Raw genomic sequence first — 220,096 nt, forward strand, 5'->3', positions numbered from 1 at the left:
AGCACCGGGGACACCGGGCCGAAGCTCGCGTCGCGCCCGCCGTAGCAGCCCAGGTCGGCAAAGCCCAGGTCGTCGGCCACGATGAAGATGAAGTTCGGACCTTGCATGGTGTCGATCAGGGCTGGTAGCCGGACTTGCGCACCACCGGCGCCCACTGCTCGCGGAAGGCCTTGAGCATCGCCACGGTCTGGGCCTGGGTGGCGGCCACCGGCGTCATCAGCGAATCGTTGAAGGTCTTGACCGTGGCCGGATCCTTCATCACCTCGTAGATGGCCTTGGACAGCAACTGCACCTTCTGCGGCGGCATGCTGGTGGGCGCGAAGAAGGCGTTCCAGCCGGTGGCGGCGAGGTCCAGCCCGCTCTCCTTGAAGGTGGGGATCTTGGGCGCGAATGGCGAGCGCCTGGCGCCCGACATCGCCAGGATGCGGATCTTGCCGGCCTCGTGCTGCGGCAGCGCCACGTCGAAGGTGTCGAAGGCGATGGGGATCTGCCCGCCGATCAGGTCGGTGAGCAGCGGCGCCGAGCCCCGGTAGCCCACCACCTGGCCCTGCACGCCGGCCTTTTCGGCCGTCATCAGCGCGAAGAAGTGCGGCAGGCTGCCGGTGGCCGGCACGCCGAAGTTGGCCTTCTCGGGGTTGGCGCGCATCCAGGCCAGCAGGTGATTGAGTTCCTTCACAGGCACCGCGGTGGACACCGAAAGGGCGAACTCGTAGTCGTTGACATGCGAGACCGGCACGAAGTCCTTCTCGCCGTCGTAGCCGTTGTCCTTGAAGACCAGGGGCGCCACCAGCATCACCGCCGGGTTGGCCAGCATCAGCACGTTCTGGCCGGCCGGCGTCAGCTTCACCTGCTGCGCGGCCAGGCGGCCGCCGGCGCCGGTCTTGTTGTCCACCACCACCGGCACGCCCAGCTTGGGCCCGAGCTTGTCGGCCACGATGCGCGCCACCTTGTCGGAGGCGCCGCCGGGCGCGAAGCCCACCACGATGCGAAGCGGCCCGTCCAGCGTCTGTGCCTGCAGGCCGGTGCCGGCGGTGGCGAGGGTGGCCAGGCCGAGGCCGGCGATTAGGCTGCGAAAGGTCTTGCGCAGGTACACGGTGCGTCTCCTTGTTGTGGCGTTTCGCTGCGCGCGCCGCGGCGCGCAGCCCGCCACTGTAGGACCGCGACAATCGATTGTTCAAATCAACTGCTTTGCGGAGTTACCCCGATGGCCGAGAAGCCCGGCGCAGGCCCCCTGCTCGACGACCTGCTGCTCTACCGCCTCAGCCGCCTGCTGGCAGTGGGCGGCAGCCCGGTGATACGGCTGTGCGAGGGGCGATTTGGCATCACCCGGCGCGAATGGCGGGTGCTGGCCACGCTGGCGGAGCATGGCGGCGACGGCCTGGGCTCCTCGCAACTGGCCGAGGTGGCGCAGCTGGACCGGGCCCGCACCTCCCGCGCGATCGGCTCGCTGGCGGCCAAGGGGCTGATCTCGCGCAGCCAGCCCGGCGGCGACCGGCGCCAGGTGATGCTGCGGCTGACGGACGCGGGGCGCGCCATCCACGACCAGCTCTTCCCGCTGGTGCAGGAAATCAATTCGCAGCTGATGTCGGTGCTCACGCCGCAGGCGGCGCGGCAATTCGACGAATCGCTCGCACGGCTGCAGGCGCAGGCCGAGGCGCTGCTCCCGGCAGCGGCCGACCTGCCGAAGGCCGACCGGCGCCGGCGCGCCGCTTCTGGCGTGTGAGCGCGGCGGCGCTCAGCCGGCGCTGGCGCTGCGCCCCGCAGGCGCCGCCTGCACGCCTTGTACGGACGCGTCCTGCTGCAAGGCGGCCTGCGGCAGCAGCGCGTCCTTGCCGATGCGCAGCTGCGGCAGGTGCTGCGGGTATTCGCGCTGCATGAAGTCGATCAGCCCTTCGCGGATGCGGCAGCGCAGATCGAAGGCCCTGCCCGAGCTGGAGGCAGTGGCCAGCGCCCGCAGCTGCATGGTGCGCTCGGTGGTGTCGGTCACCTGCAGCACGAAGGTGCGGCCGTCCCACTCGGGCGCGGCGCGCACGATGCGTTCGAGCTCGGTGCGCAGCGGCGCGATGGGCATGCCGAAGTCCACGAAGAAGAACACCGAGCCCAGCAGCTGCGAGCTGCTGCGCGTCCAGTTCTGGAAAGGCTTCTCGATGAAGTAGGACAGCGGCAGGATCAGGCAGCGCTCGTCCCAGATGCGCAGCACGACGAAGGTTCCGGTGATCTCCTCCACCCGGCCCCACTCGCCCTCGACCACCAGCACGTCGTCGATGCGGATGGGCTGTGCCAGCGCCAGTTGCAGCCCGGCGATCAGGTTGCTGAACACCGGCTTGGCCGCCAGGCCGGCGACGATGCCGATCACCCCCGCCGATGCCAGCAGGCTCGCGCCCACCTGCCGCGCGCCCGGGAAGGTCATCAGCATCATCGAGGCGGCGGCCACCAGCATCACGCTGATGGCCGTGCGCGCCAGCACCCGGCCCTGCGTGTGCAGGCGCCGCGCCTGCAGGTTGTCCGCGACGTTGGACGGGTAGCGCGAGAGGAAGCCGTCGGTGAAGCCGTTGATGGCCCGCGTGAGCAGCCAGGCCACCGCCGCGATCAGCAGCAGGCCGTTGAGATGGCGCACGCTGCCGATGCCGCGCAACTCGTCGGGCGCGGCCTGCCAGACCATCTGCAGCCCGATCAGCGGCAGCACCCAGCGTGCCGGCGAGCGGCTCTTGCCCACCATGGCGTACAGGCCCGGAAGATCGCGCGTGACGCGCAGCAGGAGCAGCCCGCCGATGCGGTGGACGATGAGCGCCACCACCACGGTGACCAATGCCGCCGTCAGGCTGGGGAACCAGGGGTGCGAAACGATCGCCTGTCCGTTCATGTCGCTTGTTCTTCCTCCGCGGTGGATTGCAGGACGCGGGTCGCGTCCTCGCGCAGCTGCAGCGCGATGCGGGTGGCAAAGTCCAGCCGGCGCAGCAGCCAGGGGCTGATGTCGTTCTCGAAGGGGTCGGGCAGCGAGATAGGCCCGCCGGCGCTGGGCGTCACCGGCGCGCCGGCCTCCATGGGCGCGAGCGCCGTCTCGTCGAAGGGCGCAGTCAGCGCCTTCTCGATGCGGTCGGCGGTGCGCTCCAGCGGGCCCTCGACCTCGGCCGGCGTGAGGCGGTCGCGGCGCAGCACCAGCATCGATTTCACCGCGCTCAGCTGGGCCAGCAGCTGGTAGCTGTGCGCCTGCAGGTATTCCAGCGGTGCCAGTGGCGGGCGCACCGCGCGCGGCTCGGAGATGGAGCGCTGCGTGGCTTGCACCAGGGCCGACAGGCTGTCGTAGGCTTCGCGTCGCGCGAGGCGCCAGGAAAGCTCGGGCGCGTCGTCGGCGGCCTTCAGCTGCCCTAGCCCCAGTGCCAGCTTGGCGTGACGCGCCTGCGCGCGCATGGAGCGGGCGACCAGTGCCGGCAGCTGGTGGCGCTCCCACGAGGGCAGCACGTAGCAGAAGGCCCAGGCCAGGCCGGCGCCGATCAGCGTGTCGGCCAGGCGCTCGAACAGCGCGAAGGTGGGTGCCATGCCGGCGTTCAGCAGGTGCGCCTGCACCAGGCCAAGCACGGTAGCCGCCACCGAGGTGATGAGGTAGCGCCGCACGGCGAAGCCATGCGCCACCGCCTGCGCCACGCTCACGCTCACCAGCAGTGCGACGGCCGACGGATGTGCCGACAGCAGCGCCGTGGCCAGCACGCAGCCCAGCAGGGTGCCGGCGACGCGGTGGTTGCGCCGCTCCAGCGTCTGCGAGAGGCTGCCGCGCAGCACCACCACGATGGTCAGCAGGATCCAGTAGTCGTGCGAGCCCCAGGGCAAAGCCACCGCGATCCCGTAGCCGGCGGCGATGGCCAGCGCGGCGCGGATGGCATGGCGCAGCGGTGGTGCGTCCCAGCGCCAGACGTTGAGGAAGGGCGCGATCGACCAGTCGGTGGGACTGACGAACATCTTCCAGCCGGCGCGCACCACGGTCAGGTCGGGCGGCGTGTCGCCGCGGGCGATGGAAGTCAGGCGCAGCACGTCGTCGTTGAGGTGGCCGATGCGGTTGGCCATGCCGCGCGCCAGCAGCGCCGGCGTGGGGCCCATGCGGCCGTCGGCCGCCGGTCCCTGGTCGAGCGGAATCCGGATCTCGGCCAGGTGCGGGCGGCGGTCCAGCGGCGCGTCGGGCTGGCGGCCCAGCAGCAGCGCGTCGGCCAGGGCTGCCGTCTCGCCGGCCAGCTCCTGCAGCACGAAGCGCATCTCCCGCAGCACCTGGGCGCCGTGGGGGTGGGCGACGAGCGCCTCCAGGTCCAGCTCGGTGGCCACCAGGTGGTCGCGCATCTCCAGCGCGATCATCAGCATCGCCGCCAGCTGCTGGCGCCGGGGCGTGCGCGGCGACTCCAGTACGATGTCGCGCGCCGCCTGCAGCTGGTCGGCCAGCTGCGCCTGGTCGCGCAGCAACTGCCCCAGGATGGGCGCACCGACCTCGCGCACGTCGTCGGCTTCGTCGGGGGCGCAGAACTGCCGGGCCTGCGTGCGCATGAGCGCGGCCAGCGAAAAGAGCACGTCGGCGGTGAACTGCACGCGGTAGCGCGCATTGAGGGCCGAGTTGGCCAGCACCGCCCACACCACGTACAGCCCCGCGCCCAGGCCGAAGTGCTGGGTGTTCGTCCAGGCCACGTGCCAGTCCGGCGGCGCCGGCGTGGCCATGGAGAAGATCATGGAGAACATCACCGCGATGGCGATCGGGATGCCGCGTTTGCCCCAGGCCATGGCCAGGAAGGCGAAGAAGGTGGCCGGCACCAGCAGCAGGCCCAGCTCCAGCGGCTTGCCATGCAGCATCTGCACCGCGAAGAACAGCGGCAGGCCCAGCAGGGGCGCCGGCAGCATCTGGTAGAACTTGCCGCGCCTCGGCGCGGCAAGGTCGGGCGGTGCGGTGACCAGCACGCCCACCGAGGCGGTGGCGCCGGCCACCGGGCCCAGGAAGTAGTGCACCGCGGCCGAGATCAGCGCCAGGCCGAACGCGACCGAGATGCCGTTGGTGACGTAGTAGCTCAGGGCGACGCGCACCGCCGCGCGTACTCGCCGCGCCGCGGCGCTTGGCGCCTGCATCACTTGCCGGAGTTGGGGTCCGTGGGGGTCGCGCTGCGCGAGCGGATCAGCTTGCGTGGCGCGGGCGCTGCAGCGGCCTGGGCGGGCTCGCCTTGCCCGGCCGCACCCTCGGCGTCCTCGGGCTGCTGCAGCGACACGGTGCTGCGGGCGTAGATGTCGGCGTCGGCGTCCTCGGCGCGGCCGGACTGGCGGGCCGCGCCTGCGCTGACCTCGCGCATGCGGTCGGAGGCGTTGAGCTTGTCGTCGACACCGGCGAACTTCGAGTATTTGGCCAAGAGCGGCACCAGCTGGCCGTAGATGCGCGGTGCACCGGCCAGGCATTCGCGCTGGTCGAGGAAGTCGGGTTCGCCGGTGAAGTTGCCGATCAGGCCGCCGGCCTCGGTCACCAGCAGCGAGCCGGCCGCCACGTCCCAGATGTTCAGGCCGGTCTCGAAGAAGGCGTCGGAGAAGCCCGCCGCCACGTAGGCCAGGTCCAGCGCGGCGGCGCCGGGGCGGCGCAGGCCGGCGGCGCGCGGCATCAGGTCGGCCATGATGGCCAGGTACTGCTTGAAGTTGTCGCCGGTGCGGAAGGGAAAGCCGGTGGAGATCAGGCACTCGTTCAGGCGGGTGCGCTTGCTCACGCGGATGCGGCGCTCGTTCACGTAGGCGCCGCGGCCCTTGGTTGCGGTGAACAGGTCGTTGCGGGTCGGGTCGTAGATGACGGCCTGCTCGATCTTGCCCTTCACCGCCAGGGCGATGGAGACGCAATAGACCGGGAAGCCGTGAATGAAGTTGGTGGTGCCGTCCAGCGGATCGATGATCCACACATAGTCGGAATCCTGCGCGCCATGCTCGCGGCCCGATTCCTCGGCCAGGATGCCGTGGCCGGGGTAGGCGGTCAGCAGTGTCTCGATGATCACGGCCTCGCTGGCATGGTCGACTTCGGTGACGAAGTCATTGACCTGCTTTTGCGAGATGCGCACGGCTTCGACGTCGAGCGCGGCGCGATTGATGATGGCGCCGGCGGCGCGGGCGGCCTTGATGGCCACGTTGAGCATGGGGTGCAGGTTGGACGACATGAATTTTGTGAAGAGCGGGGCCAGGAAGCCGGGAGCGGCCCGGCGATGCGGGCGGCGACAATGGGCCCAGATTTTACCCGGAGCCCCCTTTTGGCGGCAGTTCCCCTGATTTGTTCCCCATGCGCACCCGTTTCATCCTGATCCAGACCAGCCACGCCGGCAACGTGGGCGCGGCCGCCCGCGCCCTTCGCACCATGGGGTTCGACGACCTGGTGCTGGTCGCGCCGCGCTGGCCCAACGTGCTCAGGCGCGAGGAAACCATCCAGCGCGCCAGCGGCGCCCTGGACGTGCTGGCCAAGGCCCGCATCGTGCAGACGCTGGACGAGGCGCTGGACGGCGTCACCCACCTGTGCGCCACCGCCATGATCCCGCGCGACTTCGGCCCGCCCACCCGCAGCCCGCGCGAGCACCTGGGCCCGCTGGGCGTGCAGAAGGACCAGCACGTGGCCTTCCTGTTCGGCTCCGAGCGTTTCGGCATGCGCAACGAGGATGTCTACCGCTGCAACGTGGCGCTGCGCATTCCCACCGACCCCAGCTTCGGCTCGCTCAACCTGGGCGCGGCGATCCAGGTGGTGGCCTACGAATGGCGGATGGCGCTGGGCGGCTTCGAGGCCGAACCCGACGCCGCCACCGGAACGCCGGACCCGGTCGCCGCCGATGCCAAGGCCGTGGCCGGCATGCTGGAGCATTGGGAGCGCTCGCTGGTGAGCATCGGCTTCCTGGACCCCAAGGCGCCCAAGAAGCTGATGCCGCGGCTGCAGCAGCTGTTCAACCGGGCCCAGCCCACGCAGGAGGAGATCCACATCCTGCGCGGCATCGCCAAGCTGATGGCCGAGCCCCAGCGGCCGGCAGCGCCTGCCACCGACGTGGAGCCCCCACCGCCTGCAAGCGATTGAAGCCGGCGATAGACTCGCGGCCCCATAACGATATAGCCCCAAGATGTTTGATCGCCTGCGCTCCGACATTCGTTGCATCCTGGAGCGGGACCCGGCGGCCCATTCGGCCTTCGAGGTCCTGACGCTCTATCCCGGCCTGCACGCCGTGATGCTTCATCGTCCGGCGCACTGGTGTTGGAACCACGGGGCGAAGTGGCTGGGCAACTTCATCGCGCACCTGGGGCGCTGGCTCACCGGCATCGAGATCCACCCCGGCGCGAAGATCGGCAACCGCGTCTTCTTCGACCATGCGATGGGCGTGGTGGTGGGCGAGACCGCCGAGATCGGCGACGGCTGCACCATCTACCAGGGCGTGACCCTCGGCGGCACCTCGCTCTACAAGGGCACCAAGCGGCACCCCACGCTGGGCCGCGACGTGGTGGTGGGCGCGGGCGCCAAGGTGCTGGGCGGCTTCACCGTGGGCGACGGCGCGCGCATCGGCTCCAACGCGGTGGTCACGCGGCCCGTGCCGGCGGGCGCCACGGCGGTGGGCATTCCGGCGCGCATCATCCCGGCCGGCGAGGCGCAGCTGCGCGACAAGGTGGAAGGGCGCGAGGGCGCCTTCGCCGCCTACGGCGTGACGCAGGGCGACGACCCGCTGTCGCTGGCCATGCGCGGGCTCATCGACAGTGCCTCCACGCAGGACAGGCAGATCGCCCTCCTGTGGCAGGCCATCGAGAAGCTCTCGCAGCAGCAGCGCGACTGCGTGCCCGACGAGGCGGCGCGCAAGGAATGCTTCGAGGCCCAGAAGCTCACGGAGCTGGTGGGCAAGTAGGCTAGCCGCCCACGATCGCCGACACGTCCAGCACGTACATCTGCCGCATCGACTCGTGGACCGAGTCGATGCACACGGCCTGGCCGTCGTGCCGCCAGCGGGGATGCAGGTCGCAGCGGTTCTCCTTGCCCAGCTCGGGCGTGGCGAAGAAGCTGCCCAGGTCGTGGCGCCGGCCGGTCTGCATGTCGTAGAGGAATAGCACCCGCTCGTGCGTGTTCGCATCGGGGTAGGTGTCGCTCAGCAGCCAGCGCTTGTCCGTGGGCGAGAAGCTCATGTGGCCGTTCTCGACCAGCACGCCTTCGCCCAGCACCTGCACCTCGCCGCCTTCGCTGTCCGTGTAGAGGTGATAGTGGATGCGCCCCGCATGCGGTCCCCACACGACGATGGTCCGGTCGTCGCGCCACAGCGGGTGAGAGATCTGATATTCGGACTTCTCGTAGTCGAAGGTGCCGACCGCGTCGGCGTCGAAGTGGTGGCCCAGCTGCGGCAGCGGATGGTCGGAGCATTCGAGCAGCCGCATGTCCGAGCCGTCGGGGTTCATCGTGATGAGGCGGTGCAGGAAGCAAGTCTCGTCTTCCACTCGCTCGGTCCAGCGGTGCAGCAGCAGCACGCGCGACGACGACGGGTGGATCTCGATGTGGCTGACCCAGTGGATGGCGCGTTCCATCGAGGTGCGCGGATGGAAGTTGCGCAAGGCCGCGTAGCTCGCCACCAGCTGCGTCTCGCCCGTGGCGAGGTCCATGTGATGGATGCCGTCCCCGGCCGGCGCCAGCGGAATGTCGAAGGGTCCGCCGTCCTCGCTGTAGCCGATAGTCTCGTGCGTGCGGTACAGGCGATGGTAGTCCACGCATAGCGCGTAGCGGCTGTCCGGCGCGACCACATAGATGGGCATGGGGAGCTGCCGCGCGCTGCCACGGTCCACGTCGAAGATGGTGGCGCCGAAGCCGGGGTAGATGGCATTGGCGTCGCTGGTGCGCTGGTTGTAGATGACCTGCCGCCCCGGCGCGCCGTCCAGCCATTGCAGCTGGCTGCCCATCTGCCAGTTCCAGGCGCCGGTGGTGTCCAGCAGGTGGAAGCGGTCGCCGTCCTCCAGGTCGAAATAGCCGATGCCGGCGCGAAGCCCGGGCGTGAGCTGCTCGGTCATCCAAGGCACCTGCTGCGCCAACAGGTAGCGGCCGCTGCGGTCCCAGGGGCTCTTGTCGTAGTAGCCGAAGAAGTGATGCGCGCCGCTGGCGGAGCCGATTCGGCGGCAGGGGACGGGAGAAGAAGGATTCATCGATTGCGTGCGTGTCATTCCACCGTGACGTGGCCGTCGCGGATCACTTTGTCCCAGCGCGCCTTTTCTGCGGTGATGAAGCGCGCCGCCTCGTCGCGGGTGTTGGCCACCGGGGTCATGCCCTGGTCCTCCAGGCTCTTCCTGAAGTCCGGCGACTGCTCGATCTTGCGGATGTCCGCGTTGAGCTTGTCCAGGATGGCGTCGGGCACCTTGGCGCCGGCAGCCACCGTGGTCCAGGAGGTGGCGACGAAGGCCGGGTAGCCGGACTCCGCCGCGGTGGGCACGTTGGGCAGCACCGGCAGGCGCGTCTTACCCGTGACCGCCAGCGCCTTGAGCTTGCCGCTTTGCAGGTAGCTCAGCAGCGTGGGCGGGTTCTCGAACATGAGCTGGATCTGCCCGGCCACCAGGTCGCTCAGCGCCGCCGCGCTGCCCTTGTAAGGCACGTGCGTGATCGGCGCATCGGCCACCTGCTTGTACAGCTCGCCCATCATGTGCACGGACGAGCCCACGCCGGCTGAGCCGAAGTTCAGCGTGTTGGGCTTGCTTCGCGCGAGGGCCGTGAGCTCGCGCAGGTTGCTGGCCGGTACGGCGGGGTTGGCCACCACCACGTGCGGCATCTCGGCCAGCACGGTGATCACCTTCAGGTCGGTGGCTGGGTTGTAGTTGAGCTTGGGAAACACGCCGTAGGTCGCATGCAGTCCGATGGAGCCCAGCAGCAGCGTGTAGCCGTCGGCCGGCGCATCGGCCACCGACTTGCCGCCGATGTGGCCGCCGGCACCGGGCCGGTTGTCGACCACCACCGGCTGCCCGTAGAGCTTGCCGAGCCGGTCGGCCAGCAGGCGCGCCTGCAGGTCGGAGCTGCCGCCTGCGGTGAAGGGCACCACCAGCTTGATGGTGCGGTTGGGGTAGTCGGACTGCGCGGCTGCGAAAGGCGCCGCCGACAACAGGCTTACCGCCAGCCCCAGACCGAGTGCCTGGCGGCGCTGCAGAATTTTCACGACGTTTCTCATGCGTTCTCCCTTTGCGAAGCGGCTCCTGCCCCTGGTTCCGAGGAACAAGACTCGGCGGCAGTTTAGGAAGACGGCATCATTCTGGAAAATTCAAATTCGTTGCCGACCTATGCAAAATGGATATAGCTTCGGCGTCGAAGACAACACCGGAGGCCTGCCATGACCCGCCCCTTGAACTTCCGCCAGATCGAGGCCTTCCAGGCCGTGATGCAAAGCGGCACCACCACCGCCGCGGCCGCGCTGCTGCACACCACGCAGCCCTCGGTGAGCCGGCTGATCGCGCAGGTGCAGGGCGCCACCGGCCTGAAGCTCTTCGACAACCACAAGGGGCGCCTGCGGCCCACGCGCGAGGCGCAGGCCCTGTTCGACACGGTGCGGCAGCACTTCCTGGGGCTGGACCGCATCGAGCGCAGCGTCGTGGCGCTGCGCAAGTTCGGTGCCGGCACCCTGCGCCTGGCCTGCACGCCGGCCCTGGCCCTGAGCCTGATGCCCAAGGCGGTCCATGCCTTTTCCCAGCAGCATCCGGACGTGCACATCAACCTGCAGACGGTGGGCACGCACGCGCTTCGCGAAGGGCTGGTGCATGGCCAGTTCGACCTGGGCCTGACCACCTCGGCACTGGAGCACGACCAGATCGACATCGAGGTGCTGCACCGCGCGCAGGTGGTGTGCGTGATGCATCCCAAGCATCCGCTGGCGAGCAAGAAGGATGTGCACGTGCGCGACATGCGTGGCCAGATGCTGCTCACGCTCAATGCCGACGACGAGATCCAGCAGCCCTTCGTCCGCACGCTGCAGGAGTTCGGTGTGGAGCCCGCCGGCACTGTGGAGACCACCTACTCGGGCACCATCTGCATGATGGCCGCGCAGGGCACGGGCATCGGCGTGGTCAATCCCTACGTGGCCTCGGTGTTCGCGCACGAGCTGCGCATCCTGCCGCTGCAGCCGCGCTTCGGCGTGTCGGTGTCCATGGCCTTCGCGCCGCAGGCGGCGCCTTCGGCCATGGCCGACCGCTTCGCGAGCCTGCTGCGCGAGCGGCTGCGCGACTTCGCCGGCGCGAAGAACGCGGCCTGAGCGGCCGTCCGGCTCAGGCTTCGAAAGTGCGGATCGCGGCCTTGGGCCGCCAGACCTTGCACACCTCGGGATTGCCTTCGAGGTAAGGCCCGCCGATCAGGTCGATGCAGTAGGGCACCGCGGCGAAGATGCCCGCAACGACCTGCTCGCCGTTCTCGTCCTTGAGGCCTTCCAGCGTCTCGGCGATGGACTTGGGCTGGCCCGGCAGGTTGATGATCAGGCTCTGGCCGCGGATCACGGCCACCTGGCGCGAGAGGATGGCCGTGGGCACGAAGTGCAGGCTGATCTGGCGCATCTGCTCGCCGAAGCCTGGCATTTCCTTGTCGGCCACCGCCAGCGTGGCTTCGGGCGTGACGTCGCGCAGGGCCGGGCCTGTGCCGCCGGTGGTCAGCACCAGCGCGCAGCCGGCGTCCACCAGCTCGACCAGGGCCTGGCTGATCTGCGCCTGGTCGTCGGGGATGAGGCGCGGCTCGAAGCTCAGAGGGTTCTTCAGTGCACGCGAGAGCCAGTCGCGCAGCGCGGGCAGGCCCTTGTCCTCGTAGACGCCGCTGGAGGCGCGGTCGCTGATGGAGACGATGCCGATCTTGACGGGGTCGTAGTTCATGTCTTTGCTGGCTGCCTGCTTCAGGCGTCTTCTTCTCGGGATTGCTCGGCGCCCTGCGCAGCGTGGTCTTCGCCGCCATGCACTGCCAGTTGCTCGCGCACCAGCTGGAAGATGTCGCGGTAGGCGCGGCCTTGGCGCGGCGCTTCGCCGGGGGCGCCGGTCTTGTGGTCCTTGCGGGCCTGGCGCACGAGGGCGCGCAGTTGCTGGGCATCGGTGGCGGGATGGGTCTCGATCCAGGCGCCCAGCGCATCGTCGTCGGCAACGAGGCGGTCGCGCCAGGCTTCGGCTTCGTGCAGGGCGGCGGTGGCCTGCGCATTGGGGCGGTCCTGCGCATCGAGCGCCGCACGCACGGCGTCCAGCACCTCGGAGGTCTGCTTGCGCATCAGCTTGCCGATGAACTGCATCTGGCGGCGCTTGCCCTCGAAGTTGGTAATGCGGCGCGCTTCCACGATGGCGTCGCGCAGACGGTCTTCCAGCGCGAGCTCCTCGAAGGCGCGGCCGCGCAGGTTCAGCAGGGCTTCGCCGAGGGCCTGCAGCTCGGTGCTCTCGCGCTTGAGGTCGGTGCGGCTGACGTCGTTGCCCTTGAGTTCGCGCTTGAGCTCGAGGTCGAGTTCGCTGCCTTCGGCAACGAATTCACCGCGCACGAAATAGCCTTTTTTGGGTTTGCGGGGCATGGTGGTCTGATTCTTCTCTGGAGGGCCCGTGGGTGGCACGCGCTCGGCGCGGCCGGGTGGGCCCAAGTATCATTGTCCTCCACATGCCTTCTACCTCTACCTCGCGCGCCGAGGGTGGCTTCGCCTACAGCCGCTCCCACTTCGAAAACCTGGTCGACACCGCCCTGGCCCACGCCAAGAAATTGGGCGCCACCGACGCCGGCGCGGAGGCCTCCGAGGGCTGCGGCCTGAGCGTCTCGGTGCGCAAGGGCGAATTGGAGAACGTCGAGCGCAACCGCGACAAGTCGCTGGGCGTAACGGTGTACGTCGGCCAGCGCCGCGGCAATGCCAGCACCTCCGACTTCTCCGAGGCCGCCATCCACCAGACGGTGCAGGCGGCCTACGACATTGCCCGCTTCACCGCAGAAGACCCGGTAGGCGGCCTGCCGGACGAGGAAGACATCGTGCGCGAGCAGCCCGAGCTGGACCTGTTCCACCCCTGGGCCGTCACCAGCGAGGAAGCCGCGAAGTTGGCGCTGGAGTGCGAGGCCGCGGCCCTGTCCACCGACAAGCGCATCACCAACAGCGAAGGCGCCGGCGTCTCGGCCCAGCAGAGCCATTTCTTCAGCGCCCACACGCATGGCTTCCGGGGCGGCTACGCCAGCTCGCGCCATTCGATCTCGGTGGCGCCCATTGCCGGGCGCGGCAACGACATGCAGCGCGACGCCTGGTACAGCTCCATGCGCTCGGCCGACGATCTGGCCAGCCCGCAGGCCGTGGGCCGCTACGCCGCCGAGCGGGCGCTCAGCCGCCTGAAGTCGCGCAAGATCAAGACCACCGAATGCCCGGTGCTGTTCGAGTCGCCCCTGGCGGCCGGCCTGCTGGGCTCGCTGGTGCAGGCCACCAGCGGCGGCGCCCTGTACCGCAAGAGCACCTTCCTGCTCGATTCGCTGGGCAAGAAGGTGCTGCCCGACCACATCAGCGTGGACGAAGACCCGCACGTGCGCGGCGGCAAGGGCAGCGCGCCCTTCGACGACGAAGGCGTGGCCACCAGGGCGCGCAAGATCGTGGACGCCGGCCGTCTGGAAGGCTACTTCCTGTCGACCTACTCGGCCCGCAAGCTGGGCATGAAGACCACCGGCAACGCCGGCGGCTCGCACAACCTGACCCTGCGCTCGTCCCTCACCAAGCCCGGGGACGACCTGGATGCCATGCTCGAGAAGCTGGGCACGGGCCTGTTCGTCATCGAGCTGATGGGGCAGGGCGTGAACTACGTGACGGGTGACTACTCGCGCGGTTGCAGCGGGTTCTGGGTGGAGAAGGGCCGCATCGCCTTCCCGGTGCAGGAGATCACCATCGCCGGCAACCTCAAGGACATGCTGCTGGGCATCCAGGCGGTGGGCGCCGACGCCTACACCTACGGTGCCAAGACCACCGGCTCCATCCTGCTCGACCGGCTGAAGGTGGCGGGCAGCTGAAGCTGCCCCACTCCGGGGCGCTCGTCAGGCCGATGGCTTGCCGGCGGCCGTCAGCACCGTCCAGGCCTCGCGCACGCGGGCGATGGTCTGCAGGTAGGGGGTGATGAAGCCCTGCGGCTCCTCCCCGGGCGCCAGCCAGGAGAAGTCGAACACCAGGCCGTCTTCCTCGGGGCTGCCCGTGGCCACGTGCTCGAAGCGTTCGGGCAGCGGCCCCTCGGCGCGCATCAGGTACAGGTGCCACAGCTGGGGGTGGCGGTGCTTGTTGCCCTCCACGCCGGCGGGGCATTCACGGTCCAGCGTGCCCAAGGGATGCAGGGGGCCGGTAAAGCGGATGCCCGATTCCTCCAGCAGCTCGCGCCGCACCGCGTCTTCCGGCGCCTCGCCCGGCTCCACGGTGCCCTTGGGCAGCTGCATGTTGCGGTCGCCCGGGTGGTGGAACACCAGCAGGCGGCCCGCCTCGTCCACCAGGCAGGCGCAGGCCTTGTGGACGACGGGGCGGGTCTGGCTCATGGCCCGGCTCAGGCGCCCGTGAGGGCCGCCTTGACCGCCGCGCTGACCTGGCCCATGTCGGCCTTGCCCGCCAGGCGGGTCTTCACCGCGCCCATCACCTTGCCCATGTCGCCCGGGCCGCTGGCACCCAGCTCGGCCACGATGGCCTTCACCTCGGCGGTGATCTCGTCGGCGCCCATGCGCTGGGGCAGGTAGGCGTCCAGCACCTTGATCTCGGCGGATTCCTTGTCGGCCAGGTCCTGGCGGCCACCCTGGGTAAAGGCGGCGACCGAGTCCTTGCGCTGCTTCACCATCTTGTCGATCACGGCCACGACCTGGGCGTCGTCCAGCTCGATGCGCTCGTCCACTTCCTTCTGCTTGAGCGCAGCCATCAGGAGGCGGATGGTGGCCAGGCGTTCCGAGTCCTTGGCGCGCATGGCGGTCTTCATGTCTTCGGTGATCTGGTCCTTGAGGCTCATGGCGGGATTCCTTGGTTGTTCTGTTGTGTTTGCGAAGGCAGAAATGACAAGAGCCGCGGCAGGATCTCCCTGGCGCGGCTCGAAACCGGCGGCGGCACGGGGCCGTCGCAGGATGCCAGCTTTTAGTACAGCTTCTTGGGCAGCTGCATGCTGCGCACGCGCTTGTAGTGGCGCTTGACGGCCGCAGCCTTCTTGCGCTTGCGCTCGGCGGTCGGCTTTTCGTAGAACTCGCGGGCACGCAGGTCGGTCAGCAGGCCCAGCTTCTCGATGGTGCGCTTGAAGCGGCGCAGTGCAACGTCGAAGGGCTCGTTTTCTTTAACGCGGATGGTGGTCATTTAGCTCGGGTTTTGAAACATTGGCCCAGTCAAGATCGTGACCCGGGCGGGGGTTCCTCAACTGAAAACGGATGTGGCCGTTGAGGTGGGGCCAAAAAGTGTTAGCCGGCAATTATAGCCCGGTTTGTGAAGCTGCGGCCATGCCTTGCGCACAAGCCGCCGCGCTGGCCCAGGCCCACTGGAAGTTGTAGCCGCCCAGCCAGCCGGTCACGTCCACCACTTCCCCAATGAAATACAGGCCCGGCTGCTTCGATTCCAGGGTCTGGGAGGACAGGTCCCGCGTGTCCACCCCGCCAGCGGTCACTTCCGCCTTCTTGTAGCCCTCGGTGCCGCTGGGCGTGATCTGCCAGCGGCCGATGCGCTCGGCCAGCTGGGCCAGCGCCTTGTCGGCCGCCTCGTTGACGGGGCGGGACAGCGCCGGGTCCTGGCCCACCCAGGCGTCCGCCAGGCGGGAAGGCACCCATTGGGCCAGCTCGTTGGCGATGCGCTTCTTCGAGCGCAGCTTGGCCTCGCGCAGCTCGGTGTCGATCTGCACGCCCGGCGCGAAATCCAGGGTGAGCGGGGCGCCGGGCTTCCAGTAGCTGGAGATCTGCAGCACCGCCGGGCCCGAGAGCCCGCGGTGGGTGAAGAGCAGGTCTTCCAGGAAGCTCATGCGTTCCTTCTTGGCACCGGTCTCGATCTGAACCGGCAGGGCCAGCCCGGCCAGGTCGGCGTAGGGCGCCCACGCGTCGCCGCCGAAGGTCAGTGGCACCAGCGCCGGGCGCGGCTCCACCACCCGCAGGCCGAACTGCGTGGCGATGCGGTAGCCGAAGTCACTGGCGCCGATCTGCGGGATCGACAGGCCGCCCGTGGCCACCACCAGTTGCGGCGCCCGCACCTCGCCGCGCGAGGTCTGCAGCGTGTAGCCCTCGCCGGCGGCATAGGCGACCGCGTCCACCTTGCAGGGCTGCCAGTGCGTGACGCCGCCCTGGGCGCACTCGGCCAGCAGCATGTCGATGATCTGCTGCGAGGGGCCGTCGCAAAAGAGCTGGCCCTTGTGCTTCTCGTGATAGGCGATGCCGTGCTTTTCCACCAGCTCGATGAAGTGCTGCGGCGTGTAGCGCGACAGCGCCGAGCGGCAGAAGTGCGAGTTCTCGCCCACGAAGTGGCGCTGCGGCGCGCGCACGTCCAGCTCCCGGTTGGTGAAATTGGCGCGGCCACCGCCCGAGATGCGGATCTTCTCGGCAATGCGCTCGGCGTGGTCCAGCAGCAGCACCTTCAGGCCGCGCTGGCCGGCCTGCGCCGCGCAGAAAAGGCCGGCGGCGCCGGCGCCGATGACGATGGCGTCGAAGGAAGACGGGGAACTCATGGGCCGTATTCGAACACGACGGCCAAGCGCGGCCGCCCGAGCCGCTGTGCCCTCGGCCCCTCAGCCCTTCCAGACGAAGGGAAACTTCAGCTGCTTGAAGAAGCCGTTGGGCACGTAGTCTCCCACCACGCCGTAGTGCTCGGGCCAGAGCCGGTCGCTCTTGACCGCGGTGCCGAAGAGGTAGTCGAGGAAGGCGTAGTGCGCGGCGTAGTTCTTGTCGATCGCCTCGTCGTCCTGGCTGTGGTGCCAGTGGTGGAAGTTGGGCGTGACGATGATGTAGCGCAGCGGCCCCAGCCGCACGCTCACGTTGCAGTGGTTGAACACCGCCTGGAAGCCCACCACCACGATGTAGGCGTCGATCACTTCCTTGCTGAAGCCCAGCACGTAGATGGGCGCCAGCACCAGCGTGCGGGTGATGAGCAGCTCCAGGATGTGCTGGCGCGAGCCCGCGAGCCAGTCCATGCTCTTGACGCTGTGGTGCACCGCATGCAGGCGCCACAGCAGCGGCACCTCGTGGTAGCCGCGGTGCGTCCAGTACTGCACCAGGTCGGCCACCAGGATGATCAGCAGCAGCCCGGCCCAGAAGGGCAGCCCGGCGATCCAGCCGCGCACGCCGTCGTTGGCGGCCCAACCGAAGAAGCGGTGCACCATGAGGTTGGTGGCCAGCAGCACGAAGCCCACGATCATGTGGTTGACCACGAAGTGGTGGAAGTCGGTCTGCCACTCGGCTCGGAACACCGGCTGGTCCTTGCGGTGCGCGAACAGCTTCTCGATGAAGATGAAGATCAGCGAGGAGCCCAGCAGGTCGAGGATGAACCAGTCCAGGCCGATGTAGGGCGTGCCGTCGGCGAAGTCGTTCACCGGGACCTTGTGGCCGCCCAGCAGGGCCGAGAGCACCACCAGCAGGAAGGCGATCGACGACAGCCAGCGCGTGCGGTTGAAGATGATGTTGACCAGCGAGAGCCCGCCCGAGATGACCATGGCCGTGAGCAGCACGTAGCGCATCACGTCCACGTTGTAGCCCTTGCGCAGTTCGGGCGTGCTCAGGTACTGCGGGAAATGGAACACCAGCACGCCCAGGAAGCACAGCGCCGCCAGGATGATCGCGATGGTGCCGGTGACCATGCCATGGCCGCGCCGCAGCTCGCCGTGGCTCTCGGCGAGTTCGTTCAGTTTCTCGAGTTCGAGCATTGTTGTTTTCTCCTCGCTCCGTCTGCGCCTCGGATGGATGGGCGCGACGGATTATCGGCCGTGGCGCACGGCAGGGGGAGGGGAATAGTTACGCTGGCACGGGTGAAAGCCGCAACGGCTGCGCGCCGCTGGCTCTTCGATTGGAAGGGGCCTCTCCGGCCCTCGTACCCGGTCCTCAGTCGCCGTTGGCCAGGCGGCGGGGCAGTTCCGCATCCACCGCTGCAGCGCCGCGCACCACGTCGCCCACCACGATGACGGCCGGGCTGCCGAAGCCTTCCTGCGCCAGGTCGTTGGCCAGCCGGCCCAGGGTGGTGGTCAGCTGGCGCTGGTGCGCCAGGCTTGCATGCTGGACCACGAGGACGGGGGTATCCGCGGCCAGGCCATGCAGCAGTTCCTGCTGGATGTGGTGCGCGCCGGTGATGCCCATGTAGATCACGAGCGTCAGCCGCGCGTCGCGCGCGGTGGCGGCCAGGGCGCGCCAGTCGGTGGGGTGCTCGGTGGCCGCGTGGCCGGTCTTGGCATGGCCGGTGACGAACACCACGCCCTGCGCGTGGTCGCGATGCGTCAGCGGTACGCCCAGCGCAGTGACGGCAGCCAGGCCGGCGGTGATGCCGTTGACCACGGCGCATTCGATGCCTTCCTCGCGCAGGTGCTCGACCTCTTCGCCGCCGCGGCCGAAGATGAAGGGGTCTCCGCCCTTGAGGCGCACCACGTGCTCGCCCTCGCGCACCGCCGTGATCATCAGCTTCTCGATGAAGGACTGGGGCGTGCTCTTGCAGCCGCCGCGCTTGCCCACGTGGACGATGCGCGCGTCCGGCCGCGCGTAGGCGCTGACGATCTCGTCGTTCACCAGGTCGTCGACCAGCAGCACCGTGGCGGCCTGGATGGCCTTCACGGCCTTGAGCGTCAGCAGTTCCGGATCGCCGGGGCCGGCGCCCACCAGCGTGCAGCTGCCTTGGAGGGGGGAAGAGGCAAGGTGGTTCATCGCGTCAGGCGGCCTGTGTGGCGCTTGTCTTGTCGTGGGAAGAAATCGGGCTCGAAGGGAATCGCATCAGCCGTGCCAGCTCCAGCACATGGCCAACCTGGCGCGAGATCGCTTCGGGCACCGGCAGCGCGCCCTCCAGCACGCGGCGCGTGTAGTCGACGGTGCTGTCCAGGTCGATGGCTTCCGGCAGGCCGGGCACGTCGGACTGGGTGCCGGCCTGCTGGGCCTGCAGCTCGATGCGTCGGCCCTCGATGAAACCGTCCACCTGCGCGGTGCGGCGCGGGTCGGCCACGCTCTCGCCTTCGAGGCCGCGTGAGAGCAGGGCGTTCATCTGCATGAGCGCGAAGGTCTCGGCCATCGATTCGGCGTAGGCGGGATGGGTGTAGCTGCTGATCAGCAACTGGTTGGTGCCCTGGGCCGGCAGCATCAGCTTGACGACGCTGTGGCCGGGGTTGCGCAGGCCCACCACCTGGCGGACGTCCAGCAGGCGCTTCAGGCCTGGCAGCAGCAGTTCGGTGCTGACATGTGCGACTTCGCCCTCGGCGACTGCGCGCACGGAAGTCAGCGGTGCCACACCCAGGGCTTCGAGCACCGAGGCGGCGGTGACGCGGCGTGCCTCCGTCTGGCTGCCATGAAGCAGCACTGGCAGCCCTTCGCGCCCCAGCAACTGGGCCAGCAGCGGGGTGAGCACCGGCAGCTTGCGCGCGCCGTTGTAGCTGGGGATCACGACCAGGGGCTGGCCCTGCGCCGCGGGCAAGCGCGCCAGCCGCTCGTGCGTGGCATCCAGGAAACCGCCCAGCTCCTCGGGCGTCTCGCCCTTGATCCGCATGGCCAGGCAGAAGGCGCCCACTTCCAGGTCGGTGACGGTGCCGTCCAGCACCTGGCCGAACAGGTCGCGGGCGTGTTCACGCGCGAGCGGCTTCGCGCCGCGCGCGCCGCGCCCGATTTCCTTGATGTAGTGGCTGATTCCCATGGTGGCTGGCGTCGATTGTCCCGCAAGGCTTATGCCAAATCCGCAGGGTGCTTATGCCCCCACGGCTTCACGGGATGCCACGAGCACGCGCACCTTGCGCTTGAGCTCGGGCACGCAGGAGCCGCAGTTGGTGCCGCAGCGCAGCGCGCCCTGCAGGGCAGACAGGCGCTCGGCCTCGCTCCCACTGCCGCATTGCAGGGCCTGGTCGATGGCGGTTTCGCTCACGCCGAAGCAGCTGCAGACGGTCTTGCCGCTGGAACGCACGCCCGCCGGCGCCTTCGGTCCGGGGCGCAGCAGCTGGCGGCCCAGAGACTGGGCGGGCAGGCGCTGCTGCAGCAGGGCCTTGATCCAGGATTCGGCGCGGATGTCGCCGCCCAGCAGGAAGGCCTCCAGGTAGGCCTCGCCGCCCGCGCGCACCAGGCGCGCCGCGCGGCGCTGGCCCGAGCGCGCATCGGCATAGCGGATCACATCGGTGCCCGCCAGGCCCAGTAGCGACTCGACCTGCGCCAGCAAGGCCGGTGACGCCGGATCGTGGCCCGCGGCGCGGAACAGCACGCCGCTGCGCTCGCTGTCGCCGTCGAGGGCGCCGGCGGCACCGAAGGGCACGCAGCTGGCGAAAGGGAATTCCTTCATCAGCTCGCGCAGCGACCGCAGCGTCTGCAAGGCGCTGTCGTCAGGCAACCAGGCCGCCGCCAGCAGCGACCAGGGCAACTCGGCCTTGAGCACCTTCACCGCCGTGTGCTTGAGCTCCGGCTGCTTGGAGTCGGGGCAATAGGCGGGCGTGGTCAGGGCATTGATGCCCGCCAGCGTCTCGCCGGCGGAGGCGCGTCCGCCGAGGAACTCCGAGCCCCAGTGCATGGCGACGAAGGCCTGGCTGGCGCCCAGCTCGCTGCTGCCCTGCGCCGGCAGCACGATGCTGCCGCGGCGCGAAGTGAGGTAGACCAGGTCGCCGTCCTGGAGCTTGCGCTGCGCCATGTCCTGCGGATGCAGCTGCACCACCGGTTCGGGCACGTGGCCGAACAGGCGCCCCAGCGTGCCGGTGCGGCTCATGCCGTGCCACTGGTCACGCAGGCGTCCGGTGTTCAGCGCGATCGGGTAGCGCGCCTCGCACTGCTCGGCGACGGGCTGGTAGGCCGTCGCGACGAAGCGGGCGCGGCCGTCGGGCGTGGGGAAGACGCCGTCCTTGTACAGGCGCTGGCGGCCGACAGGCTGGCCGGCCGGCATGGGCCACTGCTGCGGGCCCTGGCTGTCGAGCACGGACCACGACAGGCCGGTGATGTCCAGGTCGCGCCCGCGCGTCGACTCGCGGTGCTCGTTCCAGATCGCCACGGCGCCGGTTTCGCTGTCCAACTCGTAGGGGAAGAGGGCGATGCTCGTTTTGCGGGCAGGCAGCAGGGCTTCGAGGCGGCGGGCGAAGTCCGTGGCGGCCGACCAATCGTGGCGCGCTTCTCCCGGCGCCGGAACTGCGGGGCGCACGCGCGAGATGCGGCGCTCGCTGTTGGTCACGGTGCCCACCTTCTCGCCCCAGGTGGTGGCCGGCAGCAGCAGGTCGGCATAGGCGCAGGTGGCGGTGGAAGCGAAAGCCTCCTGCACCACCACCAGCTCGCAGCGCTCCAGCGCGCGGCGCACGGTGCGCTGGTCGGGCATGGACTGGGCCGGGTTGGTGCAGGCGATCCACAGCGCGCGGATCTCGCCGTCGGCCGCGGCCTGGAACATCTCGACGGCCGTCTTGCCGGGCGTGGCCGGCACGTCGGGCACGCCCCACAGTGCCGCGACTTCGGCGCGATGTGCGGGGTTGCCCAGGTCGCGGTGCGCCGACAGCAGGTTGGCCAGGCCGCCCACTTCGCGTCCGCCCATGGCATTGGGCTGGCCGGTGAGCGAGAAGGGGCCGGCGCCCGGCTTGCCGATCTGCGCCGTCGCCAGGTGCAGGTTGATGAGCGCCGCGTTCTTCGCGGTGCCGCTGGAGGACTGGTTCAGGCCCTGGCAATACAGGCTCAGCGTGGCGGCCGAGGTGGCGAAGAGGCGCGCCGCCTCCCGCAGGTCTTCCACTGCAATGCCGCACACCTGCGCCGCCTTCTCCGGCGTGCAGTCGCGCACCACGGCTTCGAGCGCGTCGAAGCCGCTGGTGTGGGCAGCGATGTACCCGGGCTGCGTCCAGCCCTCGCGCAGCATGAGGTGCAGCATGCCGTGGAAGAGCATCACGTCGGTGCCCGGCTGGATCGGCAGGAAGAGGTCGGCGATCTCGGCGGTGTCGGTGCGGCGCGGGTCCGCCACCACGATCTTCATCGCCGGGTTGGCGCGCTTCGCGTCCTCGATGCGCCGAAACAGGATGGGATGCGCCCACGCCGTGTTGCTGCCCACGATGAACAGGCATTGCGCGTGGTCGAAGTCCTCGTAGCAGGCCGGCGGCGCATCGGCGCCCAGCGTCTTCTTGTAGCCGGCCACCGCGCTGCTCATGCACAGGCGCGAGTTGGTGTCGATGTTGTTGGTGCCGATGAGGCCCTTGGCCAGCTTGTTGAAGACGTAGTAGTCCTCGGTGAGCAACTGGCCCGAGACGTAGAAGCCCACCGCGTCGGGGCCATGCTCGCGGATCACGTTCGAGAACTTCAGCGCCGCGGTGTCGAGTGCGTGGTCCCAGCTCACGGGCTGCGGCTCGGTGCCGCGCTGCAGGCGCTGCATGGGCTGAAGCAGACGCGTCTGCCGCGTGATCTCAGCGCTGGCCGTGAGGTGCAGGGTCGAGCCCTTGGTGCACAGGCGGCCGAAGTTGGCGGGGTGCTGCGGGTCGCCGCGCACGCCGGTGATCTGCGTTCCGTCCGATTCGATGATCACACCGCAGCCCACGCCGCAGTAGGGGCAGGTCGAGCGCGTCTCAGTCATGCGGGCCACCGAACATCAGCTCGTCGCGAATGCCGCTCACGTCGCTGCGCTCGCGCAGCAGCTTGAAGTACCAGCTTCCATCCGCCGTGTCGCCGTACAGGCAGGCGCCCACCAGCTTGCCGTCCTTGATGACCAGCTTCTTGTAGACGCCTTCGACCGGATCGCTCATCACGATTTCCTCGCAACCCTCGCCGCCCATGAACTCGCCGGCGGAGAAGAGGTCGATGCCGGTCACCTTGAGCTTGGTGGACGTTTGCGAGCCCGCGTAACGGCCGATGCCCATCTGCGCCAAATGGTTGGCCGCCACCTGCGCCTGCTCGAACAGCGGCGCCACCAGGCCGTAGGCCACGCCGCGGTGCTGGGCGCATTCGCCCACCGAGTAGATGCGCGCGTCGGTCACCGTCTGCATGGTGTCGTCCACCACGATGCCGCGCTCGCAGTGCAGGTGGATCTGCTGGGCCAGGCCGATGTTCGGACGGATGCCCACGGCCATCACCACCAGGTCGGCGGGCAGCTCGGTGCCGTCCTTGAAGCGGATCGCGCCCACCTGGCCTTCGCCGTTGTCCACCAGTTCCTGGGTCTGCGCGCCGATCATGAAGTTCAGGCCGCGCTCTTCCAGCGAGCCCTGCAGCAGCTTGCCGGCCACGTCGTCGAGCTGGCGCTCCATCAGCCAGGGCATGACGTGCACGACGGTGACCTTCATGCCGCGCAGCATCAGTCCGTTGGCAGCTTCCAGGCCCAGCAGGCCGCCGCCGATGACCACCGCATGCCGGTGCGTGCGGGCCGCCTCGATCATGTAGTCGGTGTCGGCGATGTCGCGGTAGGCGATCACGCCCTTCAGGTCCTTGCCGGGCACCGGCAGCATGAAGGGCGTGGAGCCGGTGCACATCAGCAGGCGGTCGTAGGCGGCCTCGGTGCCATCCTCGGCGCGCACGATGCGGCGCACGCGGTCCACGTCCACCACCTTCTTGCCGGCGTGCAGGGTGATGCCGTTCTCTTCGTACCACTCCCAGCTGTTGAGCACGATGTCCTGCACCGTCTGCTCGCCCGCCAGCACCGGCGACAGCAGGATGCGGTTGTAGTTGGGATGCGCCTCGGCGCCGAACACGGTGATGTCGTACAGGCCGGGCGCGATCTTCAGCAGCTCCTCGATGGTGCGCACGCCGGCCATGCCGTTGCCGATCATCACGAGCTTGAGTTTGTTCACGACACTCTCCCTTGCAGAACCATCAGGTGCCCTGCACGCGCATGGACAATCGCGCGTCATGAGCTTTGAAGTGGATATCGGCTACCACAGCCAGCGCGGGCCGCGCGAGGCGAACGAAGACTTCGCCGGCTGCGTGCATGCGCCGCCGGGCGAGGAGGCGCGCGGCCTGATCGCGGCCATTGCCGATGGCGTGTCCGGCGGCGGCCATGGCCTGGAGGCGGCGCAGGCCACGGTGATGGGCCTGCTGGCCGACTACTTCGCCACGCCCGACACCTGGGAGCCCACGGCCGCACTCGACCGGCTGATCGGCGCACAGAACGCCTGGCTGGCCGAGCACAACCGGCGCCGCCAGAGGGGCGCCGCGCTCACCACGCTCACCGCGCTGGTGCTGCACGGCCAGAGCTACACCCTGGCCCACGTGGGCGACACCCGCGCCTGGCGCGTGCGTGCCGGCGACGGCGCCGCGCAGCTGCTGACGCAGGACCATGCCTTCGACCATCCCGACATGCGCAGCCGCCTGACCCGCGCCATCGGCCTGGACGACCAGGTGCGCGTGGACTATGCCCAGGGCGACGCGCGCGTGGGCGACTGCTTCGTGCTCAGCAGCGATGGGGTGCATGGCGTGCTCAAGCCGGTGCAGCTTGGCGCGCTGGCGTTGAAGGGCAGTGCGGCCGAGGCGAGCCAGGCTTTGGTGGCAGCTGCCTTGGAGGCCGGCTCCCGCGACAACGTCACCGCGCTGGTCATCCGCGTGCAGGGTTTGGACGCGCGCCAGCTGCTCGACGAACTGGGCGACGTCCGCCGGCTCGATCCACCGCCGGCACTCAAAGTGGGCGACACCCTCGACGGGTACCTCGTCACCGCGCTGGTGGCCGACACCGGCGTGCACCGCATCTACCAGGCCCGCGAGCCGCGAAGCCGCAGCCTGGTGGCGCTGAAGACCCTGCATCCGTCGCGCGCCGGCGACCCGCAGGAGCGCGCCATGCTCGCGCACGAGGCCTGGCTGGGTCTGCGCGTGGGCGCGCGCGAGAACAGCGGGCTGGTGCGCGTGCACGAGCGAGCGGCGAGCGCAACCGCCCTCTACCTTGTGTTCGACTGGCATGGGGGCCACACCCTGGAGCAGATCCGGAAGAACACGCCGCGCGGCAGCGTCGACGAGGTGATCGCCGCGGCCATCGAGATCGGCAAGACCCTGGGCCGTCTGCACCGCCAGGGCGTGGTGCACCGGGACATCAAGCCCGGCAACCTCCACCGGGGCGACGACGGCCGGTGGCGCATCCTCGACCTGGGCGTGGCGCTGTCCGGCCGCGAGGGCGCGGCGCAGCGCGAGCTGCATGCCGGCACGCCCAGCTACATCAACCCCGAGCAGTGGGAGGGTGCGGCGCCGGATGCCGGCAGCGATCTCTTCGCCCTCGGCGTGACGCTCTACCAGTGGCTGGCCGCACGCCTGCCCTACGGCGAGATCGAGCCCTACCAGTCCGCCCGCTACCGGCATGACCCGGCCTCGCTCGCCCGCATCCGTCCCGACGTGCCCGTGTGGCTGGACCACCTGGTGCGCAAGGCCGTCGCGCGCGATCCGCGTCATCGCTTCGAGACTGCCGAGGAACTGCTTCTCGCGCTGGAGCGCGGCGCCTCGCGGCCCGTCGGTGCCCCCATGGCCACGCCGCTGCTGCAGCGCGATCCGGCCGCGCTGCTCAAGCTCGGGCTGGGCCTGTCGGTGCTGCTGAACCTGCTGCTCATCGTGTGGCTCTTGTTGCTGCCACGCTGAGCGCAAGAGGGTGAAGCGCCCGGTCATGGACGGGCCGTGTTGCGCAGCTTCGCGCGCTCGTTCGCGGCCGGCGCGGCGTGGGCCGCATGCGTGCGTGCACGGCCGCCCTTCTCGGCCCAGGTGCGGGTCCAGCGGATCTGCATGACTCGCATCACGCCCAGCATCACCAGCGCTAGCACGGCGAAGAAGACGAAGCCCCACAGGTAGCTGCCCAGGTACTGCTTGGACAGGCCCATCGCGTTGGGCACCAGGCCGCCGCCCAGCGCGCCGATCTCTCCGATCATCGAGCCGGCCACCGCGGTGCTGGCCGGCCAGCGCAGCGGCACCAGTTGGAACAGCGCGCCGTTGCCCGCGCCCAGCGCCGCGAAGCAGACGATGAGCAGCAGCGTTGTCAAGACCAGCGACGAAGAGGCCAGGCCCACCAGCGCCAGCGCCACGGTGACCACCACCAGCACCAGCGTCAGCGTGTTGACGCCGCCCCACCGGTCGGAGATCCAGCCGCCGAAGACCCGCACCATGGCGCCCATGAAGGCCGCCAGCATGGTGAGTTGGCCCGCCTGCACCTTGCTCACGCCGAACTGGTCGTAGTAGTAGGAAGGCAGGAAGGTCGTCAGGCCGATGAAGCCGCCGAAGGTCACGCCGTAGATCAGGCTGAAGACCCAGCCGTCCTTCTCGAACAGGCAGGCGACGTGGGCGCGGAAGCTCGCATGGCTGTCCACGTCCGGCGGCTCCTTGGCGAACACCACCATCACCGCCATCGGCAGCAGGATGGCGCAGGCAGCCACCGCGTAGACGCTCTGCCAGCCCAGCCACTGCGCCAGCGGCGGCGCCACCAGCACCGACACGGCAGTGCCCACGTTGCCCGCGCCCACCAGGCCCATGGCCAAGCCCTTGTGCTGCGGCGGGAACCAGCCCGCGCCCAGCGACAGCGCCACGCCGAAGCTGGCGCCCGCGATGCCCAGCAGCACGCCCATGGCCAGCAGGTCGTTGAAGGTCTGGACCATGAAGAAGCCGTAGAGCATGGCGACCGCGATCAGGCCCATCTCCACCAGCGTGGCGTTCTTGCGGCCGATGTATTGCGAGAGCACGCCCAGCGGAAAGCGCATGAGGGCGCCGGCGATGATGGGCACCGAGAGCATCAGGCCCTTCTGCGCCGGCGAGAGCTGGAACGACTCGCCGATGAAGGGCGCCATCGCGCCGTTGAGCACCCAGATGCAGCACGAGAACGCGAAGTAGAGGAAGGACGCGAACAGCGTGGGTCCGTGGCCGGATTGAATGAAGGACTTGAAGCGGGTCATGGCTTTTCAGTGCGACGAATGGCCGTGGCTGCAGCCTGTGGCGGGCCGCGACCTCGGATGGAGCAGGGGGTGGATGCCGCTGGCGGACGCCGACGGCTGGAGGCTGGTTCCCGGTGCTGCTGACCAGGACAGGGCGCTGCGTGACGCGCCTTCTTCACCAATGCGGTGCTTCGTTACACCACGCCCACTCTCACGCAAGAGCCATGCCTGAATGCAGGTGCCGGCGTGGCCTATGCTCGCGGCCTTGCCATGGCATCCCTTCTTCTTGCTTTTTCCAATGAATCCGCGGCACGGGACGTGGCCGACAGGCTGCGTGCGCTGCTGGCCGGCACCGGGTTTGCCGACCCGGGTCAAACCGACTGCCGCGCTCTGGTGCAGGACTTTGCGGCGCATGCACCGCGACAGGTCTTGTTGTGCGCCACGCGAAGCGAGGACGAGCCCGCGCTGCTCGACGCGCTGAAGCCGTGGCAAGGCTCGCCGCCTTGCGCCCTGAGCTTCATCGGCAGCTGCGCGCCGGAGGCGCCTGCGACCTGGGTCGAGCGCGGCGTGCAGGGCTGGACCACGCTCGACGGACTCGACGCAGCGCGGCTGACCTCCTTGCTGGCGGAGGCGGAGGCACGCTGGCAGCGAGAACTGGCCCTGCGCACCGAGATGGATGCGCTGCGCACGCGGCTGGACGACCGCAAGTGGATCGACCGTGCGAAGGGCATGCTGATGTCCGCACGCGCCATTGGCGAGGACGAGGCCTTCGGGCTGCTGCGCAATGCCGCCATGCATGCCAACCTGCGCTTGGGCGAGGTGTCGCGGTCGGTGCTCGAGGCGGCGCAATGGGCCGAGGCCATCAACCGCGCCGGCCAACTGCGCATGCTCTCGCAGCGCCTGGCACGCCTGGCGGCGCAGGACCTGGCCGGCATCGATGCGCGGCGTGCGCGCGTGCTGCGCAAGGAATCGGTGCAGCGCGTGCAGTCCAACCTCGACTACCTGGACGGTCTTTCGCTCGATGCCAGTGCGGCGCAAGGCCTGGGCAATGTGCGCAGTGCCTGGCAGGGGCTGTCCACCGCGCTCGGCGAGCGCCTGGCGTCCGATGGCCTGGCCGATCTCGACCAGCGGGCCGATGCCCTCCTGCGCAGCGCCGAGTTGCTCGCTGATGCACTCGAAGCCAGCGGCGCACGGCGCGCGCTGCGCATCGTGAACATCTGCGGGCGCCAGCGCATGCGTGCGCAGCGCGTGGCCAAGGATGCGCTGCTCGCCTCGGTGCTGGGGCAGGGCGCCGCACAGGCGCGGCTCGCGCCGACCATGGACGAATTCGAGGCAGCGCTGCTCGAACTGGAGCAGGCGCCGCTGAGCACCAGCGAGATCCGCGCGACCCTGGCGCAGGCGCGCGACGAGTGGCTGCTGCTGTTGGGCGGCATTCGCAATGCCGACAGCAGTGAAGGCCGCATGGCGCTGGTGCGCGCCAGCGAAGCGCTGCTGCTGCGCTTCGACCGGCTCACCGACGCCTACGAGCACAGCCTGCAGGTCATCATGTCCTGAACCACGCAGGGCACGCAGTGTTCGCATGGCTTGGTCGCCGCCAGTCCGGAGAGGCTCAGGCCGCGGCCTTTTCCACGTGCGCCTGCCGTGTGTAGAGGAAGTCGATGACCGCCTTGCGCGCATGCACGTAGGCCGGGTCTTCGGCCAGCTCGACGCGGTTGCGCGGGCGCGGCAGGTCCACGTCCAGCACCTCGCCGATGGTGGCGCCGGGGCCGTTGGTGAGCATCACGATCTTGTCCGAGAGCAGCACGGCCTCGTCCACGTCGTGCGTCACCATCACCACCGTGCTGTGCGTGTTGGCGACGATGGCCAGCAACTCGTCCTGCAGCTTGGCGCGGGTGAGGGCGTCGAGCGCGCCGAAGGGCTCGTCCATCAGCAGCACCTTGGGCTCCATCGACAGCGCACGTGCGATGCCCACGCGCTGCTTCATGCCGCCGGAGATCTCGCCGGGCCGCTTTTGCGCCGCGGCCGTGAGGCCTACCAGCGCCAGCGCTGCATCGGTGCGCGAGCGCAACTGGGCCTTGCCTTCGCTCGCAGCGAACACGCGTTCCACCGCCAGGTAGACATTCTCGAAGCAGGTGAGCCAGGGCAGCAGCGAATGGTTCTGGAACACCACCGCGCGCTCCGGGCCCGGGCCGCGGATCTCGCGGTTGGCGCACAGGAGCGTGCCCTGCGTGGGCGAGGCGAGCCCGGCGATCAGGTTCAGCAGCGTGGACTTGCCGCAGCCAGAGTGGCCGATAAGCGTCACGAACTCGCCCTTGGCCACGTTCAGATTGATGCCCTGCAAGGCGAGGAAGCTGCCCTTGGCCGTCTTGAAGCGCTGCTCGACGCCGCGGATTTCGATGTACTTCAGGTCGTTGTTCATGCCTTGACCTCCTCGAAGGTGAATGCGGTGGCGATGCGGATCAGCGCAAATTCGAGCAGCAGGCCCACGATGCCGATCACGAAGATCGCGATGATGATGTTCTTGACGTTGAGGTTGTTCCACTCGTCCCACACCCAGAAGCCGATGCCCACGCCGCCCGTCAGCATCTCGGCCGCGACGATCACCAGCCAGGCAGTGCCCACCGCGAGCCGCACGCCGGTGAGCATGTAGGGCAGCACGGCAGGAAAGAGGATCTTCGTGAGCACTTTCCATTCGGACAGCTGCAGCACCTTGGCCACGTTCATGTAGTCCTGCGGCACGCGCTGCACGCCCACCGCGGTGTTGATGACCATGGGCCAGATCGAGCAGATGAAGATGGTCCAGATGGCCGCCGGGTTGGCGCCCTTGAAGACCAGCAGCCCGATGGGCAGCCAGGCCAGCGGGGACACCGGGCGCAGCAGGCTGATCAGCGGGTTGAACATGCGCGAGAGGAACTCGAAGCGGCCAATCGCAAAGCCCGCCGGAATGCCGACGGCCGCCGCCAGGCCGAAGCCCAGCGCCACGCGCTGCAGCGAGGAGAGCACGTTCCAGCCCACGCCCTGGTCGTTGGGGCCCTTGCTGTAGAAGGGATCGCTGAAGACCTGCAGCGCCTGCTGCCAGGTTTCTGCCGGCGAAGGGAAGCCGCTGGTGCTGCGCAGCGCGACCAGCTCCCACACCAGCAGCAGCAGCACGATCCCCAGCACGGGTGGCAGCAGGCGCAGCCAGATCCAGCTCCAGTCGCGCGGCGCGCGCGCCGAGGGTGGCTCGGAAAAAGCGGGCGCGAAGGGCTGCGGTGCCAGTGGTACGGGCTTGGGCGCGGCCACCGGAACCGCCGCGGATGCAGGCAGGGCGCGGGCAGCCTCGAGGGGCGAATGGAAGACGGCGCTGACCATGGAATGTGCTCCGGTTGGGTTGCGGCTCAGGCGCCGTAGACCTTGAAGGAATCGGCGTACTTCTTCGGGTCCTTGCCGTCCCACACCACGCCGTCGAAGAGCTTGCTGGTGCGCAGCACGTCCTTGGGCACCGGGGTGCCGGTGGCGGCCGCGGCCTGCTTGTAGATGTCGATCCGGTTGATCTCGGTGGCCACCTTCAGGTAGTCGGGGTGGTCCTTGAGCAGGCCCCAGCGCTTGTGCTGCGTGAGGAACCACATGCCGTCCGACAGGTAGGGGAAGTTCACCGCGCCATCGCCGTAGAACTTCATGTGGTTGGGGTCGTCCCAGTTCCTGCCCAGGCCGTTGGTGTAGCGGCCCAGGATGCGCTGGTTGATCGCGTCGACGCTGGTGTTGACGTAGCTCTTGTCGGCAATGGTCTCGGCCATCTTGTTCTTGTTCTGCAGGCCGGCGTCGATCCACTTGCCCGCCTCGATGATGGCCGCGGTCACCGCACGCGCCGTGTTGGGGTACTTCTTGACGAAGTCGCCGGTGGTGCCCAGCACCTTCTCCGGGTGGTCCTTCCAGATGTCCTGCGTGGTGACGGCGGTGATGCCGATGCCGTCCATGATGGCGCGCTGGCCCCAGGGTTCGCCCACGCAGTAGCCGTCCATGTTGCCCACGCGCATGTTCGCAACCATCTGCGGCGGCGGCACGGTGATGACCTTGGCGTCCTTCATCGGGTTGATGCCGTTGGCCGCCATCCAGTAGTACAGCCACATGGCGTGCGTGCCGGTGGGGAAGGTCTGGGCGAAGGTGTAGTCGCCCTTCTGCGAGGCCATCAGCTTGGCGAGCGAGGCGCCGTCCACCGCGCCCTTGTCGGCCAGCTTCTTCGACAGCGTGATGGCCTGGCCGTTGTTGTTGAGGGTCATCAGCACGGCCATGTCCTTCTTCGCCCCGCCGACGCCCAGGTGCACGCCGTAGATCAGGCCGTAGAGCACGTGGGCGAAGTCCAGTTCGCCGTTGACCAGCTTGTCGCGAACACCCGCCCAGCTGGCTTCCTTGCTGGGCACGATCTTCACGCCGTACTTCTTGTCGATGCCAAGGACGGAGGCCATCACGACGCTCGCGCAATCGGTGAGCGGGATGAAGCCGATCTTCACTTCCTCCTTCTCCGGCTTGTCCGAGCCTTGAGCCCAGACGGCCGCGCGCAGCGCCGGGTCGATGCCCAGGGCGCCGATGGCGGCGCCCTGCAGGATGCGCCGGCGGCTCAGGCCAGGTTTGCTCTTCGGAAGTTGCTGCTGCGAATCGTTCATGGGACGAACTCCAAGGCTGATGACGAAAACAAGAAAGGCGTCCGCATCACGGCAAGCGCGCTCGCGAACGAGCCCTTGCGGGATGGGGACGCCTTTGTCCTTTTGCCCAGGCGACACCCTTCGTCGGATGTCTCCTGGTCTTTCGATCAAGGCCACCGTTGGCCTTTGCGAGGGGAGTGTGCAAACGCCGTGCCAGCGGCGCGTTGCTCTCAAAATGAGAGCGGAAGATGCTGGATTCGCCGGGGCTGCGGCGGAATCGGACCGCTCGATGTCGGACGGCGCATCATCTTGTGCAGCGCACCAATCCGGTTCGGCCGCGCTTCACGGCGCTGCATCCTTGGGCAGGAAGTCGGCCATGGCCAGCACCGACTCGGCCACCTCCACCAATCGGCGCTTCTGGTTCATCGCGGTCTGGCGCAGCATCTTGTGCGCGTCGTCCTCCGACAGGCGCCGGTGCGCCATCAAGAGGCCCTTGGCGCGTTCGACCAGCTTGCGTTCGTTGAGGGCGACGCGCACGGTCTCCAACTCGTCGCCCATGGACTGCAGGCGGTGCGCCTGCTCCTGCACCAGCTGCAGGATCGAGCGTTCCAGGTGCCGGCCATAGGCTGGCGTCGCGGTGTCGCCGGTGGCCAGGGGCGCGCTGCGGTCGGCGCTGCCGAAGAAGAAATCGGCGCTGGCGGTGGGAGGCTGCTGAGCCCAGCGGGCCAGCAGCCGCTCGTGTGCTTCCAGCTCGGCGCGGGCCTGCGCGATGCGGGCTTGGGAGAGCAGGCGCAGCTCGGCGGCAAGCTCGGCCTCGATGGCCTGCATGGCGTCGATGCGCTGCGAGCAGCCGTCGAACCAGCTTGCGCTCAGTCCGGTGTCAAGTAGCGCGCCTGCGGGGGCGCTGCAGGCGACGCGGCGCAGGCGCTCCAGCTCGGCCAACTGCGCCGGCGACTGGCTGGCCCGCCAACGCGCGGCCAGGGTGGCGCTGGCGAATTCTGCAAAGGTGTGGAAGCTGGCTTCCTGCGAGGCGATCAGCTGCAGCCACTGCTGCTGGCGGGCCAACTCGCTGCGGCCGGCGCCGAAAGCGGCGGCGCCACAGGCGCGCTCCTGGCCGGCGAACTCCTTGCCCTGCATGAAGTTGAACAGCGCCACCAGCCGGCGCGAGATGTCCGGATCGGTTGCGCCGTCGGCGGCTTCGAACACCACCGCGAGCAGGCCTGCGACCAGCTTGATGAAGGCGGCGGTGGCCTGCGCCGGGTCCAGTTGCAGCCCGCCGATCCGCAGGCGCAGGGCCGGCAGCGCGTCCAGCCCCGGCAGCACCCAGGCGATGCGGGAAAAGAGCCGGCTGCCGTTGGCCGTGTGCCGCCGGCGGTCAACCGCCAGCGCGTCGAAGCCCGCACGCACCGCCTGCTCGCAGGCCAGGCATTCGAGCACCTGCTCCTCGCGCCGTCCGGCGAACTGGTGGCCACCGGAGGCCAGCACGCCGTTGGAAAGTCCGCGCTCTCGCTGCAGTGCGTGGACGAGCCGGCCGATGTCGCCCACCAGGTCGCTGGTGCGCGCCAGCTCCTCCAGCGCGTCGATCTCGCAGCGCAAGGCGGCAACAAGGAAATTCAGGCCGGTGCTCATTCGTCGTCGTCGTGGCTATTTCTGGGGCTATCGAGCAACATTCGTGCCCCAAAACGATGCGGCGCCTAAACTCCCCGCATGCTCGTTCTGGGAATCGAATCCTCCTGCGATGAAACCGGCGTGGCGCTGGTCGAAACGCATGGCGCCGCCGTGCCGCGCCTGCTCTCTCATGCGCTCCACAGCCAGATCTCGATGCACCAGGCCTACGGCGGCGTGGTGCCGGAATTGGCCAGCCGCGACCACATCCGCCGCGTACTGCCCCTGGCGCAGACGGTGCTGGCCGAAAGCGGGCGTGCGCTCGGCGACGTGGACGTGGTGGCCTATACCCGCGGTCCCGGCCTGGCGGGCGCACTGCTGGTGGGCGCCGGCGTGGCCTGCGCGCTGGGCGCGGCGCTGGACCGGCCGGTGCTGGGCGTGCATCACCTCGAAGGCCACCTGCTCTCGCCCTTCCTGAGCGCCGATCCGCCCGAATTTCCCTTCGTGGCGCTGCTGGTTTCTGGCGGCCACACCCAGCTCATGGAAGTGGACGGTGTCGGCCAGTACAAGGTGCTGGGCGAAACCATCGACGACGCCGCCGGCGAGGCCTTCGACAAGAGCGCCAAGCTGCTGGGCTTGCCCTACCCGGGCGGCCCCTGGCTGGCCAAGCTGGCCGAGGATGGTAGCGAAACGGCCTTCAAGCTGCCGCGCCCCCTGCTGCACAGCGGCGACATGGACTTTTCCTTCGCCGGGCTCAAGACCGCCGTGCTGACCCAGGTGCGCAAGCTGGGCGACGAGTTGGAGGCGCACAAGAGCGACCTGGCTGCCTCGACGCAGGCAGCCATCGTCGAGGTGCTGTTGAAGAAATCACTGATGGCGCTGGACCGCACCGGCCTCAAGCGCCTGGTGGTGGCCGGTGGCGTGGGCGCGAACAAGCGCCTTCGCGAGCAGCTCGATGCGGCCTGCGCGAAACGGGGAGTGAGGGTGCACTATCCGGAATTGCACCTGTGCACCGACAACGGCGCCATGATCGCCATGGCCGGCGCGATGCGCATGCAGGCGGGGCGGGAGCAGCCCTCGGCCCGCTATGCCTTCGACGTCAAGCCGCGATGGCCATTGGACGCGCTGCCGGTCGCGGCATAGCCTGCGCGCGCGAGGGCACCGGCAGGACGTCCACGATCTTCTTCCACAACTTGGACCACTGGGGCCAGTCGTGGCCGCCCTCGGTGGTGAAGACCTGGCCGGAGGGCAGGGCGTCGGCCAGCAGCTTGTGGTTGTTCACGAAGCGGTCGGCCAAGCCGAAACCCAGGTAGAGCGGCGGCAGGTTGTTCTGCTTGGCATGCTTGGAGTCGGCGTACTGTTGCAACCAGGGCCACAGCTTGCGATCCACTTCCTCGTCGGGCAGCGGGCCGGTGGGCGCCTTCCAGGCGCGCAGGCCGCCGGCCTTGTGGATCTCGGCGCCCAACGGGCGTCGGCCCAGGTAGGGGGCCAGCGCGACGATGCCGTCGACACAACCCGGGCGGGCCAGTTCATGCACCAGGGCCCCGAAGCCGCCAATGGAAATGCCCACCAGCCAGACCTTCTTGTAGCCCTTGGCCCGCTGGGGCTTGAGCACGTCGGCGTCCAGGCGCTCGATGAAGGTCTGGTCGTAGTAGTAGGAGACGTCGGCATGCACCAGCAGCACGTCGGCCGCCAGGTCGCGCTCGCGCACCGCACTCACGAAGCCTTCCCGCTCGAACTCGTCCGGATGAAGGAAAGCGCCCGGCAGGAACACCATCAATGTGTCCGAGCGTGAGCTTTGGCTCGCAGGCATGAGTTGCGTATCCATCGGTTTCCTTGCGTCAAGCGGAGGTCAATGATGTCTCGTGACCTTTGTTGATTAATTCACCGAACTGAGGCCTAAGAACGGCTCTGTTCGGGATTTAAGCCACAGGATTGACGGGATTATTGTGATTGCGTCACAAAAAGGAACGGCAACTAAAGGTTACATCCGACGGATCGGCGCAACAATGAAAAAGCCCGCCAGAGGCGGGCTCGAGGGATTAGCCCCGGATGATTCGGGGCTATTCAGGGAATTTTCTTAGTTGATCGCGAGCTGGGCGACGTTGCTCACGGGCACCTTTTTGCCAAGCTTGAGCGTAAGGACGCCGTTTTCCAGCTTGGCTTCGCTGGCGGCCGCGTCGATTTCCAGCGGCAGCTCGTAGCTGGCCTTGTACTGGCGCTTGGCTTCAGCCTTGCTTTCGATGCGAACGACAGCGCCTTCGATGCCGATGCTCAGCTCTTCACGCGACAAACCGGGCACGTCCAGCGAGAGAGTCCAGCTCTTGTCGTCCTGCTCCAGTTTCAGCGAGCGGGCCGGCGCGGCGACGAAGGCGTCGTTGACGAAGCGCTCAAAGCTGCGATCGAAGGCGCGGGGCGAGTAGGCGCGGGTGCGGACGGCGGGGGTGAAAAACATCGAGGTACTCCTTGAGTGACATGCACATCGGGACAAGAAGGTGTGTCCCTTACACTGCGCGGCCTTTCAACCATGAGTGCCGCATGCCTCGAAATCTGGGAGCGGGCGGGGCAGTTTCAAGTCCATGATTTCCAACGTTTTTTTGCGCCGCGACGCCTTGAAATTCGGTGCCGCGTCGCTACTTGCCGGCGCCTTCGCAACCTCCGGCAGCGCCTGGGCGCAGTCCCAGGGCCCCATCCGGCTGGCGCTCATCGAGAGTCTGAGCGGCCCCTTCGCCAACGCCGGCGAAGCTGTCTACCGCAACCTGCTGTGGGCGGTGGAGCGCGTCAACCAGCGCGGCGGTGTGAAGCTGCAAGGCGGCACGCGCCTGCTGCAACTCGAGCGCTACGACAGCAAGGGCCTGAACGAGGAAGCGCTGTCGGCGCTGCGCTCGGCCATCGACGACGGCGCGCGCGTCGTGCTGCAGGGGAACTCCTCGGCCATGGCGGCGGCGCTGCTGGATGGCGTGGAGAAGAACAACGAGCGCGACCCGTCCAGGCGCGTGCTCTTCCTGAACTACTCGGCGGTCGATCCGATCCTCACCAACGAACGCTGCAGCTTCTGGCACTTCCGTTTCGACGCGCATGCCGACATGCGGGTGACCGCGCTGATGCAGGTGATCGCCGAGGATAAGTCGGTGCAGAAGGCCTATCTCATCGGCCAGGACTACAGCTTCGGCCAGGCCGTGCTGCGCGAGTCGCGCAGGCAGCTGACGGCCCTGCGGCCGGACGTGCAGATCGTCGGCGACGAACTGCATCCCATGGGGCGGGTGAAGGATTTCTCGCCCTACGCCACCAAGATCATGACCAGTGGTGCCCAGGCGGTGATCACCGGCAACTGGGGCAACGACCTCACGCTGCTGGTGAAGGCGGCGCGGGAAGCCGGCTACCAGGGCAAGTTCTACACCTTCTACGGCAACGCGCTGGGCGCGCCGGCGGCCATCGGCGATGCGGGCATCGGCCGCGTGGTCGCGGTGGCCGACTGGCTGCCCAACGTGCAGACGCCCGAGTCCGAAGCCTTCTACAAGTCCTTCCGCGCGCGCTTCCCCAAGGCCGCGGACGACTACGTCCACATGCGCATGCAGTTGCTGATCGAGGCGCTGGCGCAGTCGCTGGAAAAAGCTGGCAGCACCGACACCGTGGCCGTCGCCCGCGCCATGGAAACTGCCGATGTGCAGTTGTCCGGCCAGCGCGGCCGCATGCGCGCAGCCGACCACCAGTTCCAGCAATCGCTGGTCGTGGGCGTGATGGACAAGCAGGGTTCGCCCGGCGTGAAATTCGACGTGGAAGGCTCGGGCTACGGCTTTCGCGTGATCAAGACCATCGCGCCCGAGCGCGCCGAGATGCCCACCACCTGCCGCATGCAGCGGCCCTGAGGCGAGAAGAGACATGAGACAAGCCATCCAAGACCTCGAAGCTTCCCGCATCCGTGAGGTGGCCAATGCCGGCCTCGGCCGCGACGACGTGCTGGCTTTCTGGTTCGGCGAGAGCGACGAGGTCACGCCCGACTTCATCCGCCAGGCCGCCATCGACTCGCTGCAGCAGGGCGAGACCTTCTACGCCCACAACCTGGGCCTGCCCGAACTTCGCGAGGCGGTGGCCGGCTACATGAGCCGGCTGCATCCGCGCATCGACGCCGGGCGCATCGCCATCACATCGGGGGGCGTGAGTGCGCTCATGCTGGCCGTGCAGGCGCTGGTGGATGCCGGCGACGAGGTGGTCGCGGTCACGCCCGTGTGGCCCAACCTGACGGCGCAGCCGGCCATCATGGGCGCGAAGGTGCATTGCGTTCCGCTGGTGCCGCGGCAGGGCGAATGGACGCTGGACCTGGACGCGGTGCGCGCGGCCGTCACTTCGAAGACGAAGCTGCTGATCGTCAATGCGCCCAACAACCCCACCGGCTGGACGCTGACCCGCGCCGAGCAGGAGGCGCTGCTGGCGCACTGCCGCCAGACCGGCACCTGGATCCTGGCCGACGAGGTCTACGAGCGCCTGTACTACGAGCCCACGCCAAACGGCTGCGCCCCCAGCTTCCTGGACATCTCGACCGCCGAAGACAGCCTGGTGGTGGTGTACAGCTTCAGCAAGAGCTTCCTCATGACCGGCTGGCGCCTGGGCTGGCTGGTGCTGCCGCCGGCCCTGGTGGATGCCCTGGGCAAGCTGATCGAGTTCAACACCTCCTGCGCGAGCGTGTTCACCCAGCGCGCCGGCATCGTTGCCCTGGCGCGCACCGACGAGGTCACGCCCCGGGTGGTCGCCCATCTCAAGCAGTGCCGCGACACCCTGGTGCCGCTGCTGGCCCAGGTGCCGGGCGTGAAGGTGGCGCCGGCGCGCGGAGGCATGTACGCCTTCTTCCGGCTGGAAGGCTTCGACGACTCGCTGGCCCTGGCCAAGCGGCTGGTGGTGGAGGCCGGCCTGGGCCTGGCGCCCGGCGCTGCCTTCGGCGGCGAGGCCGAGGGCTGGCTGCGCTGGTGCTTCGCCTCGCGGGACCTGGGACGGCTGGAGGAAGGCGTGCGGCGCCTGCGCAGCTGGCTGGACAAGGAATCGGCCAAGTAGGGGCTACCGGGACGGGTGGCTGGGCCGGGGTATAATCCCGTGGTTTTGCATCTCGCAAAGCGCACGTTGGGGGCAGTTCCAGCCCCCATCGCAAGTCAAACATCCCGGAACAAGAAGGAAACCATCCAATGATCGCTGCCTCCTCCAAGGCCGAAATCGTCAAGGACAACGCCCGCGCCGCCAACGACACTGGCAGCCCGGAAGTGCAAGTTGCGCTGCTCACGGCCCGCATCAACGAGCTGACCCCCCACTTCAAGCAGCACGCCAAGGACCACCACGGTCGCCGCGGCCTGCTGCGCATGGTGAGCCGCCGCCGCAAGCTGCTGGACTACCTCAAGTCCAAGGACGCCGACCGCTACACCGCGCTGATCGCCAAGCTGGGTCTGCGCAAGTAAGCACCATCGCATGCGAAAAACGCCTGAGTTAGCCCGCTAGCTCAGGCGTTTTTTCACTTCGGAGCCGCCCAACAGAGCGAAGCTGTGTCATTCCAATGAGGTCCGAGAGGGGTTTCACTGGAATGGCATCGTGTTCTGAGAAGCGCCCCGAGCCCCGCAGGCCCGCCAGGGTTTGCTATCAAAACAGGAGCAATAAATGAGTCTCTTCAACAAAGTCACCAAGTCCTTCCAGTGGGGCGACAAGACCGTCGTCATGGAAACGGGCGAGATCGCCCGCCAGGCTTCCGGCGCCGTGCTGGTCGACATCGACGGCACCGTGATCCTGGCCACCGTGGTGGCCTCCAAGTCCGCCAAGCCGGGCCAGGACTTCTTCCCGCTGACGGTCGATTACATCGAGAAGACCTACGCCGCCGGCAAGATCCCCGGCAGCTTCTTCAAGCGCGAAGCCAAGCCCAGCGAACACGAAACGCTGACCAGCCGCCTGATCGACCGCCCGATCCGCCCGCTGTTCCCCGAAGGCTTCCTGAACGAAGTGCACGTGGTGATCCACACCGTGTCGCTCAACCCCGAGGTCGACGCCGACATCGCCGCCATGATCGGCGTGAGCGCGGCCCTGTCGATTTCCGGCATTCCTTTCAGCGGCCCGATCGGTGCTGCCCGCGTGGGCTACATCAATGGCCAGTACGTGCTCAACCCCGGCCAGACCGCCCGCAAGGACTCGCAGATGGACCTGGTGGTGGCCGGCACCGAAGCCGCCGTGCTGATGGTCGAGTCCGAAGCCCTGCAGCTGTCGGAAGAAGTGATGCTGGGTGGCGTGGTGTTCGGCCACGACCAGGCCCGCGTCGCCATCAACGCCATCCATGAACTGGTTCGCGACGCCGGCAAGCCGGTGTGGGACTGGAAGGCACCGGCCGAGGACGAGGCCCTGGTCGCCAAGGTCAATGGCCTGGCCGAGGAAAAGCTGCGCGCGGTCTACCAGATCCGCAGCAAGCAGGCCCGCACCCAGGCCCTGCGCGAAGCCAACGCCAGCGTGATCGAGGCCCTGAAGGCCGAAGGCGTCGCCTTCGATGCCGGCAAGGTCAGCGACCTCCTGTTCGCGATCGAATCCAAGATCGTGCGCAGCCAGATCCTGGAAGGCGAGCCCCGCATCGACGGCCGCGACACCCGCACGGTGCGCCCCATCGAGATCCGCAACAGCGTGCTGCCCCGCACCCACGGCTCGGCCCTGTTCACCCGCGGCGAGACCCAGGCGCTGGTCGTGACCACGCTGGGCACCGAGCGCGACGCGCAGCGCATCGATGCGCTGGCCGGCGAGTTCGAAGACCGCTTCCTGTTCCACTACAACATGCCTCCCTTCGCCACCGGCGAAGTGGGCCGCATGGGCTCGACCAAGCGCCGCGAGGTCGGCCACGGCCGCCTGGCCAAGCGCGCCCTGGTGGCCTGCCTGCCGAGCAAGGAAGAGTTCCCCTACACGGTGCGCGTGGTCTCGGAAATCACCGAGTCCAACGGCTCCTCGTCGATGGCCTCGGTGTGCGGCGGCTGCCTGTCCATGATGGACGCCGGCGTGCCCATGAAGGCACACGTGGCCGGCATCGCCATGGGCCTGATCAAGGAAGGCAACCGCTTCGCGGTGCTGACCGACATCCTGGGCGATGAAGATCACCTGGGCGACATGGACTTCAAGGTGGCCGGTACCACCAACGGCATCACCGCCCTGCAGATGGACATCAAGATCCAGGGCATCACCAAGGAAATCATGCAGGTGGCACTGGCGCAAGCCAAGGAAGCGCGCATGCACATCCTGGGCAAGATGCAGGAAGCCATGGGCGAGGCCAAGACCGAAGTCTCCAGCTTCGCGCCCAAGCTCTACACGATGAAGATCAACCCCGAGAAGATCCGCGACGTGATCGGCAAGGGCGGTGCGGTCATCCGCGCGCTGACCGAAGAAACCGGCACGCAGATCAACATCGAGGAAGACGGCACCATCACCATCGCCGCCACCGACGCCGCCAAGGCCGACGAGGCCAAGCGCCGCATCGAGCAGATCACCGCCGAAGTCGAAATCGGCAAGGTGTACGAAGGCCCGATCACCAAGATCCTGGACTTCGGCGCGCTGGTGAACCTGCTGCCCGGCAAGGACGGCCTGCTGCACATCAGCCAGATCGCCCACGAGCGCGTGGAACGCGTGACCGACTACCTGAGCGAAGGCCAGATCGTGAAGGTCAAGGTCCTCGAGACGGACGACAAGGGCCGCGTCAAGCTGTCGATGAAGGCCCTGGCCGAGCGTCCGGCCGGCATGCCCGAAGAGCGCGAGTTCCGCGGCGACCGCGGCGACCGTGGTGACCGTGGTGACCGTGGTGACCGTGGTGACCGTGGCGACCGTGGCGACCGTGGCGACCGCCGCGATCGTCCGCCGCGCGAAGACCGCCAGCCGCGCGCCAGCGCCGAGGCGGCCGACGCGTCGGCCGAGCAGCAGCAACAGCAAGCGCTGCCGGGCACCGAGCAGCAAGGCTGATCGGACCCCGGCGGCCGGCCAGCCCTCGGGCAGGCCGGCCGCATTGCCATCCATCTGCAACGAAGCTGTCCCCTGGTGGGCAGCCCAACGAGCACAGAGCACATGAAAGCCATCGAGATTGCGTCCTACGGAGCACCCGAGATGCTGCGCGAGACCGAGCGTCCCGCGCCGGTCGCGGGTGCCGGCGAGTTGTTGATCCGGGTCGCCGCCAGCGGCGTGAACCGGCCCGATGTCCTTCAGCGCATGGGTCATTACCCGGTGCCGCCGGGTGCCTCCGACCTGCCGGGCCTGGAAGTGGCCGGCGAGATCGTGTCGGGCGACGAGGCGGCGCTGCGCGAGGCCGGCTTCAAGGTGGGCGATCGCGTCTGCGCGCTGGTTGCGGGCGGCGGCTACGCCGAACTCTGCGTGGCGCCGGTGGCCCAGTGCCTGCCGGTGCCCAAGGGCTGGAGCGACACCGAGGCAGCCTCGCTGCCCGAGACCTTCTTCACCGTGTGGAGCAACGTCTTCGACCGCGGCCGGCTGCAGAAGGGCGAGACCCTGCTCATCCAGGGCGGCACCAGCGGCATCGGCGTGACCGCCATCCAGCTGGGCAAGGCCCTGGGCGCCACGGTGATCGCCACCGCGGGCAGCGACGAGAAGTGCGAGGCCTGCCGCAAGCTGGGCGCCGACCACGCCATCAACTACAAGAGCACCGACTTCGTCGAAGAGGTCAAGCGCCTCACCGGCGGCAAGGGTGTGGACGTGATCCTGGACATGGTCGCCGGCGACTACGTGGCGCGCGAGATCGACTGCCTGGCCGACGATGGCCGGCTGGTCATCATCGCGGTGCAGGGCGGCGTCAAGAGCGGCTTCAACGCCGGCCAGGTGCTGCGCCGGCGACTGACCATCACCGGTTCCACGCTGCGTCCGCGTCCCGTCGCCTTCAAGGGCGCGATCGCGAAGTCGCTGCGGGAGAAAGTCTGGCCGCTTCTGGAAAGCGGCGCGGTGCGCCCGGTGATCCACAGCACCTTCGCGGCTGGCGGCGAGCCCAGCGGCGCAAGCCAGGCGCATGCGCTGATGGAATCGAACCAGCACATCGGCAAGATCGTGCTGACCTGGTGAGCGAGACGGACATGAACAAGAAGAAGCTCATTGCCGGCAACTGGAAGATGAACGGCAGCCTGGCCGCCAACGAGGGCCTGGTGAAGGCCCTGGCGCAAGGCGTGGGCACGCCGGCCTGCGACGTGGCGCTGTGCGTGCCGGCGCCCTACCTGGCGCAGGTGCAGGCGCTGGTCGCGGGCACGCCCATCGCGCTGGGCGCGCAGGACGTATCGCAGCACGAGCAGGGCGCCTACACCGGCGAGCAGTCGGCCGCCATGCTGCGCGAGTTCGGCGTGCGCTATGCCATCGTGGGCCATTCCGAGCGACGCCAGTACCACGGCGAGACCGACGACCTCGTGTCCGCCAAGACGGCTGCAGCGCTCAAGGGCGGCGTGACGCCCATCGTGTGTGTCGGCGAGACGCTGGCCGAGCGCGAGGGCGGCCACACCGAGGAAGTCGTCAAGCGCCAGCTGGCGGCAGTGATCCACGTCAACGGCCATTGCATCAGCGAGATCGTGGTGGCCTACGAGCCGGTGTGGGCTATTGGCACCGGCAAGACCGCCACGCCCGAACAGGCGCAAGCTGTGCACGCGTTGCTGCGCGCCCAGCTGCACCATGCGGCTTCCGACCATGCGGCCGGCATCCGCATCCTCTATGGCGGCAGCATGAACGCCGCCAACGCGGCGCAGCTGCTCGCACAACCCGACATCGATGGCGGTCTGATCGGTGGCGCTTCGCTGAAGGCGCCCGACTTTCTGCAGATCATCGCGGCCGCGCGCTGAGCGCGCGCGCTGCAAGTCAAGAATCTAGGAGTCCAGAAGAAATGAACGTGTTTTTGAACCTGCTGGTCGGCATCCAGATGCTGTCCGCCCTGGCCATGATCGGCCTCATCCTCGTGCAGCACGGCAAGGGTGCCGACATGGGTGCCGCCTTCGGCAGCGGCAGCGCCGGCAGCCTGTTCGGCGCCAGTGGCAGTGCCAATTTCCTCTCGCGCACGACGGCCGTGCTGGCGGCCGTGTTCTTCTGCTGCACGCTGGGCCTGGCCTACCTGAGCCACTCGCGCCCGGCCGCCAGCGGCGGCAACAGCCTGCTCGAGCGTGCTGCCACGCAACCCGCGCCCGCCGCTCCCGCGTCGGAGATTCCCGCTGCGCCGGGATCGGCTCCAGCCGCCGGCTCGACGGCACCCGCCGCGCCCGCGCCTGCCCAGGGCGGCGCCGGGCAAATCCCGAGCAAATAAAGCTGTCAACTTGTATGCAGTCGTTATCGGTTTCGACTGCATTTCAGGGTAAACTCTAAAGCTGCCCGGAAAGCCAAAGCCCGAAGCCGAAGTCGCCGAGGGTTCCTCATGCCATCCGGGCACGCAGAAAAAGCCGCCGTCGTGGTGAAATTGGTAGACACGCTATCTTGAGGGGGTAGTGGCGAAAGCTGTGCGAGTTCGAGTCTCGCCGACGGCACCAAATATCACCGGCAGGGAGCCATTTCCTGTCGGTGGCAAGCGGTAAAGAAATCCCCGATGAGCCTCGATTCCTATCTCCCCGTCCTCTTGTTCATCCTGGTCGGCGTCGGTGTAGGAGTTGCGCCACAGGTTCTGGGCTATCTCCTGGGCCCCAATCGCCCGGACGAGAAGAAAAACTCCCCTTACGAGTGCGGCTTCGAAGCCTTCGAAGATGCTCGCATGAAGTTCGATGTGCGCTACTACCTGGTGGCCATCCTCTTCATCCTCTTCGACCTCGAAATCGCATTTCTCTTCCCTTGGGCCATTGCGCTCAAGGAAATCGGCGCCGTCGGCTTCTGGGCCATGATGATCTTCCTGGCCATCCTCGTCGTGGGCTTCGCCTACGAGTGGAAAAAGGGCGCGCTCGATTGGGAATGACAAGGAAAGCGAACCATGGCCATTGATGGCGTCCTGAAAGAAGGCTTTGTCACCACCACCTATGACACGGTGGTGAACTGGGCCAAGACCGGCTCCCTGTGGCCGATGACATTCGGCCTCGCATGCTGCGCCGTCGAGATGATGCACGCGGGCGCTGCCCGCTACGACATCGACCGCTTCGGCATGCTGTTCAGGCCCAGCCCCCGGCAGTCCGACCTGATGATCGTGGCTGGCACGCTGTGCAACAAGATGGCGCCGGCGCTGCGCAAGGTCTACGACCAGATGCCCGAGCCGCGCTGGGTGCTGTCGATGGGCTCGTGCGCCAACGGCGGCGGCTACTACCACTACAGCTACTCGGTCGTGCGCGGCTGCGACCGCATCGTGCCTGTCGATGTCTACGTTCCCGGCTGCCCGCCCACCGCGGAAGCGCTGCTGTACGGAATCATCCAGCTGCAGCAGAAGATCCGCCGCACCAACACCATTGCGCGCGCCTGAGGACGGACGACAGACGATGACCGATATCGCCATTTCTCCCGAAGCCCTGCTGGCCACCGTCACCGAAGCGCTGGGTGCCCGCGCCCGGAGCGTGACCCTTGCCCTGGGCGAAGTCACCGCGGTGGTGGGCGCTGCCGACTACCTCGAGGCTGCGCGCCTGCTGCGCGATGCCCCCGGCTGCCGCTTCGAGCAACTGCTGGACCTGTGCGGCGTCGACTATGCCGACTACCGTGAGGGCGAGTGGGAAGGCGATCGCTTCTGCGTCGTCAGCCACCTCCTGTCCGTAAGCCTGAACCAGCGCCTGCGCCTGAAGGTGTTTGCGCCCAGCGAAGACCTGCCGGTGGTGGACTCCGTCACCCCGGTGTGGAGCGCTGCAGCGTGGTTCGAGCGCGAAGCCTTCGACCTGTACGGCATCGTGTTCGAGGGTCATGACGACCTGCGCCGCCTGCTGACCGACTACGGCTTCATCGGCCACCCCTTCCGCAAGGACTTCCCGGTGTCCGGCCACGTCGAGATGCGCTACGACCCCGAGGCCAAGCGCGTGATCTACCAGCCCGTGACGATCGAGCCGCGCGAGATCATCCCGCGCGTGATCCGCGAGGACAACTACGGCGGCGGCCTCCGCCACTGAACTGCTGCTCCCATGGCTGAAATCAAGAACTACACCCTCAACTTCGGTCCGCAGCACCCGGCAGCACACGGCGTGCTGCGCCTGGTGCTCGAGCTCGACGGCGAAGTCATCCAGCGCGCCGACCCGCACATCGGCCTGCTGCATCGCGCCACCGAGAAGCTGGCCGAGACGCGTACCTACATCCAGTCGCTGCCCTACATGGACCGTCTCGACTACGTGTCGATGATGAGCAACGAGCACGCCTACTGCCTGGCCATCGAGAAGATGATGGGCCTGGAAGTGCCGATCCGCGCGCAGTACATCCGCGTCATGTTCGCCGAGATCACCCGGCTGCTGAACCACCTGCTGTGGCTCGGCGCGCACGGCCTGGACTGCGGCGCGATGAACATGCTGATCTACTGCTTCCGCGAGCGGGAAGACCTGTTCGACCTGTACGAGGCAGTGTCCGGCGCGCGCATGCACGCGGCCTACTTCCGTCCGGGCGGCGTCTACCGCGACCTGCCGGACAGCATGCCGCAGTACAAGGTCAGCAAGATCAAGAACGCCAAGGCGATCGAGAAGCTGAACGAGGACCGCCAGGGCTCGATGCTCGATTTCGTCGACGCCTTCTGCAAGCGCTTCCCCAAGTTCGTCGACGAGTACGAAACGCTGCTCACCGACAACCGCATCTGGAAGCAGCGCACCGTGGGCATCGGCGTCGTGTCTCCCGAGCGCGCGCTCAACCTGGGCTTCACCGGCCCGATGCTGCGCGGCTCCGGCATCGCGTGGGACCTTCGCAAGAAGCAGCCCTACGACGTGTACGACCGCATGGAATTCGACATTCCCGTGGGCAAGACCGGCGACTGTTATGACCGCTACCTGGTGCGCGTGGAAGAAATGCGCCAGGCCAACCGGATCATCCAGCAGTGCTCGGCGTGGCTGCGCGCCAACCCCGGCCCGGTCATCACCGACAACCACAAGGTGGCGGCGCCCGCGCGCGAGTCGATGAAGTCGAACATGGAGGAGCTGATCCACCACTTCAAGCTCTTCACCGAAGGCTTCCACGTACCCGAGGGCGAGGCCTATGCCGGCGTCGAGCACCCGAAGGGCGAGTTCGGCATCTACCTGGTGAGCGATGGCGCCAACAAGCCCTATCGCCTGAAGATTCGTGCCCCTGGCTTCGCCCACCTGGCAGCCCTGGACGAAATGGCCACCGGCCACATGATCGCCGACGCCGTGGCCGTGATCGGCACCATGGACATCGTGTTCGGCGAGATCGATCGATGAGTGATCACATGACTACCGACAACCAACAGGGCGCCTCTGCGCCCTTGTCTGCTGCGACGCTGGAGCGCTTTGCCCGCGAAGTGGCCAAGTACCCCGAGGCCGGCAAGCAGTCGGCCGTGATGGCCTGCCTGGCCATCGTGCAGCAGGACGAAGGCTTCGTCAGCCTGCAGCGCGAGCGCGAGATCGGCGCCTACCTGGGCATGGCGCCCATCGCGGTGCACGAGGTCACGACCTTCTACAACATGTACAACCAGCGGCCGGTGGGCAAGTTCAAGCTCAACGTCTGCACCAACCTGCCGTGCCAGCTGCGCGACGGCCAGCGTGCGCTGCACCATCTCGAGAAGAAGCTGGGCATCCACATGGGCGAGACCACGGCCGACGGCCTGTTCACGCTGCAGCAGAGCGAATGCCTGGGCGCCTGCGCCGATTCGCCGGTGATGCTGGTCAACGACCGCACCATGTGCAGCTTCATGAGCGACGAGAAGCTCGACCAGCTGGTCGACGGCCTGCGCGCCAGCACGGAAGGGAAGGCGTGAGCACCATGAACGCATCCCAAGTCCTCGCCCAGTTCCAGGCGACCGGTGTCCAGACCTGCTTCCATGACCGCCACATCGATCCGCAGATCTATGCGGGCCTGGACGGCACCAACTGGCGCCTGGCCGACTACGAGGCGCGCGGCGGCTACAAGGCCCTGCGCAAGATCCTCACCGAGGGTCTCACGCCCGACCAGGTGATCGCCGAGGTCAAGAGCTCCGGCCTGCGAGGCCGCGGCGGCGCAGGCTTCCCCACGGGCCTGAAGTGGAGCTTCATGCCCCGCCAGTTCCCGGGGCAGAAGTACCTGGTGTGCAACTCGGACGAGGGCGAGCCGGGCACCTGCAAGGACCGCGACATCCTGCAGTTCAACCCGCACATCGTCATCGAGGGCATGGCCATCGCCGCCTACGCGATGGGCATCAGCGTGGGCTACAACTACATCCACGGCGAGATCTTCCAGACCTACGACCGCTTCGAGGAGGCGCTGGAAGAAGCCCGTGCCGCCGGCTACCTCGGCGACAAGATCATGGGCAGCGGCTACAACTTCCAGCTGCATGCGGCCCACGGCTTCGGTGCCTACATCTGCGGCGAGGAAACTGCGCTGCTCGAATCGCTGGAAGGCAAGAAGGGCCAGCCGCGCTTCAAGCCGCCGTTCCCGGCCAGCTTCGGCCTGTACGGCAAGCCCACCACGATCAACAACACCGAGACCTTCGCGGCGGTGCCCTGGATCATCAACAACGGCGGCCAGGCCTACCTCGAGTGCGGCAAGCCGAACAACGGCGGCACCAAGATCTACTCGGTGAGCGGCGACGTCGAGCTGCCGGGCAACTACGAAGTGCCCATGGGCACGCCCTTCTCGAAGCTGCTGGAGCTCGCCGGCGGCGTGCGCAAGGGCCGCACGCTGAAGGCCGTGATCCCCGGCGGCTCGTCCGCGCCGGTGCTGCCGGCCGACATCATGATGTCCTGCACCATGGACTACGACTCGATCGCCAAGGCCGGCTCGATGCTGGGCTCGGGCGCCGTGATCGTCATGGACGACAGCCGTTCCATGGTGGAGTCGCTCAAGCGCCTCTCGTACTTCTACATGCACGAGTCCTGCGGCCAGTGCACGCCCTGCCGCGAAGGCACGGGCTGGCTGTGGCGCCTGGTCGACCGCATCGACCGCGGCGTGGGCAAGGCCTCCGACATGGACCTGCTCAATTCCGTCGCCGACAACATCCAGGGCCGCACCATCTGCGCGCTGGGCGATGCCGCCGCGATGCCGGTGCGCGCCATGATCAAGCACTTCCGCCACGAGTTCGAGGCGAAGATTCCTGGCTACGTGCCCAAGGCACCGGCCAAGGCCTGAGAACGAAGAACATATGGTTGAAATCGAACTCGACGGCAAGAAGGTGGAGATCGCCGAAGGCAGCATGGTGATGCATGCAGCCGACAAGGCGGGCACCTACATTCCGCATTTCTGCTACCACAAGAAGCTTTCCATCGCGGCCAACTGCCGCATGTGCCTGGTCGACATCGAGAAGGCGCCCAAGCCCATGCCGGCCTGCGCCACGCCCGTGACGCAGGGCATGATCGTGCGCACCAAGAGCGACAAGGCGATCAAGGCGCAGCAGTCGGTGATGGAGTTCCTGCTCATCAATCACCCGCTGGACTGCCCCATCTGCGACCAGGGCGGCGAATGCCAGCTGCAGGACCTCGCGGTGGGCTACGGCGGCTCCAGCTCGCGCTACGACGAAGAAAAGCGCGTGGTCTTCCACAAGGACGTCGGTCCGCTCATCAGCATGGAAGAGATGAGCCGCTGCATCCACTGCACCCGCTGCGTGCGCTTCGGCCAGGAAGTGGCCGGCGTGATGGAGCTGGGCATGTCCAATCGCGGCGAGCACGCCGAGATCGAGACCTTCGTGGGCGAGTCGGTCGATTCAGAGCTGTCGGGCAACATGATCGACATCTGCCCGGTGGGCGCGCTCACCAGCAAGCCCTTCCGCTACAGCGCCCGCACCTGGGAGCTGTCGCGCCGCAAGTCGGTCAGCCCCCATGATTCCACCGGTGCAAACCTGATCGTCCAGGTCAAGAGCGGCCAGGTGATGCGCGTCGTGCCCTTCGAGAACGAAGAGGTCAACGAGTGCTGGATTGCCGACCGCGACCGCTTCTCGTACGAGGCGCTCAACGGTCCCGAGCGCCTGACGCAGCCCATGCTCAAGCAGGGCGGCCAGTGGCAGCAGGTCGACTGGCAGACCGCACTCGAGTACGTGGCCAACGGCCTCAAGCAGATCAAGAACGACCACGGCGCCGACAAGATCGGCACGCTGGCCAGCCCGCACAGCACCCTGGAAGAGCTCTTCCTGGCCGCGCAGCTGACCCGCGCCCTGGGCAGCGACAACATCGACCACCGCCTGCGCCGTGCCGCCTTCGACTCCGCACCGGGCGTGCGCTGGCTGGGCACCTCGATCGCCTCGCTGTCGTCGCTGCAGCGCGTGCTGGTCGTGGGTTCCAACCTGCGCAAGGACCATCCGCTCTTCGCCCAGCGCATCCGCCAGTCGGTGCGCAAGGGTGGGGTGCTGAGCGCCATCACCTCGCAGGCCTCCTTCGCCGACGCCGATGCGTGGGCGATCCCGGTCGCCAACGCCGTCGTGGCGCAGGCCGACCAGTGGGTCTCGCTGTTGGCCGGCGTGGCCGGTGCCATCGCGCAGGAGAAGGGCGTTGCCGCGCCCGGCAACAGCGCGCAGGCCGACGACACCGCCAAGGCCATCGCCGCCTCGCTCGCCACCGGCGAGCGCAAGGCGATCCTGCTGGGCAACGCGGCCGCGCACCACGCGCAGGCCGAAGAGCTGCTGCAACTGGCCAACTGGATCGGCGCCCAGACCGGCGCCACCGTGGGCTACCTCACCGAAGCCGCCAACACCGTGGGCGCGCAATGGGTGGGCGCGCAGCCGCAGAAGGGCGGCGCCAACGCCGCGCAGATGCTGGCCGGCGGCCTGAAGGCCGTGCTGCTGCTGAACAACGAGCCGGTGTTCGACTCCGCCGCAGGCGCTGCCGCCGCGCAGGCGCTGGGCCAGGCCGAGATGGTCGTGACCCTGAGCCCCTTCAAGGCCAACCTGGAATTCAGCGACGTGCTGCTGCCGATCTCGCCCTTCAGCGAGACCCCCGGCACCTTCGTGAATGCCGAAGGCCGCGTGCAGAGCTTCCATGCCGTGGTCAAGCCGCTGGGCGAGACGCGTCCGGCCTGGAAGGTGCTGCGCGTGCTGGCCAACCTGCTGGGCGTGCAAGGCTTCACCTACGAGTCGACCGCCGACGTGCTGGCCGCCGCCGGCGTGTCCGGCAACGTGCCGGCCGACAGGCTGAGCAACGAGGCCGTGGCCAATGCCGCGCCTGCCGCGCAAGGCGAACCGGTCGTGGCGAGCATCTACCAGCTCGACTCCCTGGTGCGCCGCGCGCCCTCGCTGCAGCTCACGGCCGATGCGCGCCGCGCGTCGCCTGAAGCCGCCACCCGCGAGGAGGCCCTGGCATGATCGATTCGATCTACGGCTTCGGCCTCGGCCTGGCTTCGGCCGGCTGGTGGACCGGCTTGGCCTGGCCCGTCATCTGGACGCTCATCAAGATCGTCATCGTCGTCATTCCGCTGATGCTGGCCGTGGCCTACCTCACGCTGTGGGAACGCAAGGCGATCGGCTTCACGCAGATCCGCCTGGGCCCCAACCGCATCGGCCCGCTGGGCCTGCTGCAGCCCATTGCCGACGCGCTGAAGTTGCTCACCAAGGAAATCATCATTCCGACGGTGGCCAACAAGGGCCTGTTCCTGCTGGGCCCGATCATGACCATCATGCCGGCCCTGGCCGCATGGGCGGTGATTCCCTTCGGCCCCGACGTGGCGCTGGCCAACATCAACGCCGGCCTGCTGTTCGTGATGGCCATCACCTCGCTGGAGGTGTACGGCGTGATCATCGCCGGCTGGGCCTCGAACTCGAAGTACGCCTTCCTGGGCGCGCTGCGCGCCTCGGCCCAGATGGTGAGCTATGAAATCGCGATGGGCTTCTGCTTCGTCGTGGTGCTCATGGTCTCGGCCAGCCTGAACATGAGCGACATCGTCATGAGCCAGGGCAAGGGCATCTTCGCCGGAATGGGCGTGGGCTTCCTGTCGTGGAACTGGCTGTCGCTGCTGCCCATCTTCGTCGTCTACTTCATCTCCGGCCTGGCCGAGACGAACCGCCACCCCTTCGACGTGGTGGAAGGCGAATCGGAAATCGTCGCGGGCCACATGATCGAGTACTCGGGCATGAGCTTCGCCATGTTCTTCCTGGCCGAGTACGCCAACATGTGGCTGGTCTCGATCCTGTGCGTGATCCTGTTCCTCGGCGGCTGGCTGCCTCCCTTCGAGTTCCTGTCTTTCATCCCGGGCTGGATCTGGCTGGGCGCCAAGACCTTCTGCGTGGTCACCATGTTCCTGTGGGTGCGCTCGACCTTCCCGCGCTTCCGCTACGACCAGATCATGCGTCTGGGCTGGAAGATCTTCATCCCCGTCACCCTCGTGTGGCTGGTGGTGGTCGGCGCCTGGATGCAGACGCCTTTCAACATCTGGAAATAACTGGAATCGCCATGCCTGCGAACTCCACGCTCGCCCCCGCTCCGTTCTCGCTGAAGGACTTCCTGTCCAGCTTCATGCTGGTGGAACTCTTCAAGGGCCTTGCCGTCACCGGCAAGTACGCCTTCTCGCGCAAGATCACGGTGCAGTTCCCCGAAGAAAAGACGCCGCAGTCGCCGCGCTTCCGCGGCCTGCACGCGCTTCGCCGCTACGAGAACGGCGAAGAGCGCTGCATCGCCTGCAAGCTGTGCGAAGCGGTGTGCCCGGCGCTGGCCATCACCATCGAGTCGGATGTGCGTGACGACGGCTCGCGCCGCACCACGCGCTACGACATCGACCTGACCAAGTGCATCTTCTGCGGCTTCTGCGAAGAAAGCTGCCCGGTCGACTCGATCGTCGAGACGCACATCTTCGAATACCACGGTGAGAAGCGGGGCGACCTGTACTTCACCAAGGACATGCTGCTCGCCGTGGGCGACCGCTACGAAAAAGAAATCGCCGCCAACAAGGCAGCCGACGCCAAGTACCGCTGACGCGGCCTGGCTCGACCCACCAAGAAGCGAATCCGACCCATGGACGTCAAGACCGGTCTGTTCTACCTATTTTCCGCGGTGCTGCTGTTCGCAGCCTTCCGCGTGATCACCGCGCGCAACCCGGTCTACTCGGCCTTGTACCTGGTGCTGACCTTCTTCCAGGCCTCGGCCATCTGGCTGCTGCTGCGCGCCGAGTTTCTCGCCATCACGCTGGTGCTGGTGTACGTGGGCGCGGTGATGGTGCTGTTCCTCTTCGTCGTGATGATGCTGGACATCAACGTCGACAGCCTGCGCCAGGGCTTCTGGAAGCACTTCCCGCTGGCCGCCGGCGTGGGCGCGCTCATCGCGCTGGAGATGGCCGCCGTGCTGATGGGCGGCTTCCGGATGGAAGGCGCGCCACGCGGTGCCGCGCTTGCCGCCGTGCCCGGCACCTCCAACACCATGGAACTGGGCAAGCTGCTCTACTCCGAATACCTCTATCCGGTGCAGATCGCCGCGGTGATCCTGCTGGTGGCCATCATTGCCGCCATCGCGCTCACGCTGCGCGAGCGCAAGGACAGCAAGTACGTCAACCCGGCCGACGCCGTGCGCGTGAAGGCGCGCGACCGCGTGCGCATCGTCACGATGCCGGCCACGCGCGCCGCCGAGCCGGTGGCGGCCGACGCGGCTGCTGCTGCTGAAGCACAACCGGGAGCCAAGGCATGACCCTCTCGCTCGGACACTTCCTGACCCTGGGCGCGATCCTGTTCGCGCTGTCGGTGATCGGCATCTTCCTGAACCGCAAGAACCTGATCATCCTGCTGATGGCCATCGAGTTGATGCTCCTGGCCGTCAACATGAACTTCGTCGCCTTCTCCTACTACCTGGGAGACATGCACGGCCAGATCTTCGTGTTCTTCATCCTGACGGTGGCGGCGGCCGAGTCGGCCATCGGCCTGGCGCTGCTGGTGCTGCTGTTCCGCAACAAGTCGAACATCAACGTCGACGAGCTGAACGCGCTCAAGGGCTGAGGACAACAACAAATGAGCGCATCCCTTTCCGCATCCACGCTGCTGGCGGTTCCGCTGGCGCCCCTGGTCGGCTCGATCATCGTCGGCATCTTCGGCACCAAGTTCGGTGGCAACCTGATCGGGCGCAAGGCCTCCCACTCGATCACCATCCTGGGCGTGTTCATCGCCTTCGTCATCTCGGCGATGACGCTCAAGAGCGTGGCGCTGGACGGTGCCCGCTTCGAGGGCACCATCTACGAATGGATGGTCGTCGGCGGCCTGAAGATGGAAGTCGGCTTCCTCGTCGACGGCCTGACCGCCATGATGATGTGCGTCGTCACCTTCGTGTCGCTCATGGTGCACATCTACACCATCGGCTACATGGAAGAGGACGAAGGCTACAACCGCTTCTTCTCCTACATCTCGCTGTTCACCTTCTCCATGCTGATGCTCGTGATGAGCAACAACATGCTGCAGCTGTTCTTCGGTTGGGAGGCGGTGGGCCTGGTGTCCTACCTGCTGATCGGCTTCTGGTACAACAAGCCGACCGCCATCTTCGCCAACATGAAGGCCTTCCTGGTCAACCGCGTGGGCGACTTCGGCTTCATCCTGGGCATCGGCCTGATCGTCGCCTATGCAGGCACGCTCAACTACGGCGAAGTCTTCGGCAAGGCCGGCGAACTCGGCCAGATGGGCTTCCCCGGCACCGAGTGGATGCTGGTCACCGTGATCTGCATCTGCCTGTTCATCGGCGCCATGGGCAAGAGCGCGCAGTTCCCGCTGCACGTGTGGCTGCCCGACTCGATGGAAGGCCCGACCCCCATTTCCGCGCTGATCCACGCCGCCACCATGGTGACGGCCGGCATCTTCATGGTGGCGCGCATGTCGCCGCTGTTCGAGTTGTCGGACACCGCACTGTCCTTCGTGATGGTGATCGGTGCGATCACGGCGCTGTTCATGGGCTTCCTGGGCATCATCCAGAACGACATCAAGCGCGTGGTGGCCTACTCCACGCTCTCGCAGCTGGGCTACATGACCGTGGCGCTGGGCGCCTCGGCCTACTCGGTGGCGGTGTTCCACCTGATGACCCACGCATTCTTCAAGGCGCTGCTGTTCCTGGGCGCGGGCTCGGTGATCATCGGCATGCACCACAACCAGGACATCCGCTGGATGGGTGGCGTGCGCAAGTACATGCCCATCACCTGGATCACCTCGCTGGTGGGTTCGCTGGCGCTGATCGGCACGCCCTGGTTCGCGGGCTTCTACTCGAAGGACAGCATCATCGAGGCGGTGCACGAGAGCCACCTGTGGGGCTCGGGCTTTGCCTACTTCGCGGTGCTGGCCGGCGTGTTCGTGACCGCCTTCTACTCGTTCCGCATGTACTTCCTCGTCTTCCATGGCAAGGAGCGCTACGACCAGAATCCGGACGCGCATCACGACGACCACCATGCGGACGACGACCATGGCCACGGCCACGGCCATGACCACGACGCCAAGCCGCACGAGTCGCCCTGGGTGGTGTGGCTGCCGCTGGTGCTGCTGGCCATCCCCTCGGTGGTGATCGGCTACTTCGCCATCGACGCCATGCTGTACGGCGAATTCTTCAAGGATTCGATCTTCGTGGATGCCACGCGCCACCACGCCATGAAGGAAATGGAAGAGCTCTTCCACGGCCCCATGGCGATGGCCCTGCACGGCTTCACTGCCTGGCCGTTCTGGCTGGCGCTCGCCGGCGTGGTCCTGTCCTGGTACATGTACCTGGTCAACCCGGCCGTTCCGGCGGCCATAAAGCGCGCCTGCGGCCCGATCTACAACCTGCTCGAGAACAAGTACTACATGGACTGGTTCAACGAGAACGTGATCGCCCGCGCCACCCGCGCCCTCGGCACCGGTCTCTGGAAGGGCGGCGACCAGGGCCTGATCGACGGCGCTATCGTCAACGGTTCGTGGAAGCTCATCGGCCACGTCGCCGGCGTGGTGCGCCGGGTTCAGTCGGGCTACATCTATCACTACGCCTTCGCCATGCTGCTTGGCGTGTTCGTGCTGTTGTCCTACTTCGTGTGGTTCCAGCGATAAGCGGCGGGCAGGAGAAAAACAAAAATGGGTTTGCTGAGTCTTGCCATCTGGCTGCCGATCGCCATCGGCGCCTTGCTGCTGCTGTTTAGCCGCGACGAACAGGCGCGCATGGTGCGCTGGATCGCCCTCATCGGGTCGATCCTGAGCTTCGTCGTCACCATCCCGCTGTACACCGGCTTCCAGCTGGGCACCGCGGCCATGCAGTTCGTCGAGAAGGCGCCGTGGATCGAGCGCTTCAGCATCAACTACCACGTGGGCGTCGACGGCCTGTCGCTGTGGTTCGTGATGCTGACCGCCTTCATCACCGTGGTGGTGGTCATTTCCGCATGGGAAGTGATCACCGAGCGCGTGAACCAGTACATGGGCGCGTTCCTGATCCTGTCGGGCCTGATGATCGGCGTGTTCGCCGCGCTCGACGGCATCCTGTTCTACGTCTTCTTCGAAGCCACGCTGATCCCGATGTACCTGATCATCGGCATCTGGGGCGGACCGAACAAGATCTATGCAGCGTTCAAGTTCTTCCTATATACGCTCCTGGGCTCGCTGCTCCTGCTGGTGGCCCTGGTCTACCTGTACAACGCCGCTGGCCAAAGCTTCGACATCCTGACCTGGCACCAGGTCAAGCTGAGCAGCCATGCGCAGACGCTGATCTTCTTTGCCTTGTTCGCGGCCTTCGCGGTGAAGGTGCCGATGTGGCCGGTGCACACCTGGCTGCCGGACGTGCACGTGGAAGCGCCTACCGGCGGCTCCGCAGTGCTGGCGGCGATCATGCTGAAGCTGGGTGCCTACGGCTTCCTGCGCTTCTCGATGCCCATCGCCCCCGACGCCTCGCGCGAGTGGGCCTGGTTCATGATCGCGCTCTCGCTCATCGCCGTGATCTACGTCGGCCTGGTGGCGCTGGTGCAGAAGGACATGAAGAAGCTGGTGGCCTACTCCTCGGTGGCGCACATGGGCTTCGTCACGCTGGGCTTCTTCATCTTCAACGAGCTGGGCGTTGCCGGCGGCATCGTGCAGATGATTGCGCACGGCTTCGTCTCGGGCGCCATGTTCCTTTGCATCGGCGTCCTGTACGACCGCGTGCACTCGCGCCAGATCGCCGACTACGGCGGCGTGGTCAACACCATGCCCAAGTTCGCCGCCTTCGCGCTGCTGTTTGCCATGGCCAACTGCGGCCTGCCGGCCACCGCCGGTTTCGTGGGCGAATGGATGGTGATCCTGGGCGCCGTCAAGGCCAACTTCTGGCTGGGCCTGGGTGCAGCCACCGCGCTCATCTTCGGCGCTGCCTACACGCTGTGGATGTACAAGCGCGTCTACCTGGGCGACCCGGGCAACGACCATGTGAAGGAACTGACGGACATCAACGGCCGTGAATTCCTCATGCTGGCGCTGCTGGCGATTCCCGTGTTGTGGATGGGCATCGACCCGAAGCCCTTCACCGACGTGATGGACGCTTCGGTGACCGAGCTTCTTCGCCACGTCGCGATCTCCAAGCTTCCCTGACGCCACGCTGAACAAGAGAACGAGATGATTGACAAACTCAGCTGGATCGCCATCTACCCGGAGATCGTGCTCCTGGTCATGGCCTGCATCATTGCGCTGGTCGACCTGTCCTCCAACGACCCGCGCCGCACCCGCACCTACATCCTGACGCTGCTGACCCTGGCGGTGGTGGCCTATCTCACCGGCGCCAACGCTGTGAGCGGCCACACCATCTACGGCTTCGGCAACATGGTGGTGAACGACCCCATGGGCAACTGGCTCAAGTGCTTCGCCTGCATCGCGCTGATGGTGACGCTTGTCTACGGCCGCCCCTACTCGGCCGACCGCGAGATGCTGCGCGGCGGCGAGATGTTCACCCTGAGCATGCTGGCCCTGCTGGGCATGTTCGTGATGATCTCGGGCAGCAACTTCCTCTTGATCTACCTGGGCCTGGAACTGCTCACGCTGTCCAGCTACGCCCTGGTGGCGCTGCGCCGCGACAACGCGGTGGCCAGCGAAGCCGCCATGAAGTACTTCGTGCTGGGCGCGCTGGCCAGCGGCTTCCTGCTCTACGGCCTGTCGATGATCTACGGCGCCACCGGCTCGCTGGACGTCAACGAGGTCTTCAAGATCATCGCCAGCCGCACGGTGAAGCATCAGGTGCTGGTGTTCGGCCTGGTGTTCATCGTGGCCGGCCTGGCCTTCAAGGTCGGTGCCGCCCCCTTCCACATGTGGGTGCCCGACGTCTACCAGGGCGCGCCCACGGCCGTCACGCTGCTGATCGGCGCCGCGCCCGAACTGGCCGCTTTCGCCATCATCATCCGCCTGCTGGTGGAGGGCCTGCTGCCGCTGGCCATCGACTGGCAGCAGATGCTCGCCGTGCTGGCGATCGCATCGCTGATCATCGGCAACCTGGCAGCCATCGCGCAGACCAACCTCAAGCGCATGCTGGCCTACTCGACCATCTCGCAGATGGGCTTCATGCTGCTGGGCATGGTGGCCGGCGTGGTCAACGACAACACCTACAACGCGCAGTACGCCTACAGCGCCGCCATGTTCTACGTCATCACCTACGTGCTGACCACGCTGGCGAGCTTCGGCATCATCCTGCTGCTGGCGCGCGAAGGCTTCGAGAGCGAGGAGATCACCGACTTCGCAGGCCTGAACCAGCGCAGCCCGCTGTATGCGGGCGTCATGGCCATCGCCATGTTCTCGCTGGCCGGTCTGCCGCCGCTGGTGGGCTTCTACGCCAAGCTGGTGGTGCTGCAGTCGCTGATCGCCTCGGGCCAGGCGCTGTACATCGGCCTGGCCGTGTTCGCCGTCATGGCCTCGCTGGTGGGCGCCTTCTACTACCTGCGCGTGGTGAAGGTCATGTACTTCGACGAGCCGGTCACGGCCAGCACCGTGTCGGCACCGGTCGACGTGCGTGCCGTGCTGACGGTCAACGGCGCCATGATCCTGATCCTGGGCGTCCTGCCCGGCGGCCTGATGGCGCTGTGCGGCAAGGCCATCGTGGCGACCCTCGCCGGCTGAGCCCGCCGCGCGCGTGTCGCAGAGTGCTTCTGTCTGGCTGGTGCTCGTGGTCGCCCTGGTGGCGGCCAACCTGCCTTTCCTGAACGAGCGCCTGTTCGGATGCATTCCCCTGCGCACGGCCCGTAAATTGCTGGCCGTGCGGTTGGCCGAACTGGTCGTGCTGTACTTCATCGTGGGTGCGCTGGGCCTGCTGTTCGAACGGCGCGTCGGCCAGATCTCTCCCCAAGGCTGGGAGTTTTTCGCAGTGTCGGGTTCGCTGTTCCTGGTGCTGGCCTTTCCGGGCTTCACCTGGCGCTACCTGATCAAGCATCACCGGAGCTGAAGGCATGGATGACGGTCACCTGAAGGAAGAGCGCGTCGACGGCATGCTGCTCTTCAAGGGCAACTTCCTCGAGGCGCATCGCGACACGGTGCGCATGCCCGACGGCCACACGGCAACGCGTGAATTCGTGATCCACCCCGGCGCCGTGGTGGTCGTGCCCCTGCTGGACGACGGCCGCGTGGTGCTGGAGCGCCAGTACCGCTACCCGGTGGGCCACGTGATGACCGAGTTTCCGGCCGGCAAGCTGGACGCTGGGGAGGATCCGCTTCTGTGCGGCCAGCGCGAACTGCTGGAGGAAACCGGCTACACCGCCCGCGAATGGGCCCGGGCCGGCGCCATGCACCTGGCGGTGGCCTATTCCACCGAGATCATCCATGTCTACTTCGCTCGCGGCCTGACGCTGGGCGAGCGCCAGTTGGACCACGGCGAGTTCCTGGACGTGTTCACCGCCAGCGTGGACGAGCTGATGCAATGGTGCCGCGATGGCACCGTCACCGACGCCAAGACGCTCACCTGCACGCTGTGGCTGGCCAACGTCGTGTCGGGCGCATGGGCACTGGACTGGCAGCCGGCGGAAGGCGCCACCCAAGCGGGATAATCGGGGCATGAAGGTTCTCAACCTCCAGTGCTCCCACGGCCATGGTTTCGAAGGCTGGTTCGCGTCGAACGATGAGTTCGAGACGCAGCTGGCCGGCGGCCTGGTGGAATGTCCCCTGTGCGGCGCCAAGGAGATCACCAAGATGCTGGCCGCGCCCCGCCTGAACCTGGGCGCCGGCAAGGAAGCACCCGCTTCGCAAAGCCAGCCCCAGGACGCCGGGCAGCAGCATGGCCGCTGGCTGCGCGCCGTGCGCGAGCTGATCGCCTCGACCGAGGACGTGGGCGAGCGCTTTGCCGACGAGGCACGCAAGATCCACTACGGCGAGGTCAAGGAGCGCGGGATCCGCGGCAAGGCCACGCGCGAAGAAAGTGAAGCGCTCGCAGAAGAGGGCATCGCCGTGATGCAGATCGCCGTGCCGGCGTCGCTCAAGGAACCCCTGCAGTAAGGCACTTGCTGCCGGCCGAGTCGTGAAGGCACGGCGCGCACTTCGGTATCGCAACGGGCTACTTCCAGTAGCCGGCCCGACAACCGGGCCATAAATCTTCTCCTTGTTGCTGCATGGCGAACGAGCATCCGTTCGCCCTGGGCAACTGCCGATCGACTCGGCAACCACCTGGGCGCATTCCTCAACAACCGGAAGAGTCGCCATGAAGAAAACCCTTTCCACCTGTTCCCTGGCGCTTGCGCTGTGCTTTGGCGCGTCCGCGCTGCCATTGGCAGCGCATGCGCAGAGCGAGGCCTCGCTGGCCGTGTCGATGCTGCCCGTGGCCTCGGTCGTGCTCAGCGCTGCGGCTGCCGGTACCGCGGCGAGCGCGGCGGTGGTGCTGCCTGCCGCGCTTTCGGTCGCGGGCAGCCAGCTCGTCGTCAAGAGCGTGCAGGTGACCGGTGATGCGGTGGTCTACCTGCTCGAGCGCGTGGCGGACGGTGCGCAAGCCAGCGTCCGGGTGTCGCTCAATGCGGGCAGCTACTCGATCCGGCAGGTGGACACGGCGGTGAGCGTGGTCGTCATCGCTGCCGGCGTGATGCTGGTCGCGACCGGCGAGGTGCTGGCCTTCATTCCCAACCAGATGGGCCAGGCGCTGCTGCACAGCGCGAAGCTGTCGGGCTGAGGCGATGCGCGCGTTCAAGCTCACACCGCTGCTGGGCGCCTGCTGCCTGGCCCTGGCCATGGCGGCGCATCACGCACCGGCAGAAGCTGGCCGTTCCTGCGAGCGCAAGCCGCTGGATGCGCAAAGCTTCGGCCTGGGCATGCAACTGGCCGAGCGCACCGCCCAGGCGCTCGATGCCAGCGGCGCCCAGGTGGTGTTCCTGGCGCGCGCCGGCCAGGACCTGAGCAAGTACCGGCTTCACTATTCGCACCTGGGCATCGCCTACAAGCGCGAGGACGGCGCCTGGCGCGTGGTGCACAAGCTCAACCAGTGCGGCTCGGCGCGCGCCAGCATCTACAGCCAGGGCTTGGGCGATTTCTTCCTCGACGACCTGTGGCACTACGAAGCGGCCTTTGCAGTGCCGGACCCTGCCGTACAAGCCAGGCTGCTGGGCCTGGTGAAAGGGCCGCGCACGCAGTTGCTGCAGCTCAACGAGCCGGCCTACAGTGTCGTGTCGTACGCATGGGGGCAGAAGTACCAGCAGTCCAACCAGTGGGCGATCGAGACCCTGGCGATGGCGATGGAGCCCTCGGCAGCCACCACCCGTGCACGCGCGCAGGCCTGGCTGCAGTTCAAGGGCTACGAGCCGGGCACGATCACCCTCGGCCCGCTGACGCGGCTGGGCGGGCGCATCTCCTCGGCCAATGTGGCCTTCGACGACCATCCCAACGAGAAGCGCTTCTCGGACCGCATCGAGACCGTCACGGCCGACTCGGTCTTCGCCTGGCTCAAGCGCAGCCGCATGGCGGCGGCGCCGGTGGAGCTGTCCTTGTGATTGCGCCTAGGCGCTGAACTGCAGCGCCGCCAGGCGAGCGTACACGCCGCCCTGCGCCACCAGCGAAGCGTGCGTGCCTTGCTCGACAATGCCGCCGTGGTCGAGCACCACGATGCGGTCGGCCTTCTGCACGGTGGCCAGGCGGTGCGCGATGACCAGCGTGGTGCGGTTCTCCATGGCACTGTCCAGGGCCGCCTGCACCATGCGTTCGCTCTGTGCGTCCAGGGCGCTGGTGGCTTCGTCCAGCAGCAGCAGCGGCGCGTTCTTCAGGATCGCACGAGCAATGGCGATGCGCTGGCGCTGCCCACCCGAGAGGCGCACGCCGCGCTCGCCCAGGAAGGTGCCGTAGCCCTCGGGCAGGGCGCTGAGGAAGTCGTCGGCAAAGGCGGCGCGCGCGGCTTCGCGCACGGCTTCCTCGCTGGCGCCGGGGCAACCGTAGCGGATGTTCTCCAGCGCGCTGGCCGAGAAGATCACCGCGTCCTGCGGCACCAGGCCGATGTGGGCGCGCAGGTCGTCCAGCGCCAGCTCGCCGATGGGCACGCCGTCGATCAGGATGCGGCCCTGCTGCGGGTCGTAGTAGCGCAGCAGCAGTTGCAGTACGGTGCTCTTGCCGGCGCCGCTGGAGCCGACCAGGGCCACCGTCTCACCCGGCCGCACTTCCAGGTCGATGTCGCGCAGGGCGGGCGTGTCGGGCCGCGAGGGGTAATGAAAGCGCACCGACTCGAAGCGGATCGAGCTGCCGTCCTTGACCGCCGGCAGCTGCCGCGGCGCGGCGGGCGAGCGGATGTCCGACTCGGCGCCGAGCAGTTCCATCAGCCGCTCGGTGGCGCCAGCCGCGCGCAGCAGGTCGCCATAGACCTCGCCCAGCACGGCCGCCGCGCTGGCCAGGATGATCACGTAGACGACCGTCTGCCCCAGGTGCCCGGCGCTGATGTCCCCGCGCAACACCGCCTGCGTGCCTTCATACAGGCCCCACAGCAGCGCGGCCGAGGTGGCGATGATGATGAAGGCCACCAGCACCGAGCGCGCCTTCGTGCGGCGCACGGCAGTGCGGAAGGCGCTGTCGGTCGACGCATTGAAGCGCTGCGACTCGCGCGCTTCCGCGGTGTAGCTCTGCACCACCGGGATCGCGTTCAGCACCTCTGCCGCGATCGCGCTGGAATCGGCCACGCGGTCCTGGCTGGCCCGCGACAAGCGGCGCACGCGGCGCCCGAAGGCCATGCTGGGCAGCACGATCAGCACCAGGATCAGCAGCACCTGGCCCATCACGTAGGGGTTGGTCCACACCAGCATGGCCAGGGCGCCCAGGCCCATCACCGCGTTGCGCAATCCCATGCTGAGCGAGGAGCCCACCACCGTCTGCACCAGCATGGTGTCGCCGGTGATGCGCGACAGCACCTCGCCAGTCTGGGTGGTCTCGAAGAAGCGCGGGCTCTGCCGCAGCACGTGCGAATAGACGGCGTTGCGCAGGTCGGCGGTGACGCGCTCGCCCAGCCAGCTCACCGTGTAGAAGCGCGCGGCTGAAAACAGGCCCAGCGCCACCGCCACCCCGAACAGCGCCAGGAAATGCTCGCGCAGGCCCATAGCCTGCTGGCCCGGATCGGCACTGACCAGGCCGCCGTCGATCAACTTGCGCAGCGCCAGCGGGAAGAGCAGGGTGGTCAGGGCCGCCAGCACCAGGAACACCCCGGCGAGGACGATCTGAAGGCGATAGGGGCGCAGGAAGGGCGCCAGGCCGGAGAGCGAACGGGGCGCCCCTTTGCCGGGCATGCGGGAATCGTCAGAAGCCATATCGGCGGAGATTTTAACTAACAGTTGTCCATACAAAGTCAGCCTTGACAATAACTGCTATGACAGCTAAATTCAGGGTCATGACTGATGGGAACAATCCTGACTCTGCACCGAAGCCGGTGAAGTTCTACCGCGGCGAGGGCTATCACGCGGAAGAAAGCATCGGCTTCATGATGAAGCGCATCCTGTCGTCCATCAGCCAGACGGTGGAAGGCAGGTTGTGCGAGCCGGGCAGCCCGACATTCCCGCAGTGGATCCCCCTGGCCAAGCTGAGCCAGGGCCACGTCACCACGGTGGCCGAACTGGCACGCGAGTGCCAACTCGACACCGGTGCCATGACCCGGCTTCTCGACCGCCTCGAGGCCAAGGACCTGGTGCGCCGCGTGCGCTCGCAGGCCGACCGCCGGGTGGTGAACATCGAGCTCACCGACGAAGGCCGCGCGGCTGCGAAGGATGTTCCTTTCTACCTGGCCGCTGTCCAGAACGAATACCTGGCCGGCTTCACACAAGAGGAATGGGAGCAGCTCAAGGGCTACCTGCGCCGCATCCTCGACAACGCCCAAACCATCTCTGCCCGTGGAGAAACTAAGAATGACGATCCCGGCACGCCTTGAACACCCGCGCGTCGCGCGAAGTGGGCTGGCATTGGCCGCCTCGCTGGCACTGGCCGTCCTCGCTGGCTGCGCCGACATGTCCGGCATCCACGCCGGCGACTCGAAGATGCGCGACGCGCAGTCGCTGGGCCTGTCGGCCCAGGCGGCCGCTCCGCGCGTGAGCGACGTCGACCACAACGGAATCGACGCCACCTGGTGGCTCGGCTTCGGCGATGCGCAGCTCAATGCGCTGATCGAACAGGCCCTCAAGGGCAACCCCAACCTGGCCGCAGCGCAGGCGCGCGTGGCAAAGGCGCAGTCCTCGGTGCTGATCGCCAGGTCGGCGGACCTGCCGCAGGTGGGCGCCGGCCTGGACCTGACGCGCCAGCGCTTCAGCGAGAACTTCATCTATCCCGCACCGCTGGGCGGTGCCAGCGTCAACACCGGCACGCTCCAGCTCAGCGCCAGCTGGGAGCTGGACTTCTTCGGCAAGAACAAGGCTGCGATCGAGACAGCCGTCGGCGGCGCCAATGCCGCCGTTGCCGACGCCGATGCCGCACGTGTGCTGCTGACCACCCGCGTGGCCAGCGGCTACATCCAGTGGGCGCGTCTCGAAAGCCTGCAGGCGGTGGCCAAGCGCACGCTGGAGCAGCGCCAGGAAACGCTCAAGCTGGTGCGCGACCGCGTCTCCGCCGGCCTGGATACGCGCCTTGAATTGCGCCAGAGCGAATCGGGCATTCCCGAGGCGCGCCAGCGCATGGAGTCGCTGGCCGAGCAGATCGCGCTGAACAAGCACGCGCTCGACGCCCTCGTGGGCCAGCCGGGCGCCACCGACAAGTTCACGCCGCCGGCACTCGCCAGCTTCAAGCCGATGCAACTGCCCGCGCACATCCCGGCCGACCTGCTGGGCCAGCGGCCCGACGTGGTGGCCGCGCGCTGGCGCGTGGAGGCGGCCACGAAGGACGTGGCCTATGCCAAGACGCTCTTCTATCCCAACATCGACCTGGTCGCGAGCGCGGGCTACCAGAGCCTGGGTTTCGACAACCTGCTCAAGCCCGGCAGCCGCCTATGGAGTCTCGGCCCGGCGGTGCGCCTGCCGATCTTCGAAGGCGGCCAGCTGCGCGCCAACCTGCGCGGCAAGAACGCCGACATGGACGCGGCCATCGAGAGCTACAACACCACCGTGCTCGACGCCGTTCGCGACGTCTCCGACCAGGTGAGCTCCATCCAATCGGTCGCACGCCAGCAGGTGCAGCAGCGCGAAGGCCAGGAAGCGGCCGAGGGCGCCTACGACATCGCCGTGCAGCGCTACAGCGCCGGCCTGGGCACCTACCTGAACGTGCTCACCGCAGAAAACAACGTGCTGCTGCAGCGCCGCGACGCGGTCGACCTGGCCTCGCGCGCACTCGATACCCAAGTCGGCCTCGCCCATGCCCTGGGCGGCGGCTACCAGGCGTCCGCCGACACGGCGGCGCTTTCGGGCAAGGAAAGAACCACACCATGAGCGAGCAAAACACTCCGGCGCAAGGCGCCGCCCCTGCCACTTCCGAGCAACCGGCCGGCAACGGCAAGCGCCGCAAGGCCCTCACCACGCTGGCGGCCGTCGTCGTCGTGGCGGGCGCGGGCTGGGGCGCCTACGAATGGCTGGTGGCCAGCCATTACGAGTCCACCGACAACGCCTACGTGCAGGGCAACGTGATCCAGATCACGCCGCAGATCGCCGGCACGGTGATGGGCATCGGCGCGGACGACACCGACTTCGTGAAGACCGGCCAGTCGCTGGTCAAGCTCGACCCGGCCGATGCCAAGGTCGCGCTGGAGCAGTCCGAGGCCGCGCTCGCGCAATCGGTGCGCCAGGTTCGCACGCTCTATCTCAACAACGGCTCGCTGGCGGCCCAGGTGGCGCTGCGCGAATCGGACATCGTCAAGGCCAAGGCCGACATCGCCCGCGCCGCCGACGACCTGCAGCGCCGCAAGGCCCTGTCGGGCAACGGCGCGGTGTCGAAGGAAGAGCTCAACCACGCCGAGACGGCCCTGTCGAACGCGCAGAGCGCGCTCGCTGCCGCACAGGCCGGCGTCACCGCGGCCAAGGAGCAACTGGCCAGCAACCAGTCGCTGACCGAAGGCACCAGCGTGCAGGAGCACCCGAGCGTGAAGGCCGCCGCCGCCAAGGTGCGCGAGGCCTACCTGGCCACCCAGCGCGTCGACATTCCCGCGCCGGTGGACGGCTACGTGGCCAGGCGCACCGTGCAGCTGGGCCAGCGCGTGGCGGCCGGCACGCCGATGATGTCGGTGGTGCCGCTCAGCCAGGTGTGGGTGGATGCCAACTTCAAGGAAGTGCAGCTGCGCAAGATCCGCCTGGGCCAGCCCGTCAAGCTGACGGCCGACGTCTATGGCACCAAGGTCGAGTACACCGGCAAGGTGGAAGGCATGGGCGTGGGCACCGGCGCCGCCTTCGCGCTGCTGCCGGCGCAGAACGCCACCGGCAACTGGATCAAGGTGGTGCAGCGCGTGCCGGTGCGCATCGCGCTGGACGCCGAGCAGCTCAAGACGAACCCGCTGCGCGTGGGCCTGTCGATGGACGCCGTGGTCGACGTGTCGAACCAGGACGGCAAGATGCTGGCCGATGCGCCGCGCGGCAATGCCCTGTCGCAGACGCATGTCTACAGCTCGCTCGACTCGGGCGCCGACGCCGAGGTGCAGCGCATCATCGCCGCCAACCTCGGCAGTGCGGCCAATGGTGCCAAGGCCACGTCTGCGCCTGCCGCGCGCAACGGCGGCCATGCGCCAGCCACGCACGCCAATCCGTCCTGATCGCGTTTTCCTTTTCGGCGCAGTCCTGAATGTCGTCCGCAACCGCGTACACGCCGCCGCCGCCGCTGGAAGGCTCGGCGCGCATCTGGGGCACGGTGGCCTTGTCCGCCGCGACCTTCATGAACGTGCTCGATTCGTCGATCGCCAACGTGTCGCTGCCGGCGATCGCGGGCGACCTCGGCGTGAGCGCCACCCAGGGCACCTGGGTCATCACCAGCTTCGCGGTGGCCAACGCCATCGCGGTGCCACTCACCGGTTTCCTGACGCAGCGCTTCGGGCAGGTGCGCCTGTTCACGACCAGCGTGCTGCTGTTCGTGATCACGTCCTGGCTGTGCGGCCTGGCGCCCAACATGAGCACCCTGATCGCCTTCCGCGCACTGCAGGGTTTCGTGGCCGGTCCGATGATCCCGCTGTCGCAGACGCTGCTGCTGTCGAGCTACCCGCGCGCCAAGGCGGGGCTGGCGATGGCGCTGTGGTCCATGACCACGCTGGTCGCGCCGGTGATGGGGCCGCTCCTGGGCGGCTGGATCACCGACAACATCTCCTGGCCCTGGATCTTCTACATCAACATCCCGGTGGGCATCCTGGCGGCGCTCATCACCTGGGGCATCTACCGCGAGCGTGAGAGCGTGGTGCGCAAGGTGCCGATCGACGCCATCGGCCTGGCGCTTCTGGTGCTGTGGGTGGGCTCGCTGCAACTGATGCTCGACAAGGGCAAGGAGCTGGACTGGTTCCACTCGGCCGAGATCGTGATCCTGGGCGTGACCGCCGTGGTGGGCTTTGCCTTCTTCCTGGTGTGGGAACTCACCGAGAAGCACCCGGTGGTGGACCTGTCGCTGTTCAAGCGGCGCAACTTCTGGACCGCCGCGGTGGCGACCGCCGTCGCCTACGGCCTGTTCTTCGGCAACATCGTGCTGCTGCCGCTGTGGCTGCAGCAGTACATGGGCTACACCGCCACCCAGGCGGGCATGGCGATGGCGCCGGTGGGCCTGCTGGCCATCGTGCTGTCGCCGATCGTGGGGCTCACGGTGGGCAAGGTGGATCCGCGCCGCTACGCGACCTTCTCCTTCATCGTGTTCGCGGTGGTCCTGTTGATGCGCTCGCATTTCAACACCCAGGCCGACTTCACCACGATCATGATCCCGACGGTGATCCAGGGCATCGCGATGGCCTTCTTCTTCATTCCGCTGGTGACCATCACGCTGTCCGGGCTCACGCCCGACCGCATCCCGGCGGCGTCGGGCCTGTCGAACTTCCTGCGCATCACCGGCGGTGCCATCGGCACCTCGGTGACCACCACCCTGTGGGAGAACCGTGCCACGTTGCACCATGCGCAACTGGTCGAATCGGTGCATCAGGGCAGCAGTGCGGCGACCAGCGCCATCTCCGGCCTGGGCGCAAGCGGCTTCAGCGCCGACCAGGTGCTGGCGCAGATCAACCGCATGGTCGACCAGCAGGCCTTCATGCTGGCCACCTCCGACATCTTCTACGCGTCGGCGGTGCTGTTCATCATGCTGATCCCGCTGGTGTGGCTGTCCAAGCCGCAGCGCGGCGGCTCCGGCGCGGACGCCGCAGCAGGCGCGCACTGACGCCTGCATCGGGCAGGGCGCGCCCATGGCGGCGCGCGCCCTGCACCGTCCCCGGGCAGGGCGGCGGCTGCGGTTGCACTGCAGCATAGGCATTTGCCCCAGTAGGAAATTCAGGAGCGGCTGCCAAGAATGAGCGGGCGCCTGTTGTTTGGCGCGTCCGACACCAGCCGCATGATTCAACCTCCGCCAATGCTTCCGGGTGGTCGCTCCAGATGAGCGACGCCATCCTCGAGACGCGCCAGCTCACCAAGGAATTCAAGGGCTTCACAGCGGTCAGCAACGTGAATCTGTCGGTGCAGCGCGGCTCCATCCACGCGCTCATCGGGCCCAATGGCGCAGGCAAGACGACCTGCTTCAACCTGTTGACCAAGTTCCTGGAGCCCACGGCGGGCACCATCCTCTTCAACGGCCAGGACATCACCCGCGAGCGCCCGGCGCAGATTGCGCGGCGCGGCATCATCCGCTCCTTCCAGATCTCGGCCGTGTTCCCGCACCTCACGCTGCTGGAGAACGTGCGCCTGGGCCTGCAGCGCAGCCTGGGTACCAGCTACCACTTCTGGAAGAGCGAGAAGTCGCTCAAGCCGCTCGACGAACGCGCCCGCGCGCTGCTGGCCGAGGTGGGCCTGCAGGAGCTGGCCGACGAGCTGACCGTGAACCTGCCCTACGGCCGCAAGCGCGCGCTGGAGATCGCCACCACCCTGGCCATGGAGCCCGAGCTGATGCTGCTGGACGAGCCCACCCAGGGCATGGGTCACGAGGACGTGCATCGCGTGGCGCAGCTCATCAAGCGCGTGTCGGCCGGCCGCACCATCCTCATGGTGGAGCACAACATGGGCGTGGTCTCCACCATCGCCGACACCATCACCGTGCTGCAGCGCGGCGCGGTGCTGGCAGAGGGGCCCTACAGCGAAGTCTCGAAGAACCCGCAGGTGATGGAGGCCTACATGGGCACCACCGACGGCCAACTCCAAGGGGCGCACTGACATGGCGGTCCCCGCGCTGGAAATCAAGAACCTGCACGCCTGGTACGGCGAATCGCACGTGCTTCACGGCGTCGACCTGGTGGTGCAACCCGGCGAGGTGGTCACGCTGCTGGGCCGCAACGGCGCCGGCCGCACGACCACCATGCGCGCCATCCTGGGCCTGACCGGCACGCGCAAGGGCAGCATCAAGGTCGACGGCCACGAGACCATCGGCCTGCCCACGCACCGCATCGCGCACTTCGGCATCGGCTACTGCCCGGAAGAGCGCGGCATCTTCGCTAGCCTCTCGGCCGAGGAGAACCTGATGCTGCCGCCGCCCATCAAGGGCGCCGGGCCGGGCATGAGCGTGGAAGAGATCTACGCCATGTTTCCGAACCTGGCCGAGCGCCGCCACAGCCAGGGCACGCGCCTGTCGGGCGGTGAGCAGCAGATGCTGGCCGTGGCCCGCATCCTGCGCACCGGCGCCAAGCTGCTGCTGCTGGACGAGATTTCCGAAGGCCTGGCGCCGGTCATCGTGCAGGCGCTGGCCCGCATGATCACCATGCTGCGCGCCAAGGGCTACACGGTGCTGATGGTGGAGCAGAACTTCCGCTTCGCCGCGCCGCTGGCCGACCGTTTCTACGTCATGGAGCACGGCCGCGTGGTCGAGGCCTTCGCGGCCTCCGAACTGCAGGCCAAGATGTCCGTGCTCAACGAGTTGCTAGGGGTTTAGGGCCGGACAACAGGCCCCGGAGTTCGTCAACCTTGAAGGAGACTTTTCAAATGAATACCCGACTCACTTCCATTGCGCTGGCCGCCATGGCACTCACCCTGGCTGCGGGCGCGCAGGCGCAGGAAAAGGTCAAGATCGGCCTGATCACCGACATGTCCAGCCTGTACTCGGACGTCGAGGGCAAGAACGGCGCCCTGGCCATCCAGATGGCCATCGACGACTTCGGCGGCAAGGCGCTGGGCCAGCCGATCGAGCTGATGTCGGCCGACCACCAGAACAAGGCCGACATCGCTGCCTCCAAGGCGCGCGAGTGGATCGACACCGCGGGCCTGACCATGGTGTTCGGCGGCACCAACTCCGGCACCGCGCTGGCCATGGCCAAGGTCGCGCAGGAGAAGAAGCGCGTCTACTTCAACAACGGCGCCGCGTCCTCGGCACTGACCAACGAGCAGTGCAGCCCCTACACCGTCCACTACGCCTACGACACGGTGGCCCTGGCCAAGGGCACCGGCGCCGCGGTGGTCGACCAGGGCGGCAAGAGCTGGTTCTTCCTGACCGCCGACTATGCCTTCGGCCACGCGCTGGAAGCCGACACCACCAAGGTGATCAAGGAGAAGGGCGGCACGGTGGTGGGCGCAGTGCGCACGCCGCTCAATGCCTCCGACTTCTCGTCCTTCCTGCTGCAGGCGCAGAACTCCAAGGCGCAGATCCTGGGCCTGGCCAACGCGGGTGGCGACACCATCAACTCGATCAAGGCCGCCAAGGAATTCGGCATCGACAAGACGATGAAGACCGCCGGCCTGCTGGTGTTCCTCTCGGACATCCACAGCCTGGGCCTGAAGAACACCGAAGGCCTGCTGCACACCACCAGCTGGTACTGGGACCTGAACGACGACACCCGCAAGTGGTCCGCACGCTTCTTCGACAAGACCAAGCGCATGCCCACCGACGTGCAGGCCGCCGACTACTCGGCCACCATGACGTACCTCAAGGCGGTGGCGGCGGCCAAGACCACCGACGCCGACAAGGTAATGGAGCAGATCAAGAAGACCCCGATCAGCGATTTCTACGCCAAGGGCAGCGTGCGTGCCGACGGCCGATTCGTGCACGACATGTACCTGGTCGAGGTGAAGAAGCCCGCCGAATCCAAGAAGCCCTGGGACTACCTGAAGGTGGTCAAGACCCTGCCGGGCGAACAGGTCTACACGGCCAAGGCCGACAGCAAGTGCGCGCTCTGGAAGTGATCGCGACCCTCCACTAGAACCTGAACCGCGCTGCCACCACCCTATGTCCATCTCCATGCCCGCCTTGCTCAGCCAGCTCCTCCTGGGGCTGGTCAACGGCTCGTTCTACGCGATCCTGAGCCTGGGGCTGGCGGTGATCTTCGGCCTGCTCAACGTCATCAACTTCGCACACGGGGCGCTGTTCATGTTCGGCGCCGTGCTGACGTGGATGGGGATGAACTACTTCGAGGTGAACTACTGGGTGATGCTGGTGGTGGCGCCAGTGATCGTGGGTGTGTTCGGCATGCTGATCGAGCGGCTGCTGCTGCGCTGGATCTACAAGCTGGACCACCTCTACGGCCTCCTGCTCACGCTGGGCCTCACATTGCTGATCGAGGGCGTGCTGCGCTCGATCTACGGCGTCTCGGGCCTCGCCTATGACACGCCCGAGCCGCTCAACAGCGCCACCAACCTGGGCTTCATGGTGCTGCCCAACTACCGCGCCTGGGTGGTGGTGGCTTCGCTGGTGGTGTGCTTCGCCACCTGGTTCCTGATCGAGAAGACGCGCATCGGTGCCTACCTGCGCGCCGGCACCGAGAACCCGCGCCTGGTCGAGGCCTTCGGCGTCAACGTGCCGCTGATGATCACGCTGACCTACGGCTTCGGCGTGGCGCTGGCTGCCTTCGCGGGCGTGCTGGCGGCGCCGGTGATCCAGATCTCGCCGCTCATGGGGCAGAACCTGATCATCGTGGTGTTCGCGGTGGTGGTGATCGGCGGCATGGGCTCGATCCTGGGCGCCATCCTCACCGGCCTCGGGCTGGGCGTCATCGAGGGCTTCACCAAGGTGTTCTACCCCGAGGCATCTTCCACCGTGGTGTTCGTGATCATGGTCATCGTGCTGCTGATCCGGCCGGCCGGTCTGTTCGGCAAAGAAAAATAAGGCCGGCACGATGAACAACCGCTACGCCATCCCGCTTTACCTGCTTCTTCTTCTCGCCCTGGTGCTGGCGCCCTTCGCCGGCGCCTACCCGGTGTTCGTGATGAAGCTGTTGTGCTTCGCGCTCTTCGCCTGCGCCTTCAACCTGCTGCTGGGCTTCACCGGCCTGCTGTCCTTCGGCCATGCGGCCTTCCTGGGCGGCTCGGCCTACGTGGCCGGCCACGCGATGAAGATCTGGGGCCTCACGCCCGAGCTGGGCCTGCTGCTGGGCACCGCCACCGGTGCGCTGCTGGGCTGGCTGTTCGGCGTGCTGGCCATCCGCCGCCAGGGCATCTACTTCGCCATGATCACCCTGGCGCTGGCGCAGATGGTCTTCTTCGTCGCGCTGCAGGCCAAGTTCACCGGTGGCGAGGACGGCCTGCAGGCCGTGCCGCGCGGCAAGCTCTTCGGCGTGATCGACCTCGCCAACGACCTCACGATGTACTACGTGACGCTGGTGGTCGTGGTCGCGGCCTTCCTGGTCATCGCTCGCACCATCCACTCGCCCTTCGGCCAGGTGCTCAAGGGCATCAAGGAGAACGAGCCGCGCGCCCTTTCGCTCGGCTACGACGTCTCGCGCTTCAAGCTGCTGGCCTTCGTGATCTCGGCCGCGCTCTCGGGGCTGGCAGGTTCGCTCAAGACCCTGGTGCTGGGCTTTGCGACGCTGACCGACGTGCACTGGTCCTCGTCGGGATCGGTGATCCTGATGACATTGCTGGGCGGCCTGGGCACGCTGTCGGGGCCCATCGTCGGCGCCGCCATCGTGGTGGCGCTGGAGAACAAGATCGGCGAACTCGGCCATCTGCTGGCGCGCATCACCACCGTGGACTGGTTCAACACGCTGGGCGAGTCGGTGACCATGGTCACGGGCCTGATCTTCGTCATCTGCGTGCTGGCCTTCAGGCGCGGCGTGATGGGCGAGGTGATCGCATTCGTCGACCGGCATCGCGGCCGCCGTTGAGCTTCTGCAGCTCATTGCCCCGGGCGCGGCCAGCGTCTACAGTGCGCCCTTTCCTTCGTGGAGTGGGCGCATGACGACTGTGGTGGCAGAGGGCAGCTTCAACGCGGAGATCAAGCCGCAAGCCGATCCGGCAGCGGCCGATGGCGTCAGTCTGGGGCGCCTGTCGCTGGACAAGCGCTTCGAGGGCGACCTGGTGGCCACCGGCCAGGGGCAAATGCTCACGGCCATGACGCCGGTGCAGGGTTCGGCCGGCTACGTGGCCATCGAGCGCATCACCGGCACGCTGCACGGCAAGCAGGGCAGTTTCGTGTTCCAGCACACCGGCACCATGACGCGTGGGGCGCAACAGTTGTCGATCACGGTCGTTCCCGACTCAGGCACCGGCGAGCTGGCCGGCTTGTCGGGCAGCTTCAGGCTGCAGATCGTGGACGGCCGGCATCTCTACACGTTCGAGTACCAGTTGCCCTGAAGCTCCGGCCATGTTCTGGCAGGCGCTCCTCGCCTTCCTGGCCATGCCGGCGCTGGTGGCCTTCGCGATTCCAGCCGGCTGGCTGTGGCTTCACCAGGAATGGCAGCTGGCGCATCCCTGGGGCTTGCCGGTCTGCCTGACGGGCGTCGTCGGCCTGCTGTGGTGCGTGCGGGACTTCTACGTGCTGGGCAAGGGCACGCTGGCGCCCTGGGCACCGCCGCAGAAGCTGGTGGTGCGGGGGCTGTACCGCTTCAGCCGCAATCCCATGTATGTCTCGGTCGTGCTGGTGCTGCTGGGCTGGGCGATCAGCTTTGGCGCGCGCGCGCTCTTCGGCTATGCGCTCATCGTGGCTACGGCCTTCCACTTTCGTGTCGTGTGGGGCGAGGAGCCGTGGCTGGCAAGCACGCACGGCGAGCAGTGGGCGGCGTACGCAAGGCGGGTACCGCGCTGGTTCGGCCGCACGCGAGCCTCGCGCCGAGGCTAGAGCTTCAGCGCCGACGCGTAGCCCGTCATCTCCAGGTAGCCGCGGCCCAAGGGCTGCCCGCGCTCGTCGAGCAGGTCGCTCACGCCTTCCCAGTAGATGGTGCCGGTGGAGCCCCGGCTGTCCAGTTCCTGGTCGTCGAGCAGTGAACGCACCGTGAACTTTCCGGCGGGCGTCGCCAGCGTCCATTCGACCGGGTAGGTAGCGCGCGATGACGGGCTGGTCCAGCGGCGCACGGGCTCGAAGCGCACATCGTCCTGCGAGAACACGCGCAGCTCGCCGCCCTTGCTGCGCCAGGAGCCGCCGGCCCACAGCGCCTGCCCGCTGCGGTCGCGCAGGCGGAAGGCGGTGAGGGCACTGCCGTCGTGCAAATTCATGCCGATCCAGTCCCAGCCCACCGCCTGCGCCGACATGATGGTCTCGCTCCATTCGTGGTCCAGCCAAGCGCGGCCCTGCCTGACGGTGATTTCCTGACCCTGGAATCCGACACGGCCCTGCACCTGCAACTGCGGTTCGCTGTAGTAGTAGCTGGCCTCGCGGGGATCGGCGCCCTTGCGTGACAGGCCCGCGTCGCCCTGCAGCAGCACGGCCTGCGAGGGCGTGATATCCAGCGAGAGCGAGAAGTCGGCGGCGCCGACGCGGGCCGCATAGCTGCCCCCGGGCTGGCGCTTGAGCGACCAGTCGCGCAAGCGGACGTCGGTGTCGCCTTCCGATGCAAAGGCCACGCCCATGCCGGCGCGCGCGATGCGCTGGTCGTGCCACAGGTGGCGCCCCTTCAGGTCGGTCAGCGCCGCATGTGCGAAGACGACCTGGCGGGCGGCGAAGGCCGAGCGCAGGTCCTTCGCCGCGTCGATGCGCGAGCGGAAGAAGGTCACCTGGAAGCCGAAGCTGCGCGTGCCGCCGCCCGCATCGGGCGCCTCGGCGTGGCCGGTGATGTACCACCACTCGGTACGCCAGTCCGGGTGGCTGCCGAAGTCGCGGGGAAAGCGCAGCGGGCGCAGGTCCGGCATCGAGGTGTCGGCGAGCGCGCGGCCTGCCGGCGCGGCCAGTGCGGCCAGCAGGAGGGCGCGTCTTTGGATCGCGCTCATCTCACCAGTCCTCCTTCACCGCCATCACCGCGTCGCGCCCCGCGGCCGCGCGCCCGGCCAGCCAGGCGGTGAGCGTGCCGGCCACCAGCACCGCAGCGCACAGCAGCGACAGGCGCAGCCAGGGGATCATCAGGTCCATGGTCCAGTGAAAGCTCTGCGGGTTGACCACGTGCACCAGGATCAGCGCCACCCCCAGCCCCAGAGACAGGCCCGCAAGCGCGCCGATGGCAGTCCACGCCATGCCTTCGCCCGCCACCACGCGCAGGATCTGGCCACGGGTGAAGCCCAGGTGCGCGAGCAGGCCGAACTCCTTGCGCCGCGCCAGCACCTGCGCGCTGAAACTGGCCGCGATGCCGAACAGGCCGATGGCGATGGCCACCGCCTGCAGCCAGTAAGTCACGGCAAAGCTGCGGTCGAAGATGCGCAGCGAGTTGGCGCGGATGGCACCTACCGAGGCGAACTCCACCAACTCGCCGCTGCCCAGGCGCTGCTGCGCCAGCGCCCGGATCGCCGTCTGCACCTCGCCTTCCTGCGTGCCCGGCGCAAGCTGCAGCGAGATGTCGCTCACGCCCCGCTCGCCAGTGAGGCGCTCGAAGTCGCGCGAATCCATGGTGATGGCGCCGAACTGCCGCACGTAGTCGCGCCACACGCCGGCCACGAAGAAGCGCGGCGCCGTCGTGCCCTCGGCCGCGAAGGCGCGCGTCAGCGGCTCGAAGGTCTGGCCGGGCTTGGCGCCATACAGGTCCACGACGGCCTCGCTCACATAGATGCCGATGTCCCCCGGCGGCACCGCAACCGCCTCGCCCACCAGCGGCAGGCTGCGCGCCGGATCGCCGTTGTCGAAGCTGCGCGAGATGAGCGTGAGCGCGGGTCGGCTGCTGTCGAGCAGCAGCGCCCGCGTGCGCAGCGTGCCCACGCTCTTCACGCCAGGCACCTGCGCGACGGCCTGCACGAAGTCGGGCTCGAAGGAGGCTGAATCCAGGGCGCCTGCCGCGCTGTTGCCGCTGCCGGCGGTACGCGCGTAGAGTTGCGCGGGCAGCACCGCGTCCAGCCAGCGCGATACAGATTCGCGAAAGCTCGCCACCATCACCGTGAGCGCCACCGCCAGGCTGAGTGCGGCCACCACGCCGCTCACTGCAACGGCTGCGTTGCCGCGCATGCGGCGTGCGCGCTCCACCGCCAGCATGGGCAGCACGCTGCGCGAGGCCGCGCGCGCGAGCCGGTCGTAGAGCGCGCCGATCAGCACCGGCAAGGTGGTGATGCCGCCCACCAGCAGCAGTCCCACCGCGAGGTAGGCCGCGATGGGCACGCCGAAGATCGGCGGCGCCAGGGCCAGCAGCGCGCCCGCCACCATCAGCGCCAGCCCCATCCAGCGGGTGAGGGCCGTGCCGGGCGCCGTGCCGGTGGCGCCCAGTCCCTTGAGCGTGCTCGCCTCGGGCATGGCCTGCGCCGCGCGTGCCGGCCACAAGCCGCCGACCAGCGCTGCCGCGAGGCCCAGCGCGGCGTAGAGCAAGGCGGCCCCATGGCTCCAGTGCAGCGAAGGCGCCACGCCCGGGAAGTACCCGCCACCCAGGTCACCGCTGAGCAGGCGCAGTGCCAGCGAGGCCAGGGCCGTGCCCAGCGCGATGCCGGCCAGGCTGCCCGCCAGCCCCAGCACACCCGATTCCAGCAGGATGAGTTGCAGGCGCTGGCGCGGTGTGAGGCCCAGCACGCCCAGCAGCGCGAACTGCTGCGCCCGCTTGGCCACGCCCAGCGAGAGCACCGAGAACACCAGGAAGGCGCCCGTGAACAGCGCGACCAGCGCCAGCACCGTGAGGTTGACGCGGTAGGCACGCGAAAGATTGCTGACCCGTTGCGCCGCGTCGCCCGGCTCGACCAGGCGCAAGCCGCTGGGCCAGCCGGCCGACTGGTCCAGCGAGCGCGCGAAGGCCGCGCGGTCCACCCCGGGCTGCAGGCGGATGTCGATGCGGCTGAGCTGCCCGATGCGGCCGAACAGGTCCTGCGCCGCGCCGATGTCCATCACCGCGAGCGCGCCGCCACCGGCCGCCACGCTGCCGGCCACGGCGAGGCTGTGCGTCTGTGTGCCGGCCTGGATGCGGACGTCGCGCGCATCGGTGCCTGCTGCAGAGCGGGCTGCGGCGTTGAGAAAGACCTGGCCCGGCGAGAACAGCGCCAGGCGGTCCACACCCTCGGCCGCCTGCGGCATCAGCGCGGGCGCGATCTCCGGCAGCACCAGGCTGTCCACGCCAAGCACCCGAAGCGGCACGCGCTGCGTGGTGCCGGCGAGCAGCTGCACCTGCGTCTCTAGCACGGGGCTGGCCAGCTTCACCTGCGGATGCGTGGCGATGCGGGCGAAAAGCTGCTCGTCGAAGCCGCCCTGCGCGGCGCGCAGCTCCAGGTCGGGCTGGCCGTTGACCGAGCGCACCGCGCTGGCAAATTCGTCGAGTGCGGAAGCATTGGTGAGCTGCACCGAGAAGGCCAGTGCCACGCCCAGCATCACCGCCACCACGGCCGCGGCATTGCGCCAGGGGTGGTGGCGCAGTTCACGCCAGGAGAAGCTTCGGAGCAGGGCCAGCATGCGTTCGATGATGCGCCGATTCAGCGCAGCCGCCGTGCAGCGGCTTCGAGGTAGGCACGCACCGCCGGCTGTGCAGTGAGGCCACCCGCGCGCGCATAGGCAGAGCGCGCCTCGTCAATGCGGCCGCAGGCGCCCAGCAGGTGCGCGCGTGCCGCCCAGCAAGGCTGGTAGCTCGCCACCTGGGCGGCGTCGATCGCATCCAGCGCCTGCAGTCCCGCGGCCGGGCCATCCGCCGTGGCCAGGGCACAGGCGCGGCTCACCTGGGCTCCGATGCTGGGGCGCAGTGCCAGCAGGCCGTCGTAGAGCGCCACCAGCGCCGCGGGCGGCACGGGCATGCCCAGGCGGCGCTGCGTATGGGCCGACTGGATCGCGGCCTCGAGCTGGTAGGCGCCCAGCGCGCCGAAGGCGGCCGCCTGCGCCAGCTGCGCCTCGGCCTCGATGCGCATGCCGTCGTTCCAGTGCGCCGGGTCCTGCGCATCGAGCGGCACGTAGGCACCTTGCGCGTCGCGCCGGGCCTGCGCCCGGCTCTCGCAGAAGAGCATCAGCGCCAGCAGGCCGCGCGGCTCGGGTTCGCCGGGCATCAGCGCACAAAGGATGCGGCCCAGCTCGATGGCTTCCAGCGTGAGCCCGCGATGGCTGGCGTCGGCGCCGTCCACGTCGTCCCAGCCGGTGCCGTAGGCGGCATAGATGCCGTCCAGCACGTCCTGCAGGCGCTGGGGCAGGTCCTCGGCGCGCGGGTATTCGAAGCCGATGCCCGCGGCGCGGATGCGCGACTTGGCGCGCACCAGGCGCTGGCCCAGCGTGGCGGGCGCGACCAGGAAGGCGTTGGCGATGCGGGCCGCGTCCAGACCCAGCACGGTCTGCAGCATCAGCGGCGCACGTGCCGCGCCGTCGATGGCCGGATGCGCACAGACGAAGAGCAGGCGCAGGCGCTCGTCGGGAACGGCGGCGCCGCCCTCGGCCTCGCCCTCCACGGCCTGTGCCAGCACCTGCAGGCTGTGCACCGCGGCGTCCTGCACCTGGGCATGGCGCCAGGCATCCAGGCGTCGATGGCGCGCCACCTGCAGCAGCCAGGCCTCGGGGCGATCGGGGATGCCTTCGCGCGGCCAGCGTTCGAGTGCGCGCTCGAAGGCATCGTGCAGCGCGTCTTCCGAGGCCGCGATGTCGTGCGTGCGCGCCGACAGGATGGCCAGCAGCCGACCGTAGGACTGCCGCGCCGCCTGCTCGGCGCTGCGGTGCGCGGCTTCGCGGCCGTCTTGCGTCACATCTTCGACGGGTTGAACAGGGGCCGCAGCTCCACGCCGCCGGTGGCCGCGCAGGGGGCGCGCGCCGCCCATTCCAGCGCGGCGTCCAGGTTGGCCACGTCGAGCAGCACGTAGCCGCCCAACTGCTCCTTGGTGTCGGCGAAGGGACCGTCCTGCACCTGGCGCTTGTCGCCGCGGATGCGCAGCGAGGTGCCGGTCAGCGGGCCTTGCAGGCCGTTGCCGCCGCGCATGACGCCTGCTTCCTGCATGGCGCCGATGTAGGACAGCCAACTGCCGAACTGCGCCTGGGCCTGCGGGGTTTCGCGGCGGGCGAAGTCTTCCTGCGTTTCGTAGAACATCATGAGGTATTCCATGACGGGACTCCTTGTTTCCTCGTGCTTCGAGGGATGCCGAGCAAGATCGCTCGACCCAATGACGGCTGGCGGCGCGCCATTTCGACAATTTTCCTGTGCGTGACCTTCAACCCTGCGCGATGCCGTCGGCGCGCAGGTGCAGCACGCGGTCGGCGCGCGCCGCCGCTGCCTCGGAATGGGTGACCAGCACCAGCGATGCGCCATGTTCGCGCGTTTGCAGCGTGAGCAGTTCCATCACCTTGGCGGCCGTGGCCGGATCGAGGTTGCCGGTGGGCTCGTCGGCCAGCAGCAGGGCGGGCCGGTGCACCAGCGCCCGCGCGATGGCCACGCGCTGCAGCTGCCCGCCGCTGAGCTGCTGCGGCAGGCGTTCGCCGGTTCCGGCCAGGCCCACGGCCGCCAGCATCCGTGCCACGCGCGCATCGTCGCGCTTGCCCTGCAGCATGAGCGGCAGGGCGATGTTCTGCGCCACGTCCAGGTGCGGCAGTACGTGGAAGGCCTGGAACACGAAGCCCACCTTCAGTCGACGCCAGATGGCGCGCTGCTCGCCGTCCAGGGCGCCGAGTTCGACGCCTTCGTGGGTGATGGTGCCGTCGTCCCAGTGGTCCAGGGCCGCCATGCAGTTGAGCAGCGTGGACTTGCCCACGCCGGATTCGCCCACGATGGCGATGAATTCGCCGGGCGCGACGTCGAGGGACACATTGCTGAACACCGCCGTCTCGCCATAGTGCTTGGCCAGGGAGCGGACCGAGAGGCCTTGCCTTGTCGGTGCGCTGCTCATGCGGCCCACTTAACCTGGCCGGCGTCGAGCCATGCGCGCACCTGCCCAAGCACCTGCTGCGCGGCGTCCGGCGCAGCGGCCTCGACCACGGTGCGCTGCGGCATGCTGCGCAGCCAGGTGACCTGGCGCTTGGCCAATTGGCGGGTGGCGGCGATGCCGCGCTCGCGCAGCTCGTCCATGGGCCAGAGCCGGTCCAGCGCTTCCCAGGCCTGCCGGTAGCCCACGCAGCGCATGGACGGCAATTCGGGCTTGAGGTCGCCGCGCGCGCGCAGGGCGCGCACCTCGTCGACGAAGCCCGCGGCCAGCATCGCATCGAAACGCTGCGCGATGCGCTCGTGCAGCCAGGGGCGCTCCTGTGGCTCGAGCGAGATCAGGGCCAGGGGCTCCGCAGCCGCGGTGGCGGTGCGCTCCGCATGGAAGCTGGACAGCGGCCGGCCGCTCGCGTGCCAGACCTCGAGCGCGCGCTGGATGCGCTGGCTGTCGTTGGGCGCGAGGCGCGCGGCGGTCACGGGGTCGACCAGCGTCAATTGCGCGTGCATGGCCGGCCATCCCCGCTCGGCGGCTTCGCGTTCGATGCGCTCGCGCAGTTCGGGCGCAGCGCTGGGCATGTCGTCGATGCCGTGGACCAGCGCATTGAAATACAGCATGGTGCCGCCCGCCAGCACCGGCAAACGGCCGCGCGCCCGGATCTCGTCGATGAGCCTCGTGGCGTCGCGCACGAAGGCGCCGGCGTTGTAGCTTTCGGTGGGATCGCGGATGTCGATCAGGTGGTGCGGCACCTGCGCCTGCTCCTGCACGCTGGGCTTGGCGGTGCCGATGTCCATGCTGCGGTAGACCAGGGCCGAGTCGACGCTGATGATCTCGATCGGCAGGGCCTGCGCCAGTGCCAGGGCCGCGGCCGTCTTGCCGCTCGCGGTGGGACCCGCCAGGCCGATCCAGGTCGCGGCGGAAGGGGGGGAGGGCGGCATGCGCCCGAGGTTAACAGGCGCCGATGGCTGCGCTGCGCGTGAGCAGCCTGGCTCAGCTGGGCGCGCGTTCGCTGGCGCGCGCGTGCACCCTGCCGTCGTCCGGTTGCGGCGGCGGCGCGGCTTCCAGGGGCGGCGGGTGCATGCGGAACAGCTGGTTGAGCGCCGCACGGTACTGCACCTCGCCCACCGTGTTGGTGCTGTGGTGCGAGCCGCCTTGCACCAGCACGAACATCTTGGGCACCGTGGCCGCCTCGTAGAGCTTGCGGCCCAACTCGGGACGGATGAGGTTGTCGAGCGAACCGTGCACCACCAGCAGCGGGGCGCCGATGTCCTTCACCCGCGCCAGCGCGTCGAAGCGCTGCGTAATGAAGGGCTGGAAGGGCAGCCAGCCCCACTTGAAGCTGCTCACCACATCAGAGATGGAGGTGAAGGTGCCTTCGACGATGGTGCCGCTCTCGTCGTTGACGCGCGAGGCCAGGTCGATGCCGATGGCGCCGCCCAGCGAGTGGCCGAAGATGTAGCGGCGTTGCTGCGGATGCTGCCTGGCCAGCCACTTCCAGGCGGCCATGGCGTCTTCGCGGGCCGTGTCTTCGGAGGGCAGTTCCTTGGTGCTCTTGCCGAAGCCGCGATAGTCCACCGCCAGCACCGAGAATCCCAGTTCATGCATGCGCTGGATGCGCGGCGCCGAGCCTGCCACGTTGAAGCGCGCCCCGTGCAGGTACAGCAGCACCGGCGTGTCCTTGGATTCGGGCTTGTTGCCCAGCCACAACCCGTGCAGTCGCACCGGCTCGCCGCTGACGCTGGAATTGAAGTCGATCCAGACGTCGTCCATGCCGGCCGCCAGGGCGGCCGTGTTGCCCCAACTGCGGTCGCTGGGCTGGAAGATCCATTCGCGCTGCTGGGTGTCGAGTGTGGAACAGCCGCCGGCGAGGACGCCGACCAGCACGGTACTCAATGCGAACAGGGACCAGCGTTTCATTCGAAGGGCAACTAGACGATCGACAGACGGACGGCAGGCAAAGTTCCTCACGCCCTGTCAGGGGGCGCAGGCACAAGTTCATGCAACGGCCATGCCACCACCGGGGATGACAGGGCAGTTAGTCATAAAGTGTCAAATTGTCTGCTTCAGCCGGCTGAAGCGCGGCTTTTGCGGGTAAAACCCGGGAAAATCCCTAGGCTGCTAGGGTTTACGCGGACCCGGTTCAGCGGCCGCGCAAAAAGAGCGCGTCCAGGTCGCGCACGGTTACCTGCCGCCAGGTCGGACGGCCATGGTTGCATTGGTCCGAGCGCTCGGTGGCTTCCATCTGCCGCAGCAGCCCGTTCATCTCGTCGATGGTCAGCTTGCGGTTGGCGCGCACCGCCCCGTGGCAGGCCATGGTGCCCAGCAGTTCGTTCTGGGCGCGCTGCACCACGGTGCTGGCGTCGTGCTGCGCCAGTTCGGCCAGCACGCTGCGGGCCAGTTCGACCGGGTCGCCGTCGGCCAGCGTGCTTGGCACGGCACGCACAGCCAGCGTCTTGGGCGAAAAAGGCGTGATCTCCAGGCCCAGCGCCGGCAGCACCGCGGCACAGGCTTCGGCGGTGGCCACTTCCTGCGGCGTGGCGGCAAAGGTGGCCGGGATCAGCAGCGGCTGGCTGCCGATGGCGGCGCCTTCGAGTTGCACCTTCAGGCGCTCGTAGACGATGCGCTCGTGCGCCGCATGCATGTCGACGATGACCAGGCCCTGGGCGTTCTCGGCCAGGATGTAGATGCCCTGCAGCTGTGCCAGGGCGCGGCCCAGTGGCCAGGTCTCGCCCTGCGCCGGCGCAGGCTGGACCAGCGTCGAAACAAAAGCGGCGGGAGCACCCGGAAGCGCTGCCGCGAAGCCGCCGGCCGGCAAGTCCTGCGCCGGTCGCTCGTAGGCGCGGGTCGGCCACATCGCCGCACTGTCGCCCGGGCCCTGGCGCTCGCTGGCGACTAACTGCATCGCGGGTTGCGACCAGGGGCGCATCGGGTTTGGGGCGGGGGAGTCGAAGGCAGGCAGCGGCGTGGCCGCATCGGCCAGCGGCGCGGCTGCGCCCTGGCCCGCGCGCGGCACGGCCAGCGCGTTCTCGATGGCATGGCGCACAGCCTGGTGCACCTCGCGCCCGTCGCGAAAGCGCACCTCGATCTTGGTGGGATGCACGTTCACATCCACGCGGGCCGGGTCGATCTCCAGGTACAGGGCATACACCGGCTGGCGCTGGCCGTGCAGCACATCCTCGTAGGCGCTTCGGGCCGCGTGCGCAAGCACCTTGTCGCGCACGAAGCGGCCGTTGACGTAGAAGAACTGCTGGTCTCCACGCGAGCGTGCCGCATCCGGAATGCCGGCCCGGCCAGTCACGCGCACCGGGCCCATGGCATGGTCTACCGGCACGCTGCGCGAGACGAAGTCCTCGCTCAGCGCGTCGGCCAGCCGTGCCGCCTGCGATGCCGCCGGGCGCCACTGCTCGACCAGCTTGCCTTCGTGCCACACGGCGAAGCCCACGTCGGGCCGCGCCAGTGCATGGCGGCGCACTGCTTCCAGGCAATGCGCCAACTCGGTGGCGTCGGTCTTGAGAAACTTGCGGCGGGCGGGCGTGGCGAAAAAGAGCTCGCGCACTTCCACCGTGGTGCCCACAGCGCGCGCGACGGGCCTGAGTTCGCCCGATTGGCCGTCGAGCGACCAGGCACCGGTATCACCGCCCTGCGTGTCCGCCGTGCGCGAATGCAGCGAAAGTCCGGCGATCGAGTTGATGGCCGCCAGCGCCTCGCCGCGAAAACCCATGGTGCCCACGGTTTCCAAATCGCGCAGGTTCGCGATCTTGCTGGTGGCATGGCGGCGCAGGGCGACGGGAAGTTCCGATGCCGGGATGCCCTGCCCATCGTCCTCCACGGAGATCAGGCGCACCCCGCCGGCCAGCAGCCGCACCACGATCTGGCGCGCGCCCGCATCCAGTGCGTTGTCCACCAGCTCGCGCACGACGGAGGCGGGACGCTCGACCACCTCGCCCGCGGCGATCTGGCTGATGAGCTCGTCGGGGAGCTCGCGGATCGGACGGCGTGCAGGGGAGGCGGCGAATTCGGCGGGAGAAGGTAGGACGGCGCTCACCCGGCCATTCTAGGAAATCGTAATCGCCGGTGCGCCGGCCCGGTATTCGGCTTTCGTTCACGCAGGCTCGTGATAATGAGCCCATGGAAATCATCGCCTTTCTCGTCGACTTCATCCTGCACGTCGACAAGCACCTGGAAGCCTTCGTCGCCGCCTACGGCACGTGGGTCTACGTGCTGCTGTTCGTCATCGTGTTCGTCGAGACGGGGCTGGTCGTGATGCCCTTCCTGCCTGGCGACTCGCTTCTGTTCATCGTCGGGGCGCTGTGCGGGGTGGGGATGATGAACTTCCCGCTGGCCTGCGGCATCCTGCTGGCCGCGGCCATCCTGGGCGACCAGACCAACTTCGCGATCGGCCGTTATTTCGGCCCGAAGGTCTTCCAGTGGGAGAACTCGCGCTTCTTCAACAAGCGGGCCTTCAACCAGGCCCACGAGTTCTACGAGCGTTACGGTGGCATCACGATCATCCTTGCGCGCTTCATGCCCTTCATCCGCACCTTCGCGCCCTTCGTGGCGGGTGTGGCCAGCATGAGCCGCCCAAAGTTCACCGCATACAACGTGACGGGTGCGCTGCTCTGGGTACTCGGCATCGCGACGGCGGGTTATTTCTTCGGCAACTTGCCTTTCGTGCGCCAGCACTTGGACAAGATCATCTGGGCGCTGATCCTGGTGCCGGGCCTCATCGCCATCTACGGCGCCTGGCGCGCAGGACGCAAGTCCAGTCGGGCACCAGTGCCCGACGGCTCGCTCAACAAGCTTCAGTAGCGTTCAATTGCGCGGCCCGTTGTTCGGGTAGTAGTTGTTGCGGTTGTCGTAGTAGTTGCGGTTGTCGCTGCGGCGGCCCACTTCGTTGCCGATCAGCGCGCCGGCGGCGGCGCCACCCACGGTGCCCAGGGCACTCCCGTTGCCCACGGCATTGCCTACCGCGCCCCCCACAACGGCACCGCCTACGGTACCGAGTTGCTGGTTGCTCGGGCCGCTGGCGCAGCCGCCCAGGAAAGCGGTGGCCGACAGCGTGATCGCGCAAACCCAATAGCGTGTCTTCAACATGATTCTTCACCTAGGAGTGGTCATGAGAAGACTGTAGGAAGCGGGACGCGCCGCGGCTGTAGGAGCCAGCCGCGCGGCCTTGCACGCGGAGGAGGCCGCGCGTTGACGGACCACGGCGCCGCGGGCGTCGGTCAGAGCTGACGGCTGCGGGCCAGCGGTGGGTTCTGCGCGAAGTAGCGCTGGATGCCACGCATCAACGCATCGGCCAGGTCTTCCTGGTAGCCGGTCGTGCGCAGCTTGGCTTCTTCGTCCGGGTTGCTGATGAAGGCGGTCTCCACCAAAACGCTGGGAATGTCGGGCGCCTTGAGCACCGCGAATCCGGCCTGCTCCACCTGGCCCTTGTGCAGCTTGCCGACGTTGCGAATCTCGCCGAGCATGGCAGTGCCCAGCTTGAGGCTGTCGTTGATCTGCGCGGTGGTGCTCATGTCGAGCAGTGCGCGCTGCACGTGCAGGTCTTCTGCGCGGATGTTGATGCCGCCCACCTTGTCGGCATCGTTCTCCTTGTTGGCCAACCAGCGCGCGGCGCTGCTCGAGGCGCCGCGCTGGCTCAGCGCGAACACGCTGGCCCCGCGCGCGTCGGGGTTGGTGAAGGCGTCGGCATGGATGCTCACGAACAGGTCGGCCTGCACGCGGCGTGCCTTCTGAACCCGCACATGCAACGGCACGAAGAAGTCGGCGTCGCGCGTGAGGAAGGCGCGCATCGGGTTGCCATTGACGTTGGCGCTGTTGATGCGGTCGCGCAGGCGGTGCGCCACCTGCAGCACGATGTCCTTCTCGCGCGTGCCGTTGGGGCCCATGGCGCCCGGGTCCTCGCCGCCGTGCCCCGGGTCCAGCGCCACGATGATGATGCGGTCGGTGCGGGTGGAGGTGGCGGCACTCGCCACCTGCGCGGCCGGCGGCGCGGGCGCCACGCTGGGCGGCGCCGACGGGCGCGGCGTGGCAATAGCCACCGAAGGCGGCAGGGGCGTGGGCGCGACTGGCGTGGACGGCAAGGGGCGTGCGGACTGCTGCGCCATCAGGTCGCCCAGGGGATCGGAGGCGGAAGGCTTCGGTTGCGCGTAGGCCGGCGCGGGTGCGGAGGCCGGCGCGTCGCGCATGCGCTCGGCGATCAGGGCCTCCATCGGGTCCACCGGCTGCTCGGGATACAGGTCGAGCACCAGGCGATGCTTGTAGGCTGCCACCGGTGCAAGCGAGAACACCTGGGGCAGCACCGGCTTCTTCAGGTCGAACACGATGCGCACCACCTCGGGTGCGAACTGGCCCACGCGCAGGCCGTTGATGTAGGGGTCGTCGGGGCGGATCTTGCCGACCAGTTCGCGCAGCGCGGGGTTGAGGTCGATGCCCTCGATGTCGACCGCCAGGCGAGGCGGGTTGCCGACGACGAGTTGCCGCGATTGCACCCGCGCGTCGGATTCGATGGTGACTCGGGTGTAGTCGTTGGCCGGCCAGACCCGCACCGCGACGATGCTCGCGCCCCAGGCGATCTGCTGGCCGCTGAGGAGCAGCGCCAGGCTGCCGCCCTTGAGCAGGGCTCGCCGTTGCATCAGCAGCTTGGGTTGTTCCTGGCCCAGGTCGCCGCCGCTCATGCGAGCGCCTCACGGAGAAGCCGGGCGCCGCGCGGGGTGCCGGCCTGCAGGATCACGGTTCGCGTCTCGTCGCTCATTGCTTCGATTTTAATAGCAAGATCCTCAAGTGGAATGCGGCCCGCGGCCTTCTCTGGCCATTCCGCCAACTTGAGCCCCGGACCCGCGAAAATGTCACGGAAGCCGGCGTCTTCCCATTCGCGCGGATCGCTGAAGCGATAGAAGTCGAAGTGATGCACCGCCAGGCCCGAAGGCGTGGCATGCGGTTCGACCACCGCATAGGTGGGACTCTTGATGCGGCCGCGGACCCCCAGCGCATGCAGCAGGTGCCGCACGAAGGTGGTCTTGCCGGCGCCCAGGTCGCCATGCAAGGCGATGAAGCTGTCGGCCAGGTCGGGCTGCGAGCCCATGGCCTGCGCCAGGCGGGCGGCGAAGGACAGCGTGTCTTCTTCATTGCGCCATTGGCGCGTTTCTACAATCGGCAGGTGATCGGCAGCAGGCAACTCGTATCCCGTATTCAAACGCTGGCGCGGGAGCTCGGATTCTCCCAAATCGGTGTGGCAGGCGTCGACCTGTCCGCGGCGGAGCCTGGATTGATGCAGTGGCTCGAAAAAGGTTTCCATGGCGAGATGGCCTACATGGCCGCGCACGGCCTGCGCCGCGCCCGGCCGGCCGAGCTGGTGCCGGGCACGGTGAGCGTGATCACCGTTCGAATGGACTACCTGCCGCGCGGCACGCCCGATGACTGGCAGCGCATCGAGTTCGCCAGGCTCGATCGTCCTGGCGAGGCGATCGTGTCGATGTATGCGAGGGGCCGGGACTATCACAAGGTGCTGCGCTCTCGGCTGCAGAAGCTGGCCGATGGCATCGCGGCGGAGGTCGGGCCCTTCGGCCACCGTGCCTTCACCGACTCGGCGCCGGTGTTGGAGGCCGAGCTCGCATCGCGCAGCGGCCAGGGCTGGCGCGGCAAGCACACGCTGGTGCTGGACCGCGAGGCGGGCTCCATGTTCTTCCTGGGCGAGATCTACGTCGACCTGGCGCTGCCGCCCAGCGAGCCGGTGAGCCCGCACTGCGGCTCGTGCAGCGCCTGCATCGACATCTGCCCCACGCAGGCCATCGTCGCACCGCAGCGGCTGGACGCGCGGCGCTGCATCTCCTACCTCACCATCGAGCATCCGGGCCCCATCCCCGAGGAACTGCGGCCGCTGATGGCCAACCGCATCTATGGCTGCGACGACTGCCAGCTCGCCTGCCCCTGGAACAAGTTCGCCAAGAAGAGCGCCTTGCCCGACTTCGATCCGCGCGAAGGGCTCGCCGGCAGCACCCTGGCCGCGTTGTTCGCGTGGAGCGAAGAAGAATTCCTCTCGCGCACCGAGGGCAGCCCGATCCGCCGCATCGGCCACGAGCGCTGGCTGCGCAACATCGCGGTGGCGCTGGGCAATGCGTTGAGAAGCGGAGATACGTCGGCGCGCGCGGCGCTCGAATCACGGCGGGAACATCCCAGCGAACTGGTGCGCGAGCACGTGCTGTGGGCGCTGGAGCAGCAGATCGCCTAGCGCGGATAGCGCCGCCGCATCCACCACTGCAGCGCCTCGAACAGCGCCTCGCTCGCCAGGGCCAGGGCTGCCGCAGGGATTGCGCCAGCCAGCAACAGGGCCCGGTCGTTCAGCGCCAGGCCGGTGACGATGCGCTCGCCGAATCCCCCGGCACCCACGAAGGCCGCGATGGTCGCCGTGCCCACCGCGATGGCGGTGGCCGTGCGCACGCCGGCCACCAGCGTGGGCAGTGCCAGTGGCAGCTGCACCAGCCGCAGGTTCTGGGCCGAGGTCATGCCCAATGCGGTGCCGGCCTGACGCTGTCCTTCGGGCACTTCGGCCAGGCCCGTCACCGTGTTGGTCATGATCGGCAGGAGCGAATAGAGCGTGAGCGCCACCAGCGCGGGCACCGTGCCGATGATGCCCAGCAGCGAGATCAGCACCGCCAGCATTGCCAGCGAGGGAACCGTCTGCAGCACCCCGGTGATGCCCAGCACGAGGGCGCGCACCCGCTGCATCGGGAAGATCAGCACGCCCAGTGGCACCGCGATCAGCACGGCGATGCCCACCGACACCGCCACCAGCAGCAGGTGCTGGCGCGCGAGGCGGCCCAGGTCCGGTCCCAGCAGCTTGGCCATGAAGCCGCGCCCGGCCTCCGGCGCTGCGCCGGCGTGGCCCTGGGCGAGGAAGCTGCGCGCGATGGCGTCGAAGGACTCGCCCTTGAGTTCGGCGCGCGCGTTCATCGCGATCATGGCGCGCTCGTCGATGCGGCCCTGCAGCGCGCCGATGGCGGCCCAGGCCTTGGGGAAGCGCTGCGCCACGTCCAGGCGGTAGAGCACCACGGCGTCGTAGCGCGGGAAGTAGGCGCGGTCGTCCTCCAGCACGCGCAGGCCCAGGTGATCGATCTTGGCGTCGGTGGTGTAGATGTCCATCACGTCGATCTGCTTGGCGGCGATGGCGTCGTAGGCCAGCCCGTGGTCCAGGCCGGTGGGCGTCTGCGGCAGCCCGTAGCGCGAAGCGAGCCCGCGCCAGCCGTCGGCGCGGCCGATGAACTCGTTGGACAGGCCCAGCTTCAGTTGCGGATGCTTTGCGAGTTCGCCGAGCGTGCGGACGCCCAGTTCCCGGGCTTGTGCCTCGCGCATCGCCAGTGCGTAGCCGTCGTTGAAGCCCAGCGCGGGCCCGAGGCCCAGGCCCAGGGGCGCGAGGCCAGCCGCGATCTGCTCGCGCGACATGCCGGGCGGGCCCTTGAGGATTTCCAGGGCGATGGTGCCGGTGTATTCGGCGTACAGGTCGATGCCGCCCGAGCGCAGCGCCTCGTAGACGATGGCGGTGTTGCCCAGGCCCTGCCGCACCACCGGCGGCGCGGGCAGTTGCGGTGCGGCGCTCTGGGCCAGCAGCTCGGCCAGGATGTACGACTCGGTGAAGCGCTTGGAGCCCACGCGCAGCGTGTCGCTCTGGGCCCAAGCCGACAATGCCAGCACGAGGGGCAGCAGTGCCGCCAGCAGGACGCAGGACCAGGTTCGAGGGCGAGGCCAGTGCATCGCGGGCAGTTTAAGGCTCGGACGCCCCACTGCGCGCAGGACGCTTTCCTACACGCGATGTTGCGCGAAGCCGATGCGCCGGCGCGTCGAAGGGCTTCACAGTTGCGCACATGCCAAAAGCGACCAGCGTGCCCAGGCGCATGCAAGCCAGCGACGTCGCGCCACATGGCGTGATGGTCCTCCCCAAGATCAAGATCGAAAGCTATAGCCTGGAACTGCGGGACCAGCACGGCTTCGTCGGCGACCAGGCCAGCCAGACCGCCTTCCGCGAGTTGCTGGAGCGCTGGCGCAAGCGCCTGAAGAACCGCCACGGCAAGGACCCGCTGGGCAAGGTGCCCAGCAAGCACATTGCCAAGAGCGAGCTGGACGAGGCCATGCAGGCCAAGCGCAACAAGGAGGAGGCCAGGGACCTGCTGCATGCGGCCATCGAGGAGTTTTCCGAAGAGCTTGCCCACGTGATCCGGCGCTACCTGCGCCAGAAGACGTGGCGCAAGGTGCAGCGCATCGTGCTGGGCGGCGGCTTGCCGGGCAGCGGCGTGGGCGAGCACGCGGTGCTTCAGGCGGCCGCGCTGCTACAGGCAGACGGCATCGCGGTGCAGCTCGCGCGCCTCTCGCACGAAACCGACGACGGAGGGCTGATCGGCTGGGTGCACCTGGCGCCACGCGTGCTGATCGAGGAATACGACGCCATCCTGGCGGTGGACATCGGCGGCACCAACGTGCGATGCGGCATCGTGCAGACGCGGCGCAAGAAGGCGCCGGACCTGTCTCGCGCCCGCGTCGTGCGCCGCCACAAGTGGCGCCACGCGGATGACCAGCCGCAGCGCCAGTTGCTCGTACAGGGCATCGCCGACATGCTGCACGAGCTGATCGCGCATGCGCGAAGAAAGAAGCTGGCGCTGGCGCCTTTTGTGGGCATCGCCTGCCCGGGGCTGATCCGCGAGGACGGCTCCATCGCGCGCGGCGCGCAGAACATGCCCGGCGACTGGGCGAGCCCGAACTTCCACCTGCCCAGCGAGCTGGCCGAACTGCTGCCCCCCATCGACGATCAGCATCCCCTGGTGCTGATGCACAACGACGCCGTGGTGCAGGGGCTGAGCGAACTGCCCTTCATGCAGGACGTGAAGCACTGGGGCATCCTGACCGTCGGCACCGGCCTGGGCAACGTCAGCTACACCAACCGCCAGCGCCTGGCCAAGCCTCAGAGCTGAAAGGCCAGCGTCAGCAGCAGCCCTTCGGCCACGTCGCGCACCAGGCCCGGCTGGCGAGCGCGGAAGGTCTCGCCGGCCGAGGCCGTGGTCTCGATCCAGTGGGCCAGCCAGTCGATCTCCGGCGCGCTGTAGAAGATCACCGTCGACTCGTGGTTGAGCAGCAGGCTGCGGCCGTCGAGGTTGATGCTGCCGCACAGCGCCAGGCTCTCGTCCACCACCGCCGCCTTGGCATGGGCCATGAAGGGCAGCATGCGGAAGATCACGCCGGCGCGCGCCAGGTCGCGCATGGCGCGAGCGCGCACGAAGTCGGCCAGGCGGTGGTTGGACACCTGCGGGATCGCGATGGTCACCTGCACGCCGCGGCGTGCCGCCAGCCGCAGCGCATCACGCAGGCCGTCGCCGGGCACGAAGTAGGGCGTGATGGCCATCAGCCGGTGCTCGGCCCGGAAGCAGGCATCGATGAGCAGGGCCTGCGCCGTGTCCTCGGTCTGGTCGGGGCCGCTGGGCAAATACTGGGCCAGGCTGGTGCCGCCGGTGGGCGGCAGGTCGGCGATGCTGCGCGGCTGGCGCTTTCGCACCGAGGCCCAGTCGTGCGAGAACTGGCGTGCCGCCGCCGCCGCGACGTTGCCCGTCAGGTCGAAGGAGAGGTCGCGCCAGGGCTGCGGATGCTGCTCGTTGCCGCAGAAGTATTCGCCAGCCAGGTTGCGCCCGCCGGACCAGAGCCAGCGGTCGTCGGCGATGGTCACCTTGCGGTGGTTGCGCAGGTTGCGCGGGCCGATGTTGCGCAGGCTGAAGAGCGGCCGGAACACCGCCACGTCGCCACCCGCCTCGCGCAGCTGGTCGAAGTAGCGCCGCGGCAGGCTCAGCGCGCCGAAGCCGTCCAGCAGCACACGCACCTTCACGCCTTCGCGCGCGCGGCGCACCAGCCGCTCCATCACCTGCTGGCCGAGTTCGTCGCTGCCGATGATGAAGGTGCCCACGTCCAGGCGCTCGCGTGCGCCCTCGATCACCTGCCACAGCGCATCGCGTGCGGCGGCGCCGTCGGCATGCATGCGGATGTTGCAGGGACTGGGCGGGGCGAGGCCGAAGCTGTCGACGAGTTCGGCCGCCCAGTGCGCATGGGGCGCTGCACGGGGCGGGCGCGGCGCGCCGGCCGGGCGCAGCTTGCGGCGCCCGAACATCAGGTACATCGGCAGCATCAGGTAGGGCATGAGCGCCAGCGCCATCACCCAGGCGATCGCCGTAGTGGGCGCGCGCTGCTGGCGCTGCGAGCGCGTGGTCAGCACATAAATCAGCAGCGCGACCGCGACGGCCAGCAAGTGCTGCGAAGGCGAGGGCAGCCAGTTGAAATCCCGGAATCCGGCAAGCGGCATGGGCCCTCGGCGCTCAGCGCTGCAGGAAGGCCGGCACGCCGCGGCCCTGCGATGCCAGGAAGCCCATCATGGGTTCGACCACGGCGCGTACCGCCGGGCGCTCGCCGACGCGGGTGCGCCAGTCGATCAGGCGCGGCGTGGCATCCGTCATGCCTGCGCCCTTGCGGTCCGCGAACACGCAGGCCATGTAGAAGCCGATGTCGGCGAAAGAGTAGGGGCCGGCCAGGAAGTCGCGCCCGGCCAGCAGCGCTTCCATCTCGTCATAGAAGCGGGCGCAGGCGGCGCAAGCCGCGAGCGCCGGGGCGGCCTGCATGTCGTCCTGCAGGCCGAAGAGCCGGATCACGTTGGGGAAGAAGACTTCGTCCGACTGCTGCTCCAGCTGCCGCGCGCGTGCCCGGTCGGCGACGCCTTCGGGCCAGAGCGGGGCCTGCGGGTAGCGATCCTCGAGGTACTCGAAGATCTGGGTGGAGTCGAACAGCGCCACCTCCTCGTCCACGAGCACCGGCACCTGGCGCTTGACCGGGTTCACCCGCAGCACCTCCGGGTGCTTGGGCTCGTAGGCGTCGTCGGTGGTGAAGGGCACCATGACCAGCTCGAAGGCGACACCCTTCTCGCGTGCCGCGATCTCGACCTTGGCGCCGAACATGCTCAGGGGCCCCGAATAGATGCGTGTCGTCATGGGCCCCGACTTCAACAGAAAGCGCGCGTCAGGTCGAGCCCCAGACCTCCTGCGCGGTCTCGATCACCAGGCGCAGCTTGGCGCGCTGGGCCTCCACCGCGATGTTGTTGCCGTGCACGGTGCTGGAGAAGCCGCATTGCGGCGACAGCGCGAGCTGGTCGAGGTCGGCGTACTTGCTGGCGTCATCGATGCGGCGCTTGAGCTCGTCCTTGTCCTCCATCTGGCCGAACTTGGTGGTCACCAGGCCCAGCACCACGGTCTTGCCCTTGGGCAGGAAGCGCAGGGGCTTGAAGTCGCCGGAGCGGGCGTCGTCGTACTCCATGAAGTACGCGTCCAGGTCCATTTCCTCGAGCAGTGCCTCGGCCACCGGCTCGTAGTTGCCGGCCGCGGCGTGCGTGCTCTTGAAGTTGCCACGGCACAGGTGCATGGCCAGCAGCATGCCCGGGGGCTTCTGTGCCACCACCTTGTTGATGAATTTGGCGTAGCGGTGTGGCAGCTCGTTGGGGTCGTCGCCGCGCTGGCGGGCGGCTTCGCGCAGGTGCTCGTCGCACAGGTAGGCCAGGTTGGTGTCGTCCATCTGCACGTAGGTGCAACCGGCCGCGGCCAGCGAGCGCAGCTCGTCGCCGTAGGCCTTGGCCACGTCGTCGTAGAACTCCGGGTCCAGCTCGGGGTAGGCCGTCTTGCTGATGCCCGCGCGCCCGCCGCGGAAGTGCAGCATGGTGGGCGAGGGGATGGTCACCTTGGGCGTGTGGCCCGCCGAGACCTGGCTCTTGAGGTACTCGAAGTCGGCCAGCTGGATGTTCTTGGCGTGGCGCACCTTGTCGATGACGCGCATCACCGGCGGCGCCAGTTCCTCGTGGCCGTCGGCCTTCTTGATGAGCACCGGCACGTCGGCCTGGACACCGCCGAGCTGTTCGAGGAAGTCGATGTGGAAATAGGTGCGGCGGAACTCGCCGTCGGTGACGCTCTTGAGGCCCACGTCCTCCTGGAATTTCACGATTTCGGTGATGGCCTTGTCTTCGACTTCGCGAAGCTGCTCTGCGTTGATCTCGCCCTTGGACTTCTTCTCGCGTGCTTCGAGCAGGTACTGGGGACGCAGGAAACTGCCGACGTGGTCGTAGCGGGCGGGCAGGCGGGCGTGCTGGGACATGTGAGAACTCCGTGCAGGCTGGGGTGATTGGAAAGGAAAACGATCGTAAACGCAGGCGGGCGCCCAGTTGTGTATACATCGATGCTGGTGTTTACCCTTGAAATCCCCCAATTCGCTGGACTTGGCGGCATCAATGTATACAGTGAGTATCCATGATCGCCACCAAGAGTCCCGCTTTCCCCTTGAATGCCTGGTACGCCGCCGCCTACGACGTGGAGGTGAAGCACGCCCTCACGCCTCGCACCGTCTGCAACCAGAAGCTGGTGCTTTTCCGCCGCACCGACGGACAGGTGGCCGCGCTGGAAGACGCCTGCTGGCACCGCCTGATGCCCCTGTCGCTGGGCCGCCTGGAGGGCGACGAGCTGGTGTGCGGCTACCACGGCCTGGTCTACAACAGCCAGGGCCGCTGCACCCACATGCCCAGCCAGGAGACGCTCAATCCCTCTGCCTGCGTGCGCAGCTTTCCGGTGGTGGAGAAGCACCGCTTCGTGTGGGTGTGGCCGGGCGACCCCGCCAAGGCGGACCCCGCCCTGGTGCCCGACATGCACTGGAACGACGACCCGGCCTGGGCCGGCGACGGCAAGATGATCCGCGTGGCCTGCGACTACCGCCTGGTGGTCGACAACCTCATGGACCTGACGCACGAGACCTTCGTGCACGGCTCCTCCATCGGCAACCGCGAAGTGGCCGAGGCACCCTTCGTCGCCACGCACGGCGACCGCACCGCCACCGTCACGCGCTGGATGGAAGGCATCGACGCGCCGCCCTTCTGGGCCGGACAGATCAAGCATGCGCGCGGCTACACCGGCAAGGTGGACCGCTGGCAGATCATCCGCTTCGAGGGGCCGTGCACCGTGACCATCGACGTGGGTGTGGCCGAGGCGGGCAGCGGAGCGGTGCCCAGCCAGTCATCGCCTGGCGACCGCAGCCGCGGCGTGAACGGATACGTGCTCAACACCATCACGCCCGAGACCGACACGACCTGCCTGTACTTCTGGGCCTTCGCGCGCAACTATTGCCTGGGCGAGCAGCGCCTGACCCATGAACTGCGCGAGGGCGTGGCCACCATCTTCCGCGAGGACGAGCTGGTGCTGGAGGCGCAGCAGCGTGCCATGGACGAGCGGCCCGACCACGTCTTCTACAACCTCAACATCGACGCCGGCTCCATGTGGGCGCGCCGCCTGATCGACGGCCTGGTCGAGCGCGAACGGCCCCGCGCGCCGACCATTCCCATCCAGCCGGCGCAGCCCGGTCGGATCGCGGCATGACCGTCGCCTTGAACAGCGCGGCCGACACGGCCGAACCCGCAGGCTCGCACGCGGTGAAGGCGCAGTTGCGGCTGCGCGAGCTGATCCTGGCAGGCGAGCTCGCAGGCGGCACGCGCATCGCCGAGGTGGCCATCTCCGAAATGCTGGGCGTGTCGCGCACGCCGGTGCGCAGCGCGCTCATGCGGCTGGAGCAGGAAGGCCTGCTCGAAGCGCTGCCCAATGGCGGCTATGCGGTGCGCACCTTTTCCGAACGCGACGTGTCCGATGCCATCGAGCTGCGCGGCACGCTGGAAGGCCTGGCAGCCCGACTGGCCGCTGAGCGCGGCGCGGCGCCGGTGGTGCTGCGCGAGGCGCGCGCGTGCCTCTCGCGCATCGACGAACTGCTGCGAGAGAGCGCGCTGGACGATGCCGCCTTCTCGCGCTACGTGGCCTTCAACGAGCAGTTCCATTCGCTGCTTTATGAGATGTCGGGTAGCCCGCTCATCGCCAAGCAGCTGGAGCGCGCGGTGAACCTGCCCTTCGCCTCGCCCTCCGCCTTCGTGGTGGTGCAAGCCAATTCGCCGGCCGCGCGCGACATGCTGGTGATCGCGCAGGACCAGCACTGGCAGGTGCTCGACGCCATCGAGGCCCGCGAAGGCGCCCGCGCCGAATCGCTGATGCGCGAGCACAGCCGCATTGCGCGTCGCAACCTGCGCGAGGCGCTGCACGGCAACGTGGACCACTCCCTGCCCGGCGTGCAGCTCATCCGCCGCCGCGGCTAGAACAACAAGACACTTCTTCCCAAGATGAAAAGCGAGATCCACTGGATGCCGGCGCGCATCGCGGCCGTGCGCGAGCTCACGCCCACGGTGCGTGAATTCCTGATCCGCCCCGATTCGGGCGTCGCATCGGACCACGAGCCGGGCGCCCACCTGCAGGTGCAGGTGCTGGCCGGCGGGCGCATGCAGACCCGCTCCTACTCGCTGGTCGGCGAGCCCGACGGGCAGGCCTGGCGGATTGCGGTCAAGCGCCTGGATGATGGCCGCGGTGGATCGCTGGCGATGTGGAAGCTGGCCGTGGGCGACCGCATCCTGGTGAGCGAGCCGCAGTCCCATTTCTCGCTGGACCTGAACGCGCCGGCCTACCTGGTGGTGGCGGGCGGCATCGGCATCACGCCGCTGGTGTTCATGGCCCGACGGCTGGCCGCCCTGGCGCAGCGCAGCGGTGCCAGCGTGCGCATGCTCTACGGCGCGCGCAGCCGGGATGAGCTGGCCTATCTCGCCGAACTGCAGGAAGTGCTTGGCGACCGCCTGGTCACGCACGAAGGCTCGGCGCCCATCGACTTCGCCGGCGAAATCGCGCGGCTGCCGGCAGGCGCACAGGTCTACACCTGCGGCCCGGTGCCCATGCTTGAGGCGGTGAAGCAGGCCTGGAGCAGCTCGGCCCGGCCCCTGGCCGACCTGCGCTTCGAGACCTTCGGCAGCAGCGGCCGCCTGCCCACGAAGAGCTTCAGGGTCAAGGTGCCTCGGCATTCACTCGAGATCGAGGTGCCGGCCAACGCGACCCTGCTCGAGGCCCTGGAGGCCGCCGGCGTACAGACCCTGTGGGACTGCCGGCGCGGCGAATGCGGCCTGTGCGCGATGGACGTGACCGCGCTGGAAGGCGAGATCGACCACCGCGACGTGTTCCTCAGCGAGCACGAGAAGAAGGGCAACTCCCGCATCTGTGCCTGCGTGTCGCGGGCCGTCGGCACCCTCACGATCGACTCGGCCTATCGGCCCGATTGAGCCTGTCATCCGCTCGCGCGATGATCGCGCAAACCGCTCGCACAACGCGCAGCAATCCTCGGGGCCTCGCGCGCTCTAGGTGAATGCGTCGAGGCGAGAATGTTGCAAATTGTTGAAAATAGCGCAGCTTTGCCCGTCCCCTTCGAGACCAAGGAGATTCTCCAGATGATGAAACGCCGTCAACTCATCCAGGCCTGCAGCCTCACCGCCCTGGCAATCGCCGCGCCGCTGGCCCTGGCCCAGAGTGCCCCCTTCAAGATCGGCCTGGTGCTGCCCATGACCGGCCAGCAGGCCAGCACCGGCCGCCAGATCGAGGCCGCCGCGCGTCTTTACATGGCGCAGAACGGCGACACCGTGGCGGGCCGCAAGGTCGAGTTGATCGTCAAGGACGACACCAGCCTGCCCGACGTGACCAAGCGCCTGGCGCAGGAACTCATCGTCAACGACAAGGTGGACGTGCTGGCCGGCATGGGCATCACGCCCTCGGCCATGGCCACCGCACCGCTGGCCACGCAGTCCAAGACGCCGCTGGTGGTGATGGCCGCCGCCACCTCGTCGATCACCAATGCCTCGCCCTACATCGTGCGCACCAGCTTCACGCTGCCGCAGGTGTCGGTGGCCATGGGCGACTGGGCGCCGAAGAACGGCGTGAAGTCGGTCGTGACCCTGGTCACCGACTATGGCCCGGGCAACGACGCCGAGAAGTACTTCAGCGAGCGCTTCACGCTCAACGGCGGCAAGGTGCTCGAGAAGCTGCGCGTGCCGCTGCGCAACCCGGACTTCGCGCCTTTCCTGCAGAAGGTGCGCGACGCCAAGCCCGATGCGCTGTTCGTCTTCGTGCCCTCGGGCGCGGGCGCGGCGGTGATGAAGCAGTTCGTCGAGCGCGGCATGGACAAGGCCGGCATCCGCCTGATCGCCACCGGCGACGTGACGGACGACGACCAGCTCAACGACATGGGCGACGGCGCGCTGGGCGTGGTCACCACCCACCACTACTCGGCCGACCACAACTCGGCGCTGAACAAGAAGTTCGTCGACGCCTTCCAGAAGGCCAACAAGGGCATGCGTCCCAACTTCATGGGCGTGGGCGGCTACGACGGCATGCGCGTGATCTACGAGGCGCTCAAGACCACCAAGGGCAAGGGCGGCGGCGACGCGCTGCTGGCTGCGATGAAGGGCCAGGTCTTCGAGAGCCCGCGCGGCGAGGTGCTGATCGATGCGCAGACGCGCGACATCGTGCAGGACGTGTACCTGCGCAAGGTCGAGAAGAAGAACGGCCAGCTCTACAACGTGGAGTTCGACGTGATCAAGGCGGTGAAGGACCCCGGTAAAGACAAATAGGGCCTCCCGGCTTTTCACTTCGCTTCGCTTCGTGTAATTCCCGAGGAGGGGACCCTGCCTGCGGCCCGGCAAAGCCGGTTCCGCGGCACGGGGGCTGATACAGGTAGCTCGCGTCGTTTTTTCCGATGGGCCGTGACTTGCTGATATGTTGACCATTCTTTTCGACGGCATCGCCTACGGCATGCTGCTCTTCGTCCTCGCGGTCGGACTGGCCGTGACGCTGGGGCTGATGAACTTCATCAACCTCGCGCATGGCGCCTTCGCGATGGCCGGTGGGTACCTCACGGTGATCGCGATGCAGAAGCTCGGCATCCCGTTCCTTGCGTGCCTGCCGCTGGCCTTCATCGGGGTGGCGCTGCTGGGCGCGCTGCTGGAGCGCACGCTCTATCGCCCCATGTACGGCAAGTCGCACCTGGACCAGGTGCTGTTCTCCATCGGCCTGGCCTTCATGGCGGTGGCGGCCGTCGACTACTTCGCGGGCTCTTCCCAGCAGAACGTGCACTTGCCCGAGTGGCTGCGCGGCCGCACGGAAATCGGCGACGGCGCGTTCATGCTCGGCATGGGCCACTACCGCATCTTCATCATCGCGGTGTGCGCGGTGCTCACCGTGGTGCTGCAGCTCATCTTGTCCAAGACCCGCTTCGGCAGCCGCCTGCGCGCCGCGGTGGACGACCCGCGCGTGGCCTCGGGCCTGGGCATCAACGTGAACATGGTGTTCCTGCTCACCTTCGCGGTGGGCTCGGGCCTGGCGGGGCTGGGCGGTGCGCTGGGTGCCGAGATCCTGGGGCTGGACCCGACCTTCCCGCTGAAGTACATGATCTACTTCCTCATCGTGGTCTCGGTGGGCGGCACCTCGTCCATCACCGGGCCGCTGCTGGCGGCGCTGCTGCTGGGCATCGCCGACGTGGCCGGCAAGTACTTCATCCCCAAGATGGGGGCCTTCACCGTCTACCTGCTGATGATCGTGATTCTTCTGTGGCGCCCTCAGGGCCTGTTCACGCGCAAGGGAGCCGCCAAGTGACGAACACCCCTGCCGAGCTGCAGACGGCCCTGCTGCGCAAGGCGCGCTGGCGTCCCTGGGAATTCGCCGTGTGGGCGCTGGCCTTCGCGCTGCCGCTCATCACGCCCTCGCACGCGCTGATGATCAACGAGATCGCCATCGTGGCCCTGTTCGCGATGTCGCTGGACCTGATCCTGGGCTATACCGGCATCGTGTCGCTGGGGCATGCCGGCTTCTTCGGCTTCGGTGCCTACGCCGCAGCCCTGTTCGCCAAGCATGTGATGCCCGACCCCACCGTGGGCCTCGTCGTGGCCATCGTGCTGACCGGCCTGCTGGGCGCGGTGGCCAGCGTCACCATCCTGCGTGGCACCGACCTTACGCGGCTCATGGTCACGCTGGGCACGGCGCTGCTGCTGCTGGAACTGGCCAACAAGCTGGACTGGCTCACCGGCGGCGCCGACGGCCTGCAGGGGGTGGTCATGGGGCCGGTGCTGGGCCTGTTCGAGTTCGACCTGTTCGGCCGCACGGCCGCCTGGTACTCGATAGGCGTGGCCTTCGTGCTTTTCCTCTTCATGCGGCGCCTGGTGCATTCGCCCTTCGGCGCCACGCTCAAGGCGATTCGCGACAACCGCCTGCGCGCCATGGCCATCGGCGTGCCGGTGGTTTCGCGGCTGGCCGTCGTCTACACCATCGCCGCCGCCATCGCAGGGGCGGCCGGCGCGCTGCTCGCGCAGACCACGGGCTTTGCCTCGCTGGACGTGCTCTCCTTCGACCGCTCGGCCGACGTGATGCTGATGCTGGTCATCGGCGGCGTGGGCTGGCTCTACGGCGGCGTGGCGGGTGCCATCGTCTTCAAGGTGCTGCAGGACTGGCTCTCGGCCGTCACGCCGCAGTACTGGATGTTCTGGATCGGCCTGATCCTGGTCCTGCTGGTGCTGGTGGGCCGCGAGCGGTTGCTGCGGCCCTGGACCTGGTTCGGTTCCGGCGCTGCTGCGAAGAAGGGGGCCAAGGCATGACATCGCCCGTGCTCTGCGCGACCGGCCTGGTGATGCGCTTCGGCGGCATCGTGGCGACGAACAACGTCTCGCTTCAGCTGCGCCCCGGCGCGCGCCATGCGCTCATCGGCCCCAACGGCGCCGGCAAGACGACCCTGATCAACCTGCTGACTGGCGTGCTCGCCCCCACCGGCGGCCGCATCGAGCTGCTGGGCGAGGACATCACCCGCCTGGCGCCCCACCAGCGCGTGGCGCGCGGCATGGTTCGCACCTTCCAGATCAACCAGCTGTTCGACTCCATGACGCCGCTGGAGACGCTGGCGCTGGTGATCTCGCAGCACCAGGGCCTGGGTCGGCAATGGTGGAAGCCGTTGGGCGCGTCAAAAGCGGTGGCCGAGCGCGCCGCGCAACTGCTGGAGCAATTCCGCCTGTCCGACGTGGCGCAGGTGCAGACCAAGCACCTGGCCTATGGCAAGCGTCGCCTGCTGGAGATCGCCATCGCGCTGGCCTGCGAGCCGCGTGTGCTGCTGCTGGACGAGCCTGTGGCCGGCGTGCCTGCCGGCGAACGCGAGGAGCTTCTGCAGACCGTGGCCGCCTTGCCGGCCGATGTCTCGGTGCTGCTCATCGAACACGACATGGACCTGGTTTTCAGTTTTGCCGACCGCATGACGGTGCTGGTCAACGGCACGCTCCTCACCGAGGGCGACCCCGACACCATCGCCAACGATCCGAAGGTCAAGGAGGTCTACCTGGGCCACGGCGAGGTGGCGCATGGCTGAGGTGCTTCTGCAGACCGAGGGCCTGAGCGCCGGCTACGGCGAGGCGGTGGTGATCCACGGCGTGTCGCTCCGGCTGGGCGAGGGCCAGACCCTGGCGCTGCTGGGCCGAAACGGCACCGGAAAGACCACGCTCATCAACACGCTGGCAGGCGTCACGCGCCAGCATGGCGGCAGCATCGCGCTGGCGGGGCAGACGCTGAACAAGCTGGCACCGCACCAGCGCGCCGCGGCCGGCATCGGCTGGGTGCCGCAGGAGCGCAACATCTTCAAGTCGCTGACGGTGCACGAGAACCTCACGGCGGTGGAGCGGCCGGCGCGCGCCGGCAGCAAGCAGGCTTGGACGCCTGCGCGGGTGTACGAGATGTTCCCGCGCCTGGCCGAGCGCAAGGGCAACCTGGGCACGCAGCTTTCGGGCGGCGAGCAGCAGATGCTGGCCGTGGGCCGCGCGCTGGCGCTCAACCCGCGCCTGCTGCTGCTGGACGAACCGCTGGAAGGCCTGGCGCCCATCATCGTGGAAGAGCTGCTTCGCGCCATCCGGCGCATCACCCGCGACGAGGGGCTGGCCGCGATCATCGTGGAGCAGCATCCGCAGGCGGTGCTTGCGATCTCCGACGAGGCGGTGGTGCTCGATCACGGCACGATCGTGCACGCGGAGAAGGCGCAGGCGCTGCGGGCGCAGCCTGAGGTGCTGGGGCGGCTCTTGGGGGTGGCGCGGTAGTTTGTGTTTCTCATTCTTTTCATTGCTCCGGCAATGACCAGAATGAGAAACAGAAATGCCTTGCGTCGCGCCTGTGCCGCAAGGCCGCTCAGCGCCGCCAGCTCACAGCGCGTGCTCGCGCCCGATCTCCGGCCAGCGCCTGCGCAGCCAGAACCACGCGACCAGCCCCACCGCCATCATCGTGAAGGAGGTGAGGGCCAGCAGCACGGTCGAATGCATCACCAGCGGTGCCACTGCGCCCGCCACCACGCCGTTGGCCACCGCGCCGATCACCGCCTGCAGCGACGAGGCCATGCCGCGCCGCTCGGGGTGCAGGTCCAGGACCAGCAACGTGACCACCGGGACCATCAGCGCCCAGCCATAAGCGAACACGCCCAGCGGCCACAGCGCCCAGCCCACGTGCGGCGCGAAGAGCAGGTTGGCCACCACGTTGACGATCGAGGTCAGCAGCATGATGAAGAAGCCGTCGCGGATCTGCCGCTTGGGCCTGACCTTGCCGGCCTTGCGCCCGCTGTGCCAGGCGCCCAGCATGATGCCGCCGATGGTCAGCACGAAGAACCAGAAGAACTGCGTGGGCGCCAGGTGCAGGTGCTCGCCGAGGAAGGCCGGTGCGGACAACACGTAGAGGAACATGCCGTTGAATGGCACGCCGCTGGCCAGCGCGAGCAGCAGGAAGCGCGGGTCCGAGCACAGCGACCAGTAGCCGCGCAGCAGGTGGGCCGGGTGGAAGGGCTGCCGATCCTGCACGTGCAGCGTCTCGGGCAGCAGGCGCCAGTTGAAGACGAAGAGCAGCACGCCCACCGCCACCAGGAACCAGAAGATGCTGTGCCAGCCCAGGTGCACGAATAGAAAGCCGCCGATGATCGGCGCGATGGCCGGGGCGATGCCGAAGTAGATGGTGACCTGGCTCATCACCTTCTGCGCCTCGGCCGGCGGGAACATGTCGCGGATCACCGCGCGCGACACCACGATGCCTGCGCCCGCCGCCATGCCCTGCAGCGCGCGGAACAGCACCAGCTGCCCGATGCTCTGCGACAGCGCACAGCCCAGCGAGGCCAGCGTGAACACCGCGATCCCGCCCAGCACCACCGGGCGGCGACCGATGCTGTCCGACAGCGCCCCGTGGAACAGGTTCATGAAGGCGAAGCCGAACAGGTAGGCCGAAAGCGTCTGCTGCATCTCGACCGGGCTCGCGCCGATCGAATGCGCGATGCCCGAGAAGGCCGGGATGTAGGTGTCGATGGAGAAGGGCCCCAGCATGCCCAGCACCGCCAGCAGCACGGCCAGCGCCCAGCGGGGCGCTTTCCAGATGGTTGCTGCTTCGGGATTCATGGCTGCCCTTCTTCTTCGTCGTTGTTCATCGCCAGCCCAAAGAAAAAGCGCCCGGCATTTCCTGCACGGGCGCTTTCATTGGCGGGCGAGGGGTGTCGCTCTACAGTGTATCGATGAAGCTGCGCAGCTTGTCCGAGCGGCTGGGGTGCTTGAGCTTGCGAAGTGCCTTCGCCTCGATCTGGCGGATGCGCTCGCGCGTCACGTCGAACTGCTTGCCCACTTCTTCCAGCGTGTGGTCGGTGCTCATCTCGATGCCGAAGCGCATGCGCAGCACCTTGGCTTCGCGCGGCGTCAGCGAGTCGAGGATGTCCTTGACCACGTCGCGCAGGCCAGCTTGCATCGCGGCCTCGATGGGCGCGGTGTTGGTGCTGTCCTCGATGAAGTCGCCCAGGTGCGAATCGTCGTCGTCGCCGATGGGGGTTTCCATCGAGATCGGCTCCTTGGCGATCTTCATGATCTTGCGGATCTTGTCCTCGGGGATCTCCATCTTCGCGGCCAGGATGCCGGCATCGGGCTCGAAGCCGAACTCCTGCAAGTGCTGGCGACTGATGCGGTTCATCTTGTTGATGGTCTCGATCATGTGCACCGGGATGCGGATGGTGCGTGCCTGGTCGGCGATCGAGCGCGTGATGGCCTGGCGGATCCACCACGTGGCGTAGGTCGAGAACTTGTAGCCGCGACGGTATTCGAACTTGTCGACCGCCTTCATCAGTCCGATGTTGCCTTCCTGGATCAGGTCGAGGAACTGCAGGCCGCGGTTGGTGTACTTCTTGGCGATGGAGATCACGAGGCGCAGGTTGGCCTCGATCATTTCCTTCTTGGCATCGCGCGAGGACGACTCGCCCTGGTTCATGCGCTTGTTGATGTCCTTGAGCTCGGCCAGCGGCACCACCACGCGCGACTGGATGTCGGCCAGCTTGGTCTGCAACTCCTGGATCGGCGGGATGTTGCGCTGCATCACGGCGCTCCAGGGCTTGCCGGCGGCGGCCTGCTTCTCCACCCACTTGGTGTTCAGCAGGTTGGAGGCCACGCGCTGGCCCTTCTTGTCGTAGCCGGAGAAGTCGCGGATGAAGTCTTCCTGCGGGAAGCCGCACTTGTCCACGATGATGCGGCGCAGCTCACGCTCCTTCTTGCGCACGTCGTCCACCTGCGTGCGCACCATGTCGCACAGCTTCTCGATGGTGCGGGCGGTGAAGCGGATGGTCATCAGCTCTTCCGACAGGGCCAACTGCGTCTTGGTGTACGTGGGCGTGCCGTAGCCTTCCTTGTCGTAGGTCTTGTGGACCTTCTCGAACAATTCGGCCATGCGGTCGAAGCGGGTGAGGGCTTCGCGCTTGAGTTCTTCCAGCTTCTTGGTCAGCGCCTTGGAGCCGCCGTTGCCGTCGTCGTCATCGTCCTCGTCGAACTCGTCGAAATCTTCCTCGGCCACGTAGTCGTCGGCTTCGTTGGGATTGGAGAAGCCGTCGACCACGGTCGAGATGACGATCTTGCCTTCGCGGATCTCGTTGCCCAGCCGCAGGATCTCCGCAATGGTGGCGGGCGAGGCCGAGATGGCATGCATCATGTCCATCAGGCCGCCTTCGATGCGCTTGGCGATCTCGATCTCGCCCTCGCGGGTGAGCAGTTCGACCGTGCCCATCTCGCGCATGTACATGCGCACCGGGTCGGTCGTGCGGCCGAACTCGCTGTCCACGGTGGACAGGGCGGCTTCGGCTTCTTCCTCGGCTTCTTCCACGGTGGCCGCGGTGGGGGCCACGTTGTTCTGGAACAGGGTCTCGGCGTCGGGCGTCTGCTCGTACACCGCCACGCCCATGTCGTTGAGCATGGAGACCACCACTTCCATGGTCTCGGCGTCGACCAGCTTGTCGGGAAGGTGGTCGGAGATCTCGCCTTGCGTGAGGTAGCCGCGGGTCTTGCCCAGGGTGATCAGGGTCTTCAGGCGCTGGCGGCGCTTGGCCAGGTCTTCCTCGGACAGAACGGTCTCGTCCAGGCCGAACTCCTTCATCAAGGCGCGTTCCTTCGCCTTGCTGATCTTCATGCGAAGCGGCTTGACCTTTTCCTCGGTCACTGCCGCTGCCGGCTCGCCCGCCAGGTCTTCCTCGATGTCCGACAGGTCGACGTCGCTGCCGGCCGGTGCCTCGGCCGCAGCCTTGGGCTTGCGGCCGCGCTTGGCGCCGGTCGTGGCGGTGGCGGTGGTGCCGGCCGCCTTGGGCGGACGGCCGACCTTCTTGGCCGGGGCGGCGGCGGTCGCGGTGGCCTTGTCGGCGGTCTTCTTCAGTTCGGCGGTGGTGGGGGTGGCTTTGGGGGTGCTGCTGGTCGTCACGGTTTTGGCTTTCTTCACCTCAGCGGTCTTGGTCGCTGTGGTTGCCGTCTTGCTCGCAGCCTTGGCTGCGGGCTTGGCCGGCGTCTTGCCGACAGCGGATTTCGTGGCGGAAACGGCAGGCTTCTTTGTACTGGGCATACGACCTCGAACATCTTGATGAAACTAGCGGAATCACACAGCGCCACGAACCCGGCGCGGGCATAGGGGCAGATGCAAGGGGCGCGTCAGGGCGCACCTTTGCATGGCGCCGGCAAGATGTGGGCGAACATTTGGTGTGCAGTCCTTGCGGTGTATTGGCCCTGATCCCGTCGAGGGAATGCGTTGCGCTTAGGGGCCGGCCCGGAGGTGCTGCTGTCGCTCTTGCCAGCTCGCGAACGACATTTACGCCGTCCACGAAGCCTTACATTATAGCGTCCTGCCGCTTTTTCAAGCAGGTATTGCGCTTGTTTTGCGTCCAGTCGAGGTCAGAGGCTGGCTTGGAGTTCCCGCCGCCGGGCTTCCAGGGCGCGATAGCGCTCCGGCGCGGCCGGGTCGGTGCCGAAGGCGCCGGCCGTCTCGGTCAATTGGGCGCCCAATCTGTCGATCAGCATCCGGGCCAGCACGTCCTTGAGTTCGGTCGTCACGTCCGGCGCGGCCTGGCTGGACGAGGCCTCTTCTTCCATGTCGCCCACGGGCGCGCCATCCGGGCCTGTCATCAGCTTCAGGGCCATGGGCTCGAAGCTGAGGCCGCGCAGGCCTTCTCGCAAGGCCGCCCAGGGGAGTGTGCCGTGCTCGTGATGCTGGGTATCGATCCAGCGAAAGAGTTCACCCAGCTCGCCCGGCAGTTCGCACAGCACGGTGTGCAACTCGTGGGAGAGGCCTTCCCAGGGGGCCATGTTGGACAGCAACAGCCGGGCTGCAACCTCCTGGCGGCTGGTCGGCTTGATGCGGCCCTGCGGGCGGGGTGGGCGGTTGAACTGCTGCCGGCGGCCCTTGAAGCCGCCGCGTCGCTCACCGGAGCCGTAGGCGCTACCGGAACCATGGCCGCTGCCGGAACCATAGCCGCCGCCGGACCCGTAGCCATCGCCGGATCCGTACCCTGGGTCCGGGTCGTAGCCGCCGCTGCCTTCCCACGGGGCATCGGGCGGACCGTCCCAGGCGGGCGGGCTTTCCTGACCACCCGCAGGCGCATTGCGGCGGGCCGGCGCGGCGGCCGGCTTCCAAAGGTCGGACAGGTCCTGGGCGCCCAACTGAACCAGGCCCGCGATCTCGCCGAGCAACTGTCGCTTGAGGGCGCCTTCGGGCAGGGCCGTCCACATGGGGCCGATGTTGCTGCTCAGGTGAGCGCGGCCCTCGGCCGTGCCCAGGTCGCAGCCCTCGCGGGCGGCTTCCAGCATGAAGCGCGACAGCGGCGTAGCCTCGCCGACGAAGCGGGCGAAGGCGTCGGCGCCGAACTCGCGGATGAAGCTGTCGGGGTCGTGCTCGGCCGGCAGGAACAGGAACTTGATGGTCCGCACGTCGCTGGCGAAGGGCAGGGCGGCGTCCAGCGCCTTGCGCGCCGCGCGCCGGCCGGCGGCGTCGCCGTCGAAGCTGAACACCACCGAGTCGGTGAAGCGGAAGAGCTTCTGCACATGTTCGTTGGTACAGGCCGTGCCCAGCGTGGCCACCGCGTTGGGAAAGCCCAGCTGCGCCAGCGCCACCACGTCCATGTAGCCCTCGGTGACCAGCGCGTAGCCCTTCTCGCGCAGGGCGGTGCGGGCCTCGAACAGGCCGTAGAGCTCGCGGCCCTTGCTGAAGACCGGGGTCTCGGGCGAGTTGAGGTACTTGGGCTTGTCGTCGCCCAGCACCCGGCCGCCGAAGCCGATGCATTCGCCCTTGACGTTGCGTATGGGGAACATCACCCGGTCGCGGAAGCGGTCGTAGCGCTTGCCTTCGCCTTCGTCGGAGGTGATGACCAGGCCGCTTTCCACCAGCAGGGGCTCCTCGTAGTCCGGGAAGACGCTGGCCAAGGAGCGCCAGCCCTCGGGCGCGTAGCCCAGGCCGAAGCGCTTGGCGATCTCGCCCGACAGTCCCCGGCCCTTGAAGTAGTTGACGGCCCGGTCCGAGCGCTTGAGCTGCGCCCTGTAGGACTCGCCCGCCTTTTCCAGCACGTCGGAGAGGCTGGCCTGCTTCTGCCGCTGGCTGGCCGCGCGGGCGCGGTCCTGCGGCGAGGCGTCGTCCTCGGGCACCTGCAGGCCGTACTGGCCGGCCAGGTCCTGCACCGCCTCGACGAAGCCCATGCCGCCGTGCTCCATCAGGAAGCCGATGGCGTTGCCGTGCGCCCCGCAGCCGAAGCAGTGATAGAACTGCTTGGTCGGGCTGACAGTGAAGGAGGGCGACTTCTCGCTGTGGAAGGGGCACAGCCCCATGAAGTTGGCGCCGCCCTTCCTGAGCTGCACCGAGCGGCCGACGATCTCGACGATGTCGGCACGAGCGATCAACTCCTGGATGAACGAGGCTGGAATGGTCATGGGGCGGGGGCTTCCGATGATACGCAAGGGCCCAGGCAGCGCACGGCGCGCCGGCCAATGACATACTGGGCCGGCATCCCATCCGATGCCCAGGAATGAACCGCAGGCAACCCTTCTTCGTCGCCATCCGCCACCCCTTGCGCTTCGCGTGGGATGCGGCCAAGGCTTTCAGGGCCAACCAGGGCCTGCTGCTGGCCGGCGCAGTGGCCTACTACGCGCTGCTGTCCATCGTGCCTCTCCTGATCCTGAGCGTGATGGTGTTGTCGCACTTCATCGCCGAGGACGAACTTTTCGCCACGGTGGGCCGCTATCTGGAATGGGTGGTGCCGGGCCAGTCCAAGGCGCTGGTGGCCGAACTGGCCAATTTCCTCCTGCACCGCGACGTGCTGGGGCCGGTGCTGCTGATCACGCTGCTGTTCTTCAGTTCGCTGGCCTTCACTGTGCTGGAAGGCGCCATGTCGGTGATCTTCCACCACCGCAAGCAGGACCGCTCGCGGCATTTCCTGGTCTCGGCGGTCATGCCCTATGTCTACATCGTGTGCCTGTGCATCGGCCTGATGCTGGTGACGGTGGTGGCGGGCGCCCTGCAGGTCATCGGGCAGGAAAGCATCGACCTCTTCGGGCGCAGCTGGTCTCTCTCCGGCATTTCCGGCGTCCTGCTCTACCTGCTGGGCCTGGGCGGCGAGATCCTGATGCTGACCTCGCTGTACATGGTGATGCCGGTGGGCCGGCTCTCGCTCAGCCATGCATTGCTGGGCGGCGTGACCGCCGCGCTGCTCTGGGAGGTGACGCGGCGCTTGCTGATCTGGTATTTCTCGTCGCTGTCGCAGGTGACGGTGGTCTACGGCTCGCTCACCACGGCGATCGTGGTCCTGCTGAGCCTGGAGATCGCCGCCACCCTGCTGCTCTTCGGCGCCCAGGTGATCGCCGAGTACGAGCGCCTGGAGAAGCGCTCGCGGGCCGGGCGCGACATGGACGCGGCGCCCCGGCGCCGCTAGCCCTTCGTCTTCAGCGCGGTGCCAGGCGGATGGCACCGTCCAGCCGGATCACCTCGCCATTGAGCATGTCGTTCTCGATGATGTGGCGCGCCAGCTTGGCGTAGTCCTGGGGGGTGCCCAGGCGCGAGGGGAAGGGCACGCTGGCGGCCAGCGCGTCCTGCACCTCCTGCGGCATGCCGAAGAGCATGGGCGTGCCGAAGATGCCGGGAGCGATGGTCATGTTGCGGATGCCGTTGCGCGCCAGGTCGCGGGCGATCGGCAGGGTCATGCCGACCACGCCGCCCTTGGAGGCGCTGTAGGCGGCCTGGCCGATCTGGCCGTCGTAGGCCGCGACCGAGGCGGTGGAGATGAGCACGCCGCGCTCGCCGGTCGATTCCGGCTCGTTCTTCGCCATCGCGTCGGCCGCCAGGCGGATCATGTTGAAGCTGCCCAGCAGGTTGACGGTGATGGTCTTGCTGAAAACGGCCAGGGCGTGCGGGCCGTTCTTGCCCACGGTCTTCTCGGCCGGCGCCACGCCGGCGCAGTTGACCAGGCCCGAAAGCTTGCCCAGCTTGAGCGCCGCGGCCACGGCCGCCTGGCCGTCGGCTTCCTGGCTGACGTCGCACTTGACGAAGATGCCGCCGATCTCGCGGGCCACGGCCTCGCCCTTGTCGACCTGCATGTCGGCGATCACCACCTTGGCGCCGGCCTCGGCCAGCATGCGCGCCGTACCTTCGCCCAGGCCCGAGGCCCCGCCGGTGACGATGAATACATTGCCCTTGATTTGCATTTGAAGTCTCCTGTGCTGCGGGGGAGATTATGGAAGCGGGCGGCGCAGGCAAAAAAAGAGCCCCGTCCGAAGGCGGGGCTCAATTGGATCCCGAGGGACCCAAGGAGACAACTTGTAGGACTGCTTAGCGCTTGCGCGAAGCGGTCTGGGCGGTGCTCTTGGCGGCGTTCACGGCCGTGGTCGAGACGGCGTTGAAGTTGGCTTCGGCGACGTCGGAAGCTTGCTTGACGGCCTTTTGCACGGACTCGAAGGCATTGTTGGCGGCGGCGACGGCGCTCTTGAGCACGGCGACGGCGGTTTCCGAACCGGCCGGGGCGTTCTTGGAGGCGCTGTCGATCAGGCCGACGATGGTCTGCTGGGCTTCGGTGGCCTTGACTTCGAAGGCCTTGCCGAATTCGGCGCCGGTGCCTTGGGCGATTTCGTACAGGTGACGGCTGTAGGAAGCGGTCTTCTCGGCCAGGGGCTGGAACAGGCTGGCTTGCAGGGCCAGCAGTTCTTGCACGTCCTTGACTTGCAGGGCGGCCTGGGCGGTCGTGGCGGCTTCGGTCAGCGCTGCCTTGGAGGCGGTCACGTTCAGTTCGACGATCTTCTCGACGCCTTCGAAGGCCTTGGTGGTCAGGCCGAACAGGGTTTCGAGGTTGGCTTTTTGGGCGGCGATGAGTTGGTCGGCGGTCAGGGACATGAGTTTGCTCCAGTGAGGGTGGTCAACAGTTCGAAAGAGAGTCGTTTAGCTGATCCGCCCATTCATGTTGCGGTGCAGCATGGTTCGAAGTATGCGGCCTGCGAGTGACGGATTCAAGCCCTTTTTGTTGCATTGCAGCAATTTAGAGGCGGCTTTCTAAAAAGGCAGAATCGCCGCCCATGAGCCGCCCCACGCCCCATCTCCGCAGCAGCTACCCGGCGTTCCGGGCCATTCCTACGCGCTGGGCCGACAACGACATGTACGGCCATGTCAACAACGTCGTTTACTACAGCTGGTTCGATACTGCCGTGAATGCGCTGCTGATCGAGCGAGGTGCGCTGGACATCCACCAGGGCGAGGTGATTGGCCTGGTGGTCGAGACCCAATGCAATTATTTCGCCTCCCTGGCCTTCCCGGAGACGGTGGAGGCGGGCGTGCGGGTGGCCCACACCGGCTCGTCCAGCGTCCGCTATGAGGTGGGCCTGTTCGCCCAGGGTGCGGAGACAGCGGCGGCACAGGGCCATTTCGTTCACGTCTACGTCGACCGGACGACACAACGCCCGGTGCAGTTGCCCCGGGCGCTGAGAGAGGTGGCCGACGCGCTGCGCGCCGGCTAGACGGCCCCGGCTTACTTGCTGGAGGTCTTCATGGCCTTCAGGTCGGCCTTGCCCTTGGATTCGTCGGCCTTGGCCTGCTTCTGGCAAGCGTCCTTGGCGTCACCCTTCATGTCGTCGCACTTTTCCTTGGCGACCTGATAGGCGGCCTCGACCTTTTCTTCCTGGACCTTGCGGGCATGCGCGTCGCTGGGCTTGTACTGCTGCTCCAGTTCGGCCTTGGCAACCTTTTCCTTGCCTTCGGCTTCCTTCTTGCACACGTCCTTGGCATTGTCCTTCAACGTGTCGCACGCGGTCTTGTCGACCTTGTAGTCGGCTTCGATCTTTTCCTTGGCAATCTTGTATTCGTCGGCGGTCAGGGCAAACGCCTGGCCTGCGGCAAAGCAGGACGCCACGGCCAGCATCAAAATGTGTCGCTTCATTTTCTATTCTCCTTACGGGTTGGAAAGGGGTCTCAGACCTTCTCGAAGAAGGAATTCGGATTGCGGCCTTCCCAATCCTTGACTTGCTTCTCGGCTTCGTCGCGGCTGATGCCGTGGCGTTCCTGGATGCGGCCGACCAGTTGGTCGCGCTTGCCGGCGATGACATCGAAATCGTCGTCGGTCAGCTTGCCCCACTGCTCCTTGACCTTGCCCTTGAGCTGCTTCCAGTTGCCTTCGACGGTGTCTTTGTTCATGGCTGAACTCCTTGCTTGAGGTGGATCGGATGGCAGTTGCCTGCCGCCTGAACTGCACTGTAGGTTCGCGATTGGGAGCCATTGGTAGGAGCGGCGGGGAAGGGTCCGTAGGCACCCGCCGACGCAGACCGTGATAATCGGGCGCACGCCCAAGAGAGACTGCGCCTGCGAAAAAATGATCATTCAAAGCCTGCTCGACACCGACCTGTACAAGTTCACGATGATGCAAGTGGTGCTGCATCACTTTCCGGGGGCGCGCGTCGAGTACCGCTTCAAGTGCCGCAACCCCGGCGTGAACCTGGCGCAATTCGCCGGCCAGATCCGCGAAGAGGTGCGGGGCCTGTGCCAGCTGCGCTTCAAGGACGCCGAACTGGCCTACCTGCGCTCCATGCGCTTCATCAAGAGCGACTTCATCGACTTCCTGGGCCTGTTCCAGCTCAACGAGAAGTACATCAGCATCAAGCCCCTGCCCACCGGCGAGCTGGAGATCGGCATCGAGGGGCCCTGGCTGCACACCATCCTGTTCGAAATCCCGGTGCTGGCGATCGTCAACGAGGTGTACTTCCGCAACACGCAGCCGCAACCCAACCTGTCCGAGGGGCGCGGCCGGCTGGAAGAGAAGATCAAGCTGCTGCAGGCCGATGGCCTGTCGGACCTGAAGATCGCCGACTACGGCACCCGCCGGCGCTTTTCCAAGGAATGGCACGAGGAGGTGCTGCGCACGCTTTCGGCCCGGCTGGGCGCGGTGTCGCCACCGCCGGCCAGCGGCCCGGTCAAGGCCATGCCTGCCGGCCAGCCGGCGCAGTTCGCCGGCACCAGCAACGTGCTGTACGCGATGAAGCTGGGGCTCATTCCGCTGGGCACCATGGCGCACGAGTACCTGCAGGCCTGCCAGGCGCTGGGGCCGCGGCTGCGCGACAGCCAGGTCTTCGGCTTCGAGAGCTGGGCGCGCGAATACCGGGGCGACCTGGGCATCGCGCTGTCGGACGTCTACGGCATGACCGCGTTCCTGCGCGACTTCGACATGTATTTCTGCAAGCTCTTCGACGGCGCGCGGCACGACAGCGGCGACCCGTTCCAGTGGGGCGAGCGCATGCTGGCGCACTACGTGGCCAACCGGGTCGACCCGCGCACCAAGACGCTGATCTTCAGCGACGCGCTCACCGTGCCGCGCACCATCGAGCTGTACCAGCAGTTCCGCGGCCGCTGCCTGCTGGCCTTCGGCATCGGCACCAACCTCACGAACGACCTGGGCTACGAGCCGCTGCAGATCGTCATCAAGATGGTTCGCTGCAACGACCAGCCGGTGGCCAAGCTGTCGGACACGCCTTCCAAGAACATGTGCGAGGACGAGCGCTACCTGGCCTACCTGCGCCAGGTGTTCGACATCTCGCAGCCCACCTCGGCCTGAGGCATGGACGGCGCGTCCCTGTCGGCCTGGTGGGGCCTGCCCTTTGCCGGGCTGCTGCTCTCGATCGCGCTGGTGCCGCTGGCGGCACCGGGCTTCTGGCACCACCACTACGGCAAGGTGGCCGCCGCCTGGGCGCTGGCCTTCGTGCTGCCCTTCGCCGCGGGCTTCGGCCTGCCGGCCACGCTGCATGAACTGGTGCACGTGCTGCTGGGCGAATACGTGCCCTTCATCATCCTGCTCACGGCGCTCTACGTGGTGGCCGGCGGCATCTACATCCGCGGCAACCTGCATGGCAGCCCGGGGCTCAACACGGCCCTGCTGGCCATCGGCGCGGTGCTGGCTTCGCTGATGGGCACCACGGGGGCGTCGATGCTGCTCATCCGCCCGCTCATCCGCGCCAACGACAACCGGACGCACAAGGTGCACGTGGTGGTGTTCTTCATCTTCATCGTGTCCAACGTGGGCGGCTCGCTCACGCCGCTGGGCGACCCGCCGCTGTTCCTGGGCTTCCTCAAGGGCGTGGACTTCTTCTGGACGGCGAAGAACATCTTCCCCGAGACCCTGTTCATCGTCGGCGCGCTGCTGGCCCTCTTCTGGCTCATCGATCGCCACTACTTCAAGCGCGAGGGCGTGCTGCCGGTCGATCCCACGCCCGACACGGCCCGCCTGGGCTTCGAGGGCGGCATCAACTTCGCGCTGCTGCTGGTCGCGATGGGACTGGTGCTGCTGAGCGGGGTGTGGAAGTCGCCCATGCGCTTCGAGGTCTTCGGCACCGCCGTGGGCCTGCCCGGCCTGGTGCGGGACATCGGCCTGGTCGTCCTCGTCCTGGTGTCGCTGCGGATCACGCCCGCGCGGGTGCACGAGCGCAACCAGTTCGGCTGGGGGCCCATGGCCGAGGTGGCCAAGCTCTTCGCCGGCATCTTCCTGACCATCGTGCCGGTGATCGCCATGCTCAAGGCCGGCGCGAACGGGCCCTTCGGCGCGATCGTGCAGGCCGTGACCCGGCCCGACGGCCAACCCGACCCGGCCATGTATTTCTGGGCCACGGGGGTGCTGAGCTCTTTCCTGGACAATGCGCCCACCTACCTGGTGTTCTTCAACACCGCGGGCGGCGATGCGGCCGCACTCATGACCACCTACGCCAGCACGCTGGCCGCGATTTCCGCCGGGGCCGTGTTCATGGGCGCCAACACCTACATCGGCAATGCGCCCAACCTCATGGTCAAGGCCATCGCCGAGGACCGCCAGGTGCGCATGCCCAGCTTCTTCGGCTACATGGCGTGGTCCGGTGCCATCCTGTTGCCGCTTTTCGTCGTCCAGACCTTCATCTTCTTCCGCTGAACATCATGACCCGACCCAAGGTACTCGTCGCCCGCGCCATCTTTCCCGAGACCATCGCGCGCCTGGAACAGCACTTCGACGTCGAAGCCAACCAGGCCGACGAGAGCTGGAGCAAGGAACAGCTCATGGCGAAGCTGCAGGGCAAGGCCGGCGCCTTCACCACCGGCACCGAGCGCATCGACGCCGAGCTGCTGGCGGCCTGCCCGGAACTGAAGATCTGCGCCAACATGGCCGTGGGCTACAACAACTTCGACGTGGACGCCATGACGGCCCGCGGCGTGCTGGCCACCAACGCGCCCGACGTGCTCACCGAGACCACCGCCGACTTCGGCTTCGCCCTGCTGATGGCCACCGCCCGCCGAGTGACCGAGAGCGAGCATTTCCTGCGCCGCGGCGAATGGACCAAGTGGCGCTACGACATGTTCGCCGGCAGCGACGTGCACGGCAGCACGCTGGGCATCATCGGCATGGGGCGCATCGGGCAGGGCATCGCGAAGCGCGGGGCGCATGGCTTCGGCATGAAGGTGGTCTATCACAACCGGTCGCGCCTCGATGCGAAGCTCGAAGTCGAGTGCAAGGCCAGCTACGTGAGCAAGGAGGAACTGCTCAAGACCGCCGACCACGTGGTGCTGGTGGTGCCCTACAGCGCGGCCTCGCACCACACCATCGGCGCGGCCGAGCTGGCGCAGATGAAGCCCACTGCCACGCTGATCAACATCGCGCGCGGCGGCATCGTGGACGATGCGGCGCTGGCGCAGGCCCTGCGCGACAAGCGCATCGCAGCGGCCGGCCTGGACGTGTTCGAAGGCGAGCCCAAGGTGCATCCGGACCTGCTCACCGTGCCCAACGTGGTGCTCACGCCGCACATCGCCAGCGCCACCGTGCCCACGCGCAAGGCCATGGCCGACCTGGCGGTGGACAACCTCATCGCCTACCTCACACGCGGCGAAGCCAAGACCCCCCTGAACCCCGCCGTCATTTCGGCGTCCCGCAAGTAAGAAGAGAAGAACGCGCATCTTGGAAACCTGGATCCTGGTGGGCCTTGCGGCCCTGAACCTGCTGCTGCTCGTCTGGCTGCTCGTGCGCAAGGCGCCGGCGCCCGAGCACGGCGAGATATTGCAGGCGCTTTCCAGCGCCAACGAGAGAACCGAGCGCGAGCTGCGCCACGAGATCGGCGAAAGCGCGCGCGGGGCCCGGCAGGAGACCGCGCAGGCCTTCGCCAACTTCCAGCAGAGCGTGCTGCACCAGAGCGCCGAGGCCACCCGGACGCAGAACGCGCAGATCGAAGCCTTCGCGCACCAGCTGTCGCTGTTGCAGAAGTCGCTGGGCGACACGCTGTCGACGCAACTCCAGGCATTGGCCGAATCGAACGCGCGCCGCCTGTCCGAGGTGCGCGCCACCATGGAGGCGCAACTCGCCCAACTGCAGCAGAGCAACACCGCCAAGCTCGACGAGATGCGCCAGACGGTGGACGAGAAGCTGCAGAGCACGCTCGAGACCCGTTTGGGCGAAAGCTTCAAGCAGGTCGCCGAGCGCCTGGAGCAGGTGCACAAGGGCCTCGGCGAGATGCAGTCGCTGGCCGTGGGCGTGGGCAACCTGCAGCGCGTGCTGACCAACGTGAAGACCCGCGGCGTGTTCGGCGAGGTGCAGCTCGAAGCCCTGCTGGAGCAGGTGCTGACCACCGAGCAGTTCGCCCGCCAGGTCGAGACCAAGCCGCGCAGCGGCCAGCGCGTGGACTTCGCGGTGCGCTTCCCGGGCCGCGGCGACGACGGCGCGCCGGTGTGGCTGCCCATCGATGCCAAGTTCCCGCGCGACGACTACGAGCGCCTGCTCGACGCCCACGAGCGTGCCGACTCCGCGGCCGCGGAAAGCGCGGCCAAGGCGCTGGAGACGCGCATCCGCGTCGAGGCCAAGTCCATTGCCGAGAACTACCTCGCCGCGCCGCACACCACCGACTTCGCCATCCTTTTCCTGCCGGTCGAGAGCTTGTATGCCGAAGTGCTGCGCCGGCCCGGCCTCATGGACGCCATGCAGCGCCAGCACCGCGTGACGCTGGCGGGCCCCACCACCTTGCTGGCCATGCTCAACAGCCTGCACATGGGCTTTCGCACGCTGGCGCTGGAGCGCCAGGCTTCCGAGGTCTGGAAGGTGCTGGGCGCGGTCAAGACCGAGTTCGAGCGCTATGGCGAATGGGTGGGCCGTGTCAGGGAGCAGGTGGCCAAGGCCTCCGACACGCTCGACAAGGCCGACACCCGCGCACGCCAGATGCGCCTGGCGCTGCGCAAGGTCGAAGCATTGCCGGATGCGCAGGCCCAGGCCCTGCTGCCGCTGGTCGATCCGCAGCTGCCCCTGGACGACGAACTGGCATCGTGAACGCGGAACTGCTGCGCCTCATCCTTGCGCAGGTCTGCCTGCACGCGGCGATGACGGGCACGCGGCTGGCGGCGCCCCTGCTGGCACTGCAGCAGGGCTACAGCGCCGCTGCCGTGGGCGTGCTGCTGTCGCTGTTCGCGCTGACACAGGTCTTCCTGGCACTGCCTGCCGGACGCTATGCCGACCGGCATGGGCTGAAGCGGCCGCTGGGCATCGCCGTCGCCTCGGCGGCCATCGGCGCGGGCCTGGCCGGCCTCTTTCCGGTCTTCCCGGTGCTGTGCCTGGCGGCACTGCTCACCGGCGGCGCGACCGGCGTCACGGTGATCGTGCTGCAGCGCCACGTCGGTCGCACCACCAGCAACCCGACCCAATTGAAGAAGGTGTTCAGCTGGCTGGCCATTGCGCCGGCCGCCGCCAACTTCATGGGGCCCTTCTGTGCGGGCCTGCTGATCGACCATGCCGGTCGTGTGCCGGGCGACCTGATGGGCTATCGCGTGGCCTTCGCGCTGCTGTTCCTGCTGCCCTTGCTGTGCTGGGCACTGGCCCGCGGCGCGCACGAGGCGCCCAACACGCCGGCGCCGGCCACCGGCGTGAAGCTGCGCGCCTGGGACCTGCTGGCCGAGCCCATGTTCAGGCGCCTGCTCTTCGTGAACTGGCTGCAGTCGGCCTCGTGGGACGTGCACACCTTCGTGCTGCCCATCCTGGGGCACGAGCGCGGCCTCTCGGCCTCGGTGATCGGTTCCATCCTCGGCGCCTTCGCGGTGGCCGCGGCCTGCATCCGCATCGTGCTCCCGCTGCTGGCCTCGCGCCTGAGCGAGCGCCACGTGATCATGGCCGCCAACGTGCTGACGGCCGTCGTCTTCGTGGCCTACCCGTTCGCGCCGGGCGCCTTGACCATGGGCCTGTGCTCGGTGGTGCTGGGCGTCGCGCTGGGCTCGGTACAGCCGATGGTGATGAGCATGCTGCACCAGATCACGCCCGCGGCCCGCTACGGCGAGGCGCTGGCGCTGCGGGTGATGACCCTCAACGCGTCCAGCGTGGCGATGCCCATGGTGTTCGGCGCGGCCGGTGCGTGGATCGGCATTGCCGGCGTGTTCTGGCTGGTGGGCGGCGTGGTGGCGGCCGGCACCCCGGCGGTGAGCCGGCTGCAGGCGCCACCCCGCGCCGATCACGGCTGACGCCGCGCGCCGGCGGGCACGCGCGTGGGCGCGTTTCAGAGCTTGTAGAAGCGCTTGATCGCGTCCCACGCGTCCTGCGGCGCGTCCACGTACTCGAAGAGCTTGATGTCCTCGGGCGAGATCACGCCTTCTTCCACCAGGAAGTCGAAGTCGATGAGCCGGCGCCAGTAGTCGGAGCCGAACAGCACGATGGGCACCTGGCGCGACTTGCGCGTCTGCACCAGCGTCACCACCTCGAACAATTCGTCGAGCGTGCCGAAGCCGCCCGGGAAGGCCACCAGCGCCTTCGCCCGCATCATGAAATGCATCTTGCGGATGGCGAAGTAGTGGAACTTGAAGCTCAGCGCCGGCGTGACGTAGGGGTTGGCCGCCTCTTCCATCGGCAGCGCGATCGCCAGCCCCACGCTCAGGCCGCCGGCCTCGTAGGCGCCGCGGTTGGCCGCCTGCATGATGCCGGGGCCGCCGCCAGTGCAGACGAAGAGCTTGTCTTCCGGGTCCTTGTCGTTGCTGTAGTTGGCCACCAGCGCGCCGAAGGCGCGGGCCTGCTCGTAGTAGTGGGTGCCGCGGCTCAGGCGCCGCCAACGCTCGGCCGCGGCCTGGTCGCCGGCGGCCTCGGCCTGGGCCAGCAGCGCGCCGGCCTCGTCCTGGCTGCGGAAGCGCGCGCTGCCGAACACCACCACGGTGTTCTCGATGCCGTGGGCGCGCATCTCCAGGTCGGGCTTCATCAGCTCCAGCTGCATGCGCAGGCCGCGGGTCTCGCGGCGCAGGAGGAACTCGGGATCGGCGAAGGCCAGGCGCGAGGGATCGTGATCGAGCGGAAGGCCCTGGTCGGCATGGGCCTGCAAGGTGGCCCATGCATCAGCCAGGCGCTTGTCGTGAAGGTTGTGCGTAGCGTTGGGCATGGTTGATTCTGACGAACGGTCGGGCATTGTGCGCCTTGCGGGGGCGGGGCTTCAGGCGGGCTTGCCGTGCCTGCCCGCACCTTGCACGAAACGGGCCGCGCCGGCCGCGCCCTCGGCCGCGACGATGGGCACGCCGTGCCGGCCTTCCTGCCGCAAGGCCTCGGCCAGCGGCAGGTCCCACTGTGCGTAGGCGGAGGCGCGATCGGCCAGCATGCACTGCTGAGGAAAGGCCGCCAGCTCGCGCGCCAGCTGCTCGGCGGCATGCCGGGCTTCGCCCTTGGGCACCACGCGGTTCACGAGCCCCATCGCGAGCGCTTCGTCGGCGGCGACGGCGCGCCCCGTGAGGATCAGGTCCAGCGCGCGGCCCATGCCGACCAGCCGCGGCAGCCGCACCGTGCCGCCGTCGATCAGCGGCACACCCCAGCGGCGGCAGAAAACGCCCAGCACGGCATCCGCCTCGGCCACGCGCAGGTCGGCCAGCAGCGCCAGTTCCAGCCCGCCGGCCACCGCATGGCCGCGGATGGCGGCGACGAGCGGCTTGGACAGGGCCATGCGGGTCGGGCCCATGGGGCCGCTGCCACCCCCTTCGGGGTCGAGTTCGTTCCGGCGCGACGGGTCGCTGATGGCGCCGAGGTCCGCGCCCGCGCAGAACACGCCATGCTCGCCCCACAGGACCGCCACGCGCAAGGCCGGGTCCGCCTCGAAGCCGGCGAAGGCCTCTTGCAGCGCGCGGGCGGTGGGGCCGTCCACCGCATTGCGCTGCTTCGGGCGGCTCAGCACGATGGTGCAGACCGGGCCGTCGACCTCGGTGCGCACGGCGGCGTCAGGAGCAGAGGTGTTCATGGTCGCAGCGTACAAAAGCAAAAGGCTCCCGAGGGAGCCTTTTGCTGCGGATCGAAGTCCTCAGACGCGCTTGCGGTATTCGCCCGTGCGGGTGTCGATTTCGATCTTGTCGCCTTGCGACACGAACAGCGGCACCGGCACTTCGAAACCGGTGGCGATCTTGGCGGGCTTGAGCACCTTGCCTGAGGTGTCGCCCTTGACGGCCGGCTCGGTCCAGGTGATTTCGCGCTCGACGCTGGTGGGCAGTTCGACCGAGATGGCCTTGCCTTCGTAGAACACCACTTCGACGGGCATGCCGTCTTCCAGGTAGTTCAGGGCGTCGCCCATGTTCTCGGCTTCGACTTCGTACTGGTTGTACTCGGTGTCCATGCAGACGTACATCGGGTCGGCGAAGTAGGAGTAGGTGCAATCCTTCTTCTCCAGCACGATCTGGTCGATCTTGTCGTCGGCCTTGAAGACCACTTCGGTGTTGAAGTTGGCGATCAGGCTCTTCATCTTCATGCGCACGGTGGCGGAGTTGCGGCCGCCGCGGCTGTATTCGGTCTTGAGGACGACCATCGGGTCCTTGCCGTGCATGATCACGTTGCCGGCGCGGATTTCTTGAGCGATTTTCATAGCGAGTCTTTGTCAGGAGGATGTGCCGCTTGGCATCGTCGGGCTGGCCCTGGACGCATGGACCCGCGGCGGGTTCGGCGAATGTCTCTGTTGGAGCCCGTCCCTGGATTGGCAAGGCCCGGAATTCGCAAAGCCGTCTATTTTAGCTTTTTTGGGCGACGAAACGGCGAAGGCGGGTCGCCAAGTCCGGTTCGGCCAGCAACCCGGCCCGCGCGGCGCGGGCCGTCTCACCCCACGAAGCGAGCCCGGGCGCGTCCGGCCATTGCAACTCGGGGGCGTTGGCAAACCCATTCCAGCGGTGGTGGAACTGGCGCAGGGCCGGGGGCGCCTGCAGCCAGTCGAGGAAGGCATTGAGTTTCTCGTGGTGGGCGTCGTCGTCCTGCGGGTAGATCTGCCAGGCGAAGGGCTTGCCGGCCCAGAGCGCCCGCACCAGCGAGTCTTCGCCCCGGACGAAATTGAAGTCGCAAGCCCACAGCAGGTGGTCGAATTCCTCCTGGGGCACATGGGGCAGCCAGGCGATCGACAGCGATCCGCCCGGCTCGCCCGTCGGGCACAGGGCGCGCACGGCGGCGGCGGCGCGCCCGGGGGTGACCATCAGCCGCACGGGCTCGGTGGCGGCAGCCAGTTGCGACAGCAGCGAGGCGAGGGCAGGGGGTTCGTAGCTGAAGAGCGTGACCAGCCGCTCGCCTTGCCAGGCGATGCCCTGCTCGGCGAGCCAGGCGCCGCGGTCGAATACGGCCTGGCGGGCGCTTAGGTCGGCCTCGCGCAGAAGCCCACCGGTGGCCGCCGTGAAGCCTGGGTAGAAGAAATACTTGTTGAGCCCTTCGCCGGGCCCGCGGAACACCGGCGAGGTCAGGCCGTGCAAGCGCTCCACATAGGGCTCGGCCGACAGATATTCCAGGTTGATCCAGCAGCGCTTGCGGCCGTCGCGCCGGATCGCCTCTGCGAACTGGGCGACCACGGCCGGCGCCGGATCGCAGCCGAAGGCCTCGATCAGCACATCGGGCGCGGTCTCGGCCCCCAGGTGTTCAGGCGCGATCTCGTCCCCGCGCCAAGGCAGCACCGAGACGCCCGCGCAGCCTTCGGGCGCCATCCAGGCGAGGGCCGAGGCATCGTCGATCCAGAGGCGGACTGCGTCGCCGTCCGCGGCCAGCGCGCGTGCAAGCCGCCAGCACACGCCGGCGTCGCCATGGTTGTCGATGACCTTGCAGAAAATGTCCCAGCGCATCGCGGGATACTCTACAGCCCGTCGCATCCTGCCCATTGCCTCCAACCCCACGCATGTCGGAAACCCATTCGGATCAACTGCTCGCCGAAGTCGCCGCGCTGCCCTCGCTGCCGGGCGTCTACCGCTATTTCGATGCGGCCGACGGCGTGCTGTACGTGGGCAAGGCGCGCAACCTGAAGAAGCGGGTGTCGAGCTACTTCCAGAAGAACCATGGCGGCACGCGAATCGGCCACATGGTGAGCAAGATCACGCGCATGGAGACCACGGTGGTGCGCACCGAGGCCGAGGCGCTGCTGCTCGAGAACAACCTCATCAAGACGCTCAAGCCCCGCTACAACATCCTGTTCCGGGACGACAAGAGCTACCCCTACCTGAAGATCGCCGCGCACGACTTTCCGCGCCTGGCCTACTACCGCGGCGCGGTGGACCGCCGGCACCGCTACTTCGGTCCCTTTCCCAGCGCCTGGGCGGTGAAGGAGTCCATCCAGCTGCTGCAGAAGGTGTTCCGGATCCGCACCTGCGAGGACACCGTCTACAGCAACCGCACCCGGCCCTGCCTGCTCTACCAGATCAAGCGCTGCAGCGGGCCCTGCGTGGGCCTGGTGTCCAAGGAGGACTACGCGCAGGACATCGCCAGCGCCGAGTCCTTCCTGCTGGGCGATTCGCAGCAGGTGCTGCGCCAGCTGGAGTCGCGCATGAGCGCGCACGCCGAGAAGCTGGAGTTCGAGCAGGCGGCCGAGCTGCGCAACAAGATGGCGGCGCTCTCGCGCGTGCTGCACCAGCAGGCGGTGGAGAGCACCACCTCCGACAAGGACGTGGACATCATCGCGGTGAGGGTTCAGGGCGGAAAGGCGTGCGTGAACCTGGCCATGGTGCGCGGCGGCCGCCACCTGGGCGACCGCGCCTACTTCCCGGCGCACGTGGACGACGCCGCGCAGATGGGCGCCGACGACGAGGACGTGCAGGCCCCTATCGAGCAGCAGGTGCTGGAGGCCTTCATCGCGCAGCACTACATCGACGTGCCGGTGCCGCCCACCCTGGTGCTGGGCGAGGCCATCGGCCGCGAGCTGGTGGAGGCGGTCGCGCAGCAGGCCGGCATCCGCATCACCGCGGTCTTCGCGCCGCGCGAAGCAAGGCGCCTGTGGCTGGAGATGGCGCAGAAGAACGCCGACATCCAACTGGCCCGCCTGCTGGCCGAGGAAGGCTCGCAGCAGGCCCGCACCCGCGCCCTGGTCGACGCGCTGGAGATCGCGCCCGACGACCTGGACAGCTTCCGCGTGGAGTGCTTCGACATCTCGCACACCGCCGGCGAGGCCACGCAGGCCTCCTGCGTGGTGTTCGAACACCATGCCATGCAGAACCGCGAGTACCGGCGCTACAACATCGACGGCATCACGCCGGGCGACGACTACGCCGCCATGCGCCAGGTGCTGCACCGCCGCTACGGCAAGCTGGCCGAGGCCATCGCGGCCGAATCCGACGCACCTACCCCCGGCGATGCCTCGGGGGCCGATGCCAAGCCGGGAACGGTGGGCGCGCGCATGCCCGACCTGGTGCTGGTCGATGGCGGCAAGGGCCAGGTCTCGATGGCGCGGGAGGTGTTCTCCGAACTGGGCCTGCCGCTGTCGCTGATCGTCGGCGTGGAGAAGGGCGAGGGCCGCAAGGTGGGCCTGGAGGAACTGGTCTTCGCCGATGGCCGCGAGAAGGTCTACCTGGGCCGCGACTCGGCTGCGCTGATGCTGGTCGCCCAGATCCGCGACGAGGCGCACCGCTTCGCCATCACCGGCATGCGCGCGCGCCGCGCCAAGGTGCGGGTGGGCGGCAGCCAGCTGGAGGACATCCCGGGCATCGGCCCCAAGCGGCGCGCCCGGCTGCTGCAGCGCTTCGGCGGCATCCGCGGCGTGGCGGCGGCCAGCGTGGAGGACCTGGCCTCGGTCGACGGCATCGCCTTCGACCTGGCCGAGGAGATCTACAGGGCATTGCACTGAGGCCGACCTGAAGGCCAGCGCTCACATGCCACAATCGCGCCCAATGTTCTGGACACTGCCTACCTTCATGACCTGGACGCGCATCGTCGCGATCCCGCTGCTTGTCGGTGTGTTCTACCTGCCCCTGGCGGAACCGGTGCGCAACCTCATCGCCACCGTGATGTTCATCGTCTTCGCCGCCACCGACTGGCTGGACGGCTACCTGGCGCGCAAGCTCAACCAGACCTCGGCCTTCGGCGCCTTCCTCGACCCGGTGGCCGACAAGTTCCTGGTGTGCGCATCCCTGCTGGTGCTGGTGCATCTGCAGCGCACCGACGTGTTCGTGGCCCTCATCATCATCGGCCGCGAGATCGCCATCTCGGCCCTGCGCGAATGGATGGCCCAGATCGGCGCCAGCAAGAGCGTGGCGGTGCACATGATCGGCAAGGTCAAGACCACGGTGCAGATGGTGGCCATTCCCTTCCTGCTCTACAACGGCATGCTGTGGGGCGTGATCGACACCGGCCTGTGGGGCCGTTGGCTGATCTGGATCTCGGCCGTGCTCACCGTGTGGTCGATGGTCTACTACCTGCAAAAGGCCATCCCCGAGATCCGGGCACGCGCCAAATGAGCGCGGCCTCGGCCCGCACGGCGGGCTGGGTGCGGGCCATGCCGGCGGTCTTCGTGCTCATCTGGAGCACCGGCTTCATCGTGGCGCGCTATGGCATGCCCTATGCGCCGCCGCTCAAGTTCCTGGCGGTGCGCTTTGCGCTGTCCCTGCTGTGTTTCTGCGCCTGGGTGGTGCTCGCCCGCGTGGCCTGGCCGCGCGGCCGCGCGCAGTGGGGCCACCTCGTGGTCACCGGCATCCTGATGCAGGCCGGCTACCTGGGCGGCGTGTGGGCGGCCGTGCGCGCGGGCATGGGTTCCGGGCTGGTGGCGCTGCTGGTGGGCATCCAGCCGGTGCTGACGGCGGTCTGGATGTCCTTCACCGGCGGGCGGGTGTCATCGCGCCAGTGGCTGGGCCTGGTGATGGGCTTTGCCGGGCTGGTGCTGGTGGTGTCGCGCAAGTTCGGCGAAGGTTCGGAAGTCAGCGCTCTGACCATGGGCCTGGCGCTGATGGCGCTGCTCTCGATCACCGCCGGCACGCTCTACCAGAAGCAATTCGTCGAGCCCTGCGACGTGCGCAGCGCCAGCGCGGTGCAGATGATCGCCGCCCTGGTCGTGGCGCTGCCCTTCGCCTTGCTGGAGCCAGCTGCCATCGAGTGGAACGCGCATTCGATCGGTGCCATGGCCTGGTCGGTGCTGGCGCTGTCGCTGGGCGGCAGTTCGCTGCTCTACATGCTGATCCAGCGCGGCACCGCGACGGCCGTCACCAGCCTGCTGTACCTGGTGCCGCCCTGCACGGCGCTGATGGCCTGGCTGCTGTTCCGCGAGCCGATCACCGTCGCCACCGTGCTGGGCACGGCGCTCACCGCGGCGGGCGTGAGCCTGGTCGTTCGCGCGACGCGCTGACCCCGCCGGCCGAAGGCTTCCACGGCTCGCCGCGGAACTGCTCGGCCAGGTGGTCCAGCAGCAGCCGCACCCGGCGCGGCGTCTTGGGCCGCCAGGGCGCCATCCAATGGATGTCGGCGTCCGGCATGCTGTGGTTCGGCAGCACGCGAAGCAGTTCGCCGGACGCCAGCTGCGGTGCGATGTCCCACAGGCTGCGCAGCATGATGCCGTGGCCGGCCAGGCACCAGTCGCGCACCATCTCCCCCGAGTTGCTCGACAAGGGGCCCTGCACGCGCACCCGGGCCGTGCTGCCGTCGCGGCCATGGCGCAGCGTCCACAGCGCGGACTCCTGGCGAGGCGCCTCGCCGTTCTCGCGCGCCACCAGGCAGTCGTGGCCGGCCAGTTCATCCACCGATGCCGGCGTGCCGCGGCGCGCCAGGTAGGCCGGCGAGGCCGCGAGCACGCGCTGGTTGCGCGCGATGCGGCGCGACGTCCAATCGGCCGCATGGCGCTGCTGCACTTCCCACAGCCACAGGGCGCCGTCGAAGCCTTCGGCACCCAGGTCGGGCAGGCGCTCGGTCAACTGCAGTTCGATGCGCAGGGCAGGGTGCTTCGCCTGGAAGGCCGCGATCGCCGGACCCACCCATCGGCGGCCGAAGCCGAAAGTCGCGGCCAGCCGCACCGGGCCGCGAAGCTCGTTCTGCCGTTCGCCCAGTTCGCTCTCGAGTGCGGCGAAGCCCTGGAGCAAGTCGATGGCATGCCTGCACACGGCCTCGCCTTCGGCGGAGACGCTCAGGCGCCGGGTCGTCCGGTCGAACAGCCGCTGGCCCAGTCGCGCCTCCAGCGCGCCCAGCCGCTTGGTGACGACCGAAGGCACCACCTCCAGCGCCTGTGCCGCGCCCGCCAGGCTGCCGTGCTCGCGAATGGCCAGCACCAGTTCCAGGTCGGAGCGCTCCAATGAATTCATGCCATTTCGGAAAGTATGAATTGGCTCATTGTTGCTTGATGGCCGAAGACGCGCAACGCACAATCGGCGCGTGAGCAACGTCCCCACCTCCCTCTTGGACTTTCCCTGCTTCGACATCGAGCGCAACGGCGTGCGCGTGCATGGGCGCATCGGCGGACGCGGGGAACCGTTGCTCCTGCTGCACGGCCATCCGCAGACGCACCTCATCTGGCACCGCGTCGCGCCCGCGCTGGCCGAGCGCTTCACCCTCGTGGCGCTCGACCTGCGCGGCTACGGAGACTCCGGCCGTCCGCCGGCCGACCCTGAACACGCCAATCACAGCAAGCGCGAGATGGCGCTCGACGCACTGGCGGCCATGCGGCACCACGGCTTCGAGCGCTTCGGCATCCTGGCGCACGACCGTGGCGCGCGCGTGGCGCACCGCCTGGCCGCCGACCATCCGGCGACGGTGCAGCGCATGCTGCTGCTGGACATCGCGCCCACGCTGGCCATGTACGAGCACACCAGCGAGGCCTTCGCCCGCGCCTACTGGCACTGGTTCTTCCTGATCCAGCCGCCGCCGCTGCCCGAGGCGCTGATCGCCTCCGACCCGGTGCGCTACATCCGCAGCGTGATGGGCGGCCGGCATGCCGGCCTGGCACCCTTTGCGCCGGAGGTCATGGCCGAATACGAACGCTGCGCCGCCATTGCCGGCACGGCCGAATCGATCTGCGAGGACTACCGCGCGTCCGCCGGCATCGACCTCGATCACGACCGTGCGGACATCGCCGCCAACGCGCGCCTGCAGATGCCGCTTCGCGTGCTGTGGGGCGCGCACGGCGCGGTGGGCAACTGCTTCGACGTGCTGGCGCTGTGGCGCGAGCGCGCCGACCTCGTCGAGGGCCGCGCGCTGCCCTGCGGACACTATGTTCCAGAGGAGGCGCCAGGCGAACTGCTTGCCGAGGCCCTCGACTTCTTTGCACCCCTGACACCCTCTTCATCATCAAAAGGATCGAGACCATGAGCACCCGCACAATTGCAGTCATCGCCGGCGACGGCATCGGCAAGGAGACCATGCCCGAGGGCCTGCGCGTGGTGGATGCGGCGGCGCGCAAGTTCGGCATCGACCTGCACTTCGACCACTTCGACTTCTCGAGCTGGGACTACTACGAGAAGCACGGCCAGATGCTGCCCGACAACTGGAAGGAGCAGATCGGCGGCCACGATGCCATCTATTTCGGCGCCGTGGGCTGGCCCGAGAAGATCGCCGACCACGTGTCGCTGTGGGGTTCGCTGCTGCTGTTCCGCCGCGAATTCGACCAGTACGTCAACCTGCGCCCGGCACGGCTCATGCCCGGCATCATCGCGCCGGTGGTGCGCCGCGACGGCAGCCCGCGCCAGGCCGGCGAGATCGACATGTACATCGTGCGCGAGAACACCGAGGGCGAGTACTCCAGCATCGGCGGGCGCATGTACGCCGGCACGCCGCGCGAGATTGTCATGCAGGAGACGGTGATGTCGCGCCACGGCGTGGACCGCGTGCTGAAGTTCGCCTTTGAGCTGGCCCAGTCGCGGCCCAGGAAGCACCTGACGAGCGCCACCAAGTCCAACGGCATCGCCATCACCATGCCCTATTGGGACGAGCGCGTGGCGGAGATGGCGAAGAGCTATCCAGGCGTGCAACTGGACAAGTTTCACATCGACATCCTGACCGCGCATTTCGTGCAGCGCCCCGACTTCTTCGACGTGGTGGTGGCCAGCAACCTGTTCGGCGACATCCTGTCCGACCTGGGCCCGGCCTGCACCGGCACCATCGGCATCGCGCCCAGCGCCAACCTCAACCCGGACCGCACCATGCCCTCGCTCTTCGAGCCCGTGCACGGCTCGGCGCCGGACATTGCCGGCAAGGGGATCGCCAACCCCATCGGGCAGATCTGGTGCGGCGCGATGATGCTGGAATTCCTCGGCCACAAGGACGCGCACGACGCGATCCTCTCGGCCATCGAGAAGGTGCTGGCGCCCCAAAGTGGCGCGCCGAAGACGCCCGACATCGGCGGAAATGCAACGACTTCCGACCTCGGGCGTGCCATCGAACAGGCACTCTGAGCCACACGAACAGGCCCTTTGAAGTAGGACTGCACAAAAGCCAACTAGAATCGCGGCGCTCGCTGGTTCACAAGTCGTTGTGCCTTATTGACACCCTGTAGACCAGTGGCTTTAATTCCCGTTGGCAGTGCGCTGCCGCACGTGTCAGATCTCCTCCTCCATCGCCCACCCACGCGACAATCCCAGCGATATTGCCGCGTGATCGGCTTTGCAGTTGACGAATCACTCCGACCAACTTTTTTTTGGACAAGGGGCCCTTGTGAACAAAACCGAATTGATTGAGCACATCGCAAAGAACGCAGACATTTCCAAAGCAGCAGCCACCCGTGCACTCGAGTCGACCATTGGCGCGATCCGCACCACGCTGAAAAAAGGCAACTCCGTTTCGCTCGTCGGTTTTGGTACTTTCGCCGTGGGCAAACGGGCCGCCCGCACCGGCCGGAATCCCCGCACCGGCGCTGCGATTAAAATCAAGGCCGCCAAGATCCCGAAGTTCCGTCCCGGCAAGGCGCTCAAGGACGCATTGAACTGAGGCAAAGCTTCACGGTGGGGTGCTTAGCTCAGCTGGTAGAGCGGCGCCCTTACAAGGCGTAGGTCGGGGGTTCGAGCCCCTCAGCACCCACCACCCAAAGCAATCAAAGGCGAACGAGTTGTTCGCCTTTTTTGTTGTGCCGCCCGCAAGGCGTCCGCCATAGAGAGTGACTAAGCATGTTTGATTTCTTCCGCAAGTACAACAAGGTGATGATGATCGTCTTGTTCTTGCTGGTCATCCCCTCCTTCATGCTCTTCGGCGTGGAGCGCTTCATGGATGGCAACCAGAAGGGCGAGGTGGTGGCCAAGGTCGACGGCCGCGACATCACCCGGCCGGAATGGGACGCGCGCCACCGCAGCGAGGTGGACCGCATCCGCCAGCAGATGCCCAACATCGACGCTGCCGTGCTCGACACCGAAGTCGCCCGCTACGGCACGCTGGAGCGCATGGTGCGCGAGCGCGTGCTGGCCGCCGAGGCCGCCAAGTCGCACCTGAGCGTGCCCGACGAGCGCCTGGCGCGCTACTTCGCTCAGGAGCCTGGGCTGGCGTCCTTCCGCACGCCGGACGGCAAGTTCAACCGAGACCTGTTCGTGCGCGCCACCGGCCAGACCCCCGAGCAGTACGAGGCCGCGGTGCGCGGCGAAATGGCCACGCAGCAGGTGATTCAGGGCGTGCACGCCGGCGCCTTCATCTCCAAGGCCCAGGCCGAGGCCATGCTCAACGCCTTCTACAAGCGCCGCGAGGTGCAGCTGGCCCGCTTCGAGCCCAAGGACTTCACGTCCAAGGTCACGGTGACCGACGCCGAGCTGGAAGCCTTCTACAAGGACCACGTGGCGCAGTTCCAGGCGCCCGAGGAAGCCAGCATCCAGTACCTGGTGCTGGACATGGACTCGGTCAAGAAGAACATCACGGTCAACGAGGCCGACCTCAAGACCTACTACGAGCAGAACAGCGCGCGCCTGGGCACGCCCGAGGAACGCCGCGCCAGCCACATCCTGATCGTGGCGCCGGCTGCCGCCAGCGCGGACGACCGTGCCAAGGCGAAGGCCAAGGCCGAGGAACTGCTCAAGCAGGTGCTGGCCGCGCCCAACACCTTCGCCGACGTGGCGCGCAAGAACTCGCAGGACCCGGGCTCGGCCGAGAAGGGCGGCGACCTGGACTTCGTCACCCGCGGCGCCATGGTCAAGCCTTTCGAGGACGCGATGTTCGCGCTCAAGAAGGGCGAGATCTCCAACAAGCTCGTCGAGACCGAGTTCGGCTACCACATCATCAAGCTGGACGACATCAAGCCCGGCGTGGTGCCGCCCTTCGAGAAGGCGCGTGCCGGCATCGAGACCGAGCTGCGCGCGCAGATGGCCACCGCCGAGTTCGCCAAGGCCGCCGAGGCCTTCAGCGATGCGGTCTACCAGCAGGCCGACAGCCTGCAGCCTGCCGCCGACAAGCTCAAGCTCACCATCCAGAGCGCGACCAAGGTCGGCCGAACGCCGGCCCCGGGTGCAACGGGCGCTCTGGCCAACCGCAACTTCCTCAATGCCCTGTTCGCGCCGGATGCGCTGGAGCGCAAGCACAACACGGAAGCCATCGAGGTCGGTCCCAACCAGCTCGCCGCCGGCCGCGTGATTCAGTTCTCGCCCGCACGCACGCAGCCCTTCGCCGAGGTCAAGGACCAGGTGCGCGCGCAGCTGGTGAACCAGCGCGCCGCCGAGCTCGCCCGCAAGGATGGCGAAGCCATGCTCGCCGCCTGGCAGGCCGACCCCAAGGCCGCCAAGCTGGGTACGCCCATCGTGATCTCGCGTCCTGACGCGCAGGGCGAGCCGCAGCAGGTGGTCGACGGCGCGCTGCGCGCCGACGGCAGCAAGCTGCCCGCCTGGGTGGGCGTGGACCTGGGTGCGCAGGGCTATGTCGTGGTGAAGGTGAACAAGACCGTGCCCCGCGAAGCCTCGAACCCGGAAGTGGCGCAGCGCGAGAACGCCCAGATCACCCAGTCCGTGGCTTCGGCCGAAGACCGCGCGTACTACGACCTGCTCAAGGAGCGCTTCAAGGTGCAGATCGTCGTGGCGCGCCCGTCGGAAACGCCGGCGGTCGGCGCACGCTGACAGAAGGTGGCTCTTTTCAGGCTACAATAGCCAGCTTCTCGAAATGGTGGCTGTAGCTCAGCTGGTAGAGTCCAGGATTGTGATTCCTGTCGTCGTGGGTTCGAGTCCCATCAGCCACCCCACCGCATACGAATGAAAAAAGGCGCCCTCGGCGCCTTTTTTCATTTTGGGCGCCTGCATCGATTCATCGTGGCGCCTTCACCCCCTGCGCCGCCAGCGCCCGGTACTGCGATGGCGAATTCCCCGTCGCGCGAGTGAAGAACTTGCTGAAATAGGCCGGGTCCTGGTAGCCGATGGCAGCGGCCACTTCCACCACCGACATCGGCGTGTAGGCCAGCAGGCGCCGCGCTTCCAGCATCAGCCGTTCGTGCAGCAACTGCAGTGCCGACTGGCGCGTCAGGTTGCGGCAGCTGCGGCTGAGGTGGTCGGGCGTCACGCCCAGGGCCTGCGCATAGAAGGGCAGGCCGCGGTGCTCCCGGTAGTGCTGCTCGACCAGCGCCTGGTAGCGCGTCACCAGTGCGTCGCGCGCGCCGGGTGCCTGGGCCTTCTGGATGTGCTCGCCATGCAGGCGCAGCAGCAGCACCGCCAGCAGCGTGGCCGTGGCGAGCAGGGCTTGCACGCGGCCGGCACCATGGCCGCGGAACTCTCGCGCCAGCATCTCGAAGAGCATCGCGCATTCGCCGCGCGCTTGCGCCGTCAACCCGGCCAGCACCAAGGAATGGGCCAGCCCCGCGTCTGCCAGGCGCGTGCCCGCCAGCAACTGCTGCAGGGTCGCGGTGGGAATGGTGAGCTGGTGTCCAGCCGTGTCGCGCGTGTGGCTGAAGCCGTGCACCGAGCCCGGCGCGATCAGCAGGATGGCCGGCGCCTTTGCCTCCACTGCCCGGCCGTCCACCGTGCCGCGGATATGGCCGCGCTCCAGGAACTGGATCTGGTGAAGCCCCTCGTGTCGATGCGCCGGAATCGTCCAGTCCATCTCCTGCCCGCGCACGGCCACCGGCTCGTAGTGCAGGCAGTCGTCCGGCTGTTCGTGGCGGACTTCCCGGTACGGAACGAGAAGAAGGGGCGCGATGGCGGGCTTCAAGGCGGTGCAATTGAAACGGAGGCCGGAAAACTACCTGTCGCGGTGCGATTTGTCCATTCGCAGCAGCACCCGGTGCCCCGACCATCCAGGCAAGCACAACGAGGGCAGACATGCCCAGGAGACATGCCATGGACCGCAGACACTTCCTTCATCTCCTGCAGGCCGGCAGCGCGCTGGCCGCGCTGGCGCCAATGGGCCGCGCGCTCGCCCAACTCAACGGCAATGCCTCCATCGTCTCGGGCTTTCCGGCCGGCGGCATGGGCGACTACGTCGCGCGGCCGATGGCCGAGAAGCTGCGCGGCAGGTACGCCACCAGCGTCACGGTGGAGTCGAAGACGGGTGCCGGCGGCCGCATCGCGGTCGACTACGTCAAGCGCGCGGCGCCGGACGGCCTGACCATCCTGCAGATCCCCAGCTCGCCGATGACGCTCTACCCCAACACCTACAAAAAGCTCAACTACGACCCGCTGGCCGACTTCGCACCGGTGACCAGCACGGTCAACTACGCCTTCGTGCTCACCGCCGGCCCGGGCCTGCCGGCCGAAGTGAAGTCGGTGGCCGACTACCTCAAGTGGGCCAAGGCCAATCCGGCGCAGGCCAACTACGGCGTGCCGGCCGCGGGCTCGGCGTTGCACTTCGTCGGGATGATGCTGCAGAAGGCGGGGGACACTCCGCTCACCGCCGTGGCCTACCGCGGCGGCGCGCCGTTGCTCAACGACGTGCTGGGCGGGCAGATCCCGGTGAGCGTGAGCGTGCTGGGCGAGGTGATGCCCTACATCCGCTCGGGCAAGCTGCGCGGCCTGGCCGTGTCCAGCCCGCAGCGGTCTACCTTCCTGCCCGAGGTGCCTACGTTCGTGGAGCAGGGCTACGCGGACATCGTGGTCCAGGAATGGCTGGGCTGGTTCCTGCCTGCGCGCACGCCGGCCGACACCGTGCAGCGTCTCAACACGCTGGTGCGCGAAGGGCTGCAGGCGCCGGAGCTCATCGAGTCGCTGGCCAAGTCCGGCCTGCAACCGGTGCACCAGAGCCCGGACGAGTTTGCCCGCATCGTGCGCGCCGACCAGCAGCGCTGGGCGCCCATCGTGAAGGCGGCCAACTTCACGGCGGAGGACTGACGCGTGGCGCTCTTGCAGATGAATGGCGCCCAGGTCCTGGTGCGGCTGCTGCTCGCCGAGCAGGTTCGCGATATCTACGGCATCGTCGGCGGCAAGCTGGGGCCGCTGCTGCACGCCATCGCGCAGCACGAGCAACTGCGTTTCCTCGGCCTGCGCCACGAGGCCGCGGGGCCGATGATGGCCGCGGCGTCCTGCGCCGGTTCGGGGCAGATCGCGGTGGCGCTGGGCGAGATGGGGCCGGGTGGGCTCAACCTGGCCTCGGGGCTGGGCGTGGCCTTCAACAACAACCTGCCGCTTGTGGCCATCACCACCAACCAGCACCGCGCCGCGAGCTATCCGCACAGCGGGATGTTCATGGACCTGGACACGGTGGCGGTGACGCGCCCCATCACCAAGTGGAACGCGGTCGTGCACGATGCGCGACGGCTGCCGGAACTGGTGCGGCGCGCTTTTCGCGAGGCGCTGGGCGGACGGCCGGGTCCGGTGCACCTGGACATTCCGCAGGATGTGCTGAGCCAGGCCTGTCAGTTCGACGAAGCGGAATTCGCCGTGCCACCAGCACGCTACCGGGCGATGGGCCAGACGCGGCCCGATGGCGCCGATGTTCGCGCTGCCGCCGGACTGATGCGGCGTGCCAAGCGCCCGTTGATCGTCGCCGGCGGCGGCGTGATCGCCAGCGGCGCGGCCGAGCGCGTGCGCGAACTCGCGCAGCGCTGGGGCGCGCCGGTGCTGCCCACGCAGATGGCCTTGGGTGTGGTGCCATCGGACAGCGCGCACTTCATCGGCCACGGCGGCCTCATCGCAGGCGAGCCGGTGCGGCAGGCCTTCGACGGCGCGGACCTGGTGCTGGCCGTGGGCTGCCGCTGGTCCTCGTGGATGTGGGACGAGCAGGGGCCGCTGGCCAGGCACGCGCGCCAACTCATCAGCATCAACATCGATCCATCGGCATTGGGCGCCCCCGCGCTGCACGAGGTGGCGATGCAGGCCGACGCCGGCGCCGCACTCGATGATCTTCTCGCCGCCTGCGGCGCGAACCTGGGCGAGGATACCGATCGTGATTGGCTGCCGGGCCTGAAGAAGTCGCGACAGGCCTATGAAGAGAAGCTGCAGACCCTGGGCGGGCAGGGCGAGCGGGGCCAGCCCATGCATCCCGCGGCCCTGGCTCTTGCGATCGGCGAGGCCTTGCCGGCGGACGCGCTCGCGGTGTTCGACGGCGGCCACACCACCTTCTGGAGCAACGACCTGACGCCGGTGCGCGAGGTGCGCACGCGCTTCCACGAGCCCGGCATGAGCCACCTGGGCTTCGGCCTGCCCTATGCCATCGCCCTGCAGGCGCAGCAGCCGGGGCGCCCCGTCGCGCTGATCACGGGGGATGGATCGTTCGGCTTCACGCTCAACGAACTCGACACCGCTCGCCGCTATCGGCTTCCGGTGATCTGCATCCTGCACAACAACGCGGCCTGGGGCATCATCCGCGCCGGACAGCGCAATGCGCTCGGCTTCGAGATGGGCACGGCGCTGGACGACACGGACTACGCAGCCATCGCGCGCGGCTTCGGCTGCCACGGCGAGCGGGTCACGGCGCTGGACGAGGTGGGCCCGGCGATCCGCCGCGCCATGGCCTCGGGCCTGCCGGCGGTCATCGATTGCCAGACCCGCTTCGTGCCGCACCCGGCCATGCCCGCCTTCGGCAGCATGAACCGCTATGGCTTCGAGGCACTGTCGGGCGCCGAAGCAAAGCATTGACGAAACACGAAGGAACACAAGACATGTCCACCCTGACCCTGCAGCAAGCCCAGACCATCGTCGATGCCGCCCTGAAGAAATCGAAGGAGGCGGGCTACCAGCCGATGGGCATCGCCGTGCTCGATGCCGCGGGCAACCTCAAGGCCTTCGTCAGCGAGGACGGGGCCAGCATGTTCCGCTTCGACGTCGCGCGCGCCAAGGCCTGGGGCGCCGTGGGCATGGGCGTGGCCAGCCGAAAGCTGGCCGAGCGGGCCAAGGACAACCCCAACTTCTTCGTCGCGCTGGCCGCCACCGCCGATGGCAAGTTCCTGCCGCAGACCGGCGCCGTGGTGATCCGCGACGCAGCCGGCCAACTGCTTGGCGCCGTGGGCGCGAGCGGCGGCACCGGTGACGAGGATGAAGCGATCTGCATCGCCGGCGTGCAGGCCGCCGGCCTGGTCAACGGCTGAGCTCGCCGGAACCCGGTACGGCGCGACGCGCGTCGACGCTTCAGGCCGCCGCCTGCCAGTCGGGCAGGCGCGCATCCGCGTCCCGCCGGTTCACGTCGTAGAACAGGCCGCGCAGCCACCGGTTGGAAGCATCGTTCTGCATGCGCCGATGCCAGTACTGCTGCACCTGCAACTGCGGCGGCTTGAAGGGCAGCTCGATCGTCCTGATCGCGATCTGCCGCCCGACCACGGTGGCGATGTCGTCGGGCACCGTGGCGAGGAGATCGCTGCCGGGCAGCAGCGACAGCAGGCTCAGGAAGTGCGACAGTTCCAGCGTCACGTGCCGGTGCCAGCCCTTGTCCTCGAGAAAGCGGTCGAGCATGTGCTCGCGCCCGTCCGGCCGTACCACGATGTGCCTTGCCGCCAGGTATTGCTTCGCCGTCATGCGGGCGGGCGCGCCGGTATTGCGCGCGCAGGCGATGCACGTATAGGACGTGCGGAACAGCGCCTGCCGGAAATAGCCCGCCTTCTGCAGGTCCGGGAAGAAGCCCACCGCCAGGTCCGCCTCGCCCGCCTCCAGCGCCTGCGCGGCGGCCGTGCGCGGCATCGACAGCGCGCGCAGCCGCACCTGCGGCGCCTCCTGGCGCAGCCGGCGCAGCACGCCGGGCAGGAAGGCCACCTCGCCGATGTCCGGCGTGAGCAGGGTGAAGCTGCGCTCGGCCCCGGCCGGATCGAAGCCCGCCGGCTGCAGGATCTCCGACTGGATCGCCTGCACCACCCGCTGCACCGCGGGCGCCAGCGCCTGTGCGCGCGGCGTGGGCTCCATCTGCGCGCCGGCCCGGATGAACAGGGCGTCGTCGAACACCGCGCGCAGCCGGGAGAGGGCGGCGCTGGTGGCCGGCTGGCTCAGGCCGATGGCCTCGGCGGCGCGGCTCACGCTGCGCAGCCGCGCCATGGCATCGAAGAGCACGAGCAGGTTGAGGTCGACCGAACGTATATCCATGATTTGGATTCTATGTATCCACGTCATCGACTGGTCAGATGGTCCAGCGGTTCCTAGCATGCGGGCTCCAAGAACAAAAGGAGACTCCATGCAGCGCAGAGACTTCGCCCGTGCGGCGATGCTGTTCCCCCTGGCCGGCAGCGGCCTGCTTCGTGCCCAGCCGCAGTGGCCGCAGCGGCCGGTCAAGTTCATCCTGTCGCAGCCGGCGGGGTCGGGGCCTGACATCCTCGCGCGCTACGTGGCGGACCAGCTTGCACGCGGCTGGGGCCAGGCGATCGTCATCGACAACAAGCCGGGCGGGCAGAACGTGATCGGTGCGACGGCGGCGGCGCGCTCCGCGCCCGATGGCTACACCTTCTACTACGCCACCACGGCCGCGATGGTGACCAACGCCTTCACCTTCAAGACCTTGCCCTACGACCCGGGGAAGGACTTCGCACCGGTGCGGCTGGTGGGCCGCAGTCCTTTCGTCATCGCCTGCGGCGCGAACTTCCCGGCCAGGAATCTCAAGGACGCGATCGCGCTGGCCAAGGCACAGCCAGGCAACATCGCCATCGCCACCGAGGGGCCCAAGACCTTCTCCGGCATGCTGGCCGACAGCGTGGCCGGCATGGCCGGCATCAAGCTCAACCACGTGCCCTACACCAAGGCGCCGGATGCCCTGCAGGACGTGCTGGGCGGCCGCGTGCAACTGGTGTGCCTGCCCGACGCGGCGCTCACTTCTTACATGCAGGCCGGCACGATCCGCGCTCTGGCCGTCAGCACCGGCCAGCGCCAGCCCACCATGCCCGGCGTGCCCTCGCTATCCGAGACCTTTGCCGGCTTCGACTACGCAGGCTGGAACGGCCTTTTCGCGCCCGCGGGCACGTCGGCGGACATCGTCAACCGCGTCAACCGCGACCTGGAAGCCATCCTTCAGCAGCCGGAGGTGGCGCAGCGGATGCAGGTGCTGGGTTCGCAGCCCGAGCCGCGCATGTCGGTGCCCGAGTTCGAGGCCTTCATGCGCGCCGAGCGCGAGCGCTGGGCCCGGCTGGTGAAGCAGCTGGACATCCAGCCGGAGTAAGGCTCGCGTGCACGCAAGCAACTGCCAGTGCTGCGGCATCGACGTGCATGCGCACGTGGTGCCGGAGAATTTCCCGAGCTACATCGGCGCGAAGCTGCCGGCCGACTGGCCCTCGATGGCGCCGGCCGACAAGGCCTGCCATCGGCACGTGATGATCTCGGGCAAGGTCTACCGCACCGTGTCCGATGCCTGCTGGAGCACCACGCGCCGGCTGGAAGACCTGCCGGGCATGGGCCTGGCACTGCAAGTGGTTTCGCCGATGCCGGAACTGCTCTCGTACTGGATGGGCGCAAGCGATGCGCAGCAGTTGCTGCGCTACACCAACGACTGCCTGGCATCGATGGTGCAGCAAGGCGGCGGGCGCCTGGCCGCGCTGGGCGCCGTGCCGCTGCAGGACATGGACCTGGCCATCGCCGAGCTCGAGTACGTGGTCCGGACGCTGGGCTTTGCCGGCGTCGAGATCGGCAGCAACATCAACGGCGTGCCGGTGGGCGCGCCGCAGCTCGATCCCTTCTTCGAGGCCTGCGAGTCGCTGGGCGCCGCGGTGTTCGTGCATGCACTTCGCCCAGCGGGCATGGATCGTCTGGTCGGGCCAGCCCCGCTGCAGCAGGTGCTCGGCTATCCGGGCGACGTGGGCCTGGCGGCGGCGTCGGCCATCACCGGCAACCTGATGCTGCGCCGGCCGCGACTGCGCATTGCCTTCAGCCATGGCGGCGGCACGCTGGCTGCGCTGCTGCCGCGCCTGCAGCAAGGCTGGGAGGTGTTCCCGGCGCTGAAGGAAAGCGTGCAGGCCTCGCCCACCGAACAGGCCCGCCGGCTCTTCTACGACACGCTGGTCTTCGACACGCCCATGCTGCGCCACCTGGTGGAGCGCTTCGGCGCCAGCCAGCTGGTGGTGGGCACAGACTACCCCTTCAACTTCCACGACCGCACGCCGGTGCAGCGCATCGAGGCCGCGGGCTTCGATGTCGACACGACGGCGGCGCTGGTGCATGGAAACGCCGAGCGCTTCCTCGGCCTCGAATCGACGAAGAAAGAGACCACACCATGAGCTCCCCCTGGATCGAGGGCCTGCGCAGCGTGGCCCTGTTCGTGCCCGACCTGGCCAAGGCCGAGGACTTCTACACCCGCACCTGGAACCTGGAGGTGGCGCACCGCGGCGACGACGCGCTGTACCTGCGCGGCACCGGCAGCGACGGCTACCTGCTGGCGCTGCACCAGGGCGGCGAGCTGCCGCAGATCCGCCAGGTGACGCTGCGGGCGCGCAGCCGCGAAGCGCTGGATGCCATCGGGGCCCAGGTGCTTGCTGCAGGCGGCACCCTGATCGCCGAGCCGCATGCGCTGACGCGCGACCCGGCCGGCGGCATCGGCCTGAAGTTCAAGGACCCGCATGGGCGCGTGATCCAGGTGGTGCACGGCGACGTTCGGCGGGACGAGAGCGCGCCGGTGAAGGACCGGCCCATCCGCCTCACCCACGTGGTGCTCAACAGCCACGCGGTGGACGAGACGCAGTCCTTCCTGCAGCAGGCCCTGGGATTCCGGCTGGCGGATCGCACCGGGATCATGGCTTTCATGAACTGCGCCGGCGACCACCACACCATCGCCATCGGCATCTCGGACAACGATGCGCTCAACCACATCGCCTTCCTGATGCCCGACTTCGAGTCGGTGATGCGCGGCGGCGGCCGCATGAAGGATGCGGGCTTTCCCATCCAGTGGGGCCCCGGCCGCCATGGGCCCGGCAACAACCTCTTCAACTACTTCCTCGATCCCTTCGGCGTGGTGATCGAGTACACGGCCGAGGTCGAGCAGGTCGACGACAGCTACGTCTCGCACGGTCCCGAGCACTGGAAGTGGCCGCCCGGCCGCGTGGACCAGTGGGGCATCTCGCCCGCGCCCGGCGCCAGCCTGAAGGAAGCGCAGAAGCGCATCTTCTTCGCCCCCAACCCCTGATTCCCCAACCGAGCACATCACCATGAAGTTCACCACCTACCTGCGCGATGGCGCGCCGCGCCTGGCCGTCGTCGACGGCGAGGATCTCGTCGACCTGAACGACGCCAATGCGCAAGTGCCGGCCGACCTGCGTGCGGCCCTGAAGGCCGGCCTCGACCTGCCATCCGCCGGCCGCCAGGCAGTCGACTCGGGCAAGCGCCAGCCGCTGGCCTCCGCGAAGCTGGCGCCGCTGGTGCCCGAGCCCGGCAAGATCGTCTGCCTGGGCCTGAACTACTACGACCACGCCAAGGAAGGCGGCCGCGAAAAGCCCGACTATCCCTGGTTCTTCTTCCGCGCGCCGTCCTCGCTGGTGGCGCATGGCGAGGCCGGCTGGCTGCCCAAGGTGTCCAGCCGCTTCGACTACGAAGCCGAACTGGCGGTGGTCATCGGCCGCACGGTGCCGCGGCGCACGAAGGAAGCCGACGCGCTGCAGTACGTCTTCGGCTACGGCTGCTTCAACGACATGAGCGTGCGCGACTACCAGAAGCGCACGCCGCAATGGACCATCGGCAAGAACTTCGACCGCACCGGTGGCTTCGGCCCGGCGCTCGTCACTGCGGACGAACTGGCGCCCGGCGCCAAGGGCCTGCGCATCCAGAGCCGCCTCAATGGCCAGGTGATGCAGGACGCGAACACCGACGACATGATCTTCAGCGTGGCCGAGACCATCGCGCTGCTGGCCGAGGTGCTGACGCTGGAGCCGGGCGACGTGATCGTCATGGGCACGCCCGCCGGCGTGGGCCAGGCGCGCAACCCGCCGGTGTGGATGAAGGCGGGCGACACCATCGAGATCGAGATCGACCGCGTGGGCCTTCTCTCCAACCCTATTGCGAACGAGGCGGCGTGAGCGCGGCCAGCGACACCGTCTACGACGTCGCCATCGTCGGCTACGGGCCGGCGGGACAGGTGGCGGCGGCCCTGCTGGGCCAGCGGGGACTGCGGGTCTACGTCTGCGAGCGGCTCGCGCAGGTCTACCAGATCCCCCGCGCCATCGCGCTGGACCACGAGATCATGCGGGTGTTCCAGCAGATCGGCGTGGTGGAGGCCATCACGCCCTACACCGAGCCTTTCACCAACTCCGAGTACTTCGGCGTCGATGGCCAGCTCATCCGCCGCATGACCATGGTGGCGCCGCCTTATCCGCAGGGCTACACGCCATCCGTCGTGTTCACGCAGCCGCCCGTGGAGCGGGCCTTGCGCGAGCGCGTGGCGCAACTGCCGAACGTGACGGTCGATCTCGGCGTCGAAATGCGCGAGCTGGCGCAGGACGCCGAGGGCGTCTCGCTGCAGATCGATGCGCAAGGCGGCAGCCGCACGGTGCGCGCCCGCTACGCCATCGCCTGCGACGGCGGCAGCAGCGGCGTGCGCACGCAGCTGGGCCTGGAGATGGAAGACCTGGACTTCGATGAGCCCTGGCTGGTCGTCGACGTGCTGGTTAACGAGCGTGGCCTGGCCAAGCTTCCCAAGGTGAGCGTGCAGTACTGCGAGCCCGGGCGCCCCTGCACCCTGGTCATCGGCCCGAAGAACCATCGCCGCTGGGAAATCTCCATCCTGCCGGGCGAAGACCCGAAGGAAGTTGCGACGGCCGAACAGACCTGGCAGCTGCTCTCGCGCTGGTTGTCGCCGGAAGACGGGCAACTGTGGCGGCAGGCGAGCTACCGCTTCCATGCGCTGGTGGCCAGGCAGTGGCGCAAGGAGCGCGTCTTCCTGGCCGGCGACGCCGCGCACATGCAGCCACCCTTCCTGGGGCAAGGCATGTGCCAGGGCATCCGCGACGTCAGCAACCTGAGCTGGAAGCTTGCGGCCGTGCTGCAGAACGAGGTGCAGGGAGCGTCGGCGCAGGCGCTGCTGGACAGCTACGGCGCCGAGCGCCAGGCCCACGTGCGCGAGCTCACCAGCCGCATCAAGGCCGTGGGCGCCGTCATCTGCGAACGCGATCCGGCCAAGGCGCGTGAACGGGATGCGCGCCTTCTGCAGGAATGCGGCGGCACGGTGCGTGACACGCCGCGCCAGGACATCCTCCCCAGGCTGGAGTGCGGCCTGCTGTCCGGCGAGGCCAGCGCAGGGCGGGGAAGCCTGTTCCCGCAGCCCTGGCTGCAGACGGGCGCGAACCGGCGCGAGCGCATGGACGAGGTGGCCGGCCACGGCTGGCGGCTGGTGCTGGCGCCGGGCGTCGCTGCGCAGTCGCCGGGCAGGCCGGCATCTCCGATCACGGTCGTGGCGCTGGGCGAAGACGATGACGGGGAAGGCGTGGCAACCGACTGGTTCCGTCGCCTCGAATGCGTGGCAGCGCTGGTGCGGCCCGACAACTACGTGTTCGGCGTGGCGCGCACGGCGCAGGAAGTGCCAACGCTCTTGCGGGAAGCGCAGGCGGCGCTGCAGTCGGACAAGCGCTGAGGGACGCGGCCGGCCCCGCGTTCTACCATGCGGGGCATGGCAGATCCCACCGACCTCGACGCCGACGCGCTGTCGCGCGCCATCCATGCCCGCGACATCTCCTGCCGGGAGGTGATGCAGGCCTACCTGGGGCGCATCGGGCGGCTGAACCCGGCCTTCAACGCCATCGTCAACCTCGCGCCGGCCGACGTGCTGCTGCGCCAGGCCGACGAGCGCGACGACGAGTTGGCGCGCGGCCACTCGCGCGGCTGGATGCACGGCATGCCGCAGGCCATCAAGGACACGGGGCACGCGCTGGGCTTCCCCACCACCCTGGGCAGCCGCGTGCTGGCGCAGGCGCAGGCGCCGGTCGACAGCCTCTACGTGTCGCGCATGAAGGCCGCAGGCTGCATCGTGATCGGCAAGACCAACATGCCCGAGTTCGGCCTGGGCTCGCACACCTTCAACGATCTCTTCGGTGCCACCGGGAACGCCTGGGACAGGAGCCGATCCGCCGGGGGCAGCAGCGGCGGGGCGGCGGTGGCCCTGGCGCAGAGGATGCTGCCGGTGGCCGACGGTTCGGACTTCATGGGTTCGCTGCGCAATCCGGCGGCCTGGAACAACATCTTCGGCCTGCGGCCCAGCCAGGGCCGCGTGCCGGGCTGGCCCAAGCCGGACGTGTGGGTGAGCCAGCTGGGCACCGACGGCCCCATGGCCCGCAGCGTACGGGACCTGGCGCACTTGCTGTCCATCCAGGCCGGCCACGACCCGCGGGTGCCGCTGTCGATCCCGCAGGGGCCGCAGAGCTTCGTGCAGGAGGCGCTGCCGAAGCCCGCGGGCCTGCGCATCGGCTGGCTGGGCGACTTGCAGGGATACCTGCCCATCGAGGACGGCATCCTGTCCCTGTGCGAAGGCGCGCTGGGCACCCTGGCCGGGGCAGGCATGCAGGTCGAACCAGTGGCGCCTGGCTTCGATGCCGACGCGGTCTGGGAAGCCTGGCTCGCGTGGCGGCGCGCGCTGGTTGCACCCACCGTGGCGGCCGCCCTTGCGCAGCCTGGGGCGCGCGAACAGATCAAGCCCGAGGCGCTGTGGGAACACGACAGCGCCGCCCGCCTCGACGCTTCGGCCTTCATGCGCGCCAGCCAGGTGCGCAGCAGCTTCCACGGCCACATGCTGGGCCTGCTGGAGCGTTTCGACGCGCTGGCCTTGCCGGCGACCCAGGTCTGGCCCTTCGACCTGCGCGAGCGCTGGCCCCGGGCGATCGCCGGCCGGTCCATGGACACCTATCACCGCTGGATGGAAGTGACGCTCTATGCAACTTTCGCCGGATTGCCAGCCATCAGCGTGCCCTGCGGTTTCGATGCCCAAGGACGCCTGCCAATGGGCCTGCAACTGATCGGCAGGCCAGGCGGCGATGCGGCGCTGCTCCAATTGGCGGCGATTCACGAGCAATTGATGACCAATGTGATCCGGCACCGCCCGCCGGAGCCCGAACGCGCCTGAAGACTGCATCGGGATTGTTCCGGATACGCGCCGCAGGGTCCTTTTTTGCCCCGTACAAGGGGGCGTTCGATTTTTTGTCCGGGCTTTGCCTCGCTATTGTTTTTCCCCGGCACCTTGAATTACAATTTTTTCTGTTTTCAATTCGAGGAATCCGGAATGACCACCCTTGCCGACATCAATTCCCAGATCAAAAAGCACGACGAGCAGATTGCTCAATTGCGCGTTCAGGCCGAACAACTGCGCAACCAGGAGCGCACCGGCGTGATCGATGACATCCGCAAGAAGATCGCCGAATACGGTTTGACCGCCTCGGACCTGAAGCTTGCCAGCCGGGCTCCGGGCCGGCGCCCGGCTGCCACCACGGCTGGCCGCACCACCGCCAAATACCGTGGCCCGACGGGCGAAACCTGGTCCGGCGGCCGCGGCCGCAAGCCGCGCTGGGTCACCGAAGCGCTCGCGGCCGGCAAGTCCCTGTCGGAATTCGAGATCAAGTAGGGAAGTTCCGGTTCCCCCAAATGCAAAAGCCCGCTTGACGCGGGCTTTTTTTCTGCCTGGGTTGCAACCGGTCTCAGTTGACCATCACGAGTTTGCCCATCACTCCGCGCGAGCCCATGTGCGCATAGGCTTCCTTCAATTGAGACATCGGCATGGCGCGGTCGATGACGGGCTTGACCTTGCCCTGGCCATACCAGTTGGCCAATTCGGCCATCATTTGAGCGTTGGCCTTGGGCTCGCGCCTGGCGAAATCGCCCCAGAACACGCCCACGATCGACGCCCCCTTGAGCAGCGCCAGATTGAAGGGCAGCGCGGGGATCGGGCCCGAGGCGAAGCCCACGACCAGGTAGCGCCCGCGCCATGCAATCGAGCGAAATGCGGGCTCGGCGAAATCACCGCCGACCGGGTCGTAAATGACATCGGGGCCCTTGCCGTCGGTGGCCTGCTTGATTGCCTCGCGGAAATCGTTGGGCACCGCGTGCTTGCTGTAGTTGATCGTGACGTCGGCACCGATGGATTTGCACAGCGCGCATTTCTCGTCGGTCGATGCCGCGGCGATCACTTTCGCGCCGGCGGCCTTTGCAATTTGAATGGCCGCCGTGCCAACGCCGCCCGCGGCGCCCAGCACCAGCACGGTTTCTCCAGCCTTGAGTTGCGCGCGGTCCATCAATGCATGCCATGAGGTCGCGTAAATCATGATGAATGCGGCCGCATCCACATGACCAAAACCATCAGGCAAGGGCATGCACAAAGCGGCTGGCGCCAGCGTATGCGTTGCAAATCCGCCGGTGCCCGACAAGCAGGCCACGTTCTGGCCCACCTTCAGGTGATTCACGCCTCCACCCACCGCCTGCACCACGCCCGCATATTCGGAACCCGGAACAAATGGAAGCGGCGGCTTCATCTGGTACTTGTTCTGGACGATCAGCAGGTCGGGAAAATTCAGGCTCGCCGCCTTGATTTCAATCAGCACCTGGCCGGGGCCGGGTTGCGGCGTGGGCAGTTCTTTCCAGGACAGCGCATCGACGCCGGTCGGGTTTTCGCAAAGCCATGCGTGCATGGAAGTCTCCTAATTCGGGCGGCCATGATACGAGCGGGCCGAAGGGGATCAATGTCTCAGTGGCGACCGGGCGCATCCTAGAATGGCGCATCGATTGGACGCCATGAAAATTCTCATTTCCAACGACGATGGCTACCAGGCACCTGGCATCGTCGAGCTGCACGCGGCCCTCAAGGATATTGCGCAGGTCGAGGTGATTGCACCCGAGCACAACAACAGCGCGAAGTCCAATGCGCTCACGCTGGCCGCGCCGCTGTATGTGCACGACGCGCACAACGGCTTTCGCTACGTGACCGGCACCCCCGCGGATTGCGTGCACATCGCGCTCAAGGGCCTGCTCGACTACAAGCCCGACCTGGTGGTCTCGGGCATCAACAACGGCGCCAACATGGGCGACGACACCATCTACTCGGGCACCGTGGGTGCGGCCATGGAGGCCTACCTCTTCGGCGTACCGGCCATCGCCTTCTCGCAGATCCAGAAAGGCTGGGCGCACATCGACTCGGCCGCGCAGGTGGCGCGCCGCCTGGTGCAGCAGATCGAGCGCGACGGCATGCTGGGCGGCGAGCCCTGGCTGCTCAACGTCAACATTCCCAACCTGCCGCTGGACGAACTCAAGCCGGTGAAAGTGTGCCGGCTCGGGCGCCGCCACGCGGCCGAGCGCGTGATCATGCAGGAGAGCCCGCGTGGCGAGACCATGTATTGGATCGCAGGCGCCGGCGGTGCCAAGGACAGCGGCGAAGGCACCGACTTCCATGCGACCGCGGCGGGCCACGTGGCGCTCACGCCCCTGCAGATCGACCTGACCGACCACGCACAGCTGGGCACCTGGCGCGAGACGGTGGACCGGCTCAGCGTGGCGGCGAAGTGAGCGGCGGCAGCGTGAAGCCGCGCCCCGGTTTTCCCGCCCGCCTCACGCCGGCGGGGACAACGCCGGGGCCGAGTGCACGGGCCAAGGCCGGCTCGGGTCCGGGCCCAGCCAAGCCAGCGGTGTCCAAAAGCCCGGTCGCCATGCCCAGCACACCCTCGATGGCATCCGATGCGGTGCGTGCGCGCATGGTGCACAAGCTCGCGGCCCAAGGCATTGCCGACGCGCGCGTGCTGCGTGCCATGTCCATCGTCGAGCGGCATCGCTTCGTCGACGGCGCGCTGGTCAATCAGGCCTACGAAGACACCAGCCTGCCGATCGGCCTGGGCCAGACGATCTCCAAGCCCAACGTGGTGGCACGCATGATCGAGTTGCTGCTGGGAGCGCCCGCGCTCAGCGGCCGGCCTGACGCGCGTCTGGGCCGCGTGCTGGAGATCGGTACCGGCTGCGGGTACCAGGCCGCAGTGCTGAGCCATGTTGCGAGCGAGGTCTACAGCATCGAACGCCTGCGCGGACTCAACGAGCGTGCGCGCGCCAACTTGCGGCACTTCCGCCTGGCCACCGTGCACCTGCTGCTGGGTGACGGCATGCTGGGCTACCCGAAAGGCGCGCCCTATGCCGGCATCATCGCCGCCGCCGGCGGCGAGGCCGTGCCAGACGCATGGATCGCCCAACTCGCAGTCGGCGGACGCATCGTCGCGCCGACGCGTTCAGCCGAAGGTGGACAGGCCCTGGTCGTGATCGATCGCACCGCCAACGGCGTGCAGCGGCGCGTTCTTGAGGCTGTTCACTTTGTCCCCCTAAAATCCGGGATTGCTTAATGGAGGATATGCATGCAGGGTCTTGGTCGTCGGGCTTCTTTTGCCTTCGCTTGCGTGGCAATGGCGCTCGTGTTTTCTGGCTGCACCAACCCACGCACGCCTGCTCCCGTTGAAGATCGCGGCGCCGCCGGCCGCCCGCCAGCTGCATCGTCCGCGCAGGCCGGCGCCCCCGGCATGCCCGTCCCGCCGATCACGGTCGATGCCAATGGCAAGCCCTTGCCCGGCATCGAAAACTACGGCAAGCCCGGCTACTACGCCGTGCGTCCGGGCGACACCATCATGCGCATCGGCCTGGAAACGGGGCAGAACTGGCGCGACATCGTCAAGTGGAACAATCTCGAGAACGCCAACCTGATCGAAGTCGGCCAAGTGCTGCGCGTGGTTCCGCCTGCGGGCGCGGCGCCGCCGACGCCCGGAACGCCCGCAGTGGCCGTGGCAGGGGCGCCATCCGCAGCCGGAAGCGCAACGCCTGGCGTGGCGACGACGACAGGCGCCGCTGGCGCGGCCGTGGCCGGGGCGCCGCCTTCGTCCGCTGCAACCAACACCACGCCTGCCAAGCCGACCCCACCGGTGGCTTCGACCGGTGACGACGATCTCGGCTGGATCTGGCCGGCCCAGGGCCAGCTCATCGCCGGTTTCGACGACGTGAAGAACAAGGGCCTGGACATCAGCGGCCGTGCTGGCGATGCCGTGCTGGCCGCGGCCGACGGCCGCGTGGTCTATGCGGGCGCAGGGCTGCGTGGCTACGGCAACCTCATCATCCTGAAGCACAACAACACCTACCTCACCGCGTATGCGCACAACCAGGCGCTGCTGGTGAAGGAAGACCAGTCGGTGCAAAAGGGCCAGAAGATCGCCGAGATGGGCAACAGCGATGCCGATCGCGTGAAGCTGCATTTCGAAATCCGTCGTCAGGGCAAGCCGGTCGATCCGGCTCGCTACCTCCCCTCAAGGTGATGCAATGGCCACCCCGCGCACCCGCCGCACATCGGTTGTGCGTGGGTCAGCGGGCCGAGGCCCAACACTGAACGGTTCGGGGGACGCGCAGCCCGACGGCAACGGCCACGCCGACGGCGAGGAGGTCGAAGGCAGTTCTGCAGAGCTGTCCGATGGCACCCCCGAGATCGCCCTGAACGACCTGTCCGGGCAGCAGGCCAGCGAAGGCGGTGACTCGCTCACGCAGTACCTGCGCGAAGTCCGCCGCACCGAGCTGTTCACCCCTGAAGAAGAGTACCGCTGCGCATGCGCCGCGCGCGCGGGCAACTTCGAGGCGCGGCAGTCGATGATCGAACACAACCTGCGCCTGGTGGTGAACATTGCCAAGGGCTATCTGGGACGCGGCGTACCGCTCATCGACCTGATCGAGGAGGGCAATCTGGGCCTGATGCACGCCATCACCAAGTTCGAGCCCGAGCGGGGCTTTCGCTTCTCGACCTACGCGACCTGGTGGATCCGCCAGTCGGTGGAGCGCGCGGCCATGATGCAAAGTCGCGCCATCCGCCTGCCGGTTCACGTGGTGCGCGAGTTGCAGCAGGTCCTGCGCGCGCGCCGATCGTTGGAGGCCGATCCGCATTTCGCGGAAAGCCGTCCCGACGGCGTGCGGGTGGAAGACGTGGCTGCGCTGCTCGGCCGTGATGCGCAAGAAGTGTCCGAACTGCTCGCGCTGGCCGAGGCGCCGCGTTCGCTCGATGCCGCCAGCGACCACGGAGGCGAGCCCGGTTTCACGTTGGCCGATACCGTGGCTTCCGACGACGATGGCGCCGATCCCACCGGCGTGACGCAGGCCCACGAGATGGAGCGCCTGCTCAACCAGTGGGTGCAGGCCCTCAGCGAGCGCGAGCGCGAGGTACTGGAGGGTCGCTACGGCCTGCATGACCGCGAGCCCGAGACGCTGGAGGTGCTGAGCGTGCGCCTGGGCCTCACGCGCGAGCGCGTGAGGCAGATCCAGAACGAGGCGCTGGCCAAGATGCGCCGCCAGCTCGCGCGCTCGGGCGTGGGGCGGGACGCCTTCCTGTAGCCCACTCGCAGGTGTGGGTGGTCGGCCTGAGACAATCCAGGCATGACGGATTCGAAACAGAAGAAAAGCCCGGTTCCCCACGAGGAAAGCGAGTGGCTGCAGGTGGAGTCGCTCGACCTGGACGCACAGGGCGTGTCGCGCAAGCCCGATGGCAAGGTGGTGTTCATCGAAGGCGCGCTGCCCTTCGAGGAAGTGCAGTTCAAGCTGCTGCGCACCAAGAACAACTGGGAGCAGGGCGTGCTCAGCGGCATGCGCCGCGAGTCCTCGCAGCGCGTGCGGCCCGGCTGCCCGCATTTCGGCCTGCATGCTGGCGCCTGCGGCGGCTGCAAGATGCAGCACCTGGACGCGGCCGCGCAGGTGGCGGTGAAGCAGCGCGCGCTGGAGGACCAGCTCTGGCACCTGGGCAAGGTCAAGCCCGAGAACCTGCTGCGCCCCTTGGAAGGCCCCGCCTGGCACTACCGCTACCGCGCGCGCCTGTCGGTGCGCCACGTGATCAAGAAGGGAACGGTGCTCATCGGCTTTCACGAGCGCAAGAGCCGCTACATCGCGGACATGACGGTGTGCCCGGTGCTGCCCAAGCGGGTGAGCGACATGCTGGTGCCGCTGCGCGGGCTGATCGGCTCGCTCGATGCGCGCGAGACCTGCCCGCAGATCGAGCTGGCCTGCGGCGAGGCGCCGGGGTCCACCGAACTGGGCGTGATCGCGATGGTGCTTCGCCACCTGGAGCCGCTGTCCAAGGGCGACATCGGCCGCCTGAAGGCGTTTGCCGAGGTGAACGAGGGCGTGCAATGGTGGCTGCAGCCCAAGGGCCCGGAGACGGTGCGCCTGCTGGATGAAGACAGCCCCGCGCTGCACTACGAGCTGCCCGACTTCGGCGTGCGCATGCCCTTCAAGCCCACCGACTTCACCCAGGTGAATCCGCACATCAATCGCGTGCTGGTCACGCGTGCGTTGCGCTTGCTGGATGTGCGCAAGGACGAGCGCGTCATCGACTGGTTCTGCGGCCTGGGCAACTTCACGCTGCCGCTGGCGACGCAGGCCCGGGAGGTGCTGGGCATCGAAGGCAGCGACACCCTGGTGGGTCGCGCCACCGACAACTACCAGGCCAACAGGGCCGCCGCCGGCGAAGGCCGAAGCTTCTGCCCGACGGCTTTCGTCGCCCGCAATCTGTTCGAGATGACGCCAGAGATGCTGGTGCGCGACGGCTACGCCGATCGCTGGCTGGTGGACCCGCCGCGCGAGGGTGCCTTCGCCCTGGCCAAGGCGCTGGCCGACCTGCACCAGCAGCGCGTGGAGCATCCGGAAGAAGCGCCCGCGCCCGGCGGCTGGCGCCCGCCACGCCGCATCGTCTACGTGAGCTGCAATCCGGCCACGCTGGCGCGCGATGCGGGCTTGCTGGTGCACCAGGCGGGCTACCGCTGCACGCATGCGGGGGTGATCAACATGTTCCCCCACACGGCGCACGTGGAGTCGATGGCGGTGTTCGAACTGGCCGATCCGCAGTAGCAGCCGCGCGCCAGCAATGAAAAAGGGCCCCGAGGGCCCTTTTTTCGTTCGACTGGAAGCGCGCTCAGTCGCGTTCGCCGCCGAAGATGCCCAGCAGGGCCAGCAGGCTCTGGAACACGTTGAACAGGTCCAGGTACAGGGCCAGGGTGGCGCTGATGTAGTTGGTCTCGCCGCCGTCGATGATCTGCTTGAGGTCATACAGCATGTAGGCCGAGAAGATGCCGATGGCTGCCACCGAGATGGCGGCCATGCCGGCGGTGGAGCCGACGAAGACGTTGATGATGGCGCCCACCATCAGCACCAGCGCGCCGACGAAGAGCCACTTGCCCATGCCCGACAGGTCGCGCTTGATCACGGTGGCCAGCGTGGCCATCACCAGGAACACGCCCGCGGTGCCGCCGAAGGCGGTCATCACCAGCTGGGCACCATTGCTGAAACCCAGCACCATCGCGATCAGGCGCGAGAGCATCAGGCCCATGAAGAAGGTGAAGCCCAGCAGCACCGGCACGCCGGCGGCGGAGTTCTTGGTCTTCTCGATGGCGAAGAGGAAGCCGAAGGCGCCGCCCAGGAAGACGATCAGGCCCAGGCCGCCGGTGAGCGCGGCGGTGATGCCCGTGGCCACGCCCAGCCAGGCACCCAGCACCGTCGGGATGAGGCTGAGGGCCAGCAACCAATAGGTGTTGCGCAGGACGCGCTGGCGCTGCGCCTGGTCAAGGCCAAGCCCGTAACCTTGCGAACTGCCGAGGGTGGTGACGCGGTCGTTCATGGATCAGATCTCCTTGTAGCTGCCGTATCGACAGGTAAGGACGATTCTAGGCAAGTGCAAGGGCAGGGGTTGCAAATAACCGCTGTGCGGTGATCCTACAAGTCGTAGGGCTACTGGCAGGCATGGCGCGTTATGCTCGTGGGCTTTCCCGCCCTAGCAGCCAGTATCCATCCATGAAGACCAAACACTTTCTCGAACTTGCAGACGTCAAGGCCGTTGCCGCCGCTGCCGAAGCCGAAGCCCTGAAGAACAACTGGGCCGTGACCATCGCCATCGCCGACGACGCGGGCAACCTGCTGTGGCTGCAGCGCCTGGATGGCGCCGCAGCGCTGTCCTCGCACATCGCACCGGCCAAGGCCCACACGGCCGCCATGGGCCGCCGCGAGAGCAAAGGCTACGAGGACATCGTCAACGGCGGCCGCACCGCCTTCCTCACCGTGCCCGCAGTGCAGGGCCTGCTCGAAGGCGGCGTGCCGATCGTCAAGGACGGACAGGTCATCGGCGCCGTGGGCGTGAGCGGCGTGAAGTCCAACGAGGATGCGCAGGTCGCCCGCGCAGGCATCGCCGCCCTCGGCCTCTGATCCTGCGAGCTCAACAAAAAAAGCCGCCGACCCTCGGGTCGGCGGCTTTTGTTTTGGGCAGTGTCGTGAGGAAAAAATGCTTGGCGGCGGCGAACCTTTGGCTAGCAAAAAACGACCCTTGGAGAAATGGCTTCCCCTCAAGTCGCCCCACGATGAAACCGGGGCAGCTGATCGGGCCTACTTGGTGAGGATCAGCTTGCCGAGCTTGGTGGCCTGCAGGCGGTAGAGCGAGCCGTTGTGCAGGATGCCCACCGTCTTGTTGCCCCGCAGGAGTTCGGTGCTCTCGACCAGCGTGACCGGGTGGTCAGCGGGCTCGTTCAAGGCCGAGGCGGCCACGGCGGGCATCGGACGATGGGTGGCGTTGAAGGAGCTGAGGTTGGTTTGCATGAGACAGGCGAGCTTTTGCGGTGTCGATGTCTAAATGATAATGGTTCGCATTCAAAAGTCAATCGACCCGATGGAAAAAATGCGAAACAAGATGCCTCTCATTGCTGTGCCTTGGGCTCTGTGATGAAGCCGATCTTCTGGATGCCGGCTTCGCGCGCCTGCGACATCGCCTGGGCCACGCGCTCGTAGCGCACTTCCTTGTCGCCGCGGATGTGCAGCTCGGGCTGGGGATCCTTGGCGGCCTCGGTGGCCAGGCGGGTGGCGAACTCGGCGTCGCTGACCTTCTGCTCGTTCCAGTAGTAGCTGCCGTCGGCGGCCACGCTGAACAGGATGTTGTCCGGCTTGGTCAATTCCCGCTCGCTGCTGGCGCGCGGCAGGTCGATGTTCACGGCGTGCTTCATCACCGGCACGGTAATGATGAAGATGATGAGCAGCACCAGCATGACGTCGACCAGCGGCGTCATGTTGATCTCGTTCATCACGTCATCGGTTTCGTCTTGCGTCCCGAAAGCCATGGCGATCAGCCCTTCTTGAGCGCGACCACGGTGGACTCGCCGCCAGCCTGCACGCGGGCACCGGTCACGAAGTAGGCGTGCAGGTCGTGGGCGAAGCTGTTGAGCTTGGTCAGCACGAACTTGTTGCCGCGCACCAGCGCGTTGTAGCCCAGCACCGCGGGAATAGCGACCGCCAGGCCCAGGGCCGTCATCACCAGCGCTTCGCCGATCGGGCCGGCCACCTTGTCGATGGTCGCCTGGCCGGCCGTGCCGATGCTCATCAGCGCGTGATAGATGCCCCACACCGTGCCGAACAGGCCGATGAAAGGCGCGGTGGAGCCCACCGAGGCCAGCACCGCCAGGCCGCTTTGCAGGCGGGCGGTGAACTCGTCGATGGTGTTGCGCAGCGACCGGGTCACCCAGTCGCTGACGTCGAGCGTGTCGTGCAGGTGGGCCTTGGTGTTGCGATGGTGCGCGGTGGCTTCACGGCCTTCCAGCGCCAGGGCGCGGAAGGGGTTGCCGTCGTCCTTGCCCAGCTTGGCCATGGCGGTGGCGAAGTCCTCGCTGTGCCAGAAGTCCGAAGAGCGGCGGGCCTGGCGCTTGTAGCGGATGACGTCGATGGCCTTGACCAGGATCACGATCCAGGAGGCGAGCGACATGCCCACGAGCAGGAGGGCGACCGCCTTGGTGACGAGATCGCCTTGCGCCCACAGGTGCATCAGGCCGAATTGGGTGTCCATATGAAGCTACTCCGAAGCTAGTTTGAAAGTCTGAAATTGATGGGGGCCCTGAACATGTACAGCGTCGACTCGTCGGCGCCAGGGCGACGAATCGGCGTGACACGCGACCCCATGACCGCGTCGCGCGCAGCCTGATCGAGGCGGTCAAACCCGCTCGATTTGTGGATTTCCGCCTTCTTCGGTACACCCTCGGCGTTGAAGTAGACCTCGATGATCACCGTGCCCGACTCGCCCATCCGCTTGCTCATTGCTGGGAAGGTCAAATGCGGTTCGCGGATGTAGCGCACGTCGCTCTCACCGACTTCAACAACCTTGGGCGCGGGCGGCGCCGGCGGCGGAGCCGGTGGCGCGGGAGGCGCCGGCGGCGCCAGGGGCGGCGCGGGCGGCTGGGGCTCGACCACGCCCACCGGGGCGGCCGGCGCCGGCCTGGGGTCGCGGATGGCCTGGGGCTTCGGCGGCGGCGGTGCCTTGACCACTTCCTTCTTGGGCTGCGGTGGGGGCGGGGGAGGGGGCGGAGGCGGCTCGACCGGCTTGGGCGGGTCGATGAACTGGGTCATGATGACCGTGGGCACCACCACCTCGGCGGCCCGCCGCAGCAGGCCCGCCTGCAGGGCCCAGAGGGCGGCCGCGTGGAAGAGCACCACGCCACCGGCGATCACTGCAGTTCGCGAGAGCCCGGACGGCGACGATTGAAAGCGGTCAGACACGATGAACCATATGACTAGACGCGGCCACGCAAGGTGCCCGCCAGCGGCCCATGCAGGCCACTATTTATGAAAGATCCACCAAGCCGATCCGAGGACCAGGATCAGGCTGCAGACGACAGCGACGAGTGCCATGCCCGGCTTTCCGTGATGGAGCTGGCGAGCTGGACGACAACCGGGCTGGCATCGCAATGCAGGGCAGCGACCGGATGCGACGCGCTGCACTGGGCAACGACGTCCCGCGCACAACCTTCGCATTGGCCGCACTGGGTGGCGACGCCAAGTTCGAGCTGGACTTCGTCGAAGCTCATACCCGCACGCGCGTGACGCGCGATCTCGCGGTCAGAAATTCGACGGCACACACAGACGATCATGGCAAGAAGAGCGAGGACTGGCTGGCTGTTGATGGTGTGCCACGATTATAAATACGAATTCCTCGCATTTGCAATAACTATGGAGTCGACGGGGCCGCCCTCGCCCCTGGTTCCTGCGCCGCCCTAGATTTCGCTCCACATTCGCAGCAGGTTGTGATAGTGGCTGGTGAGCGCCACGGCTTCCTCGCTTTCCCCCGCGCGGGCGCGCAGCTTCAGGATGGTCTGGTCCAGATCGAAGAGCATGCGCCGCTTCTCGTCGTTTCGAACCATGCTCTGCAGCCAGAAGAAGGAGCAGATGCGGGCGCCGCGGGTCACCGGCTTCACCCGGTGCAGGCTGCTGGACGGGTAGAGGATCAGGTCGCCGGCCGGCAGCTTCACCTCGTGGGTGCCGTAGGTGTCGACCACCTCGAGTTCGCCGCCCTCGTAGTCCTCGGGGTTGCACAGGAAGAGGGTGCACGACAGGTCGGTGCGCAGCCGCTCGCCGGTGCCGGGCACCGAGCGGATCGAGCCGTCCACGTGCAGGCCGTAGTGCTCGCCGCCCTCGTAGCGGTTGAAAAGGGGCGGAACGAAGCGCAGGGGCAGGGCGGCGGAGAAGAACAGCGCGCTCTGCAGCACGGCCGCCTGGATGCCCTTGGCCAGCTCCCGGCCGACGGGCGAGTGCTCGGGCAGCTGCCGGTTGCGCTTGACCTGTGCGCCCTGGGGTCCGACGGTTTCCCGCCCGTCCACCCAGTCGGCCGAATCGAGGGCGGCGCGCACTTCGCGCACCTGGGCGGCGTTCAGTACGCCGGGAACATGCAGCATCATTTCTTGCCTGCCTCTCCAAATGGAAACGCCCCGGCCTAGGGGCCAGGGCGCAGGTTCACGCTCCGGGCGGGCCCGAGGGCCCGCCGCCGGTCTTCATCAGAAGTAGAAGTTGGCGGTCACGCGGGCCGAGCGGGGAACGCCCGGCACGTAACGATAGCCGCTCTTGTTGATGGCCGCGACGTATTCCTTGTCGAACAGGTTGTAGACGTTCAGCTGCAGCTCGAAGTTCTTGTTCACGCGCCAGGAGGCCATGGCGTCGAACACCCAGTAGTCCTCGATGGTGGTCGGCGTGCCGATGGCGCCGTCGGTGCCGCGGTGCAGCTCGCCCACGTAGCGGGCGCCGCCGCCCAGCAGGATGTTGTAGGGCAGCTGGTAGGTGCTCCACAGGCTGAAGGCGTTCTTGGGCGTGTAGGCGATCACGCTGCTGCCGTCCTGGGTGACGGTGGGGCCGCTGACGATCTTGGTGTCCATCGTCGTGAAGCCGGCGCTCACGCCCCAGCGGTCGGTGATGGCACCGGCGGCCGAGAGCTCGATGCCCTGCACGCGCTTCTTCCCGCCCTGGATGAACTGCAGCGAGTTTTCCGGATTGGGAATGACCTCGTTCTCGATGTCGGTGCGGTACAGCGCGGCCGCCAGGCCCAGCTTCTTGTCCAGCACGTCCCACTTGGTGCCCACTTCGGCCGTCTTGGTCTCCTGCGGGTCGAAGTCGGTGCGGTTGGCGCTGTTGCCGGTGGCGGCCAACTGGAAGTTGAGGCCGCCCGGCGGCTGGGCGGAGGTGCCGTAGGACACGTAGATGCTGCCGTTTTCCGCCGGCTTGTAGATCAGGCCCAGCTGCCCGGACCACATGTCGCCCGAGGTGCTCAGCGAGGTGGCCGTGATCGGGCCGGTACCGGTGCGGGTCGTGCCGTTGTAATCGGTGCTGTAGTGGTCATAGCGCACGCCGGCGTTGATGAGCCAGTTGGGCGTCAGCGTGACGGTGTCGAAGACATACACGCCCACCGTGTCCGTGGTGCCCTTGTTGCCGGTGCCGTTGTGGACGCGGTTGAACGGCGTGATGTTCGGGTTGGGCGCGTACAGGTTGGCCGGTGCCAGCGCGACCACGCCGGCGAAGCCCGCGGCGTAGAAGAGGTTGGCGCTCTGCTCTTCACGCGTCAGTTCCAGGCCGGTGCTCAGCGAGTGCTTCACCGAGCCGGTGTCGAACTTCGCCGTGAGGTTGGTCTGGTTGCTGATGATCTTGTTTTCCTGGTCCTTGTTGGTCGGGTTGCTGCGCGCAATGGTCCAGGTCGACAGGTCGTTCGGGTTGGGCGTGCGCAGGTTGGCCGAGCTGCCCATGAAGGCGGTCAGGTAGTAGTCCTGCGAGGTCTCGCCCCAGCGCGTGATGTTGCGCAGGGTCATGTTCGGGCTGATGTCGTGCTCGACGCGCGCGGTCAGCATGTCGCCCTTCACGTTGTCGAAGTCCGACGAGGTGCCGTAGAAATTGCGCGAGCGCACCATGGGCGCGCTGGTGATGAACTGGCGCGTCGGATCGGGCGTCGTGTAGCCCGGGAGGCCGATGGTGGGCACGCCACCGTCCGGCACGTTGTTCTGGTCCATGTGCAGGTAGTCCAGGATGACGCGCGTGGGCGAGTTCAGGCCGAAGGCCAGCGAGCCGGCAAAGCCCCAGCGGTCGGTCTTGACCTCGTCCCGCGCGGCTGTGCCGGAATCTTCCTTGAACGCGTTGATCCGCAGGGCCGTGCCCGAGCCGTCCGCGCCGCTGATGACCTTGTTCCAGTCCACGGTGGCGCGCTTGTAGCTGCCGCTGCCGAAGCCCACCGAGCCGCTGAGCGAGTCCTGCAGCGTCGGCTTCTTGCTGATCATGTTGATGTAGCCGCCGGGCGAGGTGCGGCCCACGTCGGTACCGCTGGAGCCCTTCACCACCTCGACCGATTCGATGTTGAACACGTCGCGCGAAAAGGAACCTACGTCGCGCACGCCGTCCACGAAGATGCTGCCCGACACGTCGAAGCCGCGCATGAAGATCGCATCGCCGGTGTTGGTGTTGCCGTTCTCGCCGAGGAAGAAGGTGCTGACGCCGGGGGAGTTACGTAGCGCTTCGGTCAGCGTGGTGGCGGCCTGCTCGCGGATGACCTGCTCAGGCACCACCTGGATGGTCTTGGGCGTGTCGACCAGGGGCGCGGTGAACTTGGGATTGGACGATTCTTCCGTCCGGTACTCCGAGCTGGCGCCTTCGACGCGGACTTCCTTGAGGGTGCTGTTGGTCTGTGCGGCCACCGGCAGGCTGAGTGCGACCAGTGTGGCGGCGGCTGCGGTGGACAGGGGCGTGCGCGCGGGCACGGCCGCGTGCTTGCGACTCTTGATGTAAGCCATGAAAAAGCTCTCCGAAATGAAGCGGGGGAAACGAGAGCTCGTCTGGCGTGTCAAGCAGGCACAAGGCACCCCGACTGGCGCGGGGTGCGCATGATGGACTGGCTGGTGAGCTGGGTCGCAGCAAATGCGAACTCATCAAATGATAATCACTCGCAATAACGAATGGTTACCTAAGTTCGAGGAACTTTGGTTTTCGTGGCGCCTCGGCAACGATTTGGACATGCTTGTTCAGTAAACGTCGCGCCGATACCGACCCTGGGCATTCAGCTCGGCAACCGCCGCGTCACCAGCGATCTGCCGCAGCGCCGCGTCCACGCCGCTGCCCATGCCCTGCAGGCTGCCGCAAACGTAGAGGGCCGCGCCGCGTGCCAGCCAGGCCATCAGTTCCTCGCTGGCCTGGAGAAGTTGATGCTGTACGTAGCGACGCTCGGGCTGGTCCCTCGAGAACACGAGTTCCAGGCGCTCGAGCACGCCGTCCCGCTCCCATCGCGCCAGTTCGGCGTGGCAGGGCCGGTCCCATTGGGAATGCCGCTCCCCGTAGAGGAGCCAGTTGTCGTGCCGTCCTTGCCGGGCCCGCTCGCGAAGATGTGCCCGCAGGCCTGCCAGGCCACTGCCGTTGCCCACCAGGATCAGGGGCCGCTGGGCGTTGTCGCCCAGCCGGAAGTTGGTGTGCGGGCGGATGCGCATCGGCAGGCTGCCGCCCACCGGCAGGGTCTGGGTCAGCAGGCCCGAAGCGGCACCCAGCCGGCCGTCGGGGTGGCGCTCCTGGCGTACCAGGAGCTGCAGTTCGCCGTCCTGCGGAATCGATGCGATGGAATAGTCGCGTGGCCGCGCGGGATCGCCCGGGACCGTCAGTTGCACGAGGTCGCCGGCCTGCCATTCCGGGAGTTCGCCTTGCGCGGGAACCAGGGCCACGTGAAAGAGCGGGGCACCCTGGCTGCTGGGGTTGAGCTGTTCGCGTGCGAGCAGGCGCCAGGCGATCGCGGCATCGTCAGCCTGCGAAGTCGCGCGCTGGCCGCCGATGCGGTGGCGCCAGGTGTCCAGGGCGGCCGTGTCTGCGTTGTCTGCCTCCAGGCATTCGTTCTCCTGCTTCGCGCCGGTGCTTCGCAGCCAGGCGTCGAGCCGGCGGCCGAAGCCGCAGAAGTGCGTGTACTGCCGATCGCCCAGCGCCAGCACCGAGAAGCGCAGATCCGGCAGGGAGGCTGCCGTGGACATCACGCGTTCGTCGAACACGCTGGCACCATCGGGCGCATCGCCTTCGCCGTAGGTGCTGGCAACGAAGAGGGCGCGCTGCGCCGATTGCAGTTCGGGCGAAGTGATCTCGTTGAGCGAGCACACGCGCACCGGCTCGCCTTGCGCCTTCAGCCATCCGGCCGTCTGCCAGGCCAGGGCTTCCGCCTGGCCGGTCTGGCTGCCGTAGAGCACCAGGGTGGGCGCTCGTTCACCGGTGCCTGCGAGCGCTGCCGCGCGTTCGGCAGTCTGCGCGGCTCGGCGGGACTCGCGGCGAAAGGTGCCCACGCACAGGCCCGCGTAGGCGAGCAGGGTGGCGGCCGCGCCGGCCGCGCGCCAGGCCAGTTCGCTCATGCGCGGGCAGTGGCGACGTCCACCCAGCGCGCCGTTGCCTGCTGCCTCAGGGCACCATCGGCCAGCCGGGTGACGAACAGGGCCGCGACCTCGTGCTTCCGTGCGAACGCCATGCCCTCTTCCGGCCCCAGCACGGTCAGCAGCGTGGCCAGGGCGTCCGCCTGCATGCACTCGCGATGCAGCACGCTGACGCCGGCCAGGCCATGCTGCACGGGGAGGCCGCTTAGGGGATCGATGGTGTGCGACCAGTGCTGGCCGTCGTGGCCGTGACGGTGCCAGCGGTCGCCGGAAGTGGCGATCGACATGTCGCCGTGCAGCGCGACCGCCGTGCCCAGGCCCTCTGCCGTCTCCACCTGGACCCGCCAGGCGCTTCCATCGGGCCGCCTTCCGCTGGCGCGCAATTCGCCGCCCACTTCGAGAAGGAAATCGGACAGGCCCATCGCCTGCAGTGCAGCGCACGCATGGTCGACCGCAAAGCCCTTGGCAATGCCGGAAAGGTCGAGCGCGATGCCGCCGGGCTGATGAATCGTCGCAGCGTCGCGGTCGAAGCTCAAACGCTGCCATCCCACCTGCCGTCGTGCAGATTCGAGTGCTTGCGCCGTGGGCAGGGCTGCCGGCCGGGCTTGCGCGCCAAAGCCCCACAGGCCGATCAACGGACCCACTGTCAGGTCGAAGGCGCCCTCGCTGGCCGAGGCCCAGTGCCATGCGCAGTCGAGCACTTGGAAAAATTCGGGTGCCAGCTCGTGCGTGCTGCCTGCCGGCGCACGGTTGTAGCGACAGATGTCGGACCCGCTTTCCCAGGTGCTCATCTGCGCGATCACGCGATCGAAGCAGCGCTCGACGCACTCGCGCACCGCCTCCAGCGCCAGCATGCGGGGGTTGTCCAATCGCAGCGACCAGAGCGTGCCCATCGTGCGGCCGGACAGGTCCTGCACGGTGGACGCGTCGGCCGCACGCGGTGGCCGCACCGCGGCATAGCCGGCGCCGGCGCGCACCGCGTAGGCGCCGCCGGTGGCGACAGGCGTCGACGAGAAGCCGGTCAGGGCATGACCTCCAGGGTCGCTGCGTAGCTCAGCCGGCGTTCCTTGGCGCGTGCCACCGAGGTCTTGCTGTCCTGCGTGTTGGCTTCCAGCCAGTACATGCCCGCCGAGGGCCAGGTGATGTTGAACTGCCCGTTGGCGTCGGTCTTCAGGGCCTGCTCGCCCACCTTGTCGCGGTAGCGCGTGCTGCCGGCAGTCACCGTGACCTCGACGTCGCGCGCCGGCTGGCCATCGATCAGCAGGTTGAAGCTGGCCTTCTCGCCCTTGACCAGGTCGCTGGGGGCGGTTACCGGAATCAGTTCCATCCCCTTGCCGCTGGGACGCAAGGCGCTGGGCTTGCCGACGGTCACGAAGGACTCGATGCGGCCGGCCGATTGCGTAATCTCCACTTCCTGCGCGTCGGCCGGAACCTGCGACGCGATGTTGTCGGGCGTGCCGCGCGCGCGCTTGACCTGGCCGGTGGCCTTGTCCTTCCAGCGGGCGAACACGCCCTCGTTGATCACCGCCAGGCGGTAGGTGCCGGTCTGCGTGAGGTTCAGGTCGAAGGTGCTGCGCAGCTTGCCCTTGCCCACGTTCTCCGGCGGCACGCTGCTGCCGTCAGGCGCCGTGATGGCGAGGGTGTCCAGCCCCAGCGGGCGATGGTTGAAGAAGAACAGGTCGTTGGAGACGGCCGCGTCGACCGTGATCCAGTCGGCCTTCGACAGCACGGTGCTCGAGGGCAGCAGCCAGACGTTGTGGGCCTGCACGGCGAAGGCGGTGGCCGTCAGGGAAATGGCGATCGCGGCGTAGCGAAGGATGTTTTTCATGGTGTACCTGGAGGGTTGGTGGGACCGGGAATTCGCTTCTTGCTTCTTCGTCAGGGCTTGAGTTCGAGCCGCACTTCGCCCAGCTCGCTGCTGCCGGCGGCGCTGGCCTGTTCCGCCTTGGCCGGTGGCCATTGGAAGGGGATGCTGACGATCTCGCGGCCGCCCACTTCGCGCGCGGCTTCCACGTAGAGCTTGTAGGCGCCGGGTGCCAGCTTGGGCAGTTGCACCGAGCCTTCGGTGACCTGGATCTGCTGCTTGCCCGCGGGGCGCGTCGCGCTGCTCACGCCGTCCACCGGCATCGCGAGTTCGCGGCCGACGCGGCGCCACCACTGGCGAATGTCCTTGAGCCACTTCGTGCCTTCGCCCTCGGCATTGCCCTTGTTCTTCACGTCGTACCAGACGGCCAGGGTTCCGGCCACGGTCTGGTCCGGGCGCTCCACCCACGCGGCCACGTAGGGGCGGTGGTACTCGGCCACCTCCAGGCGCGGAATCTCGATGCTCACGTTGAGGCCGGCGGCGAAGGCGGGCGCGCCCAGCAGGGACGCGAGGGCCAGGGAATAGCGAACTTGCACGAAAGAGTCCTCGATGGATGGTTGGATCAATGGATGAACAGCAGCGCCAGCAGCACCGGGATGACCAGCCCCAGCGCCGCCATGGGCCAGGTGAAGGGCCGGTTGCCCGCGTGCATCTTCAGGATGAAGAGGCCGGTGATGGAGAAGACCAGCGTGGCCGCGGCGAAGATGTCGATGAACCAGCTCCAGGCCACGCCGGTGTTGCGGCCCTTGTGAAGGTCGTTGAAGTAGGAGAGCCAGCCGCGGTCGGTGCGCTCGTATTCGAGCTCGCCGTCCTGTAGGTTCAGGCGCAGCCAGGCATCGCCGCCCGGGCGCGGCAGCGAGAGGTAGACCTCTTCCTTCGACCACTCGGCCTCGCGGCCCTGCGTGTCGACGTCCCACTGGTCCTTGATCCAGGCGCGCAGCGCGCTTGGCAGCTCGGCGCGGTCCTTGTTGGCCTGCGCTGCGGGCAGGTGCCCGGTCACCTGCTGCAGTAGCGCGGGCTCGAGCTGGACAACCTTGCTCTGCACCTTCGGCTTGGCCTCTATCTGGCCGGCGTGGTTCAGCGTGAAGCCGGTGATGCTGAAGAGCAGCAGTCCCACCAGGCAGATCGCGGAACTGACCCAATGCCATTCATGCAAGGTCTTGAGCCAATAGGCGCGGCGGCGGGAAGGTGAGGGGGAGGCGGACATGGTGGGCAGCCGCCGATTCTAGCCACCCAGATGAGAATGACTTCCATTTGCATGTAAAGCGCAGGCAAAGAAAAGGGGCCCGAAGGCCCCAATCCATGGCAAATCCGCTGAACGAAGCTACTCGATCTCGCCCATCTGCGACTGCAGGTAGTTCTGCAGGCCGACCTTCGTGACCAGGTCGATCTGGGTTTCGAGGAAGTCGATGTGTTCCTCGGTGTCGTCCAGGATCTTTTGCAGCAGGTCGCGCGAGACATAGTCGCGCACCGACTCGCAATGCGCGATGCCGTCCTTGATGGTGGCTTGCGCGCCTTGCTCCGAGGCCAGGTCGCACGACAGGATCTCGGGGACGTCCTCGCCGACGCGCAGCTTGCCCAGGTCCTGCAGGTTGGGCAGGCCGTCCAGGAAGAAGATGCGGTCCATGAGCATGTCCGCGTGCTTCATCTCGCCGATCGACTCGTCGTATTCCTTCTTCGCCAGCTTGTCCAGGCCCCAGTGCTTGAGCATCCGATAGTGCAGGAAGTACTGGTTGATGGCCGTCAGCTCGTTCTTCAGCTGGGCCTGCAGGTGTTCGATGACCTTGGGGTCGCCCTTCATGATCTTTTCCTTCTTATGGTGTGAGTAGGGATTCTCCCGGGCGAAGGTGGTGGGCTGCAAGCTCACGCGCCTATGCCCCCGTCAAGGCGTTCTGCATGCGTGTGAGGCTGATAGGCGTTCGTGTTTGCAGCTGGCCGGTGGCGGGGGCACTGTTCAAAAAAACATAGGCCTGGGCAATGATTTTAATAGATCATGTCTATCGAAATGATGGCGTATCAGTGTTTATACTATGGCCTCGCAAGTCTTTTTAACCACCCGAGGAACTACTGAATGTCCGTGATCAACACCCAAATCAAGCCTTTCAAAGCCAGCGCGTTCAAGAACGGCAAGTTCATCGAAGTCTCCGACGCCGATGTGAAGGGCAAGTGGGCGGTCTTCTTCTTCTATCCGGCCGACTTCACTTTCGTCTGCCCCACCGAGCTGGGCGACGTGGCTGACTACTACAAGCAGTTCCAGGACCTGGGTGTGGAGATCTACTCGGTGTCGACCGACACCCACTTCACCCACAAGGCCTGGCACGACTCGTCGGAAACCATCGCCAAGATCCAGTACCCGATGATCGGCGACCCGACGCTGGCGATCAGCCGCAACTTCGAAGTCCTGCGTGAAGACCAGGGCCTGGCCAATCGCGGCACCTACATCGTCGACCCGCAAGGCGTCATCCAGGCCGTGGAAATCACCGCCGAAGGCATCGGCCGCGACGCCAAGGACCTGCTGCGCAAGGTCAAGGCTGCCCAGTACGTGGCCGCCCACCCCGGTGAAGTCTGCCCCGCCAAGTGGGAAGAAGGCGCTGCCACGCTGAAGCCTTCGCTGGACCTGGTCGGCAAGATCTAAGCCGCTTTTCCGACAAGCGACTGTTCCCTCTGAAAAGCCCGGGTGCGCTCCCGTGCCCGGGCTTTTTCGTTTCCGTTTTTCGTCTTTGAGAAAGTGAATCCTTCATGCTCGACGCAGGCACCAAAGCCCAATTGAAGAGTTACCTCGAACGCGCCACGCAACCGATCGAGATCGTTGCCTCGCTGGACGACGGCAAGGCCTCGGTCGAACTGCAGGCGCTGCTCAAGGACATCGCCGAGTCCTCGCCGCTGGTCCGCGTGACCGAAAGCCGCGACGACACGCATCGCAAGCCCTCCTTCTCCATCAACCGCCCGAGCGAGAACCACGGCCCGCGCTTTGCCGGCCTGCCCATGGGGCACGAGTTCACCTCGCTGGTGCTGGCGCTGCTGCAGGTGGGCGGCTACCCGCCCAAGGTCGACAAGGAAGTGCTCGAGCAGATCCGTGCGCTCGACGGCGACTTCGACTTCGAGATCTACATCTCGCTGACCTGCCACAACTGCCCGGACGTCGTGCAGGCCCTGAACCTGATGGCCGTGCAGAACCCGCGCATTCGCGCCACCATGATCGACGGCTCGCTGTTCCAGGACGAGGTGAAGGAGCGCCAGATCATGGCCGTGCCCACCGTCTTCCTCAACGGCACCGAGTTCGGCCAGGGCCGCATGACGCTGGAAGAGATCCTGGCCAAGATCGACACCAGCGGTGTCGAGCGCGAGGCCAGGAAGATCGACGCCAAGGACCCCTTCGACGTGCTCATCGTCGGCGGCGGCCCAGCCGGCGCCGCGGCGGCCGTTTATGCGGCGCGCAAGGGCATCCGCACCGGCGTGGCCTCCGAGCGCTTCGGTGGCCAGGTGCTGGACACCATGGGCATCGAGAACTTCATCTCCATCAAGGAGACCGAGGGGCCGAAATTCGCCCTGGCGCTTGAAGAGCACGTGCGCCACTACGACGTGGACATCATGAACCTGCAGCGTGCCAAGGGCCTGGTGGCCGGCGACGACCTCATCGAGGTGAAGCTGGAAAGCGGCGCCACGCTGAAGAGCCGCAGCGTGATCCTGTCGACCGGCGCGCGCTGGCGCAACATCAACGTGCCGGGCGAGCAGGAATACAAGAACAAGGGCGTGGCCTACTGCCCGCACTGCGACGGCCCGCTCTTCAAGGGCAAGCGCGTGGCGGTCATCGGCGGTGGCAACTCCGGCGTGGAAGCGGCCATCGATCTGGCCGGCATCGTGGGCCATGTGACGCTCATCGAGTACGACACGCAACTGCGTGCTGACGCGGTGCTGCAGCGCAAGCTCGGCAGCCTGCCCAACGTGAAGGTCATCACCAACGCGCAGACCACCGAGATCACCGGCGACGGCCAGAAGCTGAACGGCCTGCACTACAAGGACCGCACGAGCGGCGAGGTGCACGCGGTGGAGCTGGAAGGTGTGTTCATCCAGATCGGCCTGGTGCCCAACACCGATTGGCTCAAGGGCACGCTGGAGCTCTCGCGCCACGGCGAGATCATCGTGGACGCACGCGGCCAGACCTCGATCCCCGGCGTGTTCGCCGCGGGCGACGCGACCACAGTGCCCTTCAAGCAGATCATCATCGCCGCCGGCGATGGGGCGAAGGCCGCGCTGGGCGCCTTCGACCACCTGATTCGCACCTCGGCGCCGGCCTGAGGCGGCGCAGGGGCAGGGCGGGGGCGGCCTCAGTAGATGAGCCGCTCCGGCCGCAGCTCCTGCAGGATGGTGGTGGCGATCTCCTCGATCGACTTGGTGGTCGTGGAGAGCCAGCGAATGCCCGAGCGGCGCATCATGGCCTCGGCCTCCGACACCTCGTTGCGGCAGTTCTCCAGGCTGGCGTAGCGGGAGTCGGGGCGCCGCTCGTTGCGGATCTCGGACAGGCGCTCGGGCTGAATGGTCAGGCCGAAGATCTTCTTGCGATGGGGCATGAGCGCCGGCGGCAGCTGCTTGCGCTCGAAGTCCTCGGGAATCAGCGGGTAGTTGGCCGCTTTCAGGCCGTGCTGCATGGCCAGGTAGAGCGAAGTCGGCGTCTTTCCGCTGCGGCTCACGCCCACCAGGATGACGTCCGCGCCTTCGAGGTCGCGGTTGCTCTGGCCGTCGTCATGCGCCAGGCTGAAGTCGATCGCGGCGATGCGCTCGTTGTATTCCTTGCTCTTGCTGGCGTCGCTGAAGCGGCCGATGCGGTGGTTGGACTTCATTGCCAGCTCGATCTCGAGCGGCCGCACGAAGGTGCCGAACATGTCCAGCAGCATGCCCTTGCAGCCGTTTTCGATGACCTCGAGGATTTCCGTGTTGGCCAGCGTGGTGAAGACCAGCGGGCGCACGCCCTCATGCTCGGCCGTGTGATTGATCTGCCGCACCGCCTGGTGGGCCTTGTCCACCGTGTCGGTGAAGGGCAGGCGCACGTGGCGCGGCCTGATCTCGAACTGCGCCAGCACGGCATTGCCGAAAGTCTCGGCCGTGATGCCGGTGCCGTCGGAGACGAAGAAAACGGTGCGGTTGGTCATGTGGGTCGGCGCTCGGGTCCTCGGCAGCGCTCCGATTGCGGGCGCGCCTACAATTCCGGCCATTATCAGGACTTCCGGTCATGGGCCGGGCCTGGCACCAGAACGATTCCACCTCCATGCCAGCCGCCAACGCACCCAGAGCAACGAGAACGATCGTGCGCTGCCGTCCGCATGGGACACCGCTTTCAACTTTAGGAGCTTTCCCATGTCTGCACTCTTCGACGCGGCCGCCCTGGTCGTACCGTTCGAGAACCTGAGAATGACCGACGTCGAGTCGGTTGGCGGCAAGAACGCCAGTCTCGGCGAAATGATCTCTCAGCTGCCCCAGGGCGTGCGCGTGCCCACGGGCTTCGCGACCACTGCCCATGCCTTCCGCCAGTTCCTGGCGCACGACGGCCTGGCTGACCGCATCAACAAGCGCCTGGCCGAACTCAATACCGAAGACGTGCGTGCACTGGCCACCGCCGGCGCAGAGATCCGCGCCATGGTCGAGGCCCAGCCCTTCCCGGCCGACCTGCAGAAGGCCATCACCGAGGCCTTCGCCAAGCTGAGCGCGGGCAATCCGCAGGCCAGCTTCGCGGTGCGTTCCTCCGCCACGGCCGAGGACCTGCCCGACGCCTCCTTCGCCGGCCAGCAGGAGACCTTCCTGAACGTGGTGGGCATCGAGGACATCCTGCACAAGATGAAGGAGGTGTTCGCCTCCCTCTACAACGACCGCGCCATCAGCTACCGCGTGCACAAGGGCTTTGCCCATGACGTGGTGGCCCTGTCGGCGGGCGTGCAGCGCATGGTGCGTTCCGACCTGGGCGCGGCCGGCGTGATGTTCACCATCGACACCGAGTCGGGCTTCCAGGATGTGGTCTTCATCACCTCCAGCTACGGCCTGGGCGAGACGGTGGTGCAGGGCGCCGTCAACCCCGACGAGTTCTACGTGCACAAGCAGACGCTGCAGGCCGGCAAGCGTGCGGTGATCCGCCGTAACCTGGGCTCCAAGCTGATCCAGATGGAGTTCGCCACCGCGGCCGAGAAGGCCGCCAGCGGCAAGCTGGTGAAGACCACCGACGTGCCCGCCGAGCAGCGCAACCGCTATTCGCTCACCGACGCCGATGTCGAGCAGCTGGCCCGGTACGCCCTGGTCATCGAGCAGCACTACGGCCGCCCGATGGACATCGAGTGGGGCAAGGACGGCACCGACGGCCAGCTCTACATCCTGCAGGCGCGCCCCGAGACGGTGAAGAGCCAGCAGCAGGGCAAGGTCGAGCAGCGCTACAAGCTCAAGGGTCGCAGCAGCGTGCTGGCCGAGGGCCGCGCGATCGGCCAGAAGGTGGGCACCGGCCCGGTGCGCCTGGTGCATCACATCAGCGAGATGGACAAGGTGCAGCCCGGCGACGTGCTGGTCACCGACATGACCGACCCGAACTGGGAGCCGGTGATGAAGCGCGCCAGCGCCATCGTCACCAACCGCGGCGGGCGCACCTGCCACGCGGCCATCATCGCCCGCGAACTGGGCATCCCGGCCGTGGTGGGCTGCGGCAACGCGACCGAGCTGCTCAAGGACGGCACGCTGGTGACCGTGAGCTGCTCCGAAGGCGACACCGGCCACATCTACGACGGCCTGCTCGAGACCGAGGTCACCGAGGTCCAGCGCGGCGAGATGCCGCCGATCGACGTGCAGATCATGATGAACATCGGCAACCCGCAGCTGGCCTTCGACTTCGCCCAGCTGCCCAACGAAGGCGTGGGCCTGGCGCGCCTGGAGTTCATCATCAACAACAACATCGGGGTGCACCCGAAGGCGATCCTCGACTATCCCAATGTCGACAACGACCTGAAGAAGGCGGTGGAGTCGGTGGCCCGCGGCCATGCCTCGCCGCGCGCCTTCTACGTCGACAAGGTGACGGAGGGCGTGGCCACCATCGCCGCGGCCTTCTGGCCCAAGAAGGTGATCGTGCGCCTGTCGGACTTCAAGTCCAACGAGTACCGCAAGCTCATCGGCGGATCGCGCTACGAGCCGGAGGAAGAGAACCCCATGCTGGGCTTCCGCGGTGCGGCGCGCTACATCAGCAAGGACTTCGGCGAGGCCTTTGCCATGGAGTGCGAGGCGCTCAAGCGCGTGCGCGACGACATGGGCCTGACCAACGTGCAGATCATGGTGCCCTTCGTGCGCACGCTCGGCCAGGCGGCACGCGTGACCGAATTGCTGGCGGCGCAAGGCCTCAAGCGCGGCGAAGACGGCCTGAAGCTGATCATGATGTGCGAGGTGCCCAGCAACGCGATCCTGGCGGACGAGTTCCTGGAGTATTTCGACGGCTTCTCGATCGGCTCCAACGACCTGACCCAGCTCACCCTGGGCCTGGACCGCGATTCCGGCCTGGAGCTGCTCGCGGCCGACTTCGACGAGCGCGACCCGGCGGTGAAGGCCATGCTCTCGCGTGCCATCCAGGCCTGCAAGGCCAAGGGCGCCTACGTGGGCATCTGCGGCCAGGGCCCCAGCGACCATCCGGACTTCGCGCTGTGGCTGGCCGAGCAGGGCATCGAGTCGATCTCGCTCAATCCTGACAGCGTGATCGACACCTGGCAGCAACTGGCGGCGGCCGGCAAGTAAGCGCTGACAGCGTCATCAGGGTGTGCTCCGGTGGTTGTTGCCGCCGGACCACACCCTTTTTCACGCTTTGGCTGTCGTCAGGCCCGCGTCAGGGAAGACGGAATTGCTAATGGTGGCTAACTTGTGTCACATTCTGCGACAAATAGGGGGAAGACGTTTTGCTGAGTTTTCACGAAGAAGGCCCACGGCACGGGTCTCGCTAACAGGTCAGCATCCACTTCGAGAAAACATCCATGATCCTTTGCAAGAGCGACACGGGGCAGCAGGCCCTCAAGGACCGATCCGTCAGCGTCACGCCGCGGCAGCGTTCGGCCTTCATCCTCTTCGACGGCAAGCGCTCGATGGACGATGTGATCGGTGCCGGCCTGGGCGTGACCCGGGAGGACGTGGAACAGATGATGTCGCTCGGGCTGCTGGTCCCGGCGGCTGGGCAGCCGGCCATGGCGCCCGCGACTGCCGTCGCGACGCCTGCCGATGCGCCCGCTGCTGCCGGGGGCGCTGCATCCGAACCGGGACTCTCCCACCAGCAGCGCTACCAGCAGGCCTATCCGGTTGCCACCCGCCTGACCGCCGGCCTGGGCCTTCGGGGCTTCAAGCTCAACCTGGCGGTCGAGGCCGCAGCCACCTGGGAAGAACTGGTGGGCCTGGCGCCCAAGATCCGTGCGGCCGTCGGGGCCGACCGGGCGCTGGAACTGGACCGAGCCCTGGGCATCTGAGTCACCCGGCCGCCCCGCCCCTCAGACCTAGCCAGCGGCGGCCAAAGGCTGCTAGAATGTTGGGCTTCGCCTTGCCACACTGCAATTTGACGCTGCAGGTGGCTTTCAACCTCCGCCAGGCGGCCGAGTTGCAATCCAGGGGCGCGAATCGTGCAGGAGCCCAGGCTTCTTGCAAGGCAGCCGCTTGCTGCCCGTACCGTTCGCACGCCATGGATGCGGCCCGATGCCAGGCCCAAACCCAAAAGGAGTGCCATGCGTCACTACGAAATCATTTTGCTCATCCACCCGGATCAGAGCGAGCAAGTTCCGGCCATGCTGGAGCGCTACAAGGGCATGATCACCGCCGGCGGCGGCAGCATCCACCGCGTGGAAGACTGGGGTCGTCGCCAGCTGGCCTACCAGATCAACAAGCTGAACAAGGCCCACTACCTGTGCGTCAACATCGAGGCTGACCAGGCCGTGATGGCTGAACTGGAGCACGCCTTCAAGTTCAACGACGCCGTGCTGCGCCACCTGACCGTGCAGAAGAAGAAGGCCGACACCGCTCCTTCCGCCATGATGAAGACCGTCGAGCGCGAAGAAGCCCGCAAGGCTCAGCAGGCCGAATACGCCGCCAACAACAACGGTTGATGCGAGCGCCGCTGTGGCAGCCAATCAGCTGGTGCTGACTGCCTGCCTCGCCGAACGCGGATCCTTGCGATACACGCCCGCCGGAGTGCCGGCCCTCGACCTGAAGCTCGAACACGAGTCCACGGTCCAGGATGCCGGGCAAAGCAGGCAGGTGAAGGCGGCCCTCAAGGCCGTCGCCTTCGGCAGCAATGCCGAACGGCTCGCAGGGCAGGCGCTCGGAAGTCTCTGGCGATTCCAGGGCTTCCTCGCCACTCCAGGTTCGGCCAAGCATCCGGTTCTGCACATCCAGGATTTTCAGCAAGATTAATTTTCGAAAGAGGTCCCGAAATGGCCACGTTCAAGAAATTCAACAAAGACAAGCGCCCGAAGCGCAACACCCAGTCGCTGCTGTTCAAGCGCAAGCGCTTCTGCCGCTTCACCGTCGCCGGCGTCGAACAGATCGACTACAAGGATGTGGACACGCTGCGTGACTTCATCGGCGAGAACGGCAAGATCATTCCCGCTCGCCTGACCGGCACGCGCGCCATCTACCAGCGCCAGCTGAACACCGCGATCAAGCGTGCCCGCTTCCTCGCGCTGGTGCCCTACACCGACCAGCACCGCGTCTAAGGAGAACCGCATGCAAGTCATTCTTCTGGACAAGGTTGTCAACCTGGGAGCCCTCGGCGACATCGTCAAGGTCAAGGACGGCTACGCCCGCAACTTCCTGATCCCCGCCGGCCGTGCCCGCCGCGCCACCGAAGCCAACAAGGCTGAATTCGCCGCCAAGCGCGCCGAACTCGAGAAGGCCGCCGCTGCCAAGCTGGCCGAATCGCAAGCCCAGGGCGAGAAGCTCGCCGGCGCTTCGATCAAGCTGACGCAGAAGGCCGGCGTGGACGGCCGCCTGTTCGGCTCGGTCACCAACGGCGACATCGCCGAAGAGCTGAACAAGCTCGGCTACAAGGTGGTGAAGGCCCAGGTGCGCATGCCCAACGGCCCGATCAAGGTCGTGGGCGACAGCGCCGTGTCGGTGGCACTGCACACCGACGTGGTCGTGGACATCACCGTCACGGTCTACGGCGAAAGCGCCTGATCGATACCGCGCACGCCTCGCGGCGTGCGCCCGTGCAAAGGCCGCCTCCGGGCGGCCTTTGTTTTTGCCTGCCCCGGGTTGTCCCGCCCGGTGCACTGGAAGATCACCGGTTATTCACAGCCTTGTCCCATGACGGATCGCCTCGTGCGCCGTAGCATGGAAGGTTCCAGGAAATCTATGTCAGCAGTTTTCTCGTACGCAGACAACGACCCCTCGGCCGACCGCCAGGTGGCCAAGCTGCGCGTTCCCCCGCATTCCATCGAGGCCGAGTCCAGCGTGCTGGGCGGCCTGCTGCTGGACAACGGCGCCTGGGACCGCATCGGCGACCTGCTGGTGGAAGGCGACTTCTACCGGCATGAGCACAAGCTGATCTTCACGGCGATGGAGCAGCTGATCAACGCCAGCAAGCCGGCGGACGTGATCACCGTCTACGAAACTCTGCAGAACCTGGGCAAGTCCGACGAGATCGGCGGGCTGGTCTACCTGAACTCGCTCGCGCAGTACGTGCCCAGCGCGGCCAACATCCGCCGCTACGCCGAGATCGTTCGCGAGCGCTCGATCCTGCGCAAGCTGGTCTCTGCCAGCGACGAGATCGCCACCAACGCCTTCAATCCGCAGGGCAAGGCGGTCGACAAGATCCTGGACGAAGCCGAGCAGAAGATCTTCAACATCGGCGAGGAAGGCACGCGGATGAAGCAGGGTTTCCAGAGCATGGACACCCTGGTGGTCGAGCTGCTGGACCGCGTGACCGAGATGGCGGACAACCCGAACGACATCACGGGGGTTCGCACCGGCTTCTACGAGTTCGACAAGATGACCTCGGGCCTGCAGCCCGGCGACATGATCGTGCTGGCCGCGCGTCCCTCGATGGGCAAGACCTCGCTGGCCATCAACATCGCCGAGAACGTGGCGATCAACGAGGGCCTGCCGGTGGCGGTGTTCTCGATGGAAATGGGCGCTTCGCAATTGGCGGTGCGTATCGTGGGCTCCATCGGCCGCATCGACCAGGGGCACCTGCGAACCGGCAAGCTCACCGACGAGGAATGGCCGCGGCTGACCGAGGCCATCGAGAAGCTGCGCACGGTGTCGCTGCACATCGACGAGACGCCGGGCCTGACCACCAGCGAGCTGCGCGCCAACTCGCGCCGCCTGGCGCGCCAGTACGGGCGCCTGGGGCTGATCGTGGTCGACTACCTGCAGCTGATGAGCGTGTCCACCAGCATGAACGACGAGAACCGCGCCACGGCGGTGGGCGAAATCTCGCGCGGCCTGAAGATGCTGGCCAAGGAGCTCAAGTGCCCGGTGATCGCGCTGTCCCAGCTCTCGCGCGGCGTGGAGAGCCGCACCGACAAGCGCCCCATGATGAGCGACTTGCGCGAGTCGGGCGCCATCGAGCAGGACGCGGACCTGATCATGTTCATCTACCGCGACGACTATTACAACAAGGACTCGAAGGAGCCGGGCGTGGCGGAGGTGATCATCAGCAAGCACCGCAACGGGCCCACCGGCACGGTCAAGCTCGCCTTCCTGAAGCCGCTGACCAAGTTCGAGAACCTCGCGGGCGGCGGCAGCGACTACTAGACCATGGAGCGCGTCGGATCGGCTTCGAGCCGGCGCAGCATCTCTGCCAGGGTCTTGCCGTCTTCGTCGCGGAAGCGCTCGGGCATCACTTCGATGTCGTCGATGCGGTCGATGCGAAAGCCGCGGAAATCCTCACGCAGTTCGCACCAGGCCGAGAAGGTCCACACCTTGCCCCAGTAGAAGCAGCCCAGCGGCCGCACGATGCGCTGCGTGGGCGAGCCGATCACGTCGTGATAGCGCATGCGCAGCTTGTTGCGCGATTGCACGGCCTCGCGCAGGGTCTGCAGGCGCATGCGCGTGGCGTCGTCCAGCGCCCACGACGGCGCGGGCGCGAACAGCGCCAGGCTTTCGGCCGAGGCCCTGGCCACCGGAGGCAGCACCGACACGACCTTGCCGATGGCCGTCTGGATGTCGCGTGCCATGGCCGGGTCCACCCAGCTCTGTGCCAGCCGCGCTGCTGCCACCAGTGCGGTGGCTTCGTCCTGCGTGAACATCAGCGGCGGCAGGTCGAAGCCGGTGCCCAGCCGATAGCCCACACCGGCCTCGCCCTCGATGGGCACGCCTTGCGTCTGCAGGTCTGCCACGTCGCGGTAGATGGTGCGGTCGGACACCTCCAGCCGCTGTGCCAGAAAGGCCGCGGTGGTGAGGCGGCGGCCCCGGATGAGCTGCACGATCTGGAAGAGGCGGTCGGCACGGCGCATGGATGTTGGTGTTGTTGTTCTATCAGACGAGCTTGCGCCGGAAATCTTCGACGAAGTAGCGGCGACCCCGCTGTACGACTGTGTGGCCTTCGGATTCCAGGCGTTGCATGAGCTCGTCGAGTCCGCCCGGGTACCTGAGGTTGAGCTGGCCATCGGCTTTCAGCGTGCGCCAGTAGGGCGTGGGTGCGCGGTCGCCAGCCTGCCGGTCTTCTGCTGCGGCCTGTGCCGCCATGCTGGCAAAGATGGCCGTGGTCACCGTGCAGCCGATGGTGGCGCCATGATCGTGCGCAAGCTGTTCGCTGATGCCCATCACCGTGGCCAGCCGCCCCTCGGGCACCCTGCGCATGGCTTCCTCGACCTCCTTCGGCGAGGGGATGAGAATGGTGCCTTCGCCGTTCCGGACCTGCATGCGCTCGGGGATCGGCTTGACCTCCGGCAGGCGCGGATAGCCGGCGATCTTTTCTCGCCAGCTCTTCTTGCGCGTCTTGGTGTCGGAGGCGAGGGGGCTCATGGTGATCAGCTTTCGGAGGCCGTCAGCACCCCGATGTGGATGTCCACCTGGTCGGGGCCGCCATAGGACTCGAAGTCGCTGCGGTAGGTACGGCGCACGCCAGGATTGGCCTCGAAATACTGCCAGATCGATTGCCACAGGGCGAGCACCATCTGCGGCATCGGCCCCTGGCCGCTGAAGACCAGGTAGTCGCCGGCTTCGATGCGCACGGTGGCCGGATCGCCCATGACCGCCACGCCGGCGGTCATGTCGAACTTGCCGTCGGCATCCGATTCGTAGCCGGAATAGACGCCGTACAGGCGCATGTCGTTCACGCGGTGCGGCGCCTCGTAGCGGGCTTCGTCGAAGAAGCGCTCCCACAGCTTGCCGATGCGGGCGGATCGAGGGTCGCGCTCGTCCTCGTTGCAGGTGCGCGTCGTGAGGCCGGCGATGCTGAAAGCTTCGCGGCGTTGAATTTGCGGATGCATCTTCACACTCCTCTTGGGATCATCAGGAAGGCCGACCGGCGCTTGTGGCGCCCGCGGCCGCGAATGGCGGGCGCCGGGTGGCGGCGCCTGCGAGGTTCAGCCTTGCGCGTGCAAGCCTACGACGTTGCCCTCGCTGTCGCGCACGTGGGCGAAGAAGCCCATGCCAGGTGGCAGGGCGGTCTTGGGCACCACGATGTCGCCACCGGCAGTCTTGGCGCGCTTGAGCGCAGCATCGATGCTCGGCTCGCAGTCCAGGTAGATGCGCACGCCGGCCCCGTCAGCAGCCGCCGGTCCCGAGGCGGCCTGCAGGCAGCCACCCGCCTGCGGGTTCTCGTAGGGGAAGACCGCGAGCTCCTGGCCTCCGAAATTCTCGCGGCGCAGAGCGCGTGCCAGCGTCACCTCATAGAAGCGCTGTGCGCGCTCCATATCGGCGACGGGGATCTCGAACCAGTTGATGGCGTTGGGCATGAAGCACTCTCTTTTCCGGGTGGAAGAACAAGGGAGTGCAATGCTGCGCGCGCACTCCTGACAACGTGTTGTCAGGAGCCGCGTGACGCCGGGATGACGCTGGCCGGCGACCTGTCGGCGGGCGCTTGCGCTAGAGGACGTCGCTGGCGAAGTCCGCCAAACGCGAACGCTCGCCGCGCGCCAGCGTGATGTGTCCGCCGTGCGGCCAGCCCTTGAAGCGGTCCACCGCGTAGGTCAGGCCCGAAGAGCCTTCCGTGAGGTAGGGCGTGTCGATCTGCGCGATGTTGCCCATGCAGATGATCTTGGTGCCCGGGCCCGCGCGGGTGATCAGCGTCTTCATCTGCTTGGGCGTCAGGTTCTGCGCCTCGTCGATGATGACGTACTTGTTCATGAAGGTGCGGCCGCGCATGAAGTTCATGCTCTTGATCTTGATCTTCGAGCGGATCAGTTCATTGGTGGCCGCGCGACCCCATTCGCCGGCGCCGCTGCCGTCGCCCTTGGCCAGGAACTCGAGGTTGTCGTCCAGAGCGCCCATCCAGGGGCCCATCTTCTCTTCCTCGGTGCCGGGCAGGAAGCCGATGTCCTCGCCCACGCTCACGGTGGCGCGGGTCATGATGATCTCGGTGTAGCGGCGGTCGTCCAGCACCTGCGTCAGGCCCGATGCCAGGGCCATCAGCGTCTTGCCGGTCCCGGCCGTGCCGGTGAGGGTGACGAAGTCGACTTCCGGGTCCATGAGCAGGTTCATGGCGAAGTTCTGCTCGCGGTTGCGCGTGGTGACGCCCCAGACCGCGTTCTTGCCCGAGGCATAGTCCTTCAGCGTCTTGAGCACCGCGGTGTTCTCGCGGATCTCGGTGACGCGGGCGTACATGCTGGGCTCGCCGGGCGCTTCGAAGAAGACGAACTGGTTGATGTAGAGGCTGGGCACCAGCGGGCCGCTGATGCGGTAGAAGGTGCTGCTGCCGCTTTGCCAGCTTTCGACCGTCTTGCTCTGGCGCGTCCAGAAGTCGGGCGGCAGGGCCAGGGAGCCCGAATAGAGCAGGTCGCCATCTTCCAGCGTCTTGTCGTTCTGGTAGTCGTCGGCGGCCAGGCCCAGTGCGCGTGCCTTGACGCGCATGTTGATGTCCTTGGACACCAGCACCACTTCGCGCTTGGGCTGGTCGGGCGCCTCGACCGCATGGCGGTCGCGCAGTGCCTGAACCACGCCCAGGATCTGGTTGTCGGCCTTGCCCTGCGGCAGGCTGGTGGGCAAGGTGTAGTCCAGCGGCGCAGTCTGGAAGAACAGGCGCCCGCCGGCCGCCTTGTGGCCGGTGGCGTCGAGCTTCAGGCCCTTGGCGATGTCGGCGCCATGCGCCGCGGCCAGCGCGTCCAGCGTGCGGCTGCTCTGGCGGCCGTTGCGGGCGACTTCGGTGGTGCCTTTCTTGTGGCCGTCGAGTTCCTCCAGCACGATCATGGGCAGGAAGATGTCGTGTTCCTCGAAGCGGAACAGGCAGGTCGGGTCGTGCAGCAGCACGTTGGTGTCGAGCACGAAGAGCCTGGTGGGGCCGTCCGACCTGGCGCGTTTGGTGCGCGCGGCGGGCTGGGGCGCCAGGGACGCGACCGGCGGCACCGCGTCGGCGCTGCGGCGTTTGGATCGGGGTGCCTCGACGGGCGGCACGGGGGCCTTCAGGAGGGCGGGCGTGCTGTCTTCCTGCGCGCCGCCGGCTTCGGTGGCGTGGCGGTCGAAGAGTTCCAGTGCCTGGGGGCCCGCGGGAGCTCGATCGTCGGGGCGGCGATCGGTGGCGCGGCGTGAGCCCTTATGCGATGTGCGAGCCGGTGCGTCGAGCGCGTCCGGCGACAGGAAGGCAGCGCGTTTCGTGGGGGCGGGAGGCAGGGGCATGTGGCGGTTCGCTCGCTGGATAAAGAGGAAGGAAGGGGCCAGAAAACGAAAAAGCCGCCTTAGGCCTAAGGCGGCTTCGTTCGTTGGATGCGGTTGCGGGCGTCAACGGCATGAACCCATTATGCACACCGCGAGTGACAGCAACTGCCGTCGTTGCGCACCACCAACGTGATTGCGCAAAAGTCCACGCAACAGGAAGGTCAGGCGGCCTTCTTGAGCGTCTTGACGGCCTTGAGCACGTCGTCGACATGGCCGGGGACCTTCAGGCCGCGCCATTCGGCCTTGAGCACGCCGTCGGGACCGATCAGGAAGGTGCTGCGCTCGATGCCCTTGACCTTCTTGCCGTACATGATCTTGTTCTTGACCACGCCGAACATGTGGCACATCTTCTCTTCCGTGTCGGCGATGAGCTCGAAGGGCAGTTCGAGCTTGGCCTTGAACTCGTCGTGCGACTTCATGTTGTCGCGCGAGACGCCGAACACCGTGGCGCCCGCCTTCTCGAAGTCCTTGAAGCGGTCACGGAACTGCATCGCTTCGGTGGTGCAGCCAGGGGTGTTGTCCTTGGGGTAGAAGTACATCACCAGCACTTGGCCGAGATGCGAGGTGTTGGAGACCCTGAGGCCGCCCGTGGCATTGGCTTCGAATTCTGGAATTGGTTTGTTGACAACGATCGCCATGAAACTGTGTATCTCCGCTTAGATTCCCCGGAAGGAAGGTTGGTCGTTGCTCACCCTGTGAGTCCGGGCGTCCAAAAAACCGTCGCCCGACGCAATGCGAACAGCAGGTGCCTCCTGTACATTTGCGCCAACGCACAAATGCGATCATTCTTGCGCCCATTCACATCGGCGACTTCGCCTGCCCCGGGAAACTGGCGCAGGCCAAATCCCCATGCAGATGAGGTCGGCTGTTCAGATTGCAACCCGTGATTTTACCCTGAAACAGGCCCCCCTGGCCTGTGATCGGATACCCGGAATGGGCTTGCAGAGGGCTTCTTGACAGCCTCGGCCGTTCAAGCGTTGTCCTGGGTCGGTTCCACCAGCAGGGCAGCCACCACGTGCCGCCCTTCGGCCGCCAGGATGTTGTAGGTGCGGCAGGCGGCCCCGGTGTCCATGGTCTCGACGCCCGTGCGCCTGGCCATGAGCCCCGTGAGCCAGGCCGGCTTGGGAAAACGGATGCGACCGCCGCTGCCGAAGATGATCAGTTCGGCGCCCAGGCCCACCAGCTTCTCGAAATGTTCCGGCCCCAGGTCCTCGAAGCGCTGGCAGTCCCAGGAAAAGCGCTCGCCATGCGATCCCACCACCACGCTGCCCTCCACCTTCTCGTTGTTGATGGCCACCCAGCCGGGACCGTGCGCGGTCAGGGTCTGGACGTCGGACTTGTCGGGCTGAAGCTTCATCTGATCTGGGCGCTTTCTGTGGTCAAATTATAGGTTTTCCCCTGTAAAAGTACGCCCCGGAGGGCCTTTGAAGACCATTTCGAAATCCGCCAAGCTGGCCAACGTGCTCTACGACATCCGTGGCCCGATCATGGATGCCGCCAAGCAGATGGAGGAAGAGGGACACAAGATCATCAAGCTGAACCTGGGCAACCTGGCGGTGTTCGGCTTCGATGCGCCCGAGGAAGTGCAGCAGGACATGATCCGCAACCTGCCGAACTCGGCGGGGTACTCCGACAGCAAGGGCATCTTCGCGGCGCGCAAGGCGGTGATGCACTACACCCAGCAGCAGGGGATCGCGGGCGTCGGGCTGGACGACATCTACCTGGGCAACGGCGCCAGCGAGCTGATCGCCATGGCCACCAACGCGCTGCTGGACGACGGCGACGAACTGCTGCTGCCGGCGCCCGACTACCCGTTGTGGACGGCGGTGACCAGCCTCTCGGGCGGCCGGCCGGTGCACTACATCTGCGACGAGTCCAACAACTGGATGCCCAACCTGGACGACATCCGCGCCAAGATCACGCCACGCACCAAGGGCATCGTCGTCATCAACCCGAACAACCCGACCGGCGTCATCTACTCGGACGAACTGCTCAAGGGCATTGTGCAGGTCGCGCGCGAGCACGGCCTGGTGATCCTGGCCGACGAGGTCTACGACAAGGTGTTGTACGACGGTGCCAGCCACACGGCGCTGGGCAGCCTGTCGACCGACGTGCTCACGCTCACCTTCAATTCGCTGTCCAAGAGCTACCGCTCCTGCGGCTACCGCGCCGGCTGGCTGGTGGTGTCGGGCGACAAGAAGAGCGCCAGCGACTACATCGAGGGCCTGAACATGCTCTCGAACATGAAGCTGTGCGCCAACGTGCCGGGCCAGTGGGCCATCCAGACGGCGCTGGGCGGCTACCAGAGCATCAACGACCTGACCTGCGAGGGCGGGCGCCTGCGCCGCCAGCGCGACCTGGCCTACGAGCTGATCACCGCCATTCCGGGCGTGAGCTGCGTGCGGCCGCAGGCGGCGCTGTACATGTTTCCCAAGCTCGATCCCAAGATCTACCCGATCGAGGACGACCGGCAGTTCTTCCTGGAGCTGCTGAAGGAAACCAAGGTGATGCTGGTGCAGGGCACCGGCTTCAACTGGGCCACGCCCGACCACTTCCGCATCGTGTTCCTGCCGCACGAGGAAGACCTGCGCGAGGCCGTCGGCCGCATTGCGCGCTTCCTCGAGCGCTATCGCAAGCGGCACAGCGTCTAGTTCCCTCCCCCTTTTTCCTCCTGCGGCTGCTGCGGCGCCTTGAATCGATATGACTGAATCCATGAAACCCATCCAGGTCGGCCTTCTGGGCATCGGCACCGTCGGCAGCGGCACCTTCAAGGTCCTGGCCCGCAACCAGGAAGAAATCAAGCGCCGCGCCGGCCGCGGCATCGAGATCACCATGGTGGCCGACCTCGACACCGCCCGCGCCAAGGCCGTGGTGGGCGAGGGCGTGCAGGTGGTGAACGACGCGCGCGCCGTCATCGCCAACCCCGAGATCGACATCGTCATCGAGCTGATCGGCGGCTACGGTATCGCCCGCCAGCTGGTGCTGGAGGCCATCGCGGCCGGCAAGCACGTGGTCACGGCCAACAAGGCGCTGCTGGCGGTGCACGGCACCGAGATCTTCGCGGCCGCGCATGCCAGGGGCGTCATGGTGGCCTTCGAGGCCGCGGTGGCCGGCGGCATCCCGATCATCAAGGCGCTGCGCGAAGGCCTGACGGCCAACTCGATCCAGTGGATCGCCGGCATCATCAACGGCACCACGAACTTCATCCTGTCCGAGATGCGCGACAAGGGCCTGGACTTCGAGACCGTGCTCAAGGAAGCGCAGCGCCTGGGCTACGCCGAGGCCGACCCGACCTTCGACATCGAGGGCGTGGACGCGGCCCACAAGGTCACGCTGATGAGCGCCATCGCCTTCGGCACCGCCGTGCAGTTCGACAAGGCGCACGTGGAAGGCATCACCAAGCTGGCCGCGCAGGACATCAAGTACGCCGAGCAGCTGGGCTACCGCATCAAGCTGCTGGGCGTGACCAAGCGCGTGGCCAAGGGCATCGAGCTGCGCGTGCACCCCAGCCTGGTGCCGGCCAAGCGCCTGCTGGCCAACGTGGAAGGCGCGATGAACGCGGTCGTGGTCAACGGCGACGCCGTGGGCACCACGCTCTACTACGGCAAGGGCGCCGGCAGCGAGCCCACCGCCAGCGCGGTGATCGCCGACCTGGTCGACATCACCCGCCTGCACACCGCCGATGCTGCGCACCGCGTGCCGCACCTGGCCTTCCACCCGGATGCCATGAGCGACCTGCAGATCCTGCCGATGAGCGAGGTAGTCACCAGCTACTACCTGCGCATGCGCGTGGCCGACGAGGCTGGCGTGCTGGCCAAGGTCACGGGCCTGCTGGCCACCGCCGGCATCAGCATCGACGCGGTGCTGCAACGCGAAGCCGACGAGGTGGGCGGCGAGGGCTCGACCCAGACCGACGTCATCATCCTCACGCACGACACGCGCGAGGGCACGCTGGACGACGCGCTGGCGCAGCTGCAGGCACTGCCCTCGGTGCTGGCGCCCATCATCCGCCTGCGCAAGGAAGAGCTGTCGTGATGCGCTACCTGTCCACGCGCGGCCATCCGGACCGCCGGCGCTTCTGCGAGATCCTGCTCGAAGGCCTGGCGCCCGACGGCGGCCTTTACCTGCCCGAGAGCTATCCGCAGGTGGATGCCGCCACGCTTTCGAAATGGCGCCAGCTGCCTTACGCCGAACTGGCCTTCGAGATCCTGTCGCTCTACATCGACGACATTCCTTCCGAAGACCTGCGCGCGCTCTGTGCAAAAACCTACACCGAGGAAGTCTTCGGCACCGCTGACATCGTCCCCCTGCGCGAGCTGGAAGACGGCGTGTACCTCGAGGCCCTGTCCAACGGCCCTACGCTGGCCTTCAAGGACATGGCGATGCAGCTGCTGGGCAACCTGTTCGAATACGAACTGGCGCGCCGCGGCGAGGAGCTCAACATCCTGGGCGCCACCAGCGGCGACACCGGCAGCGCGGCCGAGTACGCCATGCGCGGCAAGAAGGGCGTGCGGGTCTTCATGACCTCGCCGGACGGCCGCATGACCCCTTTCCAGCAGGCGCAGATGTTCAGCCTGCAGGACGCCAACATCCACAACCTGGCGATCGAAGGCGTGTTCGACGACTGCCAGGACATCGTGAAGGCCGTCAGCAACGACCTGGACTTCAAGCGCAAGTACAAGATCGGCACGGTCAACTCGATCAACTGGGCGCGCCTGCTGGCCCAGGTCGTCTACTACTTCGCCGGCTACTTCCAGGCCACGGGCGACGATACGCAGAAGGTCAGCTTCGCCGTGCCCTCGGGCAACTTCGGCAACGTCTGCGCCGGCCACGTGGCGCGCATGATGGGCTTGCCCATCCACCGGCTGGTGGTGGCCACCAACGAGAACGACGTGCTCGACGAGTTCTTCCGCACCGGCGTCTACCGCGTGCGCGGCGCGGCCGACACGCACGAGACCTCCAGCCCCTCGATGGACATCAGCAAGGCCAGCAACTTCGAGCGCTTCGTGTTCGACCTGCTGGGCCGCGACGCGGCCAAGACCCGCGCGTTGTTCGAAGGCGAGCTGGGCAAGGCCGGCCGCTTCGACCTGAGCGGCGATCCGGCCTTCGCGCAAGCGAAAGAACGTTTCGGCTTCGTGAGCAGCCGCAGCACGCATGCCGAGCGCATCGCCACCATCCGCGACACCGACAAGCGCTTCGCCACGCTGATCGACACGCACACCGCCGACGGCCTGAAGGCGGCGCGCGAGCATGTGACGCCCGGCGAGCCGATGATCGTGCTGGAGACGGCGCTGCCCATCAAGTTCGCCGCCAGCATCGTCGAGGCCCTGGGCCACGAGCCCGACCGGCCGGCACGCTTCATCGGAATCGAATCACTGCCCAAGCGGGTGATCAAGGTGCCCAAAGACGTCGAAGCGGTCAAGCGATACATTTCGCAGCACTGCGACTGATTGACCGGTGCGCAGGCGCCAAGGGGCGCCGCGACCGTCTGGAGACAACAAGGTGGTGCGATGAAGGTGATCGGATTCTCTGGCTACTCGGGCTCGGGCAAGACCACGCTGGTGGAGCGGCTCATCCCGGTGCTCAAGCTGCAGGGGCAGCGCGTGTCGGTGGTCAAGCATGCGCACCACAAGTTCGACATCGACCATCCGGGCAAGGACACTCACCGCCATCGCGAGGCTGGCGCCTTCGAGGTGGTGGTGGCTTCGGACAAGCGCCTGGCCCTCATCCGCGAATTCGAGCAGCCGGCGCAGCTGACGGTGCACCACCTCATCGCCGAGCTGTACGACGGCGTGGACTGGGTGCTGGTCGAAGGCTTCAAGCACAGCGACCTGCTCAAGATCGAGATCTGGCGCCAGCCGGAGCCAGGGTCGGCGGCGCGGCCGCTGCTCTTTCCGGAGGACGACTACATCTGCGCGGTCGCCACGGACGTGCCCGGCGCGCTGCCTCATTCCACTGGTTTGCCGGTCTTCGACCTGAACGACGCGGATGCCATCGTTCAGTGGATGCTCGATAGCGCCGAGCGCTTCGAATACAACTCCGAACTCTATGTCTGACACCAAGGCGCCGAACGCCCGTCCTCCCCTGATGCCCCTGGACGAGGCGCTCTCGCGCCTGCTGGCCAACGCGAAGCCGCAACTGCCGACCGAGCGCGTCTCCACCTTCGAGGCCGACGGCCGGGTGCTGGCGCAGGACGTGGTTTCGGCCCTCACGGTGCCGCCCCGCGACAACAGCTCGATGGACGGCTACGCGGTGCGTGCCGCCGATTGCGCTCAGCCGGGCGCGGTGCTGTCGGTCGCGCAGCGCATCCCGGCGGGCACGGTGGGCACGCCGCTGGCCGCCGGCACGGCCGCGCGCATCTTCACCGGCGCGCAGATCCCCGAGGGCGCCGACGCCGTGGTCATGCAGGAAGACACGGCCCCGCTGGACGCGCAGGGCGAGCAGCACGCCTTCGGGCGCGTGCGCATCGAAGTGCCACCCGCCGCAGGCCAGTGGATTCGCCGCGCCGGCGAGGACGTGGCCAGCGGCGACGTGGTGCTGCACCGGGGCGAACGCCTGTCGGCGCAGGCGCTGGGCCTGGCGGCCAGCATCGGCATGGACACGCTGGAAGTCACGAGGCGCCCGCGTGTCGCGCTGCTGTCCACCGGCGACGAACTGGTCATGCCGGGCGAGGTGGCGCCGCAGGACATGAAGCCGGGGGCCATCTACAACTCCAACCGCTTCTTCATGCGCGCGCTGCTGCGCCGGCTGGGCTGCGAGGTCAACGACCTGGGCATCGTGCCGGACAAGCGCGAGGCCACCATCGAGGCGCTGCGCCAGGCCGCCGCCAGCAACGACGTCATCGTGACCACCGGCGGCGTGTCGGTGGGCGAGGAAGACCACATCAAGGCCGCCGTGCAGTGGCTGGGCACGCTGGAGCTGTGGTCGCTGTCCATGAAGCCGGGCAAGCCCTTCGCCTATGGCCGCATCGGCGACGCGCACATCTGCGGGCTGCCGGGCAACCCGGTGTCCAGCTTCCTCACCTTCCTGCTGCTGGTGCGGCCCTTCCTGCTGACTCTGCAGGGTGCGAGCCGCGTGGCCATCGAGCCGGTGCCCATGCGCGCAGACTTCGACTGGCCCAGGGCCGACCGCCGCCGCGAGTTCCTCCGCGCGCGCCGCAACGCCGCGGGCGGGCTGGACCTGTTCCCCAACCAGAGCTCGGGTGTGCTGACCTCCACCGTGTGGGGCGACGGCGTGATCGACACGCCGGCCGGCCAGCCCTTCAAGTCGGGCGACCTGGTGCCCTTCATCTCCTTCGCATCGCTGCTGGCATGAGCAAGCGCGTCACGGTCCGGTACTTCGCCTCGGTGCGCGAACTGCTCGGCAAGGGCAGCGAGACGCTGGAGACGGTTGCGCCCACGCTGGCCGACCTGCGCGACGAACTGATCGCCCGCGGCGCACCCTATGCCGAGGCACTCGCCCGCGGCAAGGCGGTGCGCATGGCCATCGACCAGGTGATGAGCGCCGAGACCGCGCCGCTGGCCGAAGGCAGTGAAATCGCCTTCTTCCCCCCGGTCACCGGCGGCTGATCCGTCCTAGCGCCGGCGCAGCGCCTGTTCGAGCTGGACGCGCAGGCCTGCGCCCGCAGGCGTCATCGGCAGGCGCAACTCGTCGGCGATCCAACCTTCGTGCGCCAGCGCTGCCTTCAGCGGGCCGGGGTTCGGCTCGGCGAAAAGCAGGTCGATCAGGGGCAGCAGCGCTTGCCAGTGCCCACGCGCCTGCGCGAGCTTGCCCTGGCGGATGTCCTCGATCAAGCGAACGAAGCGCTCCGTTTCCAGGTGCGCGCTGGCCGCGATCGCCCCTGCGCCGCCTTGCGCCACGGTCGCGAAGATCTGTGCATCCTCGCCTGCCAGCACCTGCAGCCGCCCGTCGGCGATCAGGGCCTGGGTCTTGCGCGCATCGCCCCCGCAGTCCTTGATTGCACGGATGTTCGGATGCGCCGCCAGCGCCAGCAGCGTGTCGAGCGTGAGCGTGGCGCCGGTGCGGTAGGGAATGTCGTAGACCACGACGGGCGCCTCGCTCGCCTGCGCGATTGCCTCGAACCACTGGATCAGGCCGGACTGGGAAGGGCGGATGTAGCTGGGCGGCGGCACCAGCAGGCCGGCCAGCGGCCGCGAGAAGAGACGGTCGACCCAGGCCAGCATCTTGCCCAGGTGATAGCCGCTCACGCCCATCACGCAAGATAGGTCCGGGGCGGCTTCGATGACCGTGTCGAGCACGGCCAGCTGCTCTTCCTCGTCGAGGGCGGCGGCTTCGCCGGTAGACCCGCAGACCACGAAGCCGGCAATGGCGGTTGCGGCCAGCCGGCGGGTGAGGGCACCGAGCGCCGCATGGTCCACCGCGCCGCCGCGAAAGGGCGTGACGAGAGGAATCCAGAGGCCGCTGAAATCGGCGGGGGTGAGTGGAGAAGGCTGTTGTTGCACGCGAAGTCCTTGCTTGGAACAGGAGACGACCGATGGAAGAACCACCGTCGAACGCGCGCGCAGCACTGGCAGGGAAAGAAGGGGAGAGAAAACCAGCCGGTCCCGTCGCTCATCCGACGACGGAACCGCAGCTCCGGTCAGACGAGCTTTGGTTTTTTGGAGGCTTTGCCCAGCGCAAGCCGATGCACGAATGCGCCGCCTTCTTGCGAGGGCGTGGACATCCGTTCAAGGGAGGTGGGCATGGCGCGAGTGTAGCGGCCCCGGCGCCGAGTTGCAGCGGCAGCTGACGCGGCTACTCCGCCTGGCGGAACGCGAGCAGATAGCCGTTGACGTCGCGCAGGCCGAACTCGCGGGCGCCATAGGGCATGTCCTGGATCGGCCAGGCGATGGGCGTCTTGTCCTTGACCTCGTTCCAGAAACCCTCGACGTCGGGCACCGAGAAATAGATGGTGCCCGAGAGTCCCGGCGCGGCGCTCCACAGGTCCTGGGTCGTGAAGATCAGCTTGCCGCCTTCCTTCTCGACCGTGAGCGTGCTCTCGGCCGACTCCACGGTGTTGAAGCCCAGCACGGTGTGGAAGAACTCGCGCGTCTCTTCGAGTTCGCGGCAACGCAGGAGGAGGGTGAGTGCCATGGTGAAGTGTCCCGATGGTTGGCCTTGCAGAGCATCTTAGCGAGGCCGCTGCGCGCTTGCCAGGTGCCACAATCCAGGCATGAGCCAGCCCCGTGTAGTCATCCAGACCCAGGACTTCGAACTGCAGGCCGAGATCGCCGCCCTGCGCGGCCAGGATGCGCGCGTTGGCGCGGTCTGCAGCTTCATCGGCACGGTGCGCGACCGCAACGATGGCAGCGCCGTCGCCTCGATGGAACTGGAGCACTACCCCGGCATGACCGAGAAGGCCATCGAGGCCATGATCGACGAGGCGCACCGGCGCTTCGACATCCTGGGGGCACGGGTCATTCACCGCGTGGGCCTCCTGCAGCCCACCGACCAGATCATGATGGTGGCCGTCATCTCGGCGCACCGCGGCGAGAGCTTCCAGGCCTGCGAGTTCCTGATGGACTACCTCAAGACCCAGGCACCCTTCTGGAAGAAGGAAGACACGCCCGAAGGCGCGCGTTGGGTCGACGCCCGCGTGGCCGACGATGCGGCGCTGGCCCGTTGGGGCATCGACGCCCCCAACGCCTGACCGACCCCGACACGAGGCCAGAAACACCGAGGAACCGGCTTTGCCGGGCCTCAGGTGTTGCCCCCGGCAGGGGGTTGGCGAAGCGCACGAAGTGCGCGCAGCCTGGGGGCGAGCCCCCTAATTCGCCTTGAAGCCGCTGGCCTGGATGATGCGTTCCCAGGTCTGTGTGTAGGTGCGCACCCGGCCGGCGAACAGGCCCTGCGGCTCGAAGCCCACGGTCAGGCCCAGGGCGGTGAGCTTCTCGCGCACGTCGGGCATGGCAATCACCTTGGCCAGCGCCGCGCCGAAGCGGTCGACGAAGGCTTGCGGCGTGCCCACCGGCGCGAAGATGCCGTAGTAGGGCAGGTCGTCCAGGTTGGAGAAGCCCAGTTCGGCGAAGGTGGGCACCTGCGGCAGCAGCGCCTGGCGCTTGCTGCCGATGGTCGCCACGATGCGCACCTTGCCGCCCTTGTGGTTCTCGATGAAATCGGGGACCGAGCCGATGCCGGCATGGATCTGGTTGCCCAGCATGTCGGCCATCATGGGCGCGCTGCCGCGGTAGGGCGCGCTCTGCAGGTCCAGCTTGTACTTGTCGCCCACCATCTTCACCAGGAACTCGGGAATGGAGGCCGGCGCCGGAACGCCGATGGTGTCCTTGCCGCCGTTCTTGCTGCGCACCCAGGCCACGTACTCGGGCAGCGACTTCGCGGGCGTGCCGCCCGACAGCGCCAGCGCATTGGCGAAAGTGGCGAAGCCGGCCACCGGCACGAAGTCGCTGGCAGGGTTGAAGCCAGGGTTCTTGACCACCTGCGGCAAGATGGAGATGCTGTGGTCGTGCGAGAGGAACAGCGTGTGGCCGTCGGGCACGGCGGTCTTGAGCACCTGCGCGGCGATCTGGCCGCCGGCACCTGCGCGGTTCTCGACCACCACCGGCATCCCCAGTTCGTCCTTGAGCTTCTCGGCCAGCAGGCGGGCGATGGCGTCGGTGCCGCCGCCGGCCGGAAAGCCGACCAGGATCCGGATGGGCGTGCCGGATTGCGCGCGTGCCACGCCCGGCAGTGCCGCCAGGGGGCCCAGGGCCAGGGCCCCGGTCAGAACGCCACGTCTTGAAAGGGACATCGTCGACTCCAATGCTTAGGTAGTTGTTGATCTGTGTACAGACCGGAAAAAGCGGCCGCCGGTGGCCCGGTGCCCTTGAATCGGCCCGCCAAGGCCCTATTTTGAGTGCAGGAATCAAGCCAATGCGCCAAGACAAACTCACCACCAAATTCCAGGAATCCCTGGCCGACGCCCAGTCGCTCGCGCTGGGGAATGACAACGCCTACATCGAGCCGGTCCACCTGCTGCTGGCCATGCTGCGCCAGGACGACGGCCCGCGCGCGCTGCTCGAGCGCGCCGGTGCCAACGTGCCGGGCCTGATCAAGGCCAGCGAGGCCGCGATCAAGAAGCTGCCGCAGGTGCAGGGCCACGACGTGGTCCAGGTCGGCCCCGAGCTGGGCAAGCTGCTGCAGGCCACCGAGAAGGAAGCCATCAAGCGCAACGACCAGTTCATCGCCGGCGAGCTCTTTTTGCTGGCCGTGGCCGACAGCAAGTCCGACATCGGCAGGCTGGCCAAGGAGAACGGCCTCACCCGCAAGTCGCTCGAAGCGGCCATCGACGCGGTGCGCGGCGGCCAGGGCGTGAACAGCGCCGACGCCGAAGGCCAGCGCGAAGCCCTGAAGAAATACACGCTGGACCTCACCGAGCGCGCCCGCATCGGCAAGCTCGACCCGGTCATCGGCCGCGACGAGGAAATCCGCCGCGCCATCCAGGTGCTGCAACGGCGCACCAAGAACAACCCCGTGCTCATCGGCGAGCCCGGCGTGGGCAAGACCGCCATCGTGGAAGGCCTGGCCCAGCGCATCGTCTCGGGCGAGGTGCCCGAATCGCTCAAGGGCAAACGTGTGCTGTCGCTGGACATGGCGGCGCTGCTGGCCGGTGCCAAGTACCGCGGGGAGTTCGAGGAGCGCCTGAAGACCGTGCTCAATGAACTGGCCAAGGACGAGGGCCAGACCATCGTCTTCATCGACGAGCTGCACACCATGGTGGGCGCCGGCAAGGCCGAGGGCGCCATGGACGCGGGCAACATGCTCAAGCCGGCGCTGGCGCGCGGCGAGCTGCACTGCGTGGGTGCCACCACCCTGGACGAATACCGCAAGTACATCGAGAAGGACGCCGCGCTGGAGCGCCGCTTCCAGAAGATCCTCGTGGGCGAGCCCAGCGTGGAGGCCACCATCGCCATCCTGCGCGGCCTGCAGGAGAAGTACGAGCTGCACCACGGCGTCGAGATCACCGACCCGGCCATCGTGGCCGCGGCCGAGCTGTCCGACCGCTACATCACCGACCGCTTCCTGCCCGACAAGGCCATCGACCTGATCGACGAGGCCGCGGCCAAGATCAAGATCGAGATGGATTCCAAGCCCGAGGTGATGGATCGCCTCGACCGCCGCCTGATCCAGTTGCAGATCGAGCGCGAGGCCGTGCGCCGCGAGAAGGACGAGGCGTCGCAGAAGCGCTTCGCACTGATCGAGGAAGAGATCGACAAGCTGCAAAAGGAAATCGCCGACCTCGACGAGATCTGGCGGGCCGAGAAGGCCCAGGCCCAGGGCAGCGCGCAGGTCCGCGAGGAGCTGGACAAGCTCAAGTTCCAGATTGAGGAGTTCACCCGCAAGGGCGACTTCAACAAGGTGGCCGAGCTGCAGTACGGGCAGCTCCCCGGCCTGGAGAAGCGCCTGAAGGAGGCGCTCGACTCGGAGGCCAAGAAGGGCACCGCCGCCCGCCCCAAGCTGCTGCGCACCCAGGTCGGCTCCGAGGAGATCGCCGAGGTGGTGGCGCGTGCCACCGGTATCCCGGTGTCCAAGCTGATGCAGGGCGAGCGCGAGAAGCTGCTGCAGATGGAAGACAAGCTGCACGAGCGCGTGGTCGGCCAGGACGAGGCGATCGCCGCCGTGTCCAACGCCATCCGCCGTTCGCGCTCGGGCCTGTCCGATCCGAACCGTCCGACGGGCTCGTTCCTGTTCCTGGGCCCCACGGGCGTGGGCAAGACCGAGCTGTGCAAGGCGCTGGCGGGCTTCCTGTTCGACAGCGAAGACCACCTGATCCGCATCGACATGAGCGAGTTCATGGAGAAGCACTCGGTCGCGCGCCTCATCGGTGCGCCTCCGGGCTACGTGGGCTATGAAGAGGGCGGCTACCTCACCGAGGCGGTGCGCCGCAAGCCCTACAGCGTGGTGCTGCTCGACGAAGTGGAGAAGGCGCACCCGGACGTCTTCAACGTGCTGCTGCAGGTGCTCGACGACGGGCGCCTGACCGATGGCCAGGGCCGCACCGTGGACTTCAAGAACACGGTGATCGTCATGACCAGCAACATCGGCTCACCGATCATCCAGCAGATGGTCGGGCGGCCGGGCGAGGAGATCAAGGACGCCGTGTGGGAGGAGTTGAAGAACTACTTCCGCCCGGAGTTCCTGAACCGCATCGACGAGACGGTGGTGTTCCACGCGCTCGACGCCGCGAACATCGAGGCCATCGCGAAGATCCAGCTCAAGGTGCTGCAGTCGCGCCTGTCGAAGATGGACCTGGCGCTGGACGTCACGCCGGCGGCGCTGGCGGAAGTGGCCAAGGTGGGCTTCGATCCGGTGTTCGGGGCACGGCCCCTGAAGCGGGCGATCCAGCAGCGCATCGAGAACCCCTTGTCCAGGCTGCTGCTGGAAGGAAGCTTCGCGCCCAAGGATACGATCCGGGTGGAAACCGATCCGATCCGGAATCCCGGCCAGTTCAGCTTCGTGCGGGCCGGGGAACCAACGGCGGCCGAAGTGGCCTAACTGCGGATGTTCACTTTCATCCTTCGCATCGTCCTGTTCGTGATGGGACTGATGTTCGCCGCCAGCCTGGCGGTGGCGGTGACCCTGCTGGCCACCGTGTGGGGCCTGCGCTATGCGTGGGCCCGCCTGACCGGCAAGCCGGTCGACCCCTGGGTCATGCGCTTCCATCCGGGCAAGGGCTTCGAGCAGTTCCGCGCTGCGGCGGCCCGCCGCAACGGACCCGCCGCCGCCGACGTGGCGGCTGCGCGGGCGCGTGGCGAGTCGGTGAGCAGCCCCGTGGTCAGCATCGGCCGGGGCGACGCCGACGTCACCGACGTGCGTTCGCGCCCGCTGGACAGCCGCAGCTGAGCGCGGCCCTCACACGGCTCACTTGAGCCACTTGTCGGACACCTGCTGCAGGTTGCCGCGCTTGTCCAGCACGTCCCACACGAAGCCCATCACCCGGGTGTAGTCCGCGTCGTCTGCCGGCAGCATGAAGCCCAGCCAGTTCTTGGGCGTCAGCGGCGCATCCAGGTAGGCGGCGTACAGGCGCGGGTCGGCCTTGCTGTAGTGCAGGGCCTCATAGGTCTCGGTGATCATCACGTCGCCCTTGCCGTCGGCGATCAGCGCCGGGATCTCCGCGTTCTTCTCATGCGTGCTCACCTGCGCGGCCGTGAGGTTCTGCAGCACGTAAGCCTCGTTGGTGCCGCCGGGGTTCTTGATGACGCGCACGCCGGCCTGGTTCAGGTCCTGCGGCTTGCTGAACTTGGCCTTGTCCGCGCTGCGCACCAGCGCCACCTTGCCGAAGGGCGCGTAGCCCGGGAGCATCGCCACCTGGCGGATGCGCGTCACGTTGCGGGTGATGCCGCCCACGGCCAGGTCGAACTTGTCGGACTGGATGTCCTTCATCAGGTTGGGCCAGCTGGTCTGCACGTACTCCACCTTCACACCCAGTTCCTTGGCCATGAGCTCGACGACTTCGATGTCGTGGCCCGAGAAGCCATCGTCCGTCTTGATGGCGAAGGGCCGATAGTCGCCGGGGGTGCCCACGCGCAGCACCTTGGTCTCCATGATCTTGTCCAGCCGCGGGCCGGCCTGGGCGGTGTGCGTGAAGGCGAGGCTGGCCAGCGCGAAGGCGGCCAGGGCGAGGATTCTCTTGGGGATCATGTGCTTGCCACTCCAATGTTGATCGATCGTTGCGCCATGGCGCGGCGGGCAGCTTAACCGGCTGCCCTGCTGCATCGCAGCACGAAAAACCAATCTTTTGTTGGGGGCCCCGGGCCAGGGGCGCTGCTGGAATCTCCCCACGCGTGAATCGAACGCGGACAGGAGACAAACACATGATCGAACTGCAGGGCCGACGAGCCCTCGTGACGGGAGCGGCGCAGGGCCTGGGCCTGGCCATTGCCCGATTGTTCGTCGAGCGCGGCGCGCAGGTGATGCTCGCCGACATCGACGAGGCGGGTGCCGGCAAGGCCGCCGATGAACTCGGCCCCATGGCGCGCTCCGTGCGCTGCAACGTGACCTCGGCAGCAGACCTCGCCCGCGCCGTCGAAGCCACCACGCAGGCCTTCGGCGGCATGGACACCCTCATCAACAACGCCGGCATCGAGATCGTCAAGCCGCTGCTCGACCACTCCGAGGAAGAGTTCGAGCGGATCATGGCCATCAACGTCAAGGGCGTGTTCCTGGGCATGAAGCAGTCGCTGGGCGCTCTGGTGGCCTCGGGTCGCGGCTCCATCGTCAACATCTCCTCGCTGGCGGGCGTCAACGGCGTGCCGCTGTTCGGCTGCTATGCGGCTTCCAAGGGGGCCGTGCTGCAGCTCACCCGCACGGCTGCGGCAGAACTGAAGCAGGCGGGCGTGCGCGTCAACGCGGTGTGCCCGGGCTTCATCGGCACCGCCATGGTCGATCGCCTGATTCCCACGGTGGAAGCCGCCGTGGGTGTGCCCTTCGATGCCCTGGTCGCGGTCAAGCAAGGCCGCCTGGGCACCGCGCAGGAAGTGGCCGAGATGACCGCCTTCCTCGCTTCCGACGCCGCCAGCTGGACGACCGGCTCCCACTACATCCTGGACGGCGGCCTGTCTGCCGGATTGCTATGAGCAAGAAGCTGCTTCAAGACAAGGTCGCCATCGTCACGGGTGCCGGGCGCGGGCTGGGCGAAGCCGTGGCACGGGCCTACGCTGCCGAGGGTGCGAAGGTCGTCGTGTCCGACATCGATGCCTCCGCCGCGCAGAAGGTGGCCGACTCGCTGCCCGGCGCCATCGCCGTGGCCTGCGACGTGCGCAAGTCCGAGCAGGTGAAGGCGCTGGTCGATGCAGCGGTGAGCAAGCACGGGCGCCTGGACATCATGGTGCCCAACGCCGGCGTGGCGCGTGTCGCACCGCTGGTATCCACCAGCTACGAGGAATGGCGCGAGGTCACCTCGGTCAACCTCGACGGCGTGTTCCTGTGCATCCGCCATGCGGCGCCGGCCATCATCGCCGCGGGCGGCGGCAGCATCATCAACATGGCCTCGGTCACGGCCAAGGCCGCCTGCGCGCTCATCGGCAGCTACGCGGCGGCCAAGGCGGGCGTGGTCTCGCTCACGCAGACCGCGGCGGTGGAACTGCGGGCGCACAAGGTGCGGGTCAACGCGATCCTGCCGGGCTTCATCGACACCGAGCTGGTGAAGTCGCACATCCCCGAGTTCGAGGAGCAGCTCAAGCTGCCCGACTTCGGCGCAGTGGTCGCGCAGCGCCAGGGCCGCTACGGCACGGTGGAGGAGGTGGCCCACCTGGCCGTGTTCCTCGCCTCGGAGCGCTCCAGCTTTTCCACCGGCAGCGGCTTCGTGCTCGACGGCGGCGTCAGCTCGTCGCTGCTCTGACCGAGCCGGCACCCCCAACGAATTCCAAGGAGAGATTCAAGATGAGCAAGAAACCTGTGGTGGTCTACGGCGCCTCCGGCTACACCGGGCGCCTGGTGTGCGAATACCTGCGCGAGTACAACATCCCCTTCATCGCCGCGGGCCGCAGCGCCGAGAAGCTCGAGGCGGCGATGAAGTCCAACGTGGCGGGCATCGAGACCGCGAGCTACGAGGTGGTGGAGGTGGCGCATTCGGTGAAGGCGCTCACCGAGCTGTTCACTGGTGCGTCGGTGGTGCTCAACACCGTGGGACCCTTCGCCAAGTTCGGTCCGGAAGTGGTGCAGGCCTGCCTGGCGGCCAAGTGCCACTACACCGACACCACCGGCGAGCAGGACTGGCTCATCACGCTCGAGCAGGAGTGGGGCGCCAAGTTCGCCGAAAAAGGCTTGCTGCTGTCTCCGGGCCTGGCCCAGATGTACACCACGGGGGAGATCGCGGCCCAGCTGTGCCTCGAGACGCCCGGGCTGGACACGCTGGACATCGCCGTGTTCTGGGGCGGCAGCCCCACCATCGCGTCGACGCAGACCATCCTGGTCAACGCCGCCACCTCCAAGGCCTTCTACCTGGAGCAGAACGAGTACAAGGAATGGCAGCCGGACGCCGGCCTCTACCAGCTCGCGATTCCCGGCCAGCATGAGATGGCGCTGGCGCTGCCCTGGGGCGGCACCTCGCACCCGGTGTGGTTCAAGCGCGATCCGCGCGTGGCCAACGTCAAGGTGCTGGGCGGCGTGTTCAACAAGCCGCTGATGCTGGGCGTGCCGCAGATCGTGGCAGCGGCGCTCAAGGCCACCGAGGGCATGAACGAGCAGGACCGCTACGAGGCGCTGGCCAAGACGGCCGCGAGCGTGATGAGCACCATGCCGCCGCGCGAGAACCCGCGCATCAACAAGTCGGTCGATTCGGTGCATGCCTCCGGGCCGCTGGGCCGTGTGCACTGCGTGATCTTCGGCAACTGCAACTACAAGCAGACGGGCCTGCTCAACGCCTACGCCGCGGCTTCGCTGCTGCAGCAGCCGCCCAGGCGCGCCGGTTTTGCCTCGGGCTGCCAGGCCTTCGGGCACCACGAGCTGCTGGGCGTGCTGCGCAGCTTCGGCCTGGTGCAGGAACCGGTCATCACCCGCGCGAGCTGACGCACGTGCGCCTCGTCGACTACCTGGACAAGGGCGCCCAGCTGGGCGCCGATTCGCCCTGCCTCACCATGGGCGAGAGCGACCTGAGCTACGCGCAGGTGCAGCGCTTCAGCTGGCGCGTGGCCCGAGGCCTGCAGCGCGCGGGCGTGCGCCCGGGCGACAAGGTGGCGGTGCTCTCGAGCAACGACGCGCATGCCTTCGCCACCGTGTTCGGCATTTCGCGCGCGGGTTGCGTGTGGTGCCCGGTCAATCCGCGCAACGAGGCGGCCGAAAACGCCTTCGTGCTGGACGCCTTCGACTGCGCCTGCCTGGTCTTCCACAGCAACTACGCGCCCATGGTCGAGCAGATGCGCGCGCAGTGGCCCAAGCTGCGCGCCCTGGTGTGCCTGGACAAGCGGCAGGTCTTCGCAGCTTCCATGGACGAGTGGCTCGACGGCCTTAGCGAGGAACCGACCGACATCGCGCCGCCCGACGACGTGGCCATGATCGCCGGCACCGGCGGCACCACCGGCCGGCCCAAGGGCGTGATGCTCACGGGCCGCAACCTGGAGACCATGTCGGCGCTCACGCTGATGGGCTACCCCTTCGAGGGCCGGCCCTGCTACCTGGCACTGGCGCCGCTCACCCATGCGGCCGGCGTGCTGTGCCTGCCGGTGATGGCGCTGGGGGGGCGCGTGGTCATCATGCCCAAGCCCGACCTGGGCGACTTCCTCTCGCTCATCGAGCGGCACCGCGTCACCCACACCTTCCTGCCGCCCACGCTCATCTACATGCTGCTGCAGCACGAGAAGCTGGCGAGCACCCGGCGCGATTCGCTGCAGTGCTTCTGGTACGGCGCCGCGCCCATCGCGGCCGCGCGCCTGGAAGAGGCATTGGAGAAGATCGGGCCGGTGATGGCGCAACTCTTCGGCCAGACCGAGGCGCCGATGATGATCTCCATGATGTCGCCGCGCGAGCACTTCAACGCCGACGGCACGGTGGCGCGCGCTCGCCTGTCCTCGGCCGGCCGGCCCGGACCGCTCGTGCAGGTGGCCACGATGAACGCCGATGGCGAGCTGCTGCCCAGCGGCGAACGCGGCGAGATCGTGGTGCGCTCCTCGCTGGTGATGGGCGGCTACTACAAGGACGCGGCGGCCACCGCAGAGGCCTCGCGCTTCGGCTGGCACCACACCGGCGACATCGGATATCTCGACGAAGAGGGCTTCCTCTACATCGTCGACCGCGCCAAGGACATGATCATCAGCGGTGGCTTCAACGTCTACTCGGTCGAGGTCGAGGCCGCGCTGCTGCAGCACCCGGACGTGCAGGACAGCGCCGTGATCGGCCTGCCCGACGAGAAGTGGGGCGAGCGCGTGGTGGCGGTGCTGCAGCTGCGGCCGGGCCGCGCGCTGGCGGCCGAGGAGGTCATCGCCTTCGTCAAGGCGCGCATCGGCAGCGTCAAGGCGCCTAAGCAGGTGGAATTCTGGGACGACCTGCCGCGCTCCAAGGTCGGCAAGGTGATGAAGAAGGACGTGCGCGCCACGCTGCTGCACAAAGGCGGCGCCACATGAGCCGGCGCGTCTTCGTCGCCGGCGTCGGCATGATCCCCTTCGTGAAGCCCGGCGCGAACGACCCGTATCCGGTGATGGGCGCCAAGGCCGGGCGGCTGGCGCTGGCCGATGCCTGCATCGGCTACGAGGCGGTGCAGCAGGCCTACGTGGGCTACGTCTACGGCGACTCCACCAGCGGGCAGCGGGCGGTGTACGGGCTGGGCATGACGGGCATCCCGGTGGTCAACGTCAACAACAACTGCTCGACCGGCTCGACCGCGCTCTTTCTCGCGCGGCAAGCCATCGAGGGCGGCGCGGCCGATTGCGTGCTGGCCCTGGGCTTCGAGCAGATGAAGCCCGGCGCGCTCAACACCGTCTTCAACGACCAGCCGAGTCCCTTCGAGGACTTCGAAGCGCAGGCCGCCGAGCTGGTCGGCATGCCCGACCTGCCGCTGGCCCTGCGCTACTTCGGCGGCGCGGGCCTGGCGCACATGCAGAAGCACGGCACGCCGCTGGAGGCCTTCGCGGCCATCCGCGCCAAGGCGAGCCGGCATGCAGCGCGCAACCCGCTCGCACTGCTGCGCCAGGAACTCACGACCGAGGACGTGATGAATGCGCCCGTGCTCTGGCCCGGCGTGCTCACCCGCCTGATGGCCTGTCCGCCCACCTGCGGCGCGGCCGCGGCGCTGCTGGTCAGCGAGGACTTCGCGCGCCGCAACGACCTGCGCACCGATGTGTTCATCCGCTCGCAGGCGATGACCACCGACACGCCAGGCACTTTCGAGAGCCGCGACATGATGGCGCTGGTGGGCTACGGCATGAGCCGGTCGGCGGCGCAGAAGGTCTACGAAGACGCGGGCGTGGGGCCCGGCGACCTGGACGTGGTCGAGCTGCACGACTGCTTCGCCCACAACGAGCTCATCAGCTACGAGGCCCTGGGCCTGTGCGCCGAAGGCGGTGCTGCCGGCTTCATCGCCGATGGCCTCAACACCTACGGCGGGCAGGTGGTGACCAATCCCTCGGGTGGCCTGCTGTCCAAGGGCCATCCGCTGGGCGCCACCGGCCTGGCCCAGTGCTACGAGCTCACCCACCAGCTTCGCGGCACGGCGAAGGCGCGCCAGGTGGAGGGCGCGCGCCTGGGCCTGCAGCACAACCTGGGCCTGGGCGGCGCGTGCGTTGTCACGCTGTATCAGGCAAACTGAAGGACGAACAACGCATGCAGGAGACAGGGATGGCGCGGTCCGCCCGGTCCGTGGGAGCTGCCAAGGCATCGGCCGCCGTGCTGGTGGAGTCGCGCCTGGTGCCGCCCCAGCTGTCGGCCACCACGCTGCTGGCCCGGCCCGGCCTTTCCACCCTGCTGCATACGGGCGTCGGCAAGCGGCTGGTCTGCATCACGGCGCCGGCCGGCTACGGCAAGACCACTGCGCTGACGCAGTTCGTGTCGCAGCTGGAGCCGCATGGCGTCACGGTCGCCTGGCTCAGCCTCGAGGCGCAGGACAACGACCCGCTGCTCTTCTTCCGCTACCTCGCCGCCGCGCTGAACCATGCGGACCCGCGCCTGGGCCGAAGCGTGCTGGCGCAGACGGCCGGCGGCAGCCTCGCATCGCCCGATGCCATCGTCGCTTCGCTGCTGAGCGACCTCGGCACCGACTGCGGCCGGCTGCTGCTGGTGCTGGACGATTTCCATCTCATTCAGCACGAAGGCGTGCACCGGCATATCGAATGGCTGGCGGGCCACCTGCCGCCCAACGTGGGCGTGGTCATTGCCAGCCGCACGCGCCTGCCACTGTCGCTGAGCCAGTGGCGCGTGCGCAACCAGCTGCTGGAGCTGGACGCCGCGCATTTCGGCCTGGCGCTGGACGAGGCGGCCGACTTCGTGGGCCGCGTCAGCGGCGCGCCGCTCGCGCGCGAGCAGTTGCGGGCGCTGCACGATCGCACCGAGGGCTGGATCGCCGGCCTTCAGCTGGCCTCGCTGGCACTGCGCGAAAGCGGCGACCGTGGCGCCTTCCTGCGCGACTTCTCCGGCAGCGACCGCGACATCACCGACTACCTGGGCGAGCACGTGCTCGACAGCCTGCGGCCCGACCTGCGCGACTTCCTGCTCGACACCGCCGGCCTGGAGCGCTTCTGTGCCGAGCTGTGCGACGAGGTGCTGGGCCGCAGCGACAGCCGTGCGCTGCTGGCCGAGGTGCAGTCGCGCAATCTCTTCCTCTCGGGCCTGGACCGCACCCGCACCTGGTTCCGCTACCACCACCTGTTCGCGGACTACCTGCGCAGCCGTAGCCGAGAGCGGCAGCCGGAGCAGAGCCGCGCGATCAGCCTGCGCGCCAGCGCCTGGTTCCAGCGCCAGGGGCATCTGCACGAGGCGATCCGCTATGCCTTCGACGGGCAGGACTTCGAGCGCGCCGCCGACCTGGTGGCCGAGTTCTCCGCCGAGCTGGTGCAGCACCGCGGCGAGCACGCCACCTTGCTGGGCTGGCTGGCGCGCCTGCCGCAGCACCTGGTGCACGCGCGGCCGAAGATCCGCGTCGGCCATGCCTGGTCGCTGGTGCTCACGCGCCGCTACGCCGAGGCCGAGCAGGAACTGCGCGCGCTGGAACAGGCCTGCAGCGAAAGCGGCGACGCCGAACTGCGCTGCATGGTCGAGATGATCCGCTGCGTGTACTGGGCGCATGCGGGCGAGCCCCTGCAGGCCAAGGCCACCAGCGAGACCTGGCTCAAGAGCTGGCCGCGTGCCGACGCCTTCTGCACCGGCGTGGTGGCCAACGTGCTGGCCAGCGGCTGCTGCGCCACCGACGCCTTCGAACAAGGCGAGCAGGCGCTGGCGGTCGCCCGGCGCTCCTTCGGCGAGTCGCACGCGGACTACGGCCTCGCTTGGGCCGCCGCCCTGGCCGTGATGCTGGCGATTCGCCGAGGCGACTACCACGAGGCCATGGTGCAGGTGAAGGCCGGCATCGCGGTCGTGGAGCGCAACCTGGGCCTGGCTTCCTACGCCGGCTCCATGCTGGCGTTGCTGGCGGCCGAGGTCTGCTACGAGCAGGGCGACCTGGCCGGCGCGCAGACCTTCGTGGACGTGGGGCTGCCCTACGTGGACGACCACGGCCTGGTCGAGATGACCACCGCCGGCTACCTCACGCGCGCGCGCCTGCTGCGCCTGCGCGGCGAGGTGGCGCAGGCCGACAGCTGCCTGTTGGAAGGCGAGTCACTGGGCCACCGGCTCAAGCTGCAGCGGCTGGCGCTGATCCTTTCGGCCGAGCGCTGCGCACTGCGGCTGCACGCGGGCTCGACCGAGGAGGCGCAGAAGCTGGGGCGCTCCTACGGCCTGATCGGCTACGGCGCCGGCAACACGCCGCAGGCGCCCGCCGCGCCCATCGAGGACGACAGCGTCTGCCTGCTGCACCTGCGGCTGCGCCTGGCGGGAGCGCAGGGTGGCAACGTGGCAGGTGCGCTGAACGATGCGTTGCGGCGCGCCCTGCGGGACAACCACCGCGCCCAGGTCGCGCGGCTGCTGGTGCTCAAGGCGGTCCACCAGCACCGCGCCCAGGAAGGCGCGCAGGCCCTGCGCACGCTGGACGAGGCCCTGGACCTTTCCGCGCGATGCGGCCTGGTGCGCAGCCTGGTCGACGGCGACCCGGTGGTGCTGGACATGATCGAGACCATCCGGGCCAATCGCGGCGGCCGCCCCGCTCAGGGCTCGGGGCAGGCGCCCGAGGCCTACCTGGAGCAGCTCCTGGTGGCCGCGGGCCGCTCCGGCGAGGCCTCGCCGCGCACCGTGCGGGCCGGCACCAGGCCGGGCGTGGCGTCCGAACTGCTCACCGAGCGCGAACTGAAGATCCTGCGCCTGCTCAAGGCCGGCCTGGGCAATCGCGAGCTGGCGCAAAGCCTGTTCGTGTCCGAGGCGACGGTGAAATGGCACCTGCACAACATCTTCGCCAAGCTGGGCGTGAAGAACCGCACCAGCGCCCTGGCCCGCGCGCAGGAAAACTCGCTGCTGTGACCCCTCCCTGAAGGAGGGGGAGCCCCCCGCCCGAAGGCCTGCGAAAATGGATCATTCCCCTTTGAGAGACATTCCATGACCCAACGCGACATCTTCGTGGTCGGCACCGCCCGCACCGCCATCGGCACCTTCGGCGGCGCGCTGAAGGACGTTCCCAACACCCAGCTGGCCACCACCGTGGTCAAGGCCGCCATCGAGCGCAGCGGCGCGTCAGCTGCAGACGTGGGCCACCTGGTCATGGGCAACGTGATTCCCACCGACACGCGCGATGCCTACCTGAGCCGCGTGGCCGCCGTGGACGCCGGCTGCCCCATCGAGACGCCGGCCTTCAACGTCAATCGCCTGTGCGGCTCGGGCCTGCAGGCCATCGTGTCGGCGGCGCAGGCCATTGCGCTGGGCGACTGCGACATCGCGATCGGCGCCGGCTCCGAGTCGATGAGCCGCGGTCCGTATTTCGACACGGCCGCCCGCCACGGCGCGCGCATGGGCGATGCCCAGCTGATCGACTACATGATCGGCATCCTGCACGACCCCTGGGAGAAGATGCACATGGGCATCACCGCCGAGAACGTGGCGGCGCGCTACGGCATCTCGCGCGAGCAGCAGGATGCGCTGGCGGTGCAGAGCCAGCAGCGCGCGGCAGCCGCCATCGCCGCCGGCCGCTTCAAGGAGCAGATCGTCCCGGTGGAAGTGAAGACCCGCAAGGGCGTGGTGCTCTTCGACACCGACGAGCACGTGCGCGCCGACACCACGCTGGACGTGCTGGCGAAGATGAAGCCCGCCTTCAAGAAGGACGGCCTGGTCACCGCGGGCAATGCCTCGGGCATCAACGACGGCGCGGCCGCCGTGGTGCTGGCGGAAGGTGCGCGCGTCAAGGCGCTGGGCCTCAAGCCGCTCGCGCGACTGGTGGGCTATGCGCACGCCGGCGTGGAGCCGGCGTACATGGGCATCGGCCCGGTGCCGGCCACGCGCAAGGTGCTGGAGCGCACCGGCCTGAAGGTCAGCGACCTGGACGTGATCGAGTCCAACGAGGCCTTCGCGGCCCAGGCCTGCGCGGTCATCAAGGAACTGGGCTTCGATCCGGCCAAGGTCAACCCCAACGGCTCGGGCATCTCGCTGGGCCACCCGGTGGGCGCCACCGGCGCGATCATCACGGTGAAGGCGCTGGCCGAACTGCAGCGCGTGCAGGGCCGCTATGCGCTGGTGACCATGTGCATCGGCGGCGGCCAGGGCATCGCCGCGATCTTCGAACGGGTCTGATGTCCTTCAGCGCCCGCGTCCTCGTCGATCCTTCGGAAGTGGAGATCAGCGCCATCCGGGCGCAGGGCGCGGGCGGCCAGAACGTCAACAAGGTGTCGAGCGCGGTGCACCTGCGCTACGACATCCACGCGTCCTCGGCGCCCGAGGCGGTGAAGGAACGGCTGCTGGCCACGCGCGACAGCCGCATCACGCAGGAGGGCGTGCTGGTGCTCAAGGCGCAGCAGCACCGCAGCCAGGAGATGAACCGTGCGGATGCGATGGAGCGGCTGCAACTGATCGTGGACGGGGTGTCGGTTGCGCCGCGTGTGCGGCGGGCGACCCGGCCGACGCGGGCGTCGGGTCAGCGCCGGCTGGAAGCCAAAAGCCAGCGTTCCGACGTGAAGCGCACGCGGGGGCGAGTTCTCGACTGAGGTGCCTCGGCGTCGGCCACCCGGCTGCTGTCGCGCCGCCTGCAGGCCGAAGCCGCATCGATCACACCTCCTTGCCGGGAGGCTGGCGAAATTCTTTGGGGCGACCGTGCCCTGTACGTTCTCAGCCCGGTGTGCGCGCCAGGGTCAACGCTGCCAGCGTCTCCGCGTCGGTGCGGTAGTTGAACAGCATGGGCCCGGGCGCGAGCAGCCCGGCACTGTCCAGCACCTGCTGCGCCGGCAGCTTCAGGCCGGAGATGTGCAGCCGCACGCCCTTGGCTTCCAGCGCGCGGCGGATGCTGCCGAAGACCTCGGCGCCGGTGATGTCCACCCGGTTGATCGGCTGGGCGAACAGGCACACGTCGGTGAGGCCGGGCCGCTGCGCCAGGGCCGAGTTGACCGCGCGCTCCAGCGTGCTGGCAGAGGCGAAGTCCAGCTCGGCATCCATCCGCAGCGCATAAAGCCGCGGCGCCAGCGGCGGCAGGTGCCACAGGTGGCGGTCGCGCAGGCTGCCGTCCGGGTGCAGGCCCACCTCGATGATGCGCGGGTGCAGGTGCCGGTACATGTAGTGCGCCAGGGCCGCCAGCAGTCCGCCGAGCACGCCCCAGTAGATCTGCGGCGCCGACGCGATGGTCAGGGCGAAGGTGCCGAGGGAGATCGCGGCCTCGATGCGCGACACCTTCCACAGCGCCACGAAAGCGCGCGGCTTGAGCAGGCCCAGCGTGGCCGTCACCACCACCGAGGCCAGCACCGCCTGCGGCACGTTGTAGAGCAGCGGCATGGCCCACAGCAGGGCGCCCGCGACCACCGCCACGCTGAACAGCGTGGCCCACTGCGTCTTGGCCCCTGCGTACAGCGTGATGGCCGAGCGCGAGAAGGAGGAACTGGTGGGGAAGGAGCCGCTCAGGCCCGAGGAGATCTTGGCCAGGCCCTGGCCCATCAGGTCCTGGTCCTCGTTCCACAGCGTGCCGGCGCGGGCGTTGTCCACCTTGGCACTGGAGGCCGTCTCCAGGAAGCTCACCAGCGTGACCAGGAAGGCCGGCAGCAGCAGCGAGCCCAGGCCCACCCCGGGCACCAGGTGCGGCACGTAGAACGACGGCAGGCCCGAGGGCAGGGCGCCGATCACGGCGCCGCCCTGCAGCGCATAGCCGATGGCGTAGCTGATCGCGGCGCTCAGGGCGACCAGCGCCATGGTGGTGGGAAACCTGGGAACGAAGCGCTTGCCCAGCCACAGCATGGCCATGCCGCCCAGGCCGAAGCCGATGGCATAGAAGTCGGGATGCGGGCCGCTCAGCAGCTGCGAGTAGCTGCGGCCGGTGAAGCCCAGCAGGGCCGGCAGCTGCGAGAGCGTGATGAGCACCGACGCGCCCTGGGTGAAGCCCATCAGCACCGGCGAATTCACCAGTCGCAGCAGCCAGCCGAAGCGCACGGCCCCCAGCAGCACCTGCATCAGCCCCGACAGCAGCGTGAGCCACACCGCCAGCGCCACCCACTCGTCGCTGCCCGGCACCGCCAGCGGCGCCAGCGAGGCGCCCACCAGCACGCTGGTCAACGCCGTCGGACCCACCGACAGGCGCGCGGAGGAACTGAAAAGCACCGCGATCAGCGCGGGGAAGAGGGCGGCGTAGATGCCCGTGATCAAGGGCATCCCGGCCAGCGCCGCATAGGCCACGCCCTGCGGAATGACCATCAGCGCGACCGTGACGCCGGCAGAGGCCTCGTTGATCAGCAGGGCCCGGTCGGGCCGGGGCCAGGAAAGAAAGGGGAGCCAGCGCTCGAGGCGTTCGCGGCGGGACGGGGTCGGCTTCTTGTTGTTGTCTTCGTCGGTCATTGAAAAAGAGGCGGCAACCAGGCTAGCTGGATTTCTTCTTGTGCTGGAAGGAAGTGGGCGATTGTCCCGTAGCCGCCTTGAACATGGCGCAGAAGGCGCTGTCGGTGGCATAGCCGCTGGCCGAGGCCACCTGGCTCACCGGCATGCCGCGGGCCAGCAGCGGTATGGCGTGGGCCAGCACCGCCTGCTGCCGCCACTGCTGCCAGCTCATGCCCAGCTGGTCGCGGAACATGCGCGCCACCGTGCGCTCGCTGGCGCCGATGGTCTGGGCCCGCTCGGCCAGCGTGGCGCGGCCGGCGGGCGCGCGCAGCAGGCCTTCGCACAGCTGGCGCAGCCGTTTGTCGGCCGGCAGCGGCACGTCGATGCGGATCTGCGTGGCGCGCTCCAGCTCGTCGATGAGCAAAGGCGCGATCCAGCGCTCGCGCTGCGGCGCATGCGGGTCGGCGGGAGGCTGGCCGTCGGGCGTGGTGTCCAGCGCCAGCATCAGGGCGCGCAGCAGAGGGCTGATCTCCAGCACCTCGCAGTTCTCCCAGGCGGGCGCCATCCAGCTGTGCACATACACCGTGCGCAGCTCGGCGTCCTCGATCAGGTTGATGCTGTGCGGCATGTTGGCCGGCACCCAAAGCGCCCGCGAGGGCGGGACGATGTAGCTGCCGTCCTGCGTCGACAGGCGTATCACCCCGCGGGTCGAGAAGGTCAGTTGCGGCCAGGGATGGGTGTGCAGCTCGACCAGGGTGTCGGCCTTGAGGAAATGTTCCTTGGCGCGCAGGGGGCGCACCGCGTCGGGAGCGAACAGGTGCGGCGTGAGCGACTGGACGCTGTGCACCGGTGTCGGCAGGGGCGCCGGCGCCGGTCTGGCGCTGGGCCGGGAGGGCGTTTCGGTGATTGGCATGGTTTCGACAAATGTTGTCGCGGTATCGCCATTCTGACGCGACTGCCACGATTAGGATCAAAGCCTTCCCCCAGATTTGTTGCCAGAAATGACTGTTTCCGCCACCGCGCCCGATGCCCGTTCCCTGGGCGCGGACGCCAAGTTGATTGGCCTGGTAGGCCTTGCCCACGCCATCAGCCACTTCAGCCAGCTGGTGCTGCCGCCGCTGTTTCCCTGGATCAAGGACGCCTTCTCCCTGAGCTACACCGAGCTGGGCGCGGTGCTCACCGTGTTCTTCGTGGTCTCGTGCATCGTGCAGGCCGCCTCGGGCTTCCTGGTCGACAAGATGGGGCCGAGGCCGGTGCTCTTCGCCGGCCTCGGCCTGCTGGCACTGTCGGGCTTCGTCTATGCGACGGCGCAGGCCTACTGGATGCTGTTCATCGGCGCGGTGCTGGCCGGCATCGGCAACGGCGTGTTCCACCCGGTCGACTACACGCTGTTCAACCGCAAGGTGGCGCCCACGCGCCTGGGCCATGCCTACAGCGTGCATGGCATCACCGGCAGCCTGGGCTGGGCGCTGGCGCCGATCTTCGTGGTGCCCCTGGCCATCGCCTTCAACTGGCGCGTGGCGGTCGCTGCCGCGGGCGCCGTGGCGGTGGTGGTGCTGCTCGTCCTGTGGATCAATCGCAGCGTGCTGCACCTGGACGTGAAGGAAGTCCACAAGGCCACCGGGCAGGGCGCGCACGCAGCCGGCGGCGAGTTCGACTTCCTGCGCATCCCCGCGGTGTGGATGTGCTTCGGCTTCTTCTTCCTGTACGCGGTGGTCATCAGCGTGGTGCAGACCTTCGCGCCCTCGGCCGCGGCGCACCTGCACGCGGTGCCGGTGGGGCTGGTGGCCCTGTGCCTGACGACCTACATGGTGGCCAGCGCGGGCGGCATGCTGGTGGGCGGCTTCCTGGTCACCGACCCCTCGCGCTGCGAGCGCATCGTGGCCATCGGCTTCGGCCTGGCCGCCGCGCTGGCGCTGGTGCTGGCCCTGGCCGACTTCGCGCCGGTGCTGGTGCCGGTGCTCTTCGGCGGCATGGGCTTCGCCAGCGGCATCGCGGGGCCGTCGCGCGACCTGCTGGTCAAGCGCTCCACGCCGCCCAATGCCACCGGCCGCGTGTACGGCGTGGTGTATGCCGGCCTGGACATCGGCCAGGCGACGGCGCCGCTGATCTTCGGCGCGCTGATGGACCATGGCCAGTACCGCAGCGTGATCCTGGGCCTGGCGGTGGTGCAGGCGACCCTGATTGCCGGCGCCTTCAACGTGCAGCGGGTGCGGCGCACGGCCCTGGTGCCGACTTGAGCGGCGCCGCCCGGCCGCGCCCCGGCGCGGCTGCCGCCCCCCGGCGCGGCTGCCGCCCCCGCAGCGCGGGCTTCATGAGCACTTCCCTCATCGCGATCGTCGCGCTCGGCGCGGTGGTCGCGGGCTTCGTCCAGGGCCTGTCCGGCTTCGCTTTCGGCATGGTGGCCATGTCCATCTGGGCCTGGACAGTGGAGCCGCGGCTGGCCGCGGTGCTCTCGGTGTTCGGCGCGCTCACGGGACAGGTGATCGCCGCGGTCACGACGCGCCGCGGCTTCGAGCGCACGCTGCTGTGGCCCTTCCTCGCCGGCGGCGTGCTGGGCGTGCCGCTGGGCATCTGGCTGCTGCCACGCTTCGACGTGCCGCTGTTCCAGGCCTGCCTGGGCCTGCTGCTTGCGGTGTGGTGTCCCCTGATGCTGGTGTCCGACCGGCTGCCGCCGATCCGCTGGGGAGGGCGCAAGGCCGATGCCCTCATGGGCGGCATCGGCGGCGTGATGGCCGGCGTCGGCGGATTCAGCGGCGTGATTCCCACCCTGTGGTGCACGCTGCGCCGGATGCCGCGCGATCAGCAGCGCGCCGTGATCCAGAACTTCAACCTGGCGATGCAGACGGTGGCCTTCAGCCTGCACATCGCCAGCGGCAACGTGCGCTGGGAAATGGTGCCCCTGCTTGCGCTGGTGGCGGTGGCCGTGCTGGTGCCGGTGCTGCTGGGCAGCAAGCTCTACCTGGGCATCAGCGAACTGGCCTTCCGCAAGATCGTGCTGGGTTTGCTCACCGCTTCGGGCATCGCATTGCTGCTGGTGTCCGTGCCTGTGCTGCTCAAGCGCTTCGGCTGACTGCGATGTCGGCCGCGAAAAGCGGCAATAGTGCGCACCGTCTTACACCCGCATACGCCTTGTAGCTGATGGATACCTGCGTGCTAAAGCATTACGCTGACTGCAACCGAAAGACCCGAGCGCCAGGGAGTCCAAGATGCTCAGCACCCAGCAGAAATCACAGATCCTGAAGAAGGCCGGCCGCACCGCGCCTGCCATGCCTGCCGGCAACGGCCCGGAACTGGATGCCTGGAAACGCGAGATCGAGAACCTCTACGTTTCGTATGTGGCGGCTCGCGCCGCGCGCAGCCTGCGCGAGTCCGAGGAGGCCGCGCAACTGGATCGGCTGCGCAACCTGGCCCTGCGGGTCTACGCCTCGGCCTGATCCGGCGTTCTCGCCTGGACCGGGCCGAGACTCGCCTCGACCAACCGCGCCACTAGCCGGTAAATCCGCCTTCGGCCAGGAAAGCCGATTCCTCCGCTGTCGATTCCCTCCCCAGCACCTCGTTGCGGTGTGGAAAGCGTCCGAAGCGCGCCACGATGTCGCGGTGGTGTTTCGCGAAGCGCAGGTTGTTGGCATCCGCCCGCGCGCACAGCGCCACGCTGCGCTCCTGGTCGGCCAGCGATTCCGAATGCATGAAAGGCAGGTAGAAGAAGGCCCGCAGGCCCGGGTCTTCGATCTGCATGTCCTGCCCGGCATCCACTGCGCGTCGCGCCACTTCCAGCGCCTTGTCGTCGGTGGCGTACATGCGGGCCGTGTTGCGCCAGGCATTTCGCGGCAGCTGGTCCAGCAGCACCAGCAGGGCGAGCGAGCCCTCCGCGCTGTCGCCCCAATGGTCGAATGCGCCGCTGGCGGCGGCTTCGTGCGCGGCCTCGAAGCGCGCCTTGAACTGCGCGTCGAAGGCCTCGTCCTTCTTGAACCACTTCTGCGGACCGGCCTCGCGCCAGAAGTCGAGCACGGCCTGTGCCGAAGCGCTGGAATGCGGCGCGCTCATGCCGGCAGGATCTCGCGCACGCGTTCCCACGGACGGCACATCAGCGTGCCGCGCGGCGAGACCACGATGGGGCGCTGCAGCAGGATGGGGTGCGCCACGATGGCGTCGAGGATCTGGTCATCGCTCCACTTGGGGTCGTCCAGCTTCAGCTCCGTGTACGGATCTTCCTTGGTGCGCAGCAACTCGCGCGCACCCATGCCCATGGCCTTGGCCAGCTCGCCCAGCTTCTGCTTCGTAGGCGGGGTCTTGAGGTACTCGATGATCTCGGGTTCCACGCCGCTTTCGCGGATCAGCTGCAGCACGTTGCGCGAGGTGCTGCAGTTGGGCTTGTGGAAGATGGTCATCGGGTAGTCGGTGGAGGGGGCTTTGCGTGTGCTCATGCGGCGCATTATCGGAATGCGCGGCGGCAAGCCCGCGTCGCCCCGCCCAGTCACCCGGGCGCGGGGAGGGCGAAGGGCTCGCGCCCTTCGAACATGCCCGCCTCAGGCGGCCAGCAGCGCCTCGACCTGCTTGAGCCCTTCGAGCGTCTTCACGCAGGCCTCGGCCACCTCGGCACCCTTGACGGCGAAGTGGCGGTGGAAGTACTTGCGATGCTCCACGTGCTCGTGGAAGTGGTGCGGCGTGAGCACCGCCGAGAACATCGGCACGTTGGTCTCCAGCTGCAGCGACATCAGCGTGCTCACCACCGTGTTGGCGACGAACTCGTGGCGGTAGATGCCGCCGTCCACCACCAGGGCGCAGGCGACGATGCCGGCGTAGCGGCCCGACAGGGCCAGCCGCTTGGCATGCAGCGGGATCTCGAAGGCGCCGGGCACGTCGAACACGTCGATGCGCTCGCGCGGCACGCCCAGGCGCGCCATCTCCTCGAGGAAGGCGTCGCGGGCCTGGCGGACGATGTCGGAATGCCATTGCGCCTGGACGAAGGCGATGCGCTGGCCGGCGCCGTCTTTGGCGGCAACAGGCACGGCGTTGATGGGAAGGTCGTTGATCTGACTCATGGTGCACCTCGTTGAATGCAGGATTGCCTGAATCAGGGCGCACGCAGCAGCGCCTCGGGCACGCGACGACGCAAGGACGGCGCGCGCCCAGGGGCGCGGTCACGCGCTCTCTTTCATCCGGACTGTACCGTCGGCCCCGGAATCCAACCGGGTCTGCTGACCCCGTGCCGCAGGTGGGCACGGGCGCTCGCGGGCTTGTGCCATCACAACCGTCAGGTTGCCTGGCCTTCACCGCCGGTGGGGAGTTGCACCCCGCCCTGAGAACGCTTTTCCGGCCAAGGCCGGAGCGGCGATTGTGCCGCGCCCGGCCGGACCGCGCTGTCCCGGCCCGGACAAGCCCCTTCAGCGCCGCAGCTTGAGGTAGCGCAGCATGATGTCGGACATGGTGCCGGCGCGCTGGAACACCGGCTCGAACAGCACGTTGTAGACGGCCGTGCCCACCACCGAGCCCAGGCCGACGGCGACGATGGTGAAGAGCGTGGTCACGAAGTTCTCCACGCCGGCCAGCCGGTCGTTGCCCACCAGCTCGGCCATGCCGATCAGGCCCAGCGAGCCGGGCACCAGGATCCACAGCGCCGGGATGAAGGTCACCATGAAGGGCGGGCCGGCGAAGCGGTACTGCACGATGTAGGCGGCCGGCGTGATCAGCACCGCGGCGAAGAAGCCGCTCATGTAGCCGCCGAAGAGCGCGTTGCCGATCTGTTGCCCTGCCAAGGCAATCAGCAGCAGGGCCAGGACCCAGGGCAGGGCGCGGCGCGTGGTGGAGTAGTGCAGCCAGTGACCCAGGGCGAAGAGCAGCACGCCCAGCCAGGGCGCCCAGGCCCGCACCGCCGCGTCGGACACCGGCACCAGCAGCTTGTCCGGCGGCAAGCCGACGATGGAGGCCGCCGTCAGCATGCCCAGCATCAGGAAGACCAGCTGCAGCATCCCAGACACGAAGCGCGTGGCGCCCGAGACGATGTCGCCATAGGCCAGCTCCACCGTGGCGACCGCCAGCGTGCCGCCGGGCAGGAAGGTGTAGAGCGCCGCCACCAGCACGTAGATCGGGCTGCCCGCCATGCCATGGCGCGCACCCAGCAGCGCCAGCAGCGCCACCACGAAGGCACAGAACATCGGCATCAGCGTGTTGACGATGCCGCCGCGCCCCATCAGCTGACGCAGCACCCCCACCACGAGGCCGAAGAAGGCTGCAGACAGCAGTACGTCGGCCGAGGGCCGCAGGATCAGGGCGATGCCCCCGGTGGCCAGCACGTGGCCCAGCACGCTCCAGTGCGGCTTGAGCGGTGGCGGCATGGCCAGGATGGCGTTCACGCGGCGCAGGCCTTCGGTGGGGTCCAGCGAGGTGCGCTCGGCATCGCGCGCCAGCTCGTAGGTGGCCTCGACCTGGTCGAAGCGCAGCACCAGGCCCTGCTCGGCGGTGAACTCGATCTGAAGGCTGGCGTCCTCGTCGGCGAAGTTGACGAAGACCACGGTGGGCAGCGCCAGCGTGTTGAACTGCTTGATCTTGTAGTTCTGCGCCACGCGGCGCAGCGTGGTCTCCACCACGCCGGCCGCTGCGCCGGTGGCCAGCAGCAGGTGGCCCAGCCGCAGCAGGAAGCGCAGTAGGCGGCGGCGTTCCTGCTGGGCGATCTCCGAGTCGGAGACAGCCGGTGCGGCGGCCGGTGCAGGCGCGGTCTCGACGGGAAGGTTCTCCGCCAGCTCGCTCATGCCTGCGCATCCTTCTGCGCGGTCAGCCGCCGGCGCGTCGCGTAGATGTTGCTGCGCAGCTCATACAGCTCGCTGGCGTACGAGAGCGGCACGGTGACCTTGTTGGCAAGGGTCTCCAGCGATTCGAGCTCGCGCAGCAGCACATCGGGCGACTCGGCGCGCGTGTCGGCGCGGTGCTCGATGTCGCGCAGCTGCGCGTACCAGCGGAACACCCGGCTGCGCACCCGGAACTGGTAGAGCGGCGGCACCACGCGGGTGAGCGGCAGCATCAGCACCAGCAGGCCGCCCAGCACCAGCCACATGCGCTCGAACAGGTTGCTGGCCCAGAAGGGCAGGTAGCGTTGCCAGAAGGGCGGCGTGCCGTTGATGGCGCGGTCGCCTTCGGGGCTCACCGGCAGTTCGCTGGTCTTGGTGTTGGGAAAGTCGCGCGCCCGGTTGAACCAGCCGCCCGAGCTGTGGATCTGCTGCGCGCTCTGCGCGAACAACTGGCGCAGGGCCGGGTGCGTTTTTTCCCGTGCAAGCAGCGAGGTGGTCGTGGCCAGCAGCGTCACGTCATGGCGCGGCAGGTCGGCCGCCAGGTCGACCACGCCGCGCGGCAGCGTCACGTCCGAGAGGAAGGCGAAGCGCCGCACGTAGGCCTCGGCCTGCTCGAAGTTCATCAGCTCGATGCCGGGCGAGCGCAGCAGCTTCTGCACCAGCGGCGACTGCGGCGCCGAGGCGAGCACGATGGCATCGAGCATGCCGGCTTCCAGCGCCTCGGCGGCGGGGGTCTGTTCCAGGTGCGAAAGCTCGACCGACTCCGGGTCCACATGGTTGGCCCGCAGCAGCTGCGTGATGATCTGCGGCACGCCGCTGCCAGGCTTGTCGATGTTGAGCCGGAAGCCCCTGAGCTGCGCCAGCGCATCGAGTTCCTTGCCCTCCTTGCGGCGCTCGCTCTTGCGCTTCTTCTGCTCGGCGCGCTGCACCGCGTCGCTGCGGTAGAACACCCACAGGGGCTCGTAGAAGAGGGCGCCCAGCGAAGTGAGCCCGGCCTCCTCGTCCTTGACCGGGTCCGCGCTGCCGCCGCGCACGAAGGCCACGTCGGCCTCGCCCTTGCGCAGCAGCTCCAGGTTGTCCAGCGAGCCGTCGGTGGGCTTGAGGATCACCTCGATGCCGTTGGTCTTGAGGGCATCCGCGTAGCGCTTGCCGAACTCCGCGTAGGCGCTGCCCGCAGGCCCTGTGGCCAGCGTGACCTGTTTGGGCGGCTGCGGATCGAGCCACCAGTAGGCCAGCACCAGCAGGCCCGCCACGATGAAAGCCACCGGCCCCGCCGAGACCAGCAGGTCGCGGATCGACAGGAGGATCAGCTTCAGCGTCTTGGGCATGGCTCAGTGCCCCGCGAGGTCCGATGCGCTCGGGATGTGCAGCGGCACGCCGCCCGAGAGCACGTCGATGGCGCGCGCAGCCAGCACGGCGCGCAGGGTCGCTCGCGCCACCACCTCCGCCGCCATGGCGCTGAGCACCGTCATGCCCAACTGCTCGGCGCCGGCTGCGGCGCGTCCGGTGGCCAGGGCGAACAGCGTGTCGCCATCGCTCATGGTGTGCACCGGGTTGATGGCGCGGGCCAGGCCGTCGTGCGCCACGGTGGCCAGGCGGTTGGCCTGCACCTTGGTGAGCGTGGCATCGGTGGCCACCACGCCCAGCGTGGTGTTGGTGCCGGCCAGCAGGGGCTTGGGCAGGTCGCCGCGCAGCAAGGCGCGGCGCGTGTCGAGAAGGGCGTGGCCGTCCGCGGTGCGCGCGCCGGCCACCACCTGCGCGGTGTCGGGGTCGATCACGTCGCCCAGCGCGTTGCAGGCGATGAGCGCGCCCACGGTGATGCCGGCCACGGTGACCGAGGCAGTGCCGATGCCGCCTTTCATCGCGCGTTCCACGCCGAAGAGCTTGCCCACCAGCGCGCCGCTGCCAGCGCCCACGTTGCCTTCGGCGGGCGCCGCAGTGGAGGCCGCTTCACAGGCGGCGTAGCCTGCAGCCGCGTCCGGTCGGATGCGTGCATCGCCCACGGGCAGGTCGAAGAGCACGGCGGCCGGCACGATGGGCAGGGTGCCGAAGCGCACGTCCATGCCCACGCCTTTTTCCTCCAGCCAACGCACTGCGCCCTCGGCGGCGGCCAGGCCCCAGGCGCTGCCGCCGGCCAGCATCACCGCATGCACGCTGGAGACGAGGTTGCCCGGCGCCAGCAGGTCGGTCTCGCGCGTGCCGGGCGCGGCGCCGCGCACGTCGACGCCGCCGACTGCGCCGCCCCGGGTGAGGATCACGGTGCAGCCGGTGGGCCGCCGCGGGTCGCTGAAATGACCGACCTCGATGCCGGCCACGTCGGTGATGGCGCCGGCCGGCGCGCTGCTGATGGAAGTGGAGTTCGCGTTCTGTCCAAGGGGCATGGCGGCCGATTATGGGGGCCTGCCCGCGCGCTCCGTAACCCCCTGTGTGTGCCTCAGCCCTTGTGGCGCAGCAGGCGCAGGCCGTTGGCGATCACCAGCAGGCTGGCGCCCATGTCGGCGAACACGGCCATCCACATGGTGGCCTGGCCCGCCACCGCCAGCAACAGGAACACCAGCTTGATGCCCAGCGCCAGCGAGATGTTCTGCCACAGCACGCCGTGCGTGCGGCGCGACAGGCGCACCGTCTCGGCCAGGCGGCGCAGGTCGTCGTTCATGATCACCACGTCGGCCGCTTCCATGGCGATGTCGGTGCCGGCCTTGCCCATGGCGAAGCCGATGTCGGCCTGGGCGAGCGCGGGTGCGTCGTTGATGCCGTCGCCGGTCATGCCGGTGGGGCCGAAGCGTTGCTGCAGCTCGCGGATGGCGCCCTGCTTTTCTTCGGGCAGCAGGTTGCTGCGCAGCTCGGTGAGGCCGGCCTGGGAGGCCACCGCGCGCGCCGTGGCCTCGTTGTCGCCGGTGAGCATGACGGGCGCCACGCCCATCGCCTCCAGCTCGGCGATGGCCGCGCGCGCGGTCGGCTTGACGGTGTCGGCCACTGCGAAGAGCCCGATCACGCTGCGGGCGCTGGCCAGCAGCGTCACGGTGCGGCCTTGGCGCTCGTGCTCGCGCAGCGCGGCTTCCAGCTCGTCGCCGCACTGGCCGCGGTCCTCGACCAGGCGGTGGTTGCCCAGCACCAGCAGGTCGCCGGCGATGCGGCCCTCGGTGCCGCGGCCCGGCAGGGCCTTGAAGTCGGTGATCTCGTAGGCTTCGCTGCGGAAGTGCTCGGGGATGCCGGCCAGGATGGCACGCGACACCGGGTGGTCCGAGCGGCCGGCCAGCCCCGCGGCGGCACGCTGCACGTCGGCCGGCTGCGCGCCGCCCCAGACCTGCCAGTGCACCAGCTTCGGCTTGCCCTCGGTGATGGTGCCGGTCTTGTCCAGCGCGATCGCCTTGAGCAAGCGTGCGGCCTCCAGGTGGTTGCCGCCCTTGATCAGGATGCCGCGCCGCGCGCCCGAGGTGAGCGCGCTCACCACCGTCACCGGTGTGGACAGCACCAGCGCGCAGGGGCAGGCGATCACCAGCAACACCAGCGCCTTGTAGATGGCGTCGACCCAGGCCCAGCCCATGAGGAGCGGCGGCAGCACCGCCACCGCCACAGCGATCGCGAAGACGGCGGGCGTGTAGATGGCGGCGAAGCGGTCGACGAAGCGCTGCGTGGGTGCGCGGGTGGCCTGCGCCTCTTCCACCGCGTGGATGATGCGGTCGAGCGTGGTGGTGCCGGCCGGGGCGGTCACGCGAAATTGCAGCTCGCCACCCTGGTTGATGGTGCCGGCGAAGACCGCATCGCCCACCCCCTTGTCCACCGGGATGCTCTCGCCCGTCACGCTGGACTGGTCGATGGCGCTCTGGCCCGCAGTGATGTCGCCGTCGAAAGGCAACCGCTCCCCGGGGCGCACGCGCACCGTCGCGTCCATGGCCACATCGCGCGCGGGCATGCGCTGCCAGCTGCCGTCCTCGCGCATCACTTCGGCTTCTTCGGGTGCCAGCGCCATCAGGCTGGAGATGGCGTGGCGCGCGCGGTCGGCCGCGCGGTGCTCGATGAGCTCGGCCAGCGCATACAGCGCCATCACCATCGCCGCCTCGGGCCACTGGCCGATGAGGAAGGCGCCGGTGACCGCCACCGTCATCAGCGTGTCGATGCCCAGCTTGCCGCGCAGCAGCGCGCGCAGCCCGCTCTGGTAGATGCCGATGCCCGCCAGCGCGATGGCCAGCGCCGCCAGCGCCATGCCGGCCACGTGCCAGGCAGTGGTGTCGGGCGCGAGGAAATGCAGCAGCTCGGCGGAGATGGCCGCCACCAGCGAGGCGGCGAGGCGCCCGATGCCGGGCAGGGGGCCGTGGTCGTGGCCGTCTTCCGCGCCTTCGTGTGCGTGCGCATGGTCGTGGCCGTGGTCGTGGTGCTCGTGGCCATGCGCCGCCTTTTTCGCCGGGGCGCGCAGCGGGATCGGAGCGCCGGCGCCGCACCCGCAGCAGTCATCCAGCGCCGCGGCGGCGGGTACGGTCTTGGGAGCAGAGGGCTTGGGGTCGCAGCAGGCGTCGGACATGGGTGCAGGGCTTTTTCAGGTGTGCCACCATTGGAAAGCTTCAAGTCCCTTCAAGGTCAAGCCATGCCAGGAAAAAAGCCGTCCGCCGGTCAAGGTTATCGCATCGGCCAAGCGGCAGACCGCAGCGGCGTGAGCGCCGCCAACATCCGCTACTACGAATCACAAGGCCTGCTCGCGCCGGCCGCACGCGGCGAGAACAGCTACCGCCTCTACAGCGAATCGGACCTGCACCAGCTGCGCTTCATCCGCATGTGCCGGGCCATGGACATGTCGCTGGACGAGGTGCGCACCCTGCTGGGCCTGGACCTCTCGCGCAAGGCCGATTGCGCCGCCGCCTGCGTGGCGCTGGATGCGCACCTGTCGCATGTGCACGAGCGCCTGATCGAGCTGCAGGCGCTGGAGGCCAAGCTCAAGTCCCTGCGGGATTGCTGCGACGGCACCGGTCCGCACTGCCTGCTGATCGAGGCGCTGCACGACCGCGCCGATGCGCAGCCTGGCGACGAGGAAGGGCGCGCCAACGCGGTGACGCGCCACGTCTGACTAGCCGTCCATCTCCAGCCGAAGGCGCGCGTGGGCCAGCCAGGACTGCAGGCCGTCCAGCAGGTCCTTCTGGCTGAACGAACAGCTTTCGTCGCTGAACAGGGCACTGGCCGAGAGGCGGTCCAGCAGGTCGCCCAGCACGGTCTCGAAGCGCTCGGGCAGCGCGGCGCGCAACTCGGCCGCCTCGCTGGCGCGCGCCGACAGGTTGTCGATGCCGCCCTGGCCGCTTCGCAACTGCTCCAGCGCCTTGGACAGCGACTGCCATTGCGTTTCCAGCGTGGTGGAAGTTCGAGTGCTCATTTCACTGCCTCCGTGCCGTTGGGAAGGGGCATGCCGCGCTCGCGCATCAGCTCGCGCAGCACATCGGGGTAGTCGGTGATGATGCCGTCCACGCCCAGGTCGAGCAGGCGGGCCATGTCGGCGCGGGCATTCACCGTCCAGGGGAGCACCAGCAGGCCCAGCTTGTGCGCTTCCTGCACCTGGGCCTGCGTCAGGTCGCGATAGGCCGGCGACCAGGTCAGCGGCGCGGTCGAGGGGCCGGCGGCCGCCTTCAGCAGCTGCGGCGCCGAGCCGCCATGGGATGCCAGTTCCAGCCCCATCGTCCAGCGCGGGTCGGCCAGCGTGCGGCCGCTGCTGAGATAGGCGCGCGGAATCTGCGGCGCACGCTGGCCGACGCGGGCCAGGGTGCGCCAGTCGAAGCTCTGGATGGTCACGCGGCCCGCCATGCCGGCGCGCTCGATCTCGGCCAGCAGGGCGTCGGTGATCGCGTCGGGCGATGCGGTCTCGTCCGGCAGCGTGGGGTCGACCTTGGTCTCGATGTTGAAGCGCAGCTTCGAGCCGGGCGTGGCCCGCACCTGCTCGAACAGCGCGGCCAGGGTGGGAATGCGCTGGCCGTCCGCCGCCTGCTGCCGGGTGAACTGCTTGCCGTAGTCGCTTTCGGCGCGGATGCGGCCGACGTCGTAGCGCTGCAGTTCGGCCAGGGTCAGCGAGCGGATCGTCGGGCCCTTGGCGGCGAGCCACTGGCCTTGCGCGTCCCGGGTGTGGTCGGGGTTGAGCGAGGTGTCGTGCGAGACCACGACCACGCCGTCGGCGCTCAGGCCGATGTCCAGTTCCAGCGTGTCCACGCCCAGGGCCGCGGCCTGCGCGAAGGCGGCCAGGGTGTTCTCGGGCGCCAGGCCGCGTCCGCCACGGTGGGCCTGCAGGTCAAAGGCCAGGGCCGGCGCGGCCACGAGGAGGGCCAGCAGCGGCGTGGCAAGGCGGGGGCGGAATGCGGACATGGCGGCGCAGCTTGCCACAGTCGGCCGACAAGGCGATGTCGGCCATCGTCCCGACCTCATTCCGCCCGGGCGCAGGCTGCGGAGAATCGCGAGGGCCTGCATCGATGGCGGGCCATGCTTAACATGCCCCACCCAACAGCAAGAGGAGTGCTCCCATGAGTGAACGCAAGGCCGCCATCGTCACCGGCTCGGCCACCGGCGTCGGTGCCGCCACCGCGCTGGAACTGGCCAGGCGCGGCTACGACGTGCTGATCAACTACAGCCGCAGCGAGCAGGAAGCGCATGCCTCGGAAGCCGCCTGCCGCGCCGCCGGCGCCGACACCCTGCTGGTGCGCGGCGACGTTGCCAGCGACGCAGATTGCCGCGCCATGGTCGAGGCCGCGCTCGCGCGCTGGAAGCGGCTGGATGCGCTGGTCAACAACGCCGGCATCACCACCTTCGTGGGCGCCGGCCAGTGGGATGCGCTGGACGCCGAGGCCTTCCAGCGCATCTACGCGGTGAACGTGATCGGTGCCTTCCAGATGGTGCGAGCCGCGGCCGAAGCGCTCAAGTCAAGCGGCGGCGCGGTGGTGAACGTGTCTTCCATCGCTGGCAGCCTGGGCATCGGATCGTCGGTGCCCTACGTGGCCTCCAAGGGCGCGGTCAATTCGATGACCCTGCACCTGGCCCGCACGCTGGCGCCGAAGGTGCGGGTGAACGCGGTGTGCCCCGGCCTCATCACCACGCGGTGGTTCGTCGACGGCGTGGGCGCCGAGGCGGCGGAGAAGCTCAAGGCCGGCTACGAGCAGATGTCGCCGCTGGCCCGCGCCAGCAGCGCCGAAGACGTGGCCGACGCGGTGATCTGGCTCATCGAGGGTGCGCGCAGCACCACCGGCGAGATGATCCACCTGGACGGCGGCATGCACCTGGGCGGCACCATCCGCGTGCCGTCGGCGGCATCGCCACTCTGAGCCGGACTACTTCAGCTGCACCTTGATCTCATCCTGTGCCACGGTGATGTCGCCGATCTCGTAGGTCTTGCGGCCGAAGCGCAGTTCCTCGGGCTTGAAGGTGCGCAAGGGGTAGCCCTGCAGCAGCTCCTGCGCCACGGCGCCGCCGATGCGCTTCAGGCGCTCGGCGTCGCGCCCGGTGACGCCATCCAGCTCCAGCCGCTCGGCGCGCGGGTCCTGCAGGCGCAGGGCCAGCGCCGGCGCGTCGTAGCGCAGCGCGCTGCTGATGGACACCATGCCGCCCACGGTCGAAGGCTGCAGGAAGGGGCTGTTGATGGACAGCCGCGCGGTGAGGGCCGCGCGGTTGGCCCCCGCGTCCAGCGCCAGCACCGGATCGAGCAGCGAGACGTTGAACACCTCGGCATAGCGCTGCGTGAGCGGGAAGCGCTTGGTGATCTCGGCCTGCAGCTCTTCGCGGCTCGCGGTGTATTCGCTCAGGAAGAAGTTGAAGCCGGCGTGCGCGGCCAGCGGCAGGCCCAGGGGCAGGGCGACCGCGCTGGCGCGCAGCAGGAAGAGGCGGCGCGAGGCATGTTGCAGGCGAGGGGGCATGGACCTGTGAGCTTGCCACAGGCCCGCGGGTTCAACTAATCGTGCAGCGAGGACAGGAACTGCTTGAGCTCCGGCGTCTGCGGATCGCCGAACAGCTGCGCCGGCGGCGCCATCTCGTGCACGCGGCCCTGGTGCATGAAGATCACCCGGTCGGCCACCTTGCGGGCGAAGTTCATCTCGTGCGTGACCATGAGCAGGGTCATGCCTTCCTCGGCCAGCGACTCGACCACGCGCAGCACCTCGCCCACCAGCTCGGGGTCGAGCGCCGAGGTGATCTCGTCGCACAGCAGCACCGCGGGCTCCATGGCCAGGGCGCGCGCAATGGCCACGCGCTGCTGCTGGCCGCCGGAAAGCTGCTCGGGCATGGCGTCGAACTTCTCTTCCAGCCCCACGCGGGCCAGCAGCTTGCGCGCCTGCGAGGCAGCCTGGATCTTCTGGCGGCTCTTGACCAGCATGGGGGCCAGCATCACGTTGCGTCCCACCGTGAGATGCGGAAAGAGATTGAAGCCCTGGAAGATCATGCCCACGCGCTGGCGCAACTCGCGCATGGCCATGGCGCTTTCGTGCAGCAGCGGCTTGCCGTCCACCGTGAGCGCACCTTCCTGGAACACCTCCAGCCCGTTGATGCAGCGAAGAAGCGTGCTCTTGCCCGAGCCGCTCTTGCCGATGATGGCGATGACCTCGCCGCGCCGCACATCCAGGTCGATGCCCTTGAGCACCTCGTTCGTGCCGTAGGACTTGCGCAGCGCCGTGATGCGCACGATGGGCGCGCCACCGGGCGGCGGCGCCACGCGCTCTTGCGTTTGCGATGGTTCAAGCACGGCGGCCATGGGTCTTTCTCTCGAGTTGGCGAGCCAGCAGGCTCACCGGGAAGCACAGGGCGAAGTACATCAGGGCCACGCAGCTGAACACCACGAAGGGCTTGAAGGTGGCGTTGGAAATCATGCTGCCGGCCTTGGTGAGCTCCACGAAGCCGATCACCGACGCGAGGGCGGTGCCCTTGATCACCTGCACCAGGAAGCCCACCGTGGGCGCGATGGCAATCTTCAGCGCCTGCGGCAGGATGATGTGGCGCATCTGCTCGCCAAAGCGCAGCGCCAGGCTCGTGGAAGCCTCCCACTGACCCTTGGGGATGGAGGCCACGCAGCCGCGCCAGATCTCGGTGAGGAAGGCGCTGGTGTAGAGCGTGAGGGCCAGCGCCGCCGCCGTCCACGGCGAGACCTCGATGCCCAGCAGCGCAATGCCGAAGTAGGCCAGGAAGAGCTGCATCAGCAGCGGCGTGCCCTGGAAGAGCTGCACGTAGAGCCCGACCGCCTTGTCGGCGAATCGTCCGCCGGACAGGCGCGCGAACAGCAGCAGCGCCCCCACCAGCCCGCCGCCCACGAAGGCGATGGCTGACAGCGCCACCGTCCAGCGCAGCGCCAGCAGCAGGTTGCGCAGGATGTCCCAGAGCGAGAAGTCGTTCATGCGCTCAACGCCCGAAGAAAAAGCGCGGACCCATCCAGTTGAGCAGCCGGCGCGCCAGGATGGACAGGAGCAGGTACACCAACGTGGCCACGATGAAGGCCTCGAAGGCGCGGAAGTTGCGGCTCTGGATCAGGTTGGCCGCGTAGCTGAGTTCTTCCACCGAGATCTGGCTGCACACGGCCGAGCCCAGCATCACGATGATGATCTGGCTCACCATGGCCGGCCACACCTTGCGAAGCGCGGGCGGCAGGATCACCCGCGTGAAGACCTGCACCTTGTTCAAAGCCAGGCTCAGCGCGGCCTCGATCTGCCCGCGTGGCGTCGCCTCGATGCCGGCGCGGATGATCTCGGTGGCGTAGGCCCCCAGGTTGAGCACCATGGCGATCACCGAGGCCACCTCGGGCGTGAGCTTGACCCCCGCCGCCGGCAGCCCGAAGAAGATGAAGAAGAGCTGCACGATGAAGGGCGTGTTGCGGATCAGCTCCACGTACGTGCCCACCAGCCAGCGGAGCCAGGGCGGACCGTTCGCCCGTGCCCAGGCGCACAGCGTGCCCACCACCATGCCAATGACGGTGGCGATGGCCGTGAGCCCCAGTGTCCAGGCCACGCCCCTGGCGAGCATGCGCCAGTCGACCAGGATGGCGCCGAAGTCGAACTCCATGGCGGCGCGCGTTCAGACGGGCAGTTCGCCGATGCCCTTGCCCAGCCACTTCTTGGACATGGCGTCCAGCGTGCCGTCCTTCTTGGCGGCGGCGATGATCTCGTTCACCTTGGCCTTGAGCGGGTCCTCGCCCTTGGCGATGCCGATGTAGCAGGGGCTGTCCTTGAGCAGCAGCTTGAACTCCGCGTTGATCTGCGGGTTCTTCGTGATCATCTCGGCCGCAACGGCGCCGCTGGCCGCGAGGATCTGGGTCTGGCCCGAGACGAAGGCGGCGATGGTGGCGTTGTTGTCCTCGAAGCGGCGATAGTCGACGTTGGCGGGCGCCACCTTGTTGAGTTCCTGGTCCTCCATGGCGCCGCGGGTGACGGCCACCGTCTTGCCCGCCAGGTCGCCGAAGCTCTTCACCGGCATGCTCTTGGGGCCGAACACGCCCTGGAAGAAAGGCGCATAGGCCGAGCTGAAGTCGATCACCTTCTCGCGCTCGGCGTTCTTGCCCAGGGTGGAGATGACCAGGTCCGCCTTCTTCGTCTGCAGGTAGGGAATGCGGTTGGCGCTGGTGACGGGCACCAGTTCCACCTTCACGCCCAGCTTGGTGGCGATGAGCCGG

General features: G+C 67.9%; 213 protein-coding genes, 3 tRNA genes, 1 pseudogene and 1 riboswitch (1 of these 218 cut by a window edge). Of the genes and pseudogenes, 120 read left to right on the forward strand and 97 right to left on the reverse strand.

Annotation, left to right across the window (positions count from 1 at the left end):
• Nucleotides 1-115: 115 nt before the first annotated feature.
• Nucleotides 116-1,048: a Bug family tripartite tricarboxylate transporter substrate binding protein gene (locus BM345_RS11545; protein ID WP_254789713.1), complete on the reverse strand. Its 933-nt coding sequence runs from the start codon at nt 1,046-1,048 to the stop codon at nt 116-118.
• 156 nt (nt 1,049-1,204) lie between these two features.
• On the opposite strand from BM345_RS11545, the gene BM345_RS11550 reads away from it, so the two are divergent.
• On the forward strand, nt 1,205-1,723 hold the full coding sequence (locus BM345_RS11550; protein ID WP_175544975.1) for a MarR family winged helix-turn-helix transcriptional regulator: 519 nt from the start codon (nt 1,205-1,207) through the stop codon (nt 1,721-1,723).
• Nucleotides 1,724-1,735: 12 nt separating this feature from the next.
• On the opposite strand, the gene BM345_RS11555 is transcribed toward BM345_RS11550, so the two are convergent.
• From BM345_RS11555 to BM345_RS11565, 3 genes are read right to left on the reverse strand one after another with little or no spacing between them, the layout of a single operon-like run.
• Nucleotides 1,736-2,863: a mechanosensitive ion channel family protein gene (locus BM345_RS11555; RefSeq protein ID WP_093379522.1), complete on the reverse strand. Its 1,128-nt coding sequence runs from the start codon at nt 2,861-2,863 to the stop codon at nt 1,736-1,738.
• A complete protein-coding gene (locus tag BM345_RS11560; protein WP_093379525.1) occupies nt 2,860-5,100 on the reverse strand; it encodes an FUSC family protein in 2,241 nt (746 codons plus the stop codon). Before BM345_RS11560 ends, BM345_RS11555 begins: the two co-directional genes overlap by 4 nt.
• On the reverse strand, nt 5,100-6,158 hold the full coding sequence (locus BM345_RS11565) for an inositol monophosphatase family protein (RefSeq protein ID WP_093379527.1): 1,059 nt from the start codon (nt 6,156-6,158) through the stop codon (nt 5,100-5,102). The genes BM345_RS11560 and BM345_RS11565 overlap by 1 nt, the downstream gene beginning before the upstream one ends.
• A gap of 119 nt (nt 6,159-6,277) precedes the next feature.
• Here BM345_RS11565 and BM345_RS11570 point away from each other — a divergent pair, with 119 nt between their 5' ends.
• Entirely contained in the window at nt 6,278-7,054 is a 777-nt protein-coding gene (locus tag BM345_RS11570; protein ID WP_093380167.1) for an RNA methyltransferase, read from the forward strand.
• Between the two features lie 43 nt (nt 7,055-7,097).
• Nucleotides 7,098-7,868, forward strand: coding sequence for a serine O-acetyltransferase (gene cysE / locus BM345_RS11575; protein WP_093379530.1), 771 nt, complete (start codon nt 7,098-7,100; stop codon nt 7,866-7,868).
• 1 nt (nt 7,869) lies between these two features.
• On the opposite strand, the gene BM345_RS11580 is transcribed toward cysE, so the two are convergent.
• Together BM345_RS11580 and BM345_RS11585 are read right to left on the reverse strand one after the other, a co-directional pair.
• Nucleotides 7,870-9,162 (reverse strand): hypothetical protein, encoded by a 1,293-nt coding sequence (locus tag BM345_RS11580; protein ID WP_093379532.1) that lies wholly within the window; start codon nt 9,160-9,162, stop codon nt 7,870-7,872.
• Entirely contained in the window at nt 9,159-10,154 is a 996-nt protein-coding gene (locus BM345_RS11585; protein ID WP_093379535.1) for a Bug family tripartite tricarboxylate transporter substrate binding protein, read from the reverse strand. Before BM345_RS11585 ends, BM345_RS11580 begins: the two co-directional genes overlap by 4 nt.
• Before the next feature lie 159 nt (nt 10,155-10,313).
• Between BM345_RS11585 and BM345_RS11590 the strand changes: the two genes are divergently transcribed.
• A complete protein-coding gene (locus BM345_RS11590) occupies nt 10,314-11,228 on the forward strand; it encodes a LysR substrate-binding domain-containing protein (protein ID WP_093379537.1) in 915 nt (304 codons plus the stop codon).
• A gap of 13 nt (nt 11,229-11,241) precedes the next feature.
• Here BM345_RS11590 and mog read toward each other — a convergent pair whose 3' ends face one another.
• On the reverse strand, nt 11,242-11,832 hold the full coding sequence (gene mog / locus BM345_RS11595) for a molybdopterin adenylyltransferase (protein ID WP_093379540.1): 591 nt from the start codon (nt 11,830-11,832) through the stop codon (nt 11,242-11,244).
• Between the two features lie 20 nt (nt 11,833-11,852).
• A complete protein-coding gene (yjgA, locus tag BM345_RS11600; protein WP_093379542.1) occupies nt 11,853-12,506 on the reverse strand; it encodes a ribosome biogenesis factor YjgA in 654 nt (217 codons plus the stop codon).
• 83 nt (nt 12,507-12,589) lie between these two features.
• On the opposite strand from yjgA, the gene pmbA reads away from it, so the two are divergent.
• Nucleotides 12,590-13,963: a metalloprotease PmbA gene (pmbA, locus tag BM345_RS11605; protein WP_093379545.1), complete on the forward strand. Its 1,374-nt coding sequence runs from the start codon at nt 12,590-12,592 to the stop codon at nt 13,961-13,963.
• Between the two features lie 24 nt (nt 13,964-13,987).
• On the opposite strand, the gene BM345_RS11610 is transcribed toward pmbA, so the two are convergent.
• From BM345_RS11610 to BM345_RS11650, 9 genes and pseudogenes are all read right to left on the reverse strand, one after another.
• The gene (locus BM345_RS11610; RefSeq protein WP_093379547.1) at nt 13,988-14,473 is read right to left on the reverse strand and encodes an NUDIX domain-containing protein; all 486 of its coding nucleotides are present in this window, start codon (nt 14,471-14,473) and stop codon (nt 13,988-13,990) included.
• Nucleotides 14,474-14,481: 8 nt separating this feature from the next.
• Nucleotides 14,482-14,931 (reverse strand): GatB/YqeY domain-containing protein, encoded by a 450-nt coding sequence (locus tag BM345_RS11615; RefSeq protein WP_093379549.1) that lies wholly within the window; start codon nt 14,929-14,931, stop codon nt 14,482-14,484.
• Between the two features lie 122 nt (nt 14,932-15,053).
• Nucleotides 15,054-15,266 carry a 30S ribosomal protein S21 gene (gene rpsU / locus BM345_RS11620; RefSeq protein WP_007833691.1) on the reverse strand — a complete coding sequence of 71 codons (213 nt, stop codon included), beginning with the start codon at nt 15,264-15,266 and terminating at the stop codon, nt 15,054-15,056.
• A 112-nt stretch (nt 15,267-15,378) separates the two neighbouring features.
• Nucleotides 15,379-16,614 (reverse strand): BaiN/RdsA family NAD(P)/FAD-dependent oxidoreductase, encoded by a 1,236-nt coding sequence (locus BM345_RS11625; RefSeq protein WP_093379552.1) that lies wholly within the window; start codon nt 16,612-16,614, stop codon nt 15,379-15,381.
• A gap of 60 nt (nt 16,615-16,674) precedes the next feature.
• Nucleotides 16,675-17,805 carry a sterol desaturase family protein gene (locus BM345_RS11630; protein WP_093379554.1) on the reverse strand — a complete coding sequence of 377 codons (1,131 nt, stop codon included), beginning with the start codon at nt 17,803-17,805 and terminating at the stop codon, nt 16,675-16,677.
• Between the two features lie 175 nt (nt 17,806-17,980).
• Nucleotides 17,981-18,790: a uroporphyrinogen-III C-methyltransferase gene (cobA, locus tag BM345_RS11635; RefSeq protein ID WP_093379557.1), complete on the reverse strand. Its 810-nt coding sequence runs from the start codon at nt 18,788-18,790 to the stop codon at nt 17,981-17,983.
• 4 nt (nt 18,791-18,794) lie between these two features.
• Nucleotides 18,795-19,763, reverse strand: coding sequence for a DNA-binding protein YbiB (ybiB, locus tag BM345_RS11640; RefSeq protein WP_093379559.1), 969 nt, complete (start codon nt 19,761-19,763; stop codon nt 18,795-18,797).
• Nucleotides 19,764-19,814: 51 nt separating this feature from the next.
• Entirely contained in the window at nt 19,815-22,640 is a 2,826-nt protein-coding gene (locus BM345_RS11645; RefSeq protein WP_093380169.1) for a nitrate reductase, read from the reverse strand.
• Between the two features lie 7 nt (nt 22,641-22,647).
• Nucleotides 22,648-23,847, reverse strand: a pseudogene (locus BM345_RS11650) (NAD(P)/FAD-dependent oxidoreductase); the annotation flags it as partial.
• 58 nt (nt 23,848-23,905) lie between these two features.
• Between BM345_RS11650 and BM345_RS11655 the strand changes: the two are divergent.
• Entirely contained in the window at nt 23,906-25,612 is a 1,707-nt protein-coding gene (locus BM345_RS11655; RefSeq protein WP_093379565.1) for a bifunctional protein-serine/threonine kinase/phosphatase, read from the forward strand.
• Nucleotides 25,613-25,635: 23 nt separating this feature from the next.
• On the opposite strand, the gene BM345_RS11660 is transcribed toward BM345_RS11655, so the two are convergent.
• The gene (locus BM345_RS11660; RefSeq protein ID WP_093379567.1) at nt 25,636-26,910 is read right to left on the reverse strand and encodes an MFS transporter; all 1,275 of its coding nucleotides are present in this window, start codon (nt 26,908-26,910) and stop codon (nt 25,636-25,638) included.
• A gap of 249 nt (nt 26,911-27,159) precedes the next feature.
• On the opposite strand from BM345_RS11660, the gene BM345_RS11665 reads away from it, so the two are divergent.
• A complete protein-coding gene (locus tag BM345_RS11665; RefSeq protein WP_093380170.1) occupies nt 27,160-28,443 on the forward strand; it encodes an ANTAR domain-containing protein in 1,284 nt (427 codons plus the stop codon).
• Nucleotides 28,444-28,498: 55 nt separating this feature from the next.
• Here the strand turns inward: BM345_RS11665 and BM345_RS11670 are convergent, their stop codons facing one another.
• The 4 genes from BM345_RS11670 to BM345_RS11685 all read right to left on the reverse strand — a co-directional run bounded on the left by BM345_RS11670 (nt 28,499) and on the right by BM345_RS11685 (nt 33,140).
• Nucleotides 28,499-29,308, reverse strand: coding sequence for an ABC transporter ATP-binding protein (locus BM345_RS11670; RefSeq protein ID WP_093379570.1), 810 nt, complete (start codon nt 29,306-29,308; stop codon nt 28,499-28,501).
• The gene (gene ntrB / locus BM345_RS11675; protein ID WP_093379572.1) at nt 29,305-30,240 is read right to left on the reverse strand and encodes a nitrate ABC transporter permease; all 936 of its coding nucleotides are present in this window, start codon (nt 30,238-30,240) and stop codon (nt 29,305-29,307) included. The genes BM345_RS11670 and ntrB overlap by 4 nt, the downstream gene beginning before the upstream one ends.
• Before the next feature lie 26 nt (nt 30,241-30,266).
• On the reverse strand, nt 30,267-31,532 hold the full coding sequence (locus tag BM345_RS11680; RefSeq protein ID WP_093379575.1) for a CmpA/NrtA family ABC transporter substrate-binding protein: 1,266 nt from the start codon (nt 31,530-31,532) through the stop codon (nt 30,267-30,269).
• 321 nt (nt 31,533-31,853) lie between these two features.
• Nucleotides 31,854-33,140 carry a nitrate regulatory protein gene (locus BM345_RS11685; RefSeq protein WP_093379577.1) on the reverse strand — a complete coding sequence of 429 codons (1,287 nt, stop codon included), beginning with the start codon at nt 33,138-33,140 and terminating at the stop codon, nt 31,854-31,856.
• Between the two features lie 78 nt (nt 33,141-33,218).
• Between BM345_RS11685 and tsaD the strand changes: the two genes are divergently transcribed.
• Complete coding sequence (gene tsaD, locus BM345_RS11690; protein WP_093379581.1) at nt 33,219-34,259, forward strand: tRNA (adenosine(37)-N6)-threonylcarbamoyltransferase complex transferase subunit TsaD; 1,041 nt, start codon at nt 33,219-33,221, stop codon at nt 34,257-34,259.
• On the opposite strand, the gene BM345_RS11695 is transcribed toward tsaD, so the two are convergent.
• Together BM345_RS11695 and BM345_RS11700 are read right to left on the reverse strand one after the other, a co-directional pair.
• Nucleotides 34,216-34,929, reverse strand: a complete 714-nt coding sequence (locus tag BM345_RS11695; RefSeq protein ID WP_254789699.1) for a lysophospholipase — start codon at nt 34,927-34,929, stop codon at nt 34,216-34,218. The two genes, tsaD and BM345_RS11695, sit on opposite strands and share 44 nt — an antisense overlap.
• Nucleotides 34,930-35,196: 267 nt before the next feature.
• Nucleotides 35,197-35,571 carry an Hsp20/alpha crystallin family protein gene (locus tag BM345_RS11700; RefSeq protein ID WP_093379586.1) on the reverse strand — a complete coding sequence of 125 codons (375 nt, stop codon included), beginning with the start codon at nt 35,569-35,571 and terminating at the stop codon, nt 35,197-35,199.
• A gap of 124 nt (nt 35,572-35,695) precedes the next feature.
• Between BM345_RS11700 and BM345_RS11705 the strand changes: the two genes are divergently transcribed.
• The 27 genes from BM345_RS11705 (at nt 35,696) to BM345_RS11835 (ending at nt 60,986) form a co-directional block, all read left to right on the forward strand.
• Nucleotides 35,696-36,985 (forward strand): branched-chain amino acid ABC transporter substrate-binding protein, encoded by a 1,290-nt coding sequence (locus BM345_RS11705; protein WP_093379588.1) that lies wholly within the window; start codon nt 35,696-35,698, stop codon nt 36,983-36,985.
• A 13-nt stretch (nt 36,986-36,998) separates the two neighbouring features.
• Nucleotides 36,999-38,165 carry a pyridoxal phosphate-dependent aminotransferase gene (locus tag BM345_RS11710; RefSeq protein ID WP_093379591.1) on the forward strand — a complete coding sequence of 389 codons (1,167 nt, stop codon included), beginning with the start codon at nt 36,999-37,001 and terminating at the stop codon, nt 38,163-38,165.
• A 128-nt stretch (nt 38,166-38,293) separates the two neighbouring features.
• Nucleotides 38,294-38,560, forward strand: coding sequence for a 30S ribosomal protein S15 (gene rpsO, locus BM345_RS11715; RefSeq protein WP_093379593.1), 267 nt, complete (start codon nt 38,294-38,296; stop codon nt 38,558-38,560).
• Between the two features lie 196 nt (nt 38,561-38,756).
• Entirely contained in the window at nt 38,757-41,075 is a 2,319-nt protein-coding gene (pnp, locus tag BM345_RS11720; RefSeq protein WP_093379596.1) for a polyribonucleotide nucleotidyltransferase, read from the forward strand.
• A gap of 102 nt (nt 41,076-41,177) precedes the next feature.
• Entirely contained in the window at nt 41,178-42,176 is a 999-nt protein-coding gene (locus BM345_RS11725) for an NAD(P)H-quinone oxidoreductase (RefSeq protein ID WP_093379599.1), read from the forward strand.
• A gap of 11 nt (nt 42,177-42,187) precedes the next feature.
• Nucleotides 42,188-42,937: a triose-phosphate isomerase gene (gene tpiA, locus BM345_RS11730; RefSeq protein WP_093380172.1), complete on the forward strand. Its 750-nt coding sequence runs from the start codon at nt 42,188-42,190 to the stop codon at nt 42,935-42,937.
• 41 nt (nt 42,938-42,978) lie between these two features.
• Complete coding sequence (secG, locus tag BM345_RS11735; RefSeq protein ID WP_093379601.1) at nt 42,979-43,392, forward strand: preprotein translocase subunit SecG; 414 nt, start codon at nt 42,979-42,981, stop codon at nt 43,390-43,392.
• A gap of 135 nt (nt 43,393-43,527) precedes the next feature.
• Nucleotides 43,528-43,612: transfer RNA gene (locus BM345_RS11740), tRNA-Leu, on the forward strand.
• Nucleotides 43,613-43,668: 56 nt separating this feature from the next.
• Nucleotides 43,669-44,028 (forward strand): NADH-quinone oxidoreductase subunit A, encoded by a 360-nt coding sequence (locus tag BM345_RS11745; RefSeq protein WP_093379604.1) that lies wholly within the window; start codon nt 43,669-43,671, stop codon nt 44,026-44,028.
• A gap of 15 nt (nt 44,029-44,043) precedes the next feature.
• On the forward strand, nt 44,044-44,523 hold the full coding sequence (locus BM345_RS11750) for a NuoB/complex I 20 kDa subunit family protein (RefSeq protein ID WP_093379606.1): 480 nt from the start codon (nt 44,044-44,046) through the stop codon (nt 44,521-44,523).
• Nucleotides 44,524-44,539: 16 nt separating this feature from the next.
• Nucleotides 44,540-45,154 carry an NADH-quinone oxidoreductase subunit C gene (locus BM345_RS11755; protein WP_093379609.1) on the forward strand — a complete coding sequence of 205 codons (615 nt, stop codon included), beginning with the start codon at nt 44,540-44,542 and terminating at the stop codon, nt 45,152-45,154.
• 12 nt (nt 45,155-45,166) lie between these two features.
• Nucleotides 45,167-46,420, forward strand: a complete 1,254-nt coding sequence (locus BM345_RS11760; protein ID WP_093379611.1) for an NADH-quinone oxidoreductase subunit D — start codon at nt 45,167-45,169, stop codon at nt 46,418-46,420.
• An 8-nt stretch (nt 46,421-46,428) separates the two neighbouring features.
• Nucleotides 46,429-46,956 (forward strand): NADH-quinone oxidoreductase subunit NuoE family protein, encoded by a 528-nt coding sequence (nuoE, locus tag BM345_RS11765; protein WP_093379613.1) that lies wholly within the window; start codon nt 46,429-46,431, stop codon nt 46,954-46,956.
• Nucleotides 46,957-46,961: 5 nt separating this feature from the next.
• Complete coding sequence (gene nuoF, locus BM345_RS11770; RefSeq protein ID WP_093380173.1) at nt 46,962-48,302, forward strand: NADH-quinone oxidoreductase subunit NuoF; 1,341 nt, start codon at nt 46,962-46,964, stop codon at nt 48,300-48,302.
• A 13-nt stretch (nt 48,303-48,315) separates the two neighbouring features.
• Nucleotides 48,316-50,463 (forward strand): NADH-quinone oxidoreductase subunit NuoG, encoded by a 2,148-nt coding sequence (gene nuoG, locus BM345_RS11775; protein WP_093379615.1) that lies wholly within the window; start codon nt 48,316-48,318, stop codon nt 50,461-50,463.
• Nucleotides 50,460-51,536 (forward strand): NADH-quinone oxidoreductase subunit NuoH, encoded by a 1,077-nt coding sequence (gene nuoH, locus BM345_RS11780; RefSeq protein ID WP_093379617.1) that lies wholly within the window; start codon nt 50,460-50,462, stop codon nt 51,534-51,536. The genes nuoG and nuoH overlap by 4 nt, the downstream gene beginning before the upstream one ends.
• Nucleotides 51,537-51,547: 11 nt before the next feature.
• Nucleotides 51,548-52,066 (forward strand): NADH-quinone oxidoreductase subunit NuoI, encoded by a 519-nt coding sequence (gene nuoI / locus BM345_RS11785; protein ID WP_093379620.1) that lies wholly within the window; start codon nt 51,548-51,550, stop codon nt 52,064-52,066.
• A 39-nt stretch (nt 52,067-52,105) separates the two neighbouring features.
• Nucleotides 52,106-52,771, forward strand: a complete 666-nt coding sequence (locus tag BM345_RS11790) for an NADH-quinone oxidoreductase subunit J (RefSeq protein ID WP_093379622.1) — start codon at nt 52,106-52,108, stop codon at nt 52,769-52,771.
• Complete coding sequence (nuoK, locus tag BM345_RS11795; protein ID WP_093379625.1) at nt 52,768-53,076, forward strand: NADH-quinone oxidoreductase subunit NuoK; 309 nt, start codon at nt 52,768-52,770, stop codon at nt 53,074-53,076. The genes BM345_RS11790 and nuoK overlap by 4 nt, the downstream gene beginning before the upstream one ends.
• Before the next feature lie 12 nt (nt 53,077-53,088).
• Nucleotides 53,089-55,131 (forward strand): NADH-quinone oxidoreductase subunit L, encoded by a 2,043-nt coding sequence (gene nuoL / locus BM345_RS11800; protein ID WP_093379627.1) that lies wholly within the window; start codon nt 53,089-53,091, stop codon nt 55,129-55,131.
• A gap of 24 nt (nt 55,132-55,155) precedes the next feature.
• Nucleotides 55,156-56,631, forward strand: coding sequence for an NADH-quinone oxidoreductase subunit M (locus BM345_RS11805; RefSeq protein ID WP_093379630.1), 1,476 nt, complete (start codon nt 55,156-55,158; stop codon nt 56,629-56,631).
• A 24-nt stretch (nt 56,632-56,655) separates the two neighbouring features.
• Nucleotides 56,656-58,143, forward strand: a complete 1,488-nt coding sequence (nuoN, locus tag BM345_RS11810; RefSeq protein WP_093379633.1) for an NADH-quinone oxidoreductase subunit NuoN — start codon at nt 56,656-56,658, stop codon at nt 58,141-58,143.
• A 13-nt stretch (nt 58,144-58,156) separates the two neighbouring features.
• Nucleotides 58,157-58,465: a DUF2818 family protein gene (locus BM345_RS11815; RefSeq protein WP_093379635.1), complete on the forward strand. Its 309-nt coding sequence runs from the start codon at nt 58,157-58,159 to the stop codon at nt 58,463-58,465.
• A gap of 4 nt (nt 58,466-58,469) precedes the next feature.
• Nucleotides 58,470-59,063: an NUDIX domain-containing protein gene (locus tag BM345_RS11820; protein ID WP_093379638.1), complete on the forward strand. Its 594-nt coding sequence runs from the start codon at nt 58,470-58,472 to the stop codon at nt 59,061-59,063.
• Between the two features lie 7 nt (nt 59,064-59,070).
• Nucleotides 59,071-59,508 (forward strand): DUF1178 family protein, encoded by a 438-nt coding sequence (locus tag BM345_RS11825; RefSeq protein WP_093379640.1) that lies wholly within the window; start codon nt 59,071-59,073, stop codon nt 59,506-59,508.
• A gap of 202 nt (nt 59,509-59,710) precedes the next feature.
• On the forward strand, nt 59,711-60,172 hold the full coding sequence (locus BM345_RS11830; RefSeq protein ID WP_093379643.1) for a hypothetical protein: 462 nt from the start codon (nt 59,711-59,713) through the stop codon (nt 60,170-60,172).
• Nucleotides 60,173-60,176: 4 nt separating this feature from the next.
• Nucleotides 60,177-60,986, forward strand: a complete 810-nt coding sequence (locus BM345_RS11835; RefSeq protein ID WP_093379645.1) for a DUF2145 domain-containing protein — start codon at nt 60,177-60,179, stop codon at nt 60,984-60,986.
• 6 nt (nt 60,987-60,992) lie between these two features.
• Here BM345_RS11835 and BM345_RS11840 read toward each other — a convergent pair whose 3' ends face one another.
• On the reverse strand, nt 60,993-62,756 hold the full coding sequence (locus tag BM345_RS11840) for an ABC transporter transmembrane domain-containing protein (protein ID WP_254789700.1): 1,764 nt from the start codon (nt 62,754-62,756) through the stop codon (nt 60,993-60,995).
• A 101-nt stretch (nt 62,757-62,857) separates the two neighbouring features.
• Here BM345_RS11840 and BM345_RS11845 point away from each other — a divergent pair, with 101 nt between their 5' ends.
• From BM345_RS11845 to BM345_RS11895, 11 genes are all read left to right on the forward strand, one after another.
• Complete coding sequence (locus BM345_RS11845; protein ID WP_093379650.1) at nt 62,858-63,391, forward strand: MarR family winged helix-turn-helix transcriptional regulator; 534 nt, start codon at nt 62,858-62,860, stop codon at nt 63,389-63,391.
• Nucleotides 63,369-64,874: an efflux transporter outer membrane subunit gene (locus BM345_RS11850; RefSeq protein ID WP_093379653.1), complete on the forward strand. Its 1,506-nt coding sequence runs from the start codon at nt 63,369-63,371 to the stop codon at nt 64,872-64,874. Before BM345_RS11845 ends, BM345_RS11850 begins: the two co-directional genes overlap by 23 nt.
• Complete coding sequence (locus BM345_RS11855; protein WP_093379656.1) at nt 64,871-66,184, forward strand: HlyD/EmrA/EmrK family protein; 1,314 nt, start codon at nt 64,871-64,873, stop codon at nt 66,182-66,184. Before BM345_RS11850 ends, BM345_RS11855 begins: the two co-directional genes overlap by 4 nt.
• 29 nt (nt 66,185-66,213) lie before the next feature.
• A complete protein-coding gene (locus tag BM345_RS11860) occupies nt 66,214-67,773 on the forward strand; it encodes a DHA2 family efflux MFS transporter permease subunit (RefSeq protein WP_093379658.1) in 1,560 nt (519 codons plus the stop codon).
• Nucleotides 67,774-67,985: 212 nt separating this feature from the next.
• Nucleotides 67,986-68,756 carry an ABC transporter ATP-binding protein gene (locus BM345_RS11865; protein ID WP_093379661.1) on the forward strand — a complete coding sequence of 257 codons (771 nt, stop codon included), beginning with the start codon at nt 67,986-67,988 and terminating at the stop codon, nt 68,754-68,756.
• Nucleotide 68,757: 1 nt separating this feature from the next.
• Nucleotides 68,758-69,468: an ABC transporter ATP-binding protein gene (locus tag BM345_RS11870; protein ID WP_093379663.1), complete on the forward strand. Its 711-nt coding sequence runs from the start codon at nt 68,758-68,760 to the stop codon at nt 69,466-69,468.
• Between the two features lie 50 nt (nt 69,469-69,518).
• Nucleotides 69,519-70,712 carry an ABC transporter substrate-binding protein gene (locus BM345_RS11875; protein ID WP_093379667.1) on the forward strand — a complete coding sequence of 398 codons (1,194 nt, stop codon included), beginning with the start codon at nt 69,519-69,521 and terminating at the stop codon, nt 70,710-70,712.
• 43 nt (nt 70,713-70,755) lie between these two features.
• Nucleotides 70,756-71,631 carry a branched-chain amino acid ABC transporter permease gene (locus BM345_RS11880; RefSeq protein WP_093379670.1) on the forward strand — a complete coding sequence of 292 codons (876 nt, stop codon included), beginning with the start codon at nt 70,756-70,758 and terminating at the stop codon, nt 71,629-71,631.
• A 10-nt stretch (nt 71,632-71,641) separates the two neighbouring features.
• On the forward strand, nt 71,642-72,628 hold the full coding sequence (locus tag BM345_RS11885) for a branched-chain amino acid ABC transporter permease (RefSeq protein ID WP_093379672.1): 987 nt from the start codon (nt 71,642-71,644) through the stop codon (nt 72,626-72,628).
• A 70-nt stretch (nt 72,629-72,698) separates the two neighbouring features.
• Nucleotides 72,699-73,097: a DUF3224 domain-containing protein gene (locus BM345_RS11890; RefSeq protein ID WP_093379675.1), complete on the forward strand. Its 399-nt coding sequence runs from the start codon at nt 72,699-72,701 to the stop codon at nt 73,095-73,097.
• 10 nt (nt 73,098-73,107) lie between these two features.
• On the forward strand, nt 73,108-73,581 hold the full coding sequence (locus BM345_RS11895) for a methyltransferase family protein (RefSeq protein ID WP_093379677.1): 474 nt from the start codon (nt 73,108-73,110) through the stop codon (nt 73,579-73,581).
• Here BM345_RS11895 and BM345_RS11900 read toward each other — a convergent pair.
• The 8 genes from BM345_RS11900 to mutL form a co-directional block, all read right to left on the reverse strand.
• Nucleotides 73,578-74,666: a lipocalin-like domain-containing protein gene (locus BM345_RS11900; RefSeq protein ID WP_093379680.1), complete on the reverse strand. Its 1,089-nt coding sequence runs from the start codon at nt 74,664-74,666 to the stop codon at nt 73,578-73,580. The genes BM345_RS11895 and BM345_RS11900 overlap by 4 nt on opposite strands.
• A gap of 1 nt (nt 74,667) precedes the next feature.
• A complete protein-coding gene (locus BM345_RS11905) occupies nt 74,668-77,244 on the reverse strand; it encodes an ABC transporter permease (protein WP_093379683.1) in 2,577 nt (858 codons plus the stop codon).
• Nucleotides 77,245-77,264: 20 nt separating this feature from the next.
• A complete protein-coding gene (locus tag BM345_RS11910; RefSeq protein ID WP_254789701.1) occupies nt 77,265-78,509 on the reverse strand; it encodes an RNA polymerase sigma factor in 1,245 nt (414 codons plus the stop codon).
• On the reverse strand, nt 78,506-78,862 hold the full coding sequence (locus tag BM345_RS11915) for a YciI family protein (protein WP_093379688.1): 357 nt from the start codon (nt 78,860-78,862) through the stop codon (nt 78,506-78,508). The genes BM345_RS11910 and BM345_RS11915 overlap by 4 nt, the downstream gene beginning before the upstream one ends.
• A gap of 106 nt (nt 78,863-78,968) precedes the next feature.
• Complete coding sequence (locus BM345_RS11920) at nt 78,969-79,640, reverse strand: ABC transporter ATP-binding protein (RefSeq protein ID WP_093379690.1); 672 nt, start codon at nt 79,638-79,640, stop codon at nt 78,969-78,971.
• Complete coding sequence (miaA, locus tag BM345_RS11925; protein ID WP_093379693.1) at nt 79,637-80,608, reverse strand: tRNA (adenosine(37)-N6)-dimethylallyltransferase MiaA; 972 nt, start codon at nt 80,606-80,608, stop codon at nt 79,637-79,639. The genes BM345_RS11920 and miaA overlap by 4 nt, the downstream gene beginning before the upstream one ends.
• 52 nt (nt 80,609-80,660) lie before the next feature.
• Nucleotides 80,661-81,587, reverse strand: coding sequence for an alpha/beta hydrolase (locus BM345_RS11930; RefSeq protein ID WP_093379695.1), 927 nt, complete (start codon nt 81,585-81,587; stop codon nt 80,661-80,663).
• Nucleotides 81,588-81,810: 223 nt separating this feature from the next.
• Nucleotides 81,811-83,715 (reverse strand): DNA mismatch repair endonuclease MutL, encoded by a 1,905-nt coding sequence (mutL, locus tag BM345_RS11935; protein ID WP_093379698.1) that lies wholly within the window; start codon nt 83,713-83,715, stop codon nt 81,811-81,813.
• An 83-nt stretch (nt 83,716-83,798) separates the two neighbouring features.
• Here mutL and BM345_RS11940 point away from each other — a divergent pair, with 83 nt between their 5' ends.
• Entirely contained in the window at nt 83,799-84,479 is a 681-nt protein-coding gene (locus BM345_RS11940) for a DedA family protein (RefSeq protein WP_093379700.1), read from the forward strand.
• Between the two features lie 3 nt (nt 84,480-84,482).
• On the opposite strand, the gene BM345_RS11945 is transcribed toward BM345_RS11940, so the two are convergent.
• The 3 genes from BM345_RS11945 to tsaE form a co-directional block, all read right to left on the reverse strand.
• A complete protein-coding gene (locus BM345_RS11945; protein WP_093379703.1) occupies nt 84,483-84,764 on the reverse strand; it encodes a glycine zipper 2TM domain-containing protein in 282 nt (93 codons plus the stop codon).
• Between the two features lie 131 nt (nt 84,765-84,895).
• Nucleotides 84,896-86,350, reverse strand: a complete 1,455-nt coding sequence (locus BM345_RS11950) for an N-acetylmuramoyl-L-alanine amidase (protein ID WP_254789702.1) — start codon at nt 86,348-86,350, stop codon at nt 84,896-84,898.
• Entirely contained in the window at nt 86,347-86,898 is a 552-nt protein-coding gene (gene tsaE / locus BM345_RS11955; protein WP_254789703.1) for a tRNA (adenosine(37)-N6)-threonylcarbamoyltransferase complex ATPase subunit type 1 TsaE, read from the reverse strand. The genes BM345_RS11950 and tsaE overlap by 4 nt, the downstream gene beginning before the upstream one ends.
• On the opposite strand from tsaE, the gene queG reads away from it, so the two are divergent.
• Nucleotides 86,833-87,903, forward strand: coding sequence for a tRNA epoxyqueuosine(34) reductase QueG (gene queG / locus BM345_RS11960; protein ID WP_139237503.1), 1,071 nt, complete (start codon nt 86,833-86,835; stop codon nt 87,901-87,903). The two genes, tsaE and queG, sit on opposite strands and share 66 nt — an antisense overlap.
• On the opposite strand, the gene BM345_RS11965 is transcribed toward queG, so the two are convergent.
• Entirely contained in the window at nt 87,900-89,423 is a 1,524-nt protein-coding gene (locus BM345_RS11965; RefSeq protein WP_093379708.1) for a glycine betaine ABC transporter substrate-binding protein, read from the reverse strand. The genes queG and BM345_RS11965 overlap by 4 nt on opposite strands.
• A 140-nt stretch (nt 89,424-89,563) precedes the next feature.
• On the opposite strand from BM345_RS11965, the gene BM345_RS11970 reads away from it, so the two are divergent.
• The gene (locus BM345_RS11970; protein ID WP_093379711.1) at nt 89,564-90,634 is read left to right on the forward strand and encodes an ROK family protein; all 1,071 of its coding nucleotides are present in this window, start codon (nt 89,564-89,566) and stop codon (nt 90,632-90,634) included.
• Here BM345_RS11970 and BM345_RS11975 read toward each other — a convergent pair.
• Genes BM345_RS11975 through BM345_RS11985 form a run of 3 tightly spaced genes read right to left on the reverse strand, consistent with a single transcriptional unit; the run spans nt 90,625 to nt 93,836 of the window.
• Complete coding sequence (locus BM345_RS11975; RefSeq protein WP_093379714.1) at nt 90,625-92,007, reverse strand: phospholipase D-like domain-containing protein; 1,383 nt, start codon at nt 92,005-92,007, stop codon at nt 90,625-90,627. The two genes, BM345_RS11970 and BM345_RS11975, sit on opposite strands and share 10 nt — an antisense overlap.
• A gap of 13 nt (nt 92,008-92,020) precedes the next feature.
• Nucleotides 92,021-92,686 (reverse strand): glutathione S-transferase family protein, encoded by a 666-nt coding sequence (locus BM345_RS11980; protein WP_093380178.1) that lies wholly within the window; start codon nt 92,684-92,686, stop codon nt 92,021-92,023.
• Between the two features lie 28 nt (nt 92,687-92,714).
• Nucleotides 92,715-93,836: a 5-methyltetrahydropteroyltriglutamate--homocysteine S-methyltransferase gene (locus BM345_RS11985; protein WP_093379716.1), complete on the reverse strand. Its 1,122-nt coding sequence runs from the start codon at nt 93,834-93,836 to the stop codon at nt 92,715-92,717.
• A gap of 155 nt (nt 93,837-93,991) precedes the next feature.
• Here BM345_RS11985 and BM345_RS11990 point away from each other — a divergent pair, with 155 nt between their 5' ends.
• The 8 genes from BM345_RS11990 (at nt 93,992) to BM345_RS12025 (ending at nt 101,703) form a co-directional block, all read left to right on the forward strand.
• Entirely contained in the window at nt 93,992-95,104 is a 1,113-nt protein-coding gene (locus tag BM345_RS11990; RefSeq protein WP_217653984.1) for an aromatic ring-hydroxylating dioxygenase subunit alpha, read from the forward strand.
• Nucleotides 95,101-95,865, forward strand: coding sequence for a GntR family transcriptional regulator (locus BM345_RS11995; protein WP_093379722.1), 765 nt, complete (start codon nt 95,101-95,103; stop codon nt 95,863-95,865). Before BM345_RS11990 ends, BM345_RS11995 begins: the two co-directional genes overlap by 4 nt.
• Nucleotides 95,866-95,889: 24 nt before the next feature.
• A complete protein-coding gene (locus tag BM345_RS12000; RefSeq protein ID WP_093379724.1) occupies nt 95,890-96,870 on the forward strand; it encodes a PDR/VanB family oxidoreductase in 981 nt (326 codons plus the stop codon).
• Nucleotides 96,871-97,038: 168 nt separating this feature from the next.
• Nucleotides 97,039-98,211, forward strand: a complete 1,173-nt coding sequence (locus BM345_RS12005) for an ABC transporter substrate-binding protein (protein ID WP_093380179.1) — start codon at nt 97,039-97,041, stop codon at nt 98,209-98,211.
• Nucleotides 98,212-98,356: 145 nt separating this feature from the next.
• Nucleotides 98,357-99,232: a branched-chain amino acid ABC transporter permease gene (locus BM345_RS12010; RefSeq protein ID WP_093379726.1), complete on the forward strand. Its 876-nt coding sequence runs from the start codon at nt 98,357-98,359 to the stop codon at nt 99,230-99,232.
• Nucleotides 99,229-100,227 carry a branched-chain amino acid ABC transporter permease gene (locus BM345_RS12015; protein WP_254789704.1) on the forward strand — a complete coding sequence of 333 codons (999 nt, stop codon included), beginning with the start codon at nt 99,229-99,231 and terminating at the stop codon, nt 100,225-100,227. The genes BM345_RS12010 and BM345_RS12015 overlap by 4 nt, the downstream gene beginning before the upstream one ends.
• The gene (locus BM345_RS12020; RefSeq protein ID WP_093379729.1) at nt 100,224-100,985 is read left to right on the forward strand and encodes an ABC transporter ATP-binding protein; all 762 of its coding nucleotides are present in this window, start codon (nt 100,224-100,226) and stop codon (nt 100,983-100,985) included. The genes BM345_RS12015 and BM345_RS12020 overlap by 4 nt, the downstream gene beginning before the upstream one ends.
• On the forward strand, nt 100,978-101,703 hold the full coding sequence (locus tag BM345_RS12025) for an ABC transporter ATP-binding protein (RefSeq protein WP_093379731.1): 726 nt from the start codon (nt 100,978-100,980) through the stop codon (nt 101,701-101,703). The genes BM345_RS12020 and BM345_RS12025 overlap by 8 nt, the downstream gene beginning before the upstream one ends.
• 102 nt (nt 101,704-101,805) lie before the next feature.
• Here the strand turns inward: BM345_RS12025 and BM345_RS12030 are convergent, their stop codons facing one another.
• The 3 genes from BM345_RS12030 to dnaG form a co-directional block, all read right to left on the reverse strand.
• Nucleotides 101,806-103,035 (reverse strand): multidrug effflux MFS transporter, encoded by a 1,230-nt coding sequence (locus tag BM345_RS12030; protein ID WP_093379734.1) that lies wholly within the window; start codon nt 103,033-103,035, stop codon nt 101,806-101,808.
• Nucleotides 103,036-103,135: 100 nt separating this feature from the next.
• Entirely contained in the window at nt 103,136-105,496 is a 2,361-nt protein-coding gene (rpoD, locus tag BM345_RS12035) for an RNA polymerase sigma factor RpoD (RefSeq protein WP_093379736.1), read from the reverse strand.
• Nucleotides 105,497-105,822: 326 nt separating this feature from the next.
• A complete protein-coding gene (gene dnaG / locus BM345_RS12040; RefSeq protein ID WP_093379739.1) occupies nt 105,823-107,847 on the reverse strand; it encodes a DNA primase in 2,025 nt (674 codons plus the stop codon).
• 95 nt (nt 107,848-107,942) lie between these two features.
• Between dnaG and BM345_RS12045 the strand changes: the two genes are divergently transcribed.
• Nucleotides 107,943-108,845, forward strand: a complete 903-nt coding sequence (locus BM345_RS12045) for a YihY/virulence factor BrkB family protein (RefSeq protein ID WP_093379742.1) — start codon at nt 107,943-107,945, stop codon at nt 108,843-108,845.
• 10 nt (nt 108,846-108,855) lie between these two features.
• Here BM345_RS12045 and BM345_RS12050 read toward each other — a convergent pair whose 3' ends face one another.
• Together BM345_RS12050 and BM345_RS12055 are read right to left on the reverse strand one after the other, a co-directional pair.
• Entirely contained in the window at nt 108,856-109,614 is a 759-nt protein-coding gene (locus BM345_RS12050; protein WP_093379744.1) for a 3-hydroxyacyl-CoA dehydrogenase, read from the reverse strand.
• A gap of 124 nt (nt 109,615-109,738) precedes the next feature.
• Complete coding sequence (locus tag BM345_RS12055) at nt 109,739-110,296, reverse strand: phasin family protein (protein WP_093379747.1); 558 nt, start codon at nt 110,294-110,296, stop codon at nt 109,739-109,741.
• A gap of 179 nt (nt 110,297-110,475) precedes the next feature.
• Between BM345_RS12055 and BM345_RS12060 the strand changes: the two genes are divergently transcribed.
• Nucleotides 110,476-110,913, forward strand: coding sequence for an acyl-CoA thioesterase (locus tag BM345_RS12060; RefSeq protein WP_093379750.1), 438 nt, complete (start codon nt 110,476-110,478; stop codon nt 110,911-110,913).
• Nucleotides 110,914-110,924: 11 nt separating this feature from the next.
• Here BM345_RS12060 and BM345_RS12065 read toward each other — a convergent pair whose 3' ends face one another.
• Both BM345_RS12065 and BM345_RS12070 read right to left on the reverse strand, forming a co-directional pair.
• Nucleotides 110,925-111,332, reverse strand: coding sequence for a hypothetical protein (locus BM345_RS12065; protein WP_093379752.1), 408 nt, complete (start codon nt 111,330-111,332; stop codon nt 110,925-110,927).
• Nucleotides 111,333-111,364: 32 nt separating this feature from the next.
• Complete coding sequence (locus BM345_RS12070) at nt 111,365-111,586, reverse strand: CsbD family protein (protein ID WP_093379755.1); 222 nt, start codon at nt 111,584-111,586, stop codon at nt 111,365-111,367.
• A gap of 175 nt (nt 111,587-111,761) precedes the next feature.
• On the opposite strand from BM345_RS12070, the gene pncB reads away from it, so the two are divergent.
• Genes pncB through BM345_RS12095 form a run of 5 tightly spaced genes read left to right on the forward strand, consistent with a single transcriptional unit; the run spans nt 111,762 to nt 117,889 of the window.
• A complete protein-coding gene (pncB, locus tag BM345_RS12075; RefSeq protein ID WP_093379757.1) occupies nt 111,762-112,997 on the forward strand; it encodes a nicotinate phosphoribosyltransferase in 1,236 nt (411 codons plus the stop codon).
• Nucleotides 112,998-113,000: 3 nt separating this feature from the next.
• Nucleotides 113,001-114,338: a sodium:proton antiporter gene (locus BM345_RS12080; RefSeq protein ID WP_093379759.1), complete on the forward strand. Its 1,338-nt coding sequence runs from the start codon at nt 113,001-113,003 to the stop codon at nt 114,336-114,338.
• A gap of 5 nt (nt 114,339-114,343) precedes the next feature.
• Nucleotides 114,344-115,336 (forward strand): 2-hydroxyacid dehydrogenase, encoded by a 993-nt coding sequence (locus BM345_RS12085; protein ID WP_093379761.1) that lies wholly within the window; start codon nt 114,344-114,346, stop codon nt 115,334-115,336.
• A gap of 19 nt (nt 115,337-115,355) precedes the next feature.
• Nucleotides 115,356-116,711, forward strand: a complete 1,356-nt coding sequence (locus tag BM345_RS12090) for a DNA recombination protein RmuC (RefSeq protein WP_093379764.1) — start codon at nt 115,356-115,358, stop codon at nt 116,709-116,711.
• On the forward strand, nt 116,705-117,889 hold the full coding sequence (locus tag BM345_RS12095; RefSeq protein ID WP_093380182.1) for an MFS transporter: 1,185 nt from the start codon (nt 116,705-116,707) through the stop codon (nt 117,887-117,889). Before BM345_RS12090 ends, BM345_RS12095 begins: the two co-directional genes overlap by 7 nt.
• A gap of 35 nt (nt 117,890-117,924) precedes the next feature.
• On the opposite strand, the gene BM345_RS12100 is transcribed toward BM345_RS12095, so the two are convergent.
• The 4 genes from BM345_RS12100 to earP all read right to left on the reverse strand — a co-directional run bounded on the left by BM345_RS12100 (nt 117,925) and on the right by earP (nt 121,477).
• Nucleotides 117,925-118,791 carry an LOG family protein gene (locus BM345_RS12100; protein WP_093379766.1) on the reverse strand — a complete coding sequence of 289 codons (867 nt, stop codon included), beginning with the start codon at nt 118,789-118,791 and terminating at the stop codon, nt 117,925-117,927.
• A 51-nt stretch (nt 118,792-118,842) separates the two neighbouring features.
• Nucleotides 118,843-119,634, reverse strand: a complete 792-nt coding sequence (locus tag BM345_RS12105; protein WP_093379769.1) for a crotonase/enoyl-CoA hydratase family protein — start codon at nt 119,632-119,634, stop codon at nt 118,843-118,845.
• A 60-nt stretch (nt 119,635-119,694) separates the two neighbouring features.
• Nucleotides 119,695-120,249 carry an elongation factor P gene (gene efp / locus BM345_RS12110; RefSeq protein ID WP_093379771.1) on the reverse strand — a complete coding sequence of 185 codons (555 nt, stop codon included), beginning with the start codon at nt 120,247-120,249 and terminating at the stop codon, nt 119,695-119,697.
• A gap of 142 nt (nt 120,250-120,391) precedes the next feature.
• Nucleotides 120,392-121,477, reverse strand: a complete 1,086-nt coding sequence (gene earP / locus BM345_RS12115) for an elongation factor P maturation arginine rhamnosyltransferase EarP (RefSeq protein ID WP_093379774.1) — start codon at nt 121,475-121,477, stop codon at nt 120,392-120,394.
• A gap of 53 nt (nt 121,478-121,530) precedes the next feature.
• Here earP and uvrC point away from each other — a divergent pair, with 53 nt between their 5' ends.
• From uvrC to BM345_RS12130, 3 genes are read left to right on the forward strand one after another with little or no spacing between them, the layout of a single operon-like run.
• Nucleotides 121,531-123,465, forward strand: a complete 1,935-nt coding sequence (gene uvrC / locus BM345_RS12120) for an excinuclease ABC subunit UvrC (RefSeq protein ID WP_093379776.1) — start codon at nt 121,531-121,533, stop codon at nt 123,463-123,465.
• Between the two features lie 43 nt (nt 123,466-123,508).
• Nucleotides 123,509-124,075: a CDP-diacylglycerol--glycerol-3-phosphate 3-phosphatidyltransferase gene (pgsA, locus tag BM345_RS12125; protein ID WP_093379779.1), complete on the forward strand. Its 567-nt coding sequence runs from the start codon at nt 123,509-123,511 to the stop codon at nt 124,073-124,075.
• Nucleotides 124,072-124,956 (forward strand): DMT family transporter, encoded by an 885-nt coding sequence (locus BM345_RS12130; protein WP_093379782.1) that lies wholly within the window; start codon nt 124,072-124,074, stop codon nt 124,954-124,956. Before pgsA ends, BM345_RS12130 begins: the two co-directional genes overlap by 4 nt.
• Here BM345_RS12130 and BM345_RS12135 read toward each other — a convergent pair.
• On the reverse strand, nt 124,913-125,902 hold the full coding sequence (locus BM345_RS12135) for a LysR family transcriptional regulator (RefSeq protein ID WP_093379784.1): 990 nt from the start codon (nt 125,900-125,902) through the stop codon (nt 124,913-124,915). The genes BM345_RS12130 and BM345_RS12135 overlap by 44 nt on opposite strands.
• A gap of 94 nt (nt 125,903-125,996) precedes the next feature.
• On the opposite strand from BM345_RS12135, the gene BM345_RS12140 reads away from it, so the two are divergent.
• The 6 genes from BM345_RS12140 to BM345_RS12165 all read left to right on the forward strand — a co-directional run bounded on the left by BM345_RS12140 (nt 125,997) and on the right by BM345_RS12165 (nt 130,737).
• Entirely contained in the window at nt 125,997-126,905 is a 909-nt protein-coding gene (locus tag BM345_RS12140; RefSeq protein WP_254789714.1) for an alpha/beta fold hydrolase, read from the forward strand.
• On the forward strand, nt 126,902-127,987 hold the full coding sequence (locus BM345_RS12145) for a tartrate dehydrogenase (RefSeq protein ID WP_093379789.1): 1,086 nt from the start codon (nt 126,902-126,904) through the stop codon (nt 127,985-127,987). The genes BM345_RS12140 and BM345_RS12145 overlap by 4 nt, the downstream gene beginning before the upstream one ends.
• 259 nt (nt 127,988-128,246) lie before the next feature.
• Nucleotides 128,247-128,519: an HU family DNA-binding protein gene (locus BM345_RS12150; protein WP_068642416.1), complete on the forward strand. Its 273-nt coding sequence runs from the start codon at nt 128,247-128,249 to the stop codon at nt 128,517-128,519.
• A 17-nt stretch (nt 128,520-128,536) separates the two neighbouring features.
• Nucleotides 128,537-128,612: transfer RNA gene (locus tag BM345_RS12155), tRNA-Val, on the forward strand.
• 83 nt (nt 128,613-128,695) lie between these two features.
• Nucleotides 128,696-130,615 (forward strand): SurA N-terminal domain-containing protein, encoded by a 1,920-nt coding sequence (locus tag BM345_RS12160; protein WP_093379792.1) that lies wholly within the window; start codon nt 128,696-128,698, stop codon nt 130,613-130,615.
• Nucleotides 130,616-130,661: 46 nt separating this feature from the next.
• Nucleotides 130,662-130,737, forward strand: a tRNA-His gene (locus tag BM345_RS12165).
• A 62-nt stretch (nt 130,738-130,799) separates the two neighbouring features.
• Here BM345_RS12165 and BM345_RS12170 read toward each other — a convergent pair.
• Nucleotides 130,800-131,696, reverse strand: coding sequence for a helix-turn-helix domain-containing protein (locus tag BM345_RS12170; protein ID WP_093379794.1), 897 nt, complete (start codon nt 131,694-131,696; stop codon nt 130,800-130,802).
• Between the two features lie 128 nt (nt 131,697-131,824).
• On the opposite strand from BM345_RS12170, the gene BM345_RS12175 reads away from it, so the two are divergent.
• The 3 genes from BM345_RS12175 to BM345_RS12185 are packed head-to-tail and all read left to right on the forward strand — an operon-like array spanning nt 131,825 to nt 135,006.
• The gene (locus BM345_RS12175) at nt 131,825-132,811 is read left to right on the forward strand and encodes a Bug family tripartite tricarboxylate transporter substrate binding protein (protein ID WP_175544977.1); all 987 of its coding nucleotides are present in this window, start codon (nt 131,825-131,827) and stop codon (nt 132,809-132,811) included.
• 3 nt (nt 132,812-132,814) lie between these two features.
• Nucleotides 132,815-134,557: a thiamine pyrophosphate-binding protein gene (locus BM345_RS12180; RefSeq protein ID WP_254789705.1), complete on the forward strand. Its 1,743-nt coding sequence runs from the start codon at nt 132,815-132,817 to the stop codon at nt 134,555-134,557.
• 23 nt (nt 134,558-134,580) lie between these two features.
• The gene (locus BM345_RS12185) at nt 134,581-135,006 is read left to right on the forward strand and encodes a GlcG/HbpS family heme-binding protein (protein WP_093379799.1); all 426 of its coding nucleotides are present in this window, start codon (nt 134,581-134,583) and stop codon (nt 135,004-135,006) included.
• Nucleotides 135,007-135,046: 40 nt separating this feature from the next.
• Here the strand turns inward: BM345_RS12185 and BM345_RS12190 are convergent, their stop codons facing one another.
• Nucleotides 135,047-135,988, reverse strand: a complete 942-nt coding sequence (locus BM345_RS12190) for a LysR family transcriptional regulator (protein WP_175544978.1) — start codon at nt 135,986-135,988, stop codon at nt 135,047-135,049.
• Nucleotides 135,989-136,076: 88 nt separating this feature from the next.
• Between BM345_RS12190 and BM345_RS12195 the strand changes: the two genes are divergently transcribed.
• The 7 genes from BM345_RS12195 (at nt 136,077) to BM345_RS12225 (ending at nt 143,417) form a co-directional block, all read left to right on the forward strand.
• Nucleotides 136,077-137,051 (forward strand): Bug family tripartite tricarboxylate transporter substrate binding protein, encoded by a 975-nt coding sequence (locus BM345_RS12195; RefSeq protein ID WP_175544979.1) that lies wholly within the window; start codon nt 136,077-136,079, stop codon nt 137,049-137,051.
• 7 nt (nt 137,052-137,058) lie between these two features.
• The gene (locus BM345_RS12200; RefSeq protein WP_093379805.1) at nt 137,059-138,102 is read left to right on the forward strand and encodes an amidohydrolase family protein; all 1,044 of its coding nucleotides are present in this window, start codon (nt 137,059-137,061) and stop codon (nt 138,100-138,102) included.
• Nucleotides 138,099-139,004 carry a VOC family protein gene (locus tag BM345_RS12205; RefSeq protein ID WP_093379807.1) on the forward strand — a complete coding sequence of 302 codons (906 nt, stop codon included), beginning with the start codon at nt 138,099-138,101 and terminating at the stop codon, nt 139,002-139,004. Before BM345_RS12200 ends, BM345_RS12205 begins: the two co-directional genes overlap by 4 nt.
• Nucleotides 139,005-139,026: 22 nt before the next feature.
• Entirely contained in the window at nt 139,027-139,890 is an 864-nt protein-coding gene (locus BM345_RS12210; protein ID WP_093379810.1) for a fumarylacetoacetate hydrolase family protein, read from the forward strand.
• Nucleotides 139,887-141,440, forward strand: coding sequence for a bifunctional 3-(3-hydroxy-phenyl)propionate/3-hydroxycinnamic acid hydroxylase (locus BM345_RS12215; protein WP_093379812.1), 1,554 nt, complete (start codon nt 139,887-139,889; stop codon nt 141,438-141,440). The genes BM345_RS12210 and BM345_RS12215 overlap by 4 nt, the downstream gene beginning before the upstream one ends.
• A gap of 36 nt (nt 141,441-141,476) precedes the next feature.
• Nucleotides 141,477-142,922, forward strand: coding sequence for an amidase (locus BM345_RS12220; RefSeq protein WP_217653980.1), 1,446 nt, complete (start codon nt 141,477-141,479; stop codon nt 142,920-142,922).
• Nucleotides 142,923-143,078: 156 nt separating this feature from the next.
• A complete protein-coding gene (locus BM345_RS12225; RefSeq protein WP_093379817.1) occupies nt 143,079-143,417 on the forward strand; it encodes an H-NS histone family protein in 339 nt (112 codons plus the stop codon).
• A gap of 73 nt (nt 143,418-143,490) precedes the next feature.
• On the opposite strand, the gene BM345_RS12230 is transcribed toward BM345_RS12225, so the two are convergent.
• Nucleotides 143,491-144,477 (reverse strand): NADPH:quinone oxidoreductase family protein, encoded by a 987-nt coding sequence (locus BM345_RS12230; RefSeq protein WP_093379820.1) that lies wholly within the window; start codon nt 144,475-144,477, stop codon nt 143,491-143,493.
• Between the two features lie 103 nt (nt 144,478-144,580).
• On the opposite strand from BM345_RS12230, the gene surE reads away from it, so the two are divergent.
• The 5 genes from surE to rlmD all read left to right on the forward strand — a co-directional run bounded on the left by surE (nt 144,581) and on the right by rlmD (nt 149,689).
• On the forward strand, nt 144,581-145,348 hold the full coding sequence (gene surE / locus BM345_RS12235; RefSeq protein ID WP_093380187.1) for a 5'/3'-nucleotidase SurE: 768 nt from the start codon (nt 144,581-144,583) through the stop codon (nt 145,346-145,348).
• 140 nt (nt 145,349-145,488) lie between these two features.
• Nucleotides 145,489-146,166, forward strand: coding sequence for a protein-L-isoaspartate(D-aspartate) O-methyltransferase (locus tag BM345_RS12240; RefSeq protein WP_093379823.1), 678 nt, complete (start codon nt 145,489-145,491; stop codon nt 146,164-146,166).
• Nucleotides 146,167-146,178: 12 nt separating this feature from the next.
• The gene (locus tag BM345_RS12245) at nt 146,179-147,123 is read left to right on the forward strand and encodes a peptidoglycan DD-metalloendopeptidase family protein (RefSeq protein WP_093379825.1); all 945 of its coding nucleotides are present in this window, start codon (nt 146,179-146,181) and stop codon (nt 147,121-147,123) included.
• A 4-nt stretch (nt 147,124-147,127) separates the two neighbouring features.
• Nucleotides 147,128-148,183 carry a sigma-70 family RNA polymerase sigma factor gene (locus BM345_RS12250; protein ID WP_175544980.1) on the forward strand — a complete coding sequence of 352 codons (1,056 nt, stop codon included), beginning with the start codon at nt 147,128-147,130 and terminating at the stop codon, nt 148,181-148,183.
• Nucleotides 148,184-148,225: 42 nt separating this feature from the next.
• Complete coding sequence (gene rlmD, locus BM345_RS12255; RefSeq protein WP_093379828.1) at nt 148,226-149,689, forward strand: 23S rRNA (uracil(1939)-C(5))-methyltransferase RlmD; 1,464 nt, start codon at nt 148,226-148,228, stop codon at nt 149,687-149,689.
• A 64-nt stretch (nt 149,690-149,753) separates the two neighbouring features.
• Here rlmD and BM345_RS12260 read toward each other — a convergent pair whose 3' ends face one another.
• Complete coding sequence (locus BM345_RS12260) at nt 149,754-150,455, reverse strand: Bax inhibitor-1/YccA family protein (RefSeq protein WP_093379830.1); 702 nt, start codon at nt 150,453-150,455, stop codon at nt 149,754-149,756.
• Between the two features lie 173 nt (nt 150,456-150,628).
• Between BM345_RS12260 and BM345_RS12265 the strand changes: the two genes are divergently transcribed.
• A complete protein-coding gene (locus tag BM345_RS12265) occupies nt 150,629-151,036 on the forward strand; it encodes a GlcG/HbpS family heme-binding protein (protein ID WP_093379833.1) in 408 nt (135 codons plus the stop codon).
• Nucleotides 151,037-151,213: 177 nt separating this feature from the next.
• On the opposite strand, the gene hemP is transcribed toward BM345_RS12265, so the two are convergent.
• The 13 genes from hemP to bfr form a co-directional block, all read right to left on the reverse strand.
• Nucleotides 151,214-151,381: a hemin uptake protein HemP gene (gene hemP, locus BM345_RS12270; RefSeq protein WP_254789715.1), complete on the reverse strand. Its 168-nt coding sequence runs from the start codon at nt 151,379-151,381 to the stop codon at nt 151,214-151,216.
• A gap of 140 nt (nt 151,382-151,521) precedes the next feature.
• Entirely contained in the window at nt 151,522-151,938 is a 417-nt protein-coding gene (locus tag BM345_RS12275) for an ExbD/TolR family protein (RefSeq protein ID WP_093379838.1), read from the reverse strand.
• Between the two features lie 5 nt (nt 151,939-151,943).
• Nucleotides 151,944-152,657 (reverse strand): MotA/TolQ/ExbB proton channel family protein, encoded by a 714-nt coding sequence (locus tag BM345_RS12280; protein ID WP_093379840.1) that lies wholly within the window; start codon nt 152,655-152,657, stop codon nt 151,944-151,946.
• Nucleotides 152,658-152,674: 17 nt separating this feature from the next.
• On the reverse strand, nt 152,675-153,316 hold the full coding sequence (locus BM345_RS12285; protein ID WP_254789706.1) for an energy transducer TonB: 642 nt from the start codon (nt 153,314-153,316) through the stop codon (nt 152,675-152,677).
• A gap of 149 nt (nt 153,317-153,465) precedes the next feature.
• Entirely contained in the window at nt 153,466-153,735 is a 270-nt protein-coding gene (locus BM345_RS12290) for a (2Fe-2S)-binding protein (protein ID WP_093379844.1), read from the reverse strand.
• Nucleotides 153,736-153,858: 123 nt separating this feature from the next.
• Nucleotides 153,859-154,539, reverse strand: coding sequence for a Fe2+-dependent dioxygenase (locus BM345_RS12295; protein WP_093379847.1), 681 nt, complete (start codon nt 154,537-154,539; stop codon nt 153,859-153,861).
• Nucleotides 154,540-154,635: 96 nt separating this feature from the next.
• On the reverse strand, nt 154,636-156,906 hold the full coding sequence (locus tag BM345_RS12300; protein WP_093379849.1) for a catecholate siderophore receptor Fiu: 2,271 nt from the start codon (nt 156,904-156,906) through the stop codon (nt 154,636-154,638).
• A gap of 228 nt (nt 156,907-157,134) precedes the next feature.
• Nucleotides 157,135-158,490: a sulfite reductase subunit alpha gene (locus tag BM345_RS12305; RefSeq protein WP_093379852.1), complete on the reverse strand. Its 1,356-nt coding sequence runs from the start codon at nt 158,488-158,490 to the stop codon at nt 157,135-157,137.
• Nucleotides 158,487-159,485, reverse strand: a complete 999-nt coding sequence (locus tag BM345_RS12310; protein ID WP_254789707.1) for an FAD:protein FMN transferase — start codon at nt 159,483-159,485, stop codon at nt 158,487-158,489. Before BM345_RS12310 ends, BM345_RS12305 begins: the two co-directional genes overlap by 4 nt.
• Before the next feature lie 44 nt (nt 159,486-159,529).
• Nucleotides 159,530-160,336 (reverse strand): DUF4198 domain-containing protein, encoded by an 807-nt coding sequence (locus tag BM345_RS12315; RefSeq protein WP_093379855.1) that lies wholly within the window; start codon nt 160,334-160,336, stop codon nt 159,530-159,532.
• A 50-nt stretch (nt 160,337-160,386) separates the two neighbouring features.
• A complete protein-coding gene (locus BM345_RS12320) occupies nt 160,387-160,908 on the reverse strand; it encodes a DUF2271 domain-containing protein (RefSeq protein ID WP_093380191.1) in 522 nt (173 codons plus the stop codon).
• Between the two features lie 26 nt (nt 160,909-160,934).
• Nucleotides 160,935-161,579, reverse strand: coding sequence for a PepSY-associated TM helix domain-containing protein (locus BM345_RS12325; RefSeq protein ID WP_093379858.1), 645 nt, complete (start codon nt 161,577-161,579; stop codon nt 160,935-160,937).
• Between the two features lie 117 nt (nt 161,580-161,696).
• Nucleotides 161,697-162,173, reverse strand: a complete 477-nt coding sequence (bfr, locus tag BM345_RS12330; RefSeq protein ID WP_093379861.1) for a bacterioferritin — start codon at nt 162,171-162,173, stop codon at nt 161,697-161,699.
• A 270-nt stretch (nt 162,174-162,443) separates the two neighbouring features.
• Here bfr and ahpC point away from each other — a divergent pair, with 270 nt between their 5' ends.
• Both ahpC and ahpF read left to right on the forward strand, forming a co-directional pair.
• Nucleotides 162,444-163,007: an alkyl hydroperoxide reductase subunit C gene (gene ahpC / locus BM345_RS12335; protein WP_093379864.1), complete on the forward strand. Its 564-nt coding sequence runs from the start codon at nt 162,444-162,446 to the stop codon at nt 163,005-163,007.
• 104 nt (nt 163,008-163,111) lie between these two features.
• Nucleotides 163,112-164,671 carry an alkyl hydroperoxide reductase subunit F gene (gene ahpF / locus BM345_RS12340; protein WP_093379866.1) on the forward strand — a complete coding sequence of 520 codons (1,560 nt, stop codon included), beginning with the start codon at nt 163,112-163,114 and terminating at the stop codon, nt 164,669-164,671.
• Nucleotides 164,672-164,700: 29 nt separating this feature from the next.
• Here the strand turns inward: ahpF and BM345_RS12345 are convergent, their stop codons facing one another.
• Nucleotides 164,701-165,522, reverse strand: coding sequence for a posphoenolpyruvate synthetase regulatory kinase/phosphorylase PpsR (locus BM345_RS12345; RefSeq protein WP_093379869.1), 822 nt, complete (start codon nt 165,520-165,522; stop codon nt 164,701-164,703).
• A gap of 205 nt (nt 165,523-165,727) precedes the next feature.
• Between BM345_RS12345 and ppsA the strand changes: the two genes are divergently transcribed.
• The 7 genes from ppsA to dnaB all read left to right on the forward strand — a co-directional run bounded on the left by ppsA (nt 165,728) and on the right by dnaB (nt 172,126).
• Entirely contained in the window at nt 165,728-168,127 is a 2,400-nt protein-coding gene (gene ppsA, locus BM345_RS12350; RefSeq protein WP_093379872.1) for a phosphoenolpyruvate synthase, read from the forward strand.
• A gap of 233 nt (nt 168,128-168,360) precedes the next feature.
• Complete coding sequence (locus BM345_RS12355; RefSeq protein WP_093379875.1) at nt 168,361-168,843, forward strand: hypothetical protein; 483 nt, start codon at nt 168,361-168,363, stop codon at nt 168,841-168,843.
• 252 nt (nt 168,844-169,095) lie between these two features.
• Nucleotides 169,096-169,473, forward strand: coding sequence for a 30S ribosomal protein S6 (gene rpsF / locus BM345_RS12360; protein WP_093379877.1), 378 nt, complete (start codon nt 169,096-169,098; stop codon nt 169,471-169,473).
• A gap of 13 nt (nt 169,474-169,486) precedes the next feature.
• Entirely contained in the window at nt 169,487-169,780 is a 294-nt protein-coding gene (priB, locus tag BM345_RS12365; protein WP_254789708.1) for a primosomal replication protein N, read from the forward strand.
• Between the two features lie 20 nt (nt 169,781-169,800).
• Nucleotides 169,801-170,082 (forward strand): 30S ribosomal protein S18, encoded by a 282-nt coding sequence (gene rpsR, locus BM345_RS12370; protein WP_093379880.1) that lies wholly within the window; start codon nt 169,801-169,803, stop codon nt 170,080-170,082.
• Between the two features lie 10 nt (nt 170,083-170,092).
• The gene (gene rplI / locus BM345_RS12375; RefSeq protein ID WP_093379883.1) at nt 170,093-170,545 is read left to right on the forward strand and encodes a 50S ribosomal protein L9; all 453 of its coding nucleotides are present in this window, start codon (nt 170,093-170,095) and stop codon (nt 170,543-170,545) included.
• A 177-nt stretch (nt 170,546-170,722) separates the two neighbouring features.
• Nucleotides 170,723-172,126 (forward strand): replicative DNA helicase, encoded by a 1,404-nt coding sequence (gene dnaB, locus BM345_RS12380; RefSeq protein ID WP_093379885.1) that lies wholly within the window; start codon nt 170,723-170,725, stop codon nt 172,124-172,126.
• On the opposite strand, the gene BM345_RS12385 is transcribed toward dnaB, so the two are convergent.
• From BM345_RS12385 to BM345_RS12415, 7 genes are all read right to left on the reverse strand, one after another.
• Nucleotides 172,123-172,827 (reverse strand): helix-turn-helix transcriptional regulator, encoded by a 705-nt coding sequence (locus tag BM345_RS12385; RefSeq protein ID WP_093379888.1) that lies wholly within the window; start codon nt 172,825-172,827, stop codon nt 172,123-172,125. The genes dnaB and BM345_RS12385 overlap by 4 nt on opposite strands.
• Nucleotides 172,828-172,849: 22 nt before the next feature.
• Nucleotides 172,850-173,338, reverse strand: coding sequence for an MGMT family protein (locus BM345_RS12390; RefSeq protein WP_093379891.1), 489 nt, complete (start codon nt 173,336-173,338; stop codon nt 172,850-172,852).
• Between the two features lie 5 nt (nt 173,339-173,343).
• Nucleotides 173,344-173,805 carry a GyrI-like domain-containing protein gene (locus BM345_RS12395; protein WP_093379893.1) on the reverse strand — a complete coding sequence of 154 codons (462 nt, stop codon included), beginning with the start codon at nt 173,803-173,805 and terminating at the stop codon, nt 173,344-173,346.
• A 96-nt stretch (nt 173,806-173,901) separates the two neighbouring features.
• Entirely contained in the window at nt 173,902-174,273 is a 372-nt protein-coding gene (locus BM345_RS12400; RefSeq protein WP_093379896.1) for a VOC family protein, read from the reverse strand.
• Nucleotides 174,274-174,403: 130 nt separating this feature from the next.
• Nucleotides 174,404-176,149: a PhoH family protein gene (locus BM345_RS12405; RefSeq protein WP_093379899.1), complete on the reverse strand. Its 1,746-nt coding sequence runs from the start codon at nt 176,147-176,149 to the stop codon at nt 174,404-174,406.
• Nucleotides 176,150-176,349: 200 nt separating this feature from the next.
• Entirely contained in the window at nt 176,350-176,826 is a 477-nt protein-coding gene (locus BM345_RS12410) for a peroxiredoxin (protein WP_093379902.1), read from the reverse strand.
• Nucleotides 176,827-177,158: 332 nt separating this feature from the next.
• Nucleotides 177,159-177,545 carry an Mth938-like domain-containing protein gene (locus BM345_RS12415; protein ID WP_093379904.1) on the reverse strand — a complete coding sequence of 129 codons (387 nt, stop codon included), beginning with the start codon at nt 177,543-177,545 and terminating at the stop codon, nt 177,159-177,161.
• Between the two features lie 67 nt (nt 177,546-177,612).
• Between BM345_RS12415 and BM345_RS12420 the strand changes: the two genes are divergently transcribed.
• From BM345_RS12420 to BM345_RS12445, 6 genes are all read left to right on the forward strand, one after another.
• On the forward strand, nt 177,613-178,839 hold the full coding sequence (locus BM345_RS12420) for a pyridoxal phosphate-dependent aminotransferase (protein WP_093379907.1): 1,227 nt from the start codon (nt 177,613-177,615) through the stop codon (nt 178,837-178,839).
• Nucleotides 178,840-178,900: 61 nt separating this feature from the next.
• A complete protein-coding gene (locus BM345_RS12425; RefSeq protein ID WP_093380194.1) occupies nt 178,901-180,223 on the forward strand; it encodes a homoserine dehydrogenase in 1,323 nt (440 codons plus the stop codon).
• Nucleotides 180,223-181,638 carry a threonine synthase gene (gene thrC, locus BM345_RS12430; RefSeq protein WP_093379910.1) on the forward strand — a complete coding sequence of 472 codons (1,416 nt, stop codon included), beginning with the start codon at nt 180,223-180,225 and terminating at the stop codon, nt 181,636-181,638. Before BM345_RS12425 ends, thrC begins: the two co-directional genes overlap by 1 nt.
• Complete coding sequence (mobB, locus tag BM345_RS12435) at nt 181,639-182,244, forward strand: molybdopterin-guanine dinucleotide biosynthesis protein B (RefSeq protein ID WP_302847531.1); 606 nt, start codon at nt 181,639-181,641, stop codon at nt 182,242-182,244. It begins immediately after the preceding gene.
• Nucleotides 182,237-183,502, forward strand: a complete 1,266-nt coding sequence (gene glp, locus BM345_RS12440; protein ID WP_093379915.1) for a molybdopterin molybdotransferase MoeA — start codon at nt 182,237-182,239, stop codon at nt 183,500-183,502. The genes mobB and glp overlap by 8 nt, the downstream gene beginning before the upstream one ends.
• Complete coding sequence (locus tag BM345_RS12445) at nt 183,499-183,756, forward strand: MoaD/ThiS family protein (protein WP_093379916.1); 258 nt, start codon at nt 183,499-183,501, stop codon at nt 183,754-183,756. Before glp ends, BM345_RS12445 begins: the two co-directional genes overlap by 4 nt.
• Nucleotides 183,757-183,762: 6 nt before the next feature.
• Here the strand turns inward: BM345_RS12445 and dapA are convergent, their stop codons facing one another.
• Both dapA and BM345_RS12455 read right to left on the reverse strand, forming a co-directional pair.
• Complete coding sequence (dapA, locus tag BM345_RS12450; protein ID WP_175544981.1) at nt 183,763-184,650, reverse strand: 4-hydroxy-tetrahydrodipicolinate synthase; 888 nt, start codon at nt 184,648-184,650, stop codon at nt 183,763-183,765.
• A gap of 292 nt (nt 184,651-184,942) precedes the next feature.
• Nucleotides 184,943-185,281 carry a VOC family protein gene (locus BM345_RS12455; RefSeq protein WP_093379919.1) on the reverse strand — a complete coding sequence of 113 codons (339 nt, stop codon included), beginning with the start codon at nt 185,279-185,281 and terminating at the stop codon, nt 184,943-184,945.
• Nucleotides 185,282-185,360: 79 nt separating this feature from the next.
• Here BM345_RS12455 and BM345_RS12460 point away from each other — a divergent pair, with 79 nt between their 5' ends.
• Nucleotides 185,361-185,837 carry a molybdenum cofactor biosynthesis protein MoaE gene (locus tag BM345_RS12460; protein ID WP_093379921.1) on the forward strand — a complete coding sequence of 159 codons (477 nt, stop codon included), beginning with the start codon at nt 185,361-185,363 and terminating at the stop codon, nt 185,835-185,837.
• A gap of 117 nt (nt 185,838-185,954) precedes the next feature.
• Here BM345_RS12460 and BM345_RS12465 read toward each other — a convergent pair whose 3' ends face one another.
• A complete protein-coding gene (locus tag BM345_RS12465; RefSeq protein WP_093379922.1) occupies nt 185,955-186,935 on the reverse strand; it encodes a Bug family tripartite tricarboxylate transporter substrate binding protein in 981 nt (326 codons plus the stop codon).
• A 122-nt stretch (nt 186,936-187,057) separates the two neighbouring features.
• Between BM345_RS12465 and clpB the strand changes: the two genes are divergently transcribed.
• Complete coding sequence (gene clpB / locus BM345_RS12470) at nt 187,058-189,679, forward strand: ATP-dependent chaperone ClpB (protein WP_093379924.1); 2,622 nt, start codon at nt 187,058-187,060, stop codon at nt 189,677-189,679.
• 6 nt (nt 189,680-189,685) lie between these two features.
• The gene (locus BM345_RS12475; protein ID WP_093379925.1) at nt 189,686-190,027 is read left to right on the forward strand and encodes a hypothetical protein; all 342 of its coding nucleotides are present in this window, start codon (nt 189,686-189,688) and stop codon (nt 190,025-190,027) included.
• A gap of 18 nt (nt 190,028-190,045) precedes the next feature.
• Here the strand turns inward: BM345_RS12475 and BM345_RS12480 are convergent, their stop codons facing one another.
• Nucleotides 190,046-190,825 carry a transporter substrate-binding domain-containing protein gene (locus BM345_RS12480; protein WP_175544982.1) on the reverse strand — a complete coding sequence of 260 codons (780 nt, stop codon included), beginning with the start codon at nt 190,823-190,825 and terminating at the stop codon, nt 190,046-190,048.
• Between the two features lie 173 nt (nt 190,826-190,998).
• Here BM345_RS12480 and BM345_RS12485 point away from each other — a divergent pair, with 173 nt between their 5' ends.
• The 8 genes from BM345_RS12485 to arfB all read left to right on the forward strand — a co-directional run bounded on the left by BM345_RS12485 (nt 190,999) and on the right by arfB (nt 200,889).
• Nucleotides 190,999-191,760, forward strand: coding sequence for an SDR family NAD(P)-dependent oxidoreductase (locus BM345_RS12485; protein WP_093379927.1), 762 nt, complete (start codon nt 190,999-191,001; stop codon nt 191,758-191,760).
• Entirely contained in the window at nt 191,757-192,524 is a 768-nt protein-coding gene (locus tag BM345_RS12490) for an SDR family NAD(P)-dependent oxidoreductase (protein ID WP_093379928.1), read from the forward strand. Before BM345_RS12485 ends, BM345_RS12490 begins: the two co-directional genes overlap by 4 nt.
• 41 nt (nt 192,525-192,565) lie before the next feature.
• Nucleotides 192,566-193,693, forward strand: a complete 1,128-nt coding sequence (locus tag BM345_RS12495) for a DUF5938 domain-containing protein (RefSeq protein ID WP_093379930.1) — start codon at nt 192,566-192,568, stop codon at nt 193,691-193,693.
• Nucleotides 193,694-193,698: 5 nt separating this feature from the next.
• Nucleotides 193,699-195,243 (forward strand): acyl-CoA synthetase, encoded by a 1,545-nt coding sequence (locus BM345_RS12500; RefSeq protein WP_093379931.1) that lies wholly within the window; start codon nt 193,699-193,701, stop codon nt 195,241-195,243.
• Nucleotides 195,240-196,424 carry a lipid-transfer protein gene (locus BM345_RS12505; protein WP_093379933.1) on the forward strand — a complete coding sequence of 395 codons (1,185 nt, stop codon included), beginning with the start codon at nt 195,240-195,242 and terminating at the stop codon, nt 196,422-196,424. The genes BM345_RS12500 and BM345_RS12505 overlap by 4 nt, the downstream gene beginning before the upstream one ends.
• Nucleotides 196,425-196,438: 14 nt before the next feature.
• Nucleotides 196,439-199,219 carry a winged helix-turn-helix domain-containing protein gene (locus BM345_RS12510; protein WP_139237506.1) on the forward strand — a complete coding sequence of 927 codons (2,781 nt, stop codon included), beginning with the start codon at nt 196,439-196,441 and terminating at the stop codon, nt 199,217-199,219.
• A gap of 75 nt (nt 199,220-199,294) precedes the next feature.
• Nucleotides 199,295-200,479: an acetyl-CoA C-acyltransferase family protein gene (locus BM345_RS12515; RefSeq protein ID WP_093379936.1), complete on the forward strand. Its 1,185-nt coding sequence runs from the start codon at nt 199,295-199,297 to the stop codon at nt 200,477-200,479.
• Nucleotides 200,479-200,889, forward strand: a complete 411-nt coding sequence (arfB, locus tag BM345_RS12520; RefSeq protein WP_093379937.1) for an alternative ribosome rescue aminoacyl-tRNA hydrolase ArfB — start codon at nt 200,479-200,481, stop codon at nt 200,887-200,889. The genes BM345_RS12515 and arfB overlap by 1 nt, the downstream gene beginning before the upstream one ends.
• A 121-nt stretch (nt 200,890-201,010) precedes the next feature.
• Here the strand turns inward: arfB and BM345_RS12525 are convergent, their stop codons facing one another.
• Both BM345_RS12525 and BM345_RS12530 read right to left on the reverse strand, forming a co-directional pair.
• The gene (locus tag BM345_RS12525) at nt 201,011-202,717 is read right to left on the reverse strand and encodes a SulP family inorganic anion transporter (RefSeq protein WP_093379939.1); all 1,707 of its coding nucleotides are present in this window, start codon (nt 202,715-202,717) and stop codon (nt 201,011-201,013) included.
• Nucleotides 202,718-202,739: 22 nt separating this feature from the next.
• Nucleotides 202,740-203,609: an AraC family transcriptional regulator gene (locus BM345_RS12530; protein ID WP_093379940.1), complete on the reverse strand. Its 870-nt coding sequence runs from the start codon at nt 203,607-203,609 to the stop codon at nt 202,740-202,742.
• An 88-nt stretch (nt 203,610-203,697) separates the two neighbouring features.
• Here BM345_RS12530 and BM345_RS12535 point away from each other — a divergent pair, with 88 nt between their 5' ends.
• The 3 genes from BM345_RS12535 to BM345_RS12545 all read left to right on the forward strand — a co-directional run bounded on the left by BM345_RS12535 (nt 203,698) and on the right by BM345_RS12545 (nt 206,133).
• Nucleotides 203,698-204,936, forward strand: a complete 1,239-nt coding sequence (locus BM345_RS12535) for an MFS transporter (protein WP_093379942.1) — start codon at nt 203,698-203,700, stop codon at nt 204,934-204,936.
• A gap of 74 nt (nt 204,937-205,010) precedes the next feature.
• Nucleotides 205,011-205,769 carry a sulfite exporter TauE/SafE family protein gene (locus tag BM345_RS12540; protein ID WP_093379943.1) on the forward strand — a complete coding sequence of 253 codons (759 nt, stop codon included), beginning with the start codon at nt 205,011-205,013 and terminating at the stop codon, nt 205,767-205,769.
• Between the two features lie 136 nt (nt 205,770-205,905).
• Nucleotides 205,906-206,133 (forward strand): hypothetical protein, encoded by a 228-nt coding sequence (locus BM345_RS12545; RefSeq protein ID WP_093379945.1) that lies wholly within the window; start codon nt 205,906-205,908, stop codon nt 206,131-206,133.
• A 52-nt stretch (nt 206,134-206,185) separates the two neighbouring features.
• Here the strand turns inward: BM345_RS12545 and BM345_RS12550 are convergent, their stop codons facing one another.
• The 7 genes from BM345_RS12550 to BM345_RS12580 all read right to left on the reverse strand — a co-directional run bounded on the left by BM345_RS12550 (nt 206,186) and on the right by BM345_RS12580 (nt 214,006).
• Entirely contained in the window at nt 206,186-206,743 is a 558-nt protein-coding gene (locus BM345_RS12550; RefSeq protein ID WP_093379946.1) for a DUF924 family protein, read from the reverse strand.
• Nucleotides 206,740-207,123, reverse strand: coding sequence for an arsenate reductase (glutaredoxin) (gene arsC, locus BM345_RS12555; RefSeq protein WP_093379948.1), 384 nt, complete (start codon nt 207,121-207,123; stop codon nt 206,740-206,742). Before arsC ends, BM345_RS12550 begins: the two co-directional genes overlap by 4 nt.
• A gap of 102 nt (nt 207,124-207,225) precedes the next feature.
• Nucleotides 207,226-207,741, reverse strand: a complete 516-nt coding sequence (locus BM345_RS12560) for a 6,7-dimethyl-8-ribityllumazine synthase (RefSeq protein ID WP_093379950.1) — start codon at nt 207,739-207,741, stop codon at nt 207,226-207,228.
• A gap of 101 nt (nt 207,742-207,842) precedes the next feature.
• Nucleotides 207,843-208,010: riboswitch (FMN riboswitch) on the reverse strand.
• A gap of 73 nt (nt 208,011-208,083) precedes the next feature.
• Nucleotides 208,084-209,448: a threonine/serine exporter family protein gene (locus tag BM345_RS12565; protein WP_093379952.1), complete on the reverse strand. Its 1,365-nt coding sequence runs from the start codon at nt 209,446-209,448 to the stop codon at nt 208,084-208,086.
• The gene (locus BM345_RS12570) at nt 209,445-210,812 is read right to left on the reverse strand and encodes a TAXI family TRAP transporter solute-binding subunit (RefSeq protein ID WP_093379953.1); all 1,368 of its coding nucleotides are present in this window, start codon (nt 210,810-210,812) and stop codon (nt 209,445-209,447) included. The genes BM345_RS12565 and BM345_RS12570 overlap by 4 nt, the downstream gene beginning before the upstream one ends.
• Nucleotides 210,813-210,815: 3 nt before the next feature.
• Nucleotides 210,816-211,865 carry a P1 family peptidase gene (locus BM345_RS12575; RefSeq protein WP_093379955.1) on the reverse strand — a complete coding sequence of 350 codons (1,050 nt, stop codon included), beginning with the start codon at nt 211,863-211,865 and terminating at the stop codon, nt 210,816-210,818.
• A 53-nt stretch (nt 211,866-211,918) separates the two neighbouring features.
• On the reverse strand, nt 211,919-214,006 hold the full coding sequence (locus BM345_RS12580; RefSeq protein ID WP_093379956.1) for a heavy metal translocating P-type ATPase: 2,088 nt from the start codon (nt 214,004-214,006) through the stop codon (nt 211,919-211,921).
• Nucleotides 214,007-214,069: 63 nt separating this feature from the next.
• Between BM345_RS12580 and BM345_RS12585 the strand changes: the two genes are divergently transcribed.
• The gene (locus BM345_RS12585) at nt 214,070-214,546 is read left to right on the forward strand and encodes a Cd(II)/Pb(II)-responsive transcriptional regulator (RefSeq protein WP_093379958.1); all 477 of its coding nucleotides are present in this window, start codon (nt 214,070-214,072) and stop codon (nt 214,544-214,546) included.
• Here BM345_RS12585 and BM345_RS12590 read toward each other — a convergent pair whose 3' ends face one another.
• Both BM345_RS12590 and BM345_RS12595 read right to left on the reverse strand, forming a co-directional pair.
• Nucleotides 214,547-214,846: a hypothetical protein gene (locus BM345_RS12590; RefSeq protein ID WP_093379959.1), complete on the reverse strand. Its 300-nt coding sequence runs from the start codon at nt 214,844-214,846 to the stop codon at nt 214,547-214,549.
• A complete protein-coding gene (locus tag BM345_RS12595) occupies nt 214,843-215,823 on the reverse strand; it encodes a glycerophosphodiester phosphodiesterase (protein WP_093379961.1) in 981 nt (326 codons plus the stop codon). The genes BM345_RS12590 and BM345_RS12595 overlap by 4 nt, the downstream gene beginning before the upstream one ends.
• Before the next feature lie 155 nt (nt 215,824-215,978).
• Between BM345_RS12595 and BM345_RS12600 the strand changes: the two genes are divergently transcribed.
• Nucleotides 215,979-216,773, forward strand: a complete 795-nt coding sequence (locus BM345_RS12600) for an SDR family NAD(P)-dependent oxidoreductase (protein WP_093379962.1) — start codon at nt 215,979-215,981, stop codon at nt 216,771-216,773.
• Nucleotides 216,774-216,779: 6 nt separating this feature from the next.
• On the opposite strand, the gene BM345_RS12605 is transcribed toward BM345_RS12600, so the two are convergent.
• The 5 genes in view from BM345_RS12605 to BM345_RS12625 are tightly spaced (at most 35 nt apart) and all read right to left on the reverse strand, a layout consistent with a single transcriptional unit that may run on beyond the window.
• On the reverse strand, nt 216,780-217,361 hold the full coding sequence (locus tag BM345_RS12605; protein ID WP_093379964.1) for a YceB family lipoprotein: 582 nt from the start codon (nt 217,359-217,361) through the stop codon (nt 216,780-216,782).
• A gap of 35 nt (nt 217,362-217,396) precedes the next feature.
• Nucleotides 217,397-218,191 carry an amino acid ABC transporter ATP-binding protein gene (locus tag BM345_RS12610; protein WP_093379965.1) on the reverse strand — a complete coding sequence of 265 codons (795 nt, stop codon included), beginning with the start codon at nt 218,189-218,191 and terminating at the stop codon, nt 217,397-217,399.
• On the reverse strand, nt 218,175-218,828 hold the full coding sequence (locus BM345_RS12615; RefSeq protein ID WP_093379967.1) for an amino acid ABC transporter permease: 654 nt from the start codon (nt 218,826-218,828) through the stop codon (nt 218,175-218,177). The genes BM345_RS12610 and BM345_RS12615 overlap by 17 nt, the downstream gene beginning before the upstream one ends.
• Nucleotides 218,829-218,832: 4 nt before the next feature.
• Nucleotides 218,833-219,489 carry an amino acid ABC transporter permease gene (locus tag BM345_RS12620; RefSeq protein ID WP_093379968.1) on the reverse strand — a complete coding sequence of 219 codons (657 nt, stop codon included), beginning with the start codon at nt 219,487-219,489 and terminating at the stop codon, nt 218,833-218,835.
• Nucleotides 219,490-219,501: 12 nt separating this feature from the next.
• On the reverse strand, nt 219,502-220,096 hold the 3' portion of the coding sequence (locus tag BM345_RS12625; protein WP_093379970.1) for a transporter substrate-binding domain-containing protein. It continues 200 nt past the right edge of the window; 595 of the gene's 795 nt are visible here — the last part of the coding sequence; its start codon lies off the right edge, out of view; its stop codon occupies nt 219,502-219,504.

Origin of the sequence: Variovorax sp. OV329 (assembly GCF_900114785.1) — a bacterium.
In the GTDB taxonomy this organism is placed as follows: domain Bacteria; phylum Pseudomonadota; class Gammaproteobacteria; order Burkholderiales; family Burkholderiaceae_C; genus Variovorax.

What these genes read in the sequence shown, in the direction of transcription:
- BM345_RS12580 (WP_093379956.1), bottom strand. Translation starts at nt 214,006, where the DNA reads ATGTCCGACGCCTGCTGCGACCCCAAGCCCTCTGCTCCCAAGACCGTA.
- BM345_RS11860 (WP_093379658.1), top strand. Translation starts at nt 66,214, where the DNA reads ATGTCGTCCGCAACCGCGTACACGCCGCCGCCGCCGCTGGAAGGCTCG.
- nuoE (WP_093379613.1), top strand. Translation starts at nt 46,429, where the DNA reads ATGACTACCGACAACCAACAGGGCGCCTCTGCGCCCTTGTCTGCTGCG.
- BM345_RS12245 (WP_093379825.1), top strand. Translation starts at nt 146,179, where the DNA reads ATGCAGGGTCTTGGTCGTCGGGCTTCTTTTGCCTTCGCTTGCGTGGCA.
- BM345_RS12510 (WP_139237506.1), top strand. Translation starts at nt 196,439, where the DNA reads ATGCAGGAGACAGGGATGGCGCGGTCCGCCCGGTCCGTGGGAGCTGCC.
- BM345_RS11655 (WP_093379565.1), top strand. Translation starts at nt 23,906, where the DNA reads ATGAGCTTTGAAGTGGATATCGGCTACCACAGCCAGCGCGGGCCGCGC.
- BM345_RS11880 (WP_093379670.1), top strand. Translation starts at nt 70,756, where the DNA reads ATGTCCATCTCCATGCCCGCCTTGCTCAGCCAGCTCCTCCTGGGGCTG.
- BM345_RS12590 (WP_093379959.1), bottom strand. Translation starts at nt 214,846, where the DNA reads ATGAGCACTCGAACTTCCACCACGCTGGAAACGCAATGGCAGTCGCTG.
- BM345_RS11875 (WP_093379667.1), top strand. Translation starts at nt 69,519, where the DNA reads ATGAATACCCGACTCACTTCCATTGCGCTGGCCGCCATGGCACTCACC.
- BM345_RS12585 (WP_093379958.1), top strand. Translation starts at nt 214,070, where the DNA reads ATGCCAGGAAAAAAGCCGTCCGCCGGTCAAGGTTATCGCATCGGCCAA.
- BM345_RS11580 (WP_093379532.1), bottom strand. Translation starts at nt 9,162, where the DNA reads ATGACACGCACGCAATCGATGAATCCTTCTTCTCCCGTCCCCTGCCGC.
- BM345_RS11565 (WP_093379527.1), bottom strand. Translation starts at nt 6,158, where the DNA reads ATGTCGTCCAACCTGCACCCCATGCTCAACGTGGCCATCAAGGCCGCC.
- BM345_RS11865 (WP_093379661.1), top strand. Translation starts at nt 67,986, where the DNA reads ATGAGCGACGCCATCCTCGAGACGCGCCAGCTCACCAAGGAATTCAAG.
- BM345_RS12190 (WP_175544978.1), bottom strand. Translation starts at nt 135,988, where the DNA reads ATGGATATACGTTCGGTCGACCTCAACCTGCTCGTGCTCTTCGATGCC.
- efp (WP_093379771.1), bottom strand. Translation starts at nt 120,249, where the DNA reads ATGAAAATCGCTCAAGAAATCCGCGCCGGCAACGTGATCATGCACGGC.
- BM345_RS12480 (WP_175544982.1), bottom strand. Translation starts at nt 190,825, where the DNA reads ATGATCCCCAAGAGAATCCTCGCCCTGGCCGCCTTCGCGCTGGCCAGC.
- BM345_RS12445 (WP_093379916.1), top strand. Translation starts at nt 183,499, where the DNA reads ATGAGCAAGCGCGTCACGGTCCGGTACTTCGCCTCGGTGCGCGAACTG.
- BM345_RS12345 (WP_093379869.1), bottom strand. Translation starts at nt 165,522, where the DNA reads ATGACCAACCGCACCGTTTTCTTCGTCTCCGACGGCACCGGCATCACG.
- BM345_RS11920 (WP_093379690.1), bottom strand. Translation starts at nt 79,640, where the DNA reads ATGAGCAGCGCACCGACAAGGCAAGGCCTCTCGGTCCGCTCCCTGGCC.
- BM345_RS12065 (WP_093379752.1), bottom strand. Translation starts at nt 111,332, where the DNA reads ATGAAGCGACACATTTTGATGCTGGCCGTGGCGTCCTGCTTTGCCGCA.
- BM345_RS11890 (WP_093379675.1), top strand. Translation starts at nt 72,699, where the DNA reads ATGACGACTGTGGTGGCAGAGGGCAGCTTCAACGCGGAGATCAAGCCG.
- BM345_RS11630 (WP_093379554.1), bottom strand. Translation starts at nt 17,805, where the DNA reads ATGCTCGAACTCGAGAAACTGAACGAACTCGCCGAGAGCCACGGCGAG.
- BM345_RS11945 (WP_093379703.1), bottom strand. Translation starts at nt 84,764, where the DNA reads ATGTTGAAGACACGCTATTGGGTTTGCGCGATCACGCTGTCGGCCACC.
- cysE (WP_093379530.1), top strand. Translation starts at nt 7,098, where the DNA reads ATGTTTGATCGCCTGCGCTCCGACATTCGTTGCATCCTGGAGCGGGAC.
- BM345_RS11965 (WP_093379708.1), bottom strand. Translation starts at nt 89,423, where the DNA reads ATGCACTGGCCTCGCCCTCGAACCTGGTCCTGCGTCCTGCTGGCGGCA.
- BM345_RS12085 (WP_093379761.1), top strand. Translation starts at nt 114,344, where the DNA reads ATGACCCGACCCAAGGTACTCGTCGCCCGCGCCATCTTTCCCGAGACC.
- BM345_RS12130 (WP_093379782.1), top strand. Translation starts at nt 124,072, where the DNA reads ATGAGCGCGGCCTCGGCCCGCACGGCGGGCTGGGTGCGGGCCATGCCG.
- BM345_RS11750 (WP_093379606.1), top strand. Translation starts at nt 44,044, where the DNA reads ATGGCCATTGATGGCGTCCTGAAAGAAGGCTTTGTCACCACCACCTAT.
- tpiA (WP_093380172.1), top strand. Translation starts at nt 42,188, where the DNA reads ATGAACAAGAAGAAGCTCATTGCCGGCAACTGGAAGATGAACGGCAGC.
- miaA (WP_093379693.1), bottom strand. Translation starts at nt 80,608, where the DNA reads ATGCCGCCCTCCCCCCCTTCCGCCGCGACCTGGATCGGCCTGGCGGGT.
- BM345_RS12205 (WP_093379807.1), top strand. Translation starts at nt 138,099, where the DNA reads ATGAGCTCCCCCTGGATCGAGGGCCTGCGCAGCGTGGCCCTGTTCGTG.
- BM345_RS12425 (WP_093380194.1), top strand. Translation starts at nt 178,901, where the DNA reads ATGAAACCCATCCAGGTCGGCCTTCTGGGCATCGGCACCGTCGGCAGC.
- BM345_RS12145 (WP_093379789.1), top strand. Translation starts at nt 126,902, where the DNA reads ATGAGCACCCGCACAATTGCAGTCATCGCCGGCGACGGCATCGGCAAG.
- BM345_RS12260 (WP_093379830.1), bottom strand. Translation starts at nt 150,455, where the DNA reads ATGAACGACCGCGTCACCACCCTCGGCAGTTCGCAAGGTTACGGGCTT.
- nuoL (WP_093379627.1), top strand. Translation starts at nt 53,089, where the DNA reads ATGAGCGCATCCCTTTCCGCATCCACGCTGCTGGCGGTTCCGCTGGCG.
- ybiB (WP_093379559.1), bottom strand. Translation starts at nt 19,763, where the DNA reads ATGGGAATCAGCCACTACATCAAGGAAATCGGGCGCGGCGCGCGCGGC.
- BM345_RS11790 (WP_093379622.1), top strand. Translation starts at nt 52,106, where the DNA reads ATGGACGTCAAGACCGGTCTGTTCTACCTATTTTCCGCGGTGCTGCTG.
- glp (WP_093379915.1), top strand. Translation starts at nt 182,237, where the DNA reads ATGTCTGACACCAAGGCGCCGAACGCCCGTCCTCCCCTGATGCCCCTG.
- BM345_RS12525 (WP_093379939.1), bottom strand. Translation starts at nt 202,717, where the DNA reads ATGACCGACGAAGACAACAACAAGAAGCCGACCCCGTCCCGCCGCGAA.
- rlmD (WP_093379828.1), top strand. Translation starts at nt 148,226, where the DNA reads ATGACGGATTCGAAACAGAAGAAAAGCCCGGTTCCCCACGAGGAAAGC.
- nuoI (WP_093379620.1), top strand. Translation starts at nt 51,548, where the DNA reads ATGCCTGCGAACTCCACGCTCGCCCCCGCTCCGTTCTCGCTGAAGGAC.
- surE (WP_093380187.1), top strand. Translation starts at nt 144,581, where the DNA reads ATGAAAATTCTCATTTCCAACGACGATGGCTACCAGGCACCTGGCATC.
- nuoK (WP_093379625.1), top strand. Translation starts at nt 52,768, where the DNA reads ATGACCCTCTCGCTCGGACACTTCCTGACCCTGGGCGCGATCCTGTTC.
- BM345_RS11980 (WP_093380178.1), bottom strand. Translation starts at nt 92,686, where the DNA reads ATGACGACACGCATCTATTCGGGGCCCCTGAGCATGTTCGGCGCCAAG.
- BM345_RS11870 (WP_093379663.1), top strand. Translation starts at nt 68,758, where the DNA reads ATGGCGGTCCCCGCGCTGGAAATCAAGAACCTGCACGCCTGGTACGGC.
- BM345_RS12105 (WP_093379769.1), bottom strand. Translation starts at nt 119,634, where the DNA reads ATGAACACCTCTGCTCCTGACGCCGCCGTGCGCACCGAGGTCGACGGC.
- BM345_RS11660 (WP_093379567.1), bottom strand. Translation starts at nt 26,910, where the DNA reads ATGACCCGCTTCAAGTCCTTCATTCAATCCGGCCACGGACCCACGCTG.
- BM345_RS12025 (WP_093379731.1), top strand. Translation starts at nt 100,978, where the DNA reads ATGGCTGAGGTGCTTCTGCAGACCGAGGGCCTGAGCGCCGGCTACGGC.
- BM345_RS12540 (WP_093379943.1), top strand. Translation starts at nt 205,011, where the DNA reads ATGAGCACTTCCCTCATCGCGATCGTCGCGCTCGGCGCGGTGGTCGCG.
- BM345_RS12160 (WP_093379792.1), top strand. Translation starts at nt 128,696, where the DNA reads ATGTTTGATTTCTTCCGCAAGTACAACAAGGTGATGATGATCGTCTTG.
- BM345_RS11700 (WP_093379586.1), bottom strand. Translation starts at nt 35,571, where the DNA reads ATGTTTTTCACCCCCGCCGTCCGCACCCGCGCCTACTCGCCCCGCGCC.
- BM345_RS12355 (WP_093379875.1), top strand. Translation starts at nt 168,361, where the DNA reads ATGATCCTTTGCAAGAGCGACACGGGGCAGCAGGCCCTCAAGGACCGA.
- BM345_RS12400 (WP_093379896.1), bottom strand. Translation starts at nt 174,273, where the DNA reads ATGCCCAACGCCATCAACTGGTTCGAGATCCCCGTCGCCGATATGGAG.
- BM345_RS11840 (WP_254789700.1), bottom strand. Translation starts at nt 62,756, where the DNA reads ATGCCCGGCAAAGGGGCGCCCCGTTCGCTCTCCGGCCTGGCGCCCTTC.
- BM345_RS11570 (WP_093380167.1), top strand. Translation starts at nt 6,278, where the DNA reads ATGCGCACCCGTTTCATCCTGATCCAGACCAGCCACGCCGGCAACGTG.
- BM345_RS11705 (WP_093379588.1), top strand. Translation starts at nt 35,696, where the DNA reads ATGATTTCCAACGTTTTTTTGCGCCGCGACGCCTTGAAATTCGGTGCC.
- BM345_RS11895 (WP_093379677.1), top strand. Translation starts at nt 73,108, where the DNA reads ATGTTCTGGCAGGCGCTCCTCGCCTTCCTGGCCATGCCGGCGCTGGTG.
- BM345_RS11905 (WP_093379683.1), bottom strand. Translation starts at nt 77,244, where the DNA reads ATGCTGGCCCTGCTCCGAAGCTTCTCCTGGCGTGAACTGCGCCACCAC.
- nuoH (WP_093379617.1), top strand. Translation starts at nt 50,460, where the DNA reads ATGATCGATTCGATCTACGGCTTCGGCCTCGGCCTGGCTTCGGCCGGC.
- BM345_RS12600 (WP_093379962.1), top strand. Translation starts at nt 215,979, where the DNA reads ATGAGTGAACGCAAGGCCGCCATCGTCACCGGCTCGGCCACCGGCGTC.
- BM345_RS12490 (WP_093379928.1), top strand. Translation starts at nt 191,757, where the DNA reads ATGAGCAAGAAGCTGCTTCAAGACAAGGTCGCCATCGTCACGGGTGCC.
- BM345_RS12265 (WP_093379833.1), top strand. Translation starts at nt 150,629, where the DNA reads ATGAAGACCAAACACTTTCTCGAACTTGCAGACGTCAAGGCCGTTGCC.
- BM345_RS12465 (WP_093379922.1), bottom strand. Translation starts at nt 186,935, where the DNA reads ATGTCCCTTTCAAGACGTGGCGTTCTGACCGGGGCCCTGGCCCTGGGC.
- BM345_RS11835 (WP_093379645.1), top strand. Translation starts at nt 60,177, where the DNA reads ATGCGCGCGTTCAAGCTCACACCGCTGCTGGGCGCCTGCTGCCTGGCC.
- BM345_RS11670 (WP_093379570.1), bottom strand. Translation starts at nt 29,308, where the DNA reads ATGAACAACGACCTGAAGTACATCGAAATCCGCGGCGTCGAGCAGCGC.
- BM345_RS12010 (WP_093379726.1), top strand. Translation starts at nt 98,357, where the DNA reads ATGTTGACCATTCTTTTCGACGGCATCGCCTACGGCATGCTGCTCTTC.
- ahpF (WP_093379866.1), top strand. Translation starts at nt 163,112, where the DNA reads ATGCTCGACGCAGGCACCAAAGCCCAATTGAAGAGTTACCTCGAACGC.
- BM345_RS12020 (WP_093379729.1), top strand. Translation starts at nt 100,224, where the DNA reads ATGACATCGCCCGTGCTCTGCGCGACCGGCCTGGTGATGCGCTTCGGC.
- BM345_RS11625 (WP_093379552.1), bottom strand. Translation starts at nt 16,614, where the DNA reads ATGAGTTCCCCGTCTTCCTTCGACGCCATCGTCATCGGCGCCGGCGCC.
- BM345_RS12100 (WP_093379766.1), bottom strand. Translation starts at nt 118,791, where the DNA reads ATGCCCAACGCTACGCACAACCTTCACGACAAGCGCCTGGCTGATGCA.
- BM345_RS11755 (WP_093379609.1), top strand. Translation starts at nt 44,540, where the DNA reads ATGACCGATATCGCCATTTCTCCCGAAGCCCTGCTGGCCACCGTCACC.
- BM345_RS12000 (WP_093379724.1), top strand. Translation starts at nt 95,890, where the DNA reads ATGAAAAGCGAGATCCACTGGATGCCGGCGCGCATCGCGGCCGTGCGC.
- rpsF (WP_093379877.1), top strand. Translation starts at nt 169,096, where the DNA reads ATGCGTCACTACGAAATCATTTTGCTCATCCACCCGGATCAGAGCGAG.
- BM345_RS11915 (WP_093379688.1), bottom strand. Translation starts at nt 78,862, where the DNA reads ATGGAATACCTCATGATGTTCTACGAAACGCAGGAAGACTTCGCCCGC.
- BM345_RS12505 (WP_093379933.1), top strand. Translation starts at nt 195,240, where the DNA reads ATGAGCCGGCGCGTCTTCGTCGCCGGCGTCGGCATGATCCCCTTCGTG.
- BM345_RS12290 (WP_093379844.1), bottom strand. Translation starts at nt 153,735, where the DNA reads ATGATCGTCTGTGTGTGCCGTCGAATTTCTGACCGCGAGATCGCGCGT.
- hemP (WP_254789715.1), bottom strand. Translation starts at nt 151,381, where the DNA reads ATGCCCGCCGTGGCCGCCTCGGCCTTGAACGAGCCCGCTGACCACCCG.
- dnaB (WP_093379885.1), top strand. Translation starts at nt 170,723, where the DNA reads ATGTCAGCAGTTTTCTCGTACGCAGACAACGACCCCTCGGCCGACCGC.
- BM345_RS11885 (WP_093379672.1), top strand. Translation starts at nt 71,642, where the DNA reads ATGAACAACCGCTACGCCATCCCGCTTTACCTGCTTCTTCTTCTCGCC.
- BM345_RS12325 (WP_093379858.1), bottom strand. Translation starts at nt 161,579, where the DNA reads ATGTCCGCCTCCCCCTCACCTTCCCGCCGCCGCGCCTATTGGCTCAAG.
- BM345_RS12250 (WP_175544980.1), top strand. Translation starts at nt 147,128, where the DNA reads ATGGCCACCCCGCGCACCCGCCGCACATCGGTTGTGCGTGGGTCAGCG.
- pncB (WP_093379757.1), top strand. Translation starts at nt 111,762, where the DNA reads ATGATCATTCAAAGCCTGCTCGACACCGACCTGTACAAGTTCACGATG.
- BM345_RS11985 (WP_093379716.1), bottom strand. Translation starts at nt 93,836, where the DNA reads ATGTCCCAGCACGCCCGCCTGCCCGCCCGCTACGACCACGTCGGCAGT.
- BM345_RS11695 (WP_254789699.1), bottom strand. Translation starts at nt 34,929, where the DNA reads ATGCCTGCGAGCCAAAGCTCACGCTCGGACACATTGATGGTGTTCCTG.
- BM345_RS12055 (WP_093379747.1), bottom strand. Translation starts at nt 110,296, where the DNA reads ATGTCCCTGACCGCCGACCAACTCATCGCCGCCCAAAAAGCCAACCTC.
- BM345_RS11760 (WP_093379611.1), top strand. Translation starts at nt 45,167, where the DNA reads ATGGCTGAAATCAAGAACTACACCCTCAACTTCGGTCCGCAGCACCCG.
- BM345_RS12060 (WP_093379750.1), top strand. Translation starts at nt 110,476, where the DNA reads ATGAGCCGCCCCACGCCCCATCTCCGCAGCAGCTACCCGGCGTTCCGG.
- BM345_RS12220 (WP_217653980.1), top strand. Translation starts at nt 141,477, where the DNA reads ATGGCAGATCCCACCGACCTCGACGCCGACGCGCTGTCGCGCGCCATC.
- BM345_RS12050 (WP_093379744.1), bottom strand. Translation starts at nt 109,614, where the DNA reads ATGCAAATCAAGGGCAATGTATTCATCGTCACCGGCGGGGCCTCGGGC.
- BM345_RS12545 (WP_093379945.1), top strand. Translation starts at nt 205,906, where the DNA reads ATGCTCAGCACCCAGCAGAAATCACAGATCCTGAAGAAGGCCGGCCGC.
- BM345_RS11820 (WP_093379638.1), top strand. Translation starts at nt 58,470, where the DNA reads ATGGATGACGGTCACCTGAAGGAAGAGCGCGTCGACGGCATGCTGCTC.
- BM345_RS12405 (WP_093379899.1), bottom strand. Translation starts at nt 176,149, where the DNA reads ATGCCCCTGCCTCCCGCCCCCACGAAACGCGCTGCCTTCCTGTCGCCG.
- mog (WP_093379540.1), bottom strand. Translation starts at nt 11,832, where the DNA reads ATGAACTACGACCCCGTCAAGATCGGCATCGTCTCCATCAGCGACCGC.
- tsaD (WP_093379581.1), top strand. Translation starts at nt 33,219, where the DNA reads ATGCTCGTTCTGGGAATCGAATCCTCCTGCGATGAAACCGGCGTGGCG.
- BM345_RS12240 (WP_093379823.1), top strand. Translation starts at nt 145,489, where the DNA reads ATGCCCAGCACACCCTCGATGGCATCCGATGCGGTGCGTGCGCGCATG.
- BM345_RS12280 (WP_093379840.1), bottom strand. Translation starts at nt 152,657, where the DNA reads ATGGACACCCAATTCGGCCTGATGCACCTGTGGGCGCAAGGCGATCTC.
- BM345_RS11950 (WP_254789702.1), bottom strand. Translation starts at nt 86,350, where the DNA reads ATGAGCGGCGGCGACCTGGGCCAGGAACAACCCAAGCTGCTGATGCAA.
- BM345_RS12595 (WP_093379961.1), bottom strand. Translation starts at nt 215,823, where the DNA reads ATGTCCGCATTCCGCCCCCGCCTTGCCACGCCGCTGCTGGCCCTCCTC.
- BM345_RS12030 (WP_093379734.1), bottom strand. Translation starts at nt 103,035, where the DNA reads ATGAATCCCGAAGCAGCAACCATCTGGAAAGCGCCCCGCTGGGCGCTG.
- BM345_RS11845 (WP_093379650.1), top strand. Translation starts at nt 62,858, where the DNA reads ATGACTGATGGGAACAATCCTGACTCTGCACCGAAGCCGGTGAAGTTC.
- yjgA (WP_093379542.1), bottom strand. Translation starts at nt 12,506, where the DNA reads ATGCCCCGCAAACCCAAAAAAGGCTATTTCGTGCGCGGTGAATTCGTT.
- cobA (WP_093379557.1), bottom strand. Translation starts at nt 18,790, where the DNA reads ATGAACCACCTTGCCTCTTCCCCCCTCCAAGGCAGCTGCACGCTGGTG.
- BM345_RS12305 (WP_093379852.1), bottom strand. Translation starts at nt 158,490, where the DNA reads ATGAGCGAACTGGCCTGGCGCGCGGCCGGCGCGGCCGCCACCCTGCTC.
- rpsO (WP_093379593.1), top strand. Translation starts at nt 38,294, where the DNA reads ATGATCGCTGCCTCCTCCAAGGCCGAAATCGTCAAGGACAACGCCCGC.
- BM345_RS11645 (WP_093380169.1), bottom strand. Translation starts at nt 22,640, where the DNA reads ATGACTGAGACGCGCTCGACCTGCCCCTACTGCGGCGTGGGCTGCGGT.
- BM345_RS11585 (WP_093379535.1), bottom strand. Translation starts at nt 10,154, where the DNA reads ATGAGAAACGTCGTGAAAATTCTGCAGCGCCGCCAGGCACTCGGTCTG.
- ntrB (WP_093379572.1), bottom strand. Translation starts at nt 30,240, where the DNA reads ATGGTCAGCGCCGTCTTCCATTCGCCCCTCGAGGCTGCCCGCGCCCTG.
- BM345_RS11825 (WP_093379640.1), top strand. Translation starts at nt 59,071, where the DNA reads ATGAAGGTTCTCAACCTCCAGTGCTCCCACGGCCATGGTTTCGAAGGC.
- BM345_RS12560 (WP_093379950.1), bottom strand. Translation starts at nt 207,741, where the DNA reads ATGAGTCAGATCAACGACCTTCCCATCAACGCCGTGCCTGTTGCCGCC.
- bfr (WP_093379861.1), bottom strand. Translation starts at nt 162,173, where the DNA reads ATGAAGGGCGACCCCAAGGTCATCGAACACCTGCAGGCCCAGCTGAAG.
- BM345_RS12135 (WP_093379784.1), bottom strand. Translation starts at nt 125,902, where the DNA reads ATGAATTCATTGGAGCGCTCCGACCTGGAACTGGTGCTGGCCATTCGC.
- BM345_RS11900 (WP_093379680.1), bottom strand. Translation starts at nt 74,666, where the DNA reads ATGAGCGCGATCCAAAGACGCGCCCTCCTGCTGGCCGCACTGGCCGCG.
- BM345_RS12195 (WP_175544979.1), top strand. Translation starts at nt 136,077, where the DNA reads ATGCAGCGCAGAGACTTCGCCCGTGCGGCGATGCTGTTCCCCCTGGCC.
- BM345_RS12620 (WP_093379968.1), bottom strand. Translation starts at nt 219,489, where the DNA reads ATGGAGTTCGACTTCGGCGCCATCCTGGTCGACTGGCGCATGCTCGCC.
- BM345_RS11830 (WP_093379643.1), top strand. Translation starts at nt 59,711, where the DNA reads ATGAAGAAAACCCTTTCCACCTGTTCCCTGGCGCTTGCGCTGTGCTTT.
- BM345_RS12550 (WP_093379946.1), bottom strand. Translation starts at nt 206,743, where the DNA reads ATGAGCGCGCCGCATTCCAGCGCTTCGGCACAGGCCGTGCTCGACTTC.
- rpoD (WP_093379736.1), bottom strand. Translation starts at nt 105,496, where the DNA reads ATGCCCAGTACAAAGAAGCCTGCCGTTTCCGCCACGAAATCCGCTGTC.
- ppsA (WP_093379872.1), top strand. Translation starts at nt 165,728, where the DNA reads ATGTCTGCACTCTTCGACGCGGCCGCCCTGGTCGTACCGTTCGAGAAC.
- BM345_RS12475 (WP_093379925.1), top strand. Translation starts at nt 189,686, where the DNA reads ATGTTCACTTTCATCCTTCGCATCGTCCTGTTCGTGATGGGACTGATG.
- BM345_RS12460 (WP_093379921.1), top strand. Translation starts at nt 185,361, where the DNA reads ATGAGCCAGCCCCGTGTAGTCATCCAGACCCAGGACTTCGAACTGCAG.
- BM345_RS12615 (WP_093379967.1), bottom strand. Translation starts at nt 218,828, where the DNA reads ATGAACGACTTCTCGCTCTGGGACATCCTGCGCAACCTGCTGCTGGCG.
- BM345_RS11550 (WP_175544975.1), top strand. Translation starts at nt 1,205, where the DNA reads ATGGCCGAGAAGCCCGGCGCAGGCCCCCTGCTCGACGACCTGCTGCTC.
- uvrC (WP_093379776.1), top strand. Translation starts at nt 121,531, where the DNA reads ATGTCGGAAACCCATTCGGATCAACTGCTCGCCGAAGTCGCCGCGCTG.
- BM345_RS11745 (WP_093379604.1), top strand. Translation starts at nt 43,669, where the DNA reads ATGAGCCTCGATTCCTATCTCCCCGTCCTCTTGTTCATCCTGGTCGGC.
- pmbA (WP_093379545.1), top strand. Translation starts at nt 12,590, where the DNA reads ATGCCTTCTACCTCTACCTCGCGCGCCGAGGGTGGCTTCGCCTACAGC.
- BM345_RS12535 (WP_093379942.1), top strand. Translation starts at nt 203,698, where the DNA reads ATGACTGTTTCCGCCACCGCGCCCGATGCCCGTTCCCTGGGCGCGGAC.
- earP (WP_093379774.1), bottom strand. Translation starts at nt 121,477, where the DNA reads ATGCGCTGGGACATTTTCTGCAAGGTCATCGACAACCATGGCGACGCC.
- BM345_RS11930 (WP_093379695.1), bottom strand. Translation starts at nt 81,587, where the DNA reads ATGAAACGCTGGTCCCTGTTCGCATTGAGTACCGTGCTGGTCGGCGTC.
- pnp (WP_093379596.1), top strand. Translation starts at nt 38,757, where the DNA reads ATGAGTCTCTTCAACAAAGTCACCAAGTCCTTCCAGTGGGGCGACAAG.
- BM345_RS12455 (WP_093379919.1), bottom strand. Translation starts at nt 185,281, where the DNA reads ATGGCACTCACCCTCCTCCTGCGTTGCCGCGAACTCGAAGAGACGCGC.
- BM345_RS12295 (WP_093379847.1), bottom strand. Translation starts at nt 154,539, where the DNA reads ATGATGCTGCATGTTCCCGGCGTACTGAACGCCGCCCAGGTGCGCGAA.
- BM345_RS12530 (WP_093379940.1), bottom strand. Translation starts at nt 203,609, where the DNA reads ATGCCAATCACCGAAACGCCCTCCCGGCCCAGCGCCAGACCGGCGCCG.
- thrC (WP_093379910.1), top strand. Translation starts at nt 180,223, where the DNA reads ATGCGCTACCTGTCCACGCGCGGCCATCCGGACCGCCGGCGCTTCTGC.
- BM345_RS12570 (WP_093379953.1), bottom strand. Translation starts at nt 210,812, where the DNA reads ATGCCCAAGACGCTGAAGCTGATCCTCCTGTCGATCCGCGACCTGCTG.
- BM345_RS12070 (WP_093379755.1), bottom strand. Translation starts at nt 111,586, where the DNA reads ATGAACAAAGACACCGTCGAAGGCAACTGGAAGCAGCTCAAGGGCAAG.
- nuoF (WP_093380173.1), top strand. Translation starts at nt 46,962, where the DNA reads ATGAACGCATCCCAAGTCCTCGCCCAGTTCCAGGCGACCGGTGTCCAG.
- BM345_RS11685 (WP_093379577.1), bottom strand. Translation starts at nt 33,140, where the DNA reads ATGAGCACCGGCCTGAATTTCCTTGTTGCCGCCTTGCGCTGCGAGATC.
- BM345_RS12385 (WP_093379888.1), bottom strand. Translation starts at nt 172,827, where the DNA reads ATGCGCCGTGCCGACCGCCTCTTCCAGATCGTGCAGCTCATCCGGGGC.
- rpsR (WP_093379880.1), top strand. Translation starts at nt 169,801, where the DNA reads ATGGCCACGTTCAAGAAATTCAACAAAGACAAGCGCCCGAAGCGCAAC.
- BM345_RS11680 (WP_093379575.1), bottom strand. Translation starts at nt 31,532, where the DNA reads ATGAACGATTCGCAGCAGCAACTTCCGAAGAGCAAACCTGGCCTGAGC.
- BM345_RS12080 (WP_093379759.1), top strand. Translation starts at nt 113,001, where the DNA reads ATGGACGGCGCGTCCCTGTCGGCCTGGTGGGGCCTGCCCTTTGCCGGG.
- secG (WP_093379601.1), top strand. Translation starts at nt 42,979, where the DNA reads ATGAACGTGTTTTTGAACCTGCTGGTCGGCATCCAGATGCTGTCCGCC.
- BM345_RS11725 (WP_093379599.1), top strand. Translation starts at nt 41,178, where the DNA reads ATGAAAGCCATCGAGATTGCGTCCTACGGAGCACCCGAGATGCTGCGC.
- BM345_RS12605 (WP_093379964.1), bottom strand. Translation starts at nt 217,361, where the DNA reads ATGCCCCCTCGCCTGCAACATGCCTCGCGCCGCCTCTTCCTGCTGCGC.
- BM345_RS12005 (WP_093380179.1), top strand. Translation starts at nt 97,039, where the DNA reads ATGAAACGCCGTCAACTCATCCAGGCCTGCAGCCTCACCGCCCTGGCA.
- BM345_RS12210 (WP_093379810.1), top strand. Translation starts at nt 139,027, where the DNA reads ATGAAGTTCACCACCTACCTGCGCGATGGCGCGCCGCGCCTGGCCGTC.
- BM345_RS12495 (WP_093379930.1), top strand. Translation starts at nt 192,566, where the DNA reads ATGAGCAAGAAACCTGTGGTGGTCTACGGCGCCTCCGGCTACACCGGG.
- BM345_RS11665 (WP_093380170.1), top strand. Translation starts at nt 27,160, where the DNA reads ATGGCATCCCTTCTTCTTGCTTTTTCCAATGAATCCGCGGCACGGGAC.
- BM345_RS11975 (WP_093379714.1), bottom strand. Translation starts at nt 92,007, where the DNA reads ATGCCGCTTGCCGGATTCCGGGATTTCAACTGGCTGCCCTCGCCTTCG.
- BM345_RS11615 (WP_093379549.1), bottom strand. Translation starts at nt 14,931, where the DNA reads ATGAGCCTCAAGGACCAGATCACCGAAGACATGAAGACCGCCATGCGC.
- BM345_RS11995 (WP_093379722.1), top strand. Translation starts at nt 95,101, where the DNA reads ATGACCGTCGCCTTGAACAGCGCGGCCGACACGGCCGAACCCGCAGGC.
- BM345_RS12575 (WP_093379955.1), bottom strand. Translation starts at nt 211,865, where the DNA reads ATGCCCCTTGGACAGAACGCGAACTCCACTTCCATCAGCAGCGCGCCG.
- BM345_RS12315 (WP_093379855.1), bottom strand. Translation starts at nt 160,336, where the DNA reads ATGAAAAACATCCTTCGCTACGCCGCGATCGCCATTTCCCTGACGGCC.
- BM345_RS12485 (WP_093379927.1), top strand. Translation starts at nt 190,999, where the DNA reads ATGATCGAACTGCAGGGCCGACGAGCCCTCGTGACGGGAGCGGCGCAG.
- BM345_RS12185 (WP_093379799.1), top strand. Translation starts at nt 134,581, where the DNA reads ATGTCCACCCTGACCCTGCAGCAAGCCCAGACCATCGTCGATGCCGCC.
- BM345_RS11710 (WP_093379591.1), top strand. Translation starts at nt 36,999, where the DNA reads ATGAGACAAGCCATCCAAGACCTCGAAGCTTCCCGCATCCGTGAGGTG.
- nuoG (WP_093379615.1), top strand. Translation starts at nt 48,316, where the DNA reads ATGGTTGAAATCGAACTCGACGGCAAGAAGGTGGAGATCGCCGAAGGC.
- BM345_RS12565 (WP_093379952.1), bottom strand. Translation starts at nt 209,448, where the DNA reads ATGAGCGAGCTGGCGGAGAACCTTCCCGTCGAGACCGCGCCTGCACCG.
- BM345_RS12410 (WP_093379902.1), bottom strand. Translation starts at nt 176,826, where the DNA reads ATGGCGATCGTTGTCAACAAACCAATTCCAGAATTCGAAGCCAATGCC.
- BM345_RS11855 (WP_093379656.1), top strand. Translation starts at nt 64,871, where the DNA reads ATGAGCGAGCAAAACACTCCGGCGCAAGGCGCCGCCCCTGCCACTTCC.
- BM345_RS11610 (WP_093379547.1), bottom strand. Translation starts at nt 14,473, where the DNA reads ATGAGCCAGACCCGCCCCGTCGTCCACAAGGCCTGCGCCTGCCTGGTG.
- rplI (WP_093379883.1), top strand. Translation starts at nt 170,093, where the DNA reads ATGCAAGTCATTCTTCTGGACAAGGTTGTCAACCTGGGAGCCCTCGGC.
- BM345_RS11805 (WP_093379630.1), top strand. Translation starts at nt 55,156, where the DNA reads ATGGGTTTGCTGAGTCTTGCCATCTGGCTGCCGATCGCCATCGGCGCC.
- dnaG (WP_093379739.1), bottom strand. Translation starts at nt 107,847, where the DNA reads ATGACCATTCCAGCCTCGTTCATCCAGGAGTTGATCGCTCGTGCCGAC.
- BM345_RS11555 (WP_093379522.1), bottom strand. Translation starts at nt 2,863, where the DNA reads ATGAACGGACAGGCGATCGTTTCGCACCCCTGGTTCCCCAGCCTGACG.
- clpB (WP_093379924.1), top strand. Translation starts at nt 187,058, where the DNA reads ATGCGCCAAGACAAACTCACCACCAAATTCCAGGAATCCCTGGCCGAC.
- ahpC (WP_093379864.1), top strand. Translation starts at nt 162,444, where the DNA reads ATGTCCGTGATCAACACCCAAATCAAGCCTTTCAAAGCCAGCGCGTTC.
- BM345_RS12045 (WP_093379742.1), top strand. Translation starts at nt 107,943, where the DNA reads ATGAACCGCAGGCAACCCTTCTTCGTCGCCATCCGCCACCCCTTGCGC.
- BM345_RS12415 (WP_093379904.1), bottom strand. Translation starts at nt 177,545, where the DNA reads ATGAAGCTTCAGCCCGACAAGTCCGACGTCCAGACCCTGACCGCGCAC.
- nuoN (WP_093379633.1), top strand. Translation starts at nt 56,656, where the DNA reads ATGATTGACAAACTCAGCTGGATCGCCATCTACCCGGAGATCGTGCTC.
- pgsA (WP_093379779.1), top strand. Translation starts at nt 123,509, where the DNA reads ATGTTCTGGACACTGCCTACCTTCATGACCTGGACGCGCATCGTCGCG.
- rpsU (WP_007833691.1), bottom strand. Translation starts at nt 15,266, where the DNA reads ATGACCACCATCCGCGTTAAAGAAAACGAGCCCTTCGACGTTGCACTG.
- BM345_RS12395 (WP_093379893.1), bottom strand. Translation starts at nt 173,805, where the DNA reads ATGCATCCGCAAATTCAACGCCGCGAAGCTTTCAGCATCGCCGGCCTC.
- BM345_RS11940 (WP_093379700.1), top strand. Translation starts at nt 83,799, where the DNA reads ATGGAAATCATCGCCTTTCTCGTCGACTTCATCCTGCACGTCGACAAG.
- BM345_RS12175 (WP_175544977.1), top strand. Translation starts at nt 131,825, where the DNA reads ATGGACCGCAGACACTTCCTTCATCTCCTGCAGGCCGGCAGCGCGCTG.
- BM345_RS11560 (WP_093379525.1), bottom strand. Translation starts at nt 5,100, where the DNA reads ATGCAGGCGCCAAGCGCCGCGGCGCGGCGAGTACGCGCGGCGGTGCGC.
- BM345_RS12230 (WP_093379820.1), bottom strand. Translation starts at nt 144,477, where the DNA reads ATGCACGCATGGCTTTGCGAAAACCCGACCGGCGTCGATGCGCTGTCC.
- BM345_RS11590 (WP_093379537.1), top strand. Translation starts at nt 10,314, where the DNA reads ATGACCCGCCCCTTGAACTTCCGCCAGATCGAGGCCTTCCAGGCCGTG.
- BM345_RS12390 (WP_093379891.1), bottom strand. Translation starts at nt 173,338, where the DNA reads ATGAGCCCCCTCGCCTCCGACACCAAGACGCGCAAGAAGAGCTGGCGA.
- BM345_RS12515 (WP_093379936.1), top strand. Translation starts at nt 199,295, where the DNA reads ATGACCCAACGCGACATCTTCGTGGTCGGCACCGCCCGCACCGCCATC.
- BM345_RS11850 (WP_093379653.1), top strand. Translation starts at nt 63,369, where the DNA reads ATGACGATCCCGGCACGCCTTGAACACCCGCGCGTCGCGCGAAGTGGG.
- BM345_RS12300 (WP_093379849.1), bottom strand. Translation starts at nt 156,906, where the DNA reads ATGGCTTACATCAAGAGTCGCAAGCACGCGGCCGTGCCCGCGCGCACG.
- arfB (WP_093379937.1), top strand. Translation starts at nt 200,479, where the DNA reads ATGTCCTTCAGCGCCCGCGTCCTCGTCGATCCTTCGGAAGTGGAGATC.
- BM345_RS12610 (WP_093379965.1), bottom strand. Translation starts at nt 218,191, where the DNA reads ATGGCCGCCGTGCTTGAACCATCGCAAACGCAAGAGCGCGTGGCGCCG.
- arsC (WP_093379948.1), bottom strand. Translation starts at nt 207,123, where the DNA reads ATGAGCACACGCAAAGCCCCCTCCACCGACTACCCGATGACCATCTTC.
- BM345_RS12225 (WP_093379817.1), top strand. Translation starts at nt 143,079, where the DNA reads ATGACCACCCTTGCCGACATCAATTCCCAGATCAAAAAGCACGACGAG.
- BM345_RS12275 (WP_093379838.1), bottom strand. Translation starts at nt 151,938, where the DNA reads ATGGCTTTCGGGACGCAAGACGAAACCGATGACGTGATGAACGAGATC.
- BM345_RS11970 (WP_093379711.1), top strand. Translation starts at nt 89,564, where the DNA reads ATGCAAGCCAGCGACGTCGCGCCACATGGCGTGATGGTCCTCCCCAAG.